This is a genomic window from Hyphomonas sp. J20-32 (genome assembly GCF_055808555.1).
The window spans coordinates 2,412,826-2,637,385 of sequence record NZ_CM147873.1 but is presented as its reverse complement, the minus strand read 5'-3'; the positions used below and the strand labels follow the sequence as shown (position 1 = coordinate 2,637,385).

Sequence of the window (224,560 nt, the reverse complement as noted above, 5' to 3'; positions counted from 1 at the left end):
GCAGCGGCGATGCCGTTTTTACGCCAGGCGCAGGAGATAACTGTGTTCAGCTGTGACGAGGGCGGGAAAGACGATCCTGACCCGGCAGACATGGTCGAGTATCTGGAATGGCATGGATTGGAGGCAGGCAGTTCGCACGTAAAGCATGGCAGCCAGCGCCCTGGCCCGGCGATCATTGATGCGGCACTGGAACGCAAATGTGATCTTGTCGTCCTGGGTGCTTGCCTGCATTCGCGCGCGCATCGGCTCGTCTATGGCAGCATGACGGAGTACGTTGTCGACCAGCCGCGTATAGCGGCCTTGCTCGTGCCCTGATCCCCCTAGGACACGCTGGAAACCGCGGTCCTTCAGGACTTTGCGGTTTCAGGAAGGCATTAAGATTGCGCCTTTTGACAAAATACCTTCTCGCAACCCATACGCAGGACAGATGAAGAGCGATCCAGAGCTACCCATCGGGCCGGTGCGCCTTAAACGCACGCTGACGCTTCCCTACGTGATCCTGTATGGATTGGGCGTAACGGTTGGGGCTGGAATATATGTTCTCGTCGGAGAAGTGATCGCCTTGTCAGGCGATCACGCGCCGATATCGTTCCTGATTGCCAGCCTCGTGATGTTGCTGCCTGCGGCTTGCTTTGCAGAGCTGACGGGGCGGATGCCATTCGCAGCAGCCGAAGCCCATTTCGTTAGGGCCGGTTTCAATTCGTCCATGCTCTTTCTCGCCGTCGGGCTCGGCGTTGCAGCAGTTGGCATCGTCTCATCTTCCGCTATTGCCCACGGCGCAGCGGGATACATCGTCGAACTGATAGACGTCCCCTACATGATGGTACTGGCCGTCGTGATCGCTGCAACGGGCATTGTCGCCTGTCTCGGCATCCGCGAATCGATCCTGTTCGCGGGCGCTCTGACATTGATCGAAGTCGGCGGGTTGCTGTTCCTGGTCGCCAGCGCGCTCTGGTCCGGTGCTGATCTTGGGGGGCAGGCGATAAAATCTGTGCCGACTTCCTTGTCGCCCGCGCTCTGGTCAGGAATCTTTGCCTCGGGCCTGCTGTCCTTCTTTGCCTTCATCGGCTTCGAAGATATCGACTCGATTGCCGAGGAAACGGTCAATCCGCAGAAGACGCTCGCCCGGGCGATTTTTATGACCCTCGGGCTTACGTTCGTACTCTACACGCTTGTCGTGCTGGCGGCGCTCGCGACGGTTCCCATCAGTGAACTGTCGGACAGCCGCGCACCGCTGGCCGTCGTGTTCGATCGGGCGACCGGCCTGTCGCCGGTCTCCATATCCCTCATCGCCATTCTGGCGACAGTGAATGGTATCATCGTCCAGACAATCATGGCGGGACGGGTCATTTACGGGCTGGCGAACGAGGGGGCATTGCCTGCCGTTCTGGCGCGCGTCAATGAACGCACCCGCACCCCTGTCATCGCCACGGCACTCGTGACACTCGCCGTAATGACACTGGCTTTGGGCTTCTCGATTACCGCCCTGGCCGAATGGACATCGGTAATTACGCTCCTGATATTCGTTCTTGTCTGCCTGGCGCTCGCGCGCATTAAAAGGCGGAATGACCCGGCGCCCGAAGGCACGTTCATCGTCCCGCGCTGGGTGCCTTATGGTGGGGTATTCGCCACCCTCGCGCTGCTGACGCTCGGCCTGATGGCCTGAGTTTCCGACAAGCATCTGTCGGCCATCGAACCGGCTGGACAGCTAATTGAGCAGGATCAAGTGCTGCGGTTCGAGCGCGTGTAGGTGAACAATGTCAGACGCAAGAGGGCCCCATGAAGATCAAGGATATCAGCATATGCATGTCGTCACCCGACGAAGACATGAAAGCGTTCGAATTCGCGCGCAGCTTTGCTGCGTCGCGTGACGCGCACCTAAGCTGTGCTGCCTTCACGATTTTGCCGCCCATGTTTACAGGCTATGGGGTCGGCGGTGCTGGCGAGGTCTATGCATCCATCGTCCAGGAAGCGCGCGATACGATGAGAGCGTCGTGGAGGAAGTTCGAAGAAAAGCTGGTCGGTAAGGACCCAGCCGTGGAAATCCGGCACTTCGAGACATTCTCAAATCGCGTCGAAGCAGTGTCCGCCATGAATGCACGCCATGTCGACCTCGTTATCGTGCGCGCGCCCGATGAATTGGACAAGCAGCCTCATGCCGACATGCTGGAGGGCGCCATGCTCGGAGGCGGTCGCCCCGTTCTGGTTCTGCCGGTGGGCTGGACTGGCGAGACGATTGGCAACCGCGCGGTCGTGGCGTGGGATGCTGGTCGCGAAGCTGCCCGGGCCTTGCACGATAGTATGCTGATACTTTCAGATGACGCAAAAGTCTGTATAGCGACGGTCGACGCCAATCCGGGTGAAACAGGCTACGGGGAAGTTCCGGGATGGGATATCAGTACGCACTTTTCCCGGCACGGATACAATGTCGAAGTGCGCAACGAGGACAGCATGGGGCGCTCCGTTCCGCATGCGCTACTGGATTTGGCGACGTCCCGGGACGCTGACCTGATTGTCCTTGGCGGATATCGGCATTCGCGTCTTCAGCAAAGCGTCTTGCCGGGTGTCACCCGCACGCTGCTTCGCACATCGAAGGTTCCGCTTCTTCTGTCGCACTGACGCGGGACAAGGCTTTGGACGCTATTTCAGCGGCAGCTTGATGTCCTGAAGGCGCACACGCACGTATGAGCCGGGCGCGGCGCCAAGGCCCATGTCCTTCGGCTCCACCGCCTGTTTTTTCCTGCCGGACTTTGGCCGGAGCCAATCCCACCAATAAGGCCACCACGAACCCGGGTGTTCTTCGGCGGTTTGCAGCCATTCCTCGCCTGTCGCGGTGATCTTGCCGCCGGTCCAGTGCTGGTATTTCCGGGACGCCGGATGGTTTACCACGCCGGCGATATGACCGGAGCCAGACAGGACGAATTTCGTGTCGCCGCCGAAGACCGTCGCGGTGCGGTATACGCTCTCGAACGGACAGATATGGTCGTCGCGGCTGGCCTGAACCATGACCGGGATATTGACGTTTTTCAGGTCGATCTTTTCGCCCAGGAGCGTGAAGTTGCCGGTCGACAGCTTGTTGTCGGAATAGCAGTCCTTCAGGTAGCTCTTGTGCACCGCGCCGGGAATATTGGTCTGGTCGGCGTTCCAGTAGAGCAGGTCGAACGGACGCGGCGCCTTGCCCAGCATGTACTGGTCGATCACATAGCGCCATACCAGGTCGATCGGGCGCAGCCAGTTGAACGTCTCATACATCATCGCGCCGGGCATGACGCCGCCATTCTCTTCGATGATGCTGTCTATATAGCCGCGGCCGGGCCCGTCGGTGAACACCTTGAGGTCGCCAGCAAGCTCGAAGTCGGACTGCGAGGCAAAGAAAGTCGCCGCAGCGACGCGGTCGTCGCCATGGGCTGCCATGTGCGCCAGCGTGCCCGACAGCAGCGTGCCGCCGATGCAGTAGCCGACGGCATTCAGTTTCTTCGAGCCGGACGCCTGCAATGCGGCTTCGACGGCGGCATAGACGCCATACTTGCTGTAATCGTCCCAAGTATAGTCCGAAGTCACGGCATCGGCCGAGCGCCATGAGACGACGAATACGGTGAGGCCTTGGTCGACCAGCCAGCGGATCATCGAATTCTCTTCGCGCAGGTCGAGGATGTAGAACTTGTTGATCCAGGGCGGGAAGATCAGCAGGGGCCGCGAATAGACGGTTTCCTGCGTCGGCGCATACTGGATCAGTTCGATGAGGTCATTGCGGAACACGACCTTTCCGGGTGCCGTGGCAATGTTCTTGCCGATCTCGAAAGGCGTCTCGTCGGTCTGGCTGATATGCAGCTTCCCGCCGGCTTTCTTGACGTCGGCGCGGGCGAGCCGGATGCCGTTGAGCACGCTTTCGCCGCCGCTTTCGAGGAAGGCGCGCAGGGCCTGCGGGTTGGAGCCGAGATAATTGGTAGGCGACAGGGTGTCGACCAGTTGCTGCGTGAAGAACTTGGCGCGCAAGTGGATGTTTTCGGGCAGGTCAGGCGCATGGTCGGCCAGGCCCATCAGCCAGTTCCGGTTGACGTCATAGGCCTTGCGGATGAACTTGAAGCCCGGATTGGTATGCCATTCCGGGTCGGCAAAGCGTTTGTCTGTTTCTGTCGTCGGCTCTGTGCCGATCACTTCGGTGGCCATCTCCTGCCACAGCTTCATCCAACCCTTCATCAGTTCCAGGTTGGCGTTCATGAGAGCCATCGGGTTCTTGGCCAGGCTCATGCCGACAGCGTTGAAGGCTTCGCCGGCTCCCATCGGGTCGCCCTGCGCCACGGTTCCGATCGGCCCGGAGCCCATCAACACGTCGCTGATCAGCGCTTGCGATTCCGTATTGGCCAGCGCAAGCGTCGTCATCAACACCTGCAATTCCAGCGGGTTTTGTTCGGCGAGCAGCGATCCGAGTGAGGGAAGTGCAGCTTTTTCTGTCTTGTTGCCGCTCATCTGTCCCAATATCGCCTGTTTGTTGATGCGTAACTATTCATCAGAATGTTTGTGATTTAATGAGTTTAACCATGAAAAACACGATGATTCCCCTCATAGGCGTGTCATGCCTGCTATTAGTTGGGTGCACCAACTCGTTTGCGAAGGTCCGTGGTGCCGTCAACCAGGCGCCGGACTGGTATGAGACCCGTCGTCAGGAAATTCGCGGAGAGGGGTATCCGGAACTGGTTGAAGTCCCCACGATTGCGCCCGGTCAATTGCCCGGCAAGACGCTGCCCGCGTCAGCCGAGCGCGTGTCCGTTCTGGCGGCAGAGTTTGCTGAAAGCGCGCGAGCGGAATTGCCGGCCAATGGGCCGGCCGAAATCGCTGCCGTAGGGGATGAAATCCGCCAACAATTTGCCGGCCTGGACGAGTCCTCGAATTTTCTTACTGACGCCGAGATCGCTGCTATCAGGAACAGTTTCAACGTCCCGCGCGTCACCCAGGGTCTGAAAGGCCAGAGATGAATACCGAATTCCACAAGATCAGGCGCCTTCCTCCATACGTTTTCGAGCAAGTGAACAGGAGCAAGGCAGCCCTCCGCGCGGAAGGCGCCGATATCATTGATCTCGGCATGGGCAATCCCGACCTGCCGACACCGACCCACATTGTCGACAAGCTGGTCGAGACGGCCCGCAAGCCGGACGTGAACGGCTATTCCGCCTCGCGCGGCATTCCGGGCCTGCGTCGCGCCGTCACCGATTATTACAAGCGCCGTTTCGGTGTGACACTTGACAAGAACAAGGAAGTGATTGTTACGCTGGGGTCCAAGGAAGGTTTCGCCAACCTCGCTCAGGCCATCTCCGCGCCCGGAGACGTCATCCTGTCACCGGATCCGTCCTATCCACTGCATTCGTTCGGCTTCATCATTGCCGGCGCCTCCATCCGCGCCGTCCCAGCACCGTCGCCCGAGGAATACCTTCGCAACCTTGAAAAGGCTGTGAAACATTGCGTTCCGCCGCCGACAGCCATGGTGCTCTGCTATCCGTCGAACCCGACGGCGGACGTGTGTGACCTCGAATTCTACAAGGACGCCGTCAAGTTCGCGAAAAAGCACGACCTCTGGATCCTGTCTGACCTCGCCTACAATGAAATCTATTTCGAGGAGCCGACGCCCTCGATCCTGCAGGTCGACGGGGCAAAAGACATCGCGGTCGAATTCACGACCATGTCCAAGACCTATTCCATGGCCGGTTGGCGCATGGGCTTTGTCGCCGGTAATGAAACGCTGATCGCCGCTCTTGCGCGCGTGAAGTCCTACCTCGACTACGGTGCCTACACGCCGATCCAGGTGGCAGCTGTCGCCGCGCTGGACGGTCCGCAGGACTGCGTCGAAGAGTTCCGCCAGATCTACAAGCATCGCCGGGATGTCCTCGTCGAGAGTTTCGGCCGGGCAGGGTGGGCCATCCCCAGCCCGAAAGCGTCCATGTTTGCCTGGGCGCCGATCCCCGAACCGTTCCGCGACATGGGCAGCCTGGAATTCGCGCTGATGCTTATGAACGAGGCTCACGTCGCCGTAGCGCCCGGCGCCGGGTTCGGCGAGCATGGCGACGGCCATGTCCGCATTGCTTTGGTCGAGAATGAGCAGCGCATCCGTCAGGCCGCGCGCAACATTCGCAAGTTCATGGCCAAGCATGGCATCAAGGAGCTCTCGGCCGCTGCAGCCGAGTAATTTGGCGTCACGGCGCCGTCCGCTGCATTTCCCCCCTTAGGCCCTTCGCTTTTGGGTCCAACTGGTCTATCCAGCGCCCGGTATGAAGCGGAGGGCCATTCGTGGGGCCATTGAAAATAGGCATAGCAGGACTCGGCCATGTCGGCTGTGGGTTGATTGAACTGGTTGAGCGCCAGGATAAATTGCGCTTGCCCGGGAAGGTCGAAATCACAGGCGTCAGCGCCCGCAGCCAGAGCCGCAACCGGCCGGTCGATACCGACAAGTATCGCTGGTTCGATGATGCGGCCACGCTGGCCGAAGATCCCGATGTCGATGTCTTCATCGAACTCATTGGCGGATCCGATGGCCCGGCCAAGTTTGCCGTGGAAAGCGCGCTCAAGGCCGGAAAGCACGTCGTCACGGCGAACAAGGCCCTGATGGCAAAGCACGGCATGGCGCTCGCCGCCCTTGCTGAGGAAAAAGGCGTCGATCTCCTGTTCGAAGCCGCCGTTGCGGGTGGCATCCCCGTTGTTCGCGTCCTGCGCGACAGCCTGGCCGGCGTCGAGATCAAGCGCGTCGCGGGCATTCTCAACGGCACCTGCAACTTCCTGACGACGACCATGCTTGAAACCGGGCGCTCCTATGACGAGGTTCTCGCCGAGGCGCAGAAGCTTGGCTATGCCGAAGCCGACCCGGCGCTCGACGTGTCAGGCATGGACGCCGCCCACAAGGCCGCCATTCTCTCGGCCATCGCCTTTTCCGCCGATCTCGACTTTTCCAAGGTCAGCGTCTCCGGCGTCGACCAGATCGATCTGCTCGACCTGAAACTGGCGGACCGTCTCGGCCTGCGCATCAAGCTTATCGCCGAAGGCGTGCTTACCGATGCCGGCGTCGTCTGCCGCGTCGAGCCTATGGCCCTGTCGGCCAACCATCCGCTCGCGCGCGTCAACGGCTCGCTCAACACCGTGCGTATTGAAGGTGATCCAGTGGGCGCGATCACGCTGACAGGCCCCGGCGCCGGGGCGGGCCCCACTGCCAGCGCCGTCATGGGCGATGTCGCCAAGCTCTTCCGCCCGGCCATCCGGCCTGCCTTTGGCCGCGCCGAACACCACGTCGAGCGTCCTTTCGTGGCCGCGACCGGCGACGAGACCTCAGCCTTCTTCCTGCGCGTCCGCCTTGCCGACAAGCCCGGCGCGCTCGCCGCCCTCACCGAAGCGCTCGCCGCTGAAGGCGTATCCGTGAACCAGCTGCTCCAGGATTCGGCTGATGAATCCGGCGCCAGCCCGGTCGCCATCGTGACGCACCGCTGCCAGCGTTCGCACATGATCGCAGCCCTCGCGAGACTTGGGAAACTGACCGTGTTAATGGACGCGCCGCGCCTGATCCGAATCGAAACGGCAAGCTAATTGCTCTAACAATTCGCGCTATATGTGAAAAAGTGCGACAGGGGATAAAACGCCATGAAAAACAATGTTCTGACACCGGGTCTTGCCGATGCGATGGTCCGCGTGACCGAGCTCGCAGCCATTGCTGCGGCCAGGGAAGTCGGCCGCGGTGATGAAAAAAAGGCAGATGCTGCTGCAGTTGATGCGATGCGCACAGCCTTCAACGCCGTCGATTTCAAGGGCCGTGTCGTCATCGGCGAAGGCGAGCGTGACGAAGCCCCAATGCTCTATATCGGCGAGGAAGTCGGCACCAATAACGGCCCCGAGATCGACATTGCGCTTGATCCGCTGGAAGGCACGACGCTGACGGCAAAGGCCATGGCTAATGCCCTCGCCGTGCTCGCCATCGCCCCGCGCGGCGGCCTGCTGCACGCGCCCGACACATACATGGACAAGGTCGCCATCGGCCCCGGCTATCCGGAAGGCATCATCAGCCTCGACGCGACGCCGGCCGAGAACATCACGGCGCTGGCCAAGCACAAGGGCGTGCCAGTGTCCGAAATGACGGCCTGCGTCCTTGATCGCCCGCGCCACGAAGACATTATTGCCAGCCTGCGCGGCGTCGGCGCCCGAATTGCCCTCATCACCGATGGTGACGTCGCCGGTGTCATCGCCACGACAGACCCGCAGACCGGGATCGACTTCTATGTCGGCTCTGGCGGCGCGCCTGAAGGCGTGCTCGCGGCTGCGGCCCTCAAATGCGTCGGCGGCCAGATGTTTGCGCGCCTCGTCTTCCGTAATGACGACGAGAAAAAGCGTGCGGCCCGTGTCGGCATCACTGATTTCGGGCGCACCTATTCGCTGAATGAACTGGCGTCAGGTGACACGGTGTTCTGCGCCACCGGCGTCACCAATGGCAGCCTGCTTGATGGCGTGAAACACGGCGTTGGCCGCGTCCACACGCACACGCTGGTCATGACCTCTACCGACGGCATGGTTCGCCACGTCCGCTCCGACCGTAAGGCCTGAGTTCAGCACGAGCAGGTCACAGCTGCCGATTTCTGCGTTAGGATGAGCTTCCCGATTCTCTGAGAGGAAGCTCATCCCGCCATGGCAGAAGCCGCGCGCCAGACAAGTTCCCGCCTATTCGAAGTGGACCAGTCCGCCACGGGGCGGTTCTGGACGCTTGCGGACGCTGACGAGGCGCTTGTGCGCCGCCTTGCCCCCAGTGTCGGCGGGTCAGACCTTCTCGCCCGCCTTCTGGCTTCGCGCAGTGTCGATCCGGCTCTGGCCGCCAGCTATCTGGCGCCAACACTCCGCAACTACTTCCCGGACCCGTCCAGCTTCGCCGACATGGACAAGGCGGCAGGCATCGTCCTCGACGCCATTCTTGCCAAAAAGCGGGTGACAGTCTTCGCAGACTATGATGTCGACGGCGGTACGTCGTCGGCCATTCTCGCCCGCTATTTTCGCGGCTGGGGCCAGGATTTGGGCCTTTACGTGCCGGACAGGCTGGAAGAAGGCTACGGCCCGTCGCCCGCTGCCTTCCGCCATCTCAAGGAGACCGGCTCCGACCTCGTTATCACGGTCGACTGTGGCGCTGCCGCCACGCAGGCCCTGAACGAGGCTGAAGCCATCGGCCTGCCGGTCGTCGTGATCGACCACCACCTCATGTCCGGCGAGCATCCGCCTTCGGCTGCGCTGGTCAATCCCAACCGGCCGGACGACACGTCTGGCTGCGGCCACCTCGCGGCCGCTGGAGTCGTCTTTGTCTTCGTCGCCGCGCTCAACCGCTTGGCACGTGAACGCGGCCTCGCGCCGGCTGGCGGCCTGCCTGACATCATGCCCTTTCTCGACCTCTGCGCACTCGGCACGCTGTGCGACATGGCCCCGCTGCACGGCGTCAATCGCGCCTTCGTACGTCAGGGTCTCACCATCATGGCGCGCGATCAGAACCCCGGCCTGCGTGCGCTCGCGGACGTGGCCGGTATCGGCAAGACCGAGACCGTCTACCACGCCACATTCATGCTCGGCCCGCGCCTGAATGCCGGGGGCAGGGTCGGTGACCCGTGGATCGCGGCCAAGCTGCTCGCCACGGATGACCGGCAGGAAGCCGTCGAACTTGCGGAACGCCTCCACGCGCTCAACGAGGAGCGCAAGGCCGTCGAGAGTGCCATCCTCGACCAGGCCATGGCGCAGGCAGAGCAGGCGCTGGCCCGCAATCCGGAACGCGGCATTCTCATTGCCAGCGGTGAAGGCTGGCACCCCGGCGTCATCGGCATCGTCGCCGGGCGCCTGAAGGAACGCTATCACCTGCCCAGTATCGTCATTGGATGGGGGCAGGGGCTTGGCCCCGTTGCCAAGGGATCGGGCCGGTCCGTGAAAGGCGTGAATATTGGGGACGCCATCTCCATGGCCGCGCGCGAGGGGATTATTCTCTCCGGCGGCGGCCATGCAATGGCGGGCGGCCTCAGCCTCGAGCCCGAACAGGTTCCGGCCTTCGACGCATGGATGGTCGCTCACATGGCGCAATTCTCGGCAGAACGCACGGCGGCGCTGGAACTCAGGATCGACGCCGTACTCGCGCCCGGCGCCGCCAGTCCGGCCCTGGTCGATCAGGTCGCACAGATCGGCCCGTTCGGCATCGGGTCCCCTGAACCGGTGTTTGCGCTGCAATCTGTCCATGTCACGGGCGTCCGGCAGGTGGGGGCCAACCATGTCCGCTTCATCGCCGAAGATGCAGGAGGGCGCCTCGAATGCATTGCCTGGCGCGCCGCCGACACGCCACTGGGCGAGGTCCTGACAAATGGCGCCCGCGTCCATCTCACCGGGAAACTCAAGGCGGACGAGTGGAATGGCCGCCGCCGGGTGCAGCTGGACGTGGCAGATGCAGCTGCCAACTGAACATTCTGCATTTGTCGCTGCATCACGGGTTGCCCTCGTCAGAAACAGCCGCTATATCGCCACTTCTCAAAACCGGTGCGGTCCCTTCGTCTATCGGTTAGGACGTCAGGTTTTCAACCTGAAAAGAGGGGTTCGACTCCCCTAGGGACTGCCAGGTTTTTCTCCGCAATCAAAGGCTTGATCCGTGGAGACCGAACTTTCCTATTTTTGATGTGAAGATCGCGTGACAAGCGCGTCTTCACATTTTAGGTTACGTCCTTGGGGAATTTGGGTTGATGACGAGAGCTGTGGCAAAATCTGAATCAGACATGCCGGGTGCTGAGCCCGTAGTGCGCGTGATCGGCCGTGTGAAGTGGTTCGACGGCGCCAAGGGCTATGGATTCATCATCGCGGAATCCACGTCCGACGCATCGCTTGAGGGCGACGTCATGCTTCATGTTTCCTGCTTGCGAGACTATGGCGAAACCTATGCCGACGAAGACGCCCGCATTGTCTGCGATGCGGTCAAGAGCGAGCGCGGCTGGCAGACAGCCCATATCATCGAAATGGAACGGCCCCGTGCCGTTGTCGCGCGTGAGACGGGTGAGGAGCCTGAATACACACCCGTGACGCTGAAATGGTTCAACCGCACGCGCGGTTACGGCTTCGTGCATCGTGAAGGCGTCGAGGTCGATATCTTCGTGCATGCTGTGATCCTGAAAAAGGCGGGCTATGACGATGTCGAGCCCGGCACCTTGCTGGATGTCGTGATCGACAACGGTTCCAAGGGCGAACATGTCACGTTCGTGAAACCTCGCTAAGGTCGGGCCGCTGCACTGCAAGAGCGCTTGCCGACCCCCGAATGCGCAGCTAAACCACCTCGCATGACACGATTGATCGCCAGCCTTTTCGCCGCCGCGCTTTTCCTTGTTCAGGGTGCCTTCGCCCAACTGGAAACCAGCCCGCTTGTCATCGATACCGGTGATTCCGTCCACCGTTTCACGGTCGAACTGGCCGATGATGCCGACGAGATCCGCACCGGCCTGATGAACCGCCCGGAAATGGCGCCGAATGCCGGCATGCTGTTCGATTTCGGCCAGCCCCGTGAGGCCAGCATGTGGATGAAGAACACGCTGATCCCGCTGGACATGCTGTTCGTTGCGCCCGACGGCAAGGTGATTGCCATCGCCCGCAACGCCGTTCCCGGCTCGCTGCGCACGATCGGTCCCGGCGTGCCGGTCAAGGCCGTGCTGGAGCTGAATGGCGGCCGCTGTGACGCCCTTGGCATCGAGCCCGGCGACATTGTCCAGCATGCCTTGTTCGGAAACGTCGGCGAATGATCCGCAAGGCATCATGAATCCGCCCCCTCCGGGCTTTGCGCCGACTCCCTCGCGCGGCAAGTTCACCTTGCACAACGGCCCGACTTACCGGGCCACGGCCGAAGGTGATATTCGCACCGGCATGTGGGTGCTTGATCGCCACTGCAACGGCATGGGCTTCCTGCACGGCGGCATGATTTCGGCCTTCTCCGACAGCGCGCTCGCCTGGGCTGTCTGGAGCGCCACGGGCCGCATGTCCGTCACTATCAAGCTGACCCTCGAATTCATGGACATCGTGCCCGAAGGCACATGGCTTGAGGCGCACCCCGAAGTCACCGCCGTGGACGGCGATCTCGTCCATGTCCGGGCGCACCTTGTGAAAGCCAATGGCCATCTTGCTGCGCGAGCCGACGCGGTTTTTCGCTCGCTGCGGCGGCGCACCGCATGAGGCAGGTTGGCGCGCGACAACGCTGAGCGCGCACTCTGGTGCGAATTGTGGTATTCCGCTCGGGACAAATCGTTCCCGGGGGTATGACACCAATGGAATTTGACGCCCTTCTCCTGTCGAGAATCCAGTTCGCGTTCGTCATTGCCTTTCACATCATGTTCCCGGCTTTCACGATCGGTCTCGCCGCCTTTCTGGCCGTCTGCGAAGGCCTGTGGCTGAAGACCGGCAATGAAGTCTTCAAGCGGCTCTACCTGCACTGGGTGAAGATCTTTGCGCTTGCCTTCGCCATGGGCGTCGTTTCGGGAGTCGTGATGAGCTACCAGTTCGGCACGAACTGGAGCCTCTTCTCGGAAATTGCCGGCAGCGTCATAGGCCCGCTGCTGGGATATGAAGTGCTCACCGCCTTTTTCCTCGAAGCGACATTCCTGGGAGTCATGCTGTTTGGCTGGAACAAGGTCGGCCGCAAGTTGCATTTCGTGGCCACGTGCGCCGTTGCCATCGGCACAACGATATCGGCCTTCTGGATCCTTTCGGCCAATAGCTGGATGCAGACGCCGGACGGTTTCGCCATCGATCCCGTGACGGGCAATTTCTACGCCACGGACTGGATCAAGGTCATCTTCAACCCGAGCTTCCCGACCCGTCTCGCCCATATGCTGCTCGCCGCCTACATCACCACCGCTGCCGTCGTCATGGCCGCCGGGGCATGGCAGGTGATCAACGACCGCATCACGACGCCCACCCGCTGGCAGATGCGCATGGCGGCCGGTACGCTTGCGCTCCTCATGCCGCTGCAAATCATTGCCGGTCACCAGTCCGGAGAAGTCGCGCATGAATACCAGCCTGCCAAGATCGCCGTTGCCGAAGGCTGGTGCGAGAGTGCGCCGGTCCAGGGAACCGTGCTGCTCGCCTGGCCCGCCGACAATGAATGCGGCCATGCCGGCATCACGATACCTGGTACCAGTCCCTACCTTTTCGCCAACGCGCCCAAGGGGGAAGACCTGAAAGGCCTCGATGCCTTCGCGCCGGAAGACACGCCCCCGCTATGGATCGTCTTCTACAGCTTCCGCATCATGGTCGGCGCCGGCCTCGGCATGCTCGCCATCGGCCTGTGGGGCTGCTTCCTCTGGTGGCGCGGGCGGCTTGACCAGAAGGGCATCTTCCACTGGCTGGCCGTGCCGGGCGGAACGCTCGGTTTCATTGCCGTCATCACCGGCTGGATCGTCGCGGAAGTCGGCCGCCAGCCCTACACGGTCTACGGCGCCCTGCGAACGGTCGACAGCGTCTCGCCGGTCTCCACGGCGCAGGTCGCCACCTCGTTGCTCGTCTTCATGGTCACCTATGCAATCATTTTCACGGCAGGCACTGTCTACATGGCGCGCATCGCCACCCGCGGCTTCGACGACGATCCGATGGGTCCGAAAGGCCGCCGCGCGCCCGGTTCGCCGCTGGGTGCCGTCGATGAGTTTGCCGAGACCGGCGAAGATATTGTGGCAGCGGAATAGGAGCCGGCTATGACACTCGATCTACCACTGATCTGGGGCTTCATTCTCGCCGTCGGGGTCTTCATGTATGTCCTGCTCGACGGCTTCGACCTCGGTATCGGCATGCTCACATTCGCCGCGCGCAGCGATGAAGAGCGCAACATGATGACCGCCACGATCGAACCCGTCTGGGACGGTAACGAGACATGGCTCATCATTGGCGGGGGCGGCCTCTTTGCCGCGTTTCCCACCGCCTACGCCATCATCATGCCGGCCTTTTACCTGCCTGTTCTGATCATGCTGGCCGCGCTGATCTTCCGGGGTGTCGCCTTCGAGTTCCGGCACAAGGCCGTGCGCCCGACAACGCAAAAGTTCTGGAATGGTGCCTTCTTTGGCGGCTCTGCCATTGCGGCCTTTTCACAGGGCCTGATGCTGGGCGGCATGATCCAGGGCATAACGGTCGAAGGCGGCGCCTTTGCGGGCGGCGCGTTCGACTGGCTGACGCCTTTCACCCTGCTCGTCGGCGTCTCCGTCATTATCGGCTACCTGATGCTGGGCGCCTGCTGGCTCGTGCTGAAGACGGAAGGCGAACTCTTCCTGCGCGCGCGCAAATGGGCCCGCACCGCGCTGGCCGGTGTCGCCATCTGCTTTCTGGCCGTCAGCCTTGCCACGCTCGCCATAGATCCGTCGGTCGGTGAACGCTGGGGCTTTTCGATGACGCATATAGATTTTGCGAAGCTCCTGCCGCTGTCACCAGCGCCGCTTGCCGGCATGTTCTTCTGCGCATGGCTCTGGCGGGACCTGTCGATGCAGACCGGCCATGGCGGCCCGCCCGACTGGCGGCCCTACCTGCTCGGCGTCGCCATCTTCCTCAGTGGCTATATCGGTTTGGGCCTCAGCCTGTACCCCTATATCGTGCCGTTCGAATACACGATCTGGGAAGCGGCCGCCCGCGACAATGCCCTGGCGTTCATGCTGGTCGGCGCCGCGATCATGCTGCCGATCATCCTGCTCTACACGGCGTATGTCTATTCTCTGTTCTGGGGCAAGGTGAAGCCCGGCGATGGCTATCATGGCTGACCCAGTCTTCCGTCCGACCGAGCCCTTGCCGGACGGCGAGCCTGAAGGCCCCTTCGTCAGGCGCCTCGCTTGGTTCGCAGGCATTGCGCTCGCGTCCATGTTGGTCGTTGCCGCCGTTGCCTATTCCATGCGGACTCTGCTGTTCCTTTAAGACAAGCCCGTCATGCCCCCGGCTTGAACAGTCGCCGTGCACCCATCCAGTCCGACACCGTCTTCACAGCATGCGGCAACAGGTCGGGACGCTCGATGTAATAATGGTCGGCATCCTTGATCGTCACCAACTGCTTGTCCTCCGAACCGACCGCGTCAAACAGCCTCTGGGCATGGCTCGGCGTGCAGGCGAGGTCGGCCGAATTGCTGATCACCAGGACAGGGCAGGAAATACGCGACGCGTTGCCTGTCCCGTCGGCCCGGCTCTTGTCATAGCTCCACTGAGACAGCCATGAGCGCAGGGTCGTGAACCGCCCCAGCCCCACCGGCCCGTCATTGGCAATCTTCGGGTCGCCCAGGTAACACGTCCCCGGCTTTCGGTCCGACGGGTCCTGCGTCGGGTCCAGCCAGCGCACGTCGCTCATCGTGCCCTGGACCACGAAGCAGCGCTCGGAATCCGGATCCGGCCCGGCCTTGATCTCGGCGAGTCGCGTCAGCACCCGGTCCGTAATGCGGCGGTTGCGTGCCACCTGCGCCGCTCGGAATGTCACAACGAATTCATCCGTATAGGGCGGCTGGTTCGGGCAATCCGGATCGTAGATATTTAGCTCAACGTTCCGCTCGAACGGCTTGTCCTCGTCCAGGACCGAGGGGTCGATCCATTCCGTCATCGTGTGAGACCGGCTGATGTGCGCCGCCAGCAACAGGATGGCGTCCGCCGGGATCAACCCGGCGCCTGCCAGGTCTGCCGGGTCGCCCGCAGGGGTCTCGGTGATCGTCGGATGCTCGGCCTGGTCTTGGTAGAACAGCGACAGCGACCCGCCCCCGGACCACCCCCCAAGCACCACCTTGTCATAGCCGAACCGTTTCTTCGCGTCGGCGATGCAGGCGCCGAGGTCCAGCACGCATTTCTCCATGATCAGCGCAGTGTCGTTGCCTCGGTAGCGCGGGTTGCAATAGATGACATGGTGCCCGGCATGGGCCAGCGACGTCACCAGCGGCAGGAAACTACCGCCGCCGATCGGATGGCTGAAAATGATGACCGTTTTTGCGTCCACGTCGTCCGGCCGGATGCGCATGCACTCGACGAACACCTGTCCTGCCGGGCCGCCATAGGTCTCTTTCAGTCGTCCAGAATCCGCATGAACAAATCCGTAGGGTTCCCTTGCGATAGCCATCTTGCGTTCCTTGCCCTTGTTTTTTCTCAGGCGCATACTTGCCGAAAGAACGATCAGGGGAAAGCAGGAAAGGCCCGAGGAATGACCAAACAGTCCCGGCCGCAGCCAAGCGGCATACATCACATCGCCATCATGGCATCGGACATCAAGAAGCATATCGCCTTCTTCTCCGAGGTCATGAACTTCCCGCTCGTCGCGCTGTTCGACATGCATGGCGTCCCCGGCGGCCTGCACGCCTTCCTCCGAATGAATGACCACAGCTTCTTCTCGATCGTGCAATTGCCCGATGTCGACAAGATTCCGGCCACGCTCGGCATTACCCATTCCGGTAATGGTGCGCTGCCCAGCGCCGCCGGCACGATGCAGCACCTCGCCTTCCGCGCGGATGACGAGGAAGGCCTCCTGGGCATGCGCGATCGCCTGCGCAGCCATGGTATCAATGTCATCGGCCCGCTCGACCACGGCTTTTGCCAGTCGATCTATTTCGCCGGGCCGGACCAGATGACGCTCGAAGTCGCCGCGCCTGTCACAGCGGTCGATCCGAAGCAGTGGATTGATCCGGTCGTGCTCGAAAAGGCGGGCATTTCGGCGGCGGAAGCCGAAGCCTACAAGGCGCCAGCGCCATACGCTGGGCAGGGCAATGAGCCCCAGCCGGCCTACGACCCGGCCAAGCCGCACATGGTCTACCCGCCGGAAATGTACCAGGCCATGCTGAAGACGCCGGACGACGTGATTGCCAAGTCAGCGAAATTTCCCGGCCCGCCAGTCCCCGCCTAGGCCGGTCGTCCCAGCCAGCGTTCCAGGATCGCTTCGGTATCCTCACCGACCTCGCGAGGCGCTGGCTTGCGGATCGATCCCGGCGTGGCCGAAAATTTCGGGAACGTGTTCTGCATGGTCACGGGCCCGAGGTCCGCGTCCTCCAGCGTCACCACAGATTCGCGCGCGGCATAATGGGGGTCTGCCAGCATGTCTGCCGCCGTGTAGATCTTGCCCGACGGCACGCCATGTTCCAGCAACAGGGCTTCCAGTTCCGCGACTGTCAGCGTGCGTGTCCAGTCGCTGATGATCCCATCCAGCTCCGTCTGGTTCTCGCCGCGCGCCAGGTGAGTCGCATAGCGTGCATCCTCTGCGAGGTCAGGCCGCGCCATCGCATCGCACAGGCGCTTGAAAATCGGGTCCTGGTTGCCGCCGATCAGGAACTCGCCATCCTTGCACGGATAGACGTTCGACGGCGCAATCTTCGGCAGGATCGCGCCGGTGCGGGTGCGCATGAAACCCGACGCCGAATAGTCCGCCACATAGCTTTCCATGACCTGCAGCACGCTCTCGTAAAGCGCCACGTCGATGATCTGGCCCTGGCCTGTCTGGTTGCGGTGGTGCAGCGCCGCGAGCACGCCCATGCAGCCATAGGACGCCGCAAGGGTATCGCCGATCGAAATGCCCACGCGCGACGGCATCCGGTCCGGCTCGCCGACAATGCCGCGCAGGCCGCCAAAACCCTCGCCGATCAGGCCGAAACCCGGCCGTTGGGCATAGGGCCCCGTCTGGCCGTAACCAGACATGCGCGACACGATCAGGCCCGGATTGGCCTCGCGCAGCTTTACGGGATCGAGGTTCCACTTCTCCAGCGCGCCGGGCCGGAAATTCTCGACCAGAATGTCAGCCTCACCGATCAGGTCGCGCGCCAGTTGCTGGCCTTCCTCTGTGCGCAGGTCCACGGCAACGGAATACTTGTTGCGGCCAATCACGCGCCACCAGGACGGCTTGTCGCCCTGGCCCCATTCGCGCATCGGGTCGCCCTTGCCGGGCGGCTCGATCTTCACGACTTCGGCGCCCATGTCGCCTAGCAACTGGCCGCAGAAGGGACCCGCGATAAGCTGCCCCATCTCGACGACTTTCAGCCCATGTAGCGGGCCGTTCGGTTTGGATGTGTCGGTCATGCCTGCCTCTACCGCATTCCGCGCTTCCGGGACAAGCAAACCGCCTAGGCTTTCGCGCTCGCTTGCTCCACTGCAAACGCCTTGATCGTCTTATAGTCGGCCTTGCCGTTCACGGCGCGGCCGAGGTCCGCCTTGAAGAAGATGCGCTTGGGTGACTTGAACCGCGCGATCTTGGTCGCCACGAAGGCACGCAGCTCGTCTTCCGAAACTTCACCATCGAGTGACACCACCGCCGTAACGGCCTGGCCCCACTTTTCGTCCGGCAGGCCGACCACCAGCGCGTCGCGTACCGCATCGTGCAGTTTCAGCGCTTCTTCGACTTCTTCGGGATAAACCTTTTCACCGGCCGTGTTGATACAGTTCGACCCGCGCCCCAGAAGCGTCATCGAGCCGTCGGCTTCCACGGTGCACCAGTCGCCCGGGATGGAATAGCGAACGCCATTGATGGTCGGGAAGGTCTTCGCCGTCTTCTCCGGGTCCTTGTAATAGCCGAGCGGCACCGCGCCGCCGCGCGCCACGAAACCCGCCTCGCCGCTGCCCGGCTGGATCTCGCGATGATCCTCCGAGAACACCTTGCATTGCGGGCCAAGCTCGAATTTCGAGGTTTTCACCTCGCCGTCCGCCGTCATCGCGGACGAGCCGAAGCCCACCGCTTCCGACGCGCCGAAACTGTCCATCATGGCCGCCTGCGGCATGTGCTTCAGCAGGCCGCGCTTGATCTCGCTCGACCACATAACGCCCGACGAGACCACCGCCACGACGGTGGAAAGGTCATACTTGCCGGGATTCTCGTCCAATTCCTTCAGCATGGGCTTGCCGAACGCATCGCCGACAATGGCCATATTGGTCACGCCGTTCTTGTCGACCGTCTCCCACAGGTTCTGCGGGCTGAAATTCTTGTTCTCGGTCAGCGTCACGATCGTGCCGCCGTTCAGCATCACGCCCATGGCCGTGAACAGGCCCGTGCCGTGCATCAGCGGGCAGGCGGGAATGATCCGCGCATGCCGGCCGATCTCCAGCGCATTGTCGACATGTGCGGCGAGGTCCTTCGGCACCACGCCGCCCGCCTTGGCGACACCCTCCATGCCGGCCTGCCGCCAAATTCCATGCGACCACATCACGCCTTTGGGCATGCCCGTCGTCCCGCCGGTGTAGAGGAACAGCAAATCGTCGCCTGATCGCTCGATCCCGAGCGGGGAGGCATCCCCCTTCGTGGCCAGGTCTTCATAGGCCACAGCAAAGTCCGGCACGCTGTCGCCGCCAATTTGCACCCAGGCGATTACGCCCGGCAGGCGCCCGCGCACCCGCTCGACCTGCTCGATGAACTCAATGTCGTAGAAAACGACCGTGGAATCCGAATTGTCGAAAATGTAGACCAGCTCGTCGTCGAGATAACGGTAATTGACGTTCACATGCGTCAGCCGTCCTTTGAAACAGGCCGCCAGCGCCTCGATGTATTCCGGCTGGTTGCGCAGGTAGAAACCGGCCTTGTCGCCGGTCTTGGCGCCCATCTCGCGCAGGTTCCGCGCCAGCCGGTTCGACCGCGCCGTCATCTCGGGCCATGTAATCACCCGATCGCCATGGATCAGGGCCGGGGCATCGTCGCCCAGCACCTCGCCCACTGCGTCCAGCATATCCCCGAAATTCCAGTCAAAAGCCTTGGCCACGATATGTCGTCTCCCTGATTATATTTTTTGCGAGTGTATGGCCTTGCCGCCGGGGCAGCAAAGCCAGAAACGTAGATGGACGCTGCGTCTTCGGTCAGATCAACGCGGCGCCATCCGGATCGCTCCGTCGAGGCGGATCGTCTGGCCGTTGAAATAGCCGTTGGTGGCAAATTGCATGGCCAGCGAGGCGAACTCTTCCGGCTTGCCGAGGCGCTTGGGGAAGGGCACTGACGCGGCGAGGCTGTCGAGCACCTTCTGCGGCGCGCCCAGCATCAACGGCGTGGCAAAGATGCCCGGCATGATCGAGTTCACGCGGATACCGAGGTCCATCAGGTCGCGTGCCAGCGGCAGGACCAGCCCGTTCACGCCGGCCTTGCACGATCCATAGACCACTTGTCCGATCTGCGCGTCCATGGCGGCAACCGACGCCGTCAGCGTGATCACGCCGCGCTCGCCATCCTCGGTGATCGGTTCGGCGTTTGCCATGCCCAGTGCCGAAATCGAGGCGACACGATAGGAGGATACGAGGATGCCCTGCGCACCGAACGCGTAGTCTTCGGTCGGTAGGCGCTTGAACGCGTGGCTCTCCTTGTCGAAGCGCAGCGTCTTGCCGCCCTTGGCCGTCATGGCGCAATGCACGGTCACGCGTTCCTGCCCATGCGCCTTGCGGGCCTTCTCGAAGCCGTCGAGAACCGATTGCTCGTCAAGGATGTTCACCTTGCAGAACAGGCCGCCAATCGCCTTGGCGACCGCCTCGCCCTTTTCCTCATTGATGTCGAAAATGGCGACTGGGGCGCCCGCCTTGGCAAAGGCTTCGGCGGTAGCCTGTCCAAGGCCGGATGCGCCGCCGGTAACGACGAGCGGTGTGGATTTGCTGATCTGCATGGGTTTCTCTCCTCAGGGATGTTCTTTTGCCTGATTTGTAGACCCGGCCGGGCCTGCTGGGAACGCCTGACCATGCGGCAGCTATGGGCAAAGGACCGGTTCGCGCTTAGCCTTGGTCCCAGAAAACAGGGAGAAACACCAATGGCTATCGATTTCACCATTCCAGACGACGCAAAGGAAGTACGCGAGCGCGTGCGCCAATGGGTGCAGGACGAATGCATCCCGGCCGAAAAGGAAATGGCCGCCGGCAAGGCCTACAAGACGGTGCTCGCCGCGCTGCGCAAGAAGGCCCGCGCCCAGGGCCTCTGGCTGCCCTTCATCCCGACCGAGCATGGCGGCATGGGCCTTGGCCCGCTCGCCAACGCGCTCGTGCAGATGGAGCTGGGACAAAGCCATCTCGGCGCGTTGTCGATGAACTCGCAGGGCCCGGATGACGCGACCATGCTCACGCTGCTCGCCCACGGTACGGACTTCCAGAAAGAGAAATACCTCAAGCCCCTGTTCAATGGCGAAAAGCGCATCTGCTATTCGATGACCGAGAAGGCCGCCGGCGCCGACGCCACCGGCATGCAGACCGCCGCCATCAAGGACGGCAAGGGCAACTATGTCCTGAACGGCGAGAAATGGTTCTCCAGCGCGGCCAGTGCGGCCGATATCGCCGTCGTCATGGCCAAGACCAATCCGGACGCACCGCGCCACCAGCAATACTCGACCTTCATCGTCGAGCTGCCAAACCCCGGCTACAAGATCATCCGCGACATCCCCACAATGGCCGTGCACGGCGCGCACTATGAAGAGATGGGCGGCGGCCATGCCGAGGTGAAGATCGAAAATCTCATCGTCCCGGAAGAAAACCTGCTCGGCGGCGAGGGCGGCGGCTTCAGCATGGGCCAGCACCGGCTCGCTTATGGCCGCCTGCGCCACGGCATGCACAATGTCGCCATGGCACAGCGCGCGCTCGATCTGGCCACGGAACATGTCACCAAGCGTTCCACGTTCGGCAAGGGCCTCGAGGATCGCCAAGGCGTCCAGTTCATGCTCGCCGAGTGCGCCAGCGAACTCTACATCGCCCGCCTCATGCTCATGCATATCGCCTACAAGGCCGAGAACGGCATGGACTTGCGCCAGGAGAACGGCATCGCCAAGGTCTTCCTCGCCAACATGGTGCACAAGGTTGTCGACACCGCCATCCAGCTCCACGGCGCGCTCGGATACTCGCTCGATACGCCGCTCGCGGCCTGGTACACCCACATCCGCTCCCAGCGCCTCGTCGACGGTCCGGATGAAGTGCACAAATGGATCACCGGCAAGAACGTCATCCGCGCCTTCAAGAAGGATGGCACCACCGCCGCAGCCGCAGGCGGTGACCTGCTCTAGGTCCTTTTCGTCCCCAGCTTGACAGGGCGTCCCTTTCGTTAGACTACATATGTAGTCAAACAGAGGAGACGCCCATGTTGCGCATCACTTTTCCTGCGATCCTGCTCGCCGCAGCCGCCACTTTGCCTGTCGCTGCCACCGCCTGCGCCAGCGAACCTGCAGCCACCGCGGACCCGGCCGCGCCCCAGGCCGAAACCGTGGAGTCGGAGAAAAAGCCTCACCGCGTAATCGTCAGGAAAGTGAGCAAGGTGTCCATGGGCGATGCAACGACCGTCGATGCGACGGGGGAAGACGGCGAGACCAAGGTCATTCGCGTCATGAAGCATGGCGACCACACAATGCACGTCGCCGATTGTCCGGAAGGCGAGGGCGACGAGGACGTGTTCAAGTTCGAATTCCGCGAAGAAAGCGAAGACAGCAGCGACGTCCAGGTCAGCGTCATCTGCCTGACGGGCGACGAAGCCAGGCCTGAAAACAAGGCGGCAGCGCTCGAGCAGGCCATTGCGCGTCTTGAAGCGGAAGGCGAACGAGAAGCAGCTCACCGCGCTCGCACGCTTGAAAAACTGAGAGCCGAACTCGCCCGGCTCAAATCCGAAGCTGAGTAGTACCCGCTAGCGGATACCTGGCATCTGTTCTGGCGGGCGGATCGTGACCCCGCCCAAATGGCAAACGAAAAACGGCCCCCCGTTTCCGGAGGGCCGTCTGTTCGTATTGGTTGGCTTGGCGCCTGGACTAGAAGCCCATGCCGCCCATGCCGCCCATGTCAGGCATGCCGCCACCGCCGCCGGCTGATTCCTTCTTCGGAGCTTCAACAATTGCAGCTTCCGTTGTGATCAGCAGGGCTGCAACCGAGGATGCGTTCTGTAGGGCAGAGCGAACCACTTTCACAGGGTCGATGACGCCCATGGCAACCAGGTCGCCATATTCTTCGGTCTGGGCGTTGAAGCCGTACGAGCGAGACTTGTTGGCGAGGATCGTGTTGACGACAACCGATCCCTCAACGCCTGCGTTCTCGACGATCTGGCGAAGCGGAGCTTCGAGCGCCTTGCGGACGATGTCGATGCCGGCTTTTTCGTCGTCATTGATGCCAACAACGTCGATGTTCTTGGAAGCACGCAGCAGGGCCACGCCGCCACCAGGAACAATGCCTTCTTCAACAGCTGCGCGCGTTGCGTTCAGCGCGTCGTCGACACGGTCTTTCTTCTCTTTCACTTCGACTTCAGTCGCACCGCCAACCTTGATCACGGCAACACCGCCAGCGAGTTTCGCCAGGCGTTCCTGCAGTTTCTCACGGTCATAGTCCGACGACGTGTCTTCGATCTGGGCACGGATCTGTGCGACGCGTGCTTCGATGTCTTTCTTCTTGCCGCCACCGTCGACAATGGTCGTGTCGTCTTTCGTGATCGACACGCGCTTGGCTTTGCCGAGCATTTCCATGCCGACGTTTTCCAGCTTGATGCCGAGGTCTTCGGAGATGACCTGGCCGCCTGTCAGGACAGCGATGTCCTGCAGCATGGCCTTGCGACGGTCGCCGAAACCCGGTGCCTTCACAGCAGCGATCTTGAGGCCGCCGCGCAGCTTGTTCACGACCAGCGTGGCAAGGGCTTCGCCATCAACGTCTTCAGCGATGATCAGGAGTGGCTTCTGGCTCTGGACAACGGCTTCGAGGATCGGAAGCATTGGCTGGAGCGAAGACAGTTTCGACTCGTGCAGAAGGATGAGGACATCTTCCTGTTCGGTGATCATCTTGTCAGCATTGGTGATGAAGTAAGGCGACAGGTAGCCGCGGTCGAACTGCATGCCTTCGACGACTTCGAGTTCGGTTTCCAGCGACTTGGCTTCTTCAACCGTGATGACGCCTTCATTGCCGACTTTCGCCATCGCTTCTGCGATCATCGCGCCGACTTCGGTGTCACCGTTCGCCGAGATCGTGCCAACCTGGGCGATCTCTTCGTTGGTTTTTACCTTCTTGGCGTGGTGGGCGAGGTCGCGGACGACTTCGGCAGCGGCTTTCTCGATACCGCGCTTCAGGTCCATTGGGTTCATGCCAGCGGCAACGCGTTTCATGCCTTCGCGAACGATGGCCTGGCCGAGGACCGTAGCGGTCGTCGTGCCGTCACCGGCAACATCGTTGGCCTTGGAAGCGACTTCGCGCAGCATTTGTGCGCCCATGTTCTCCAGCTTGTCTTCAAGCTCGATTTCTTTTGCGACGGTGACGCCGTCCTTCGTGGAGCGCGGTGCGCCGAAGGATTTTTCGATCACCACGTTACGGCCTTTCGGGCCGAGCGTGACTTTCACTGCGTTGGCGAGAACATCGACGCCCTTGAGCATCTTCTCGCGGGCTTCGGAGCCGAAAACAACGTGTTTGGCAGCCATAGTGAGTTACCTCTTTGAATAGGTTGAAAATTCAGGAAATTGCGACAGGGCGGAGACTATTTGGTCTCCAGAACGCCCATGATGTCGCTCTCTTTCATGATCAGCAGCTCTTCGCCTTCGACGGTGACTTCCGTGCCGGACCATTTGCCGAACAGGACGCGGTCTTTCGCTTTCACGTCGAGCGGGATGCGCTTGCCGGCGTCATCAAGCAGGCCTGCGCCTACGGCGACAACAACGCCTTCCTGGGGTTTTTCCTTGGCGGTATCGGGAATGATGATCCCGCCCTTGGACTTTTCTTCTTCCTTGACGCGGCGCACGACGACGCGGTCGTGGAGGGGACGAAGTTTCATGATTGAGCCTCTCGCTTTTCTACGTAGGTTCTGGGGTTGAATCTGTCGCGTCAGCGCTGGGGCAGGGCGAGAATTAGCACTCACCTGCCCAGACTGCTAACGGTGCAGCGGAAATAGGTGTGGCCAGGGGCGCCGTCAACAGCCGGACCGTGAATTTTTTATTCACCAAGCGCCCGTCAATGCTATGGAATCAGGCAGGTAAAAGGGGGCGCGGCATGGCGCGGATCGAATATGATGCAGCGGGCAGCCCCGTAAACGTGCCGAGCCTTGAGGCCATCGCCCCGAAGCGGCCGGAATTCGCCCACGGCCCGCGCATCTGGGCCGAGACGCTGGCGCCCGCCCTCCATGCCCGCGAATCCGAGCGCCGCGAGACCATTCGCAAGGTCTGGCGCAAGACAGCCGTCGCGGCGGTGATTCCCTGGCTGCTCCTGCTCGTTTTTGGCGTGATGCGGCCGTTCCTGTTCGGGGCATGGACGATTGTTCTGGTCTTCGGAACTCCGATTTCCATCATCCTGGTCGCCGGTATGGACTGGCTGCGCATCTACGCCATGAAGTCCGCCACCAAGGAGCTCGTCCTCGGCGCTGCCTGCCAATGCTTCGGCTTCACCTATGAAACCCTCGCGCCCGACGTGTCCAGTGTCACCAACTATCGCAGCCTCATCGCCGCGGCCAAGGCCCACCAGGCTCGCTACGGCACGCCCGGCCGCAAGACCGGCAAGCGCAAGCGCCGCAGCCAGACCCGCATCACCACGCCCTTCGGCACAGCCAGCTTCGGCGCGTCGGATGCCACAGGCCCCGAATGCCCGACCCCCGCCTATGATGTGCTGGAGGATGCCAGCCTGTTGCCGGGCCACGATTCCCGCCATTTCGAAGACCTCATCAAGGGCGAGCGGGCAGGCGCCGCCTTTTCCCTCGTCGAGGCGAAGCTCGAAACCTCCGGCGACAATGGCGGCACGGTGTTCCAGGGCCTCCTCTTCCACGTCCAATACCCGGGTCTCTTCCATGGCCGCACGCTCATGGCCCGCTCGCGCTGGTGGAAGCGCGGCAAGGCGGCGAAGGAATTGCAGAAAGTCAGCCTCGTCTCCGCAGAACTCGACCGGGCCTTCACGGTCTATTCCACCGACCAGGTCGAAGCCCGCGCCCTGCTGACACCGGACCGGATGGAGCGGCTGATCGCGCTTGAGCGCCACTTCTCCGGCGGAAAGCTGCGCGGCATTTTCGAGGACGGTCACATGACCATCGCCCTGGAGGCGCCCAACCAGTTCGAGGCCGGTTCCATCTTCAAACCGCTTGCCGACCCGGACCGCTTCGCCACCGCCCTCGTCGAACTCGGCCTCGTCTGCGACCTGATCGACGGCTTCCTCACCCGCGACTGGGTAAAGGACAGGCTGTAGGAAAAGGACCCGTCTCTCCGCCCCCGCCAGATCTGTGGCATGATGGGGCCCATGTTTCCGCTCGACCAACAGGATATCGACCATCTCGCGCCGGAAGGCTGGCTGCGCATTGCCAGCCTCGTGGCCATCGCGCGGCACATCCTGGGGATCGACGCGATCCCCCTGCCGCGTGGCCTTGCCGCCAAGGCGCTGCTCGTCCTCAAACCTGCCGAAGCCATGGCACGGCGCCTACTCTACCTGATGGCGCCCGACATGACGCTTTCCGTGTCCCCGGCGAAAGCCGGGGCCTCAGGCCAGTCGATCCCGGCAAGCATGACGCCCGCCTCTCCTGCGAAGGTGGGGGCCGCGATTCCCCGGTTCCGCTTCACCGAACCCCTCGGCCCCGGCCCGAAGAATAATGGCCCGCGCATCCGCTTCTTCAACGAACCGCCGAAGCCGCCAAAGCCCGTGCGCGTGCCGCAGCCGAAAACCAGCGCGCCCCTGCTCGCCCGCATCCGCGCCCTGCAGGCTGTCATCGACCAGCCTGACGCCCACGCCAAACGCTTCGCCCGCTGGACTGCAAGGCGCAAGGCCAGAGGCCATCCGCGCCCGGTCTCGCTCGCCTTCCTGAAAATCCCCGGCATCGCTCCCAAGCGGCTCTTGCCCGAAGTCAAAGCCGACCTCCGCTTCTTCAACGACGCCGCCTTCTACAAACTCCAGCCCCCGCCCGAACCGGGCTAAAGCCAAACACAGGCCAACTCAGGGACTCATCCTGAGCGAAGTCGAAGGACGAGCCCCGTGCGATGGAACCCCATGCGTGCGTCCCGCGCCCGTGCTTCGACTTCGCTCAGCATGAGCGCTATATCGGTGTGTATGCGAATTTGGGTCTATGTTCTCGAATGTGCTGATGGACGCCTCTATGTCGGGTCGCACCGGGGAGAGGATGTTGCCGCGCGCATCTGGGACCACAATGAAGGCGTTTCCAAAACAGCCTACACCTATCACCGACGTCCTGTGACGCTGGCTTGGGCCGGTGAGTTTGAACACCCGACCGAAGCGATCGCTTTCGAACGCCAAATGAAAGGCTGGACCCGCGCCAAGAAGCTGGCCTTCATCGCGGAAGACTGGGACGGGCTGAAACAACTCTCTCGCTCTCGAACCGCCCCGCCTGTTCACGAGAAAGGCAAATTCTACAGGCTTACCCACCCCAGGTCGAGTGACGAGAAGGGCTCATCCTGAGCGAAGTCGAAGGACGGGCCCGGGGAGAGCAGAATTCGCCTGCGCCCTATCCTTCGACTTCGCTCAGGATGAGCGTTCAAAGGCAGCGAAACCCACGGCGATACGTCACCGCCCCACATCATATTTGTCGCTCTTGCGCTCGCCCAGCAACATGCGCTGTTCGAGCCGCTTGCGCAGGGCCGCGTAATAGGCCTCCAGGAAGGCAAGGTCGGTCTCGCCCGTGCCGCGCTCCCAGCCCACCTTGGCGCGGATGCGTTCGGCCACCTGCTGCTTGATCTCGGGTGTCGACTGCCTCAGCACGTCCTCCAGGACATGCAGTTCATGGATGCCGTAGGCGTCCACCTGCGCGGTCGTGAAGGCGAAGCGCGCGCCTTGTTCGGGCGATGCCACCGCCGCCACGATGTCGCTCATCAGCTGCGCCTTGGGCGCCTTGATCACCCATGTGCCGGCCAGCAGGTCGCCCACCCGCATCTTGTCCTTGTTGAAGAAGGGAAAGAAGACGAACACACCTGACCAGGCCAGCCCGAGCAGGGCGATCCAGGCCCCGACCCGGTCGCCTCCCATGAACACGAATTGCAGCGGCAGGCCGATCTCGATCTCCCGCATGAAATTGCGCGCCAGCACCGCGTCTGCATTCAGCCGTCCGCCATCGCGCGCGGCCACCCTCAGGCCCAGGGCCCGCTTGCCCGGTGTCGCCGCCTTCCGGCCGATCTCGAAGAAAACGAAATAGAAGTTCCGGAGGAAAAAATGGAAGACCAGCACGAAGGAAAAGGCGATCTGCATTTGATCGAACCCCATCCCGGCGGCCATGTAGGCAAAGCCGAACCAGACGACGAGCAGCACGGCCCACTGGATGGCGAGGTCGATGAGCAAGGCCCCGGCGCGCTCGGCCACGCTGGCAAGCTTCAGCCGGATCTCCGCGCCTTCCGGCGTCACCAGCGTGCGCATCATCTTGCCGACGCGCATCTGTTCGGCCAGCCGCGCCCGGCGGCGCTGGGCCGCTTCCATGCTGATGCCCGGACGGGCAGGGGCGGGCGTGTTGGTCATAGCTCACGCTCCGCGCGAGGCAGGTAGAAATAGGCGCACCACAGGAACAGGCTGATCGCCGCAATCGTGTAGCGCACCGTATCGGAATTGATCATCTGCCGCCCGAAGCCTTCCAGCAGGGCTGCGATGACGAGCATGATCACACAGCCCATGGCCATTGTCGCGGCCTGTTGCCCGGAGGCCCGCGCCGAGGCGATCCGCGTCTTCTGCCCCGGAAACGCAACCGCTCCGCCAATCACGAATCCCGCCGCGCCGGCCAGAATGATGGCGAACAATTCGGTCACGCCATGGATCATCAGCCAGCCGGTGAACTCGTATCCCAGCCCCTTCTGCCAGAAGACGGCATAGAGCGATCCGATGGTCACGCCATTGTACAGCAGCAGCCAGGCAGTCGGCACGCCGAAGGCAAAGCCGAGCGCGAAGGCAAACAGCGAGATCTGCGCATTGTTGTTGAACAGGAAACTGGAAAATGCGGCCAGCTCGCTTTGCCCGTTTTCTCCGTCCTGCGTGTAGATCGTCGAACGCAGGTATTCCACCGTCGCATCCGGGTTGCGCCCATCCATCATGTTCTCGCCATGGAAGGTCCAGAACCATTCCATGTCCTGCAGGCAGAGGACAAAGGCGAGCCCGATGCCGCCGAACAGGAACAGGAAAGACAGCAGTGTCGGCCCCACCGCGCCGCGCACCGCCCGCGGCCAGCCCCGGCGCAGGAAGTCCATCATCCGCTCGCCCAGCGTGGTCCGTGCGCCGTAGACAAAGAAATAGGCCCGTGTGCACAGGCTCTCCAGGTAAGTGACGACGTTCTGGTCCAGCGAGATGGATTTCGCCACGGACAGGGAGGACACAGCCTGCCGGTAGAGCCGGGGCAAAGCGGTCATTTCCTCGTCGCTCAGGCCCTTGACGCCCCTGTTCTCCGCCCGGGTCAGGATCAGGTCCAGCTTGCGCCAGTCGGACTCGCGCTCTTCCCGGAAGCGATAGGATTTGAGCATGTCGCTCATAGCAGGTCCCTCTGCTTGATCTGCAGGTAGCGCGAAATCAGTTCCCCGCCGAACGCTTCCGGTTTCGTCTCGATGACCTGTACGCCCATCCGCTGCAGGCGGCGCAGGACAATGTCCCGCTCCGCCAGCATCCCGTCGGCAATCACCGCGCGGGTCACGTCCTCGGTCGTCTCCGGCGGGGCGTCCACCAGGCCCGACAAGGCTTCGTCCTCGAACGTCGCGAACAGGATCAGGTGGCGTTCGGTCAGCCGCTTCACGTTCTCCAGCATGAGTTCAGCGGAAATCGTGTCGACAAAATCCGAAAAGATGATGATCAGGCTGCGCCGCTCCAGGCGGCTGGCCAGCGTTGACAGGGCCAGCGTGTAATTCGTCTCCTCGGTCGAATAGTCGAGGTTCGCTGCCATGCCCTGCGCCTTGGGAAACCCGCGTGGCCCGCTCAGGAATCCGGTCGTCAGGCCGGGTCGCGAGTCGAAACCATAGAACATTGTCCGGTCGCCGTGACGCAACGAAACATAGGAGAGGAGCAGCCCGGCATTGATCGCCCGGTCGATCTTCGGCACCCCGCCCAGCGGTTCGCTCATCAGCCGCCCCGTATCGAACGCGAAGACAATATTGTGGTTGCGTTCTGTCCGGAATTCCTTGGCCAGCAACAGGCGGTGCCGGGCCGAATGTTTCCAGTCAATCGCCCGCCGGTCCATGCCGCTTGCAAATTCACGCAGGGCATCGAACTCGCTGCCGTCGCCCCGCTCGATCTGGGTCTTGATGCCGAAGGCGGCGTCGCGCGAGAACAGGCGGATCGCCTCATCCTTCACCCAGCGAATGTTCGGCGTCACCACGATCTCGTGATCCAGCTGCAATATGTGCCGTTTCTGTATGAGTCCCAGCGGTCCGTTCCAGCGGCTCCACAGGCGCACAAGCTTTGCCATGCCGCGCCGTTTCGGTGTGAGGGTAAATTCATACGGCCTTTCCCGGCCTTCCCAGCCGCGCAGGCCCTTGGCAGGAATGCTCTCGAGAATATCGTTCGTTTCCAGCTGCACCCGAATGCGCTGCGGCAACGCACCATTTGCAAAGCCCAGAACGACCGGCAGAGGATCGCTCCCTCCGACATAGAGAAGGGCAGGCGGTCCCATGTCCACGTCATAGGCCCGCAATGACGCGCCCATCATGGCGTCCAGCAGGATCAGCGCGCCAACGCCGACAATCCAGCCCGCCGAGACAGTCCACAGCGCTGGGGCCATCAGTGCGATGGCCAGCATCAGCGGCACGCCGAGCAGCATCAGGAAGATCGCGCGAGGCGTCGGCGAAATCAACGGGGCGCCGCCGTCTGCTCGACGATGCCGGCCAGCGTCTCGTCCGTGGTCTTGCCCTCGATCTCGGCGGCTGGTGACAACAGGATGCGATGGCGAAGGGCCGGCAGGGCCAGCGTCTTCACATCGTCCGGAATGACAAAATCGCGCCCGTCGATTGCAGCGCGCGCCCGCGCAGCGGTGGCAAGGGCTGCGGCCGCTCGCGGGCTCGCGCCGGTTTCCAGCGCAGGGGTTTCCCGCGTCGCCCGGATCAGGTCGACAATATACGAGATGATGTCATCCTTCAGCTTGATCTGCGAAACGACCCCGACCGCCGTGTCCAGGTCTGACGCGGTGATCACGGATTCGATGCCGAACGAGGCAGGCGTGTTCATGCCGGTTCGCGTGCCGTGTTGAGCAACGATGGCGAATTCTTCCTCGCGGCTCGGATAGTCCAGTGTATGCTTGAACAGGAACCGGTCCAGTTGCGCTTCGGGCAGGGGATAGGTGCCCTGCTGCTCGATCGGGTTCTGCGTCGCGATCACGGTGAAGCGCGGATTCAGCGGATAGGAATCACCGTCAATCGTCACCTTCCGCTCCTGCATCGCCTCCAGCAGGGCGGCCTGCGTCTTCGGCGGCGTCCGGTTGATCTCGTCGGCCAGAAGCAGGTCGGTGAAGATCGGTCCCTTGGTCAGGCTGAATTCATTGGTCTGGAAGTTGAACAGGTTGGTGCCCAGCACGTCGCCCGGCATCAGGTCCGGCGTGAACTGGATACGTCCGAAATCCAGCGAGATGGATTTGGCGAAACATTGTGCCAGCAGCGTCTTCGCCGTTCCAGGCGGGCCTTCCAGCAATACGTGCCCGGACGAAAACAGCGCCGTCAGCAAAATGTCGACCGTCACGTCCTGGCCGATCACTGCCTTGCGTACTTCGCCGCGAATCCTTCCCGCGAGCTCTTTGATGTCACTTACGTTCATGCGTGCCTCTCCTGAGAATGTCGCGTCGCCAGCGATACAGTTCGCGGGCCTTGTTCATCAGCTCTTCGCGACTGGCGGATGCCGTGCGAAGGCCGCGTTCGATTTGTGAGAATGTCTTGCCCGATTGCTCTTCCGGCCCCAGCCGGTCGAACAGGGCGGACAATTGCGTTTCGGTCATGGTTTTCGGTGCCGCGATCTCGCGCGCAACCCGCCGCCGCATCATGGTCAGGTAGCCCGGCGCAAGGCGTGTCTCCCGCCGCGCCATCGTGAACAGGCCCGCCGAATTGTCGACCAGCGCCTGCTTGCCCAGCGCGATCACCCGGTCCTCGCGCGCGGTCGGGCCGAACCGGACCAAGGCTGCCCAGCCGAGCAGGATGGCAGCGGCCAGTGCCGCCAGCGTTGCACCAATGAAGGGAATGTCGAACACCATCTGCAACAGGTTTTCCGAACGGACAAAACCATGCAGCGTCGCGTCGAAAATGATCGGCTCGGTTTCGTCATAGCGCAGCCAGTCCATCAGCTGCACGGCGAACCGCGCATTCTCCCGCTCGGCCAGACCGAACGTGTTCAGCATGTCCGGGTCGGCAAGGATGTAGATGTCCTGGTCGTCCAGCTTGCCGAGCAGGATGCCGTCATTTGTCTCCGCGATCGGCACCAGTGACGTCGACCGAATGACCTGCATCTTCAGGTCCGGCTTCAACGCCATGTCGCCGAACGGCGTATCGGTCCGGCCTGGCACATCGATCCGGCCGATCTCCCCATCAATATTCAACTCGCTCAGCAAGTCGTTCAGGCGGCGCGCCTGCATGAAGCGCGTATCGCGCTGGCGCCTTGCATTGAACGGGTCAGTCGTGCCGGTCCATTTCGGCAGAACGATCAGTGTGGTCGGTTGCAGCGTGATGTCCTGCAGTTTTCTGGCCATGCCCCAAGGCGACAGGGTGACGATCATGAGACCCCAGTCGCGGCCTTCAAGCCGGTGTTCCAGCCGCGAGACTTCGACCGGGTAATTCTGGTCTTCCAGCAGCTGCACGATTCCATTGAACCCGAGCGCGGATGTTGAAAACGGATGGTCGCCCGCATGATTGCGGTCGCGCAGTTCCGGCGCCCAGCCGGCCAGAACCATCACCGCGCCGAAGGACACAATCGCGATTGTCAGCAGCACGGCCACCGTGCGCGCCGCAAAGGGCGAGTTGCCGGTCTTGTCGCTCATGCCCAGGCCTCGCCGAAGGCAAACTGCTCATAGGAGTCGCGCGCTGTCCTCCATCCCGTCTCATCCACGTCGCGTCCGCCGAAGAAACTGTGCTCGACGATCGCGATAATCGGGCCGAGGCCGCGTTTCGCCCGGTCGGGCAGATTACCCAGCCCGCCAATCTCCCGCGCCGTCAGCGAGCGCGGCACGCCGCCTTCCAGCCGTTGCTGGATATCGTCGATCGACCGGAACAGCAGAAGGTGCACCGCCTCGGCGAACTTGCCCGCCCGCGCCAGCGCGTCGGCCTCGTCCAGCAGCGAGCGTGCCGCATGGGCGTCCGGCCTCAGGTCGACCAGAACATCGTCGGGATTGTCCCCCTTGCCCTTGCCGGACTTGCCGAACCGCACGCGGATCGCCTCGCCGAACAGGAAATAGAGAACGCCTGCAACCACCGCCAGAATCGCCGCCCAGAACAGGACCTGGAGCAGCGGCCCGAGATGGCCAAGGAAATCAAAAATGGCCTTCAGCCAGCGCGGCGGCGGATTTGGTGGATCGAAATCCGGTGGCGGCGCGTCATGTTCAGGTCGCTTCAGCTGCAGGTCAGGTTTTTCCAGATAGGCGGCATGGGCAGCATCCAGCTCCTGCAGATCGGTTTGCGGGCCGTAGTCTTCATCCGCGACATAATCGTCATCGTGTGCGTTGATCGGTTCCAGCGTGTGCTGCGCCCAGCCGACAGGCGATACCAGCGCGCAGGTGAGTACGAACAGCGCTCCCATCCGGATCGGCAAGCTCACGTTTCGACCCTCCTGCCTCAAGCACCCCGTTTGCCTGCGCGTCCGCCAGACTATTCCAGAGGTTGCACGCCGCTTCAACGCCCTATTGCCCCTTGGGGGCATCCATCCGATATAGCCGCTCCACGGCAGAGATGAGGCGGAACATGGACAAGGCTGAGCACTATCGCGACCTGAAAGCGGAAATCGACAGCGTCGTGGCCGGGGAAACCTCCGTGACGGCACGCTATGCGACCGCTGCCTGCATCCTGTCACAGGCCATGGCCCCGCGCTTTTTCTGGACCGGATTCTATGTCGTCGATCCGCTGAATGCGCGCGAACTCGTCGTCGGTCCCTACCAGGGCACGCTTGGCTGCCTGCGCATACCGTTCGGCAAGGGCGTCTGTGGCCATGTCGCGGCTACGGGCGAACCGGTGATCGTGCCGGACGTGCACGCGTTCCCGGGCCATATCGCCTGCGATTCGGCGTCGAATTCGGAAGTCGTCGTGCCGGTGTTCAACGCTGAAGGCGAACTGGCGGCTGTGCTGGATGTGGATTCCACTGAACTCGACGCATTCGACGAAACCGATCTCGAAGGCCTAGTTGCTATCTGCAACAGCCTCCTCGTCGCCTGACAGGACACCCGGCTCCATGTTGAGGGCCATGTCGAGAGGCGCGACCACCTCGGTGACTGCCTCGATCCGCGCGATCAGGTTCTCTTCCAGGATGTCCAGCTTGCGTGCGCGCAGCTCCCGGTGCGGGTCGACCGGATAGTGCAGCTCGTTCCAGGTATCGGTCTCGGACGTGTATACCGGCCATTCGGGAACGCCGTCCGCGTTCGGGTTTCCCGTCCGGGCGAAATTCGTCCAGTAGCTTGTCATGATCTCGGTCAGTTTTTCGTCTGCATGCGATACCGGAAGCAGCGAAGAGTGACTGGCGAACACGAACGGAATTTCCGCAGAATGATAGGCGCCAATGGTCTGGTGCTTCGACGGCCAGGTGCGCGAGAACATGTACATCCATGTCGGCTGTCCGGCATCGGCATTCTGCTTGCCGATAAAGCGCATGTGCACACCGAACATGTCGTCGCCGAGCATGTCGACCGCGCCGCGGTTCCAGGTTTCAAGGCTTTCCATGCCATACAGTGACTGCAGGGCTTTTGCCGGATTGGTGCCGAACACGTCAGCCAGCGCTTCCTCGCGCTCTTCCAGCGTGCCGGTGACCTGCTTCGACAGGATCGTGGGCGACTGGATGTCGTCATAAAACAGCGACCCCTCGTCGGCATTGTACCCGGCCAGCATGGGCAGGTGGGGAACGTTGCCGTCGCGGATCGCCTTGCCGATCATTTCCGGCAGGACCTTGCCGTCCACATTGGGCAGGAAATAGCCGGTCAGGTCGCTGCGTGCTTCAGCCCGCGAAATGATCGCAGCAGCGGGAATGGCGCGTAGATCAGCGGCGACCGCAGCGGGGGGCACGAGTGTCGACAGGAACTCGGTGCCGACATCCTCGGCGCTGCGGACGTTCACCAGCGGTGACTTTTTCAGGTGCAGGGCATTGTAGCTGCTCGATCCGCTCTGGAGGATCACCTTGTCGAACAGGCCGGCTGAAAGCGGCGATGCCATCAGTTCACTGACCGACTGTGCCCCGGCGCTTTCGCCGAACACCGTGACATTGTGCGGGTCCCCGCCAAAGCTTGCAATGTTCCGACGTACCCAGCTCAGCGCGGCCATCTGGTCGAGCAGGCCGTAATTGCCGGATGTGCCATCGGCTTCCGTCAGCGCGGGATGCGCGAGATAGCCAAGCGGGCCGAGACGGTAGTTGATCGTTACAAGGACGACGCCTTTTTCAACGAGGCCGTTCGACTGGTAGATGCTGGTCGAACCGGCCCCTGCCTGGTGCGATCCGCCATGGATCCAAACCATCACCGGCGCAGGCGTGGCGCCGCCCAGGTTCGCGGTGCGGACGTTCAGGAACAGGCAGGTTTCGGATTCCGGCGGGCTGGGTTGGGCCGCCAGGTATTTCTCGGCCAGGAAGCGTTTCCACCAGGGCAGGCCGACACCTTCCACGATGTCATTGACGAAGCCGCCCAGGCCGGCGCGCGGCTGCAGGCATTCGGCGCCATAATTGCGGGCGTCGCGGGCGATGGCACCCCATTGCGGGGCATTATCCGGCGCCGTCCAGCGCCGGGCTGTTGCGTAGGGAAGGCCATTGAAAACAAGGATATTCGGGTTGTCATGATCGACGCCGCCGATCACCACGCCTTGCTCTATTCGCAACGGTTCCGCCATTTCCATGGCAGGCGCCGGCTGGTTCAGCTTGAACCAACCCCAGGCCAATCCCCCGGCCAAGGCAAAGAAGAGTACTATACTAAGTCGTTTCATGGCGTGCTTCCCGCCCGTAATCAGCAAGAACTATACCAGATTCCGGGACATGTCACGACAACCGCTCCGCCTCAGGACAGACGGTCGAGTGCCTGTGTCACGGCGGCCACAAGGTCGCCTGTCGGTTCGATCCCGGCGGCGAACCGCACAAATCCGTCCGGCACATCGTCGCCCCAGCGCGCGCGGCGCTCCGCGCTCGAATGGACGCCGCCGAAACTCGTCGCTGCAGAGACGAGCGGGCAATCGGAAATGAACGCTTCGGCATTCGCCTGGCTGGCGAGTGTGAAGCTGACAATCGGCCCGAAACCACTCATTTGCTTCGATGCGACCTGATGGAACGGGTCATTGCCCAGTCCCGGGTAACTCACGGACAATACGGCTCTATGGCCCTGTGCGGCTTCGGCTATGGCCATCGCATTCGCGTTCATGCGGGCAAGGCGCACCTCCAGCGTCTCCAGTCCCCGGTGCAGCAAATAGGCATCGAATGGCCCGACAATCGCGCCAGCCAGCCGCCGCCACGTCTTCACACCGTCGAACAGTTTCGCGTCGCGCGTCGCCACATGGCCGCACAGGACGTCCGAATGCCCGGCCATGGCCTTGGTATCCGAAAGGACGCTGAAATCGGCGCCAAGGTCCAATGGCCTTTGGCAAAGCGGCGTGGCGGTCGTGTTGTCGGCCATGACCAGCGCGCCCGCGGCTTTCGCCCGCTGCGCGGTTTTCGCAATGTCGCACACGGCGAGGCCGGGATTGGATGGCGACTCGATCAGCACCAGCCTGCAGCCGGTCATGTCCGCCTCGGCCATGTCGCTCGTCGGGCAGGTGCGCATGGTCACGCCCATCGGCTCGAACTGCACGGCGAGGAGGTTGCGCACATTGTAATAGCCGTCCGACGGCACCAGAACCGTATCACCCGGCCTCAGAACGGAATAGAAAACCGAAGCAATGGCCGCCATGCCCGACGGGAAGCAGACAACATCTGCATCCTCAAGAATGCCGATCTCGGCCTCGACCGCCTCGACGGTCGGGTTGCCGTTGCGGCCATAAAAATGGCTGCCGTCCGGATCGCCGGGCAGGTGGAATGTCGATGATGCCATGATCGGCAACGACACCGGATCGCCCTTGGACAGGCCGTGGCTGCGATGATGCAGCAACCGGCTGATGGCAGTTGGCTTGTCAGTCATGCCTTGATCGCCTTGCTCAAGTCTGGATCAACCAATTCTGCAAAATCCTCCATCAGCAATACCCACCAGTGTAGGGTATCGGTGAAATTGAGCTTCGACACTCCATTCAACATGTTTACGCTGAGGCTCAGGTGCGGGTCGCCTTCTTCATCCAGGTATGCGGCGCCGAATTTGTCCTTGTTCCAATCATTGAGCAAGCGCTGCGAAATATTGGGGTCTTTGAGATCAATTCCTGTCGCTAGAGTTATCACCTCGCACGCGGATCCGTCGTCATCACAATATTCGAAATATAGCCAGAAAGGGCCATGCTCGGACTGGACCGATATCACCGGAAATGAATCATCATTGATGAGTTCGGCGTCGTATCCCTCCGATTCGACAAGCGTCCTTATTGTTTCGGGGTCGCTCGCGTCAATCAGGGTGTCCGGTAGAATTTCCTTCGTAGTGCATCCAGCCAAAAGCGCTACAGTGGCCCCCGCTACGAACATTAGAATTCGAGGGGGCATCAGACGTTCACCTTCTTGCCGCCGAGCCAGCTCGGCCGGGTCACGATCAGTTCCTGGCACAGGAGGCCCGCGTCGCGATGGCGCGACATGGACTTGTAGTCCTTGTGGTTCAGCGTGGCGATGAAGGCCTGCCGCGTCGGGAAATGGTTGACCAGCACGCCGTCCCAGTCGCCCCCGCCGATGAAATAGCGCTCGGTCGCGGCGAGCAGGAGCGTGGAGCCGCCAACCTCTGCAGCCGCCACTGTAAAGGCTTCGGAATATCGCATGTACGCGGCCTCGCCGCTGATTGCCTCGCCGTGCTCCGGGTCGCCCTCGGCATATGCCGCTTTCACGCGGAACTTCAGCAGGTTCACCTGCGCGACGGGTCCGCCATACGGATCGTCACGAAAGGCGCGGAACTGGTCGGCGGTCGGCTGGAAGGCGGGCATGGTCGTTTCCTCGTGTGGATTTGCCGCTATGGGCGCTTGTCCGGATGCTTGCTGAAAAAGCGCTCGGTGTAAAACAGGGCCGCCGCGTGAAGGCCGTGTTGCACATCCAGCTCCTCATAGGCGAGAAAGTCCTGATAGGGCATTTCCAGCACCTCGATCTCCTCATTCGGGTCCAGCGTCTGTGCATGGGTTTTCGTACAGCCAGTGGCGAGGAAATAGTGTACCCGATTGTCCTGGATGGCGGGGTTGGCGTAACAGGTGCCGACCGGGATCATTTCGCGCGCCGTGTAACCGGTCTCTTCCTGCAGCTCGCGGCGCCCGGCGGCTTCCACGTCCGTCTCGCCGGGGTCCATCACGCCGCCCGGCACGCCCAGCAGCACGACGCCGCCCGCATGGCGATACTCGCGGATCAGCACGACATTGCCTTCATCCGTAACCGGAATGAGCGTTACCCACTCGGTTTGCTCGATGACATGATACGTCGGCACGATATGGCCGTCCTCCCGCTCGCACCTATCGGTCCGCAAGGACAGGTACCTGTCCTTGAAGGTCTGCATGCTTTCGATAGTTTTCCAGGGCTTGACCATCATTTCACCACCGCCATGCGCGCCAGCTTTGCGACCAGCAATACCCAGGGCCCGGCGTGAAAGAACAAGTCGAAAATGTCAGCTGGCCGGCGCAGCGTGCCTGCCGCCAGCATTTTCAGTTTTTCCCAGATGTGCGGTTCCGGCATGAACGGTGCGAGCCCGAGGGAGAGGCAGGCGAAGATGATAAAAATGAGCGGAATCCGGTCGAGGTATTCCATCATGATTGTTTCCGCTGATCGGGCCTGAGGTGGCGCTCCAAAAACGCCATGCGCGTCTTCATCAGGTGCACCTGCAAAGCCTCGCCGCGTATGCCGTGGCGCTGGCCGGGATAGGTCATCAGCTCGAAAGGCTTGCCCTTCTCCTGCAGCGCCGCCATCAGCCGCGTCGTATTGTCGAAGGTCACGTTGTCGTCCGCCATGCCGTGCATCAGCAGCAGGGGCGTGGTGAGATTGTCGACATAGGGGAAGACGCTGGACGCTTCGTAGCCATCGGGATTGTCCTCCGGCGTGTCCATGTAGCGCTCCGTATAGAACGTGTCGTAGAGCCGCCAGTCCGTCACCGGTGCCCCGGCAGCGGCCGCCGCGAACGTGCCCTCCGGTGCCTGCAGCGCGGTCATCAGCGTCATGTAGCCGCCATAAGACCAGCCCTGTATCGCAATGCGGCCTGCGTCCACGAAGGGCTGGCTTTTCAGCCAGTCGACACCAACCAGCTGGTCGCGCACTTCCGGCCCGCCCGTGCGCCGGTAGATGACGTCCTCGAAGGCCTTGCCCCGATTGGCCGACCCGCGATTGTCCAGCCGGAACAGGATGTATCCCTCACGCGCATAGAACTGGTCCGACACGCGGCCCCATTCGCGCACCACGGTCTGAACATGCGGCCCGCCATAGACCTCGACGATCACCGGATACTTTTTCGCCGGATCGAAGCCCAGCGGCTTCAGGATCGAATAGTAGAGGTCTTGCCCGTCCTCGGCCTTCAGCGTGCCGAATTCCGGCTCGGCATGATCGGCAAGGAACGGCGCATAGGGATGGCTCTCATCCAGCCGGTTCTCCTCGATCCACGCGATCAGCGACCCATCCGCCTTGTACAGCCCGACCTGCGGCGGCTGGCCCGGCGACGAGCTTGTGCCAACAAAGGATTGCCCGTCCGGCGCCATCGTGATTGCCCATGTCTTGCCGAGCTCGGTGATGCGGACGGGTTCAGCTATCTGCGAAATCGAATAGGATTCACCAAAGCCGGGTTCATAGCTCGTGCGATACAGGTGTTTCTCAAGTGGCGTGTCGGCAAAGCCGCTAAAGAATACCATCTGGCTCGCGCGATCGATCCCTTCGATCCTCTTCACCTCCCAAGCTCCCCGCGTGAGCGATCTCAGGAGGTTGGTGTCTTCGTCCTGTCGGAATGCAACTATGTGCCGATAGCCCGTGGTCTCGGCTGTGGAGATAAGTCGTCCGTCGAGGGCTCTGAAATCCTCGGACAGGTTTACCCAGGTTTTCTGCCTTTCAAGCAGGGCTAACTCGACCTCCCATGCGGGAGCGACTGCCTTTTGGTGGCGGTTCGTCGTCTGGTGCCTGTTGACCGTCTGAAACCATACGGTCTCACCGGCCCAATTGACGCGGGCGAGATAGGTGTCTGGACCAACGCTGGAAAGTTCGGTCGTTTTCCCTGTCGCCATGTCGCGAACAAACAGGTCCACCACGGCATTCGGGCGTCCGGCGCGCGGGTAGCGTTGTTCGATGACCGACACCTTGTCCGCCTCTATGTCGAAGCGTGGTATGATATCCACCGTGAACTCATCCACGCGCGTATAGGCGACATACTTGTCGTCAGGGCTCCACCAGTAACCGGTGAACCGATGCATCTCTTCCTGCGCCACGAATTCGGCAACGCCATACGAGATCGCTTTGCCCGGTTCGGCCTCCGGCGACAGGCGGGTCTCGGCGCCGCCTGTCAGGTCGATCGCATACAGCGCGCCATCGCGTACGAAACTCGCATAACGCCCTTTCGGCGACACTTTCGCGTCCGTCTCGAATGCATCCGTATCGGTCAGCTGGCGGACCTGCGGCACCCCTTCTCCCAGCGTCACGAGGTACAGGTCACCACCCAGCGGCACCAGGATCGTGTCCGCCGTTCCCCAGCTGTAATCGACAATGCCTTTGGCGCCCGCGATCCGCTTGCGTTCGCGCAGCGCTTTCTCCTGTTCGGAGAGTTCTGCATCGCCGGGTTGAAGCAGCTGCGAATCGACCAGCAGGCGCTGAACGCCTGATTCGACGTCGAACTGCCAGAGGTCCAGACGGTCCTGCTCGTCCGGGCGGCCCTTCAGGAAGGTCACTCGCTTGCCGTCTGGTGAAAACTTTACGCCCCGTGGGGCCGGGCCTGACAGGGAAGGAGAGGCATAAAGGCGCTCCAGCGTCAGGACTGTAGTGGAATCAGGCAATTTGGCTCTCCGCAGGGTCTGACGCGCACACTAGCGTCGAATGTGCGCCTGTCATCCCGCTGCTGGATAATCGCGCAGTGATTGATTTATTGTGGCAAAACTGTGTTTTTCCACTAGCCAGCCACCGGACCTTATCTAATGTGCATGCATGGATGCGGGGAATTTCAGTTATGAACGCGCTCAGACGCTGCTAGACGGCAGTGGGGGCGGGGAATTGCTCCTGAAAGCGATCGAGGCCTTGCGCAGGGCCGCCAACAATGGCCACGCCGCCGCCGCCAACAAGTTCGGCACGATGCTGCACCATGGCCGGGGGGTCCATCAGGACCTTACCGCCGCGCGGGCCTACTATCACCAGGCCGCGGAGACTGGCCTGCCGGCTGCGCGTTTCAATCTCGGATACATGCTCGTGCGCGGGTTGGGCGGCAACAAGGACGAGGCGCGGGCCCGCACATTGTTTCTGCTCGCGGCTGAAGATGGCGAGATTGATGCTATCACCCATCTCGGCGCGATGATGATGACAGGGACCGGTGGTCCGCAGGACTTCAATTCTGCGCTCGCGTGGTGGACACGCGGCGTTGAGCTTGGCGACAGCCGTTGCGCCTTCAACCTCGGTATTGCGCATGCGGGTGGCCATGCAGGCGAAGCCGATTTCGTTGCAGCATGGTATTGGTTCAAGCAGGCTGAACGTTTTGGAAATGACGGTGCTGCGGCCGAGCTTGATCGCCTTAAATTCGTCATGTCGGAAGACGAGCACGCCGCCGCCGTCGCCTGCAGTAACCGCTAGGGCGGATTGCGCTTCCCCAGGTGCTGGACAATTGGCGGCATCGAATTGTGCGCCAGTTCATTCAGTCCGAAGAGGACATCGAGCGGCGCGTCCCCGCCACTCGCGCGAGGCATGTTGTCACCATTTGCCCTGAATTCTGAACAAATTGCAATATGTTCAGGATGCTGTTACCATGGAAGGTCAGGGGAGAGACGCAATGATCAAATGGATCGTAAGACTGGCGGCCGCTTTGGCCGTTTTTGTCATCGCTGCAGGTTGGTGGCTTTTTGCCGGATTCAGTCAGGCCCCAAGATCAGCGCCCGGCCTGATGGACATCGAACAATGGCGCAGCCTGATCCGCAATTCTGGCGGCCTGCTTCCGACAGAGATACGGGTACTGGAAGTCGGCCATGACTCGGCCCCGATGCTTGCAGCCCGCGCGGGAGCGTTCACGGGCCAATGGCTCACCAGTTACAATTCGGTTCAGATCGTCTTTCCGGACAGCACGCTCGTCATTGGTGGTGCGCTGGACCGGCCGACATCTGAGGGCATGGTTCAGGTTCCCGAGGACTGGGCATTTGATGATTTAGCCTATCGCAAACTCGTTGATTCAATGCTGCGCGCGGACAAGGTCCTGATGACGCACGAGCATCTTGACCACGTAATGGCCGTTGCGCGGCACCCGGACCCGGACGCGCTTGCGCCGCGCATGTGGCTCAACGCTTCTCAGGCAGCGGCCCTGCCGCAATTTGCCGACGGTGCGCTGCCTGCCGTGCTGCGAGACTTGCCGCCTCGCCTGGACGGTTCGACGCAACTGGTCGCGCCAGGCGTGGTGGCGATCCCGATGGCAGGGCACACTCCCGGCGCCCAGCTCTTTTTCATCACGCTTCAAAACGGCCATGAATACCTCATGATCGGCGATACGGTCTGGTCGATGACATCCATAGAAGAACTGACAATGCGCCCGGTCTTCACGCAATTCATCGTCTTCGATCCGGACGAAGACCGTGCCGCCATCCGGGAGCAAATACGAGCCATTCACGACCTGATGCGGGCCTATCCGCAGTTGACCGTATTTCCCAGCCATGATCGCATTTGGCTCGGAAAGCTTTCTGAAGATGGTCTGATCAGCTGGGGCTTTGCGGACTAGCGTTGCCATTGACCGCTTGATTTTCCGCGGCGCGCGCGCAAGTACAGCGCGTCCCATATCCGTTTGCACAGGAATACCCCGCCATGGCCGGTCCCCAATACGTCTATCACATGCAAGGCCTGACCAAGGCTTATGCCGGCGGCAAGAAGGTGTTCGAGAACATCCACCTTAACTTCCTGCCGGATGCCAAGATCGGCGTCGTTGGCGTCAACGGCTCGGGTAAGTCGACCTTGCTGCGCATCATGGCCGGCGAGGACAAGGACTTTACCGGCGAAGCCTGGGCGGCCGAAGGCGTCAAGGTCGGCTACTTGCCACAGGAGCCGAAACTCGACCCAGCCCTGACAGTGTTCGAAAACGTCGCCACCAAATGCCCTGAAAAGCAGATGCTTGATCAGTTCAACGCCATTTCGGAAAAGCTCGGCGAAGACTATTCTGACGAGCTGATGGAGCAGATGACGGCGCTGCAGGAGCAGATTGATGCGGCCGATGCCTGGGATATCGATTCCAAGATCGACATGGCCCTCACGGCGCTTGGCTGTCCCGAGAATGATGCCGACGTGACCAGCCTGTCAGGTGGTGAGGTGCGCCGGGTGGCGATCTGCCAGTTGCTCCTGTCCAAGCCTGACATGATCCTGATGGATGAACCGACCAACCACCTCGACGCCGAAACGGTCGCGTGGCTGCAGAACTACCTGATCAACTTCAAGGGCTGCGTGATCCTCGTGACTCACGACCGTTACTTCCTCGACGACATTACCAGCTGGATCCTTGAACTCGATCGTGGCCGCGGCAACCCGTTCCAGGGCAACTATTCCTCGTGGGTGGAGCAGAAGGCCAAGCGAATGGAACAGGAAGCCCGCGAAGATACAGGTCGCAAGCGCACACTGGCCAAGGAACTCGAATGGGTCCGGTCCGGCCAGAAGGCGCGTCAGGCGAAATCCAAGGCCCGTATCAACGCGTACGAGGAAATGGCGTCCAAGGCCGAGCGCGAGAAGGTCATGACCGCGCAGATCCGTATCCCGCCTGGTCCCCGTCTCGGCGGTGTCGTTCTGGAGGCCGAACACCTGCGCAAGGCCTTTGGTGACAACCTCCTGATCGAAGACCTCAGCTTCAAGCTGCCCCCCGGCGGTATCGTCGGTGTCATTGGCCCGAACGGCGCCGGCAAGTCGACGCTGTTCAAAATGATTCTCGGCCAGGAAAAACCGGATGAAGGCACGCTGCGCGTCGGCGAGACGGTCAAGATCGGTTATGTCGATCAAAGCCGTGACAAGCTCGACTCGGACAAGAACGTCTGGGAAGAAATCTCGGGCGGGACGGACGTGATCGACCTTGGCGGCGTCGAGGTCATGTCACGCGCCTACGTTGGCGCCTTCAACTTCAAGGGCACCGACCAGCAGAAAAAAGTCGGCCTTCTCTCAGGCGGTGAACGCAACCGTGTCCACCTCGCCAAGATGCTGAAGGGCAGCCACAACCTGCTCCTGCTCGATGAACCGACCAACGACCTTGATGTCGAAACGCTTCAGGCGCTGGAAGAGGGCCTCGACAATTTCCCGGGCTGTGCCGTGATCATCTCGCACGACCGTTGGTTCCTTGACCGCATGGCCACGCACATCCTCGCCTTTGAGGGCGACAGCCATGTTGAATGGTTCGAAGGGGATTTCTCGTCCTATCTCGAAGACAAGAAGCGCCGCCTGGGTGCCGATGCCGTCGAACCCAAGCGTCTGAAATTCAAGAAGTTCGCGCGCTAGCCGAAGTCGATTTCGGAAACCGTCGGCGACGACACGTCAAGCGGACCCAGTTCGGGCCGGCTTGTCAGGCGTTCGCGCGCGACGCGTTCATAGAACGGATCATAAAAGGCACCGGATACAGCCGGTGAGAACATCTTCTCGGCTGTCAGCCGTGCGTTCCGGCGCAGCGGCAGCATTTTTTCGGGTGCGTCTAAATAGGGACGGATCGCGTCGAGTGCATGGTCTGCAAGTTTCTCGGTCTCGTCTTCATAGAAACGGGCGTAGGAATTTTCATTCCTCTGGTCGTCTGGCGGTTGGATCCAGTGGCCGAAGGCGTCCACATCGAGAGGCAGCATCAGTCCGTTGACGCCGTCCTGCACGAATTCCGGAATTGCCTGAACGGGAGTCGCAATTGACGGAACATGCTCGGCCATCGCCTCGATGATTGAATAGCCGAACGTATCGGAGAAGGTGGGCAGGAATCCGAAGTGCGACCGCCGCAGCATCTGACGGACATCTTTGTTTGGCAGGCCACTGAACAGCCTGACATTGGGAAGTTTGAGCATCTCCAGGTAGGGGCCGAAAAAACCCTCGCTCGTGGGATCTGTCCATGTGACGGCCCCGACCTTGAGCGAAGACACGATTTGGATGCGAACAGGCAGGTTTTGCGTGTGAGCCTTTTGCGCCATGAGCGCCGCAACGCTACCGCCCTTGCGTCCGAAATGCGCGCCGACAAAGGTAATGACCAGATCATCCAAACGGCCCTGATCGAGATCTTCGGCGAGCGCGTCCTCTTTCAGGCCCAGCAGAACGTTCGGATGGCGCACCATGAGTTTGTCCAGCAGGTCGCCGGCAGAATCGAGGTCCTTTGTCTGGTCGATGAACTGGTTGCGGGCATAGTGCGACAGCGCAATGATCCGGCGGCAATGGTGACCGGATAAATCCCGTACCATCCAGTCGGTGTAAGAATTGTCCCGTTCGAATCCGAAGCGGCGCGGCAGATGGCTCTCGAAAGAGATGACATATTTTCGCTCGCCAATCGGCACCCGGTTGAAGGCATGGACGAGATCGGCATTATGGAAGGGGGCAAGCAGGGCGACGCCGTCCAGCCTGCCGTAAATTTTGTCGAAGGGCAGAAACAGGCGACTGTCGATTTGGTGCCCGCTGCGCCGAGGCACAACAAACGAGGTCGGATATCTGTCCTTGTAGACTGAAACTCTCATTTGGAACTTGAAACCAATCCGGAAATCATACTGCGCCGAACACCCGAAAAGGGCCAGGCAGGGAACCGGAAGTGTTGAGCTTTCCGCCCCCCTTTGGTTTCTTGTTATATACGAATAATGTGACAAATTAACCTAAAAGTTTCCCGGAATCGCTCACAAGGCCCGGAAAAGACTGAATTTTAGGCCGAATCAGGTGCGTTTTGAGGCTTTCAGCTCAGACGTCATGCTCTCAATCTTGGAAATCAGTGCCTCTGCAGATCCGTTTGCCCTGTCCAGAAGTGCAATGAATTGGGCCCTTTGTTCGATGCCCAGCCAGATCAGGTTGCCGTCCAAGTTGAGGGCGACATCGACGACCTGGTATTTGCCATCCCGTGTCAGAACGCGCCAGCGCACGTCCATGTCCTTGCCGTCCTGACGTTCGATCACCGTGTTCACAATAGAATCCGTTTCGGAGCGATCCACGGAATCCTTCACGACCACGGCCTTGCCACGATAGTCGTCCAGCTGGGCCTCATAAACAGCCAGCGCGTACGTGCGGAACGCCTTGCGGTATGCTGCTAGCTCTGTTGGCGTGAACCGGCGACTGTACTTGCCGATCACGAAGTTCGAAACAGCATCCAGATCGGTGAACTTGTCCATATAGGTGCTGAATGTGCTGGTACGCTGGTCTGCTGTCAGGGACGGGTCGTTCAGCGTCGCCAGCACTTCACTCGCATTCGCCTGCACATAGGCTTCGGTCTTGGCGTCGGCAGCGGCCGGCAAGGCGCACAGTGCCAGTCCAGACAAGGCCGTGGCTATGATTGTAATCCGGTTCAAGAAACTGCTCCTGTTTGTGTCATCAGCGTCTGGTTAATTTTCAAATTCGTCAAAATCAGGGAGATCGTCATACGCTTCTGTATCATCGACGATCTGACCATTACGAATGGCAGCCTGACGCTGAGATGAATAAATACGTCGGAGCGCAACATAAGGTTCCGGTTGTGCGTTCAGCGTCGTGATCTGGTCGTCCAATGCCACCCTTGCGTTCAAGCCGCCCAGCACCCCGCGGCCCATGGCGATCTGATCGTCGAGATCCGGCTGGCCGGCGAATTCAGTCCATGTGAGGGGATCGAACGCCCTGTCGACGCCTAAGCCGACCATGTCTCTCGGGCTGGTTGGTCCGAGGAAGGGCATCACAAGATAAGGGCCGCTTTTAACACCCCAAACGGCCAGCGTCTGTCCAAAGTCTTCTGAATGCCCGTCAATCCCGAAGTACTCAGCAGCGTCCCATAGACCGGCCAGTCCCACAGTGGTGTTGATCGTGAAGCGGAAGAATGTATCGCCCGCGCGGCCGGGTTGGGCTTGCAGCACATCGTTCACGAAGATCACCGGGGATTTGAGATTTCCGAGGAAATCGCCAACGCGGTCGCGGGCGAATGTGGGGGTCACGGTCTCGTAGACTGACGCGGCAGGAGCCAGCGCATAGCGGTCGACCCCATTGTTGAATGCGAACATCTGGCGGTTGAACCCCTCATATGGGTCAGCAACGACACCCGGCTCCACGGGAGGCGTGGAAGCGCATGCGCCAAGGCCGAGTATCAGCGCAGCACTAAAATAGCGGATTTGCATGAAGAGGATCCCCGGGTCTGTTTGAACGCGGTAAATGGAGGTTGAATATGGTTGCATCAACTCACCGATTGGTAAATTCGTCGGCACTGTGTCCTTCCTGCAATCTTGCAAAACATATAAACTAATGTTTATATCCCAATATGCAGTCAGATATTACACCTACAATAGACCGTCTCCGCGCCGCAGGCGAGCCAACCCGCTTGCGAATTCTCGCCTTGCTCCGCCAGCGTGACCTGTCTGTCGGTGAACTCGTTCAGGTTCTTTCGCAATCGCAGCCGCGACTGTCACACCACCTTAAAGCGCTGACTGGAGCCGGACTGGTTGAGCGGATGCCCGAAGGCTCGTTCGTCTTCTATCGCGCCGCCAGCAAGGGCGAAGGTCGTGAGTTTCTCGATTCGCTGTTCACGCCAGAACTGGCCGCCGCTCCGACCTTGCGAAGGGATGCCGCGCAGCTGGCCGAAGTATCGGCTCTGCGGGCGGCATCTGCCGAATCATTCTTTTCCGAAATCGCCGGCACATGGGACACTGTCCGGTCGCTTCACTATCCCAATGAGGCCATCGAGGATGCCCTGCTGGAACTTGCAGGTCCCGGGCCGTTCGACCGGGTGATCGATTTTGGGACCGGAACAGGCCGTATGCTGGTTTTGTTCGCGCCCCTGGCTCGCGAGGCTGAAGGTATCGACTTAAGCCACCACATGCTGACCGTGGCCCGAGCCAATCTTGAACAGGCGGGCATTTCCGACGCGCGCGTGCGTCAAGGCGATGTGACCGCCGTGCCGTTTGACAACAGTTCAGCAGATATCGTCATCATCCATCAGGTGCTGCATTTCATGGATGCGCCAGGCAAGGTGATCGCGGAAGCGAGCCGGGTGCTGAAACCGGGCGGGCGTTTGCTGGTCGTCGACTTCGCGGCCCATGATCTGGAATTCCTGCGCAAAGAGCATGGTCATCACCGGCTCGGAATGCGAGACGACAATATGGCCAGCTGGGCCGTCGACGCGAATCTCAAGCTGTCCGAGCCACACTCGTTTGCTCCGCCAGACGCGTCGAGTCCCGGACTTGTAGTCAATATATGGGTCGCCGAAAAGCTGGCTCTGCCTGAGGAGGCCAACGCATGAGCAGTCCGTCGATCGCTGATCGCCAATCGGATTCAGCGCCGTCCGTTTCGTTCGAGTTCTTCCCCCCGAAGAGCGATGCCATGGCCGAGCGGCTTTGGGAAACCGTGCAGCGGCTGGAGCCGATGGCACCCGATTTTGTTTCCGTCACGTACGGGGCAGGCGGGTCTACCCGCGAGCGGACACATGATACCGTAAAGCGCATAGCAGGAAGCACGCTGCTGCTGCCTGCGGCACACCTGACCTGCGTGTCCGCGACGAAGCAAGAAGTGCTCGACGTGGCCGACGGCTACTGGGATGCCGGGATTCGTCATATTGTGGCGCTGCGCGGCGATGCAACCGAAGGCATGGGCGCCGCGTTCCGGCAACACCCGGGCGGGTTTCGCGATTCGGTGGACCTGATCGCAGGTTTGCGCGAGCACCGGCCTGACCTTGGCAAGCAGTTCGAGATTTCTGTATCCTGCTATCCAGAGCAGCACCCTGATAGCCTCGGTTGGGATCAGGACATTGCGTTCCTGAAAGCCAAGCAGGATGCCGGAGCGGACCGCGCGATTTCGCAATTCTTTTTCGAGCCTGATACCTTTATGCGCTTTCTTGAGCGGGCGCGTGCGGGCGGCGTCACCATGCCGATCATTCCGGGAATCATGCTGCAACCCAACTTCAAGGGCCTGAAACGTATTTCGGCATTGTGTGGAGCAAGCCTGCCGGACTGGCTGCATGATCTTTACGAGGGCCTCGACGACGACGCAGAGACCCGCGATCTGGTCACGGCGAATGTTGCAGCCGAGCTGTGCCACAAGCTGGCCGATGAAGGCGTCGACACGTTCCATTTTTACACGCTGAACCGGGCCGGGCTGGCACTATCGACGTGTCGTCTTCTCGGCATAAAACCCAAGCCTGCCCAGGCTGCATGAGGCCATGACATGAATCGCACGGAACGCATCGCTGCCCTGAAGGCCGCCGCAAAAAAACGCATCCTTATCCTCGATGGCTCATGGGGTGTGATGATCCAGCGGCGCGGCCTCGACGAAACCGATTTCCTTGGAGACCGGTTCGCTGGCCATGACGGCCAGATGAAGGGCAACAACGATATTCTGTGCCTGACCCGGCCGGATATCGTGACCGACTTGCACAACGCCTATTTTGAAGCCGGTGCCGACATTTCCGAGACGAACACATTCTCGGCAACGACTATTGCGCAGGACGATTACAAGCTCGATGCGGACGCGGTGCGCGACATCAATCTAGAAGGCGCGAAACTTGCCCGCGCCGCAGCGGATGCGTGGACGGCTAAAACGCCGAACAAGCCGCGCTTTGCGGCCGGGTCGATTGGCCCGCTCAACAAGATGCTGTCCATGTCGTCCGACGTGAACGACCCCGGCCATCGCTCGGTGATGTTCGATGAGGTTTATGACGCATATCGTATGCAGGTTCAGGCCCTCAATGAAGGCGGCGTTGATCTTTACCTGATCGAGACAATCACTGACACACTGAACTGCAAGGCGGCGATCAAGGCGATCATGGACCTGGAAGCCGAAGGCATGGACAAGCTGCCGATCTGGATATCGGGCACGATCACTGACCGGTCGGGCCGTACACTGTCCGGCCAGACGGTCGAGGCATTCTGGAACTCCGTACGCCATGCCAAGCCGTTTGCGATTGGCTTCAACTGCGCTCTTGGCGCCGACCTGATGCGGCCGCATATTGCCGCGCTGTCGCGTATCGCCGACACGCTGGTCGCGGCTTATCCGAATGCCGGCCTGCCGAACGAGATGGGCCAGTATGACGAGCAGCCGGAGGAGACCTCGAACTCTGTCGGCGCCTGGGCGCGAGATGGCATCGTGAATATCCTGGGCGGCTGTTGCGGAACGACACCGGAGCATATCGCAGCCATTGCCAAAGCCGTGGAAGGGGTGAAGCCGCGCAATCCTGCCCCCACGTCGCACGACATGCGCCTTGCCGGGCTGGAACCCTTCGTGCTGGCATCATGACAGGTGAGCCCGTTACATCTGGTGATCTGTTTGTGTTCTACGGTCTGTTGAAACAAGGCGCGAAGGGAATGCCTGCGGACCTGCCGCTGGAAGCGTCGGGCACATTTCTCGGGCCGTGCCGGTTCAAGGGACGCCTGCTGGATCTTGGCGGATTCCCCGGCGCGGTTGATGGTGCAAATCTTTGCCACGGCGTGCGCTACGAACTATCCGACGTGTCGCTCTTGGCGACGATGGATGCGTTTGAAGATGTCACCGACGATCCGGCGACCTCACTCTATGTCAGAAAAAAGATACCGCTGCTGGATGACGATGCTGCACCGACTGGCGATGAGGCATGGATATACTGGTACAATCAGCCAACAAGCGGTTTTGAAGAAATTTCCGACGGCAATTGGCCGCTGGACGCAGGAAGGGCGCGCAAGAATGGGTAAGACCTATGAGAAGCTCGACGACAAGCTGATCCGCTTCATTGAAGCGCAGAAACTCTTCTTCGTGGCCACGGCGCCGCTCGGCGCAGACGGGCACGTCAATTTGTCCCCCAAAGGCTATGACGCATTCAAAGTGATCGACGAGACGACCGTCGCCTATCTCGACCTCGGCGGTTCCGGTATCGAGACACAAGCGCATGTGCAGGAAAACGGACGTATCACGATCATGTTCTGCGCCTTCGAAGGCCCGGCCAATATCGTGCGCCTGTATGGGCGTGGCGAGGCAATCGACGTCGGCAATCCGCGATACCCGGAAATGCTCGCCCTGTTTCCAGGCTTTGAGCGGGCTCGCGCGGTGATTGTCATCAAGCTCCACCGCATCTCGGATAGCTGTGGCTGGGGCGTACCATTCTACGAGTTCAAGGGCGAACGCGACCAGCTTACACGCTATATCGGAAACAAGTCCGTCGACGAATGGACCGAAAGCCGCTTCGAGAAAAACGCCGAAAGTATCGACGGCCTTCCCGGCATCGTTCGGCCCAAAAGCTAGACAGGTATCATGACCAAGGATTCTTCCATTTTCGTCAATATTGGCGAGCGCACCAATGTCACCGGCTCGGCCGTGTTCCGCAAGATGATCACGGCCGGTGACTATCCAGCGGCAGTCGAGGTTGCCCGCAACCAGGTCGAGAACGGCGCGCAGATCATCGACGTCAACATGGACGAAGGCATGCTGGACGGTGTCGAGGCGATGCGTACCTTCCTCAACCTCATCGCTGCCGAACCGGACATTGCCCGGGTGCCGGTCATGATCGACAGTTCAAAATGGGATGTTATCGAGGCAGGCCTCAAATGCGTTCAGGGCAAGGCGGTCGTCAACTCGATCTCGATGAAGGAGGGCGAGGACGCCTTTCGCCAGAATGCGAGCGCGTGCCTATCTTACGGGGCTGCCGTAGTTGTGATGGCGTTCGACGAGGAAGGGCAGGCCGACACGGCCGCCCGCAAGATCGAAATTTGCCAACGCGCCTACAAGATACTGACCGAAGAAGTCGGGTTTCCGCCCGAAGACATCATTTTCGATCCGAACATTTTTGCGGTCGCGACGGGCATCGAGGAACACAACAATTACGCCGTCGATTTCATAGAAGCCGCGAAGGTTATCCGCGCGACATGTCCCGGCTGCCATATCTCGGGTGGGCTTTCCAACGTGTCGTTCAGCTTCCGGGGCAATGAGCCGGTCCGCCGCGCGATGCACTCGGTTTTCCTTTATCATGCCATTCCGGCCGGGATGGATATGGGCATCGTCAATGCCGGCCAGCTTGATATATATGATGATATCGAACCCGAGCTGCGAGAACGCGTTGAGGATGTCATTCTAAACCGCCGACCGGATGCGACCGAGCGCCTGGTCGACACTGCCGAAACCTTTCGGGGCCAGAAGGGCAAGGTTCAGGAGAAGGACACGCGTTGGCGCGATGCGCCGGTTGCCAAGCGGCTGGAACACAGTCTCGTTCACGGAATTACAGAGTTTATCGAGGCCGATACGGAAGAAGCGCGTCAGTCAGTCGACCGACCGCTGCATGTGATCGAAGGCCCGCTCATGGACGGCATGAATGTCGTTGGCGACCTGTTCGGATCTGGCAAGATGTTCCTGCCACAGGTTGTGAAATCGGCGCGGGTCATGAAAGCCGCCGTGGCCTATCTCGAGCCGTATCTCGAGGAAGAGAAGATCCGGCTGGGAACGGTCGACGTGTCCAATGGCAAAGTGTTGATGGCTACCGTGAAGGGTGACGTGCACGATATCGGCAAGAACATTGTCGGCGTTGTCCTTGCCTGCAACGGCTATGAGATCGTCGACCTCGGCGTGATGGTCGCTGCAGAGAAAATTCTCGACACGGCCATCGAGCTGAACGTGGATGTCATCGGCCTGTCTGGCCTGATTACGCCGAGCCTCGACGAGATGGTCTATGTAGCGTCCGAAATGCAAAGACGAGGGATGACGCAGCCGCTGATGATCGGCGGCGCGACGACCAGCCCTGCGCACACTGCTGTGAAAGTCGACCCGGTCATCCAGTGCGCTCCCGTGATCCATGTATCCGACGCAAGCCGTGCTGTCGGCATCGTGAGCGCATTGTTGAATGCCGACGACAAGCCGGCGCTGGTGGCGCAAACTCAGGCCCGCTACCAGCGCTTGCGGGAATCTCGCAAGGACGGGCCTCCGAAGCCTCGCCTTCCCATTGCCGACGCACGCGCGGCGGCCCTGAAGATTGATTGGAACGCTTATGAACGTCCGGTGCCGACCTATTCCGGCGTCCGCACATTTGAAGATATCGATCTTGCGACACTCGCCCGGTATATTGACTGGACACCGTATTTCTCGGCCTGGGACCTTGCCGGCAAATACCCGGCTATCCTGACCGACAAAGTTGTCGGCGAAGCGGCGAGCGGCCTTTGGCGTGATACGGAAGCCATGATGCAGCGCCTTGTCGGTGAAGCTTGGTTCAATCCGAAAGCGGTCGTGGGCTTCTGGTCGGCGAACAGCAAGGGCGATGACATCCAGCTTGAAACTGGCGACACGTTCCACACGCTGCGCCAGCAGATGGTCAAGGACAATGAACGGGCAAATTTCGCGCTTTCGGATTTCATCGCGCCTGAAGGTGAAGACTGGATCGGCGGCTTCTGCGTGACGGCTGGCCCGGAAGTCGAAGCCATCGCCGCAGGTTTTGCCGCGAAAGGAGACGACTATTCCTCGATCATGGTGAAAGCCTTGGCTGACAGGTTTGCAGAAGCCATGGCCGAGTACATGCACGAACGTGTGCGCCGCGAATTGTGGGCCTACGCGCCGGACGAGGCGCTCGCCGCAGCCGATCTGATCGGTGAGAAATACCGTGGCATTCGCCCTGCACCGGGATATCCGAGCCAACCGGAACATACTGAAAAGGAAACCCTTTTCAGGCTGCTGGACGCCGAAAACAGGATCGGTGTGTCGCTGACGTCCAGCTTCGCCATGACGCCTGCCTCCAGTGTGTCCGGCATGTATTTCGCTCACCCCGAAAGCGTCTATTTCGCGGTCGGGCGGATAGAGCGTGACCAAGTCGAGGATTATGCTGCTCGCAAGGGATGGGACATGCGGACGGCCGAGCGGTGGTTAGCGCCGATCCTGAACTATGATCCGTTTGCTGTAAAAACAGAGGCCGTTGCCTAGTCTTCGAGATAGGGCAGGGGATCGACAAGCGCGAAGCCTGGCGCTTCTTCGGCGAAATGTCGAAGCCAGTACGCGTGTCCCGATCCGAACAGAACGATCACGCGGTCGCCCGGCCGGCTTATGGAGTCGAGCTTGGAAAAGATAATGGCATTGCGTGCATACCAGCCATAGTTCAGCGCAGCGCCTGCCGGGTCATTGGCGGTCGCCAGCTGCAACAGTGAATAATAAAATGTGCGATGAATATCGTTGATCGAGTCGGGGCTGTTCTGAATCGCGAGCAGCTGCGACACGGTATGTGTTTCCTGTGCCTTTTCGAATTCCGACACGAATTCGTTGAGCGGAGCCATCAGTTCTTCAATGAAGTCGGCGGGGCCGTTCTGTTCGACAAATGCCTCAATGCGCTCAAACGGGAAAAAGTCGATTTCACCGTCTCCCGTGTCGATGCCATATACCCTTGAGATGCCGAGCTTGCCGGCCAAGCGGTAAGCGATCTGGACGGTTTCGTTCGGATCGGTCGCTAGGCGTTCGGGGGTGAACTCCAGATAGCCGACGTCGAGAAAGTCGGCGCGGGGAGACTGGGTTTCGACCATGATCGCCGTGGGTTTGAAGACCGCGAGCCGGTCGGCCAGTACGGCAAGCTCCTGTTGCCGGGAAGCAGCCAGGACATTGTCGGCCTTGGCATTGGCAAGATCGGCCCCCGGATTGCCCATATGGTAGGTGCCGAGAACCATGACCCCGACGACGTCGGCACGGGAGGACGGTACCTCCGGCGTGCTCGCACACGCTGCGGCTCCGATCACGGCAATCGCACACAAAATATGTTTCATCGGCTCTCATTCCCCTTGTGGTGGTTACTGTGAGATGCTCCGCGAGCAGCAATTGGATGCACCTTCAATGAAGTTTCACCCAGGAACAGAAATGATTGCGCTATCACAAGCACTGGTGGCCTGCACGCGAGTCGCATATGACGGGCTGTGCAACCGAGCGCCATTGGAGAAGCGAGATGAGCCAGAACAAACTTCGCGGCGAGAACGCCAAGATCGTTGCGACGCTCGGCCCCGGTAGCCGCTCACGCAGGGAAATTCGCGCGCTGGCTGAAGCGGGTGTGGATGTCTTTCGCCTGAACTTCAGCCATGGCGAACACGAAGCGCATCGCGAAGCGCTCGAAGCCGTGCGGGCGGCAGAAACTGCGCTCGGCCAGCCGTTGGCCACCCTGGCAGACCTGCAGGGCCCCAAGGTGCGTGTGGGTCGGTTTGTCGGCGGCACGCTGCGGCTGGGCTTTCGGGCGGAGTATGAGTTGATCGCAGCTGAGGAGACCGATCGGGACGACGTGATTCCTGTGCCGCACGCTGAGATCGTTTCCATGCTTGAAGCCGGGGATACGATCCTGGTTGACGACGGCAAACTGATTCTGACCGTAACTCATGCCGGGGACCGGCCGCGTGTGCGATCGGAAGTGCCCGGCAAGCTGGGTGACAAGAAAGGCTTTACCGTTCGCGGCAAAGCACTGCCAGTTCAGGCGCTAACCGACAAAGATCGCAGGGACCTTGCGTTCGCGCTGGAGATCGGCGTGGACATCGTCGCGTTGTCCTTCGTCCAGACGGTAGAAGACGTGCTCGAAGCCAAGGCGATCATCGCAGGACGAGCACCACTGGTTGCCAAACTGGAAAAGCCGGCTGCGATTACGAACCTGTTGGCCATCGTTGAGGCCGCTGATGCCGTGATGGTGGCCCGCGGCGACCTCGGGGTGGAGTTTGCGCCCGAAGACGTACCGGTCATTCAGCGGCGGATTGTGCGTGCGGCTCGTGCAGCGGGACGTCCCGTGATCGTGGCAACGCAGATGCTGGAATCCATGATCGAGAATTCGGCTCCGACTCGGGCGGAAGCGAGCGACGTCGCGACAGCGATCTACCAGGGCGCCGATGCAGTCATGCTGTCTGCCGAGACAGCCGTCGGACGCCATCCCGCTACGGCTGTCGCCATCATGTCCCGGATAATACGAGCCACCGAAAATTCTGAAGACTATCGCCGGTCGATCGCTGAATTCGATGGTGACGGCGCCAGCATGAATGCGATCGATGTCGTCGCCGAAACAGCACAGGCGATGGCGGCATCAGACGGGGCGACGGCGCTGGCCTTGCGAACCGGCGCATTTGACCGGTTGGCACGATTCTCACGCGTGCGTGGTGCGGCGCCGATCTTGTACGGTTCACTTGATGACCGGCGCCTGAGACAAGCGTGCCTGTTATGGGGCGTGCATCCGCAGCGCCTGAATGCAGGGGAGGAGACATGGTATCGCGACCTGATGAACGCCGCTGGCCTTCAGGGGCGCGTTGCCTATGCGCGCTGGGCAGGTGACGAGTCGCGGTTTGCTTGGGAGATCGGTATCGGCAGAGGCCAGGATGGCGTGCCGGTTACTGGCGTATGACCAATTGGCTCTTCCGAAACTCGTATGAATAGAGCTCGCCTAGAAATGTCATGCCGAGAAGCGACTGTTCGAGTCCTTCGCGCAAGACCATGGCTTCGATATTCTCGACTTCGACCTGGCCGATCCTGATCTTTTGCAATGTGACGGCCGCGCCGTACACGATCCCGCCAGCGGTACGTATTTCCCATTTGAAATCCAGCTCTTCCGGCTTGAGTCCAATCCGTTGGGCATCCCGAAACGTGATCGCTACGGTGCTGGCGCCGGTATCGACCATGAATTTCACGGCGGTACCGTCGACATCGGCGCGGGTCCAGTAGTGGCCGTCAGGTTCCCGGTCGATGATGGCGGCATTGGCGAAGCTTGCCTTGGGTGGCGGGACGACGGCGGAGGCAACGGTCGGCACTCGATCCGTTTCTTCGCGGTCATTCAGTTTCGGAACGACGAAGACAATGACAGCCATCGCGATCATCGCGGCAGCAGCGACCATTGAAACGGTTTTTTCCAGCGACCCGCCCAAACCTATCTCTTCCCCATGGCCTTGAGTTCTGAAATCCTCCCTGGCAGGGATTCGGCGACCTCGTCGCGCGCATCGCCTCCCATCGCAACCCAGCGTCCGATTTCTGGCAAGGTGCGTCCGCACCCAAGACACCAACCTGTAGTGGCGTCTATTGCGCAGACTTTTATACAAGGGGACTTTATCGGTTGGTCAGTCATCAATATACAGCGTAATCCATGGAGCAGGATGGGCAAGTATGGCACGTTGCAAGGTAACAAATCCTTGTCGTGCGCAGAACGTTTTCTCTGATAAAAGCGCACTGTCCCCAAATGCGGGTGACCAGGAGACTGATTGACGTGACTGAGCCTGCCAACAATACTTCCCCTCTGGACGATGTCCGGGCGCTTGTTCACAAGCCAATTCCACTTGGCACTCCATTTGGCGAGCAGGTCAGGGCGGCATTGCTCACAATGGGACGGGAAGGTGATTTCGGGCGCCTTGGCGCAGCGGCGGAATGGCTGGCTAACTGGCAGCGCCGCTATCCCCCGCGGATCGAGAAGCCCGTCCTGGCAATCTTTGCCGGTTCGCACGGTCTGGTCGACGAGGGCGTCTCGCTATCGACAAATACCGACACTCGCGCACATGTAGACGCCCTGAGGGAGGGGCGGGCCCCTTTGTCCGCGATCGCCACACAGGCCGGCGCTAATATTCGCGTCTTTGAACTCGCGCTGGACAATCCTACCCCCAGCATCGCAGAGACGGCCGCCATGAGCGAACGGGAATGTGCTGCGACGATCGCTTTTGGCTTCGAGGCCATTGAGGACAAACCGGATCTCTTGGCGCTGGCCGTGTCAGGGGCAGGGGTAGGGACGGCCGCTGCCGCCGTCGCATGCGCGCTTTATGGCGGTTCACCGGACTACTGGGTTCGACCGAGCAATTTGACCCCGCCTGCGTTGTCCAAAAGACGAGTCGAGTTGGTGAGCCGCGCGCTGACCCTGCATCGCGGGCACCTGTCCGATCCGCTTGAGGCGCTGCGGTGCCTGGGTGGGCGCGAACTCGCTGCTTGTGTCGGTGCGATCATTGCGGCGCGTCATGAAGGGGTTCCGGTGGTGCTCGACGGGTTCGCGACCACAATAGCTGCTGGCGTGGTTCATGCCATCGCTCCCGGTGCCATCAGTCACTGTATTGCATCGCACTGCACGCAACGACCCGCGCATGAGGCAGCGTTGGAGCGGCTCGGCCTGAAACCGCTTATGCAGCTTGAGTTTCAGACGGGTGGTGGACTGGGTTCGGCAACAGCAATCGGTGTGCTCAAAACAGCCTGCGCACCCTTCATAGCCGAACCTGCGGCTCCCTGATTTCGCATGTGAACCCTGCGGAAACGCATGGAAAACCTGCGGCAAAGTTTACGTTTACGTGCGCGTAACCTTGCCACGCGACCTGTTTGGCTGACATAGAGAGTGAAAGTCAGCCCTAAAAAATCTGCCCGGAGGAGTTCCACGCTCATGAATCTTGATTTTTCCCCTGAGGAAATCGCCTTTCGCGATGAAGTTCGCACCTTCATCAACGAAAATTATCCCAAGGAACTAGCGGGCGTAGGAACGCGCGAAGACCTGAACCGCGACCAATTTCTCGCTTGGCACAAGATTCTCGGCAAAAAGGGTTGGTCCACACCGGCCTGGCCGAAGAAATATGGCGGCACCGGTTGGACCTCGACCCAGCGCTATATCTGGTCGGAAGAGAACGCGCGCGTGGATGCAGTCATGCCGTTGCCGTTCGGCGTATCGATGGTGGCTCCCGTTATCTACACTTTCGGCACCGAAGAGCAAAAGGCTGAGTACCTGCCGGGAATCCAGTCTGGCGATGTCTGGTGGTGTCAGGGCTATTCCGAGCCGGGCGCGGGTTCCGACCTTGCCAGCGTGAAGACCACGGCCGTACGAGACGGCGACCATTGGGTAATCAACGGCCAGAAAACCTGGACCACGCTCGCGCAATTCGCCGATTGGGGTTTCTTCCTCTGCCGTACCGACCCGACCGCGAAAAAGCCCCAGGAAGGCATCAGCTTCATTCTCGTGAACATGAAGACGCCCGGTGTCGAAGTGCGCCCGATCAAACTGATCGACGGCGGCCACGAAGTGAACGAGACTTGGCTGACGGATGTGCGCGTACCGGTCGGCAACCTGGTCGGCAAGGAAAACGAGGGCTGGACCTGCGCCAAGTTCCTCCTCGCCCACGAGCGTTCGGGCATTGCGGGCGTTGCCCGTTCGAAGCGTGGTATCGAAAAGCTGCGCGCGATTGCCAGCCAGGAACTGGTCGATGGCGAGCCCCTGATCGAATCCAAGGATTTCGCCCGGAAGATCAGCCAGCTGGAAATCGATCTCACCGCGCTGGAATTTACCGAATTGCGCACCCTCGCAGCGGAATCGGCTGGCAAGGGTCCGGGGCCGGAAAGTTCGATCCTCAAGATCAAGGGCACCGAGATCCAGCAGCGCCTGACGGAGCTGACACTCGAGGCCGTCGGCAGCTATGCGGCGCCATACACGGCTGGCATGGAGGCGGATGGCTCCAATGAGCTCGGCGTGGGACCAGACCACTCCAATTACGCGGCGGAGACGTATTTCAATATGCGCAAGACGTCGATCTATGGGGGATCGAATGAGATCCAGCGCAACATTATCAGCAAAATGATCCTCGGCCTTTAGGGCACGCGGGGCAGGGAGAGAATTTATGGATTTCAATTTCACCGAAGAGCAGACCATGATCCGCGACAGCCTCTCGAGGCTGATCCGCGAGCAATATGATTTCGAGACGCGCCGCAAGGTCGTGGCGTCGAAAGATGGGTGGCGTCCGGAAATGTGGGCCCAGTTCGCCGAACTCGGCCTGCTCATGGCGCCGTTCAGCGAAGAAGATGGTGGCCTCGGCGGCGGCCCGATTGATGCGATGGTTGTCATGGAAGAATTCGGCAAGGGCCTCGTGGTCGAGCCTTACCTTCCGAGCGTCGTCTGTGGCGGCGGCTTCCTGAAGCGCGGTAGTGACGCCCAAAAGGCCGAACACCTCGCTGGTGTGATGTCTGGCGAGCAAATCTTCGCTTTCGCCTATGCCGAGCCGCGGGGGCGTTACAACCTCGCCGACCTTGAAACCACCGCCAAGAAAGATGGCGCCGGCTATTCGATCACTGGCCACAAGGCCGTCGTCATCGGCGCGCCATGGGCCACGCATTTCATCGTGACTGCTCGCACCTCGGGCGGACGTCGTGATACCAAGGGTGTGACCGTGTTCGTGGTCGCCAAGGATGCCAAGGGCGTTTCGACGCGTGACTATCCGACAGTCGACGGTCGTCGCGCTTCGGAGGTCTATTTCGAGAACGTGTCGGTCAGCGCTGATGCTGTGATCGGCGAAGTCGACAATGGCTTGCCGCTGGTTGAACTGGTGACTGACGAGGCGATTGCCGCCCTGTGCGCGGAAGCCTGCGGCGCTATGAAAGTTGCCCATGAAATGACTGTCGAATATTCGCGCAACCGCAAGCAATTCGGTACGGCCATCGGCAAATTCCAGGTGCTGCAGCACCGGATGGTCGACATGTTCATGGAGCATGAGCAGTCTGTGTCGATGACCTACATGGCGACTCTGAAGCTGGACGAGGATGAAGCGACCCGCAAGAAGGCGGCTTCTGCAGCCAAGGTGCGGATCGGCCAGGGCGGGCGTTTCGTTGGCCAGCAGGCGATCCAGATTCATGGTGGCATGGGCATGACGGACGAACTGGCTGTCGGTCACTATTTCAAGCGCCTGACCATGATCGATTCAGAGCTGGGCAATGTCGACCATCACCTCAAACGCTACACCGACCTGTCGGCCGTCGACCTTCCAGTGGCAGCCGAATAACCAGGCTTGGCCTGATAGACTTTTGTGGCGGCGGCTGGGAAACCAGTCGCCGCTACCGATTCTGGCGTCTGGTTTGCAGGACACGCGCAGGAAATTCCCTTAATGGGCGTTGCGAGGAGTGACCGATGGCAGAGACCAGCCCCCCCCGAATGGACATGATCGTTCAGCGCCAGCTCGATGTGATGACAACTGGCAACTCAGCCTATCTCGCCATCTTCCTGCGTGCCGTGAAAGCAGCCGGTACGCGGGTCCGTATCGTGTTTGCTCCTATGCGGTCATTCGGGAACCGGCCGTGGATGTCAGTTCATCCCGAGTTCCTAGAGCTTTCGGACGAACTGGTCGTACCGGCAAGTCTTCGGATTGGCGGGAGGTACTGGTCCATGTCCCCGCAGGTGTGGGGACGCTTTGCCATCCGGGCTGCCAAAGCACTCGCCAGCAAACTGGGTGCCGACATCAAGATACACTCCTATCTCGGCGACCCGCTGAGGCGCCGGGAAGCTAAGAAGGTTGCAACCATAGTCCAGCGCGGCGCGCCTGACATTGCGGTAGCCGAGTACTCATCGCTAGGACCGCTGCTCGATGACCTGTCAGGTATCCAGCACAGGTCCGTGCTGCTGCATGATCTGTTCTCGGTGCGGGCAGAGCAGTTCCGGGCCAACGGGCTGGCGCCGGACTTCACGGATGTCACCCGTGCCGACGAAGCGCGACGGTGCCGCGCATCGACCGTGAACTTCTATGCCTCGAACAATGAACTCCATGTCTTGAGCCCACTTTTGCCAGAGGCGCAGTCAATCTGGTTGCGGCCGGAACCTCCCGTTCATTCGGTGCAAGAGACGGATGCCCCGGCTCATGCTGTTTTCCTTGGGACTCGCCACGCGGGTAATATCGACGCCCTAAAGCATCTTGTAGACGATATTTGGCCGCTTGTGCTGAAGCAGCGGCCAGAGGCTGTGCTGAAAGTGGCTGGATCCATTTGCGCCGACCTAACACCGGAACAGGCAGCGACCCAGGGGGTTGAGCTGCTTGGCAGGGTCCAGAGCCTTGAAAGTATTTCGGGAAGTCCGGCAATTGGCCTTGCGCCGACACGGATCGCAAGCGGTGTAAGCATCAAAGTTGCCGAATATCTCATGCTGGGCATGCCTTGCGTGGTCTATCCGGTGGCGCTGGAAGGCTTCCTCGATGTTCTCGACGATCTTGTCGTCATCGCAAAAGGGCCGCAGGTCTATGCTGACCGGCTGGTTGAGCTCCTGTCGGATGCAGGCAAGCGCAAGCGTCTCTCGGATCGCGGTCTCGCAGAAACGCCAGAGCGGCTGTCCAACCGGGAACTGATCAGCTATTTCGAACGTTTGAATGTGGCCTAGTCCGCCCGTCAGTCGTCAATCTGGTCAGCGACATACTCAGCGATTGCCAGAGAGCTTGTGAGGCCGGGAGACTCGATGCCAAAGAGGTGAACGAGGCCAGCATGACCATGCAGATCAGGTCCATCGATCCGAAAGTCGGCAGCCGGTTCGTTCGGCCCGGAGAGTTTTGGACGGCATCCTGAATAGGCTGGCACGATCGCGCTGTCCGGCAGGGCGGGCCAGTATGAACGGACAGCATTGTAGAAGGATTCAGATCGCGCTGAGTCGACGCGGTAGTCGATCATGTCGGGATCGCTATGCCCGAGCCATTCGACATCCGGGCCAAAGCGCATTTGTCCGGCAAGATCGAGGGTCACGTGGACGCCAAGTCCGCCGGCAACAGGTACTGGATAGATCAGTCGCGAAAAGGCTGGCGGCGCCTGGCAGCTGAAATAGTTCCCCTTGGCGAGCGTGAATGCAGGCAGGAGATTGCCGTCATACTGTTCCATTTTGTTGGCCAGGCGGTGTGCGTAAAGGCCAGCGCTGTTGACGAGGCGCCTGGCGGTAACGTCGTAGTGTTCACGTCCGCCAATCTTTAGCTTGAAACGACCATCAGGAAGGATGCTCGTGCCGAGGACTGGTGCGTCCAGCAGGACAGCACAGCCATGATCTTCAAGTTCGTGGCGAAGGGTGGTCATATAGCTGTGACTATCGATCAGGCCTGTTTCCTCGGACAGCAGGGCCGCCACACAGCGTAGGTTCGGCTCTAGCGCCAAAGCCTCAGCGGCGCTGAGCATACGCAGGCCTTCCACCGCGTTGCGTTGGCCTTGAGCATGAAGCGCTTCCAGTTTGGAGACCTGACTTTCATCGGTTGCGACGATCAGTTTGCCGGTGCGTTTGTACGGTATGTCGTGAGCGTTGAGATAGTTGTAAAGACTTCGGCGCCCGGTCACGCACATCTGGTGGCGCAGACTGTTTGTCGGATAGTAAAGTCCGGCATGAATCACTTCGCTGTTGCGAGAGGACGTGCCGGTGCCTATGTCGCGTGCCGCTTCCAGAACATATGTTTCGTGACCGCGGCGAGCGAGTTCAGCGGCGCACGCGAGTCCGACCGCACCCGCGCCGATCACTATCGTATCGACTTCAGTCATTGCGCACGCCGTTGTTCATCGGCGTAGTTTCGCAACAGGAGGTGACAGGGTGATTTCATGGACGGGCGCTCAAACCTGGATATTGGGCGATGCTGATGCCAGCCGCATGCCAATGTGGCGCATTCGCGGATCGGCGACCAGCTCTGAAACGAGACGGGGCGGCGCTCGTTTCTAAGCCAGTGTGTGGAGTGCAGGCAACACCGCAAACCCGCTTCGCCAATGTCCAGTTTTATGGATAGTCGCAGGGTGACAGTTAACCATCAAAGGTGTAGCTTTACCGGGCATTGGGAGTGTATTGGCTTCTGAAACAAGCAACAATGAATTGGGGTCAGTTCTTTTGCCTCGACGCTTTGGCGCAAGAAGGTGCCATTCGTTAAGGCAGGGCCTTTGTTGGAATGTTTGGTCCATACGCAACGCATAGAATATGGGTGGGGATGTCTTTGAGACTCAAGTTGCGAGATATTCGGCTCACTCATCGTGCACCTGCCGTCGGACCAAGGCACACCAAACTGCTTTTGAACAACTATGCTGCGGTCGCCTTACGGGGCGTTGCGCGCAATTTGTTCTATCAGGTTCAGCACATTTTCATTCGCGTAGCGCATAGAGTGCACACAGTTTCAGATCATGTACGGTTGTCCTGCCCGTTGTTTCGTTCCGGGAATCCGATTGTTCATGGCAACTACAGAATACTCGCAAACATGGTCCCAAGTTTGCAACACACACCAAGTTGATCAGGACCGGCACACAACGAGAATTATCCGAGGGGATTGCATTAATGTCGAATTTCAAGCGTGTTTGCCTTCTAAGCGTGGCGGCTGGAGGACTGATGGCCGCCAATGCCGTGGCGCAAGGCCAGAACTATTACAGCCGCGACAAGTACGAATCCGTGCTCGACCGCCATCAGGAAGCCTTTGATCCCGAGCCAATTCGCCTCGGCGCGTTCCTGGTCAATTCACACGCCAGTGCGTCAGCAACTTATATCGACAACGTTCAGGCAACAAACAGCAACAAGATTTCCGATACGATCGTCCGGATCGGCGTTGAAGTGGCAGCGAACACCAACTGGAATGTGCACGAAGTTGGCCTTCAGGTTTCTGCCTACCGGAACGAATACCTCGATATCGGCGATGAATCGACGAACGATTTGCGTGCCCGTGTGCGTGGACGTCTCGACGTCAATCGAAATGTGTCGCTGGGTGCGGCGGTGTTTGCCGAGGACCTCGCTAAGTCGCGGACGGACATTGCCAACTCGGTCGGCCTGGACCGTCCGGTCGAACACACGCGTTTGGGCGCTGCCTTTGATGCCGATTACCAGAGCGACCGTTTTCGTTGGAACAATGTGGTCCAGGTGTACGAGGAAGATTATGAGGATGGTCGACAGACAGGAACCGGCACGACGATCGATCAGGACTATCGCGACATCAGCGTGACTTTTGGCAGCTCGCGATTGTCATATGCCGTATCGCCGAACTTGGCTGTGTTCGCGCAGGGCACGGTGCGTGAACTGTCGTATGACCAAACGCAAGTCCTGTCCGGCGGCGTCCGCACGCGCGACTCGAGCGGCTATACGGTTTCCGGCGGTGTGGATTTCGAACTCGCCGCCCTGGTTCGTGGTGACATCGCCATTGGCTATTTCAGCGAGGACAAAGAAGACGATTTCTTCAAGGACGTCGACGGTCTGTCAGTTGATGGTCGCATGCAATGGTTCCCGACACGCCTGACGACGGTAGGTTTTAATGCCGGCCGCCGGGTCGTTGATATCGGACTCATTGACTCTCCGAGCGCACTTCAGACCTCGTTCGGTGCGCGGGTCGATCACGAGCTTCGGCGCAATATCATCCTGTCCGCAGCTGCCAATATTGTCAGTTATGAATACCAGGAAATCGACCGGACAGACGACGTGAACGATTTTTCCCTGACCGCTGCATACAAGCTGAACAAGCGCGTTCACCTCGAAACCTTCGCGCGTCACATCAACCGCGACTCGACCGGCAGCGATGTGTTTGGCGATCCTTCATATGACGTCAATCTCGTGGGCGTCGGCCTGAAACTTTATCCCTGATACTTTCCCGGCCCGGGGCCCGGGCTACGACAAATACGAATTGGTTTAGTGCTTTGACTAAGACTTACAGTCTTGAAATCCCTTCTCAAGCTTCGTCGCTTGGCGGTGACGGTCGTGACGACATGCCTATTGATTTCAAGGCGCTGGTCGGCACCGTCTATCGCCGATTCTGGATCATAGTGACCGGTTTCCTCGTGACCTTCATTCTGGTCGCCTACATGACGTTCACGCAGACGCCGATCTACAAGGCGAACTCGATCCTGCAGCTGGATACAAACAAGGAAAACGTTATCGACCTCGGTAGCGTGTTGGGTGGTCTGGCCGCAAGCACCGCAACGATCGACACCGAAGTGCGCGTGATGGGTTCGAAATCGCTTCTCACGAAAGTCGCAAAAAAGCTGAAACTGGTTGAGGATCCGGAGTTCAATTGGACTCTTGTCGAGAAAAAGCCTGGTCTGGGTGCACAATTCAAGGCGCAGGTCCGGTCGTGGACTGGACAGAAAGTAGAAAAAGAAGCGCCTTATGCGAGCCTGAGCGCTGAAGAGCGCGAGGCTGCAATCCTGGAATCCGTCGTTCAGACGTTGATGTACAAGGTGCATATCAGCCGTATAGGCACGACCTACCTCATTAATGTCGAAGTGACGAGCGTTTCGCCAGAAACGGCTGCGCGGATTGCTGATGCGATTGCCGACCAATACCGTGTCCAGCAACTCGATTCCAAGCTGGAAGCGACACGTCGTGCAACGGCATGGTTGTCCGAACGCGTCGCGGGCCTGCGCGATGAAGTGGAGGCAAAGGAGCAGCGGGTCGAGGAATTCCGAGCCGAAACAGGCCTGCTGTCCGCCCAGGGAGCAACGCTCACCGAGCAACAAATCGCCTACAATACGAACCAGAAAAGCGTGCTCGAAGCTCAGCTGAGCCGGGCGCGTGCGCGCTATCAAAGCATGCGGCGCCAGATCGACAGTGGCGCAGGCATTGATGCCATCGCCGAAGTTCTCGATTCGCCGGTAATCTCGAGCCTAAAGACACAACGTGCACAGATTCTTCGGCGCGTCGCGGAACTTGAAACCACGCTGGGCCCTGCCCACCCCGAACTGATTGGTGCCCGCAACGAAGCAACAGATATCGAGCGTCAAATTACAACCGAAGTGAATCGGATCGCTACTAATCTCGATAGCGAACTCAAGGTCGCCCAGGCGCAGATTGACAGTATTAACTCGAATATCAGCCAGTCGACTGCACAGCTGCGCGGCAACAATATCAACCTCGTACGCCTGCGCGAACTCGAACGCGATGCAGAGACGAGCCGGGTGCTCTACGAAGAATTTATCAGTCGCTCGAAAGAAACGCGCGAACAGGACGATCTCGTACAGGCCGATGCGAACATCCTGTCAACGGCTTCGGTTCCCAGCCGGCCAAGTTCACCGCGAAAGATGTTGAACCTGATTATCGGCGGGTTGCTTGGCGGCATCATAGGGGGCGGATTGGCGCTGCTCGCCGAGATTTTCGATATGAAAATCAGTTCGGCCGAGGATATAGAGCGCAAGCTGGGTGTGAACTCTATTGGTTCGGTGCCGCTGATCCGCAATACCAGCCTGTTGCCTTTTTCGCAGGTAAACCCAGCCGACTTTTTGGTGGACAATCCGCTATCTGCGTTCTCGGAGAGCATTCGCTACCTGCGTGCAGCTATCGCGTTTTCGGACATCGACAGCGAGACAAAGACCGTTGCGGTGACATCGTCCTTGCCGGATGAAGGCAAGACGAGCCTGACTTTGAGCCTTGGTCGCATGTCCGCAATGTCTGGCTCGCGAACGCTGGTTATCGATGGTGACTTCCGGCGCCGTCAACTCACTGACGCGGCTGGTCTGTCACCGGAGATCGGTTTCATCGAACACCTGTTCGGCGCTGGCCAGCTTTCAGATGCGATCTGCAAAGATCACCGCAGCATGCTGGACATTTTGCCATTGTCGAAATCCGGTCATGTGCCACATGATGTGTTTGGAACGCGGGCATTTGACGACCTGCTGGCGCGCCTGCATTCGATGTATGACCTTATCCTGATAGACACCGGTCCATTGCTGTTGATGGCGGAAGCCCGAGTCGTAGCCGGCAAGGTTGACAAGACGATCCTCGTCATTCGCTGGCGTCGTTCACTGCGCTCCGCAGTGCGCCAATCCATGCATCTGCTGAAGACGTTCAATGCAGACCTCTTGGGCATCACTCTGAACATGGTCGACTTGACCCGGAGACGTCACCACAAGGATCCAGGCTCGACCTACAAGGCCTATAGCAAGTATTACTCTATGGAGACCAAGCGTTCGATCTTCGGATGGAACAAGGCGCCGAAGCCTGGGGCCATGACAGCGTCGGTGAAGCCGATACCAACGCGCGTCAGCTCTAGCGATGCAGGTGAGCGCGCTGAGACATCCAAAGAAGTTTCCACGCACTGATCATGCCGGACGCCAGATATCCGGATGACACAACGATCGCCGGGTTTGAGGCTTACGACGTTGAGGCACAGGGGGCTGGATTGATCAGGGTCGCTTTTTTTGGTCATGATGCAGGAGACGCCGCGGTGCGTCGCCGTGTCCGCGCCATGCATGAAGACGGCCTATCGGTTCGTGGTTTCATGATGCGCCGTCAGGATGATGTTTCTCCCGAGTGGGAAAATATTGATCTTGGCCAGACACGTGATGGGGCCTTTGCCCAGCGGGTGGTTCGCGTTTTTGCTGGGGCACGTATTGCTGCTGACGCCAGGGACGCTCTGGCCGATGCCGACGTTATATATGCGCGCAACCTCGATATGCTGGCCTGCGCTTTTTTGGCCAAACGGATCGCCCGCCTGAACACGCCTGTAGTCTATGAGAGTCTTGACGTTCACAGGTTGCTTACACGAACGGATGTCGTGGGAAGGACCATGCGATGGCTTGAGAAAAGCCTGCTGCGGCGAACGATAGGCTTAGTCGTAAGTTCACCTGGATTCCTGCGTAATCATTTCGAGAAACATTATCCGGGTCTCTACGTGCCGTTCCTGGTCGAGAATCGGCTCGCGTCGGGAAGTGATTTCGGGCCCCGGCCACAACCGGACGGGTCAACCCGGACCATATCACGTGCCAAGGGACCATTGAGGTTGGGTTGGGTCGGGAACTTGCGGTGCCAGAGGTCATTCGACCTTTTGTGTGCGCTCGCAGACCGCTATCCGGACGCCATCGAAATCAAGTTGCACGGCCAGCCAGCAAGGACTGAGATCCCTGTGTTCGAGCCCGAGATCGATGCACGCGCGAATATGATGTTTGGTGGGCGGTATCGTTCTCCTGAGGATCTTTCAGATATCTATGCTGGACTGGACATGGTCTGGGCAGGGGACTTCATGGAAGCCGGGTACAATTCCGACTGGCTGTTGCCCAACCGGCTCTATGAGGGCGGGTACTTCGCCACCCCCGCTGTGGCGCCCGTCGGCACCGAGACAGGAGACTGGATTGAGCGGCACGCTTGCGGGTTCACGATTGCTGAGCCGCTGAACGAAACGCTTCCTGCCTTCATTGGCGAAGTGATGTCAGATGATGCTGCGTTGGAAACCTGCCGCAACCGGTTGCTTGCCATGGCGAATGAGGTGTTTATCGAGCCAAGGGGATTCTTTTCGGAGGTATTGGAGCGTGCACTCACCGGGAGCCGCTCGATATGAACATGGTCAAGCCCATTCAGGTCAATGAGACAGAGACGCTCGGGGTCGCGAACCTCTACCGCACAGGCCGCAAAGCGCCGGTATGGGAGCAAGCGCTCGTGACGGTCTGGTTTTTCGTGACTTACTTGCCGCTCAATGGCGTGACACCGATCCGTTATTTGCTCGTACTGTATTTTCTCGGCATTACGGTGATGTACTACCGTGACGTCGTCCCCGTGATCCTGAAATGTTGGCCGCTATTCCTGTTGCCCATTTTCGGATTGTTGTCCTTCACGTGGTCTGAGTACCCGTCAGATGCCATCCGGTCTGGCGTATTGATGCTTCTGACGCCTCTGACAATCGTTGTGATCGGCGCCCGTCTCAACACAAGGCAGGCGCTGCGTTGTCTTATGTTCGCGGGCATGATCACGACGATCATTGCCATTCCGACAATGAGCATGTTCAGCTCAGGTGGGCCTTATGGTGTCGGAGCAAAAAACCTGTTCGCAATCCAAATGCTGTTCGCGATGCTTCTCAGCCTGGCTACGGCACTCAACCAAAAAGAGTTACTGTGGATTCGACTCTTGGCAGCCCCCTTTGTGCCAGTTTGCTTTGTGTTCCAGTACATGGCCCATTCAGCCACGTCCCTAGTGTTTGCTGTGATCGGCATAGTCGGTTTGCTCGGGGTGCGATATTTTTGGATGAACCTTGGTCAAATCCGGCACTTGCGTACGTCGCTGCTGTTGGCGTGCGTCGGTATCGCGTTGACGGTTGCCATCGTGATACTCAGCATGCCCGAAAACACGATCATGAACGACTTCCTTGTATTGCTGGGCAAGGATGGCACTTTCTCGGGCCGAGCTGAGATCTGGCGGCAAGCCGAACTCTTAAGTCATGACAACCCGATTTTCGGCGTGGGGCTGGAGGGGTTCTGGCAGTATGACGTTGGTGCAGCACAAACAATCAATGAGAACGATTTCAAGCCATTCGGGACCAAATTGACCTTTCACAATTCTTTTTGGGAAGTCCGAGTGCATCTTGGCTATATTGGGTATGTCTTGTTCCTGTTGATTCTGGGTTGGTGTTTGTACCGCACCGTTCTGAACTGGTTTAAAACGCCGACCATGGATAGTTCGGCGCTTCTAATCACTGCCGTGATCATTTTTACGTCCACGTTCACTGAATCCTACCTTTGGAGCACGTTCAACACACTAGTGAACCTGTTCTATTTCGGCGCGATAACAACGCTCGGCGCTGGAGAACGCAAATTCCAGGGCAGAGTACCGGTCATCGTGCACGAGACGACTTGAAGGCAGCTGTTGTGCGTTGAGCAAGATTCGACGGCTTGAGTTTGGATCCGCACTGTGGATTAAAGGATTGTGAGCTTGGAGCCGGTCGCAGCGCGACCCCGTTTAAGACGCATTCCTGCCTGATTTCCCCTCCAGAGTTTGAGAGAATGGGCGCTGAACAGGTGAGCGTATTTTAAGCAGTCGTTAAAGTTGGTTGTTCAAAACATATGATGATGACGCCAAACCCAGCTATTCCGTCCCGCAGGACTGCCGTCGACTATTCGCTCGACGCACAGATACGTACGGATTCCGGGCACTATGGCGGCTCGCAAGATGACAAGTGGCCTGTTTGGGCGCGACTGCTCGTCATCGTAGGGCTGAGCGCGCTTTTGTGGGCCGGCATCATCTCCGGAATCATGGCTCTGTTCAGCTGAATACTTGAGAAACACGATCCGCGGAAAATCGTTCGCGATATCAGTGCTTGTAAGTGTCAGAGCATTGTGAAGTCGTGTCGCCCAGTGCGCGGAAGCTGACGCAATAATATGTAGCGTGTGTGCCGTCTCTGAATTCCGGGGGGCCGTGCCAGGCATATTGATCCGGTGTTCCGGTCCAGATGTTCATTATGATCCGACCGGGGTTTTTAGGAATCGGCCACTCGGCGGACGTGAGCGTTTTCTTTTTCACTCCATCAACATACCAGCTGACGGCATTTGGTTGCCATTCGAATGCATAGAGGTGAACTTCCTCGGCCGCATCAAAAGGGAGGTCAATATATATCGACCCGTTGGTTTTTCCGTCGGCGAATACATTGGCATGAATACGACGCGTATCGTTGCCCAGAAACTCTATATCGATTTCGTCGTGTGGATCGCCGAATGTTGAATCTGTGTGGGTGAAGAACGACGATACGACACCCGACCCAGAGGCAGCCTGCATCACGACTTCGTAGCGCCCGAACCCATAGAATCCGCGCTTTTGAACTTCTGCGCCCGAATATGGCTGGTGGTCCACGGGCTTGCGATTGATTTCGAGTGAAATACTTGGCTTTTCGAAATGAACGTTCTCGGCGACCCATCCCGCCCGATAGAAAGTGGAACGGAAGGTAAAATCGGAAACGTACCAGTCAGCCTCTTCAAATCCATCACTAAACGACAGATTGAATGACGCTCCGTCTCCTCGATCGGGCACGACTTTGTGTTTGGGGTGAGTCCAAATGTAAGCCGCGATGCCAATCGCGATCAGAAGCGCCAGTAAAATAGCAATTGAGATTACGTATTTGGTGCGAGTCACGGCCTACCAATTCCATTTGTCAGGCTAGCGACTAGTTCCGTAGTCGGACGGATTAGCGCGCGCCTTTGGAGTTGAGGACGGCGGGAACCGTCATCAAGACAATTTTGACGTCACCCCAGAATGAACGACTGCGCACATATTCGACGTCTGCAGCGACACGCTGTGGGTAGGAGGTGTCACTACGGCCGCTGACCTGCCACAGTCCTGTGATGCCAGGACGAACGGCACAGTAATGTTGATAACTGTCGCCATATTTCGAGATTTCATTCTCGACGATGGGGCGCGGCCCTACGAGCGACATGTCACCACGCAATACGTTGTAAAGTTGGGGTAATTCATCAATCGATGTCTTGCGAATAAAATGTCCGATAGATGTGATGCGCGGATCATTGGTCAGCTTTTGAGTGTCGTCCCATTCCTTCCGCGCGACTGGGTCGTGCGCCAGGATGTGATCGAGCTGTTCTTTCGCGTTTGGCGCCATTGAGCGCAGCTTGAAGCAATTAAACGTTTCCCCATTCAGTCCATATCGCCTCTGGGAATAGAAGGCGCGCCCACCGTCCTGCAAGCGAATGAGTACGGCTACGAAAAGTATCAGCGGTGCGACAAACAGCAGGGCTGTTCCAGCCACGACGATGTCGAACAGGCGTTTGAACTGGGTGTGATCCTCGTCAAGTGGCTGGCTCATCCGAGCTGCTGCATAGGCGGTGGCTTCTGCCTGCCGTGACGAGTTACTCAATCTCAAGCCCATTCTGGTCCCCTGCATTCTACTTGCGGTATTGCTAACCAAGCCGCGTCCACTCGACCCAATTGCAATTTTCTTACCACATCTGGGTTCCACGCTTATTGCGTTCGACCCAACCTTTGCAATCCTTATACCGCGATTTTCGTAAATAATTAACTCTTGGAGTCCTTTTTCCCCTGTCGCGCGAAGTATTGGATAAATATTCGTTCATATTCGGCTTTTCGTCGAATTTCGTGTATCGATACGAGACAGACCGCCCAAAATGCAGGCACAATATGAAACCACCCGCGACGTTCAATCGAAAACATCGCGGGTGGAAAAGGAATTAAAGAACTGATTTGATTCGCGAGGAGCCTAAAAGATCCGTTCGCCAATTCGAAGCGTGTCACCAGGCTTGACGACCGTGTTGGTGTTGAGCTCGAAGGGCACTTCCTGATTTCCATCGGCACTCTTGATGAAGACCACTTTCTTGTTGGCGCGATATGTAAATCCGCCAGCAGCGGCCACTGCGTTCAACACGGTGAGTCCGGAGTTGAAGGGATATTCACCAGGGCGTCCAACTTCGCCAAGGATATAAAACGGCCGGTAGTTGATCACTTCGGCGCTTACGCGGGGGTCTAGAAGAAACCCGTTGGACAGATTGGCTGCGATGGTGGTCTCAAGTTCTTGGGTGCTGAGGCCAACTGCGGCGACTTGACCAATCAGTGGGAGTGAGATCGCGCCTGTTCCATCCACCACGAATTCACCGGAGAGTTCAGGTTGCCCAAACACGTTGATGCGCAACTTGTCGCCTGTGCCCAGAGTATACGCGATATTCGACTGGGTTTGAGCGGGGGTCGATGGTTCCGTGACCTGTCGGCTCACCGGACCAGCCGACTGACAGGCTGTTGCAAACATGAAGATGGCGAGCGTTGCCATGAGGGTGATTGAGCGAAATAGCGTCATTGTTAATTCTCCAAGCGATGGCGACGAAACGCGGCCAAACTGTTTCAGCCTGACACACTCACGTGGTCAGAAACGTTACTTCCTCGCCGAAAAAACGAGCCGCAGACAGCTTGCCACTAAGGAAGGCGCCTGTGTCGAGACCAATGCGACGATTGTCCCGGAAAACTTCTTCGGCTGGAGTGTGTCCGTGGACTATCAGATGCGAAAATTGCCTCGTATCGTCAAGGAACTCGTCCCGAATCCAGAGCATATCACGAGTGCTTTGCTCGGCGATCGACGTGTCGGGCCTCAGCCCTGCGTGGACGAACAAGTAGTCGCCGGCCGAATGGTAAGGCTTCAGCGACTGATAAAAGTTCAGATGCTCTTCTGGCAAACGCTCGCGGAATGCGCCCCACAACTTGGACCATGCCGACCGCGCCGCCGCCATCGCTTCGTGCGAGCCTAGACTGCCCCGTGTATTGGGTGGTTGGAAGCCGTAGGAATAGAGCGTTTCCCCGCCGCCATAGCGTACCCACTGGCTGCCAAACGACTCGTCCTCAAGGAATTTCAAGAGAGCCTCTTCGTGGTTGCCCATCAGGAATACGGTCTCGAATTTATCCAAACGATCGCTCAAAAAAAGCTCAATCACGTCTCGCGACTGTAGGCCGCGGTCAATGTAGTCACCGAGAAACACGATAGTGACGCGCGTGCCCGATGGAAGCTCAGTCGCGTCTGCTTCGATTTCGACGATCAGGCGTTCGAGCAAATCATGTCGACCGTGGATGTCGCCGACCGCATAGATGCATTCGCCATCTGGGGCGGCCGTGACCCTGGTGACGTCATTTCGCGCAGGCTTGGCCGCAACCGGGGTCTCGTCGATAGATTGTCCGACTCTGTCGCGAATGCGTGCGCGCAACGATGTTGCCGAACGGGTCAGGCGCCCGAACTGGTCCAGGAAAGACCTTTGCAAGAGTTGTGGCAATCTGGACATGGCGGCTTTCTGAATAGTCTCTCTTTATCGCGTTTTGTAGTAAAAACCAATTTCTTGCTTCGCGAAATTATCTAGGTCCCATAAGGGATTGCATGATGAACCCTGCAGCCCAACTCATGTGCATCGTACCTGAAGCCAGTCCAGCCAAGAGGCCACAGGCGGACGCCTTTACCACGCCCATTATGACTGAGGCGGCGATCAAAATGGAGATGTAGCCCAGTGGGAGGAGCAGGGCGGGAAGGTAGAAGGCGCCAGCGAACAGGCCAGTGAGGCTGCCCAGCAAGGCGAGTACAGGAAGCATCTGGCGAACCTTTGGTCTTTGACCGTGCTTAAATACGGTTCGCGCCCGGCCTTTCCCGTAGTTGTAATATTGCCGCGCCAGAGCCGCGACAGAGCCGCGTGGGATGTAGATCTTGCGGATTGTGGCATCAAGGAAGATGCGGCCACCAGCCTGGGCGACGCGTTCGTCGTATTCGGCATCTTCATTGTGGGAGAATGTCTCGTCGTATCCGCCGACAAGCCGGAAGACCGACAAGTCGAAACCTGCATGATGGCCATGGTCGACATAAGCTGAACGTGTTCCGCCCCGATGAGCCGATCCGCCCGATCCAAGCGGCGTGTCGACGATCCAGGCGTTGGCCTTTTCAAAGCAAGTCTCGCCTCGCGCGTCCATTGGAATCACAACCGAGGCTGCTTGTGTCCGAACGAGGCTGGACGCGACCGACTGAATGAAGCCAGCCGGGAATATCGAATGGGCATCGCAACGCACGAGAAATCTTGCGGTGTCACCGGCGCATTCAGTCACGGCGAGATTGATCGCGGCAGACTGTAGTTTCTTGCTGTTGTGTACGAGACGAAGATTGGGAAACTCAGGCATCAGCGATTTCACGATACCGATCGTATTGTCGGTGCTTCCGCCGTCGACAACGACGAGCGGAACACGCCTCAACCATTCTTCGCCCGTCATGAGAGAACGGATGCATGCCTCGATGTGCCGCGCTTCATTCAATGCGGGGATCACGGCCAAAACCTCGGCCGGATCGAGGGTTTCGGCCGATTTTTCGAGGGTTTGAGTGTTGGTTTCCACTGTATTTCCTGCCCGATTGGCTACCTGCGGCCTATAACAGCAAGTCCTGTTCCAATTTACACCAGACAGGCGAGATTGGGAGGATCGAGGTAGCGGGACGCTGATGGCCGCCTGTGATCCGGTATCTGCAGGAACGCAGCTTTCGGGGGCGTGCAATTTTTTATGAACTCTCCCCTAGGTCAAGCTTGCCCAGAATCGCTAAGCTCATAGTGTGGTGAAAACAATTTGAACAAAAGGGAGATATTCAATGATTGGTGTCGTGGCAAAACTCAAGATCCAGGATGGTAAACAGGCTGATTTCGAACAGGCCGGTAAAGATCTGATGGCTAAGGTCAAAGCCAACGAACCAGGTTGCCTGACGTACCAGCTTTACAAGGAAAAGGGTTCGGACACCGATTATATCTTCATGGAACAGTATGCGACTTCTGATGACCTGAAGGCGCATGGTCAGACCGAATACTTCAAGGCGGCTGGGCCGAAGCTCGGAGCCTGCCTCGCAGGTGCCCCGCAGGTGCAGTATTTCGATATCGTCGAATAGACGGACGCTGAAAGATGGATTTGTCATTCACGGCTGAAGACGCCGCGTTCCAACGTGAGGTGCGTGCATGGATTGCGAACGCCTATTCGCCTGATCTTCGCGCCAAGATGGCCATGTCGAAGAATGGATATCTCGACAAGGAAGGCCAGGTTGCGTGGCAAAGGAAGCTGAACGAAAAAGGTTGGGCTGCGCCTAACTGGCCCGAGGAACATGGCGGCCCGGGCCTGAGTCCGTCAGAGCGCTATATCCTGAATATGGAACTGTCAGCGGCCGGTACTCCGACCGTCAGTCCAATGGGATTTTCGATGGTCGCGCCAGTTATCATGGCGTTTGGCTCCGAAGCGCAGAAAAAGAAACACCTGCCGCCAATTCTCGCGTCAGAGGTCTGGTGGTGCCAAGGCTATTCCGAGCCGGGCTCGGGATCCGACCTCGCATCGCTCCAGATGAGCGCTGTGCGCGACGGAGACGACTACGTTCTGAACGGTTCCAAGATTTGGACGACGCACGCGCAGTGGGCCGACTGGATATTCTGCCTCGTGCGGACGAAAAAGGGAGTCAAAGCCCAAGAGGGGATCAGCTTCATCATCTTCCCGATGACGCTGCCCGGGATTTTCGTGTCTGCGTTGCCGACGCTCGACATGCCGGTCGAAGGACAGCAGGAGGTCAACCAGGTCTTCTTCGAAAACGTCCGGGTCCCAGTGGAGGGGTCGCTGGTCGGCAAGGAGAATGAGGGCTGGACCTATGCGAAATACCTGCTCCAGTTCGAACGTGGCAATTCCTATGCGCCAGGATTGCGCAACATGCTGAAGAAGGCGAAGAAGATTGCAAGCGCGGAGCAGGCCGGCGGCGAGGCGTTGATCCGTGATGCAGACTTTGCCCGTAAAATTGCCGCGCTGGAGATGAAGATTGATAGTCTGGATGCGACGGAGCAGAGGATATTTTCCTCGCTGTCTGCCGGGCAGGCGGTCGGACCCGAAAGCTCGATGCTGAAATGCCAAGGCTCAGAGACGCAACAGGAAATTACCGAGCTGCTTGTCGAGGCTGTCGGTGCCTATGGTGCGCCTTTCGTGCAAGACAGTCTCGCCATCGCACGACAGGGGGCGAATGCCGACCTGCCGATGCCTGACTATGCCGTGCCGGTTACACCGAGCTACTTCAACTACCGAAAAACGTCGATTTATGCGGGTTCCAACGAGATCCAGCGCAACATCATGGCGAAGATGGTGCTTGGCCTGTAACTGAAGAAACCCAGAGAGGGTACGGGATGGCGACAGGATCTCAGGGCAAGCCCAGCATTTTGACGCGCCTCGCGTTTGGTGTCGGCGGCATCGCCGACGGCGTCAAGAATAACGGCTTCGACTATTTCCTGCTGTTCTTCTACAGTCAGGTTCTGGGCGTGCCGGCTGCACATGTCGCAACTGCACTCTTCATTGCCTTGATCGTTGACGCCGTGTCCGACCCTGTCGTTGGGTATTGGTCTGATAATTTCCGGTCGCGCCTGGGGCGACGGCACCCGTTCATGTACGCCGCGATGTTGCCCGTTGCGATAGCCTATTATTTCGCTTGGAATCCACCGGCGGGCTTGACGGGGAGCGAGCTGTTTCCGTGGCTTGTCGCGCTCACGATTTCTGTGCGGCTTCTCTTCACGATCTATGAGGTACCGCAAAACGCTTTGGCGGCGGAGCTGACCAGCGACTACGACGCGCGCACGTCGCTGATGTCATACCGCTACTTTTTCGGTTGGGTTGGCGGGTTGAGCATACAGATAGCGCTTCTTGCTTTGCTCTTGCGGCCGACCGCGGCTGACCCTTCAGGCTTTTTCAACACGGAAGGGTGGCACACTTATGGACTGTGGGCGTCCGTGGTCATCTTCCTTGCCGTGCTCGCCACAACAGCGGGTACGCACAGTCATATACCGCACCTGAAATCGCCCCCGCCGCAGCGCAAACTGACTCTCGGCACGATCTTCAAAGAGATACTCGAAACAGTGTCCAATCCCTCGTTCAGGGCGCTATTCCTGGCAACCCTTTTCGGTTTGCTGGCATCCGGCATTTCGGCTTCGCTCAACCAGTACATAAACGGACTGTTCTGGGGCTTCACAACTGACCAGACAGCCCTCCTGACTGTGGCCGTCTATGTCTCTGCTGTGATCGCCCTGATCGTTGCGCCGATCATCGGCAAGACGCTCGGCAAGAAACGCGGTGCGATCATCATCGGCATCCTTGCCTTTTCCATTGCGCCGGCCCCCGTTTTGGCGCGAGTGCTGGGTCTTATGCCGCCGAATGGAACTGACTTGCTGTTCAATATTGTCATCTCGATCACGGTCTTCGATTTGGCGTTAATTATCGTGACGCAGATGCTGATGGGATCAATGATCGCCGATATCGTAGAGGATAGTGAATTGGCGACGGGGCGGCGGTCGGAAGGTATTTTCTTCGCTGGCATCAGTTTCATTCGGAAACTCGCCCAAGGGTCGGGAGTGATGCTGGCGGCTATCGTTCTCTCGATGGCGTCCATCACGCCGGGAATGCGGCCGGGCATGGTACCAGAATCGCAACTCCAGTTGCTTGGCATAGGCTATGCGGCTTCGTTGCTGACGATCTGGATGCTCATGATACTTTGCGTTTCATTCTACAAGATCAGCCGGGAAGGACATGAGGCCAATCTCCGGGCGCTTGCGGAGCGGGCATTGCAGAATGGCTCCGGGTCAAATTCTGACTGAATTGTCATAAACTGCTGAATTGCCACCTGTGCGATGCCGCAATAGAGCCATAGTCATGATGCACATGACGCCCATGACGAAACATATTTCGAAGCTGTTGGCTGTAGTGGGGCTTGCAGTCTTGGCGCTGCTGATCGTGGCTGTCATGCCACTCTTCGCCGACGCTCAGGAATTACCGCAAAGCCGCGCCGAGATGGATCTCTCGTTCGCGCCGCTCGTTCGGCAGACGTCGCCTTCAGTGGTCAATGTCTACACGCAGAAACGAGTCGCGTCGCGCGCATCGCCGATGGAGCAATTCTTTTCTGGCGGCGTCGCGCCACGTGAGCGCGTTCAGAATTCTCTTGGGTCAGGCGTGATCGTCGGTGCGGATGGAGTTATCGTAACTAACAATCATGTCGTAGAAGGGGCTGAGTCGTTCCGGGTTGTGCTGAGCGACCGCAGAGAGTTCCCTGCTGAGCTTGTTCTGGCTGACGAGCGTACCGATCTGGCGGTGCTGAAAATAGACACTGAAGGAGCCCGATTGCCAACATTGCCTTATGCAGACACGCGTGCTGCGGAGGTGGGAGATCTCGTCCTGGCTATCGGGAACCCGTTCGGTATCGGCCAGACTGTAACGAGTGGAATTTTGTCGGCGACTGCACGGACAGATGTGGGAATATCTGACTATGCGTTCTTTCTCCAGACCGACGCGGCGGTGAATCCCGGAAATTCAGGTGGTGCGCTAGTCAATACCAAGGGTGAATTGGTTGGCGTGAATACTGCGATCTTTTCCCGATCTGGTGGTTCCAACGGTATCGGCTTTGCCATTCCGGCAGAGATGGTCAAACGAGTTGTGAATGCGGCGATCAACGAAGGCACATTCGTGCGCCCATGGCTCGGCCTGGCGGGACAGGCTGTCAGCTATGATATTGCGAAGGCGCAAGGGCTTTCGCGCCCAATCGGCGTAATGGTGACCGAAGTTTACGAAGGTGGGCCCGCGGATCGCGCAGGCTTGCGTCGGGGGGATCTGATTACTGATATCGACGGACGCGAAGTGTTCGACGAGAAAGGGCTGAAGTTTCTGGCCGCGATCAAGAGTCCGGGCGAGACAAGTGAGCTGACGCTGCTCAGGGGAGGCAAATCGCAAACCAGGGCTGTGAAACTCGCGCCGCCGCCCGGAGCGACCGAAGCGGACGTCGTCCTGCTTGATGGCGGGACAGTTTTTTCCGGCGCACGCGTGGTGGAGTTGTCTCCCAGGCTTGCTGAAGAGAACGGCCTTGATCCGTTCCAGAAAGGATCAGGGATCTATGTCCACTCCGTGTTGCGCCGCTCCATTGCGCGCAATTATTTCCGGCCCGGCGATATCATCCGGTCAGTAAATGGCGTGTCGACGAAGTCCGTGAAGGACTTGAAGGCAGCGTTGAAGCCGGCCACTCGCAGCTGGAGTATTGAGCTTGAGCGCAATGGCCGCATGATCAAAGGCACGGTGACGCTCTAGTCCGGGCTATTTCGCGTGAACGATAACCGGGACATCTTCAAATCCGAGAACAAAGTTTGAGAGAACTCGCGTTGGCTGGCCCACCACTTCGATGTGTTCGAAGCGCGTGAGAATTTCTTCCCACAGGATACGAAGCTGCATTTCCGCGACGCGGTTTCCCATGCAACGGTGAATGCCAAAACCGAATGAAAGATGCCGCCGAGCATTCTTCCGATCAATGAGGAATTGGTCGGGATTTTCGATCGCGGTCTCGTCACGATTGCCCGACGCATACCACATCACGACTTTGTCGCCTTTGCGCATCTGCTTGCCGCGAAACTCGAAGTCTTCCTTTACCGTTCGGCGCATGTGCCCGAGTGGCGTTTGCCACCGGATAACCTCAGAAACCATGTTGGGCACGAGGTCGGGGTTCGCTTTCAGCTTCGCGTATTGCTCGGGAAATTCGTTCAACGCCACAACCCCGCCTGAAATGGAATTGCGGGTCGTATCATTCCCGCCCACGATGAGCAGCATCAGGTTGCCGAGAAGCTCCATGGGATTGTTGATCATGTCCTTCGTCTCGGGATCATGCGCAAACAGCGAAATAAAGTCGAACTTGCGTGGCTGAGCCGCGCGCTCTTTCCAGAGCGCACTGAAATAGGCGAGGCATTTGTGCAGCTCGGCTTCTCGGTGCTTCATGTCGACTTCGATCCCGACAGTTTCCGATGTCGTCGTTACGTCAGACCAATAGGGAAGGAGATGGCGGTCCTCAAACGGGAAGTCGAACAGTGTTGCCAGCATCTGGGTCGTCAGTTCCTTGGATACATGCTCCACCCAATTGAACTCTTCCCCGATCGGAAGCGCGTCAAGAATGGTGCAGACGCGTTGGCGGATGAGCGCCTCAATATCGCTCAATTGAGTCGGTGCAACGGCCGGCTGGACGGCTTTTCGCTGCACGTCGTGTATGGGCGGATCGCTTGCGATGAACATCGGCGTATCGAAGTCAGCCGGCGCGTCGCCGATTACAATGTCGCGTTTCGACGAGAAAACATGGTGATTGGAATCCACTGCAACGATGTCGTCGTATTTGGTGATCGACCAGAACGGACCGAATTGACTCTGTTTGCAGAAATGGACTGGAGCCTCCTGGCGCAATCGACGAAAATATTCACCGTGCCGATTGTGCAGGAACAGCTCTGCTCTGGAGACGTCGAGCGTCTCCAAAGGCAGTTCCCACGGATTGGGGATGTCAGGCCCCACAGTTTGGATCGTATCCGCCATTATAATCCTCCCATGTTGTTCTTTATTGTTATGGGATGAACGCTACGCTCGAATTCGCGGTCCGGAAAGGTGTCAGGCCGAACCGATTGTTGTGCGGTGCAACAGGCGGTCGAAGCCTTTGTAGCCGCCTGTTGCCATGTGCAGGAGGCTGCGATTGTCCCACATCAGCAACATGTTGGGTTGCCACTTGTGGCGATACTGGAACTGCGGCTGTGTTTGCCAGCGAAAGATTTCGGTGAGTAATTCCCAGGCCTCGGTCTGGTCCATCCCTTCAATTCCGATGATGTATCCGGCGCATCCGAAAAGTGCCTCGCGCCCCGTTTCTGGGTGCCGGGAGATGATGGGATGCAATTGTGTCGCTTCGGCGTCGTCGGAGGGGCGAATGTCCATGGATCGACCGGCCGCCTGATCCTCCGCGCCGTAAAACCCAGTCGGCGCATAGGCATTCCGTGCCGAATGAATTGCCATTTTGCCTTCGATGCGTTGGCGAAGCTGGGTCGGCATTTGCTCCAAGGCGAGATGTTGGTTGGCAAACAGGGTGTCACCGCCTTCGGGTGGAATGGTGATGCCATACAGGCAGGTGCCGGCTGGCGGCGTTTCCTGAAAGCTCCAGTCGGTGTGCCAGCTTTCGGCGAAGATTGGTGCCGTTTCACTGGCGGCGCGCTTCACGGCGATGATATGCTTGCGCCCTGCAATGGGGGCGATGAACGGATCATCCCCAAAGGGACCGAACTGGAGCGTAAACCTTTCCAGGTCGTCGTCACTGATAGCTTGATCCGGAAATGCCAGAACGTGGTGTGTCAGCCAAGTGTCTCGAATTTTAGCGACTACGTCCGATGAAGCCGGTTTTGACAAGTCCAACCCGGTAATGGACGCCCCGAACGGTTGCCCTGATGGGCTAATCTCAAGTGACATGTTTTTTTCCTCCTCAATTATCTTATCACGATGCCTATTCCCGCATAGGACTGCAGTATGTCCGATCTGTTTGCCGCCTCAAGCCTCTCCGAATCTGCGCCGCGCCCGCTGGCGGACCGTTTGCGCCCGGCCCGGCTGACCGATGTAGTCGGACAGGATCACCTGATCGGTTCCGGTGCGCCATTGCGCAGGATGCTGGAGGCGGGCCGACTTTCGTCCATTATTCTTTGGGGGCCGCCTGGCGTCGGCAAGACGACGATTGCGCGTCTCCTGGCTGCCGAGACAGATCTCGAGTTTGAGGCAATCAGCGCGATCTTCTCAGGTGTGAAAGAACTGCGGTCCGTGTTCGAAAAGGCCACAGCGCGTCGCGATGTGGGGAAAGGAACCTTGCTATTCGTCGATGAGATTCACCGGTTCAACCGAGCCCAGCAGGACGGTTTTCTGCCCTATGTCGAGAGCGGCGCAATAACACTCGTGGGGGCGACGACCGAAAATCCAAGCTTCGAGATAAACGGAGCACTATTGTCCAGATGCGCGGTCCTCACGCTGAAGCGGCTGGAGCCCGACGGTATGGCGACACTGCTCAAGCGCGCGGAGGCTCTAGAGGGGCGCCAGCTTCCTGTTGAAGAGCGGGCGCGCAACGCCTTGATCGATATGGCCGACGGCGATGGGCGGTACTTGCTGAATCTCGCTGAACAGGCCTTCATGATGGCGGACGCGACGCGCCTGTTGTCGCTGGTGGAGTTGAGTGCAGCGGTTCAGAAGCGGGCGCCCGCTTACGACAAGGACCGCGAGGAGCACTACAACCTCATTTCCGCCTTGCACAAATCGATCAGGGGTTCGGATCCCGATGCTGCGTTATATTGGTTCGCCCGGATGCTTGAGGGGGGAGAAGATCCCCTGTTCCTCGCGCGGAGACTTGTCCGGATGGCGAGCGAGGACATTGGACTTGCAGACCCAACGGCGCTGTTGATCTGCGGCGAGGCTGCCCGGACGTTCGAGAGGCTGGGAAGTCCCGAAGGCGAACTCGCCCTCGCGCACGCGGTGATCCATCTGGCGACAGCTCCGAAGTCGAATGCTGCTTATGTCGCTTATGGGGCTGCGAGGCGCGCGGCGGCTGAAACCGGCAGCCGTATGCCTCCGAAACACATTCTGAATGCACCAACTTCGATGATGAAACAGCAGGGTTACGGCTCCGGATACGAATATGACCACGATGTTGAGGGTGGCGTTTCCGGGCAATCCTATTTCCCGGACGGGATGGAAGGAGAGCAATATTATCAGCCTAATGGGCATGGTCGTGAGCGACCGATTGCTGAACGACTGAAAGAGATTGCTCAGATCCGGAATCGCAAGAGGAACCAAGCTTGACCCGGAACAAGCCCGTGCCACACATTTCTCCGGATGATGATGCATTCATCCGGTCACTGATTGTGTATGAGGACGAAGATATTATTGCATTCAACAAGCCTTCCGGCTTGCCCGTGCAAGATGGTCGGGGGATTGATCGCTCGCTGGATTCGTTGCTGCCGGCCTTCGCGCGGTCCAATGGCAAGCGCCCTCGCTTGGTGCACAGGCTCGACGCAGGAACATCCGGCATCATTATCGTGGCTAAGACACAACCGGCGGCAGGATATTTTTCGGCGGAGTTTGCTGAGCGCCGGACGAAAAAATCCTATATCGCAATCGTTGGCGGGACGATTCCCAACCAAGAGGCAGGCTCAATTACTGCGCCGCTCGTGAAAGTGCAGGAGGCGGGCAGGGCGCGGATGATTATTGCGCGTCCGGATCGTAAAGGCGCGCAGCGGGCAAGAACGGATTGGGAAAAATTGGAAGTGAGCGGGGCCCATGCCTTCATGCAGCTTGTCCCTGAAACAGGGCGCATGCATCAAATACGTATCCACTTGGCGCATCTTGGATGTCCAATTCTGGGCGATCCCATTTATGGAAACGGCAAGCAGGATGCACCACGACTAATGCTTCACGCGCTTTCGCTGGAATTCAGGCGACCATCAGGCGATGTATTGACACTATGTGCCGCAGTACCATCGGATTTTGACGGTGTGGCACGACGCCTCGGATTCAAGTCCTGTTCCGGGTTATTGTAACACTCAGGCCAGGCAATGAGTGCTTTGTTTCTAGTCAATTCTTACACTGCCGAAAAATAGTCCAAGAGTGAACCGAGTGCAGGCGCGTGAAAGCCCGCCGGTTCAATGGCGGGCTTTCGTAATTCTGTCTGCAGATCAGTGCTCGCGTATGCGAGGGCCCACGGCGAGCATCTGCCCCGAATTGACGGCATTTGCCGCAGCCATGTCCTCGATGAGTAACTGCATCCGGTCGTTGTTCGCGACCGTGCCGAGCATATAAGCCACCCGGGCAGTTTCTTCCGACACGCCAAACAAGCTTTCCAGGGCTTCAAAGCCGGTCTTTCTGCGCGGGTAATAAGTAAGGCGCGGTATGACATCAGCGTCGATGCCGCCCAATTCCTTGGCTTTCTCTAAAGCGTCCATAAAGCCGCCAATCTCGTCAACCAACCCTTTGTCGATCGCGTCTTCACCGCTCCAGACGCGGCCGCGAGCGACGGCATGGACTTCGTCGTAGGTCATTCCGCGCCCCTCACCAACGATACCGAGAAACCGATCGTACCCACGTTTCAGCCAAGCCTTAACTTCAGCTTCCTGACCTTGCGTGAATTTATCGGCGCCATATGCATCTGCGAAATCACCGCCCACGCTGACAGTGTCGAAGGTTACGCCGATCTTGTTGAAGGCGCCTTCCAAGGCAAATTTACCGCCAAAGATGCCGATAGATCCTGTAATGGTGGAGCGATCCGCCATGATAAAGTCAGCGCCGGCCGAAACATAATAACCACCTGACGCGGCCACGGATCCCATAGACACAACCACCGGCTTGCCATTTTCCTGTACGCGTTGGATGGCACGCCATATTTGGTCCGATGCCGTGGGAGACCCGCCAGGGCTGTCGACGCGGAACACAATCGCTTTCACCTTTTCATTGTCACCTGCATCAAGAATGGCGCGGGCGATCGCGTCGGATGCGAATCCGGGCGGGCTCGAAAATGGCGATCCGCTTTCAGACCCACCTGTCACGATTGGGCCTTCACCGCCGACGACAGCGATAAGTGGCGCCTTAAAATTGATCGAGGGTGGAGTATAGAATGCAAGTTCGATGATTTCGGAATTTTTGCCCGCGCGCTCTTTGGATGCCTCTTCTGCCTCTTCCGGCCAACCGAGCTTGTCCATGATCTTGAGGTCGACAGCTTCCTGAGCTGTTTTCGGGCCACTTTCGAGCGCAGACCTGACTGATTCGACCGAAAGCCCGCGGTCCTCCGCGATATCACTCAGCGAAACCTTCCAGATTGATTCGGCCAGGGCAGTCATCGCTTCGCGATGAGGTTCAGTATAGGCTGCTTCGTTATAGCTATTGGGTGCGTTTTTATATTCGTAGAACGGGTAGATTTCAGATTCGACGTCAATTTTGTCGAATAGGCCTTTGAGAAATTCCGTTTCGAACGTCACGCCCGTCGCGAATAAATCGGTTCCAGGCTGAATCCAAATCTCGTCTGCCGCCGTCAGCGAACGCAGCGCGGAGGGCCCGCTCATGCCGTAGGTGCCTTGAGTGTGCGCGATGATGAATTTTCCCGAGTCGCGAAAGCTATGGAACGCCTTGCGTAATTCTTCTGCGCGCGCGCTGCCCACGCCTATCATGGCGCCGCGTACATATACGCCTTTGACCGAATGGTCTGATTCTGCTGCCTTTAGTTTGGTCAAAAGGTCGATGAAACCGGGTGTCTGCGAAAATGCCGCCAATCCTCCGACGGGGCTCTGGTCTGAGAATTCCATGTTCAGATCGAGGCTTAGAACAACATTGTCCGGAGTAGGGGGAGCAGAACTGGTTGCGCCGGCAATGAGGATGAAAACAAACGCGACCATGAGCAGGATAAAGGCGAGCATCGCGGTGAACGCGCCTGCCATGGATAAAAAGAACGTTTTCATGAGTGCGCAAACTCCGTGCGATGCGATAGTGGACGTTGAAGATGAACTTTGCCGATAATCGATAAGAAAGTAAAGGGCTGCGAGCATGCGGCGTCGAAATTGTCGGGTTGTTGCCAGATAGATCAGCCGCCGTGACTGAAACAATGTCATCGGGTGTTGCCAGAGTCTGCAAGAGTGGCTATCTCGCCTGCTTCGCGTTGGGGTGTCGCCAAGCGGTAAGGCACCGGTTTTTGGTACCGGCATTCCCAGGTTCGAATCCTGGCACCCCAGCCACCATTTTTTGGTGCACGCGATAGAACAATCGACATCGTTACTGTATTGCAAGTGTTGCGTTCAAATGCGGCGCAGATATTTTCTAAACTAATCGTAAAGCCTTGTTGATCCCGCCGTTCAGGGTTGTTAGCGTCGGATTTCGCAAATAAGGGCGTTGCGGACTTGTTGCCAGAATGGCAAGGGTCAAAACGAGAGAGCGAGCAGCGCTCCAAAATGGGTAGGTGTCGGGCGACTTTGCCTTGCGACTTCCAAAAAACTCGGCCGGTGTGTTTTTGGCCAGGCATTGAAACCGGGACATCTTCGCTAGCAGGATGCCTGATTGTCGAATTTTCCGCGCAACAATGCGCGACCGTTTGGAGAGTGAGAGGCAAACCTCATGAAGAAACTTCTGTCACCAGCACGCGGCGTTATCGCCGCTGCGCTGATTGCTGGACTGGCCATCCCGGCCCAGGCTCAGTTGCGCGATGCGCTTAACACGGGCGAGCAGGCCACGCGGCGTGCTGAACAAGTCCAGGACCAAATCAACCAGCTTGATGATCAGCGCACCGACATGGTTCGTGAGTATCGCACGCTGCTCCAGCGCCGCGACGCTGCTGAGCTTTATTCAAAGCAGCAAGAACTCGTTGTGAAGAGCCAGCGCGAAGAGATTGTTTCTCTTACTGAGCAACTCGGGTCGATCGACGATATCACCGCGCAAACCGTTCCAATGCTTCTTAGCATGGTCGAAGATCTCCAGAACTTCGTTGCGGCCGACCTGCCATTCAAGCAAACCGAGCGCGAAGCCCGCCTTGAGGCGCTTGTCGGCATCATGCAGCAGCCGAACGTTACTGCAGCTGAACAGTATCGCTTGATCATGGACGCCTATCAGGCAGAGATGGAATATGGGCGGACGATCAGCACTTGGCAGGAAGAAATCGACATCGACGGTAAACCGACGACAGTTGACATGTTTCTCTACGGTCGCGTGGCGCTCGTCTACCTGACACCAAATGGCAAGGCGTCGCGATACAACCGGACGACCGGCGAGTGGGAAAAGCTGAGCGGCAAGTACGCACCTGACATCGCGAAAGCGATCCGGGTCGCTCAAGGCAAGGCGCAACAGGATGTCCTGTTTGCTCCTGTTCAGAAATTCTCGGTCGAATAGTCGACGCGATCCAGGGAAATAGAGGTATAGAAAATGTTCAAGTTTAAATCCTCGCTGAAGGCTCTGGGCGCGGCAACGCTGCTCGGTCTCAGCTCAGTAACACTCGCGGCTCCGGCTGATGCGCAGGCGACTTTGAAGTCGGTTCTGGACAGCATCCGCAAGGATTCGAATGAAATGTCGGCCGCTGACCAGGCCCGCCTTCGCGAGTTCCAGCAAGACAAGAATGCCCAGGAAGCCAAGATGACCCAGGCGCGCAATGCGCTCGGTGCTGTCGAAGCGCGTGGCCGTGCTCTCGGCGCCGAATTTGATGCCAATGAGGCTGAACTCGGTGCACTTGAGGCTCAAGTCTCCGAGCAGGCCGGAGACTTCCAGGAGCTGCTTGGTCAGTTCCGGACTGCAGCTGGCGAAACAATGCCGGAAATTGCGAACTCTTTCGCGAATTTTGACTATGCAGAGCGGGTTGAAGGTATTGCCGAGATTGCCGAAGCGCGTACGCTTCCAACTCGCACGCAACTTGAGCGCCTGCCTAAAGCGATGCTTCAGGAAATGCTGGCTCAATCCGAAGTCAAAACATTCACAGCTGTTGTTGATGGCATTGGTCCGGACGGATCGAATGCCGAGGCAGAGCTTATCCGGGTGGGTGTGTTCACTGCTGCAACGACCAACGGCAAGAAGTTCGTTGAAGTCAAAAAGCAGTCGGGTGGCGACACTTTCCTGCAGGCGTTCAAGCAGCAACCCGCTGGTGCTTTTAGCTCGTCGATGGGTTCGCTGATCAACGCAGGCCCTGACCAACTGGTTCGTGCGCCGGTTGATCCTTCCAAGGGTAACCTGTTCGGCATCCTCGGCGATCTTCCAAAGTTTGGCGATCGCTTGAAGCAAGGTGGACCTGTTGGTGCCGTGATCGCAACACTTGCTGCGATTGGTATTCTGATCGGTTTCTACAAAATCTTCACGCTCTTCACGATGGGCGGTGCAATGCGCCGTACAGCGAAGACCCGTCAGGCAGGTACAGGAAACCCGCTGGCTCGCGTGTTTGAAGCCTACGAAACCAATCGTAACGCTGATATCGAGACGCTTGAACTCAAGCTCGACGAACAGATCCTCCGTGAATCTCCGCGCATCGAACGCTTCAACGACATCATCAAGGTGTTTGCTGCTGTCGCTCCGCTGCTCGGCCTTCTCGGTACCGTTATCGGTATGATCATTACCTTCACCACGATCACAATTTACGGTGCAGGCGATCCGAAGCTGATGGCTGGTGGTATCTCGGTCGCTCTGATGACGACGGTGTTTGGCCTCGTGGCCGCCATTCCGCTCTTGCTGATCCACGCTGTCGCGTCTTCGATGGCCCGTGGCAATCAGCAAATCCTTGACGAGCAGGCCGCTGGCCTGGTTGCCGAGAAAGCGGAATCCCTGCGCGGGGCGATGGCGTAAGCCATCCCCCTCGTTTCACTCGAGGAGGAGGAACCCGATATGGGTTTTGCAGATTTACAAGCTTTCCTCGATCGTGGCGGTCCCGTGTTGATTGTCATTATGGCAGCAACATTCTTCATGTGGGCATTGATCCTGGAACGACTGTTCTATTTCAGGTTCGCTCACAAGCAGGTGGCCGCAGAAGCGATCGCGGAGTGGCGTTCGCGCTCCGATCGGAAGTCAACGTTCGCCCATTGGGTGAAAGACAAGCTGGTGTCTGAGGTTCGCGCGAAAGCCGAACAGAACGTCCAGTTGACAAAGGCCATGGTGGCGCTCGCGCCGCTGCTTGGTCTGCTCGGAACGGTGACGGGGATGGTGGCGGTTTTTGACGTCATGGCCATCACCAACGGTGCAGATGCAAAGGCAATGTCTGCCGGCGTGTCGCGCGCTACAATTCCAACAATGGCCGGCATGGTCGCTTCTCTCTCTGGGATATTGTTCACGTCCGGTATGGACCGTCGTGTGAACCGCTCTGTTCAGTGGGTCGAAGACGAGATGGAGATCGGCTGATGCGCGGACGCAAGGTAAGAAATCCCGACGAGGCTAATGTCGACCTCACGCCGATGTTGGACGTCGTGTTCATTCTGCTCATCTTCTTTATTGTGACGGCAACATTTGCCCAGGAGGAGGCATTGGGGCTTGAGCCCCCGCCACCTCCGGCGCCGGAGCAGGACATACAAGAGCAGGTGCCAGCCATTCTGATACTCGTTGATGCGACCAATCTCATCTCGGTGAATGGTCGGGCAACGGATATAGGTTCAGTGCGAGCTAACATCGAACGAGTCCGGGCAGAAAATCCGGAGAGCGCGGTGGTTATCCAGGCACATCCAAAGGCGAAGAGCGGTGTCATCGTGCTCATCCGCGATGCAGCTTACAATGCAGGCTATTTGGACCGGGTGAACCTTGTCCTTACGGCCGTAGAATAGAGGAGCGACAAGCATGGCACGCAGAAAACGCCAATCCGTCGCCGGTGGGGGTGGAGCAGAAGACGATGTCAACCTGACGCCCATGCTGGACGTTGTGTTCATCCTTCTCATCTTCTTCATTGTGACAGCACAGTTTATCAAGGAGCCGGGCGTCCCGATTGTTCGTCCGGAAGTCGATAACAAGGCACAGGTGAAGCCACTCGCAATTCTGATCGCGATCGATGAGAACAGCGAAATCTATATCGACAAAAAGAAGATCGACCCTGCCGAAATCGGGTTCACGTTCAAGCAATTGCGTGAAGACAATCCGAAGGGCGAAGTTGTTGTTCAGGCGGATGTGGATTCCGAGGCCGAAGTTTTGGTCGACGTCATGGAGACGATCAACAAGATCGATGGCGCGACAGTTATCAATATTTCGGCCAAGAGAGAGTAGGAGACCAAGACATGTTCAACAGTCCTTTTCTCAGACTGGTAGTGGCACTCGTGATTGCGGTTCCGATCGTTTATTCCTTGTTCATTCTGATGAGTTCGCTGATCAACGTCACGGAGATCAAGGTTGACAAGGGTGAGCAACGGGTGCTGTCGGCAATCACGCCCCAGCAGCAGGACAGCGAAGTGCGTACGCGTCAGCGGTCTAAGCCGAAACGCTTAGACTCGGCGGCGAAGCCACCACCACCGCCCAAGGTGTCTGCAACCAAATCGCAGATCAACCTGCCAACCCCGCGGATCGCAGGCGCTGCACCGACGGAACTGAATCTTGGCCGGATGCAATCGCTGGCGATCGATCCGGTCGCGATTTCCGATCGGGATGCTCAGCCGATCCGCCCGCCTACGCCATCGTTCCCTCAGCGTGCGGCTGAGCGGGGAATAGAGGGATCATGTGATGTTCGCTTTGACGTGGACACACGCGGGCGCCCCTACAACGTCCAGGCAACTTGCACGAACGACATGTTCACACGGGAAGCAGAGCGGGCAGTGTCTCGCGTGGAGTTTGCCCCGAAGATCATTCGTGGCAAGGCGGCAGAGCGCAAGAACGTGGTCTACCCACTTGAATTCAAGCTCCAGTAGGCTGGAGTTTGGGCGACGTTCGATCAAAATACAGAGCGCCCCAGCGATGGGGCGCTCTTTTTATGAAGGCCTGCATGGGATTGGAACCGATAGTCAGAGTGACTTGAGTTGCCGCCTCCAAAATGATACAATGTAACAACCTGTTCATTTGGAGATATGGTGATTTGAGCAAAGAAGGTTGGCCAGGTCTTTCGCCGGCGCCTGATTGCGGGTCGAAAAAGTTGGCAGAAATACGCCGAATGGAATTGAACACGTCAGGCTTGTCATAGATCTGTCGTGTAGGGAACTGAAGTGATTTAAGTGCCGATTGGCATTGACGAAACCGGGCGTAGCGACCCATACATACGTGGCAAGCGTTACACCAAATAATGAGCAGAAATGCGCTGCGGAAAAGCTTGAAGTAGCGCGTAGAAGTTCTTGATCCCGCCCAACAATTCCGGTTGATTGGGCCAAACCCCGCGGACTGCGCGGAGAGGAGAGGAAACATGGGAATTAGAGCAACTCTCAAGGGTGCCGTGATCGTAGGCCTTATGGCAACGATGGGTGCAGGTACTGCTTTGGCTCAGGCTTGTACGGACACTGAGTTCACGTCGAAAACGGGGCAAACCTATCTCGAAGCCGAGCAGGCCGCGATGGTGAAAAAGGATTTTGCAACAGCAATTTCCAAACTGAATTCGCTGCGAACGCAGCCGCTGAACTGTTACGAAGAAGGCGCAGTGATCAAGCTTTCGGCATACATCAAGATCGAGAACGGAGATCGAAAGGGCGCGGTGCAGGATCTGCTGACAGCGCTCAACAAAGGGTACATTCCCGAGACAGATGCCGCGCAGACGTACTACAACATCGCGCAGATCTATCTTCAGGAAGAAGACCTGGGTAAAGCGCTTGAGTACATGACCAAGTGGCAGCAGGCTGGTGGAAAGCCGGATCGAACACAGAAGTGGCAGCTGGCCGTTTTGAACCAGCGTGCCGACAAGTTCAAGGAAGCCGTCAAATGGGCTGAAGACGTTCGCCGAGAAGATGGATCGAACTTCAAGCAGGAAGTCTATGACCTCTTGTTGTTCCTTTACAATCAGACCGGCGAGAAAGCCAAAATGGCTGAGGTGCTGGAAGTTCTGGTTGAGCGCAACCCTACCGAACGGAAGTATTGGGATGCCATTGCGGGTAATTATTTTGCCGACAATGAAGAGCGCAAGGCTTTCGAAGTTCAGAAGGCAATGTATCTCGGCGGACTTCTGACGACACAAGACGAACTGATGCGGATTGTGAACTTCTACAACCGTTTCAATGCGCCGTATCACGCCGCTCGCGTTCTCGAAAAAGAAATGAACGCTGGACGCATTACCAGGAATCTTGAGCGCCTGGAGCTGCTGGCAAACCTTTACCAGGTCGCCCGCGAGCATGAGAAGGCCATTCCGGTTATCAAGCAGGCAGCCGATGCTGGCGGCGGTGGAGCTATGTATGAGCGCTTGGGTCGTTCATATGCCGACCTTCAGAAATGGAAGGAAGCGGAAGACGCACTCGCCAAGGCGATCAGCATGGGAGGCATCAAGGACCGTGGCAACGCATACGTTTTGATTGGCCAGTCGCGCTACGAGCGGAGTGACCGGGCAGGGGCTCGGGAGTCTTTCAAGGCTGCCAGCAACAGAGCCGGACAAAGCTGGATCGACTTTATGAACTCGGAAGAGAATACCAAGCGGGCGCTGGTATGTTTTGAAGTTCAGTCGGCTTGGCTCAACATTGAGAATGAAGCGAAGATCTGTAAGCGTCTCGCTGTTCTCGGCGATGAGAACCTTCCGGAAAACTGCAAAACGGTCAAAGAACGCCTGGATGCCGCAGAAGCAAAATACAATGCGACACCTGAGTGCAAAGGACAGGGGAGCTGATTGCGCTAGGAGCGCGCCACTCTTTTCGTCGTACTCTTCCTGAAAACCCCGGGCAAAGTTTTGCCCGGGTTTTTTTGTTGCGTCTTTGCAGCGCGATGATTCGCGGATCACACAGAAAAGCCGCCGACGGGCTCATCCGTCGGCGGCTTTTCAAAAGGCACTATGAAGTGGGACGTTTTCGGGTCTCAGGAAGCCGAAGGCGATATGCCGAATGATGTGGGAGCCGACGACTTGCTTGGGGAAGACGACGCCTCATTTGCGGCCGTCGGTGCAGCGCCCTTTGGACCTGAATCCTTCAGGGGATCGTCCGCATGCTTCACCTGTCCTTCGAACACAGCGTTAGACTGGATCTGCAGCGACGAATGCACGATGTCGCCCTTCACGTGAGCGCCCGATTCCAGTTCAACCTTGCGGGCGCGAATTGAACCTCGGATCTTGCCTTTTACCTTGACGACTTCGGCCTTCACTTCACCCGTGATGAAGCCTGACGCACCGATCGTGATGTCGGTCGCGCTGACGTCTCCGTCAACGACGCCGTCAATTTGCAATGCGCCCTCGGATGTGACCGAGCCATTGATCTTCATATCTGCGCAGATGATTGAAGCCGCGCGCGCGGCTGGTTTCATCGCTGCGCCGCGAATGGCGTCCTGCGCAGGCGCAGCCTTGGCCGGTTCAGGTGAACTGGTTTCTTGAGTTTTGTTTTTAGTGAACATGACGGCCTGCTTTCAAAAATTTGGCTGGATCATAAGGTTTGCCGTTGAACCAGACTTCATAATGAAGGTGGTCACCCGTACTTCTGCCGGTTGTCCCCATCTTGCCGACCAAGTCACCGATTTCGACGGTGTCTCCCTTTGATACCGTAATCCCGCTCAAGTGACCATAGCGCGACTTGAAACCGTGTCCGTGGTCGATTTCCACGAGGCGACCGTATCCTGAACTTGCGCCTGCGAAAGAAACTTTTCCAGGTCCCGCGGCAACAATAGGCGCGGCGTGATAAGCGGCCAGATCAAGGCCATTGTGCCAGCCCGGACGCTTCCGGAAAGGATCTATGCGCATGCCATAGTCGCTGGTCTGGCGGAAGGGCACGCCGACTGGCCGACCGAGAGGAAGGCTGGCGACAATTTGTTCATAATATCGCATCTCCTCAACCCGCGCACGTGTCTGGGTGAGGCGGTTGTAGAAGGTGGCTTCTTCGGGCGACAGATTTGATGTGCTGGAAGTCAGTGTCGCGATCGAGACGAGCGGGCCGCCCATCTCGGCGCCGGAAACGATCCGGTCGCTACCTACGGAGGTCAGCTGGAGGACGCCACGCGCGCGCTCGGCGCGGTCAATGGCCATGTCCTCAGCTTCGTCCAAAATGCGTTCCTGGTCATATTTGAGGTTTTTCAGGCTTACACGGGTACCACTCGTGTCGAACGATGCTGTAATAGGTTCGTAGTTTCGTGACTGGCGATTATCGGCTTCTTCGATGGATGCCTTTACCAGGAGTCCGGTGCCGTCGCCCTTTAGAGCCGAAACTTCGAGATTCTCATCGCCCTTCAACTTGTCGAAAAGCTCCTCGAGCGCCTTTTGGCGGTCCTCCCACTCGGCCGTCTCTTTCTGGAAGGCGTCTGTGCGCTCTTCAAGCAGTGAACGCGACAGGGCATCCTTTGCGCGGAGCTCCTGGACCCACCGTTCATATTTGGCAAGTTCACGATCGTCAGGATTGCCGGCAATCGTGCTCGTCGGGCCACCAAGCACGTAGCTGCCTGTCACAAAAAGCGTCCAGCCTGCCAAGGCGGCGGCGCCAGCTGCGATTATGGCCTGTTGCCAAGGCGAGACCGAAATGTACCGGACTGTGCCACCGCTGCGATGATAGATCTGGCGTTCCGGGAACGCTCGATCAAACGCCGCTTTAACGTTTGCACTCCACTTGGTCATTCACGCCACCCGTCGACTGGAAATCACACCCCATACTGCAATAACCATTGCAGCACGTTTCCCAAACCCGTGGAGGACATAAATACCCATTTCGATCTGGGGTGAAAGCCCTACGGAACACAATTCATGCGATTTTTCGCCTAATTGGGTAAATACCCTGTTAAAGTTCGGAATTTTGGATGACCTTTGCGTAATAAATGGGTCTCTGTCAGGCTTTTAGGGAATCGAGGACATCTTGGGCGTGCCCTTTCACCCTAACTTTCGGCCAGATTCTTGAAATCATGCCTTCCGGGTCGATCAGGAAGGTCGATCTTGCGATGCCCATATAGGTGCGTCCGTACATGTTCTTTTCGACCCAGACACCATACGTCTCACAAACACTTCCATTTTCGTCGGATCCTAGCTCGATCTTCAATCCATGTTTCTGGATGAATTTTTGGTGGCGGGTCAGGCTATCTCGTGAAATTCCGAGAATTGCGGCATTGGCAGCCTTGAAGTCTTCCGTGAGGTTCGAAAAGTCGATGGCTTCGTTGGTGCATCCGGGCGTGTCATCCTTCGGATAAAAATAGAGGACCAGGTATTTGCCTCGATAAGACGCGAGTTGCTTCGACCCCAGTGTCGTTTCGATAGAAAACTCGGGGGCTTTTACGCCTGTTTCGAGTGGTCCGGTCATGTATTCCTCCTATGGTGCCTGAAAAGGACTGTGCTTATATCAAAAACCTGCAGCAATGCTGTTCGATACGTGTCGCATGAAGTTTAAGGAGCGTGCCGTTGGTTCGCCAGACCGCCTCGACGGTTATTCTTGAAATACTTGGAGGCCTGATTCTGCTCGCAATGGTCGCGGCAGGTTTATTGGCATTCCGGTTGGCAAGCGGCCCTCTCGAACTGGGTGTATTCAAGGACGACGTGGAGCGTGCGCTTTCCGGTGCCAGAGACGGTCGACCGGTTCAGATCGGAGAACTCTTTCTGGAATGGTCGCAGGCTGATCGGCGTGTCCGGGTCAGTGCAGGCAACGTCCAGCTTTTCGATGATGCTGGCGTCCTCAGTGCAGAAGCAAAACGCGCTGACCTGATTCTGTCAGGCTCATCGCTCGTTTTGGGCAAGGTCGATGTGCTTGCAATGGATCTGGACGAAGGCTGGATCAACGTCGACAGCGTAACCGATACGAAGTGGAAGGTGGCGGGCGATCCACTGCCAGAAATTCCTGCAGGTAAATTGCCGACGACACCGGCCGAGTGGCTTCAGCGTGCCAACGATGTCTTGCCGCAGTTGCTTGTCGCGCTTGAGCATGCCGACTCGATTGTTGACCTGGAGCGCGTGTCGTTTGATCGCTTCGAAGTTCGTGTCCGCGGACCGGACAGTTCGAATCTTTTAACGCTCAAGTCGGCGAAAGGGCGGCTCGCTCGCGAAGCCGGAGGGATCGTCATGTCCGTTGCCGGCAGCGGGATTGGCGAGGGCCTCCCAGCGGGACTGGCGGCGACGTTCGCAACTTCCAATTCGGGCCAGCAACTGAAGGCGGAGTTTGCAGTGGCGCAATGGCCGCTCGCCGACCTCGCGGTTAGATTTGGAATGAGCCGCGAGCGCTTTGACGGGCTGCCAGCAAACGTAGTGGTGTCGTTTGACGTTTCAAAGGCCGCCGGCGTTGAGCAAATCGTCATCGAGGTTGAAGCGGGTCAGGGTCGCTTGCCCATTGGCAGCGACGGAATCATTGTTGAAAACCTTGGCCTGAAGGCTGCCTACATGGCTGCGACGGATGCTCTGTCTGTTGACGTAAGCAGTACCGGGGCAGGGCCGTTCAAAGGCACGGTTGTTGTCGATTTGCAGGACGCAATGGGCGCGCAAGGGGCACACAAGTTCAGCCTTGTCAGCGAAGCGCTCGAATTGGATTTTACGCCAATGCTCGAGAAGGCTATCCCGATCAGCCAGTTGAGTTTTGCAGGCGAGGTGGATCTTTCTCGTTATGCGTTTCGGAATGCCGAACTCAAATTGCAGATCGGTGCTGATCAACTTAAAGCGTCGGGTTCTTTTGAACTCACACCAGACCGCCAGCCGGGTGAAACGCCGTTGATTGGCAGTATTGATGTCGCCTCAGAAGGCGACTTGAGCAAAGACACCATAATGGCGTTCTGGCCTGTTGGTTTGGGGTCTGGTGCCCGTCGGTTCGCAGCCAGGCGAATACCGGCAGGCGTTGCTTCTTCTGTGACCGGACACCTGGACCTGTTGCGTGACAGTTTCTCGGAGGGATACCTGAGGGATGAAGACCTTCAGCTGGATTTCACAGTCCGCGATGCCGTTGTAAAGTTCATGGATGATTTGCCTGCGGTCGAAAAAGCGAGTGGAAAAGGCCACCTGTCTGGAAATGGCTTCAAGGTGATCCTGGAGAGTGGTGAGTTTGGCGGTTGGTCTGTGGATGACGGAGTCGTGGATTTTCCAGCATTTAATCCGCCTGGCGTGCCGTTCCGAGTGTTTGCAAAGGGACATGGGCCAGCAACCAACATTATGAAAACACTCGCTGAGTCCAGCTTGAAGATCGAATTCGATCCCGAGCGGCTGACTGGCGACGCTGAAATGACATTTGAAATGTTCCGGCCGGCCCGGGATAATGTGCCGTACAAAGATATACGCTTCTCGGCCATCGGAAGTGTGACGAAAGGCGGCTTGAAAAATGCCGCGCTCGGGTTTGATCTCACAAACGGAAATTTCAGGATCGATACCAATCAGGCGGGCATCACGATCACCGGATTTGGCGATCTTGGTCCATCACCGGTGCAATTTACTTGGCGGGATGCGTTCAACGATGGCGACAAGCCATCAAACCTTTCTGCAACGGCAGTCGTAACGCCCGACGTGCTCAATAGGTTTGGTATTTTAGGGCGAGCCTATCTTGCCGGTGAAGTACCTTTGGAACTTCAGGCGCGCCTGCGAGGAGAGCATCTTGTTTCGGCCGACACGGCGCTGGATCTCGGTGAGGCTCGGGTCGACATCTCCGAGATTGGCTGGGTGAAAGCCAAGGGCGTGCCAGCGAAAGCCTCGGTTCAGTATGTGAAATCGGGAGACGTCGCGAAGTCGACTGTCTTGTTCACTTCGGAAAACGCCCGTCTTGACGGCGACTATATCCTTGGTGAGGATTCGAAGCTGGTTTCGGCGGTACTGAGGCGCGCCTACCTCAAGAACAAAGCCGATTTTGGGGGAGACATGAGCCGGTCACCTGACGGTGGCCTGATGCTCCAACTCAACGGAACCTATCTCGATCTCTCCGGACTGATGTCAGGACTTGGTAGCGTCGGAGACGCGGAAAACGTCAACAAGACGCCAATGAGCGTGAGCGCGGATCTTGACGCATTGACACTGAGGCCCGGCCTGGACATGCGCGATGCCAAACTCAGCGCCAGTACGGGTGCCAGAGGGCTTTCGCTTTTTAAGGCGACGGGAAAAGCAGACGATGGATCGCCTCTGTCGGCTACGTATGACGCCACTCGTCCCGACGGTGCCACCGTCAATGTGGAAAGTGGGAACGCTGGGTTTATTGCGCAGGCGCTGATTGGAGCGGATTTCCTTGAGGGTGGAAATCTCAAGCTGACGGGCAAGTTCACGAAGGATGCCTCGCCTGCGGCGTTCGACATCGTCCTGACCGATGTACGAATGCGCAATGCGCCCTTCCTAACTCAAATACTGTCGCTGGCATCGCTCCGGGGCCTTGCCGACACATTGGGGGGGGAGGGCGTCCTGTTTTCCAGGATCGACGTGCCGTTGAAACTCGCGAACGGTCGCTATGTTGTTACTGGCGCGAAAGCGCAAGGGCCCGCTTTGGGCCTGACAACGAGCGGATATATGGAGGGAAAAAGCGGCGCCATTGAGTTTAACGGCGTGCTTGTGCCCAGTTTCGGCATGAACTCAGCGCTGGGTGGGATACCGATTATTGGCGACCTTGTCGTCGGCCGCGACGGTGAAGGCGTATTTTCATTGACCTATGCGATCAACGGGACATTGGAAAAGGCCAATGTGTCGGTCAATCCACTATCGGCGCTTGCACCAGGCGTGATCCGGCGGATTTTTGAGAACCCGTCAGACACCAAGATACCGGAAGCCAAACCTCGTGCGCCCGACGAACCGATACCGTCAGAGCTTCCCCCTATTCCGGAAGAGAGTTTCGAATAGCGCTGGCTTCCTAGCTCACTCGCACGAGCGCGTGGCGCTTCTTGCCCGCCGAAAGCTTGATAGCTCCGTTGACCAGGTCCGCAGCGCCGAGCGTGCCGTTCTGGTCACCAACCTGGACATCGTTCACTTTGGCTGCGCCCTGTTTTATCAATCGCCGGGCTTCACCATTTGAGCTTGCAAGTCCTGCCGCGACGAATGCCGCTGCTATGAGCATGCCAGCATCGAGTTCGGATTTTGGAACTTCAACAGTTGGGAGCGCATCGGCAGATGCACCTGCGCCGAAGACAGCCTTGGCAGCTTCTGCTGATTTTGAGGCCGCCTCGGCGCCATGCAGCAACGTCGTGGCTGCATTCGCCAGAGCGATCTTGGCGTCGTTGATCTCGGCCCCTTGAAGCTTTTCGAGCAACTCGATCTCCGTCAGGTCCATGTCTGTGAACAGACGCAGGAACTGGCCGACGTCAGCGTCCTCCGTGTTGCGCCAGAACTGCCAGTATTCGTAGGGGCTTTTCTTGTCGGCGTTGAGCCAAACAGCCCCATCGGCTGTCTTGCCCATCTTGCCGCCTGAGGCCGTCGTGATCAGTGGTGATGTCAAGCCATAGGCTTCACCGCCAGCGACCCGGCGCGTGAGTTCGACCCCGTTGATTATGTTGCCCCACTGGTCGGACCCACCAAGCTGGAGCCGGACGCCATAACGCCTGTAAAGTTCAAGGAAGTCATATGCCTGCAGGAGCATGTAGTTGAATTCGAGGAATGTGTAGGGCTGCTCGTTGCGCAGGCGGCGCTCAACGGTTTCCTGTTTAATCATCGTATTGATCGTGAAATGCACGCCGTAGTCGCGCAGGAATTCGACGTAGCCGATCTTCGACAACCAGTCGTCATTGTTGACCATGATGGCGTCCGTCGGGCCGTCGCCGAATTTCAGGAACGGTTCGAACGCTTTCTTGATACCGGCCATGTTGGCGGTGATCTGGTCATCCGTCAGCAGCGGCCGGGACTTGTCCTTGTCGGTCGGGTCGCCGACTTTCGTCGTGCCGCCGCCCATCAAGACGACAGGCTTTCCCCCGCAGCGCTGGAAATGGCGCAGCATCATGATCTGCAGAAGCGAACCGACGTGCAGGCTGTCAGCTGTGGCATCGAACCCGATATAGGCTGCCGGGGTTCCTGAGCCACAATAGGCATCGAGCTCGGCAGGGTGTGTTACCTGCTTGATGAAGCCTCGTGAATCCAGTGTTTTCAGGAATTCCGACTTGTATTCGGTCATTGTCTCGTGTCTCCGTAAGCGCAGGCGCGTAACACGGAACGAGGGACTCTTGAACCATCCAATTCACGATCGCGAACCGCAATGGGTTGCCGGCTTCATGTCCGGAACCTCACTGGATGCTACAGATGCAGCGTTGATCCTGACTGACGGGGAGCGTGTTCTGGAGTTTGGACCGGTCGCCGAGCGTAAATATACGGCCAGTGAACGACAGGTTTTGCAAGATGCGACGGATGCGGCGCGGGCCTGGAACTGGACCGGACCGGCGCCCGAAGCGGCGTTCGAGGCGGCGCGGCAGGTGGTTACCAGGACCCACGCTGAGGCGTGGCAGATGGTGTGCGAAGGGGGCGGTAAGGGGGTGGTTGTACCGCTCGCGGGTGTGCATGGGCAGACGGTTCTCCACAGGCGTCCCCGTCCGGGCGCGCCTGGCGCAACCCTGCAATTGATCGACCCCGTTTCGTTGCAGAAGGCACTGGGTATCCAGCTCGCCTACGACTTCCGAACAGCTGACGTGGCAGCCGGAGGACACGGGGCGCCTTTGGCCCCGGTCTACCATGGCGCACTTCTGGAGCGTGCAGGTGACGGGGCCAGCGCCGTGCTGAATCTTGGCGGTGTTGCCAACATTACAGCCCGAATGACGGACGGCACCCTGTTTGCCTTCGATACGGGGCCGGCCAACGGGCCAATCGATGAATGGGTCGCGGCGCACGGGAAAGGCACACACGATGAGGGCGGTGCTTTTGCGGCCTCGGGCCGGGCACACGAAGAGATTCTGTCGCAATTGCTGGATCATGACTGGTTCAGGGAAGCGCCGCCGAAATCGCTCGACCGTTACGACTTCAACGCCGGCATGGTGCGGGGCCTGTCGTTCGAGGATGGCGCCGCAACGCTGACGGCCTTTTCGGCGCGGGCCGTGGCCAAGGGTGTTGCACAGCTGCCGGATACGCCGCAGCGCGTGATTGTGTGCGGCGGCGGGCGTCATAACCCGGCGATGATGGCGGCGCTCCGCGAGGCTCTGCCATGCGCTGTGATGAGTGCGGAAGATGCAGGCTGGCGCGGGGACTCGATCGAGGCTGAGGCATTTGCCTTCCTGGCCGCGAGAACTGTGCGCGGCCTGCCGCTGAGCTGGCCGACAACCACGGGCGTTCCGGCCGCCATGACAGGCGGCCGGTTGAGAGGTTAGTCGTTTTCGGCTTCGAGCCGCAGTTTCTCTTCCGCATCTTCCAGGCGCTGAAGCAGGTATTGCTCGCAGAGACCGATCAGATCGTCGCGCTTGTCGACATAGAAATGATTGGCGCCTTTCACGCGGGCGCGTTCGATGACTTCGCCCTTCTGGACGCGCACCTTGGTCAGGGCGCGTTCAATGTCTTCCGGGCTGGCAATAGCATCGGAGTCGCCGCAGACGATGAGGCCGGATGCGGGGCAAGGCGCCAGGAATGACAGGTCATAGTGGTTGGCTGGCGGCGATATCGCGAGGAAACCGTCAATTTCCGGGCGACGCATCAGCAGCTGGAGCGTGATCCACGCACCGAAACTGTAACCGGCGCACCAGACATAGCGAGGGCTTTCGCTCAGGTTTTCAATGTAATCGAGGACATAGGCAGCATCTTCAAGTTCACCGATACCCTGATCGTAGACGCCCTGGCTGCGGCCAACGCCGCGTGAATTGTAGCGCAAGACGCCAAAACCGTGGCGTTCGAACATCTGGTACAGCATGATCGAGATCGGATCCTGCATGGTGCCGCCCGCCTTCGGGTGGGGGTGCAGGATCAGGGCTATTGGCGCACCGGGATGCGGCGGCTCAGTGTAGCGCGCCTCGATACGGCCCTGCGGGCCGGGAATAATCAGTTCTGCCATGACATCCTCGGAGTGAATTCTCTTGTAAGGGCGCGGTCATAAGCCAAATGGACCGGGAAATGCAAATTTTTCTGCACGTGCACACTGAACCTTGAGCGAGTATACAAGAAACCATGATTTATGCTGATCACAATGCGACGTCCCCGCTTCGCCCGGAAGCACGCGACGCCATGCTTGCGGTGTTCGATCTTGGGGCGACGAATCCATCGTCTGTCCATGCCAAGGGGCGGGCGGCGCGGGGCGTGGTGGAAGCGGCACGGGTGCAAGTAGGCGGCGCGATCGGCAGCCGGGCGGCAGATATCATTTTCACCGGGGGCGGGACTGAAGCGGATGCCTTGGCCGTTCAGGGCGTTGTGGATGCCCTGAACGGCGCTTGCACGCTGATCGTATCGTCAATCGAACACGAAGCCATTGCCAAATCGGCGGCTCATTCGGGCGCTGTGGTGCAAACCGCCTATGTCACGCCTGCAGGGACGCTGGACCTCGACGACCTGCGCGCCCGGATGGCGGACTGGGACAAGGACGCGCAGGGCACGCCAGTCTTGTGCCTCATGCTGGCAAACAACGAGACGGGTATCATCCAGCCAGTAGCCGAAGCCGCTGCGATTGTACGCGAGGCTGGTGGCCTGACAATTTGCGATGCCGTGCAGGCGCTGGGCAAAATTCCCGTCAATGTCGGCATGCTGGGCGTCGACTATTTGTCCCTGTCGGCCCACAAGATCGGCGGACCGCAAGGCGTCGGCGCCTTGTGGCACCGTTCAGGCGCGCCGTTGAAGGCGATTCTGTACGGGGGAGGACAGGAGCGCTCCCTCCGGTCGGGAACGGAAAACGTGGCGGGAATTGCCGGCTTTGGTGCAGCTATTGAGGCTGCCGTTCGGGACCTGCCGAAATATGCCGCACTCGCAAAACCTCGGGATGCCATGGAAAAACGCCTCAAGGCAGAGGGCGGTGTGACAATAATTGGAGAGGGAAGCTCACGCCTTGCGGGTACGTCAAATTTCGCGCGGGCGGGGTTCCGCGCAGAAACGCAGGTAATGGCGCTGGACCTGGCCGGAGTATGCGTGTCTGCAGGATCTGCTTGCTCTTCGGGCAAGGTCAAGCGATCTGTCGTGCTGATGGCCATGGGCGCATCTGATGCCCTTGCGGAATCAGCAATACGCACCAGCTTTGGATGGAATAGCGTGCCAGCCGATTTTGACGGCGTGGCGGATGCGTGGCTGGAAGCGGCACGGCGCACGGTTTTGAAGGAGAAGGTGTGATGGACTGCTGCGGCGGCACCACCGAACACGACGAAGACTGCGGCGAGGTCAAGGTCAAGGACAGCATCGACGCCAAGACGGTCGAGGCTGCCAAGGCGCTTGAGGCGGAGCACTATTCGGCAGGCTTCACGACGGATATTGAAATGGACATGGCCCCGAGAGGCCTCTCCGAAGACACGATCCGTTTCATTTCGGCGAAGAAGAACGAGCCTGAATGGCTGCTTGAGTGGCGCCTGAAGGCGTATGAACGCTGGCTGACCATGAAAGAGCCGACCTGGGCGATGGTTCGCTATCCGAAGATCGACTACCAGTCCTATTATTACTATGCGGCGCCGAAGGCCGGGGCGAAATACGCCTCGATCGACGATGTGCCGAAGGAAATCCTCGAGACATATGAGAAGCTGGGCATTCCGCTGCGGGAAGCCGAAGTGCTGCTAGGCGTGGAGGGCGCTGTCGAGACCGCCGCCGAAGCGCGGGAGAAACCGCGCGTGGCCGTCGATGCCGTCTTCGACTCCGTTTCGGTTGCAACGACATTCCGCAAGGAGCTGCAGAAGGCCGGCGTGATTTTCATGTCGATCTCGGAAGCCGTGCATGAATATCCAGAACTCGTGAAGAAATATCTCGGCACCGTGGTGCCGCAATCGGATAATTTCTTCGCCACGCTGAACAGCGCCGTGTTTTCGGACGGGACGTTTGTTTACGTGCCCAAGGGTGTGCGGTGTCCGATGGAACTGTCGACCTATTTCCGGATGAATGCGGAGAATACGGGCCAGTTCGAGCGGACCCTGATCATCGCCGACGAGGCGGCTTATGTGTCGTATCTCGAAGGCTGTACGGCGCCGATGCGCGACGAGAACCAGCTGCATGCTGCAGTGGTCGAGCTGGTCGCGCTGGACGATGCCGAGATCAAGTATTCGACGGTGCAGAACTGGTGGCCGGGCGACGAGGACGGCAAGGGCGGAATCTTCAACTTCGTGACCAAGCGCGGCGATTGCCGCGGGGCGCGCTCGAAGATATCGTGGACGCAAGTCGAAACCGGGTCGGCGGTGACGTGGAAGTATCCGTCCTGCGTGTTGCGCGGGGACGATAGCGTCGGCGAGTTTTACTCGATTGCGGTCACCAATGGGCGCCAGCAGGCCGATACCGGCACCAAGATGATCCATCTGGGCAAGCGCACCAAGAGCCGGATCATTTCCAAGGGCATTTCAGCCGGCAAGTCCGACAATACCTATCGCGGCCTCGTGTCAGTGAACCGGAAGGCCGAGAAGGCGCGGAATTTCACCCAGTGCGATTCGCTGCTGATCGGCGACCGGTGCGGTGCGCACACGATTCCCTATGTCGAGAATCGATCTGCCAGCGCGCAGCTGGAGCATGAGGCGACGACGACCAAACTGTCGGAAGACCAGCTGTTCTATGCCCGCCAGCGCGGCATTGCCGAGGAAGACGCGGTGGCCCTGCTGGTGAACGGATTCGTGCGCGACGTGCTTCAGCATTTGCCGATGGAATTCGCGGTTGAGGCGCAAAGCCTGCTGAAAGTGAGCCTGGAAGGCAGTGTTGGATAAGAGGAATCTAAAAAACGGGAGGTGGCGCGATCCTACTCAGCATCCCTTGCTGAAGCGGCCCGTATCATATTTCTTGTTCTTTCCATTTCTCCATCCAAATTTTGGACTTGGTCGAGCAAAAGTCTACTTCTGAGCAGTGGTTGTGGCGGCGACTCTGGCAACAATTGCGGGGATTGGTAAAGTTTTCGGGCAGTAGCGCTCTCGGCGAGCACAGGATCGGTTCTTTCCTAACAGCAGCCTTTAGGATCACAGGGTGCCGCAGGGGCTTTCCCTTTAGGCCCGCACAGCTTACATGCGGCCTATGTTGAAGATCAAAAATCTGACCGCCACGGTTGGCGAAGAGGCTGAGGCCAAGGCAATCCTGAATGGTGTGTCGCTGGACGTGCCTGCGGGCGAGGTCCACGCGATCATGGGGCCGAACGGGGCCGGCAAGTCGACGCTGTCCTACGTCCTGACAGGCCGGAGCGGCTATGACGTGACGGGCGGGAGTGCGACCCTCAATGGTGAGGACATCCTGGACATCGAGCCGGAAGAGCGCGCGGCCAAGGGCATGTTCCTGTCGTTCCAGTATCCGGTTGAGATTCCCGGCGTCCCGGTAATGACCTTCGTGCGAACCGCCATAAACGCCCAGCGCAAGATACGCGGCGAAGCCGAAATGTCGGCGCCTGACTTCATCAAGCGCTCGCGCGAAGTGGGCAAGATGCTGAATCTCGACGCCGAAATGCTGAAGCGGCCCGTGAATGTCGGCTTTTCGGGCGGCGAGAAGAAGCGGCTCGAAATCTACCAGATGATGATGCTGGAGCCGAAATTCCTGATCCTCGACGAGACGGATAGCGGGCTCGACATTGATGCCCTGAAGACGGTGGCGGCGGGCGTCAACGCGCTGCGCGATCCGTCGCGCGGCATGCTGGTGATCACGCACTACCAACGCCTGCTCGACTATATCAAGCCGGACAAGGTGCATGTCATGGCCAAGGGCCGGATCATCAAGACAGGCGGCCCGGAACTCGCCCTGCGGCTTGAGCAGGAGGGGTATGACGGGGTGCTGGGAGAGGCGGCGTGACCACCGCCCTGCGCGACTTCATCAAGAATCCGACGACCGCCGAGCTGGAACTGGTCGCACGCTACGGTATGCAGCCGGAAGACGCGCGGCGCGAACGGGCCTTCCTGGCCTTTGCCGACTCAGGCCTGCCGAACAGGCGGATGGAAGCCTGGAAGTGGAGCGACTTCAAGGCGGCGCTGAAAGCATTGGACACACCCGCGTCGAGTTCGGCGAAAGACCCGCTTCCCCGCGATGGAGCGCTGGTTTTCCGGTTCACGCCCACCGGGTTTGAGCCGCCGAAAGCGTTGCCGGACGGTATGCGCATGCTGGCCCAACAGACGACACTGGCCATGAGCGGCGCGGAAGACGTGCCGCTAGGTGCGCTGGCAGCGGCTTTGGCCGGTGGCGGTTCGCGGCCAGCGACGCTGACATTCGAGATCACGGCCAGCGACCTGCCGCGCCTGCACTTCGTGTTTGAAGGTGCTGGTGAGGCCAGCTTTGCACGGATTAACTTCGTGCTCAGGGCTGGAGCCTCGCTGACCCTGACGGAGAGCTATCTGGGTGGTGTGGGATTCGCGTCTGCCTTGCTTGAATTCAATCTGGAGGAAGGTGCGCGCCTGAACCGGTCGATCTACCAGCGTGGCGGCGCAGACGAGGCTCTGGCAGTGACCAGCCTGGTCAATCTCGCAGCGGACAGCGAAGCGACGCAGACAACCCTGGCATTCGGCGCGGGAGTGGTGCGGATGGAGACGCGCGCGGTGCATCAGGGATCGGGCGCCAAGCTGTTGCTGAATGCGGCCTACCTGTCCGGGAAAGGATTCCACGCCGACATCACGACACATGTGCGCCACGGCGCGCCAGGCTGTGTGACGCGCCAGCTGACAAAGGGCGCTGTGACCGATGGCGGCACCGGTGTGTTCCAGGGCAAGTTTTACGTGCCGCGAAAAACAGGCCAGCATACCGACGCCGACATGCAGCATCAGGCGCTTCTTCTGGAAGACGGTGCGCAGGTGTTCGCGAAACCGGAACTCGAGATTTATGCCGATGATGTCGAGTGCGCGCACGGCAACACGTGCGGCGCGCTGGACGATGCGCAAATGTTCTACCTGCGCCAGCGCGGCATTCCGGAGATACAGGCACGCGCCATGCTGACCGAGGCGTTCATTGCCGAGGCACTCGGCACGGCGGATGAGAGTGTGCGCGACGTGCTGCTTGCCGAGGCGCAGAACTGGCTGTCGTCATGACGCGGCCGTTCGACATATCAGCGATCCGCAAGGAGTTCCCGATCCTGAAGCGGGAGGTGAACGGCAAGCCGCTGGTCTATCTCGACAATGCGGCCAGCGCGCAGAAGCCTGACGCGGTGATCGAGGCCATCGCGAACCAGAGCCGGATGGCTTATGCCAACGTCCACCGCGGCATCCACACGCTGTCGAATGAGACGACCGAGGCGTATGAGGCCGGGCGCGATGCGGCGCGAGACTTTCTTAATGCGCCGAGCACGGAAAATATCATCTTTACCAAAGGCGCGACCGAGGGGATCAACCTTGTGGCGTCTGCGCTGGCCGGAACGATCAAGGCGGGTGATGAAATCGTCCTGTCCGTGATGGAGCACCATTCCAATATCGTTCCGTGGCATTTCCTGCGCGAGCGCCAGGGGGCCGTGCTGCGCTGGGTCGGCCTGAACGTTGACGGGTCGCTCGACATGGAGGCCCTGCGTGCGGCCATCGGGCCGAAGACGCGCATGGTGGCGATCAGCCATATGAGCAATGTGCTCGGCACGGTGAACGACGTGGCCGAGATCGGGCGCATAGCGCATGAAGCGGGTGCTCGGGTGCTGGTTGATGGCTGCCAGGCAGCGGTTCACCTTGGTGTCGATGTGCAGGCGCTGGGATGTGACTGGTACGTGTTTTCCGGACACAAGCTGTATGGGCCGACAGGGATCGGCATTCTCTATGGAACGTCCAGCGCGTTGGCCGATGCGCGGCCTTATCAGGGCGGCGGAGAGATGATCGAGACAGTCAGCATGGACCGGATCACCTACAATGAAGGCCCGCACAAGTTCGAGGCCGGCACGCCGCCGATCCTCGAGGCGATCGGGCTGGGCGCGGCGATCCGCTGGTACCGGCAATTCGATCAGGCCGAAATTCAGGCGCATGAACATGCGCTCTACGCGCGGGCGCGTGACGGCCTGCGGGGCGTCAATGGCCTGACCGTGCACGGCGAGGCGCCGGGCAAGGGATCGGTGCTGGCGTTCAGCCTGCAAGGCGCCCATCCTCACGACCTGGCGCAGATACTGGACCGCTATGGCGTGGCCATCCGGGCAGGGCACCATTGTGCCCAGCCATTAATGACCCATCTGGGAGTCAGCGCGACAGCGCGCGCGAGCTTCGGAATCTACAATACGGAGGCCGAGGTCGACGTGTTCATAGAGGCGCTGGAAAAAGCCCGCGGAATGCTGGTATAGAGAGTCAGACATGGCAGACGATATGACCTCTCGCGACCTGATCGACGTGTCGGCCCCGGCCGATGCGGCGCCTTCGGCGATTCCGCAGGACGAACTCAATCGCATTACGGATGCCCTGATCGTGGCCTTCAAGACGGTGTATGACCCGGAAATCCCGGTCGATATCTATGAACTGGGCCTGATCTACAAGGTCGATATCGATGACGACCGCAAAGTGGACATCGATATGACCCTCACGGCGCCAGGATGCCCTGTGGCGGGCGATATGCCCGGATGGGTGGAAACGGCCGCGCGGACGGTCGAGGGCGTCACGGACGTCGAGGTGCGCCTGACGTTCGATCCGCCCTGGGATCCGTCCCGCATGTCGGATGAAGCGCGCCTTGCGCTGAACATGCTTTAATTGAATCGCAGCCCTTCAGACCTTATCTGTTGATCATGGCCAGACGACCCCGCCCCAAACCCGTGACCTTGTCCGACGCTGCAACAGAGCGCGTACAGGAAATCATGCAGGAACGCGGCGCAGGATTCCTGCGCGTCGGCGTCAAGAATGGCGGCTGTGCGGGCATGGAATATGTCATGGATTATGCCATGGCACCCGAACCGCTGGACGAAGTCGTCGAGGAAAACGGCGTCACGATCCTGATCGACGCCAAGGCGGTGCTGTTCCTGCTGGGCAGCCAGATCGACTATGAAGTCACGCCGCTGCACGAAAAGTTCGTGTTTCGCAACCCGAACCAGACCGATGCCTGCGGGTGTGGCGAGAGCGTCACGATCGTGCCGGCTACGGCCTGACGCGCAGACCTATTCGGAGCTAGCGTCGTCTGACGGACGCGTGCGCGATTGGTCGAAGATGGATTGGTCGAATTTACCGCCATTGGTCACCGGGCATATCTTGGCGAAAGCAGTGAAAATCTCGTCGGGACCCGGCAGCTCTAGGTGATAGGTTTGTTTCTGTACTTTGAGCTTCACCTTGTTGCCGCGTACGACAGCATTGAAAAGTCGCCGAGGTACGGAGCGATTGTAGGGAACGATCTTTGAAGAGTCGGGATGATACTGGAAGCGCTCATTCTTGCGGTCGTCGCCAATTGTCAGGGTGCCGTTCATTTCCAGGAATTGAAGGCGGGTCTTTGGAGCTTCGTCATAGGCATTAGCCGGATCGAGTTTGATTCCGGCATTGAGCGCGTAATCACCTTTGTCTGTTGCCTGGCAGCTGAACTGAACGACCGGTCCTTGGCCGCCTGAAACGGTAATGATCCTGACAAAGCTGTAGAAATTGGGTTTGTCGCCTGCGTCTGAACTGTCGACACTCCAGATATGATCTGGCTCCTGCACCCAAGAGAGGGCGGTATCCCCGGGCAGTTCGAGGGCAAAGCCCGAACCGCCGGAAATCATGACCAAGGCTGCTGCCACACAGCCTGCATCCCGTAGCTTACGCACCAATTTCTGCCTCGCAGTTCTCGTTCAGCTAGAAAAGAGCACTGATCTGGAGAAGTCGTCAACTCACGACGCAAGATCGTAGTAAGGCGCCGCAGGGCTACGATCTTGTGCTGGCTTCGCGGCTTTCGTTACAGGTGCGCGCGAAGGCTTTGAATGCATCGTTGGGTTCCGGGAGAACGGTTTCGATATCTCCCGCACGCGTCACGGATATCTTCAGAGGCTCGCCTTTCACTGCAGCATTGAATACTTTGGCGGATATGCTGTGCGAATGCATTTCGATAACGTCGATTGCCGGCACGAATTTGACCTTCGTTTCGGCTGCCTCGGCGGCTCCGACCATCACGCTCGCTTTTTCGGCGCGCGAATAGGGCGCGTTCTTCGCCAACAGTTCTGGCAGGGAAGCAGGCTTGAGTGAGATCATGGCAGACAGCTTGCCGTCGGCTCCGCAGGTCAGCAGCGCAGGTGGACTATCTGTGCCTGCGGTGTAGACGGCGCGGGGTGAGGATTCGTCTTGTCCTTCCCACGCTTTCCAGTCGTTAGCTGTTGCGGGGAGGGCAACGGCGCTCATCATGGCGCCGGCCAGCACGATTGCGCGTGCATGATTTCGCTTCTTGTTCATTCTGGTCATCCCGTTTTGGCCCCCGGGACATCCTGAGCCCTTATTGATTAACAATAAGCTCTCTGCGTGTAAACATCAAAATCCGTGATACGTCGCAAATCAGACCTTGGAGAGCGCTGACGGATCGGCAGAGGTTGGCTTGGCCAAAGACCCGTTTACCGGGTCGGGGATGAGGACGGCGCGCTTCGGCGCGCCTCCACGAACCTCGGCGACCAATTCGGCCGTGCGGGTTTCGACGACATCCGTGAGCCGAGCCATAAATTCGTCCTTCGGCAGACCGGGTGGAATCGGTTCGAGAAACTCGATGACAGCCCGGCCGGGTGTCTTCCTGGTTTCCTGCTGTTTCCAGAACAGGCCGATATTTGTGGCGACCGGCACGACCGGTACACCCATGGCTTCTGCCATGTGCCAGACGCCCGGCTTGTAGCGGAAATGGTAGTCGACCGGTGCAAGGTGGCCTTCGGGATAGATCAGCACTCGGCGACCTTCTTCGCGGGCGGTTTCCATCCCTTCGCGCAGGGAATCCGCTTTGCGGTCCCCGCCACCGCAGGTGTCGATAACGATAGCGCCGAGCTTGCGCAGGATACCGCCGACGAGCGGGAACTTTTCGAGGTGGTCGCCGGTTACGAAGGCGAGGTTCTTGACCTCTGGGTAGATTAGGTAGCCGTCTCCCCAACTCTGGTGCTTGGCGGCAATCACAAACGCTCCGTCAGGGAGATTTTTGCGACCCCGGACTTCCTTGCTTATGCCGCCAATGAGCAGGAGGTTCAGGTTCATCGCGCGTGTGTAGCTGCGAATGATCAGGCTGACGGGACCGCGTCCGGGCAACGCCAGGAAAGGCAAGGAGACCAGCACGTAAAGAACCGACAGGATGTAATAGGTGACCGTAAACAGGAAGCCGCGCATGCGAAAAAGCTTTCTTGAGAGTACGAAATCTTCGAAAATCAGCCGGAGTGCAGGACAGCCAGGATTGCTTGGGTGAATGCGTCTGCGTGCTGGGAAAGTGGTCCGGGAAGGCGATTGTATATCTTGTTCTGTCCGGCCTGCATGATCACGCCGAGCGCCATTGCCGCCTTCACTGCGGGATCTCCTTTGGGGATGGTTCCATCCTGCATCAGCCCCTCGACGATGCGCTCAGTGATGGATACCGGATCGTCCTCGCGTCGCTTGTCATAGGGAAGGTAACGGTTCAGCGAGACGAGGTGGAAGGAAAAGAGGAGGAAATCTTCGTCTGCAAGCTGGCAATAGGCTGATACCGCTGCACCGACCTTTTTCTCAAGGCTGCCTTCGACTGCCAGCGCCTCCATCATCATCTTGCCGAGCCGGTTATGCGTTTCCATGAACAAAGCGAGGGCTAGTTCATCCTTGCCCTTGTAGTGGCGATAGAGCGCGCCTTCCGACACCCCGGCCTGTTCGGCAATCTCGCGCGTGGTTGCGGCATCGACGCCCTCGTGAATGAACAGTTTCAGTGCCGCACGTTCAATTTTCGGCCGCGCATTTCGGGCGCGGGGTTTCTTGGAAGCTTCACGAGCAGGAGTGGCAGATCTTGGCATTCAAAGTCATCCTTGCGTTGAGGCTTGTCTAACATGTAGCAACGAAACACGCAAGTGAATAATCGCTCACAAGTAGGTGGTGCGATCGGTTCCATTTGACAAATTTCTACGTTCAGAGATTCTCACAGCATAAACACCCCAAGGAGAGATGCATGTACAGATCATTGGTCTCGATCGTAATCCTGGGACTTTTAGGCCAGGCTTCGGCTGGTACCGGACCGCAGACGCCGCCAGTTCCGGCATGCGCGAGCGATGCTCATCATGCTTTCGATTTTTGGCTGGGCGAGTGGGATGTATCGGACACTGTTGGCAATCTAGCAGGCGAGAATACGATCGCGGTCGAGGAGGGCGGTTGCGTTCTCGTTGAGCGCTGGACCTCGGTTTCTGGTGGCACCGGGCAAAGCTACAACTTCCTTGATCCGGCGACAGGTAAATGGCGGCAGCTGTGGATCAGCAAGGGTGCGGTGATCGATTACTCGGGAGGACTGACCGAGTCTGGGTCAATGAAGCTGGTCGGTGAAATCGCCTACCAGACTGGCGGCGTCAAAGCGCCCTTTACCGGCGAGTGGACATTGAATGCCAATGGATCGGTCACACAGCATTTCGAGCAATACAACCCGGAGACCGACACTTGGGACGAATGGTTTACAGGCGTGTATGTCCGAAAGGCCGAGGCGGACTAGCGAGAACTAGGCGGCGAACTCGACGCGGTAACTTTCGATGACGGTATTGGCGAGGAGCTTCTCACACATTTCCTTGACGCGCGCCTCGGCGGCTTCGGAGGTCAGGGCGTCGTCGATATCGAGTTCGATGACCTTGCCGATGCGTGCAGCTTCGACTTCCTTGTAGCCCATCCGCGCAAGCGTATCAGCCACGGCTTTGCCTTGAGGGTCGAGGACGCCGGATTTCAGGGCAACGTGGACAATGGCTTTCATCGGGTAGGGCTCCAAAGATATGAGTCGCGCACGCTTTAACCTAGTCTGGCGCGCATTGGAATGAGCCTCTGCGCGCCGGGCAGCTACTTGCCGCCTGTGAAGCTCACGACATTGTCCGTCTCGCCAGATTCCTTGATGATCCCGAGACGCCGGGCGACTTCGGCATAGGCTTCCGTTACGCCGCCAAGGTCGCGGCGAAAGCGGTCCTTGTCGAGCTTTTCGCCGGTCTCGAAGTCCCAAAGACGGCAACTGTCAGGGCTGATCTCGTCGGCAAGCAAGACACGAGGCACCTCACTATCGCCTTCGAAATACCGGCCATATTCGAGCTTGAAGTCCACCAGGCGAATGCCAACGGCTGCAAACAGGCCCGACATGAAATCATTGACCCGCAGCGAAAGCGAGATGAGGTCGTCATATTCCTGCGGACCGGCCCAGCCGAATGCCGCAATGTGCTCTTCCGTCACCAGTGGGTCACCCAGAGCATCATCCTTGAAGTAGAACTCGACCATGGGCCGTGGCAGAACCTGGCCTTCCTCGATGCCGAGGCGCTTGGACAATGTGCCAGCGGCAATATTGCGGACCACGACTTCAAGCGGAATGATTTCCACCTTCTTGATCAGCTGCTCACGCATGTTGAGGCGGCGGATGAAGTGAGTCGGGATGCCGACGGCGCCGAGGCGGGTCATCATGAATTCGCTGATGCGATTGTTCAGCACGCCTTTGCCGTCAAGCACGGCCTTCTTTTGCGCGTTAAAAGCAGTCGCGTCGTCCTTGAAATATTGAATCAAGGTGCCAGGCTCGGGACCCTCATAGAGGATTTTGGCTTTTCCCTCGTAAACGACACGCTTTTTCGACATTCGACAGAGCCCTTTCATGGGTAATCGAGGGCAAAAGGCGGGTCGGAATCGCCAGCGTCCCCTTTAGATCGCGACTGTTACGCCAAGTCGCACGGATAAACAATTATTGCGCACACCTGATCTGGCACCCTATATGGCAGAAAATTCTGAATTTCTCGCTGAAAGGCTACTTCCATGAGCACATTTGACGATCGCGAACGCGCACAAGAGGCGAAGTACGCCCTTGATCAGGAAACGCAGTTCAAGGTTGCGGCGCGGCGCAACAAGCTTTTGGGCCTTTGGGCGGCCGACCTGATGGGCATGTCGGGCGATGATGCCCAGGCGTATGCCAAGACCGTGGTTTTGTCTGATCTCGAAGAAGTCGGTGAAGAGGACGTGTTCCGCAAGGTGCGTGGCGATTTCGACAAGGCCGGCGTAGACCGTTCCGACGCCCGCATTCGCGAACAGATGGCAGAACTCATGCCCATCGCGCGCGAGCAAATCATGAAAGATATCAAAGGCTAGGCTTGGCCAGAGCCTTGTTGGGGATCGGCGGCGGGCAGTCTGTGCCGTTCGGTCGCCGGTGACCGGGTTTGACCCTTTTCGCGAGGACGAGGCTTTCCTGTAACCGGTCTTCAATTTGCGACGTGCTCAATGGCGTCGTGATGCAGGAGAGCGGTTCGCCGTTATCGGCGGCGATGATGATGGCGATGCCTGCATGCCCGCCGTACCAGTCCCAGAGATAAGCCGCGCCATGCGCTGAAGTGAGCGCCTGAAGCTGCGCAACGAGAGCGCGTTGTTCATCGTCGCCTGACCGGGCGAGGCCGGTCATGTCGATCTCTACAAGCGTCACGCCCTGGTCGGCGAACCGATCCACCGCGTCATCCAGGCGCGGGTCGAGCACCCGGCAAAGCGGACACCAATTGGCAGAGAAATTGATAATTTTTACAGCGGGATCTGCCGCAGACGAAAGACATAGAGCGGTGAACGCGACCGATGTTGAGATCAACCGGATAAGCATCGGGCCAAACTAACCTCTAAAGTTCGGGACTGGCCAGTCACACTTGCACGACAACGCGAGTCCTAGCGCGTCAGATCAGCGGTCATCGCGAAGGTCGGGCTGTGGCGCCGGGGCAGGAACAGGTTGCTGCACGCGCGTGACTCTTCGCCCATCGGGGTGAAGGAAACGCATGAATAGTGGGCTGAGGCGCCCGATTCGAATGTCGGTTTACCGTGCCAAGCAGACATGAACGGCTTGCCTGTCCATGCATTGAAAATGACGCTGCCGGGCGTTGTCGGCAGATAGGCATCGCCTTCAACGGTCTTGTAATATGGCTCGCCATCAACATACCAGGTGATGCCCTCTGGCGCCCATTCGAAGGCATACAGATGGTCGGCTTCGGCTGCATCAAAGGGCAGGTCGAAGGTCGCGGATTCGCCGGTCTTGCCCTTCCGGAAATAGTTGAAGTGAATTCGTGACGTATCGAGGCCAAGGAATTCGATATCGATTTCGTCGTGCGGGTTGCCTTCATAGGCGCCGGTATATGTGAAGAAGGATGACACGAGCCCTGATCCCTTGGCGGGTCGCATGACGACCTCGTAGCGACCGTAGCCATAGGTTTTCAACGTCTTCATTTCGCCGCCTGTATAGGGCCCGGACCGGGACGGCTGGCGGCGTACCGCAAGATCGGCACCCTCGGCCGACTGACCAATATTGTCGCGTGACCAGTCGCCGCCATAGTGGCCGGTGGGATTGGAATATTCCGAGCGATAGAAAAACGCGTCGTTAAGCGTGTCGCCGAGCAGGGTTATGAATCCGGGCCCGGAGGGGAGTGTCGGGCGGGCTTTTGCGGGGGCAGCAAGCGGCCGGTTGGGTGGAGGTGCGGGTGTGGTCGATGGGGGGATAGGACCGGGGAGAGGCGTTAAGTCTGCAGGAGCAGCTGGCTGGCTCTCAGACTCCTCATCCGTTGTGGTTATTTCCACGGCGGCCGTCGACACATTTTCAACCGGTTTAGGTTTGTCGATGTCGCTCAGCAGGAAAATCCCAAATCCGCACACTGCGACGAGGCAGGACACGATGAGTGCGTCGTCGCTCGAGGTTGTATGAGCAGTGGCAGGTTTTTTTGGAGTATTTAGCAATTTCTGAGCGCGCAATGAGGGTTAACGATGTCCTAACTGAGCAAGACTTGCGCCAAGAACCCCGATTAACAATCCACGCGGCGCAAGTCAGGCGGCCTCGGGCCCGTCACCGGCCGGGCCGTTCATCGCTTTCATATTGCGCATCATGAAAAGCGGCACCGAGCCGATGGGCGTGACGGCCCAGTCGAGGGGCTGGTCATGGGGCTCTGCCGGGACCGTATCGATCTGCTGGGCGGGGTAAGCGAGGGCGCATGTGAAGGCCCGGCCGGCGCTGCGCAGTTGCTGGATGGCGCGGTCGTAGTGACCCTTGCCGTAGCCGAGGCGGTTGCCCATGGCATCGAAGGCCAGGAGCGGGGTCAGGATGAGGGTCGGGCTGGCTTCAGGCGCATCAATGCCCGGCTCGGACAGGCCGAACGGCCTGCGCTCCAGCGGCTCGCCATGGGACCACATGCGCCATGTCATGCGGCCATCATCTTCGACCCGGGGCAGGCACAGTTCGGCGCCGGCGCGGCTGAGACGCTGCATCAACGGGGTGGGGTCGATCTCTTCATTGATTGCGACATAACCCGCCACGACAGGACCGTAGCGCTCCAGAAGTTTCATGGGAAACAGGTCGGCGAGCTTTTCAGCCGCATCCGGATCGCGGGCAGCCGCTTCGGCGCGAAGGGTCCGCATCCGGTGGCGAAGTTGAGTCTTGTCGGGTGTTTTGGACATGGCGTGAGCCTTAACGCGCGTCTGCGCTGGCGTCACGCCCCAATGATAGCGCACAAGAACCGCAGACGTCGCTGGGCATATTCACTCCCGTCAACCTAGAGACTAGGTGGGCGCCGGGTGAGCCCGGACCAGGGTCCGAGCCAGAATGCCAGCTCCCTGACGGAAAGTAAGGTCGCCGGAGTTCAGTCCCATTGCGGGCGCCGCAGCCCTTGTGCAGGAGCAGATGTAGGCTTCAACCGTAAAGAATGTAAGAGCGTTTATTCCGCGCTCGTATCGACATCGAACGCATACAGGAGCGTTTGCTGGCGACTGGAGAAATTATTGTCGGAAATCAACCAGATGCGCAGAGTATCGGCATCGATGAATTCCGCAGCCACACCTTCGAAATTGTCGACGAGCATCGGGCGTTTCAGCTCGATCTGCAGGTCGGATGTCGACCAGGTGACGATATTCCTGTTTCCGCGAATGGGGTCGTAGCTGCGATACAGGGCGACCGTGACCGGCTCGCCGGACTCATCGACCGTCTCGTCCAGACCAACCAGCGAATAGCCACCGGGATTGGGCGCCGTTTCGCCTGTGAATGCGCCATCTCCAGTGGCGAGGACGGCGCCAATGGGGGACGGACCACCAGAGAGGCTTTCGAGCCCAAATTTCAACGTGCCGGCTGGCAGGATCGAAAGTGCCTCTGCGCCCTGATTCTCACCGATCGGCTTCCCGGATGCTTCAGAAGGCAGCCGCGCGACAGGAACGGCCCTCGCATCTGCGCCACAGTGCCGGAGGTCGAAGGCTTCGATACGGTGGTCTCGCTCGAAACTCACGAGGGCGATCCCGTCCCGAACTGCGAGTCCTTCGGCGTCTCCTTCGGTCTTGCCGGAAAGCTGGTTTCCGTCCGGGCCGAGCATGTAGGCCAGTTTGCCCGTGCCGTCCGGCTGGTTGTCGGAGAACCCGATCCAGACAAAGGATCCTGCGTCGGACACAGCAAGAAAGTTTCCGTCCGGCAGCGTCTCCAGACCCGACAACCCACCAAAGTTTGTGTTGGCAGAGGTCAGGCGCCAGCCGTGCGCGAAGATGACTGTGGTGGGCAAGGCCGCGTTTGGGAGCAAGGCGCCGAGTTCGACCGGCGTTGCGGTGATCTCGATAGCCAAGGGCGACAGGAGATGTGTCCCGGGCGGGCAAGATTCGGCCTGCAATGCGCGCGCGGAGGTTTCGAAGCTCCAAAGGGCAGAGGCGCTCGTCGGTGCGACCGTAATGGGTGCGACGGATTCAGGCGCTGAACAGGCAACCAGACCTGACAGGAGCGAAGCGAAGAGCGCCGACTTGTTCATGCGATGGCCTGGTTCGATAGAGCTGCGACTGTCCCTGCCTCTCCCATCGGACGACGGCAAATACAAGGCGAAACTGGTGAAATGTGCGCATCGATCAACGGGGCTCTGGATTTCGAAAGCGAACCCATACATGAAAGTTGGAATGACGCAGATTCCTCTTGCCCGCCGGTCACCCATTCCACCGGAAACCTGTAACCTTGCCAGCGCCATAGAGGTGGTGGGAGACAGGTGGACGTTGCTGATTTTGCGTGCGGCTCTGTATGGCGTGCGCCGGTTCGATGATTTCCAGGCCGAACTGAAATGCCCGCGTACCGTGCTGTCAGGCCGCTTGAAGTCTCTGGTGGACGCGGGCCTTCTCGTCAAAAAACCCTACAAGGCGCCCGGAAAGCGCGCCCGGCCGGAATACGTGTTGTCGGCGATGGGCCTGTCATTGCGCCCCATCCTGATTGGGCTGACGCAGTGGGGCGATGCCTGGCTGGCCGAAGGCGAGACGCCGCCGATCAGCTTCACGAAAGCCGGAACGAAAAGTGCGATCCGTGCGGCATTTGTCGATGCCGAGGGACGCGAAGTACGGCCGGACCAGATTCGCACAGTCATCCGGGGCTGATCGGGCGTTTATTTTGGTCCGCTCGGCCAAAATGCCGGTCGTGTGGCCAGTCGAAATGCACGCTTTGGCGCAAGATCCCGGGCCTGGGGCCTGACACGCCTCAAATTGTGCAGCAGGCCCGAACTAAGCGCTTGCAAACACAAGCATGATGCGCTTTATCACGCCTCTCGGCGGGGTTCCTGCCGGGTACCAATTCAGGATGCGGGCGTAGCTCAGTGGTAGAGCACAACCTTGCCAAGGTTGGGGTCGAGAGTTCGAATCTCTTCGCCCGCTCCAGAATTTCCCGAGATCAGAGTCTGCTGGCCGGCTACGCCGAGTGGCACAGTGCAACGCCCGTCTCGGGTGCGCCTATGCGTTTCAATGTTGAAAGACCTCGAACCCATTGTGTCGAAGTCTGTATTTAGCATTACAAAACCTTCGCGGATATTCAGACCTAATGCCAGTTATTGCAGCATTTTCGACGCAATCCGCAGGCGAATTCAACTTAGTAAAGTAAGCCATCCAGGCGACTCAATGTTGGAAAAATAATTGATAAAACAAATACTGTATTGTTCGAATGAGAATTGAAGAATATGGTTGCCAGGACGATAATTCCAAATTTTTCGGTATTTTCTGAAAGTATAGTTCTTGAAGCAGGACAGGCCCTATTTCTATGCGCTTGATTGCGTCAGATTCGGCGCCGCTCTGGCGGTCGCTTTTTTCCACATAGGATTTGATGGCTGGGCAGCTGAAACGTCACCGCTCGATCCGATGTTCCGACATGTGACAACGTTCCACCTACTTACGCCGATTTCATGGTTCGGCTGGGTCGGTGTGGAAGTCTTCTTCGTCCTGTCTGGATTCGTGATAGCGAATTCAGCGAATGGTGCAACGCCTCTCTCCTTCCTGAAGGGGCGTATGCTGAGGCTTTACCCGGCAGTTTGGATCTGCGCTACAATCTCATTGCTGGCCATTCTAAAAATCGGCCAAGTTCCGCTGAACGAGCTGTTGGTACCTTATTCGCACTCGATGTGGCTCTGGCCGAGCGGCGGGTGGATTGATGGAGTTTACTGGACGCTCGCAGTCGAGATTACGTTTTACGCATTGGTGTTCCTACTCCTGGCGAGCGGGCAATTCTCTCGACTAACCTATCTGGCTTGGGCGATCACATTGGCCAACGCATTTTACTTTGTCGCAATCCAGAACGAGTTCCTGCCGCGAGGTGGTTGGGTCTATTATCATGCGAGCGAGTTTCTCTTGCGGCACGGTTCAGTTTTCGCGGTCGGGATATGGATGTGGCTGACAAGTCGGCGCCTTATGAAAATGTCTGACTGGGTGGGCCTTGCGTTTGCTGCCGTGGTTGCCGCGTTGGCGATATGGGACCAGTCGCATTTTTCTCTCGGCGTTAAGATGGGATACTGGGTCGGTTGGCCGATCGTCGTTTGGGGCGCTGTGGTGCTTGCGCAGTTCGCCTTTACGCGTTGGCCTGAAAAATTCACCCCCACGAGCATGCGGACGCGGAAAGTGCTGCGCGAAATAGGGAAGTCGACCTATCCGCTCTACCTTATACACGCCATGGTGGGAGCGGGCCTGATACGTGTGTACATTGAATGGGGTGTGCGTCCGTTTGCGGCATTCCCTGCAGCACTTCTGACGGTGGTGTTAGCAGCTTTCGTGATCTCCCTGTATCTTGAGCCGATTGTGCGCAAATATTTGCGTTGGGCGCTTGATTTCATTGAGGGAAGGATTGCAAGGGTACCGGTTCTGGGCTTTGTGTCGCGACCGGGGGGCGCAATAGGCTGATATTGCCTTGCTATTTTATAATGCGTTCGGACTTGCAAGGGACCGAATGGGGGACGAGAAGATGAAGCACCCGCTGAAGCAGGCCTTGAAAATGGCCGGAGTCACGCGGACGAATGTCGCGCCTGTGCGCATGTGTTGCGAGCGCAATATTATTGCTGCGCTTGGTCGTGCACGAAAACGGTATATCGGCCGCATACTCTGCTATCACACGGTCGGGCAATCCGAATGGGGCGTCAATGATGTGACGCCTGCGCAATTTCGTCGCCAGTTGGAACGTGCGCTGGATGCGGGTTTCAACTTCGTTCCGGCCAGCGAAATCGTGCGAACCGGCGGCGGTCCGAAGGATTTGGCGATCACGTTCGATGACGGTCTCAAGAGCGTGCTGACACATGCGGCACCGATCCTGAAAGATCTCGGCTTGCCCTGGATGTTCTTCCCGGTATCCGAATGGTCGGATGGGCGACATACGATGCCAGACGATTTTGTCTTGTCGTGGCGGGATATCGAAACATTGCTCGCGGCGGGCGCGGAGATGGGCAGTCACTCTGCGACGCACCCCCAATTCAATTGCATAGAAGTCAACCAGATGGTCGATGAATTGGCTGGCTCGCGGGAATTGTTCGCCAAGCGCCTCGGGTTTGCGCCAGAGACATTCGCAATTCCTTTCGGGCAATCAGGCAATTGGACGGAGGACGCGCGCAAACTCGCGCGCGAGGCGGGGTACACGACGATATATGCCCAAGCCGAGGAAACCAGGCCAACTGACACCGTGGCGCGCACGTTTGTGACAAAGTTTGATGGTGACTTCATCTTCGACGCACTGCTGAAAGGAAAGTTCGATTCCTGGGAAGAGTGGTTTTAATGACTGGACCTCGCCTCGTGTCCGTTATCGTCGCAACACGTGATCGCCCCAAGCTGCTCGCTGAAGCGCTGGCATCCATCCGCGCGGTGGAAGGGGCAGATCTGAAATTCGAAATCCTCGTCGGTGACAATGGCGGTTTGCCGGAAAGCAAGGAAGTCGCCGAGCGCTACGGAGCTATTCATCAGTATACGCCCAAAAACTACTGTCCGGCTCCTCGAAACCTTGCCATGCGGCGGGCCACCGGCGAGTTTATTGCCTTCCTGGATGACGACGATTTGTGGTTGCCGGGGCATATCCGCAAGCATATCGAACTCCTTGACGACAATCCGGACTTCGCTGGCGTATTTGGCCAGATAGTTTCAACGGACCCTGACCTGACGCCCCTGGATGACCCGTGGCCCACGGAAGTGCCCGACGACGGTGACTTTTTCATGATGCTCATGAGCGGATATTTCCCTCAGGTTGGTGGAACCTTGTTTCGAGCAAGCGTTCTCGAAACACACGGATACATGGATGAATCGTTGATTGGGGATTCAGACTGGGACTGGCAAATACGTATCGCTGCCGATCGCAAGTTCGGATTTGTGGCGGAGCCGTGCGTTCTGTTCCGGCAGCGACCGAAGGGCACGTTCAACACGATGCAATTGCAGCGGGCGGGATTCACGAGGCGGATTTTCCTGCGCCACGCTATTTCCAACCGGTCCCGGTGGCCGAGCTTGAAAGCCTGGATTCGTTCCTATTATGCGTGCCAGACATATTACTGGCTGTATTTTCTGGAGGTCGCGTCTCAGCGCTCTGAGGCTGGTGATCGCTGGGGGGTGGTCAAGGCCCTGTCGAGTGCATTTTGGATCATTCCGTCCAGAACGCTTCGGAGCTTGTTAAGCGACGCAGCTTTTCGTCGGACGACGGCATCAATCTTTCAGTTGTCGAAGTAACCGTCTCGACAGAAGACCTAGTTGTTTCGAACTCGGCGCGCCCTGGTTTTCAACCACTCTGGAAGCAACAGGCGAAGCGCTTCGCGGCGTGAACGCAGGTGGCCAGAAGCGGACAAATTGCGGATAGCCCTGATGCGCCCTTTAAGGGATAGCAATCCGACATAGTCTCGCTCGATATCAACTAGTGACACGTCAGAACCATAAATGCTTTCATGCCGGCGATCAGGTTCGCCGAAATAGGGTGTGTCAGTCGCGTCGGGCATTGCATTCGCTCCATCGCGCAAGGGAGGAAGTGCGAGCGCGTCGTCGTAGGCGCGGTTCAGCCACTTTCTCCATTCTTCCGGTTGCGCGATACGAACGGATTCTCGGGCTGCTGCACCTTGGCTTTTCCGCAAGGATTCATCACTCAAAAGCCTGGAAATTGCCTGCTCCCAATCTGATGTCGAACGGGCCTGAATGACTCCTCCAATCAAACCCAGGTGGTTGATACCGACCAGGCTTGCATCATCCGGAGCGGTAAACAATGTCACCAAGGGCAGCTCATATCCCGCCGCTTCCATCAAGGAAGTGGACGACGAAAACGGGTATGAATCGACATAAATGTCTGCGGCTTCAAAGTATTTCCAGGGGTCTGCCTGCTCCGGCAAGCCAGAAATCCGGCCACCGGTCGCTTTCGTAGCTGCCTGCCAATCATCTGGCATTCCGGATCCAACGACGATGAGCCGCGCGTTCTTGTGATTTTTCAGAACCGGGATAAAGCGGTCAGCATATGAAGGCCCTTCAGGCGAGCGGTACTTTGCGCCCCGGGCAACTGAAAGCAGGACCAACTCGTCCTTGCCAATACCAAGTGACTTGCGCGCTTGCTCTTTTGTCTGCCGCCACGTCGTATCATCGACCAGGGTCGGCAACATCAGGCTGCGTTCAGCGGCGCCTCCCCGGCGGTTGCGGGTGATCTCATCTGCCGCGCTACGGAGGTTCAACACCGCGTGAGCCGAGCCTGTTCCGAGCCAAAACAGATGATCTGCGTGATTGAGAAGTAGCGCTGGTGGATGCTTGTCACCTTCCGCGAAAGCAATCAGTGGAAGGACGTCTTCGCAATGAGTGTGCAAGACAATCAAGTCATAATCCTTGGCGATTTTCCTCAGGCCCTGAACCCAGTCGAGCATCGACCCAATGTTCTGGTTGAGCAGATGGATCGTTCCACCTGACGACTTGACGGACTCTTCCAGATGCTTGGGTATCGCTACTCGATATCTTGTCAGGACCAGAGAATTAGATCGATCCGGATCGGCCGCAATCCACCGGCTAATCATCCGCGACAAGCCGCCAACCTTGGACACTTCGGATGCAACATGGAGAACGCGTTTGACGTCTGTTGAACGAGTTTTTCGAGGTTCTGACTTTTCGTTAAAAATCAGCTTTTCGGATATCTTTCGGATGACCAATTCCAGTCGCTTGCTCGCGAAAATCCCACAATGTGCGTGTGTGGCGATTGTCGCTGCGAGCATCGTTTGAAAGGCCGCCAATTCCAAATTGCCCTGCTCGAGAAAGGATTCGGCCTGTGAAACCTTCGCTTCGAACCGGTTAAAATTGCTCAGAATTCGTGTCTCTGCCGGATCCGTCCTGGTATGTTCTAGATGCGCTTCCGTTGCGGCATGACTTTTTGTGGGAACCAATTCTGCCATGTACCAGCGCCTGTATCGTGAACTAATCCGGGCCCGTTTTATGTCATGGACCTTCGCTTGATGCTATCGTTTTTAGTTTAGAAATGCGTCCCAGCGGAGTTCCACAAGGGTCACCGGGCGCCTGTTCAGATGTAGTCGGTCATTCACCGTGGTGCAGTCGCAGGTTGGCTGTTCAAAGGCGATAGTCGCGTGCCCATTGCATAGATTCAAGCAGTTTGGGGCGGAAAGTCGCCGAGTAGCGCTGTGTGGCAACTGGGCCCCAGAGCGACTTGTAACCGTGACCACCACCGAAATCGTGGATGTCGTAACCCGCCGCAGCAGCGTGGCTCAAGGCGGCATCCAGAACGCGTGTTCCCACGCCGCGATTGCGATAGGCATGAAGCTGACCAAGACACTGTCCAAGCTGAGCGCCACCCAGACTGGTTGCGATAGCGCCGGAAACCGGCTTTTCGCCGTCATAAAGAACATAGGTATGGACCCGCATGGTTTCGTCTTTTTCCGGAGTCGTTCGAAGTGACTTCCAAAAACGGATGCGATCCGGTGCCGCGACGATCTCTTGCGCGGGAGACGACCCCCAGTTCGCCTCCCATTGATTGACCGTCCATTCCAGATCGCCTTCATTATCGACGACGAGGTGCATGCGCTTGCACTTCGAGCGGGCACTCGAGATGTACTTCATGTGCTTGCGGTCTTCGCGCAGCCAGTGTTCTTCATAGTTCGTCTGCAGGAATACGCGCACGACGTCATATGGCCAAGCGTGCCGGGCGCCCATTTCCAAAGCTTCTGCGCCGAGTCCAGATTCGATCTTCAACTCGATCCCTAGCGCATTGATCGCTCGACCAAGCGCGGCGTAGTCTGTGGCTGGAGCCACGAATCCGGACAAGGCCTGGTAGGAAACCGGTTCCCAGGACTTGGCACGTTTGCGCATAGAGATGATGGCGATTGGCGTGTCGTTTTCAAGGACCAAGGCGTGGCGCTTCAGATGCTGAGTAGGCAGGAGAAGTTCGCGGTATTGATCACGAGAGACACCGGGCGGTGGAGGAAGGTGATCCAGCGCCTCATCCATGGTCGGTATCCACGTGTCGGACCAGATTACCTTGAGTCCCTGGCGACCGCGGGTGAGCCGCGCACTTTGAAAAGCGACCTTCTCCGCCATCGGGCGTGCTGCCATCGCGACCGGCTTTGCGATCGTTTTAACTGAACGTTTGATTGCTTCGTGAATGGCCATTCTTTCAAACCTCGAACGTGACTGGAGCCCTGATATGGTTCCATTTTTTCGTTAGCGCGGTTCAGCTAGTATTCTAATGTTGTGCGCCAATGATTCATTTTCGTGTTGCTTGCTTTAGCGCGTCCACAACTTCGGATATGTCATCATCCGTCATCTGAGGGTAGAGCGGAAGGATTATGCGATTATCCTGCGCAAATTCGGACTGCTTCAGCGGCGCCCTGAGCGGTACGTTCTTGTAAACGTCTTCGCGGTGAGCGCACATTATGCCGCGACGCGTCGATACTCCCGCGTCGAGCATTTTCTGCATAACGGCGCGTTGATCGCAATCGTCCGGAATTTGCACCGAAAAGCTTTGCCAGTTGGACCGCGCCCAAGCGGGCTCATCGGGCAAGCCGATCCACTGTGCGGATGCAAGCTTCGCCTTGTATTCAGCGGCAATCTCGCGACGCCGGGCCGTGATGTCGGGCAGGCGCTTGAGCTGTTCACGGCCGACGGCGGCCTGGATGTCGGTCATCCGATAATTGTATCCCAGCACCGGGTGTGTTTCGAAAATGACCGTATTAGCTTTGTGGCGCACGGTGTCGGGCACACTCATACCGTGCTGGCGGAGGAGGCGGAACTTCGCGGCCCAGTCATCGTGCGGTGTCGTGATCATGCCGCCGTCGCCAGTGGACATGATCTTGCGCGGATGGAACGAAAAGACAGCTGCATCGCCGCGGACGCGTCCGACTTTTTCCCACTCGCCCTGCCAGTTGATTTCAGAACCAGCCGCACAGGCCGAGTCTTCGACGACTTTGAGGCCGTGCTTTCGGGCGATGCCGACAATGGCCGACAGATCGGCAGGCATGCCCATCTGATGGACCAGAAGGATGGCCTTGGTGCGCGCCGTGATCGCGGCCTCTATCAGGGACGGATCCATGTTGAAGGTTGCCGGATCAACATCGACAAAGACGGGTTCGGCGCCGCAATAGCGCACAACGTTTGCCGTGGCGATATAGGAGTGGCTGACCGTGATGACTTCGTCGCCGGCCTCTACGCCTGCGCCGAGCAGGGCCAGGTGAAGGCCGGTGGTACAGTTCGAAACGGCGACAGCGTGCCCGGCGCCCATAAACGTCGCAAATTCGTTTTCAAAGGCTGCGACTTCGGGCCCTTGCGTGATCCAGCCGGACAGGATGACCCGAGCGGCGGCATCCGCTTCGGCCTGGTCCATCACCGGTTTGATGATCGGAATCATTTGAAAACGTCCTTGTTTGCCTGCCACCATGAAACCAGGCGCCTGAGACCTTCTTCGAGGTCGATTTCGGCCTTGAAACCTAGCATTTTTTCAGCCTTTGAGGTGTCCGCCAAACGCCGTGCTACCGCGTTAACGGAACGCTCGGGGCCGTATTCCGGAACCATGGCGGGGTCGGCGCCCATTACTTTCATAAGGGCAGCCGCAAGCTCGTTGAGGCTGGTCTCAACACCGGAAGCAATGTTGAAGACTTCGTCTGAGACATCGGACTTCAACGCCAGAACATTGGCGCGGGCAAGGTCCTCGATATTGATGAAATCCATCGATGTCTTGCCGTCACCGAGGATCAAAGGCGGTACACCTTCCGCTATGCGCTGCATCCAGCGAACGAGCACTTCAGTGTACTTGCCATGGATGTCCATGCGCGGACCGTAAACGTTGAAATAGCGGGTCGACACGTAGTTCAGGCCGTACATGTCGTTGAACGACCTGAGCAGGCCTTCTAGCATCACCTTGGAGGCTCCATACCAGGTCCGGTTGTTGTAGGGGTGGTGCGCTTCGGTCGTCGGGAACGTATCGGCCATGCCGTAAACGGAAGCTGACGAGGCTGCGAGAACCTTTTGGACGTCGCATTTATGAGCCGCTTCGATCACGTTATATGTGCCATCGCACATGACTTCCATCGCTTCGCGCGGATCAGCCGCGCAGGCGGTGATGCGAATGGCGGCCATGTGGATGACGGCATCCATTCCAGAGGTGACGTCCATGACGGCCTTGGCGTCGCGAATATCACCTTTTATGAGTTCGACGCGCGGATCCTTCATGATCTCGGCGACGTTTTGCATCGAGCCACGAACCAGATTGTCAAAGATCACGATCTTCTTCGGGTTACTCGTCGCGAGAATTTCGTCAATCGTCGTGGAGCCAATCAGCCCACATCCACCGGTGACCAGGATATTTGCGTCATCTAGCTTCATTTCCGTCGCCCTTTTAATCTACGCTTTTTCGAGTGGCCGCCCTTGGAGCGGCCCAATCATTATCTGGATCAAGAACTAGCCAATTGCATTTGGAGTGCTTTGACGGCGTCAACGACTTCAGCCTGCATATCGCCTGTGATCTCTGGATACATCGGCAGGGAGAGAACCTCGTTGCCTGCTTTTTCCGAGTGCGGGAATTGTCCCTGCTTGTACCCAAGATCGGCGTAAGCCGGCAGAAGGTGAACGGGGAAGGGGTAGTGAATCCCGGTCTGAATCTGCTTTTTGGAGAGCTCTTCGATCCACCGCGCGCGATCGGGCGTCCTGATGACATAGAGGTGGTAAACATGGCGACGATTGTCCAGCTGAACCGGCGTGTCGACGCCAGTGCCGGCGAACATTTCGTCATAGCGCGCGGCCGCATCGCGACGCATCTCCGTCCACTTTTCGATATATTTCATCTTTACCCGGAGCACGGCGCCCTGGATTCCCTCAAGACGCATGTTGAAGCCCTTGAGTTCGTGGTGGTATTTTTTCTCAGCACCCCAGTCTCGCAACATGCGGACCTTGCGATTGTATTCGGCGTTGCCGGTGACGACCATGCCGCCTTCGCCTGCAGCCCCAAGGTTCTTGCCGGGGTAGAAGGAGAAGCCAGCCAGGTCGCCGATGGATCCAGCGCGCCGGCCATTGTATTCGGCGCCGTGCGCCTGAGCGGCGTCTTCAAGCACCACGAGACCGTGCTTCCTGGCGATTGCCATGATCGGATCCATGTCGGCCATCTGGCCATAAAGGTGGACCGGGATAATGGCTTTGGTGCGCGGCGTAATGGCGGCCTCGAGGGCTTCGGGATCCATTGTAAAGGTCACGGGGTCGATGTCGCAAAGCTTGATCGTGGCGCCGGTGTAGTAAATCGCGGCAGCGGAAGCTACGAATGTGTGGGGAATGGTAATGACCTCATCGCCAGGCCCAACACCTGCTGCGAGAAGCGCGAGGTGAAGCGCGCTCGTGCCATTGTTTACACCTGCCGCATACGTATTGTTGCAATAGGCGGCGAATTCTTTCTCAAGTTCGGCCACATCCGGACCAAGCGTGAAGGCGCAGCTTTCGAGAATACTCTGAATGGCCGCGTCAATTTCCGGCTTTATCGAGTGATACTGGGCCTTGAGGTCAACAAACGGGATCATTTCTACTTTCCTTGGCGTGGGAGGTGAACGGTTTCGCCGCGGCCGCGCATCGAGCTGGTAGCGGCTTCGATGACTTCGACCACGCGCAGGCCCAGATGGCCGTCGGTGAGAGGCTTGGTCCCGTTGACGATGCAGTCGACAAAGTGCTCGCCTTCGACGCGAAGCGCCTCGGCGCCGTCGACCTTGGGTGCCCACATGTCGCCAGTCCGGTAGCCGACGCGCATCTCGTGTATCTGCTTGGGGTCATCCGTGAAGCTGACGCCCTTGTCGTAGATTTTAAGTTTTTCACTCGGCTCAAGATCGTCATAGGTGATCATCTTGTTCGATCCGCCGATCAGGATCTGGCGAACCTTGACGGGTGCGAGCCATGACACGTTGGCATGGGCTATCAGGCCGCTTTCGTAGAAGAGCGTGATGTAGGCGAGGTTTTCAGGTGTTCCGGGGAAGTGGTTGATACCAGCAGCGGATACGGCGACGGGGTGCTCGTCAAAAAGGTAGTCGAGGATCGAGAAGTCGTGGACGCCGAGATCGGAGATCACGTTCACGTCACGCTGGAACAGACCCAGGTTCACGCGGATCGAGTCGTAGTAGAGGATTTTTCCAAGATCACCGGCGTCGATGAGTTCCTTCATTTTCCGGACCGTGCCGGTGTAGATGAATGTGTGGTCAACATGCAGGATGAGGCCGCGTTTTTCTGCCTCCTCGACAAGAGACCGTGCCTGAAGGGAGGTCTCGGCCATGGGCTTTTCGAGCCAGACGTGCTTGCCAGCTTTTAGGGCTGCCATGGCGAGCGAGAAGTGAGTGTTGACCGGAGTGGCAATAGCAACCGCATCGATCTCCGGATCGCGGATCATTTCCTGGAAATCCGTCGTGGTCTTGGTCGCTGGAAAGCGGCGTGCGACGATTTCAAGCACTTTTGGATTGAGGTCGGCCACGGTGTGAACGCGCGCGTTTCGCAGTTCGGAGAAATTGCGTACCAGGTTCGGCCCCCAGTAGCCGTATCCCACGACGCCTATGTTTACAGTCTTCTTCTTGTCTTTACCGGCGCTCATTCTGGGCCCTTTGCTTGTTTTGGCGGCGGGGCCGCGATCTTTTATGCCTGTGGCATTCTCATTTCTGTCGGGCATCACCCACCACCTTGGCTGGCACGCCAGCTACAATTGCGAAATCAGGAACATCCCGGGTCACGACAGCGCCGGCAGCGACGAGCGCACCTTCACCAATCGTGATGCCACAAAGTATCGTTGCGTTGGAGCCGATTGAGGCTCGCCGCTTCACTTTTGTGAATTCCAGGGTCCAGTCTGCGTCAGATTGTGCAGAACCGTCCGGATTTGTTGCACGGGGGAAGCGATCATTTGTGAACATGACGCCGTGACCAACGAACACTTCGTCGTCAATCGACACGCCCTCGCAAATGAACGTATGGGATGAAATCTTGCACCGCTTTCCAATGACAGCGCCTTTCTGGATCTCCACAAAGGAACCAATACGGCTGCCATCGCGCACCTCGCACCCGTACAGGTTGACGAGCGCCGGATGATGAACGGTCACGTCTCCGATAAGCTTCACATTGTCCGATATTGGCATTTGCGATCCCCGAAACGCTAGATGGCCCAGTGGAATGCAAGTGTCAAACCACTTGCGATAGGACCGCTTCCCGCTCTGCTTGCCGGAGAGCCCGTTGGAAACGCCAGGATCGATACTCTACCGCTAGTGGGCGCACGGCACGATGGATGTCGCGCTTTTCGCGCGAGACAATCATCGGGACGAGGAATTGGGAGCTATTGGACTTCGCGACTGTTCCAATAGGCGGTCCGCGCTGCGTGCTTGTTTCCGAGCCGTGTGCTCATGGCGCTGATAACAGGCAGCATGGCCACCGATGCCACCTTCTGTATCTTGTGGCTCGAGCCGATGACCGGCAGTTTGCGAACAGCAGGGATCACGACATTGTCGTGGTAGCGCCAATTCTTTTGCCTGGCGTACTTGTCGAAATATGGATCCGCATGAAGACCCCATTTCTTGCGGAAATAGTCCAAGCTTTTGCGTTGCCATTTAGGCGACCAGCGAAGGATGAACAAAGGCATATCCATGGGTTCCAAAGGATGAGCCTGATCTGGGTGGCAGACGGTCGCAATCGACGTTTGTTCCAACATGATCTTGCCGCCCTTTGCCCAGACCGAAATGCTGAAGTCGATATGGTCTTTCGAATAGGGCATCATCTCGTCGAAGTCGCCAAAGCGCTCAAACACATCGCGCCGTACGAGCATGCAATGGGTCTCGCAAACCTGCGTTTCGCTGCGTGTGAGTTCGACATCGCCGACCCGCTTGCCTTGATGCAGGAAGTGGCGATCCGCCAGCCGGCGACCCGTGATCGGGCCGTTGAAGAATCCGTCAAAGTCGTTCGTGAAATTGCCGCCCCCATGATGGATCTCGCTGTGTAGAGGCGCGCCTTGGCAGATCAGAGGCTGAACGACTTCAGCATCAGTCTGCTCGGCACAATCCAGCAGCGGCGCCAGCCAGTTGTCGGCAACGAAGACGTCATTTTCGACATAGACCACGTATTTTGTCTCAGCCAGGTGATGGCCTCTGTTTCGAGACTGGGCCGGACTGAGAAAATGGTCGACCCTGTGATACGTGAAGCCCTGTTCGGCGCAAATACGCTTCAGCTCATCCGCGACGGATTTTGGACTTCCCGCATCGACATAGATGAGCCGGTAGGGAACCCGGGTTGCCGAAATCAGGGTGTTCAGGGAACGTACGGCGAGACTGAATCGCTCCCTTGCCGAGATGATGATGGTCGCATTGGGCGCACTAATGGTTGCGTTGTCGACGGGAGAGTTCATGGTGTCTCGATTTATCAATTGGGCGATTGGCAGGCATCTGACAATGCCCTCATTTGCCGACATAGAAGCAATACTCACATTCGCGGGGATCCCATCTCGCACAGGAGTTCGGGAGCGCCTGAATATGCGCCTGGCTCTAGAGCGAATGGGCCGGGGTTTGCACATGACGCCGCGCCGCTCGGGCTGGGTCGTTGAGTAGGGTCTTTTCGTGCTTTTTCGCCATCCACGAACCGATCGCAACCACTACGGGTTCAAGCACCATGATCACGAATTGTTGGACCTTGTAGCTGTGTCCGACGAGCGGGATTCGCCGGGCAATTGGCTTGAGGATTCCTTCGCGATAACGCCAGGTAATGATGTCGTTTCGTTCTTTGAAGTAGGGGTCGCCTTCGAGTCCCCATTTCTTCTTGAAGTGCGTGAGACTGCCTGCCTGCCAATTCGGTGACCAACGCAAAATGAAGTAGGGATAGTCGGAGAACTTGAGCGGGTTGTGCCGGTTCGGAACGTAAAACGTCGCCAGTGACGATGGCTCGAGCATGATGCGTCCACCATTTTTCCAAACGGTCATCGAGAAATTAAGATGGTCTTTCGTCGACAACATTGCCTCATCGAAATCGCCGAAGCGTTCGAAGGTGTCACGCTTTACCAGAAGGCAATGGACCTCGGTCACCTGCGTTTCTGAGCGCGTGAGCGGAACATCTGTGACTTGCTTGCCTTGATGCATATCGATGTCACAAATCACGTGATCCTCGGGAGCACCCTTGAAGAAAAGCTCCATGTCTTTCGTGAAAGTGCCGCCGGCTTGGTGAATTTCCGTATGAAATGGCTTCCCCTGGCACATGAGCGGCTGGATGACTTCAGCGCCGGTTTCTTCGGCGCAGCTGATAAGTCCCTCCAGCCAGTTGTCGGCAACGAAGGTACAACTTTCGACAAAGGCGACGTATTTGGTTTCGGCAGTGCGAAGACCGCGATTCCTGGACTGGGACGGGCTGAGGTATTCATCGTGCCGCTGGTAGGTGAAACCATTTTCCAAGCATATGCGTTTCAGTTGGTCGGCCACTTTTCGCGGGCTACCTGCATCGACGTAGAGTAGCTTGTAGGGGCTGTGAGTGGCGGCGATGACCTGGTTCAAGGCATCGACTGCAAGACTGAACCGATCACGATGAACCACAATGATCGTGACGTCCGGCGCGGTCTTGAGTGATTGGCTTTCCATAGTGTCCGAACCTTTATTCTGTAACAGTTTGCCGCCGTAAAGGTTTTATCGACCTTGGCCCTGCGGATCTAAAAAACGCTCCAAATCGCTGTGTCATTTGGGACGCAAACAAACTGGACAGGGAATGCGACAGCAAGTTTCGTGCCTTTCGGTCGTCTTCCGATACTGAATTCAGGCCGCTTTATCGACGCTTTCCCGAGCGATCGTCCGCTCGTACAGCGCCACAAGCTTGTTGGTAACCCGGTCCAAATCATACACCTCTTCGACTTTTGCGCGCGCCCGCAAGACGAGTTGAGGCCAATCTGCCCGTTGGTCCACGAGGCGACCGACAGCGTCACACAAGCTTTCGACATCGTTTTCTGTCGCCAATACGCCAGTCTCTCCCTCGATGACGAGCTCCGGAATTCCGCCATGAAGTGTGCCGACAACCGGCCTGCCGATTGCCATCGCTTCCTTCAGCGTATTGACAGGGGCGTCCTGGCCGCCACTGGCGCTTGTCATGGAAGGAGCCAGGAATACGTCCGCACAGCGTATGAAGTCTGCAATTTCAGAATGCGTTCGCGCACCGTGAAAGTTGACTGAAGCGCCCAACCCGAGATCAGTGGCCAATGCTTCCAGACTTCGGCGCATCGCGCCATCGCCAACGATATCGATCTTTATTGGCGTAGACGTACGTCGAGAAAATTCAGCAAGCGCTCTCAGCGCAACCTGGAAACCCTTTCGCTCGATCAGCCTTCCCACCATGAGAAAACGGACATCCTTTGCGTCTCGATCCACGGCTGGCTCAAAGGGGAAGTTTTCGAGGCGGATACCCGAACCTATCACGTCGATTCGGTCTTTCGGGCATCCGAGATCGATCGCCCGGTTGCGAAAATACTCACAATTGGCGACATAACTCGCGGCTTCCGGCCAGAGGTGATCGTAGACGTGTGGGCCAATGGCCGCGACAGTTTCCGAGATGTCATAACCGCGGAAATTGACGACGATATTGCCTTTCAGAAAACCTGCTTTGCGGTGCTTGATGACGCCTTCAGCAAGTGTCGCAAACTGGCAATGAAGAATATCGTACTCGCCGCCGCCATCGAATGCGCTGACCTGATAGAATGCCGTGAGATCTCGTATCGAGCGTCGGTAGATGCCTGGTTGCAGCTTGCCGAGCGCGGCGACACCATTTTTGCGCACGATGGTCTGGAGTGCGCCCGGCAGGCCCGATATTCGCGCGACGCGCGATTTCGGCCAGCGCATGTTGATCGCGCGTTTCTCCAGATGGTGTCCTTCAACTGCTTTCACCGAGAGCCCGGTTGGCGCGACGTTGCCGATGCCGAATATATCGACACTGTGTCCTTGATCAATCAGAGCGGCTGCGCTGTTCGCAATGAAGGCCTCTGACATCATCGGGAAGGCGTTAACGAAGAACGCTATTTTCATCCTCTGGTGGTCCTTTGTCTTTGCCGATGCGAATATGCGATTATTGCGTATCGAAATTCGAACTGGCGCGCTATTTGCTACGATCTCAGGGAGCAAGTTCGATGCCACGCCCAAGCAGATCAAGCAGATAGAGGCAAGGTGTCCAATATTGGTCCAACAGTATGAGTCGGAAAGAGTAATGAAGCCATTTGAAGTGACAGTCCTGATTCCGACTTTTAATAGGTCGGCCTTGCTGCTTGAAAGCTTGGATTCCATTCTGGCACAAACCCGCCCGGCACATGAAGTCATCATCATCAATGATGGCTCAACGGATGATACGCTTGAGCGATTGAAGGCTTATGAAGGACGCATCCGTGTCTTGTCCAAGCCCAATGGGGGCAAGTCGGCCGCTCTCAATTTTGGTCTGAAACACGTGACGGGTGACCTCGTCTGGGTTTTTGATGATGATGACCTCGCTGTTCCGACTGCGCTCGAAACCCTTGTTGGATTGCTCGAAGCCGATCCGAATGCCGACATGGCTTACGGACGGCACCAGAGATTTTCTGTCGATGGATCCGGAGAACAGCGTTTGCTTGGAACGGGTTACTGGACGAATTGCGATTCCGACGAGTTCCTGACTGCAACTCTCGACGACATGTTTGCCCACCAGCAAGGCATGATCGTTCGCAAATCGCTCTATGATCAGGTCGGCTCTTTCGATGAAAGTCTCGTTCGTTCGCAGGATTATGATATGCTGATCCGTCTCGCGCGGGTTGGGACGCCAGCGTCCACTGAGGAATTTGTGTTCCAACAGCGCGTGCATGATGGCATTCGCGGCACCCAGACCGAACAGGTTCTCGCCAAGAAGCGGAACTCTTCCTGGTCCCAGTTCGATAAAGTTATCTTCCGGAACCACTATCCTCGGATCAAACTGGATGAGTACTTAAGCGATGGGCGGTCCATATCGGATCCGTTGAACAAGCGCCGCGCCCTTTTGCGACGTGCAAGCGTCATGGCGCGCAAGAAGCTTTGGGAACTTGCAGTCAAAGACCTCCGCGCAGCTGAAAGCTTGAGTCAGGCACCTCTTTCGAAACCAGAGACCGTTGCGTTGCGCTCAGCTTTTGCCTCCAAGTATGGCTGTGATGAGATTTTGAACAATTCGAAATTGATAGATGAACTCTGCGAATTGGCTTTGCTTTCACCAACCGGATCACAGATCGTTGTAGCACTGGCGCGTGGGTTAAGGTGGAGAGTTAGATCTGAATTGTTCGCTGCCAAAAGTTGGAAATCTGTCAGGTATTTCTTGATCATGACCAAACTCAGGAGAGCCGCTTCAATGTCGTCGAGTCCCTCTGGTTCGACAACCGAGCTTGCTACCAGTTTGCTGAACAAAATCGGGCGGTCGTAATGGCCCAAAGCCTACTGCGGCGCGCCGGCAAAGCTGTGATGTTCAACGCGTTGGGCAACTGGTTTGGCATGATTGGTGGCATGCTTTCGCTTGTATTCATCGCCCGTCTTCTGTCGCCGATGGACTTCGGGATTTTTGGCATGACACTCGTCACTTTCGCTATCCCGGAAATATTTGCGTCGGGAAGCTTGAACGAATCTCTCATCCAGCGCCGCAATCTTAAAGCCGGGCACGTCAATTCAGTGTTCATGCAGTCACTCTTCCTGGCTACATTGTTCTGGCTCGGGACCTATTTTCTGGCGCCTTTGATCGCTCAAGGATTCAATCACCCGGAATTGGTGCCGATGATCAGGGTCTTCGCCATATCGCTTTATTTCGGTGCATTGACCTCTGTTCCGGCAGCCCTGCTCCAGAGAGACTTGCGGTATAGCGAGATTACCATTGTAGATGTGCTTGGCACGAGCTGCGCGGCGATTGTCGGAGTTACTCTTGCCTTCATTCTTCAAAACGCCTGGGCGTTGGTTTTTATGGAGTTGTCGCGCCGCATAATCCGCTTGGTCGCTTTTAGCGCAATGGCAAAATGGACTCCATCATTCAAGTCGAGCTGGGCTGAAACGCGTGAACTGTCGCGATACAACTCGCTAAACATGGCAACAAAAGTCGTCTATGCGACCGATACGACTATCTCGCGAAGCCTGATCGGAGCGGTGCTGGGATCAGCGGCGCTTGGCATGTTCAACATGGCAGTGCGGTTGCAGGAGCAGGCGAAATCAGCCTTCGTCACGCCTTTCTCTGCGGTCGCTTTGCCGGTTGCGTCGCAAACCCAACACGATCTGCCAACACTGCACCGGGCGATTGAAGGTGCAATGAGGTTGGCTGGCCTGATTGCATATCCAACGTTCGTCGGCGCTAGCGTAATTGCGCCCCTCGCGGTGCCAATCGTATTCGGCGAACACTGGATTCCTGCCGTTCCAACGATTCAGATCTTCTTGCTCATGGGATTGAGGACACCGACAACTGCCTTTAATTCGGGAGTCCTAAACGGCGTTGGTCGTATCGATTGGACCTTCAAGATAACATTGACGGGATTAATCATCTCAATCGTCGCGGTGACTGCCACTATTCACATCAGCCTTGAGGCGGTGGCATGTGCCTTGTTGATGCAATCACTCATTACTTGGGCCCTCGGTGCCTACGCCGTGAAATCGTCTGTAGGTTTCCCCATGCATCGTCAGGTGCTGGCGGGCTCTACGGCATTGATTTCGTCCCTGGTCATGGGTGTCGTCGTATGGCTTGCTATGCAGTTCCAGTCCGAGGCTGTCGGCGCGCCAATTCGTCTTTTGACACTCGTGTTGATCGGTGTCGTCGCCTATGCTGTGGCATTGGCGACGCTGTCTCCAAAGTTCGCAAGACGCATCGTGCGGGCGTCCATCATGTTCGTTCAGGGACGCCGCGAAGAGGCGATCGCTTTGGCCAAGGGTGCGTCTTGAGGCAGGTGCGTCTAGCTCGTCTCTGACAGCATGACATCAATACGCTGGCTTAGGGCTGTGTTCGCGACAGACTGGGGCACTGGTTCCTGGCCGATGGCGTGCCGGAAAATGCGTAGTATGAGTGCCGCCGCGATGTGTGGTGGCGCCAATAGTGTACCAAACGCTCCTGCCAAATTGCGGTTTCGAACCATTTCAATCAGTCGCATCCATGCCCAATGCTTGTGGGCGAGGGTTTTATGCTCGCCAATGGCTTTGCGTTCCTCTCGGGTGAGATTTGATTGCCGCAACAATTCGACGTCCCGCTCAAGAACTTTGCGTAGATCGGCTGCGGCGTATTCCTTCGATAGGGAATTCGGGTAGTCTATTGAATAGTAGCCGCACGGGTCGATCAGGCCGAAACGCGCGCCTGAATGCAAGGCGCGCATGTAGAGATCGTAGTCTTCGGCGAGCCTCATGTCGATATTGTAAGAAATGTGATGTTCTGAAAGAAAGTCTTTTCGTATCAATGGCTTAAGATATCCAAGTTCTCGACGACTTCCTGTGTATTTATCGATGTTTTCCCGTGCAAACCGGGCGAGGTTTAACCGGACAATCCCTATCGGATTGTCAGACCAAAGACGCGTGCCTGTCTCGGGGTTCGATACGGCGTCTATCCGAATGAGGTCATCCGCCAGGATATCCAGGTGCTCGGCCTTTGCGACTTTCAACATGCGCCGTAAACGGTCTGGATGCATATGGTCATCGCCATCGAGGATCGCGATCCATGGTGTCTGAGCCGCCGCAATTGCTCTGTTCCGCGCTGCGGACGGCCCCTGATTCCTTCGCTGAACGAGCAATGACAGACTCGGGTTCTCATTTGCCATCTGCTGGATTTTCTGGACCGAGTCGTCCGTGGACCCGTCATCTACTACGATGATGTTTACTGGTTCGGTTTGCGCGAGCGCACTGCGCACAGCTGCCTCGATTGTGGAGGAGCTGTTATAGCAGGGAATTACGACGGTAATTTCAGGCAATTCATCGACCTTGGAATGCTGAGTGAGTGTTCGATAAAGACAGTCGTCATTGCAAGACCCGCGCCGAGGGGCAAATGCCTATATTGAGGCAAAGGCGTGGCCGACGCATTCGTCTTTCCTGCCACCTCCGTTGCAAGATTCCCTCAATACGCGGTGATCTCCATCACCGTGCCGTCATGGCCCCATCCACAACGTGCTCCTGTCCGCTGATATAGCTGGAGGCATCGCTCGCGAGGAAAACCACCAGATCGGCGACTTCTTCCGGTCTGCCGGGACGGCCCATCGGCGTTGATTGCGCAGCAATCGCATTTGCATCCAGCGCGTTCGCGCCGGCGTGTGATGCCAGCGCAGCCGCTTGATCAGCAGGCATGTTATCCGCCATGCGTGCAATGGACTTCTGCCAGATTGGGGTGTCGATGATACCCGGATGGACCGAGTTTACGCGGATTGGAAATCCCATCTGGGCGCATTCCAGGGCTGCGGCCTTGGTGAACAGGCGGACACCGCCTTTGCTGGCGCAATAAGCGCTGACGCCGGGAGCACCGCGCAGGCCTGCGACAGAGGATAGATTGATGATGGAGCCGCCTGTCGTCTGCATGGCCTTCATGGCGGCCCGCGTTCCGAGGAAGACGCTATCCATGTTGACGGCCATCTGCTTTTGCCAATCGGCCAGACTGTATTCGAGAATTGGCCCGCCAATGGCGATGCCCGCATTGTTGACCATAATAGAGGGGGTTCCGAGTTCCGCTTCACACAAGTCCATGATGGCGTCCCAACGGGCTTCATCGGTTACATCGTGATGTGCGGCGATGGCCTTGCCACCGTCTTTCTTGATAAGAGATATAGTTTCCTCGGCACCGGCATCGTCAATATCCGTGACGAGGACCGCTACGCCCTCTCTGGCCAAGCTGACGGCACAAGCCCTGCCGATGCCGCTCGCGCCTCCTGTAACGACAGCAACCCTACCATCCATGCGCTTCATAGTCTTTCCTCCGAATGTGTTGTTCTTCTTTTATGTGCTGTGTCTGTAGCAGGGGGATGGCTTGACGCACCAGTGAATTTGGTGTTCTACCCGCCGCTTATCTACGGGCTGGTGCGGAGCCGCCGTTGAGATCGTGGGTGCGAATAAGCGCCGCCCACCGGCCCGCGTCGAAATGAGGTACTACCATGTCACGTCGCCACAGCGCGAAGTACAAGATCGACCGTCGCGTCGGTGAAAACATCTGGGGCCGCCCCAAATCCCCAGTCAACAAGCGCAACTACAAGCCCGGACAGCACGGCCAGAACCGCCGCAGCAAAGTCTCCGACTTTGGTATGCAGCTTATGGCCAAGCAAAAGCTCAAGGGCTACTACGGCGACATCACGGAGAAGCAGTTCTCCCGCGTGTACGTTGAAGCCAGCCGCATGAAGGGCAACGCTGCTGAAAACCTGATCGGACTGCTGGAATCGCGCCTTGAAGCGTTCGTATACCGTGCGAAGTTCGTTCCGACGATCTTTGCAGCGCGCCAGTTCGTGAACCATGGCCATGTGACGGTCAACGGTCGCCGCTGTAACATCGGTTCAGCTCGTCTGAAGCCCGGCGATATCGTGCAGATCCGCGAAAAATCACGCAATATTGCACTGGTTCTCGAAGCTCTCGGCAGCCCCGAGCGGGACCTTCCAGAATACATTGACGTCGACCCGAAGGCGATGTCGGCGACATACGTTCGTGTTCCGGGCCTGGCTGATGTGCCATATCCGGTCCAGATGGAGCCTGCGCAGGTCGTCGAATTCTATTCGTCGTAAGACACCTGTTTTTCTTGAAGTTTTGGAGAGGCCGCGCCAGACTGGTGCGGCCTTTTTCGTTCCGGAGATGAACCCATGCGCATTCCCAGCATTGTCGCGACCCGGCGGGCGCTTGTTGCCGCGCCCGGCAAGCCATTTGACCTCGCTTCGCGGGATACGGGTGACCGGTCGCTGTTTGACGACAAGGAAACGGCCAAAACCAGCCTCAAGAAAGACGCGGCCGTAATCAACGAGTTGAAAGACAGGCTCTACGCTGAAAAGAAGCGGTCCTTGCTGGTGGTCCTTCAAGGCATGGACACGTCAGGGAAGTCAGGAACCATCAGGGGCGTGTTCTCCGAAACGACGCCCCTTGGCATGGACGTGACCGCGTTCAAGGCGCCCAGTTCCAATGAATTGGCGCGTGACTATCTGTGGCGCGTGCACAACGCCGTGCCAGCCAAAGGCCAGATCGGCATTTTTGACCGGTCGCACTACGAGGACGTGCTCGTGGTCAAGGTACGCGGCTTTGCGCCGGCAGAGGCGATTGAGCAGCGTTATGATCAAATCAACGCCTTCGAAAAGCACCTCGCCGAGAATGGCGTGACCATCGTGAAGTGCATGCTCAACGTCGGCTACGAGGAGCAGGGCATACGCCTCGCGGAACGGCTGGAAGAGCCGCACAAACTTTGGAAGTTCAATCCGGCCGATCTCGAAGACCGAAAACGGTGGCCCGACTTCATGTCGGCATACGAAACGGCCGTCGCACGTTGCTCAACCCGCCATGCGCCCTGGTATGTCATCCCGTCAGACAGCCGCACGCGGCGCAACGCAATGATCGCGCGGCTGGTGCGAGGCGCGCTGGAGGACATGAAACTCGAATGGCCCGGCTCGGACTACAAGCCGGGCGACTTCGACATTGGCTAGTGGAACGTCGTCGACCCGCCGGAAACTGGGCGATTGGCCTCACGTTTGGCCGGACCACCGTAGATGTCCACGCTACCGCCGCTAGAGGTATGGCTCTTGGCATGTTCTGATGCGTAGGCGCTGGCAGAACCCCCACTGGACGCATTGGCCGCGACTTTCTGGCAAACCAGATCTTTCGCCGAGGCAGAGCCGCCAGAGTTCGCCACGATCTTGAGGGCTCCACACTTGCCATCGGCCTTGATGCTGGCGCCGCTGGAGGCGTCGAGCACGAGGATATCGGAATCAATGCCGGTTGCGCGGATGCTGGAACCGGAGCTGGCCTCTATCTCTTCGAGATCAGGCGACGTTACGCGAACCTTGGCCCTGACCTTGTCCCTCCAACCTGATGTCGACTTGCGGGCGATATACAGCCGGGAGCCGTCCTGACGCAGTTTCATGTCGTTGGGACCACCGTGTTCGAAATCGATAACCACAGAGTAATCGGGGCCGGCTTCGTAAGACACGTTCACTCCGGCCGCAATGTCGAGTTCGTCAAAACCGGTAAAGTCATAGCTTTCAGTGGTACCTGCGAGGGCGATGCCTGGGGTAAAGAGGGTGAGGCAGAGAGCTGCCAGGATGGGCTTTCGCATGGGGTTGTCTCCTGAAGTATCTAGCCGTTGATCTCGACATCGCCGCCGCTGGATTTGCTCACGTCACGCGACTGAGGATTTCCAGCGACCGAAATGTCAGCGCCACTTGAAGCCCGCGCTTCGACGCTTTCACTCAGGTATGCGGAGATGTCAGCACCGCTGCTTGCCCGTATCTCGCCGGTTGCACATTGAAGGTCGCGCGCTTCAACATCCGCACTTGAGGAGGCGGAGATAGCCAGTGCTTGGCAAGTGCCGGAAAGTTCAACATCGGCGCTCGACGAGGCATCAATGTCAACTTGGGTGGCGCCAAGCACTCTGACGTTGACGTCGGCGCTGGAGGACGCCTCTACGTCGAGCCTGCCGTCGCGAACCAAGGCGACTGCATCGGCGCTGGAAGAGACGTCGAGTTTCAGAACGCGCGCCTCCAGGTTTGCTGCGTCGAGGTCTGCACTCGAGGAAGCGCGCAGGTCGACATCTCCGGCCTCACCAGCCAGGATCAAGTCGGCGCTGGACGAGACGGAACCAGCGAATGTTGGACTGTTGAGGCCCGTTGCAGTCATTGAAGATGAGTTTGAAACCGATGCCTCTTCGAGGGTCGGTGCAACGATATGGACAGTGTAGGCCGGCACGCGCTTTCCGTTCACTTTGACAACTTTGCGGCCGTTGTCGGTCTTGACCGATACGTTGCGTGACCAGCCAAACCCGTCTCGAAGGCTGTTGCGGCCGATCTTGAGCGTGTCGCCGGATTGTTCGATGTAAATATCGCTGAAGTCGCCTTCCTCCTGTTCCACGGTGATCGACGCAGCCGGGCCCGTTTCGAACGTGACATCAACAACTCCCCCGGCATTTATTCCAGTGAATTCGCCGGCAGGGAAAGATTTGGTTTCGGCACTTGCGAGCGGAGCCAGAACGGTGGCGAGGGCGAGAAGGGGTAGTGCAGCGCGGGTCATGGTGTGTCTCCGAATTGATTTCAGTTGACTATGATATATCGAAAGACGATAAGTCAATATATTGTTTTTCAATAAGGAGAATTATTCGTGAATCCAAGGACTTTTGCCGCAATAGCCCTCGCTGCCGCCAGCCTCTCTGCCTGTATCATCATCGATGCGGACGAATCTGATCGCGACAATTTCCATGTCATCACCCAGTTCGGTCTGCCGCACCTGCAGTCAGCATCGATCGGGCAAGACAGCGTTTCCATCGAGATTCCCGGCGCCTGTGCGAGCAAGCAAAACGTCTATGCCGAAGTCGACAAGGACGGACGGCGCGAATACGAAATCGGCTTCGACTATTCCGATCACGACAATTGCAATGAGGATTCCGTGGGCCAGGCGCGCTTGAGCTGGAGCTACGAGGAGCTTGGTATTCCGGTCGATTCTACGGTGCGCGTTCTCAACAAGGTCGCGCGCTAGGCGGGCTCGCCGTAGAGGTCGTAGTCGTCTGCATCAGTGATGCGGGCGGCGACGATATCTCCGGCCTTGAGATGTGCGGCGTTCGCCATGTAGACGACTGCATCCACTTCCGGAGCGTCGGCCTTGGTGCGAGCCAGCATCTCGCCCTCTTCCTCGCCGGCGCCATCGATAATCACGTCCTGCGTCGTACCGACCTGGGCTGCGGCGCGGGCGGCGCTGACTTCAGCTTGTGCCTGCATGAAACGGTGCCAGCGCTCTTCCTTGACGGCTTCGTCGACGTGGCCGGGCAGGGTACGACTGTCCGCATGGGCGACATTTTCGTATTTGAAACAGCCTGCACGGTCGATTTTGGCCTCGCGGACGAAATCGAGAAGGATCTGGAAGTCTTCTTCGGTCTCGCCCGGAAAACCCACAATGAAGGTCGAGCGAATGGCAAGGTCCGGAACGTCGCGGCGCCATTGCTGGATGCGTTCGAGGACGCGGTCCTGTTTCGCCGGACGCTTCATGGCCTTCAGGACGTTCGCGGACGCGTGCTGGAAGGGGATATCTAGGTAGGGGGTGATCAGTCCCTCTGCCATGAGTGGGATGACCTGGTCGACATGGGGGTAGGGGTAGACATAGTGCAGGCGGGTCCAGACGCCGAGACTGCCGAGCCCCTTGGCAAGATCAAGGAAGCGCGTCTCGTATTCCCTACCGCGCCACGTCTCCGGCTTGTAGCGTACGTCGAGCCCGTAGGCCGATGTATCCTGGCTGATGACGAGCAGTTCCTTCACGCCGGCGCGGACCAGCTGTTCGGCTTCAGTGAGGACGTGGTGGATCGGGCGTGAGGCGAGATCGCCGCGGAGCTTGGGGATGATGCAGAAGCTGCAGCGATTGTTGCAACCCTCGGAAATCTTGAGATAGGCATAGTGGCGCGGGGTTAGTCGCAGGCCCGCCTCGGGCACGAGGTCGAGATGGGGGTTGTGTGGGGGAGTCAGGTGGGTGTGGACCGCTGCCATGACGTCTTCATATTGGTGCGGACCGGTGATAGCGAGCACCTTGGGATGGGCCTTCTCGATCACCTCTGGTTCGGCGCCGAGGCAGCCGGTGACGATCACCTTCCCGTTGGCCTCGATGGCCTCGCCAATAGCCTCGAGGCTTTCGTCACGTGCGCTGTCGAGGAAGCCACAAGTGTTGACCAGCACGAGATCGGCGCCGGCATAATCCGGGGCGATCTGGTAACCTTCGGCACGCAAGCGCGTGATGATACGCTCAGAATCAACGAGCGCCTTCGGGCAGCCGAGGGAAACGATACCGACCTTGGGTGTGCTGGTGCTGAGTGATGTAGCTGTCATGGCGCGCGCTTTAGCACATCGCGCGGCGTTTGCGAGCCGATTGTCTCAGCTGTCTGCCCGGTGCCGGTGGCTAAAGGGACGTAAACACGATCGGCAAATATTACACGTTTCGTTTTCGCGCCGGAAAACACGCCTGTGATATAAAAGCCTTTGGGGGCGACGCGGAGGTTTCGATGGCAGTGTTTGGCGCAAGCGCGCTGTATTGGCTTGCTTCAGGTGTGGGAGCGTTCCTGATCGGCTATGTGCTCGTCCGCTGGCGCAAATCTGCGCGGGCCTGTTACCCGATGCCGTTCCACCGGCGCAAGGGCTATTTGTCGGGCCTGCTGTTCAGTCTCATTGTGATGCTTGTGCCGCTGAGCCTGCGCCCGGATAACTGCGCCGGGTGCGCGTTGGCTGCTGCGCCGGAGATGGTTGTGAGTCTCATAAGTGACTGACAGGCAGGCGGGTACAGTTCTGCCCCTGGATTTGCTATAAACTTTCGTATCGCTGCGAAGGGGACTCGCATGACTCAAAAACCGGACTTCAGGAAGCTGCGATTGCTGCAGGTTGGCGCGCTGATCGCAGGCGCGTTGGTTTTTGTCTTGTCGCTTTGGTTGATGGGGCAATTTCGCGAGCAGGAACTTGCCCCCATTGTGATGAGCTTTGCCTTTGCGGGCATCACATTCAGCGGCCTGTTCTATTTCGGTGCCCTGCTGACGGAAGGATCGCTGCAGAAATACATGTTGTCTGACGACACGGTCATCAAGGGTGAGAGAGTGGAAATGGTGACGACCACGGCGTCGTCAGGTGATCCGGAGATCGACAAATGGATCGGCACCTACGCATTCACGCGCAACCTGTTCGGCATGTCGGTCATACCGTTGCTGGTCCTGGGGGGCCTTTACCTGTTCGCCTGACGTCAGGCCGCTTCGACTTCGACACCTTTGTCCTGGAAAAAGTCTCGCAATTCGCCGCTTTCGAACATTTCCTTGACGATGTCGCAGCCACCGACGAATTCGCCCTTCACATAGAGCTGCGGGATCGTGGGCCATTGCGAATAGACCTTGATGCCTTCGCGTACGGCTGCGTCTTCAAGCACGTTTGTCGAGACGTATTCGACGCCGAGATAGTCGAGGACCTGCACGACGACTGACGAGAACCCGCACTGTGGAAACGTCGGGGTGCCTTTCATGAACAAGACAACGTCATTCGATTTGACGGCCTTTTCGATGGCATCAAGCGTGGTCTGGTCGGTCATGGCAGGTTCCTGAAATACGTGTTCCGGGCTGATGTGTGGTGCGCGGCGGCCCTAGTCAAGCGGGCCACCGCGCACAACGGCAGTGATCTACTCGGATTCAGCTTCGTTCCAGCCGCAAGACTGACCGGCATTTTCCTGTTTCAGGTAGACCATCAGCGGATCGAAATACTCGACGATCGCGCTGCCATCCATCTCGCGGGTGCCGGTGAAGGATTCCAGCGCATCAGGCCAAGGCTTCGATGCACCCATTTCCATCATTGCATTGAAGCGTTCGCCGACCTCCTTGTTGTCATAGATTGAGCAACGGTGAAGCGGGCCTTCCCATCCGGCTTGCTCGCAAGCCGCTTTGTGGAACTGGAACTGCATAACGTAGGACAGGAAATAGCGCAGGTACGGCGTGTTGCCCGGGATATGATACTTCGCCCCCGGGTCGAATGCGTCGGCGGGGCGTGGGCCGGGCGGCACGATGCCTTGCATTTCGAGACGTTTGGCCCACCAGGCGTCATTATAGTCTTCAGGCGCAGTCTTGCCGGACAGGACGTCCCAGCGCCAGCCATCGACCGTTAATGCGAAGGGCAGGAAGGCGACCTTCTTGAGCGCCGTATTGAGAAGGAGCGCTGTATCGGCATCCGCCGGCGGCATTTCGCTCTCATCGATCAACCCAATCTGCTTGAGGTATTCAGGCGTGATCGACAGGCCGATGAAATCGCCGATGGCCTCGTGGAATCCATCGTGGGCACCGTCCTTGTAAAGCAGGTCCTGATCCTTGTAGGCGCGCTGGTAGAAATTGTGCCCCAGTTCATGGTGGACCGTGTCGAAGTCTTCCTCATTGACCTCGGTGCACATCTTGATGCGTACGTCTTCCTTGTTGTCTAGATCCCAGGCGGAAGCATGGCAGACGACTTCGCGGCCTTCCGGACGGGTGATCATGGAGCGTTCCCAGAACGTGGCAGGAAGCGGCGCGAGTCCGAGGGAGGTGAAGAAGCCTTCGCCGGTCTTGACCATCTTGAGCGGATCATAGCCCTTTTCAACGAGGCGCGCGGTGAGATTGTAGCTTGGTCCCGGCGTGTCGGTCTTCACGACGTCATAGATGCCCGACCAATCCTGCGCCCACATGTTGCCGAGCAGGTCGGCGCGGATGGGGCCGGTCTTGGGTTGGATGTCATCGCCATACTGCGCGTTGAGTTTGCCCCGGGCATAGCAGTGGAGTTCGTTGTAGAGTGGCTCCACCTGCCCCCAGAGACGGTCGACTTCCGCCTCCATCTCTTCAGGCGCCATGTCGTAGTTCGACAGCCACATCTGGTCGAGGCTTGGATAGCCCAGCTCCCGGGCACCTTCGTTGGCGATCTCGACCATGCGGGCATAGTCGTCCTTCATAGCCGGTGAAACTGTGCGCCAGCCTTCCCAGACAGCCTTTAGCTCTTCTGGATCTCGTGAGGTCTCGATGATCGTGGAGAGTTCGTCGAGCGTCAGGTCCTTGCCCTTGTAGTTGAATGTGCCTGTTCCGTATGTTGCATCAAGGCCAGTCGTGATCTTGGCAAGCTCCTCGGCCGCGCCTTCGGTGGACGGGGCGGGAATCGTGATGCCGGCGCGCAGGCGTGTCATCTTGCGTGCGAGGTCTGCCGGCAGGTCGTCGAGGTTGAACTTTTTCGATTCATTGGCGAGCGAGACGGAAAGCTTCGTGGCGCGGGCGCCCACTTCGGCGGCGGCCGCATTGGTTTCATCTGTAATGTTGGTTGCCTGAGCCCAGAAAACGAGGCTCGCCTCGTCCGACATGTCAGACAGTTCCGATTCCGCGCGAGCCATGAACGCCCTTGCTTCCGTGACTGTGGCGGACTCGGTGACGGATTCTGCTGCAACGGGCCTTGTTTCCTGAAGCGTGTCCTTGGCGGCGGCGCAGCCGGATAGGGCAATAGTTAGCGCGATAGTGCTGGTTGCGAGTGAAAAACGCATGGTGAGTAGGGACTCCCTTGGTGAGATTTGCCGCGAAGTGACAGGATTGCGCAACATAGGTCAATCGGGCCACGCGAGAAAATAATGATTGATACTTTCAATATTCAGGCGCTATGCTTGAAGTCACAAATGGAGCTTCTTTCACATGAACGACACCCTGTCCTACGTCTTCAAGACGTCCGTCAATCAAATGCTCGGTTCGACACGCAGCACGCTGAAAAAGGGTGAAGCCCACGCACGCGCGCTCGATGTTGAGGATTCGGTTTTTCTTGCCGCCCGCATATACCCGGACATGTTGCCACTCAGCCGACAGGTCCAGATTGCCTGTGACAATGCCGCCCGTGGTGCAGCGCGCCTCGCTGGCGCGGATATCCCGAGCTTTCCGGACACTGAGACCACGTTTGGCGAACTGATGACGCGTTGCGAGGCGGCCATGGCGTTCGTGAATTCGATGGACGACGCCAAGATCAATGCGAATGAGCTCGAGACGCTGCAAATCCCGCTCGGCCCGCAAACCATGCCGATGCAGGGACGCCAATACCTGACCTCATTCGTTCTGCCGAACCTGATTTTCCACGCTACGATGACCTACGGACTGTTGCGCCATCAAGGTGTCGTCCTGGGCAAGCGGGACTTCCTGGTCCCCGGTTGATGCATCAGGGCGCCTTCGTCTTCAGGGCGAGAGCGTGCAATTCGCCGCCCATCGTGCCTTTCAGGGCGGCATAGACAAGCTGGTGCTGCTTCACACGCGTTAGACCGGCAAACTGCGGGCTGACGATCTCGGCCTGCCAGTGATTGTCGTCGCCTGCGAGATCGGTGAGCGTGATTTCGGCGTCCGGGAAAGCGTCGGTCAGGTAACCGAGCAGGGTGTCGCGGGTCATGGCCATGGCAGCGTGTCCTCAATTGAGCTAGGCACATGGACGTGGGGCAGGGCAGGGTCAAGATCACGAGTGGAGCTGGTACAGCGATGAGTAGCAGGAAGGCGTGGAGCCTGGCGGCGATCCTGGGGATTGCAGCGCTGGTGATCGGTTGGACGCTCGTCTCGCCGGGGCACAACGATGAATCGCCTGGCATGGTTCAGTACCAGGCCCGATACATCGACGCGGGCGCCATGCTGCGCCTGACCGAGACGCTGTCCAGCGATGCGTTGGAGGGCCGGGCAACCGGTTCGCGCGGCAACGAGGCGGCGCGGGACTTCATCCAGAAGCGATTCGAGACGCTGGGTCTGCGCCGGGTGGGAGAGAGTTTCATTCTGCCATTCACGGCGACACCTGACACGGAGGAGGCCGTGCCAGTGGGTGGCGCCAATGTGGTCGGCTGGATTGCGGGCAACACACCCGGCGAAGGCCCGGTCCTGCTTGTCACGGCGCACTACGACCATCTTGGGATAGTGGATGGCGAAATCTACAATGGCGCCGACGACAATGCGTCCGGCACCGCAGCGCTGGTTGCGTTGGCGCACTATTTTTCAAGGCATCGGCCGATGCACGACATAGTATTCGCGGCGCTCGATGGCGAAGAGATCGGATATCTTGGGGCGCATGCGCTTGTGGTCGACCCGGTCGTCCCGATGGACCGGGTCGTGTTGAACATGAATTTCGACATGGTGAGCCGGTCGCCGAAGGACGAGCTCTATGTTGCCGGGCCGTATCACTATCCGTTCCTACGTCCACTGGTGGAGCGGGTGGCTGCAGACGCACCTGTCAAATTGATCCCCGGGCACGATGATCCGGCGCTGGGCGTGGCTGACGACTGGACGACCCAGTCAGACCATGCGGTCTTTCACGCAGCCGGAGTCCCGTTCCTGTATTTCGGTGTTGAGGATCATCCAGGCTATCACCAGCCGACGGATGATTATTCCGAGATCACACCGGACTTCTTTGCCCGCGCCGGCGACACGCTCGTCATCGCAGCGATGGCGGCGGACAATGACCTCGAAGAGATCGAGGGGATGAAGTCCACCGACTAGTCGATTGCGTTCATGTAGGCCGGTAGCCATCCCTCATGCGCTTCGCGGAGGCGGGCGAGGGAGAGGTTGATTGTCCTGCCACCGGACGTGGTGCCGGAAATGGCGTCGCCTTCAAAGCTTGCAAACGCCAAATAGTCCGTACCTGATGCGTTGGCGAGGTGATCAAATTCATCAATGTGGCCTTGCTGGACGGCGATAAGGTAGCGAGCTTGATCTTCGCCAAAAAGTTCGACGACATCAGGATGATCGCCCTGGAACGAGAACTTGACGCCAATACCTGCTGACAAGGCCATCTCGGTCATCGCGCAGGCGGTGCCACCATCCGACACATCGTGGACAGCGTTCGCGAAGCCGGCATGGATGAGATCGTGAACAAACTTTGCAGTTCGCTCTTCGACTTCGAGATCGACCGGCGGCGGGGCGCCCAGGGCGCCGCCTTTCAGGCCAAGAATTTCGCGCGCATAAAGCGACGCTCCCATATGTCCCCTGGTTTGACCGATCAGGATGAGCACGTCGCCTGATTGCGCGCCTTTCAGCGTCGCGATCTTGCTGACATCCTCGATCAGGCCGACGCCGCCGACGACGGGCGTTGGCGGAATGGCGACACCGTCGGTCTCGTTGTAAAGCGAGACGTTGCCGGATACGACGGGGAAGTCGAGCACGCGGCAGGCTTCGGCCATGCCTTCGATGGCCTTGACGATATAGCCCATCGTGGCGGGCTTTTCCGGGTTTCCGAAATTCAGGTTGTCGGTGATCGCGATGGGCGTTGCGCCGACCGAAGAGAGGTTGCGATAGGCTTCCGCAACGGCCTGCTTGCCGCCTTCATAGGGGTCGGCAGCGACGTAATGCGGGTTGCAGTCGGAACAGATGGCGAGCGCCTTGTTCGTTCCGTGGATGCGGACGATGGCGGCGTTGCCCATGCTCTGCGAACTATCGACCGTGTCGTTCATCACGTGGCGGTCATACTGTTCCCAGATCCAGCGCTTGGACGCCATGTCCGGGCAGGACATCAGCTTGAGCAGGACGTCGCCATAGTCTTCCGGCTCCGGGAATTTCGAGATATCGAGCGCCGCGCGCTTGGGTGGCTCCACCCATGGCCGGTCATAATTGGGGGCGTCTTCGGCCAGCGGTGCGACCGGGATGTCGCAAACAATTTCGCCGAATTGCTTGAGCACGAGATGGCCCGTGTCTGTCGTCTCGCCGATAACTTCGGCCGAGAGGTCATACTTGTCGAAGATGGCTTTCGCCATGTCGATCTTGTCGGGATAGAGTACCATGAGCATGCGCTCCTGGCTTTCCGACAGCATGATTTCGTAGGCGGTCATGCCCTCTTCGCGCTGGGGCACCCTGTCGAGGTCCATGACCACGCCGATGCCTTCGCCGTTGGCGCCGCCGCTGGCTGCCATTTCGACGGAAGATGACGTAAGGCCGGCTGCGCCCATGTCCTGGATGGCCTGGATGGCGTCGGTCGCCATCAGTTCAAGGCAGGCTTCGATGAGCAGCTTTTCGGTGAACGGGTCGCCGACCTGGACAGTGGGGCGTTTCTCCTCGTCGCCTTCGGAAAATTCCGCCGAGGCCATGGTTGCACCGTGGATGCCGTCGCGGCCTGTCTTGGAGCCGACATAGAAGATCGGGTTGCCGGGCGTGGCGCCGCGCGCATAGAAAATCTTGTCCTGGTCCGCGAGGCCGACGGCCATGGCGTTGACGAGGATGTTGCCATTATAGCCCGCGTCGAACTGGGTCTCGCCTGCGACTGTCGGCACGCCAACGCAATTGCCGTAACCGCCAATGCCTGCGACGACACCGGCCACGAGGCTGCGCGTCTTCGGGTGGCTCGGATCGCCGAAGCGAAGCGCGTTCACCAGCGCGATCGGCCGCGCGCCCATGGTGAACACGTCGCGCAGGATGCCGCCGACGCCTGTCGCTGCGCCCTGGTAGGGTTCGATATAGGAAGGGTGGTTGTGGCTCTCCATCTTGAAAATGGCTGCCTGTCCGTCGCCAATATCGATCACGCCCGCATTCTCGCCGGGGCCCTGGATCACGCGGGCATTCTTGGTCGGGAATTTCGACAGGTGGCGCCGTGATGACTTGTACGAGCAATGCTCGGACCACATGACCGAATAGATGCCGAGCTCGACCAGGTTCGGCTGGCGGCCAAGGCGGGTGACCAGCCGGTCCCATTCATCGGCCTTGATGCCGTGTTCGACGCCTTCTTTGGCAGTCTGAGTGGAGGTCAGGTGGGCGAGTATCGCGGATGTATCAGGCATGCGGGCGCTTTAAACGCAAAGTGCCCGAGTCGCCAGCCTGATTGTGCTCACTCGGGCGCATGGGCTGCCTGCCAGGCCGCACCCTCTGTTTTCGCCAATTCGACGAGATTGCCCATTGCAAGGTTCATATCGACGAGATGCAGGCCCCAGTCGGCGACGACTTTACCATCAAAGACAAGATCGCCAGGAATGTCATCGGCGCGGGGGTCTGCGGGATCGGCATTGATCGAAACAGCCAACCAATCATGCGTTTCATTGGCTTCACATTCCGCTGTCAGGAGGCCAGGAAGTGTCACGAACGGCGTTTCGACTGCGACGCCGTAGTCATTGGATTTCAAGCGTCCAAGGCTCTGGCGCGGCATAAAGGCTTTGAGGTTGCCATCGGCGTTGTCGAGACGAGCCGGATTCGTGCAAACGGCCCGCTTGCCGTCCTGGACTTTCCCGAAAAAGGAGTCGATCGACGGCGGCGTGGGTTCGCGGAAGCTCGCAAAGCTGACGATGCAGCCGGTTTGAGAAGCAGCCGTGCAAACAGGAAGGCCGGATGCCAAGCCGGTGTCGGGGTCGATTCCTGTTTCGTACCCAATAGCGTGGACAGCAATGAGCCCGTCCTTGGCAGGAGAGCTGACAATATCTTTCTCAAGCATTTGATAGATCATGCTAGCGCCCTGGGAGTGGCCGATTAGGACCACACCGCGCCCGTTGTTCTCGTTCGCGAGATAGGCGTTCCAACTGCCGATCACGTCGGCATAGCGCATGGCGTCGTTCGCAGCTGTCTGGCCAGTAGTCATCTGGTTCTGCAACTCGAGCAGGGTAGTTTGCCGGTATATCGGAGCGAACAAACGGCATACTTCTCCATAGCGGGCGAACTGGTTCGCGATGACGCTCAACTCTTCAGGACCGGCATGCATGTCACTATTGGGCGTGACGTCGAAGGAGACGGTCGGGTAAATGTAAAAGCAGTCGAATGCAGGATCGGTGGCTGGCATGAAGGGCACGATTCGCGTGGACCCGTCAGGTGCGATCTCCGTCGCTGTCAGGTCGACGGCGCAAGCATCGTCCGTCTTGCCCGGATGGCACAGCCAATTCGCCATGTCGGCATAATCATTGCGCTCGAAAGTTGGGGCTTCAACCGCGACCGGCGCTACAGCCGGCGCCTCTTCTTGCTTCGGTGCATCTTTGGCGCAGGACGACAGGATGAGCGCGGCGGAGCCGATCATGAGCTTCTTCAACATGGATGTTTCCTCGGAAATTCTGTATTCGCCGGGGAGTGCTGTCAAATTCCCAGCGCCGTGTCGATTTCGGAAAGGTGGCGAGCCTTGTCGGCCTCGCTAAGAAATGCACCAGTGAAGCTGTTTCGGGCGAGTTGAACAAGCTGCTGCTCGCTCAGGTCCAGCGCGTCCGCAATCTCGCGATAGTTCTGGTTTACATACCCGCCGAAATAGGCCGGATCATCCGAGTTCACGGTTACGAGAAGTCCGGCTTCCAGTTGGGCTTTCAGCGGGCTGTCCCGCAGGTCATCGATCACGCAAAGCGACAAGTTGGACAGCGGGCAATTGGTTAGAGGCGTTTGGGTATCGCGCAGGACCTCGATGAGGGCAGCATCTTCCATTGACCGGTTGCCGTGATCGATGCGGTCTGCGCCGATTTCGATCAGCGCTTCGCGGACATATTCAGGCGGGCCTTCCTCGCCGGCATGGAGGCAGAGCTTGAAACCCAGCTCGCGGCATTTGGCGAACAGGCGTGCAAACTTGGACGGTGGATGACCGACTTCGGAACTGTCGAGACCAACACCGATGAAGCGCGAATGGTAAGGGGCGGATTCGTCGAGCAGCGTGAAACCGTCCGCCTCACTCAGATGGCGAAGAAAGCTCATGATCAGGTGCGAGGTGATGCCGAGCTTTTTTTCACCGTCATCGAGAGCTTCGAGGATACCGTCAGCAACCGTTGCGAATGCAACTCCGCGTTCAGTGTGTGCTTGCGGATCAAAGAAGATCTCGACATGGCGCACATTGTCGGCTGCCGCCCGCTCCAGGTAAGCCCATGTGAGATCATAGAAATCCTGCTTGTGAAGAAGCACGGCCATGCCCTGGTAATAGATGTCGAGAAACTCCTGGAGGTTTGAGAACGCATAGGCGGCTTTCGCTTCGTCCAACGTCTTGAACGGCACGGAAATTCCGTTGCGTTTGGCAATCGCCATCATCAGTTCGGGCTCGAAACTGCCTTCGATGTGGAGGTGTAGCTCAGCTTTCGGCAGCTTCGCGATCAGCGCGGCACGGTCAGTCATTCAGGGCCTCCAGGAGTGGTCCAATATGGGATTCATAGTTCCGCCAGCGACCGGACGATTGCTGGTAGAGCGGTTCGCGCACTTGCCAGACGCTTGCCGTCTTAACAGGGGTGCGACTGTTGTGAAAGTCGAGGCAGGCGGCGTCAAAGGGCAGGTTGAGGAAGGTCAGAACTTTATGGATTTCAGGTTCTGGTGACCGCACCAGCGCATCGTAATTCACATCGAGAATGTTATCCGGCGCGATCGACTTCCAATGCGCCATGAGCCTTTGGTAAGCCCGGTACTGATGGCCGAGATGAGCAAGGTCGAGGGCGTGAGGCTGCGCGTGGCTGAGGTGGAGGAAGTAGTTTGACAGGCACGTGTCCCGGGGATCTCGGACGGTGTGCAGGATACGTGCGTCCGGAAACAACCTGAGGATCAGGCCGATATGATAGAAATTGTCGGGGCGCTTGTCCGTCACGATGCCTGTTGTACCGGGTAGTCGGAGGGCCATACCCGACAGGTATGCCTCGCGCAGCTCAGTGGCCTGTGCAGCAGAAAGCGTCGCCAGGCTTAGCGGATAGTGTCTCAGGTCGCGGGCTGCGATCATACCCAACAGGGGAAGCTCGCCACCAGTCGTCACGGCGCTGTGCGAGGAGAGGACCTGTTCCAGCAGCGTAGAGCCAGACCGGAACTGACCGAGGATGAACACGGGCGAAAGCGTGCCAACGCTGGCGGGCGGGGTTGGTTCGGGAGCCTGGAGAGAAATGAGCGCGTCCACCAGCGCATCCTGGCGCGCAGGATCGTAGCCAGGCTGGTTCGGGTCGCGCGATGCGCGGCTTTGGGCATTCGCGTTCCTGAACGCCGCAAATGCGCGATCATACGCGCCGACCTGATCGAACAGGCGCCCGAGAGCAAATTCAAGGCTCGCCCGGGCAGAGGCGGGCAGATCGGTCCGCGCCAGCGCAGATTGAAGCTGCGTGACAAGTTCGTCGTCCGGTGAGTTGATCTTCGACAGATTGGCAAGGCGTGCGAGCGGTTCAGGCTCGCTCGGTGCCTGTTGGAGCAGCATTCGGTATTCTGTCGCTGCGCCTTCGCGGTCGCCAAGGTCTTCTAGCGTGTTGGCTAGATTGAACCGGGCGTGGCCATAGCGGGGATTAATCGCGAGCGCAGTGCGGTAGGCTTCCTGGGCCCTGACCGGGTCGAGCAAGTCGTCGGCAAAGATCACACCCTTGTTGAGGTGCACTTCTTCAGGCCCGGCGACATTGAGCGACAAGGCGCGATCATAGGCGGCGATCGCAGCATTCGGATCGCCGGCGCGTCGGAGCAACCAACCGAGATTGTACCAGCTGTCGGGCAGGTTTGGCGCTTCGGCCAGCACGGCGCGATAGGCCGCTATGGCTTCGGGCACTTTGCCGGATTGCCTGAGCGCCGATGCAAGGGCAAGGCGCTGGGCAAGGTGAGGCGGCAGGTTTGCGTTTGACATGTTGCCAGTTGTCTTACGGGCGCCAGCTGCGCGTGGCCAGCGGTCTCAGGCTGCGTTGACGAGGCTTTCGAACACGCCGAGTCCATCAAGGCCACCTTCGGTTCCGCCAACAGCGCGTTCCGGGTGAGGCATCATGCCGAGCACTCGACCATTTTCGCTGAGGATACCGGCAATATCGCGCGCTGCACCGTTGGGGTTTTCGCCTTGGGCATAGCGGAAGGTCACGCGGCCTTCGCCCTCGATGCGGTCAAGCGTCGTTTGGTCGGCGAAATAATTGCCGTCATGATGGGCGATAGGAAACGTGACGGTGTCACGACCAGCATAAGCACTCGTAAAGGCGGTATTCGCGCTTTCCACTGTCAGGCGTTGCGGTTTGCAGACGAAGTGAAGCGACGCGTTTCGCATGAGGGCGCCAGGCAGGAGGCGCGTTTCGCAGAGAATCTGGAAACCGTTGCAGACGCCGAGAACGTAGCCCCCGCGCTTGGCGTGCGCGGTCAATTGTTCGATGACTGGCGAATTGCCGGCAATGGCTCCGCACCGCAGGTAATCTCCGTAGGAGAAACCGCCGGGCACCATGACAAGGTCTGTATCAGACGGGATCGTCCCATCCTTGTGCCACACCATGGCTGGCGTCTTGCCCGTGACCTTGGCCAGGGCATCCTGCGCGTCCCGGTCGCAGTTGGAACCGGGAAAGACAATTACGGCGGTTTTCATGCGCGTCCTTTAGCAGGGAGTCGGAGGAAAAGGGAATTGGTTTTGACGGATTTCCCAGTCGCTGACGGTACAATTTTGCCTGCCTTCGGCGGAAGGACCGAGCTGAGACAATTTCAGCCGCCTTCCATGAAGTCGAAATCGATGTGGCGTTTCAGACACCAGAATCCGGGGAAGTTCAGGGATATGCCCCATTTTTCAGCAATGGCGCGGCGGCGGCCAAGGCTGACAAGCTTCAGGTAGTCCCCCTGTGGACGGTATTCGGCGAGCGGCTGATGGGCGGCGATCCGGATCAACTGTTCGGCGAGCACAGCCCCCTGACGGACGGCGTAAACGCCCGCCTTGGGCCTCGGATCAAACGTCAGGTGGGCGGTATCGCCACACGCGAAGACTTTGGGATGGCTGACGGATTGAAGTGTCGGCCCCACGGATACGAATCCGTCGTGCAAGGCGAGGCCAGTCCCTGTGAGCCAGGCCTGCGGTCGTGCGCCTGTTGCGAGCGCGATAAATCCCGCCGGGATATCCAGTCCTGATGCGAGGCGGATGCCGCTGGCGTCTGCCACTGCGACAGGATCGCCTGCGAGTACTGAAACGCTGGCTCGTTCCAGCTCGCGCCGGAGATGTCGTCGCATTGTCGCGTTCCCACCCGGCACAATGACGGACCCACGTTCGAGTAATGCCACCTTGGTCGGTCGGGAAAGGCCCAACCTGTCCAACCGGTATTTCATCGATAGGGCAAGTTCGACGCCGGCAGTTCCTGCGCCGATTACGGCTGCGTGGGGTGGAAGTGCGCCGCTTTCCACTTCGGATATGAAGGCCGTCCAACGATCTGCGAATGGGCCGAGCGGTTTTACGGGAACGCCAATTTTGCGGAGGCTTTCCGGGCCGGTGATCCCGGCAATCGCACCAATGTCGAGGGACGCGTATTCAAAGGATAGCCGGTTTCCTGTGCCGAGGCTGACGGTTTGTGCGACGGGGTCCAGCGCGGTTACGCGGGTAGTGTGCAGGGTGGCGCCAGCGGTGTGGCAAAGGGGTGGCAGGGGTATTTCAAGCGTGTGGCGGGACCAGTGCCCGGCAATGTGGCCGGGCAGCAGCCCGCTGTAGGATGTCGAGGCGTCCGGACTGATCAGATGGAGGTCCAGTCCGGTTGGTTTGCGCCGGGCGAGGTGCCTTAGCGCCACCACGTGGGTATGTCCTCCGCCGATCAGGAGGATACGGGTCATGCGCTGGCTGCCGGCGATGACCACCATGACTGGATCGCCGCGGCGATGGCGTGGCTGGGCTTGCTGGCAGCAGAGGGCGCGCGGAAGGCAACAATGGCCGACCCTTCGAGGGCGCTCTCGTCATCGACATCCACCGGCCAACGGGCGCCTGCGATGATGCAGTCGTCGAGGCCGGACAGGTATTCGCCAAATTCGGCTTCGCGTCCGTCCCGGAAGAGGGGCAGCCACAGGATCAGGATGCCCTGTGGCCAGCGCTTCAGGGCGCGCGGTGTCCAGAGCGCGAGCGCGTCAATGTCGCGACTGGTCTCATAACTCGGGTCGACAAAGCAGACCATCTGCTCGCCGCCCCGGGGCGAGAGTTTAAGCGCGCCGGAATAACCGTCGGAATGCTTGACCTGCACACGGGGGTCTTTGCCGACGGCTTTTTCCAATGCAGCGTATTCTGCAGGATGCTTTTCAAAGAACACCATGCGGGCGGTCGGCGGCAATAGCTGAAGCGCCAGGGCAGGAGACCCCGGATAGTTTTTCATGCCGCACGCTTCGGCGTGGGAGACCCAGGGCTTCAGCGCGCGGGGCGGCTTGCCATGGTGAAGCGCCAGGATACCGGAATCCGCTTCGCCGCCCTTTCGCGATTGCTCGCCGGTCAGGTCATATTGCCCGCGCCCCGAATGCGTTTCGACATAGAGGACCGGCTTGCCCGCCGCCGATATGTGTCCGAGCAGCGCGTGAAGGACGGCGTGCTTGAGCACGTCGGCGCGGTTTCCTGCGTGATAGCCATGTTGGTAGGAAAGCATGAAGGCGTCTTTCTGGCGTCAGAATGAAATAGTCCCGAACGGCCGTCAGGGCCATCCGGGACTAAGACGTTTGGTCGTTCGCGTCTATTCGACCGCGAGCGATTCCTTGCGGGCGGCCTCGAACTCGTTGCCGGCGTACCAGGTTGGCCAATCGGCGGAGTCGGCGATACCTTGACCCACAGCAAAGAGCGCCTGGATGTCTTCGGTGAAGCCGGACAGGTCCCAGTCGTCCGAATATTCGTCCATCGGCTTGTGGTAGCGTTCGGCCGTGTACGCAGCGGCAGCGGCCTTGCCGGCGGCAACACCGCCTTCAAGCTTGTCTTCGCCACCGTCGGCATAGAGCATCGGCACACCGCGCTTGGCGAGCGAGATGTGGTCGGACCGATAGAAATATCCCGCTTCCGGCTTGCCGTCTGGCGTGATGACGCGGTTGCTGGCCTTCAGGACTTCAGCAAGGCGATCCTCAAGCTCGGATGCGCCATAGCCGATCACGACCATGTTGTGCGTGCGGCCAACGGGCAGCGCGCCATCCATGTTCATTCCCGCAACGATCTTGTTGAGCGGCACGGTCGGGTGTTCGGCGAAGTATTCGGAGCCGAGCAGGCCAGATTCTTCGAGCGTCACCGAGACGAACAAGAGCGACCGGTCATGCGGCTCGGCAGCAAACGCCTCAGCCAGTTCCAGCAGGGCCGAAGCGCCGGTTGCGTTGTCCACGGCACCATTGAATATCTGGTCGCTATAGAAGTCTTCGCCCGGGGCGCCGGTTTTCTGGCCTGTCTTCTTGCCGAGATGGTCCCAGTGCGCGGTGTAGAGAACGTATTCGTCCGGCGTCGTAGTGCCCGGAAGGACACCGATCACGTTGCGGCTGTCGAGATGATCAATCGTTTGCACGATCTCGCCGGTCGCCTTGACGCCGGTCAGCGGGACAGGCTGGAAGCCGGGCGTTTTTGCGGCGGTTTTCATCGCTTCGAAATCCTGGCCAGCGGAAGCGACAAGCTTTTCAGCCATGGCACGGCTGATCCAGCCTTCCATCTGGGCGCGGTCGGCGCCGCCATCGGCGCGGACAAGATCTGACTGTGCTCCCGACCAGGAGTTCTTCACAACGTCCCAGCCATAGGCGGCTGGTTCGGTCTCATGGACGATGACGGCGGCGGCGGCACCCTGCCGCGCGGCCTCTTCAAACTTGTAGGTCCAGCGCCCGTAATAGGTCATGGCCTTGCCCTTGAAGAGATCCGGATTTGCGGTTGCAAAACCGGGATCGTTCACGAGGATGACGACAGTTTTTCCGGTGACGTCCTGGCCGGCATAGTCGTTCCAGTCATATTCCGGTGCGACAACGCCGTAGCCGACGAAGACGATGTCGGACGGGGCGAAGGAGATCGTCGTGGAATCCTGATGCTTGGTCCAGATGACAGAATCTTCCTTCAGGACGGTTGGCATTTCGGAGCCGTCCGGTGCGGTGAAGGTGAGGAAGGATTGTGCCGGGTCGATGGTCTGGTTGACCATGGCCACTTTCTGGAAATAGGTCCCATCGTCGCCGCCGGGCTGGAGGCCGACGCGTGCCATTTCCGCGCCGATCCAGGCTGCAGCTGCTTCGCCAACGGGAGTGCCGGGGCCGCGGCCCTCAAACGTATCGTCGGCAAGAGATTTCACACGCACCGCGAGATCGCTGGCGTTGATATCGGCCGTTGTGTCAGTGGGCAGTGGAAGGAGTAGCGTTTCAGCTGGCGGCGTTTCGGCGACGGGTGCTTCGACCGGTGCTTCCTGCTTGGGGCCGCCACATGCGGCAAGCGCAATGAACGACACAGCGAGTGCGAGATGTTTCATGAATGTCAGCCCCTCCAATGGGCGTCTTGCAGAATTTGAAACAGGGTCTGGCATGCGCAGCGTCAGGCTTCAAGATGCAGCGGATTTACCGCACCCAGCAAAAAGGCGGGCTCCATCGCTGGACCCCGCCTTCATTCGTCTGGCCGTCTATTCGATACTATTCAGCAGCTTTTTCGGCGGCAGCTTCAGCTTCTTCTGCTGCTTCTTCGGCAACTTCGGCGGCGGCTTCAGCAGCAACCGCGGTCGCGTCAGAGGCAGCGTCGGCAGCAGCTTCTGCGGCGTCTTCAGCAATGTCGGCTGCTTCGGCAGCAACGTCCGCCTCGTCGGCTGCTTCGGCGACTTCAGCCGCAACAGCGGCTTCGACAGCAGCCTCTTCTGCAACTTCCGCAGCCGGAACGGCTTCTTCGGACACGTCGGCTGCGTCTGCAGCGACATCAGCGGAAACTTCAGCCGAAGCGGCATCGAGGTTCGCGGCGGTTTCAGATTCAGCAACGGTTGGTGTTGCGCAAGCGGCAAGCATAGCCATCGATGCAGCGGCACCGGCGATAAGTTTGATGTTCATGAATTCACCCTCTCTGAGACTTTATTGTCTTGTGTATGGCGAACACCCTTCCCGGAATTCGCCTGAGGCGGGGGTGTCAATCAAATGAGGCGATTTCAGGGCAGGGGGATCCATTCCTCTTCGTCACCGGGAACCAGCGGAAACCGGTCTGTTCCGTGAGATGCCGTGGATTCATTCCAGTCCCGTTTGGCCTGTTCGATCATATCCTTATTGGACGCGACAAAATTCCAGTCGATCTTGCGCGGTTTTTCCATGGGTGCGCCGCCACAGACTACAGCTTTTGTGCCCGGCAGAAATTCTACAGTCACATCGCAGCCTGGCGCGAAGATTAGCATGACGCCCTCCTGAACCCGTTCCCCGCCAATGCGTGCGCTGCCTGAAACCAGGTAGAGCGCGCGCTCTACGGCGAGGTCGGCGGGAAGTACGAGACTGGCGGAATCCGGCGTTTCTATCGCGACATAGAGTATGGGCCATGGGAATTCGACGGGAGACCGGTGCCCCCAGGCTTCACCCGCGAGGATGCGAATGTCAGCGTCGTTCTTTTTGAATGCAGGCAGCGTATCGGCAGCGTGGTGGGCGAAAGACGGCGCGGCGGCTTCGTGGCTGAGCGGCAGCGCGACCCAGGTCTGCAGGCCGTGCATGCTCTGGCCGGCGTCGCGCTCGGGGTGCGGCGTGCGTTCGGAATGGACGATACCATAGCCAGCAGTCATCCAGTTCACCGCGCCGGGGCGGATAACAAGATCGGTTCCCAAACTGTCCTGGTGCCGGATCGCCCCCTCGAACAGGTAGGTCACGGTGGCGAGGCCGATATGAGGATGTGGTCGCACGTCGAACCCGTCGCCGGGCGCATACTTCACGGGACCGAAATGATCGAAAAATATGAAGGGTCCGACCATCTTGTGTGCGTGGTGAGGCAACACCCGCCGAACACGGAAACCACCGCCAAGGTCACGAGCACGCGGATCTATCTTCCTGACAATTTCGTTAGCCATGGGACGAAAGCCTTTTCGCGATGCGCATCCGTCCTCAGATATGACAGCATGGCAGACGATCTCAATTCATATCTCACCAAGATCCGAGCATGCCGCCTTTGCGAGCATGACATGCGCCGTGCGCCAAATCCTGTGCTGCAGGTCGCTAGCAGCGCAAGAATCCTCGTTGCCGGTCAAGCACCAGGCAATCTGGCTGATGTGACGGGAACGCCGTTCAATGATCCGTCGGGAGTCAGGCTGCGAGAATGGATGGGTGTGTCGGAGGACCAGTTCTATGATGCTTCGCGGGTTGCACTTGTTCCCATGGGGTTTTGCTTCCCGGGGAATGACGACAAGGGCGGCGACCTGCCACCGATGAAGCGCTGTGCCCCTGCGTGGCGAGCTGACTTGCTCTCGCGATTGCCGGACCTGAAGGTGACGATTCTGGTGGGTGGCTATGCGCAGAAATGGCACCTCGGCAAACGCGCGGGCAGGTCGCTGACGGAAACGGTCAGGAACTGGAAGAGCTTTACAAGTGAGCGTATGTTCACTATACCTCATCCCAGTTGGAGAAATACGGCATGGCTGAAACGAAATTCTTGGTTCGAGACGGACGTTTTGCCGGAACTTCGGCACGCCGTGCGGGGTGCCTTGGACTCCTGACACTCCTGATATCGGTTTTCATGTTTGCCAGTTGCACTCATCCTGTCACGCAAGGAGCCTTACTCGTGTCAGTACCGGTTACGCCTCGCTTCGACCCAGAAAACCAAGTGTTCATCGCCGAAGACGGGGCGAGACTGGGGCTCACGGTCTGGCCTGCTGAGGGGACCGAGACTCCGGAGCTTGTCGTGGTCGGCGTGCATGGCATGAACGACTATGCCAACGCCTTCCATATGGCGGCGCCCTATTGGGCGGCGAATGGCGTCACGACCTACGCTTATGACCAACGCGGGTTTGGCCGTTCTCCCGGCCGAGGGATTTGGCCCGAAGAGGAATTGATGCGCAAAGACCTGCGCACGGCGGTGAGGATCGCGCGGGCACGACACCCCAAGGCTGTGATCACGGTTGTGGGCATTTCGATGGGTGGGGCAGTCGCCATGAGCGCGTTCGGTTCGGACGAGCCCCCGGCCGCTGACCGGTTCATTGCTTCAGGTCCCGGCCTGAGGGGATGGGGGGCGATGAACCCCGTCTACAGGGTGAGCCTCTGGGCTTCGACGCAAATGCGCCCGGGTTGGATCGTGAGACCGCCGCGCCGACTGGTGAGGATCGAACCTTCGGACAATGTCGAGATGCTGCAGCGGACCTGGTCTGACCCACTGATGATGCCCTTCAACCGGATCGACCAGGTTTATGGCGTGGTTAGCCTGATGGAGACGGCGCACACGCGGGCTGGGCGCTTGCCAGCAGGTTTGCCCACCCTCGTGTCTTATGGCGCGAACGACCTGGTGATACCGCCTGCGGGCGTAAAACGGACAGCGAAGAGCCTGCCAGGTGACGTCCGCACGGTATACTATCCGAACGGCTATCATATGCTGCTGCGAGACCTGCAGGCCGAAACCGTCCATGCCGACTATCTTGCTTTCATGAGGGACCCGTCGGCGCCATTGCCGAGTGGCGGGTCGGAGTGGCCATGGCGCTGAAGCGCGCATTCCACAGCCCAAAGCCTCTTGCGGTCAGTCACGCGTGGACAAATATAGGTCATTCTGCCAGTTCTGGCAGAATAGAGATTCCTGACAGCCAGCCCTGAGGCCTGATTTCATGACGAGTTCGTACCAGACTGCCCTCAACCTTGTTCCCATGGTGGTGGAACAGACAAGCCGGGGGGAGCGGGCGTTCGACATCTTTTCGCGCCTTCTTAAAGAACGAATCATTTTCGTCACCGGCGGAATTGACGATGGCATGGCTGCGCTGATCACGTCCCAATTGCTGTTTCTTGAGTCCGAGAACCCGAAAAAAGACATCGCGATGTATATCAACAGTCCTGGTGGTTACGTCACCTCGGGCCTCGCGATCTACGATACGATGCAATATATCCGCTGCCCGATCTCGACCGTCTGCGTCGGACAAGCGGCCAGCATGGGCTCGCTCCTGCTGGCGGCCGGCGAGAAGGACATGCGCACCTGCTTGCCAAATGCGCGCGTGATGTTGCACCAGCCGTCGGGCGGATATTCAGGCGTTGCTACAGATATCGAGCGTCACGCGCAGGATATCATCGACCTGAAACGTCGTCTTAACAATATCTACGTTAAGCATACGGGTCAGGAATATGACGTGATCGAGCGCAAGCTTGACCGGGACACGTTCCTGACGGCGGAACAAGCCGTCGAGTTCGGCATTGTCGACAAGGTGTTTGAGCGGCGAGACAACGAGGACGAAAAATAGGCGGCAACGCTCCCCATCAAATGCGGCCCGCCTCTTGCAGGGTGGGCCCTGACCCTTATTGTCATATTAAGAAACCGGGTGAGGGCGCTTAAAGGCCCCGTTAAACCTTACCCGGCATTGAGGACGGCATGACCAAGCAAAACGGCTCAGGCGATTCAAAGAATACGCTATATTGCTCTTTCTGTGGAAAGAGCCAGCACGAAGTTAAGAAGCTCATCGCCGGACCGACAGTGTTCATCTGCGACGAATGCGTCGAGCTGTGTATGGACATCATTCGCGAAGAAAACAAAACGGCGATGGTCCGGTCGCGAGAAGGCGTTCCGACACCACAGGAAATCTGCGACGTCCTGGATGACTATGTCATCGGGCAGCGCCATGCGAAACGCATCCTGTCGGTCGCCGTGCACAATCACTACAAGCGCCTGTCGCATGCCGGCAAAACCGATGGCGTGGAACTGGCCAAGTCGAACATCCTTCTGGTTGGTCCGACCGGTTGCGGCAAGACATTGCTGGCCCAGACACTGGCGCGCATCCTGGATGTGCCCTTCACCATGGCTGACGCCACGACCCTGACAGAAGCGGGCTATGTCGGCGAAGATGTCGAGAACATCGTGCTGAAGCTCCTGCAATCGGCTGACTACAATGTGGAACGTGCCCAGCGTGGCATTGTCTATATCGATGAAATCGACAAGATTTCGCGCAAGTCGGACAATCCTTCCATCACCCGCGATGTGTCGGGTGAAGGTGTCCAGCAAGCGCTGTTGAAAATCATGGAGGGCACGGTCGCGGCTGTGCCACCCCAGGGTGGCCGCAAGCATCCCCAGCAGGAATTCCTGCAGGTGGACACGACCAACATCCTGTTCATCTGTGGCGGTGCCTTTTCCGGGCTCGACAAGATCATTTCCTCGCGCGGCGAGAATGCGTCGATCGGCTTTGGCGCCTCGCTCAAGGATCCGGAAGCGCGCGGCGTGGGCGAAATCCTGCGCAACACGGAACCGGAAGACCTTCAGCGCTTCGGCCTCATCCCCGAATTCATTGGCCGACTTCCGGTCATCGCCACACTGGAAGACCTCGATGAGGGCGCCCTGATCGAGATCCTGACCCAGCCCAAGAACGCGTTGCTGAAGCAATACCAGAAGCTGTTCGACATGGAGAATGTCTCGCTGACATTCACGCCTGAGGCGCTGACCAGCGTTGCGCGCCGCGCGATCAAGCGGAAGACGGGTGCACGCGGCCTGCGGTCGATCATGGAAGGCATCCTGCTCGACACGATGTTCGAGCTGCCGAACCTGCGCGGCGTGGAAGAAGTCGTCATCAATGGCGAAGTGGTCGAAGGCAATGCCGAGCCGCTCTACGTCCATTCGAAGAAGAGCCAGCCCGAAGCCGGCTGAGCCGTCCGGTAAACGTAAGAATTCGAAAGCCCTGGACCTTTGGTTCGGGGCTTTTTTTCTGGCGGACATGTTAGGGGGAAAAAGAAAGGGCCGACACCCGAAGATGCCGGCCCCACAAGGCTTAAGAGAGAGAGATTCGGCTCTTAAACCTTGTAGTACATGTCGAATTCCACCGGGTGTGGGTGAAGTTCGTAGCGCATGTTCTCTTCCATTTTCAGTTCGATATAGGCATCGATCTGGTCATCGTCGAAAACACCGCCCTTGGTGAGGAATTTACGGTCTGCATCGAGCGCCGCAAGGGCTTCGCGCAGCGATCCACACACTTGCGGGATGGATTTGGCTTCTTCCGGCGGCAGGTCGTAGAGATCCTTGTCCATGGCGTCGCCGGGATGGATCTTGTTCTCGATTCCGTCGAGGCCCGCCATGAGCAGGGCTGCGAAGGCAAGATACGGGTTTGCTGTCGGATCGGGGAAGCGTGTTTCGATACGCTTGGCTTTCGGGTTGGACCCGAATGGAATGCGGATCGAAGCCGAACGGTTGCGGGCCGAATAGGCCAGCATGACGGGGGCTTCGTAACCCGGAACGAGGCGCTTGTAGCTGTTGGTCGACGGATTGGTGATCGCGTTCAGCGCCTTGGCGTGCTTGATGATGCCGCCGATATAGTAGAGGCACATTTCGGACAGGCCAGCATACTTGTCGCCCGCGAACAGGGGTTTGCCGCCGCCCCAGATCGACTGGTGGACGTGCATGCCCGAACCGTTGTCCTTGAACATGGGCTTGGGCATGAAGGTTGCAGTCTTGCCGTACGATGCCGCCACATTGTGGATGACATATTTGTAGAGCTGCAGGCGGTCAGCCATCACCGTCAGGGTCGAGAACTTGAGACCGAGTTCGTGCTGGGCCGGTGCCACTTCGTGGTGGTGCTTTTCAGGGTCCAGGCCGATATCGCCCATGACCGACAGCATTTCGCCGCGCATGTCCTGCTCGGAATCAACAGGGGGTACCGGGAAGTAACCACCTTTTGGACCCGGGCGGTGACCCATGTTGCCCATCGGGTATTCCTTGCTTGTATTGATCGGGAGTTCCGTCGAATCGAAGCTGTAGCCGGTATTGTGCGGCTCGACCGACCAACGTACGTCGTCGAATACGAAGAACTCTGCCTCAGGGCCGAAGAAGACGGTGTCACCGACGCCGGCCGCTTTGACATAGGCTTCGGCTTTCTTGGCGGTCGTGCGCGGATCGCGATTGTAGGGCTGGCCCGTGATTGGATCGAGTACGTCACACATTACGGCCAGCGTCGTCTGCTGGAAGAACGGGTCGATAATGGCTGAGTCCTGGTCGGGCATCAGCAGCATGTCGGACTCGTTGATGGCTTTCCAGCCGGCGACGGACGAGCCGTCGAACATCTGGCCTTCGGAGAAGAAATCGTCTCCCACCATGCCTTTGTGGAATGTCACGTGCTGCATCTTGCCGCGCGGATCGGTGAAACGAAGATCGACGTATTGTACGTCCTCGTCCTTCATCATTTTCAGTAGCTTGTCAGCCATTGGATTTGCCCTCCAGGATTAAACGGTTTGCTGAGTCTAGAATGTTACTATTGCAGGATTAGAGCGCAGCGTCGCCTGTTTCTCCCGTGCGAATTCGCACAGCCTCAAGAACGGCCGAAACGAATATCTTGCCGTCGCCGATCTTGTCGGTGTGCGCCGCTTTCTTGATGGCTTCGACTGCGCCATCGACAGCGCTGTCCGCCAGCACGATCTCGATTTTGAGCTTGGGGAGGAAATCAACGACATATTCAGCGCCGCGATAGAGTTCGGTATGGCCGCGCTGCCGACCGAAACCCTTGGCCTCGATGACGGTCATGCCTTGCAGGCCGATTTCCTGCAGCGCTTCCTTCACGTCATCCAGTTTGAACGGCTTGATGATTGCTTCGATTTTCTTCATGGCCCATGTTCTCCCAGCCGCTGAATTGATGTTGATTTTGGGTAGGCTCACTCGCGCTGAGAGGCGAGCACAAGATACCGAAAGAGCTGGCTGATCGGGATGCGTGGTCGAATATTGGACATCAGTGCCCAAAAAATGAGCGGCGAGTGAGTGGTTCCGATTGAAAAAATATGACGCTTGCGTCACTTTTATTGCCGGGCGGCCTATGGTATTCAGGCAGAGAAATTACAGCGAGAGCAGAATTCAATGACCGAAGTGTTCATCCATCCAGATCGCCGTCCGGCAAAGTTTCGTCCTCTGGTCGCTTGGAAGCACATGCAGAAGCTGATCGCCGACAAGGAAGACACCGAACAGGTGTTCCATATCATAGAGGCACTCAACGGGCGGTCGTTCGAAAAGAACTTCCGGGCTTTCGCAGCCAGCGAAGCGGGCCAGAAGCTTCTCGAGAAAAAAGAATACCTGCCGCCGCTCCTGGACGATCATGAGTGGATTCGCGCATTGCCCGAAGGAACGGTTGGACGCGCCTATGTCGACTTCATGGAACGCGAAGGGCTCACCGCTCAGGGACTGGTCGACGAAAGCGAGAAATTCCGAGGCGCGATGCGCGAGTTCGATGACGACTATTTCTGGTACGGCAATCGCCTGCGCGATACGCACGACCTGTTTCATGTGCTCACCGGATATGGCCGTGACGCGTTGGGCGAGGCGAGCCTTCTCGCATTCACTCACAGCCAAAACCCGGGATTGGGCGTGATCTTCATTTCGTTCATGGGCATTCGCCAGATCATGAAATCCGTGCCGAAAGAAGCCCGCGTGATGGAATGCTTCAGGGAAGGCCGGCGAAATGGCGCCGCCGCATCGCGCATTGTGCGGGAGGACATTATTGCGCTCTTGCATGAACCGCTCGCGGCGGCCCGCGCGCGTTTGAACATCTCTACGCCGCACGCATATCATCATGCGCTGGACGTGTGCGCCGACATAGGGATCGAGGCTGACCAGATTCAGGTTGCCGCGTGATCTATCTTGTACGGCACGGCGAGGCCGCAGCAGGCTGGGGCGATCACCCTGATCCGGGGTTGAGCGCGCTTGGCCAGAAGCAGGCGGCAGCTGCTGCGGACACATTGGTGGCGCTTGGAGCCAAGTCTGCCATTACGAGCCCGATGCTGAGATGCCGGGAAACGGCGTTCCCATTCGAACAGCGCACTGGCCTGGTCGCAACCGTAGCGCCGGAAGTATCAGAGATTGATACGCCGGAGGGCATCGGAGACCGCGTCGTCTGGCTTCGCACGCTGATGGCGGGGGAATGGCAAGGCGGCACACACAGTTTCGACGAATGGCGCCGTGCCATGCTGGACTTCGTCACAGGGCTTCCCGATCACACCGTCGTTTTCTCGCACTTTGTTGCGATCAATGCGCTTGTCGGGATGATCGAGGCGGACCCGAGGGTTGTCGTGTTTCGTCCGGGGCATTGTTCGGTAACGCAGTTGGTGCGGGCAAGTGGCGCACTCTCAGTTGCTGAATATGGCAGCGAATCCGCAACACGCGTGTTATGACCACGCCCCATGGGCAGACCTATCATTACACCGCAGGAAATGACCGCCGCTGAACAGGCGGTGTTCGCAGCAGGCACCGACAGTTTTGAGGTGATGACTCGCGCCGGCACTGCCGTCGCGGAGTTTCTTCATGCGCGCTGGCCTGCAGGAAGAATTCAGGTCCTCTGCGGGCCTGGTGGAAATGGTGGCGACGGTTTCGTCGCAGCAGAACGATTGTCCAAACTGTGGCGCAAGGTCGACGTCTTCTGTTCGGTGGATACCGCATCGCTGACCGGCGATGCCGCCAAGGCAGCAGCGCTCTGGGGCGGCGAGGCTCATCCGCTTGAGGCAGCCCTGGAGGCGCCACATGATATCGTTCTTGATGCCCTCTTTGGCGGTGGGCTGTCGCGACCGCTGGACGGGGTGGCAGCCCAGCTGGCGCAGCGAGGCGGCAGGGTTGTATCGGTTGACGTACCGTCTGGCATCGATGGACTGACTGCGAAGCCGCTGGGGCCCTGTTTCCGCGCCGAAGGGACGATGACGTTTGCGGGCCTGCGTCCCGCGCATGTCCTTCAGCCCGCAGCGAGTTATTGTGGACTGGTTGCGGCCGCCGATATCGGCGTGCCGGTGCAGGCGTCCGCATTCGAAAACAGCCCGATATTGTGGGCGCCGATCATGCCGCGTCCGGGTCACGCGGCCTACAAACACCAACGTGGTCACCTCAAAGTCATGAGCGGCCCGGCATCTGCAACGGGTGCTGCGCGCCTGGCCGCGACGGCGGGCCTGAGAGTCGGGGCTGGTCTGGTCACGGTCCTGTCGCCGCCCGGCGCTGTGGCCATCAATGCGTGCCACCTGACGGCCGTCATGCTGCAGGCCATGAACAGTGCCGAGGAACTCCAATCGGCGGCAGCCGCCGCTCAGGTTCTCGTGATTGGCCCGGCTGCCGGTATAACGCCCGCGACCCGCGCCAATGTTGAAATCCTGCTGAAATCCGATGCCCGGGTTTTGCTGGATGCCGATGCATTGACGGTTTTCGACAGTGCGCCGAAGTCTCTTTTCAAGAGATTGCGGCCCGATGACATCATGACACCGCACGTTGGTGAATTCCGTCGGCTCTTCGGGAACCTCGTTGATTCCGAGGTCAACAAGATTGAGGTAGCGCGGCGCGCGGCGCAGGAGGCCGGGTGCGTTATGCTGCTCAAGGGGGCGGACACCGTGATTGCTTCACCTGACGGGCGCGCCATCGTCAACACGCATGCGACTCCCTGGCTTGCGACGGCCGGTTCAGGCGATGTGCTGGCGGGGCTGATTGCCGGTCTCATGGCACAAGGCATGCCCACGTTCGAGGCCGCCGCGATGGCCGCCTGGCTTCATGGCGAAGCGGGAAGGCGGGTGGGGGCGGGGCTGGTTTCAGAAGACCTGGAGCGGCAGATTCCCGACATTCTGAGCGCCCTGCACGGCGAAAAAGCCTGAAAATCCGGGCGCATGGTGTTTCCTGTTGAAACGGCCTGCCCGCTCGCGTAGGAACCGCCCATCGCGGATGTGGCGGAATTGGTAGACGCACTGGATTTAGGTTCTTATTCCAACGCGAAATCTATAATAATAAACAAATACAAACAGTTATATAGTTTATCCCGAGGGTCGCTGCTTTTCGATTCTTAGTGCGACCAATCAACTATACAAGTGCTGGCAGAAGATAGCTCGAAAACCGCATAAAATTACAATCTAGGATAGCGAGTTTGCTGTAACCTCTAAGTTGGTGCAAATTAGGTGTGAGATTCGACGTGCGGTGTGACGCGAACCGCAGATGAGTCTCTTGCTCCAACAACAATGAGGTATCGATGTACACTATTGAGAGTTTGAACAACCTTGGGCGATTGGTGAATGAACTGAGAGCCATTGAGATGGATTTTCCAGCGTCCTACGCAGCGGTGCTGATCTATGTAGCTCGCCACACAGAGGTCCACGGGGAGGCACCAATCAGCTCGGACATTTCGGACCATACTGGTATTGCGCGCCCAAGTATGTCGAGAATTCTTCGTTCAATGTCAGACGAGCGCATGGGTAAAACGCGTGTCGGAGAAGAGAGACCTTCAGGTAGTCGCCAGTCCTTAAAGTTGGTCGAGAAATTTCCCGATCCTACAGACCATCGGGTCGTCAGGGTCAGGTTGACGGCAAAGGGTAAGGGCGTCCTGTCACGGATGTCAGAGTCACTACAAAAAGCTAGTGTGTAGATTCGGTCGGTTCAGGTTTTCCTTTCTACAAAAGTAGATTAGGAACGTCTGTTCAACGAAGTGCGGGTATGGCGGAATTGGTAGACGCAACGGCTTTAGGTGCCGTCGGGGCAACCCGTGGGGGTTCGAGTCCCTTTACCCGCACCACAGTTACGCAAGTATGTAATTCGAACAAGTAGCTTGGAACGGAACACGAACTACGTTATTTCCGTCCGATGGCCATCACTAACGAGTCGGAAGTAACTTCCGCAGAAGAATCTCTATCGGACGAAGAGCAATCAATTTCGATTGCAGCTGCTTTCGGCGAAAGTTGGGCTGCGAATTTTCTTGGCGCGGTCCCAAGCTGGGCTGCAAAATTGTTCCTGAAGTGCGGTGGAAGGTTGTTGGATTCCGCATTGGATGTTCCCGACGCGCATCTCAAGAATTGGGCGAAAAGCATTGAAGCAGATCAGATTGCAAGAAATGCGATAAAGCAGCGAACCGCTGAATTGCTAGCGAACAATCCGAATAAAAATCCAATAGTGGCGCGAGCGATGGCGAAGGAAGCCTCGCGAATCCTTCGCGAGAATGTCACCATGCAAGACATATTTGAGATGGCCGGAGAAGATTTAGTCGACAATCCTCCTCCACAAGATGAACCAGATGGAGAAATTGAAGAGGACTGGCTCAATACATTTGATCGAGAGGCCTCTGCCAAGTCGTCTGAAGAGCTTCGCGCAGTTTTTGCGCGTATTCTTGCGGGAGAGATACGCAACCCAGGTAAATTTTCGCAAAGGACTTTGAAGTTTGTCGGGGGATTGTCGACAAAGGAAGCTCAAACGCTACGAATGCTTTATGGACTTCGAGTTATCGGAGCGGGAACGTCGTTCATCTTGACGTTAGGAAAAAATCCAGCTGTCGGCGAGATGGGCGCTTATGGGTTGAGCTTTCCCATTCTGCTCGAAATGATGGACCTCGGGATCCTGTCATCAAATCTGACCTTAAGTTTGAACGTTACAAATCATGACGATAGGCCGGTGATCTTACCTTTTAAAAACGTGGACCAGACCTTTGTTTTTCGATTTCCGGATGTGCCCGTGAAGGAAAAAGTAAACTTCCCCGTTCCGATCCTCAAATTCACAACGCTTGGTGTGGAATTGGCCTCGATTGTAGAACCAGAACGAAATTCTGAGTACCAAAAAGAAATGATCAGCCATTTGGCGGCATTGGGTGCGCCGATGATCCAAATGACCGGCCAATTCTGAACGGACGATGCTATCCGAATGGCACGTCACAAGCGCGGCACGTGACGCCAACTTGTGTCGCGGGCGGCACACGCCAACGAGTGTGTGGCGCGCGCTACTTAAAAATCTCAATCTATTCAATTGGTCTCCGAATCCACACTTGATTTAGGTTCCAGCGCCGCAAGGCGTGGAGGTTCGAGTCCTCTCATCCGCACCAGGCTCCTGAACATGCAGCATATCCCGCATAGTCTGCGTGGACAGGGGCTTTCGCCTATGACATAAGCCGCGCCTTCAGACAGGTTTCACACAGCCTCCAGCGTGCTTTTTTGCCTCGCGACCCCAAAAACGGATGAATAAACCAATGGAAGTTACCCAGACCAAGGCAGAAGGTCTTAGCCGCACATTCGAAGTGAAGGTTCCGGCGAGCGAACTCAAGACAAAGCTTGATGAGCGGATCGAGGAAATTCGGCCCCAAATGAAGCTCAAGGGGTTCCGCCCCGGCAAGGTGCCGGCTGCGCATGTGCGCAAGATGTTCGGCCGCGACCTGATGGGGGAACTGGTCAACAAGCTCGTCGACGAGACCAACCAGAAGGCCCTCGAGGAAAACGAACTACGTCCGGCGGGCCAGCCAAACGTCCACCTCGACGCGGACATGGAAGCCGTTGTCAAAGGCGAGGCCGACCTTTCGTACCACATGCATATCGATGTGATGCCGGAATTCACACCGGTTGATGTTTCGACAATCGCGATCACGCGTCCCGTTGCAGACGTCTCCGACGAGCAGATCGACGAGGCCCTCGCCCGTATCGCCGAGCAGAACATCCAATACGAGCCGCGCGCCAAGACGGCGAAAGCCAAGGACGGCGACGCGGTCGTCATAGACTTCGTTGGCAAGGTCGACGGCGTTGCGTTCGAAGGTGGTACAGCTGAACAACAATCGGTTGTTCTCGGCGCAAACCGGTTCATCCCGGGTTTTGAGGAACAGCTTCTCGGCGTCAAAACCGGAGAAGAAAAAGAGCTGAACGTTACCTTCCCAGAGGATTATCCATCGGCTGATCTGGCGGGCAAGGCTGCAGTATTCGAGGTCAAGGTGAGCGAAGTCCGCGCACCTAAATCGCCTGAACTGGATGATGAATTCGCAAAAGGGCTCGGTCTTGAGGACCTGGCCCAGCTCAAGGGGCTTGTGAAGGACCAGCTCAAGGCTGAGCACGACAATGTCTCGCGGGCCAAGGCAAAGCGCGACCTGTTGGACAAGCTGGATGATGCGCACGATTTCGATCTGCCGCCGAACATGGTCGAGCAGGAATTCGGCCAGATATGGCAACAGTTGCAGACTGAAATGGACGCAGGCCGGGTGTCTGACGAGGACAAAGGCAAGTCGGAAGACGAATTGAAAGACGAGTACCGCAAGATTTCCGAACGCCGTGTGCGCCTCGGCCTGGTACTTGCCGAGATCGGCCGCATTGCCGACGTCCGCATCACCGAGCAGGAAGTGAACCAGGCCCTGATCGCCGAGGCCCGCCAATATCCCGGCCAGGAAAAGCAGGTCGTCGAGTTCTTCCAGAAGAACCCGAATGCGATGGCGCAGCTACGTGCGCCGATCTACGAGGACAAGGTGGTCGACCACATCCTTACGACGGCCAAGGTTACCGAAGAGACCGTTTCGCGCGAGGAGCTCTTCAAGGAAGAAGACGAATAGTCTCAAGCAATCCTGGATGGAAACAAGGGCGCCGGGCTTCAGCAATGAAGTCCGGCGCCTTTCATTTGCGTGCCACTGGGCAACGCTGGTAAACGCTGTGTTAACCGCACTAGGCGAAATTCACCGCTAGCGATTCTGAAGGAATACGGCCCAATGAGCGTTCAGAGCATAAGACCGCAACTGACCGAGCAAGACATCGAACGCCTGATGCGGGGAGAAACCCCTGAACAGCGCGCGTCGGTTGCGCACAGGGTTTGCCGTCGTATTGCGCTGGACGTGCTGAGCGACCGGGAAAAAGGCTTCGCTGAAGAGATTATGGCGATCCTGGCTGAGGATTCTGCTGATCTTGTCCGCCGTACGCTTTCGGTGACTTTGCGGAATTCGCCCGTGCTGCCGCGCCAGATCGCGCTGAAATTGGCTCAGGATATCGAGGCAGTTGCGATTCCGGTGCTTCAGGATTCGCCGGTGTTTACCGATGAGGACCTGATTGAACTCGTTCTTGCCGTGACAGCCGCTAAACAGGCCGCGATCGCCAATCGGGAAACGCTCTCGATTACGCTCACGGAAGTGATTTCAGAACATGGCGCAGTCGAGGCTGTCAGGGCCGTATCGAAAAATGAAGGTGCCGAATTCAGCGATAAGGCTTTCGACGACACGATCCGCCGTTTCGGCCAGGACGAGATTGTCCAGACCGGCCTGATCAAGCGGGAGTTCATTCCGACGCACATCGCCGAAAAGATGGTGTCGCTGGTTTCGGGCCAATTGTTCGACCTGCTGGTCAATCGCCACGAACTGCCAGCCCAGATGGCGATCGACCTTGCGGGCAGCGCCCGCGAACGCGCGACAATAGACTTGGTCGAACAGGCAGGGCGGACGCACGATCTTCCGCGGTTCGTTTCACAGTTGAACCTGAATGGCCGCCTGAGTCACTCGCTGATCATGCGCGCGCTCTGCTGTGGGCAAATGCCTTTTGTCGAACATGCGCTGGCCGAACTCTCGGGCGTGGGCCACCAGCGCGTGTGGCTGATGATTCACGATGCTGGCCCGCTCGGCTTGCAGGCCGTATTTGATCGTGCCGGTGTGCCGCGTAAGATGCTTCCGGCGTTTCGTGCGGCCGTGAACGTCTTCCATGAGACGAGCCATGACGGTGGTCCGAATGACCGGGCCCGTTTCCGCGCCCGCATGATCGAACGCGTGCTGACACAGTTCCAGGCCATTCCAAAGGACGATCTGGAATACCTGCTCGACAAGCTCGACTATTATTCGGAAATGGCGGCCGAAGAAGAAGTGGAGCAAGAGACCGACGCCGCTTAGGCGTCAGTTCTCGGGTGCGTTGCGGCATGGACGCCGATATTCGCCAGGTATTCGCCGTCGCGCCAATGTGCATTCTCTGCGACGATCAGAATGCCTGAAGCATCAGCCAATTCGACCAGATCCAGCAAATCGGGATTGGCCTCCAGCGCACGGGCGTCTACGCGAATCGTGTCGATCAGCAGACGGAGCGAATCGCTAAGCGGAGTCTGCCATGAGCGACGCATGTCGATCGCGACGCGGAAGCCGTGGCGACGCAAGTGTCCGAGTCGGTTGACATAATCGCTCACGCCGCCTGCAAAAGCCGCATCCGCGTATTCGAGGCAGACTTCCTGTTGGCAGAGAGAGGTTCGTCGGACCGCCGCGTCACAGGCGACAGCCGTATTGGCATGCGCAAGGGAGGCGACAGGGGCCGGCACAAGGATAGGACGCTGGCTCGCCGGTTGCCCGTGCGTCGCGCTGGCGATGCGCGTCAATTGTTCTGACAGCCATTTTGCGGGATTGGCGACTTCGGTCGGCTGTGTCCGCGGACCAAAAACGACGCGCTCCTCGAATGCCACCGGTGATTCGCAAACCTGGCCGAGGGAATCACCGCTCAACAGGTGGACGACGTTGTGAAAACGGAACTGTGGAGGAGGGGAAAGGCGGCTCTGGCGATCGAGCGGGGATTGAATGGCGCGCATGGCCTGTGTCCTTTCCTGCGAGTTGTCTATTGCCTTCCCTAAGGGCGAGAGTTGAACATCACGCGCAGATATTCGGCTGTATTTTCCCGAAATTTGACCAATTGAGGTTACGAGCATGACAAAAACCCCTTCGGAACCCCGGCTTTCCGCCACAGTCCTGATCATCCGCGACGGACGAAATCTGCCCGAAGTGCTGATGGTGAAGCGGCACTACGAGATCGATTTTGCAGCGGGCGCGCTTGTTTTTCCGGGCGGAAAGGCCAACGAAGAAGACTCAGATTCGGCCTGGGATGCGTTTACGGATGGCGATTTCGGCCCGGTCCAGCAGGATGCGCGCATCGCAGCCGTGCGTGAGGCATTTGAAGAATCGGGCCTCTTGCTGGCGCGTCATGCCAACAGGCGAGGTCCCGGTGCGTCGCTTGTCGGGCCAGACATTTCTGAAATGCTTGCGCCTCTGCGGGGGGCAGTCGACAGGCGGGAAGAGAGTTTCCTTGGATTGATGCGCCAGCACGATCTCGTCCTTGCGCTCGACAGCCTGATTCATTTCGGACACTGGATCACGCCGGAAATGATGCCCAAACGCTTCGACACGCATTTCTATCTCGCCCCGGCTCCGCAGGACCAGGTCGCCGCCCATGACGGCCGAGAGACGACGGATGCAGTCTGGCTGGGCGCGCAGGAGGCGCTCGACATGGAACTGGCAGGGCAGGCCACGATCATCTTCCCGACACGCATGAACCTGGTGAAACTGGCCCGTGGCACGTCGGTCGCGGACGCGTCAGCCCGGTTCGGGTCTGAAGATGTCGTCAAGGTTCTGCCGCGTGCCGGCAAGGACGAGTCTGGCCAGCCCTGCCTGTTCATTCCGGAAGAGGCGGGCTACGGACAGACAATCGAGTTGCTGTCTCGCGTTAATGTCTGACGAGTTGCTGGCCGGTTTTCGCGGCGACGCTCTGCTCCAGGGCGTCACAGACAGCATCGGCAACAGACGCCGCGCTGTCGCCGGATCCGACACCGACATAGGCTGCTCGGCACGCTTCTATGTGTAAATTGATGAGTGCCTGGTTTTCGCCAGGGTGTGTGTCGTTGAGCAATGTGCAAAGCGAGCCGCAAAGCCTGGAGATGGCGGGATAACCGTATGACCCCGCGACGCCATGAATGTTGTGGGAGGCCGTAAAGACGGCGCGATACGATTCAGGCGTAGCATCAGGCGCTTGCGCGTCAGTCCATGCGGCGATCAGTTTGTCGAGATCTGTCGCCATCCACTCTTCAAATTGGCCCGACAGCGAGTCGACAGCTGTCTCGGCCCGATCGGCCATGTCCTTCGGGTCAGCCTTCTGAACGATGTCCGCCTCTGCTGCCGGCTTGGCCGGGCGGATCTTGATCACGCGCGAAATATCAGGCGTCTGAATCTGTTTGGTGTCGGCTGAAGAAGAGTTCTTCGCCGACAGGAATTTGCCAAATAGCTTGCTGATCATCGATTCGTCCCGAGCTGTGGGGCGATCCTATTCGGCAAGGCTTAAAAAACCGCTGACAGACCAGGTCCGGAATATCTAGAAGGCAAATTGCTCGCGCAGGATACGCTCGTCCAGCGCATGACCCGGGTCAAACAGCATGGTGAGGCGACGGTCGCGGCTCTCGCGCACCTGTACATGGACAATGTCCCTGACTTCCTGATTGTCTGCCGCAGCGGCGACGGGACGACGGTCCGGTGCAATCACGTCAATATTCACGGTCGCATCGTGTCGCAGGAGCGCGCCCTTCCAGCGTCGTGGACGGAACGCGCTCACCGGTGTCAATGCCAGCAGGTTCGCACCAATCGGCAGGATCGGGCCATGGGCGGACAGGTTATAAGCGGTTGAGCCGGCAGGGGTGGCCACCATCACGCCGTCGCACGTGAGTTCTTCCATGCGGATCTTGTCATCCACCGTGATTTTCAGGCGAGCCGACTGGGCCGTTTGCCGCAGCAGCGATACTTCATTGATCGCCAGCGCCCGGTGTTGCTTCCCGTGCACATCGGTGGCGATCATGCGCAATGGAATGATGCTCGCCCGCTCGGCTGCGTTGATGCGGTCAGGCAACCCGTCAAGACCGTAATCATTCATCAGGAACCCGACTGTGCCGCGGTGCATGCCATAAACCGGCTTGTTGTCGTCGAACCGACGCCGCAACGTATCGAGCATCGCACCATCGCCACCGATCGCGACAATGACGTCGGCGTCGTCTTCCGAAACCTGTCCGTACCGGCGAATGAGTTCCGGCAAAGCCTCCTGGGCTTCTGGACGTTTCGAGGCGAAAAATGCAAGGCGTAGCTGGGTCATTGCGGTCACATGTCGGCGGCGTAGCCTGACTCGTCAAGGATTTCGCGACTCCTTCGTCTTGCTGTCGATTCCCGGCCAGGGTGCGCTCTGATGACGCCTGTGTCAGGTTTAACTGGCGCAAGGCCCTCATTTCCGTTACTTTCGCGTCAAAATATGGAGGAGAAAATCATGGCCGATGGCGCCCAGAAAGTGGATATCCGTGGATCAGTCAGCGCTGACGAATGGAAAGCGCGCGTCGATTTGGCGGCCATGTACCGCCTAGTTGCCCTGCATGGCTGGGACGACATGATCTTCACGCACATTTCGCATCGCGTGCCAGGCCCGGACCATCACTTCCTGATCAACCCTTATGGCATGCTGTTCGAGGAAATCACGGCGTCTTCGCTCGTGAAGGTCGATCTCGACGGCAATGTCATCCAGGAAACCGAGTATTTCATAAATCCGGCGGGTTTCACCATCCACTCCGCCGTCCACGCGGCCCGCGACGACGCCCATGTTGTCATGCACCTGCACACGGATGATGGTGTTGCCGTTTCGTGCCAGAAAGACGGCCTGATGCCGCTCAGCCAGACATCAATGCTGGTGCGTCACGATCTCGCTTATCATGACTATGAAGGCGTTGCCCTGGACCTTGGCGAGCGTGAACGTCTCGTTGCCGACCTTGGAACCAAGAACAACATGATGCTGTACAATCATGGCACCATGACCGTCGGCGGCACAGCGGCGGAAACCTTCCTGCGCATGTTCTTCCTGGAGCGCGCGTGCACCATGCAGGTGCGGGCGCTTTCGGCTGGGCGGGATGGCGTGATCATCGCTCCGGAAGCCGTTCAGAACGTTGTCAAAGGCCAGAGTAATCCGGAAGGCTCGAACGTGCTGGCCAATCGTCTCGCCTGGCCGGCCCTGCTGCGCAAGCTGGACCGTGAATCGCCCGGATATGATTCCTAAGTGATTTCACGTATGCGACAAAAACAGCCTTTGTCGTAGTTGAGGATTATCAAGCGGGCCGCGCCTGCCTATCTAACCGCCAGAAATAGTATAAGGGCGTTCAAGAGCCATGAAGCATCTTAAAGCATTCGAAGACGCCCTTGGCGAAATCCATGACGAGGGTCGCTACCGGGTTTTTATCGACCTGCACCGTCATCGGGGCAGCTTCCCGAAGGCGACAGCCCGTTTCGAGGATGGCGAGCGCGAAGTTACGATCTGGTGCTCTAACGACTATCTCGGCATGGGTCAGGATGACGACGTCATCAATGCGATGCATGAGGCGATCGACAGTTTTGGCGCTGGGTCGGGCGGGACGCGCAACATTTCCGGAACGACGCGCTACCATGTCGACCTCGAACGCGAACTGGCTGACCTTCATGAGAAGGAAGCGGCTCTACTGTTCACGTCTGGCTATGTGTCCAACGAAGCGACGCTTTCCACGCTCGGCAAGATTCTGCCCAATCTGATCATCTATTCAGACGCGCTCAACCACGCGTCGATGATTGAAGGCATCCGTCGCTCCGGCGCAGACCGTCGTGTGTTCCGTCACAATGATGTCGACCACTTGCGCGCCCTCATGGAGCTGGATGACCCAGAACGGCCGAAGCTGATCGCCTTTGAAAGCGTCTATTCCATGGATGGCGATTTCGGTCGGATGGAAGAAATCTGCGACCTGGCAGACGAATTCAATGCGCTGACCTATCTCGATGAAGTCCATGCCGTGGGCCTCTATGGGCACAATGGGGCAGGGGTCGCCGAAATGCAGGGGCTGGCCGACCGGATCGATATTATCGAAGGCACGCTCGGCAAGGCTTATGGCGTCATGGGCGGTTATATTGCCGGGCACACAACCGTGATCGACTCGATCCGTTCGATGGCCTCGGGCTTTATCTTCACGACATCGACATGCCCTGTCATGGCTGCTGGGGCGCTAGCAAGCGTCTCGAAATTGCGGACGGATGAGGGCCGCCGTTTGCGGTCCGTTCATCAGGCTCACGCGGCACTGCTCAAGCAAAAGTTTACGGATGCAGGCCTACCCGTCATGGAATCACCCTCTCACATCGTTCCACTGCTTGTCGGAGATCCGGAGCGCTGCAAGGCGTTGTCAGATACGTTGCTGTTCGACTTTGGTATCTATGTGCAACCGATCAATTATCCCACAGTCCCGCGCGGAACCGAACGCCTGCGATTCACGCCCAGCCCGGTGCATGGCGAGGCGATGATGGATGAATTGGTCGCTGCCATTCTTGCCGTCTGGAAGCAGCTTGGTCTCGACAAAGCTGCTTGAGGCCGCTCGCTTTACTTAAACTACATTGAATACTATAAGAATTATGACGACTTCTTCTTGCCGAGGCCGATATCCTTGGCATGTTGCGACCGGAGTTTGGCATAGTTCGGTGCAACCATCGGATAGTCGGCAGGCAGGTTCCAGCGCGCACGATACTCTTCCGGCGTCATGTCGTAGCGAGAGCGGAGATAACGTTTCAGCATCTTCAGCTTGCGGCCGTCCTCCAGGCAGACCAGATAGTCCGGCGTGATGGACTTAGCAATGGATACTGCAGGTTCCGGCATTTCGACCTTTGGCGTGTCAGCCTTGGACAGGTCAATGATCGTGGCGTGGACCGTCTTGATCAGGTCTGGCAGGTCAGATGCGGGAACTGCATTGTTGGCAACGAAAGCCGAGATGATACCCGTCGCCATTTTCAGCACATCAGCGTCGTCGATATCACTCATGTCGCCTTTAATCCCGTTGCGGTATTCAAGCGTTGTCAGTCAGGCAATTCAGTCCCGACAAAGTCTAATACCATATAGATCGAAGTAATGGCACACAATATTCAAGACCGATTGTAAACAAGAATGTGGCGTGAGCATGCAGTTTAAAGCAATTCGTCGTGGTTGCAGCAGGAGTGCAGGCGGCGTAAAGACGTCCTGACCCTTGCCACAGGAGATTCTCATGGCTGATACGGCGGCTCCGGCGCAGACCAAAAATCGCGGATTTTTCTCGACTTCCCTGTCTGATGCCGACCCGGAATTGTTCGCGGCAATCGCGGATGAACGCTCGCGCCAGCAGCACCAGATCGAGCTGATCGCATCCGAAAACATCGTCTCGAAGGCGGTGCTCGAAGCGCAAGGATCGATTCTGACGAACAAGTATGCCGAAGGGTATCCCGGCAAGCGCTATTATGGCGGCTGCGAATTCGTCGATGTTGCCGAGAACCTCGCCATCGACCGGGCGAAGGCTCTGTTCAATTGCGGCTTTGCCAATGTCCAGCCAAACTCGGGCAGCCAGGCAAACCAGGGAGTGTTCCAGGCCATGATTAAGCCGGGCGACACGATCCTCGGCATGAGCCTCGATGCAGGCGGTCACCTCACGCATGGCGCCAAACCGAACCAGTCGGGCAAATGGTTCAACGCCGTTCAGTACGGTGTTCGCCGTGAAGATGACCAGATCGACTTCGTTGAAGTCGAGCGCCTGGCGAAAGCCCATCGTCCGCAAATGATCATTGCAGGTGGCTCCGCCTATCCGCGTCAGATCGATTTCAGGAAATTCCGCGAGATTGCAGACGAAGTCGGCGCAATCTTCCTCGTCGACATGGCACACTTTGCAGGCCTCGTGGCGGGCGGGGCCCACCCGAACCCGCTTGAGCATTGCCACATCGCGACGACAACCACGCACAAGACTCTTCGCGGCCCGCGTGGCGGCATGATTCTTACGAATGACGAGGCCATGGCGAAGAAAATCAATTCGGCCATATTCCCGGGAATCCAGGGCGGCCCGCTGATGCATGTCATTGCAGCAAAGGCCGTCGCATTCGGTGAAGCGCTCAGGCCGGAATTCAAGACCTACGCCGCTCAGGTTGTCGCAAATGCAAAGGCAATGGCGGCAGCCTGCAAGTCAGGTGGCCTGGATGTTGTTTCTGGTGGCACCGACACGCATCTCGCGCTGATCGACCTGCGTCCGAAGAAGGTTACCGGCCGCGACGCCGAGCAAGCGCTCGAGCGGGCTTTCATTACCTGCAACAAGAATGGCGTGCCATTCGACCCGGAAAAGCCGACGATCACGAGCGGTATCCGCGTCGGTTCGCCTGCCGGCACGACCCGTGGTTTCGGTGAGGAAGAGTTCACGCAAATCGGCGACTGGATCGGCGAAGTCGTCGGCGCGGTCGCTGCTGGCGAAAGCGCGGCAGTGGAAGACAAGGTCCGCGCTGAGGTGAAGGCGCTGACTGCTCAATTCCCGATCTATAACGGCTTGGGAGCTTGATACGTTTTGAGGTGTCCGTTCTGTGGTTCTGAAAATACGGCCGTAAAGGACAGCCGCTCGGCTGAAGATGACACGGCTGTACGCCGCCGCCGGGTGTGCGAAAGCTGCGGCGCGCGGTTCACCACATTTGAACGCGTCCAGTTGCGAGAGATCGTGGTGATCAAGCGCGACGGCAAACGGTCGCTTTTCGAACGCGACAAGTTGTTCCGGTCGATCTCCGTAGCCGTACGCAAGCGACCGGTGGACCGCGACCGGATTGACCAGATGGTTTCCGGAATCGTGCGCAAGCTCGAAAGTGGCGGCGAGTCCGAAGTGCCGTCGTCACAGCTGGGCGAACTTGTCATGGAAGCGCTGAAACACGTCGATCCGGTTGGGTATGTTAGGTACGCCAGCGTGTATCGCGACTTCAAGGATCCGAGCGATTTTGCACAGTTCATCGAAAAGACGGCACTCGAAGAAGATATAGACGAGTCATGAGCGGCGTGAGGGTTACCCTCAAGATCGCGACCTCGCTGGATGCGCGCATTGCGCTTGCCGACGGCACCAGCCAATGGATTACCACGAGCGGGTCGCGCGCGCGGGCCCATCAGATGCGCGCCGAACATGATGCGGTCCTGGTCGGCATCGGCACAGTGCTGGCGGATGATCCGTTACTGACCGCCCGCACGGTTCCAATGCCCGAAAAACAGCCCGTGCGTATTGTGGCGGATTCCCGTGGTCGAACCCCGAAACACTCACGTCTCGTCCAGTCCGTATCCAGTGGCCCGGTTGTGGTGGCCACGGCGGGCCAGCCACAGGACATTCTCGCGGCAGGTGGTGTCGACATCTGGCGTTGCGGCAACGGCACGCGGGTAGATGTGAACGCGCTCGTTAGCCGCGCGGAAGGCGAGGGGATCGGCTCCATCCTGCTTGAGGGGGGAGGCACCCTGGCGGCGTCCTTCATCCGGGCCGGGCTCGTTGACGAGATCGCCTGGTTTCGTGCGCCGATCCTGATCGGGGGCGACGGCCTGCCAGCACTTGGTGGATTGGGACTCGAAACACTCGCTGCTGCGTCACGCTGGCGCCCTGTCGCTACGGAACGGATTGGAGACGACGTCCTCGACACTTATGTTCGGATTTAGCATAAGTCCCGCGAAGGATTAATCCCACCATGTTTACAGGTCTCGTCACTGACGTCGGAACGGTTCGCAAGGCCGAAGCGCGCAACGGGCTCGTGCGGTTCGAAGTCGAGAGCGGCTATCCGCTTCAGGACATCGCGATGGGGGCCTCCATCATGCATTCCGGCGTCTGCCTGACCGTGGTCGACATGGGCGAGGGTGAGCGCGGAGCATGGTTTGCCGTCGAGGCGGTTCCCGAGACCCTTTCGAAGACCGTGCTCGGCGAATGGCAGGCCGGATCGCGTGTCAATCTCGAACAAAGCCTGAAGCTGGGCGATGAACTTGGCGGCCATTTCGTGTTTGGCCATGTCGACGGTGTCGGCGAGGTCGTCGCCATCGAACCCGAAGGCCAAAGCTGGCGCCTGACGATCCGTCCGCCTGCCAGTATTGCCCGCTATTTCGCCACCAAGGGCTCTGCTTCCGTTAATGGCGTATCGCTGACCGTCGCCGAAGCGCTGCCCAATGGCGACTTCCAGCTGGCGATCATTCCGCACACCTGGGAGGTCACGACCCTGTCGGACTTGAAGCCGGGCGCACATGTGAACCTTGAGATCGACATGCTGGCGCGCTACGTGGCGCGCATGATAGGCGCCGATGCGCCGGAAGGGCCCACCAAAAATGTCTGATGACTTCCACGCCGCGATCTCGTCGATCGACGAAATTATCGAAGATGCCCGAAATGGCCGGATGTATATCCTGGTTGATGCCGAGGATCGCGAAAACGAGGGTGACCTGATCATTCCGGCGACGTTCGCGACGCCCGAACAGGTCAACTTCATGGCGCGCCACGGCCGCGGCCTGATCTGCCTCGCCATGACTCAGGAACGCTCTCACACACTTCGCCTCGACATGATGACGCGCAACAATCGCGAAAGCATGCAGACCGCCTTCACCGTGTCCATCGAGGCGAAGGATGGCGTCACGACAGGCATATCAGCGCATGATCGGGCCCGCACCATCGCGGTTGCCATCGATCCGACCGCCGATCATGACGACATCGTCTCACCCGGCCATGTGTTCCCCCTGGTTGCGAAGGATGGCGGCACGCTCGTGCGCGCGGGCCATACAGAAGCGGCCGTCGATATTTCCCGGATGGCTGGACTCTATCCTGCAGGTGTCATCTGCGAGATCATGAACGAAGACGGCTCGATGGCCCGCCTGCCGGACCTCGTCGCCTTCGCCCAGCTGCACAATCTCAAGATCGGCACGATTGCGGACCTGATCGCCTGGCGCCGCCAGAATGACCGGTTCCTGGAGCGCCGCGTCGAGGCAGTCCTCAACTCCACCTATGGGGAGGGCTTCAAGACGGTCTGTTTCCGCAACACGCTCGACAATTCCGAATACATCGCGATCGTTCACGGCGAGATCAAACCGGATTCGACCACGGTCGTTCGGGTGCATCATCCCGACGTGCTTTCTGATATCCTGGGTGAGACCGGCCCGCGCCAGGGCCTGGTCGAAAAGGCCATGCGTGTCATTGCCGAAGCAAAGGAACCGGGCGTCATTGTCTTCGTCAATACGATGCGCCCCAATGTGCTGGCCGAACGTCTGGGGCTGAAATCAGACACGCCCCGGGACCCGTCGGCGCCACTGCGCGAATACGGTATCGGTGCCCAGATCCTGCGCGAACTCGGCGTCCGCAAGATGATTTTCCTGTCCGATACGCAGCCCACCCGCGTTGCAGGGCTTGACGGATACGGCCTGACCATAGAGGGCTGGCGCCGCTTGAACGAGGAGACCAACTGATGGCGGACCGCGTCCTCATCGCCATTTCGCGATATTACAAACGCATCAGCGACGAGCTGGAACTTGGTGCGATGGAAGAACTGGAAGCTGCCGGCGCGAAAGTGACCGTCATGGAAGTACCGGGCGCGTTCGAGCTGCCGGGCCTGATCGCGATGGCGGCCGACAGTGGCCGCTTCGATGGCGCCGTCGCGCTCGGCTGCGTCATTCGCGGCGAGACGACCCATTATGACTATGTCTGCGGCGAGAGCGCCCGCGGCCTGATGGACCTGATTGTCCAGCGCCGCCAGGCCATCGGCTACGGCATCCTCACGGTCGAGAACGAGGACCAGGCCTGGGCCCGCGCTGATCGGAAACAGAAGAACAAGGGCAAGGATGCCGCCGAGGCCTGCCTGTCGATGATCAAGTTCCGCAAGGAACTCATTCGTTGAGCCAGCAGAAAATCCCTTTCGAGGTCATCCGCGCCCGGCGCGCCGGCGCCCGGCTGGCTGCGGTTCAGGCGCTCTATGAAATGGAGCAGACCGGCAAGTCGGCCAAGGCGACCATTCGGGCCTTCATGGACGACCGTCTCGGTATCGGCCCGGACGAGTCTCCGATCGAGGAAGCCGACCCTGACCTGTTCAAGTCGATCCTGAATGCCGTCGTGGAACATCAGGCCGCCGTCGATACCGCCATCCTGTCGCGTCTGTCCGATGGCTGGAAGCTGACGCGCCTCGATGCAACGACGCGTGCCATCCTTCGGGCCGGTGCAGCCGAATTCATCGTACACCAGGAATTGTCAGAAGCGGTTATCCTCGACGAATATGTCTCCCTCGCACATGACTTTTTCGACGAGACCGAAGCCAAGTTCGTAAACGCCGTGCTTCAGAATGTCGGCCGCGACCTGCGGACAGGCTCTGCCGCCTAACCTGCCTTTCGGCCCCAGGCGCGCAAGTCTTCGACAAACAGGTCCGGCTTTTCCATCGCCGCAAAGTGACCGCCGCCGGGCATGTCTGACCAGTGCGTGATATTGTAGGCCCGCTCGCACCAGCTGCGCGGTGGGGCGGGATAGACGGCCTCTCCCGGGAAGTTCGCAAAGCCTGTCGGCGTCTCGCACCGCTTGCCCTCGGGCAACACTGCGCCGCCTTCCTGGAACAGCGCGTTATAATACCAGATACTGGTCGCGATGGCGTCGTTGACAAGGTAGATCATCACGTTCGTCAGCAGCTGGTCTTTCGAATAGACGCTGAACAGGTCGCCGTCCTTGAGGTCCGACCAGCCATGGAATTTCTCGATGATCCAGGCCGCCGTGCCCATTGGCGAATCCATCAGCGCCATGGCCAGGGTCTGCGGCTTGGTGGCGTGCTCCATGAAATAGGCGCCCTCCTTCTGCATCGCGACCTGCGACCCGGCGAGCCAGGCTATCTCGTCCTTCGTTTCAGGATTGGGCGGATTTGGCCGGAAGCCGACCATGTTGAGATGGATGGCCTTGCAGCCGCCTTTGCCATCAACCGTGCCATGGTCGTAGCCCAGCCATGACGTGACGAGGCTGCCCCAGTCGCCGCCCTGAGCGAGATAGGTCTCATGGCCCAGCACGTCCTGCATCAATGTATTCCACAGCTTGGCTGTGGCGCGCTGGCCCATAGGAGATGCCGGCTTTTCGGAAAAGCCGTAACCGGGCAGGGATGGGATGATCAGGTCGAACGCATCCTCTGACTTGCCGCCATGCTTGGACGGAAAGGCGAGCGGCCCGATAGCTTCCCAGAACTCGAAGACGGATCCCGGCCAGCCATGCGTCAGCAATAGCGGACGTCTGCCACCCGCTTCGCCAACGACATGCACGAAATGGATCTCCATGCCGTCCACGTCCGCCTTGTAGCTTGGGTAGCGGTTGAGGTCCGTTTCTGCCTCGCGCCAGTCATAGCCTGCGAGCCAGTAGCGCTGCAGCTCCTTCATGACCGGCGTCGACATGCCATAGGCAAAGCCCTGCTCATTGGCGGGCGCCGGAAACCATTTATAGTTTTCGACGCGTTCGCGGATCGCCTTGATCGTCTTGTCGGGAATATCGATGCGAAACGGTTTTGCCTTGCTCATGCGTGTGTCCTCCTCACCCGCACCATAGGCGCAAAGGCGAATTCAGGCGAGCCGGACGCAAGGGCAGGTCAGACCGAGAAGCTCGTCCCGCAGCCACACGCCGCTGTTGCATTCGGATTGTTGATCTTGAACGCTGCGCCGATCAGTTCAGTCGAAAAGTCGATCTCCGATCCGCGCAGGAATTCGAGGCTCATCTCGTCGATCAGTACTTTCGCGCCGTCTCGCTCGACGACCAGGTCGTCGGGATTGGCTGCATCGGCAAAATCGAACTTGTAGGAGAAACCGGAGCACCCGCCGCCTTCTACCGAGACACGCAGGAAGTCCACGCCGTCTTGTTTTGCCAGAATCGCGTTAATCCGCTTGGCAGCAGGGGCGGACAGGGTCACATCAGGGACTGTTACGGTGCTCATGCCCACAACATAGGAACTAATTGCGCGATGGAAAAGAGAGCCGTGTTTGCGACCCGCTTCGAAGACAGCCGGGGACGCTATTTCGATGAGGCGCCGTCGGCCACGCGCACGCCGTTCCAGCGTGACCGCGACAGGATCGTCCATTCTACCGCGTTTCGCCGGCTGAAGCAGAAAACACAGGTTTTCGTGGCGCATGAGGGCGATCATTATCGCACCCGCCTGACTCACTCCCTTGAAGTCGCCCAGATTGCCCGCAGCGTCGCGCGGACCCTCGGCCTTGATGAAGATCTTGCGGAAGCCATGGCGCTGGCTCATGATTTGGGTCATCCGCCCTTCGGCCATGCCGGGGAGGACCAGCTTGACGAGTGCATGAAGGCCTATGATGGCTTTGACCACAACGCCCAGACCCTTCGCATCGTGACCAAGCTTGAAGTTCGCTATCCCTGTTTTGAAGGCTTGAATTTGAGCTGGGAAATGCTGGAAGGCTTGGTTAAGCACAACGGGCCGGTCACGGGTCCCGACACACCGATCAGCAGCCTGGCAGCCGCCTTTCGAGATTTCCCACATCTTGCCGACCTTGAGCCTGACCAGTTTGCAGGCCCCGAAGCGCAGGTCGCTGCCTTGTCGGACGACATCGCCTACAACAATCATGATATCGACGATGGTATCGCGTCGGGTCTGTTTACGATTGATGACTTGATGGACATTCCCGTTGTCGGCGAGCAATTCCGCGGCGTCCGGATCGAATATCCCCAACTCGGCGACCGCATGGTCACGTATGAGGCCGTCCGGCGCCTCATTGGCGTGTGGATCAATGACCTGACTGACGAAACCCGCCGCCGTATCAAACTGCACAAGCCAGCCAGCGCCGCAGATGTGCGGGCCATGGACGTGCCGTTGGTGGCGTTCTCGGCTGAGCTGGAGGCCCGCCAGCGTGCGCTGAGGGCATTCCTCTATGAACGCATGTACAAGCACTACAAGGTCAACCGCATGCGCAGCCAGGCGAAACGGCTACTAGCCGACCTGTTCAACATCTTTCTTGCTGAACCCGAGACCTTGCCGGCGCCGTGGCGTCATGATGCCGAGCAGGTCACCGACGCGCGGCGTGCGCGTGTCGTTTGCGACTATATCGCAGGCATGACTGACACGTTCGCCATGGAGGAACACCGGCGTCTTTTCGATGCCAGTGGCATGCGCTGACGTCGCCGAACTCGCTTTCCTTCAGTATTTCGCCGCCTGTCGATTCTGCGGAAAAGCCTTGATGTTCAAGCGTCATTAACGAAACGCCCCCTAATATTAACCTCATAGAACAAGACTGAAGGATGTATTCCATGGGCAGATCGCGAAGCGAGGGGGGCAATTATGCGCCTTTTGACGATGACTACCGGGGATTCGAGATCCGCGACGATGAAACTGCCCGCGGCCCACTGATTCTGGCGCTCGCCATCGGCGTGCTGCTGGTTTTTGGCGCGGTCGTTTGGAACACTTACCGTCAGGGCGTGCGCTCCAGCGGCGCCGGAATCCCCAGCGTCATTGCGGATGCGCAGCCCTACAAGCGTACGCCCGAAGATCGCGGGGGCATTGCGGTGCCAGACACTGACAAGCGCTTTTACGATCAGATGGATGCGTCAGACCGGCCTGCGTCCGAAGACATGGGCATTGCCGACTTTGAAGACGCACGCAGCACCGAATTCTTGCAGGGCGGGCCGCCGATCGAGCTGCGTCCGGGCATCGAATCAGGCGCGGCAAATGAAACGGATCCTGAAAACGGCATGCCAAATGTCGTCGCAGACCAGGTACGTGCCCTCGCAAATCTCGACGAGCGCCCTACCGATTCAGATGATGATGTCGAGGTCGCTTCGATCAATCCGGTGCCCATGCCAATGGCTGCTGGGCCCATGGTGACCTCGCAAGCCGGTTCCGAGTTCGAATTCAGCGATAATGGCGCCTATCTCGTACAGATCGCAGCCTTTCGCTCCGAAGAAGCGGCCGAGGCGGCTTGGCGCAAGGCGTCCGGCTCCCGCCCAGATATCTATCAAGGGGCAGCGAAACATATACAGCGGGCTGATCTGGGTGCCAAAGGTGTGTTTTACCGCTTGCGCGTTGGCGCCTTTGCCGAAAGATCGGAGGCGACGGCCTTCTGCACGACGCTGAAGTCTGCGGGTGAAAACTGCATAGTGGTGACTGGATAGTGACGAAAGCGTGCATCCTCAGCGTCTCGGGTCCGAGACTGACTCCGGGTGAGCGGGCCCTGTTTTCCGCGCACGATCCGTGGGGCGTAATCCTCATGGGCCGTTCTTGCGTTTCGAAAGCCCAGATACGTGAACTTGTCGCTGATATCTGGGATGCAACAGGCCGATCCACTCTGATCTTCATTGATCAGGAAGGCGGCCGCGTAGCCCGCTTGAAAGCGCCGGAATGGCCGCTTTTTCCGCGCGGACAGGATTATGCATTGATCTACCAGTCAGACAGGGAACGTGGACTGGAGGCGGCTTGGCTCGGCCACCGCCTGATTGCGGCCGAACTTGCTGCCATGTCGATCCACGCGGACTGCGCTCCCGTCGTCGACCTGCCTGTTCCTGGCGCACATGATGTCATAGGTGACCGTGCTTTCGGGACTGAGCCGGTACAAGTCGCAGATCTTGCCCGCGCAGCGCTGAAGGGGCTGGCCGACGGCGGCGTGGCGGGCGTTGTGAAGCACATTCCGGGGCATGGTCGCTCAATGTCCGATAGCCATCTTGAGCTGCCGCGCGTCACAGCAGGCGACAATGAACTCGCCAAGGATTTTGACGCGTTCGCACGCCTCGCCGATGCCCCCATGGCGATGACCGCTCATATTGCCTACGACGCAATCGATCCGGGCGTCGCCGCCACCCTGTCACAAAAGCTTGTACAGGGCATCATTCGCGAGCGAATCGGGTTTGATGGCCTGCTGATGACGGATGATCTGGGGATGAAAGCTCTGGGCGGCAGCCTGACCACGCGAGCAGACGGTGCGATTGCGGCCGGCTGTGACGTGCTGCTGCACTGTTCAGGATTCCTGAAAGAAGCGGATGCCATTCTCGCCGAAATGACCGAAGTCGCTGAAGCCACGCCAGTGTTGGCCGGGAAGGCCCTGGCGCGCGCTGAACGGGCTGAGGCGCTTTCGACTGCAGAAATGCCATTTGATGGTCAGGCCGGCTGGGCACGTTTCCACGAACTTTTTCCTGAATTCAAGGCGATGGCATGAGCATTGACGCCATTTCCATTGATGCGCTGTCGGCCGACGCGCAAGACGCTGAAGCGGGCGATATCTTCCGTGTGGATGTCGAAGGCTATGAAGGTCCACTCCATCTGTTGCTGGAACTGGCCAGACGCCAGAAGGTGGACCTGCTTCACCTGTCGATCCTAGACTTGGCCATCCAGTACCTTGAGTTTATTGAAGATGCGAAATCCAAGCGAATGGATCTCGCCGCTGATTATCTTCTGATGGCGTCATGGCTGGCGTTCATGAAATCGCGCCTGCTGTTGCCGAAACCGGAAAAGCTCGACGAAGACGAGCCATCCGGCGAAGAAATGGCTGAACGGCTGGCGTTCCGCCTGAAGCGTCTCGACGCCATGCGTACAGCAGTGCAGGAACTTGAAGCGGGTCCAATCCTGAACAATGTGATCTTCCTACGGGGGCGCCCCGAGCAACCGCGCGTCGTAAAACATACTGAATTCAAGGCGTCCCTCTACGATCTGACCCAGGCGTTCGGCACGATCCGTGACCGTAAGGAACAGGAGGCGCCGCACAGGATCGAGCAGCAACTGGTCCTGCCGCTGGAGCTCGCGCGTACGACGCTCAGGACGCTTCGGGCGCAACTCGAACATTGGTCGACCCTGGATGAAATCCGGACGAGCATGACCGATGTCGATCCGATGTTGCCACCACGATCCGTCACCGCCAGTGTGTTTGCGGCGGCACTCGAACTCGCCCGCGACGGCGAAGTCGATGTGCGCCAGGACGCCCACTTTGCGCCACTTTACCTACGTAATGCAGGAACCAACCCCGGGGAGGGCAGGGATGCAACCGCTTGAGAAGTTTGAAACGATGGAAGATTTACCAGAAGAGACGCGGGACCCCTTGGCCCAGTTGTCCTTCGCCTACAGGCGGTCGGAAGCAGAACTTGCAGGTGGCGTAGAAGAAGCCCTGTCAGAAGGCATCCGTCGCGCTGAAGCGGTGTTGTTCGCTGCGGGCGAGCCTCTATCAGCCGAGCAGATTGCTGAAATCCTGCCGCATGGCGTCGAGTCGGGCGAAGTTCTGATGGCGCTGCGCGCGATGTATGCCAATCGCGGTGTGAACCTGGTTGAAGTGGCCAATAAATGGCGGTTTCAGACCGCTACCGACCTTACCTACCTGTTCGTGGAAGAACGCCAGGTGCAGAAAAAGCTCGGACAAGCCGCACTCGAAACGCTCGCCATCATCGCCTATGGCCAGCCTGTGACGCGCGCCGAAATCGAGGCCGTCCGTGGCGTGGCCGTTGCCAAGACGACTATCGACACGCTGATGGAAGCCGGCTGGGTGAAGATCAAGGGTCGCCGCAAAACGCCGGGCCAGCCTATGACCTACGGCACGACAGACGCTTTCCTCGAGCATTTCGGTCTCGAAAGCCTCGATACCCTGCCGGGCAAAGCCGATCTTGAGGCCGAGGGCCTGCTTTCGGACGTGATTCCAACGGGCTTTCAGATGCCTGACGAAGAAGCCCTCAATGAGGAAGACGTTCTGATCCAGGATGCCCCAGATGTCGAAACCGTCGATGCCTTCGTAACGGATTATATGGAATCGGAAGACGAGGCTGTGGCGGAAGTTGAAGTTGCGCCTGAAGTGGTCGTCGAAGACGTTCGATCAGATGTTGGGGAAGACGCGCTCTCAGTCGCTGAATCGCAGGATGACGACGAGGATACGGACGATAGCGCTGTCAGCGTCTTCGCCTACCTGAAGCCGCGTCCGCGGGCCGCTGACGACGAGGATGACTTTGACCGCGCAAGCGTCAAGGCAGCCGTGATTCAACTCGCCGCATCGCCGCGCGAGCCTGAACGGCCCATGTCCGATTGGGACGACGAGGAATAGTCATTGCTCGATTGGAGGTTTGAACCTGAAGCGGCGCTCTTCGTCGAATAGACCGAGGATGTCGTCTTCAGCCGTTCCTGCGCCGATATTGTGAATCACGTAGCGGTGCCCCTTCGGCGTCACCTTGTCCGAGACAATTCCGACATGCGGCAATCGCCCGTCGAGCCGCATCGTGTAGATGTCGCCGGCTTGCCAGCCCTCGATTGCTGCGGGAACCGCTAGCTCTGTCCCATGCCGGCGGAAGTAGGTTTCGAGATTGGGCACGCGGCGATGGTCAATGTTCCTGTCTGGTCGAGTCAGCCCCCATATCCTTGGATACAGGCTGAACTCCGCTGCCATATCGTCGTGAACGGCTGATTGCAGGTCGAAGGCGAACGCGTCGCGGTATGCCCTGACAACAACATCGGTGCATACGCCGCGTTCGCGGGGCACGTCGCCGTTCGGATAGTCGAGGCTGACGTAGGCCGGGTCGTAAGTGCGCGTTATGCCGATCTGGCTACGCGCCGCGACGATGAGACGGGTCTCCCAGGGGATCAGGCGCTCGCCAAGGACACTCGGAACGAGGGGCAGGGCCACAAGGCCGGAAAGCGTGGCGCGTCGTGTGATCATCTTGTCAGGGGATCATGTCGATGCGGCAGGAATGGGCCGGAAATGGGATTCAATGTGCCCAGCCACACTCGCACCACCCCATAGCCACCGCCTTCGCCCCCTCTTCGGGCGCCCGGTCAGAACCCTTTGAATTCCGCAATTTCGTCTATATCGGCCCGCTCAGCGCGCAGGGAATTGACCGGATGATCGGCATCCGGGATGCCAACGGCCATGCCGCACCAGACCATTTCACTTTCGCCGAGACCGAAATGCTCTTTCAGCATCGGACGGAGAATTCCCCAGCATTCCTGCATGCATGTCCCCCATCCGCGCTCCTCTGCGAGCAGGGCCAGCGTCTGCAGATACATGCCCGTATGGCCCCACTGGCCATGGCCCATCCGCTCGTCGATAACAATGAATACGGCAACGGGCGCGCCAAAGACGCGGAAATTGTTGGCAAACCACGCGATACGCGCGGTGCGGTCCGACTTGGGGATATCCAGCACATCGTACATCATCTCTCCGACACGCCGGCGCCGGGCTTCATGCGGCTCCCACAGGTCTTTCGGATAGATTGGCCGGTCCGTCGGCTGTCCCGCCGGGCTGTCCTTCAGGACACCCGCCGCCTTGCCGATTACCTCGTCTTTCGCCGCTCCCGAGACCACGATCACTCGCCACGGTTGGGTATTCCCACCCGAAGGCGCGCGCTGCGCCGCAGTCAGCCAGGCGCGGATGTCGGCCTCGGAAAGAGCGTCTGGCTTGAAGGCGCGCGTCGAAATACGTTGCGCCACGGCAGTTGAAACATCCATGAAAAAAGCCTCCCATCAGGATCTGATGAGAGGCTTATCAGGCTTTGCGCGGCGTCAGCCAACACGCTTATTTCGGATGGCAAATCACCGGCATCCAAGTGTATCCCTTGACGAAGGCACCAGCTGTCAGGGACGGCTCGTCGAGCACTTCGATATGGCTGAATCGCGCCATGATTTCCTGCCACAGGATCTGGAGCTGGAGTTCGCCCAGACGGTTGCCGACGCAGCGGTGAATACCGAAGCCGAACGAAATGTGCCGACGGGCATTTTCCCGATCAATGATGAAATCGTTCGGACGGTCCCAGAACCTTTCGTCCCGGTTGCCGGAGACATACCACATGGCGATCTGGTCGCCTTTCTTGATGGTCTTGCCGTGCATTTCCACATCTTCCAGCGCCGTGCGGCGCATGAAGGCGAGCGGGGTCTGCCAGCGGATCGTTTCGGACACCATGTTAGGGATGAGCGATGGATCGGCTTTCAGCTTTTCGTACTCCGCAGGGAACTTGTTGAGCGCGTAAACTGAACCCGTCATCGAATTGCGCGTCGTGTCGTTGCCACCGACGATCAAAAGGATCACGTTACCCAGCAGTTCCATAGGCGTCATGTTGCGGGTCTTCTCGCCATGGGCCAGCAAGCTGAGGAGATCGTTCTTTTCGGGGGATGCCTGACGTTCCTGGAACAGGCCCATGAAAGTCGTGAGACATTCCATCATTTCTTGTTTCCACTGAACTTCGCCGCCCGGGCAGATGTCAGGGTTGTTCATGTTCGTGGAGACATCAGACCAGCGGGTCAGGTCTCGCCGACGTTCGAATGGATAGTCGAACAGGGTCGCCAGCATCATCGTTGTCAGTTCGATCGACACTTTGTCGACCCAGTCGAAGGGCTCGCCGACCGGCACGGAATCCAGAAGGTCCTGGGTGCGTTTGCGGATCAGCGGTTCGTATTCCTTGAGCATGTTCGGGGCAACGGCAGGCTGAACCGTGCGGCGCTGCTCGGCATGGCGCGGTTCGTCCATGGCGATGAACATCGGCATCTCGAAATCTTCGAGTGGCTCGCCCAGCGTGATGCCGCCATGCTCCCAGCTGGATGAGAAGCGCTTGTGGTCGACATCGATGGCCATGATGTCTTCATAACGTGTGACCGACCAGTAAGGGCCAACAAAGCTGTCCGGGGTGAAATGAAGCGGATCTTCATTCCGTAGGCGTTCCAGACGGTCCCAGTATTTGCCCTGGCGCCAGATTTCTGGGTCGACAAAGTCGAATGTCTCGATGTCGAGAGACGACGCAGGCGGCACCTCTTCGCCTACCCGGAGGTATCCGGGGTGAAGTGGTTCGCGTTCCGACACTTTCGGACGTTCTAATGCAGGATGGTCAAAGGTCTGTGCTGTATCGGCAGCCATGTTTCTTCCTCCGGTGCGTCCCCCTATGGGGCCCCAAGCTTGATTACGTGATCAAGATACCATGGCCGGAACGAAAAAACCATGACGCATGCGTCATTTATTTTTGATAACCATGTTTCAGGCTGGATTGCGCTCAGCGCGGGCATTGCGGAGAGCCGCGCGGATCGCGATCGACAGGGATTTGCGTTCAGGCACCGTGAGGAACCGGCCGATAACATAGGCCGTTCGACCGTGTTCGATTCGCAGCCAGCTTGAGGCGCTCAAAGGTTCATCAAGTTCCACCCGCGTGAAGGCCGATGGCAATTCGACGCGCTTCTCCGACCCGTCTGCAGCGCAATGGCGCAACTGCATTGTTTTGCCAGTAATCGTAACGCGCGTCTGTTCCCGCTGGCGCCGGAACGACCACCGGAACGCAACATAGATTGCCAGTGCATCGAGACCGAAGAACCCGACGACCGGGAAGGCGCCCATGGACAGAAAGGCATTGCCGCACGCAAAGCTGGCAGCACCGACGACCGCCATCAATACTGCAAACCCTCTCGGGCTGAGTGACCGGTTCGGGGTCAGCACGGCATCAAAGTAGATGACTTCATCGATTTGGTTCATGCAAGAATAGTATTCTCGACCTTGCGCAGTGCAAAGTGCGACTTAAACACGTCCACCATGCCTGCTGAGAAACCCCTCGTATCGTCTCGCAAGAAAAGGCGAGCTCCCAGGACATTCGGCCTGGAGCGCGCAACAGAACTCTATGAAGCGCTGGCGAAGGACAGACCCGACCCGCAGACGGAGCTGAATTTCACAAGCCCGTTCACGCTCGTCGTTGCTGTCGCGCTGTCGGCGCAAGCAACAGATGTGGGCGTCAACAAGGCGACGGCGAAATTGTTCGCTGTCGCCGATACGCCAGAGAAAATGCTGGCTTTGGGCGAAGAAGGCGTTGCCGAACACATCCGGACGATTGGCTTGTGGCGCAACAAGGCCAAGAACGTCATCGCCCTGAGCCAGATGTTGCTCGACAAGTTCGACGGCGTCGTGCCCAACACGCTGGACGAATTGCAGCAATTGCCAGGCGTCGGTCGGAAAACGGCGAATGTCGTACTCAACGAGGCGTTCGGCGTGCCCACGATTGCCGTGGACACGCACGTGTTTCGCGTTTCGAATCGAACGGGCCTCGCGCCCGGAAAGACTCCTGATGAGGTTGAAAGGGGCCTTGAGCGAACGACACCGAAACAATTCAAGCATGGCGCCCATCACTGGCTGATCCTGCACGGCCGGTATGTCTGCAAGGCGCAGACGCCGGAATGTTGGCATTGCGCGATTACGCACCTGTGCAAATTCACACCGAAGACACCGGATCCTTCAACCGTCTCGAAATTGGGACCGCGCGGGAAAGCATCGCCGCGCAAAACGGGAATGTGACATTTCTGCCAGCCGGCTCGGCTGCCTCCAGCTGGCCACAATTCAATAACGCCTTGGTCACGAAATGCCGCGAAACGGGGCTCCAAAATGCAGGAGTCACGTCATGTCAAAATTCAATCACTCATCGCTTGTTGTTTCGCTTGCCAGCGTTGCCATGCTTGCTGGTCAGACAGCCGTCGCTCAGGAAAACAATGGCTGGAGTGGCGAGGCCGCATTCAGTGCCGGTTCTACGACAGGGAATACCGATACTACTGATTTGGGGCTTGGCATTGATGTCGCGCGCGAGAAGGGCGTGTGGACTTACGAATTCGTGGCTGACGGTGAATACGGCGAACAGGATGGTGTCGAGAGCCGAAACCGGTACTTCTTCTCGGGAGATGTGGATCGTCTGCTCAATGACAAGCTGTTTGCGTTTGGCCGGGCGTCCTATGAGGTCGACCAATTCACAGGTTTCGATAGCCGTTCATTCGTGGGTGGTGGACTTGGCTATCACATATACGATGGCGAACAGGCTAAATGGACCGTGCGAGGTGGCCCCGGCGTCAAGGTCGACGAGGTAAAGCGCATCATCACCAGGGATTCTTTGGGGGCAGCTCTGATCATCCCAGCAGAAACAGTTACGTCGTTTGGCGCAATTGCCCGGTCTGCGTTTGGTTACAAGTTCAATGACAACGTGAAACTCACCAATGACACGGACGTGCTGTACGGTGAAACATCGACGCAAATCGAGAACATGGTCGCCTTGACAGCGTCTGTTTCGGCTGCTGTTTCAGCCCGCGTATCGTTCAACGTCCGATACGATACGAATCCCGCAGACGCCTTTGAGGATACCGACACGGCCCTGAAAGTCGCTCTCGTTTATGGGTTCGGCGGATAACACAGGCCCACGCTAGAAATCCGGTCGCCAGCGTATTGAAGCGAAGAAGTTGTAGCTGCGGTTGATGCCGTCAATGTCCCCTATGTTGGACTCGACAGCTTGGTCCGAGAACGAAAAGTATTCGAAACCAAGGCCGACTCTCAATTTCGAATTGATGTGGTAGCTCGAGCCGGCAAATACGTTCCCATAGGTGCTGATGTTCGTATCGTTGCCGATGACGATGAAGTCCGGATTGATATCGGCCGGGCCTTTGAAATCAAAGTCAAGAATACCCCCTCCGACACCGATGCCGACGAAAGGACGCAGCTTTTTTCCAGTTCGGAAATCCCGGAACAGGTGGAGCCCCAACGCATGCGAGTCGAAGTCGCCACGCGTGGTCAAGGCTCCGTTCAATCCGGTTATTTTTGCCCAGCGTCTGGAATATTCACCCTCAACACGCCACACCTTCGAGAAACGGTAGCCTGCAGCAACGCCGAATTCACGGCTGGCGGAAAAATGGAGATTGTTCTGGTCATGGATGGCGCCATAGCCGCGAAAGGCAAAATAGACGCCGTCATCGCTTTGTGCCTGCGCTTGAGCGGTTCCAACTAGACCCATTGCAGCGGCTGCGGAGAGTGCGGTTCTTATCATTGCTCAGTGTGTCCTCGGACGCAGGTGGTGCACTGATATGCGCTTGAGCGTTCTTTAAAGCCCGCCAGTCAATCCCCTATGAACCCGATTTCAGACGTCGCGCAACGGCTGATGCCATTTTTGTTCCGAGTTCGGGTCCCTCGAGGGGGTAGAGGTAAGGCTCGATAAGCTCCAGCTCCATAAGCAACAAGCGCCCGCCGGGGCCTCTCAGCATATCGACCCGGCCGTAGAGAGGAGCGCCGTCAAGCGTCGCGATTATCGCCGTGGCTGCCGCAAGATCTTCAGCAGATGGCGAGATGGCTTGCTCGGTGCCGCCATAGGTCGACTGAATGCGATAGTCACCCGCTGCCGCGCGTTTCACCAGAGCATGGCTGAATGCGCCATCGACAAAGATGTAACTCATCTCGCCCTCGTCCTGAATCATCTTCAGGAACGGCTGGACCATCATGGCGTGCGGCATGTCTGGGATCGGGTCGCCGCGCCTCAAGCGGTACTGGTCTTTTGCGCCTGCACCGATCTGCCGTTTGAACACGAGGTCATCGCTTCCGAGTTGGTCAAAGGCCGACGTAGCGAGGCCTGGCGTCACCACGTCAAGCCAGAGCGTCGGAATCAGTTCGGCGCCTTTGGCCTCCATCTCCCTGAGGTACGTCTTGCGGCTGTTCCAGCGCACGAGTTCGGCATTGTTGAACAATTTTGTGAGCTTGCCGATGCGCTCCAGGGTGGCCAGGAATTCGTCGATCCGGTCCCAGTAGTCCCAGGTCGTTCCGATGATCGCGGCGTCGAATGTCGACCAGTCAACGTCTGGATCGTCCCAGGCCAGGTCGAGAACGGTCATGCCAAGCGCTGTGAAGGCCGGGACCAGCGCGGCCATCATGTGGTCGTGCTCGAACGCGTCGCTGCGACGCGCCGAAGAACCGGGCAAGGTGACGCTGGATGAGAGATAGGCAATTTTCATCGTCGCCGTTTAGCATGCCGCGTGGTTGCGTCCAGCAGGCTTGTCTGGCAATCGGCGGGTTTGGAATTCAAGGCAAAGAAATCATGACCTCCACCCGTTTTGACGTTGTCGGCTTAGGCAATGCGATTGTTGATGTTCTGTCGCGAGCAGATGACGCATTCCTCGAAGAGTGGGGCATCCAGAAAGACGCAATGAACTTGATTGAGGAGCCGCGCGCCCATGCGCTGACGGCTGCCGCAAAAGATCCCATCATCACATCAGGCGGTAGTGGTGCGAACACCATTGCCGGTATCGCCAGCTTCGGCGGCACAGCGGCCTACATAGGCAAGACGGCAAACGACGACCTGGGGCGCCAGTTCCGCGCCGAGATGGCAAGCTCAGGTGTGCCGTTTGCGACGCACCCCCTCGACACCGGCCCGGCAACCGCGCGCAGCATCATCTTTGTGAATGAGGATGGCGCGCGCAGCATGAACACGTTCCTGGGTGCGTCAGTACTGTTCTCAAAGGCTGACGTCGACGAGGACGTCGTGCGCGCGGGTAAAATCCTCTATCTGGAAGGGTACCTGTTCGACAAGGACGACGCCAAGACGGCCTTCATTCATGCATCTGAAGTCGCCAAGGCGTCAGAACAACTCGTGGCATTGACACTTTCCGACAGTTTTTGCGTCGATCGTCACCGCGACAGCTTCCTTCACCTAGTTCGCGGGCACGTGGATATCCTGTTTGCCAATGAGGAAGAACTCTTGTCGCTCTATCAAACAAGGGACTTCGACGAAGCCATATCGCGTTTGCAGGCCGATACTGCGATTGCGGCTGTTACAAGAAGCGAGAAGGGATCTGTCGTCATCGGCGATGGTGAGCCGATTGCAGTCGCGGCCGAGCCTGTCGACAAGGTCGTCGATACGACCGGGGCAGGTGACCAATACGCGGCCGGATTCCTTTTCGGATACGCGAAAGGCCTGCCGCTCGCGACATGTGCGCGTCTCGGCCATATCGCCGCTGCTGAAGTGATCAGCCATTTCGGGCCAAGACCTGAAGTTCCGCTGGCCGGTCTTGCCATGGCGGCTGGTATCAAGGCCTAGGCCACCATCCGTTCGACATAGTCCAACCGGTCGTGGCCGAAGAAAAGCTCGTCTCCGACCAGAAAGCTCGGTGCGCCGAAGACGCCGCGCGCAACAGCCTCGTCCGTATTGGCACGCAATTTGTCTTTCGCAGCATCTGACGCTGCCAGCGCCGCGATCTGGGCCGCGTCGAACCCGTTCGCAGAACACATCGTGGCAACAGCCTCCTTGTCGGACGGATCCAGCGTCTCCGGTTGGCCCCAGCACGCGTGGAAACAGGCTTCGATGAACTTGAGTTGCGTCGCCGGGTCGGCTTCCAGCCCGATCGTCGCTCTGACGAGTCCGAGCGTGTTCATCGGAAAGGCGGGATTGAAGTGAAAGGGCAAGCCAATGTGTTCGGCGCATCGAAGGATGTCGCGGTTCATGTAAGCGCCTTTGGCCGGCACCGTGCCAGGCGGCCGGTTTCCGGTTGCCTGCATGACGCCGCCAAGGAACATGGGCCGATAGACCAATGTCGCGCCTGTTCGTTCAGCAACGCCTTGCGCGACGGGGAGGGCGAGATAGGCTGTCGGACTTACATAGTCGAAAAAGAACTCGAACGACTTGGTCATGCATTGCTCCCGAATCATGATTAAGTACCGTTTCGGAACTTAATGGACTTCAGACGGGCGTGTCACGTATGAAATGGTCAGAACTTTCAGATAATTGGTGCCCGGTCGCAAGGACTCTTTCGGTCTTGGGCGACCGCTGGACGTTGCTTATCCTGCGCGACTGTTTTCTTGGCTTGTCGCGTTTCGAACAGTTTGCCGAGTCGAGCGGCATGACCCGGCACATTCTAGCCGACAGGCTGAAGCGGCTTGTCGAGGCCGGTGTGCTCGCCAAGCAGGCTTATTCGGACGCGCCAAAGCGATACGATTATGTCCTGACGGAAAAAGGGCAGGAGCTGGCGCCGGCTATGATGACGCTTCGCGACTGGGGAAAGAAGCATTTGCCCGTCCGCAGAGCGACGGCAAACTGACATTCCCGGCCTAGAGAATGAATTTGGAGAGGTCGGCATTGCCAGCCAGGCTGGCGACGCGCTCGTTCACGTAGTCCTCAGTTATGGTTATCGTTTCGCCGGACTTATCCGGAGCGTCGAAACTGATCTCGTCGAGCAGCCGTTCAAGAACTGTCTGCAATCTGCGTGCACCGATATTCTCGACCGACTTGTTCACCGCCTCGGCGAGGTCGGCCAGGCGGTCGATCGCGGCGTCTTCGAAGACCAGGGTAACGTTCTCTGCCGCCATGAGTGCCTGATATTGCTTTATCAGGCTGGCTTCCGGTTCAATGAGGATGCGGCGCAGGTCATCGCGCGACAAGGGATCGAGCTCGACCCGAATCGGCAGGCGCCCCTGAAGCTCCGGCAGGAGATCGGATGGCTTGGACAGATGGAAGGCGCCTGAAGCGATGAAGAGGATATGGTCCGTCTTCACGGCGCCACGTTTCGTCGACACGGTCGTACCTTCGATGAGCGGCAACAGATCGCGCTGTACGCCCTCGCGGCTGACGTCGCCGCCGCCCTGACCCTTGCGGACCGCAACCTTGTCGATCTCGTCCAGGAAAACGATACCGTCTTCTTCGACCGAACTGACCGCTTCACGAACGATCGCATCTTCATCGAGCAGGCGATCGGCCTCTTCTTCCAGAAGCGGGCGATAGGCATCCTGAACGGTGGTGCGGACGCGTTTGCTGCGCCCGCCCATGGCCTTGCCAAGGATATCTGACAGGTTGATCATGCCCATCGACCCGCTCTGCCCCGGTATGTCGAGCATCTGCATCGGGTTGCCGGTATCCGAAAAGTCGATGTCCACGGGTTTGTCGTCCAGTTCTCCGGACCTCAGCTTTCGGCGAAAGGCCTCTCTCGTCGACGCCTGGGCGTCTTCACCAACCAGCGCGTCGAGCAGGCGTTCTTCAGCGGCATCTTTGGCCTGCTGGGACACGTCGGCGCGCTTCTTTTCGCGGATCATGCCGATCGCGGCTTCAACAAGATCTCGAATAATCTGTTCTACGTCACGGCCGACATAGCCGACTTCGGTGAACTTGGTCGCTTCGACTTTCAGGAAAGGCGCATTGGCAAGCTTGGCGAGTCGCCGCGATACTTCTGTCTTGCCTACGCCTGTCGGCCCGATCATCAGGATGTTTTTAGGGGTGATTTCTCCGCGCAGGGCGGCAGGCGCCTGTTTACGGCGCCACCGGTTGCGCAGGGCGATTGCCACGGCGCGTTTGGCGCCGGTCTGTCCAACAATGTGACGATCGAGCTCGGCGACGATTTCGCGGGGAGTCAGGTTTTGCATGCTGGGCTTTCAGGAAGGGATTGGGTGCCGTTGCCGGGACAGGTCAAAGATCCAGTGTCTCGAGCGTGAAATTTGCATTGGTGTAGACGCAAATGTCCGCTGCGATCTGCATGGCCTTGCGTCCGATGATTTCGGCATCTTCTTCATACTCATAAAGGCCGCGGGCAGCAGCGAGCGCAAAATTGCCGCCCGACCCTACGGCGACCACGTTGTGCTCGGGCTCGAGCACATCGCCTGCACCCGTAATCACGAGTGTGACATCCTTGTCGGCGACAATCAGCAGGGCTTCGAGTTTCTGGAGGTATTTCTCGGTTCGCCAGTCCTTCGCGAGTTCGACGGCTGCCCGTTGGAGCTGGCCCGGATGGCGTTCGAGTTTGGCTTCCAGGCGCTCGAAAAGCGTGAAAGCATCGGCTGTCGCACCGGCAAATCCGGCAAGGATGTTGCCGCCCGCGATGCGCCGCACCTTGCGCGCGTTGCCCTTCATGATCGTTTGGCCCATCGATACCTGCCCATCGCTCAGGATCGCCAATTTGCCTGTTTTGCGGACGGCCAGGATCGTGGTGCCATGCCACATCGCATCAGAATTTGTGTGCTGTATCATCCGCTCTGATGTGGCCGATAAGGCATTCCAGTGCAAGACTTTCGGAATCATCTGACATGTGTTGGCTGAGTGTCACATAACTGTCGCGGATCGGCACTAAGGGGAGCGAAGATGATGGGGAATACGAACTGAATGGTTCAACAGCTCGGCCATTTGCCTATGGGTTGGTTGATGCTTGCATTGCTTGCGATGCTGGCGTCGGGCGGCTTTTTTGTCGGCCGCGTTCAGGCAGAACGCTTTGCCGGTACGGGGTCGGCACGAGTACATTCGCGACCTAACTATCACGGCTACTTCGTGGCCATGTGGACTTTCATTCCTGCGATGATCGTGGCGCTAGGGTATGGGTTGCTGGGCGACGGAATCGTCCGGTCGATTCTCTCCAGCGAACTGCCTGCCAATTTTCGGGATATGCCACGGGTGGAACTCGATGTGTACCTGAACTCGATTGCGCGCGCTGCCGCTCATGACGGATATTCCGGCGCCGACCGTGTGTTCTCGGCCATCACCAATCGATTTCTCGAGCTTCAGGGACTGATCAAGGCTTCGGCCATCGGTCTGTCGTTGCTTTGCGCAGCTGCTGGATTCTTGCTTGCGCGCCGCCGCGTTGGGCCGGAGTTCCGGGCGCGAAACCGCGTGGAAAGCGGCGTAGAGCTTTTCCTCTTCCTGTGTGCCGCCATAGCGATCGCGACGACCGTCGGGATTGTCGCGTCGCTATTGTATGAAAGCCTCCGCTTCTTTGCGCAGGTTCCGTTTTGGGATTTCCTGTTTGGAACGCGCTGGAACGCACAAACGAGTGCCGAGTTTGGTGCTTTGCCACTGTTTTTCGGAACGTTCATGATCGCTTTGATAGCGATGCTGATCGCTGCGCCAGTGGGCCTCTTTGCCGCGATTTACCTGTCAGAATATGCCGGGCCAAAAGTTCGGGGGTGGGTCAAACCAATTCTCGAAATCCTCGCGGGTATCCCGACCGTCGTCTATGGCTTCTTTGCTTTGCTCGTTGTCGCGCCAGCCATTCGTTCGATTGCCATCTGGATAAACTCGACGCTGATCTCGACAGGGCTGGCAAGCGAGCCGCTTCTTGCCGCTCAGCCGACGAGCGCCCTGGCGGCGGGGCTTGTGATGGGCATCATGGTAATCCCGTTCGTGTCGTCCCTTTCGGATGATGTGATCAACGCCGTGCCGCAAACTCTCCGTGACGCAGCCTATGCGATGGGCGCGACGAAGTCCGAGACGGTCAAGCATGTCGTGCTGCCCGCCGCGCTGCCCGGGATCATCGCTTCACTTCTTCTGGCCGTGTCGCGAGCGATCGGCGAAACGATGATCGTGGTGATGGCGGCAGGGCAACGCGCCCGCATTTCACCGGACCCCACCGCCGATTTGACGACGATTACGGTTCAGATCGTCGCCCTGCTCACGGGCGAAATGGAATTCGACAGCCCGAAAACCCTTTCCGCATTCGCCCTCGGCCTGGTTCTTTTCGTGATCACGCTGATCTTCAACCTGATCGCCCTTCGGGTCGTCCAGAAGTATCGTGAAAAATATGACTGACGTCGCGCCCGACCCATTCAGGAACGAGAAAGCCCTGCGTCGTTTGAAGAAGCGGCGGGCTGCTGACGCGCGGTTCAGGTTGTACGGCCTGTCTGCCATCGCGTTTGCGCTGGTCGCATTGTCTATTCTGATTTTCTCGATTGGCGCTCAAGCCATCTCCGCCGCGACATATCACACTGTCCGATTTGACGTCGTCCTCGACCCGGAGGTGATTGCTCCGAAAGGCAAAGATACGCCTGACGACATCTCGCGCAACGTGGACGGCTTCTACTCGCTTGTCCGCTCGAACCTGCGGGAAACCTTTCCTGAAGGTGCTGAAGATCGCAAGACGTCACGCCAACTGGGTGACCTTGTGACCCGTCTTGCTGTTTTGCCGACCGCCCGCCGGGTCGCTGAAAACCCTACTCAAATTGCCCAGGTGACAGCGATCAATGTGCCTCTGAATGACGATCTCGATCTTTATCTCAAAAGGGCCGGTTCGAATGAATTCCGCCTCAGGCTGGGTGAGGTCAACGCAGTAGCAGATGCCACGTCCAGGCAAGTTGAACTGCGTGGACCTGACGCGTTCAAAGGGCTGGAATCGCTGATTGCCGTTCAGCGCCAGGAAGTCGGCGACATTGTCGATGCTCGCTCGATACTGGTAACCTCCGGCACAGCAACCGGACGAATTACGAACCTGACTGCTGACGTCGCCGACATGACGCTTCTGACCGGCGCCGCATCCGATTTCAACCAGGTCCGGCCGACGGCCCGGATGATCACGCTGCCTGAATCAGAACGCAATGTATCAGACCTCCAGATTGCGTGGACGCTCGCCCTTAAGGACTTGGGGCGCATTTCGCGGGTTCCCCACACCAGCCTGCTAACCCATACCGACAGCACGTATCCAGAATTGGCCGGTGCGCTTGCGGCAATCGTTGGGTCATTGCTGACCATGATGGTGACGGCATTTATCGCCATTCCGGTCGGAATATTCGCCTCTGTCTATCTTGAAGAATTTGCGCCTCGCAACCGATTGACCGAGATCATCGAAGTCAACATCAACAACCTTGCTGCCGTGCCGTCGATTGTGTTCGGCTTGCTTGGCGCAGCGGTGTTCCTGGGCTTTTTCGGCTTGCCACGTTCGGCACCATTGGTTGGCGGCCTCGTGCTTGCGCTGTTAACACTGCCGACAATCATTATTGCCTCGCGCGCCGCATTGAAGTCCGTGCCACCGTCGATCCGCGCCGCAGCGCTGGGTGTTGGCGCATCAAAAATGCAGTCTGTTTTCCATCATGTGCTGCCAGTGGCCGGTCCGGGTATTTTCACTGGCGCCATCCTCGGAATGGCAAGAGCGCTCGGCGAGACCGCGCCATTGTTGTTGATCGGCATGGTGGCATTTGTGGCGGACGTGCCGACAGGGCCCACTGATGAATCAACGGCGCTTCCGGTGCTTGTCTACAGTTGGTCAACAAATGCAGAGCGCGCATGGGAGCCGATGACAGCTGCCGTCATCGTTATTCTTCTCATGTTCCTGGTCGCAATGAATGGCATTGTCGTCTTGCTGCGACGGCGGTTTGAGCGGAGATGGTAATGGAAACCACAATGACAGAAAGCCGCGAAGTGTCGGCGACGGGGATCACGATGGACGAGACGCAAGGCCTCACCTTCCCAAGGATAGATTGCCGGAACATCAATGTGTTCTATGGTGACAAGCAGGCGATTTTCGATATCTCCCTGCCAGTTCCCGATCGCTCCGTCACTGCGCTGATCGGTCCGTCCGGGTGCGGAAAGTCGACATTCTTGCGCTGCCTGAACCGGATGAACGACACGATCGAGTCCTGCAAGGTCACCGGCGAAATCATCATGGACGGCGAGAATATCAACGACCCGGACATCGACCCGGTATTGCTTCGTTCGCGGGTAGGCATGGTGTTCCAGAAGCCGAACCCGTTTCCAAAGTCGATCTATGACAATATCGCTTACGGCCCGCGCATTCATGGATTGGCGGCAACGCGCGAAGACCTGGACGCGATGGTGGAGAAGAGTCTCCGGCGTGCCGGCCTTTGGGAAGAAGTCAAAGATCGCCTTACTTCTCCCGGGAACAGCCTCTCAGGTGGCCAGCAGCAACGCTTGTGCATTGCCCGGGCCATTGCTGTGCGACCGGAAGTTATCCTCATGGACGAACCGTGCTCTGCGCTCGACCCGGTTGCGACTGCACGCATCGAAGAACTCATCGACGAACTTCGCAAACGCTACTGCATCGTCATCGTGACGCACTCAATGCAACAGGCCGCTCGCGTGTCGCAGCGCACCGCGTTCTTCCACCTGGGCGAACTCGTCGAAATGGGAGAGACCGACCAGATATTCACCAATCCCCGGGAGCGCCGCACCGAGGATTACATCACTGGTAGATTCGGATAGGATTCTGAGCATGTCTGATCACATTGTTTCTGCATTCACGGACGAACTCGAAAAGCTTGCTGCGGATATTCTCCGAATGGGTGGAATTGTGGAAACCATGATCCTCGATGCCTGCGCAGCGGTAAACAAGAATGACGTAGACGTTGCGCGTGACGTGGTGGCGCGCGACAAGCAAGTCGACAAGATTGAAGAGGATGTGGAGCGCCAGATTGTCAGCCTGATCGCCCGACGCCAACCGATGGCACATGATCTTCGTGCGGTCTTTTCCGCATTGAAAGTCGTCGGCGAACTCGAACGAATTGGCGATCTGTCGAAGAATATCGCCAAACGCGCACAGCGACTGGACGAAAATGTCGGCGCTTCAATGCGCAAGGGCATCTTTCGCATGGCCAGTCCTGTCTCGCGGCAGCTCAACATGGTGCTGGATGCCTACGCGACTGGTAACGCCTCCGCGGCAAAAGCCGTATGGGAAGGCGATGAAGATATTGACCAGCACTACAATTCCCTTTTTCGGGAAATGCTTACCTACATGATCGAAGATCCCCGGACGATCGGGGCAGGGGCGCACATGCTGTTCATGGCGAAAAATCTCGAACGAATTGGTGATCACTGCACGAATATTGCCGAGTTTGTATATTTCCAGGCGACGGGGGAATACCTCCTGTCCACGGATCGACCGAAAACTCCGGAAATAGACGGCTAACGGCCGCTTACGAGGAATACAGTATGAAACCATTCGTGCTCATCGCAGAAGACGAGAGCGCCGTCTCTGAATTGCTGCTCTACAATCTCCAGAAGGAAGATTACGAAGTCGCCATAGCTGCCGACGGGGAAGAAGCGCTGATGATGATCGACGAACGGGCGCCCGACCTCATCCTGCTTGACTGGATGCTTCCCAAGGTCAGCGGTATCGAAGTGTGCCGACGCATCCGCACCGGCGGTGCCAACCCCAACATGCCTATCATCATGCTGACCGCACGTGGCGAAGAGAGCGATCGAATTCGTGGACTGGATACGGGTGCGGACGATTATGTCACGAAACCTTTTTCAACCACTGAACTCATGGCGCGTGTGCGTGCAGTGCTGCGCCGCATTCGTCCCGGTCTGAAGGAAGACAAGATTGCCGTGGGCGATATCGTGATCGACAGGGTCGCACATCGCGTCATGCGGAATGAGGGAGAAATCCACCTCGGTCCAACCGAATTCAGGCTGCTCGACTATTTCATGCAGCATCCAGGTCGCGTGTTCTCGCGCGAGCAGCTTCTGGACACGGTTTGGGGGTCTGATGTGTATGTCGAGGCTCGCACAGTCGACGTTCATGTCGGCCGTTTGCGTAAGGCCCTCCGACAGGACGGCGGTGACGATCCCATCCGCACCGTCCGCTCTGCCGGCTATGCGCTACGCGGTGACTAGAAAAGCTCTGCCAGGAAGTCGGCCAGGGACGCAAAACTGCGCCGGTCAGCATCGGCATTGTAAACCGTTCCCATTTTGGCGTCGTTTGCGCCGAGCGTCGTGAAAGCGTGCATGGACTGTCCATGTGCGTGCAACTGCCAGTCAGCACCGGCGCCATCCATTTCCTTCGCGATAGCCAGCACATCCTGAGGGGTGGCCATCGGGTCCTGCCAGCCATGTTGAATGAGCACCTTGGCCTTGATCTTTGGGGCGGGAATATTTTCCGCCGGCCTGAACAGGCCATGGAACGAGCAGACACCCAAAACGTCCTGGCCCGCGCGCGCCATATCGAGAACGCTCAATCCACCGAAGCAATAGCCTATTGCGGCTGCCTTGCTGCGATCTACGCCGTCTTGGGCCTTTGCAGCAGCCAATCCGCCAGCAAGGCGTTTCTGAAGCTCCACCCGGTCGCCGACGAGTGGATTCATCAATGCCTGGTTTTCCTCGACACTCGTGCCGCGCTTGCCCTTGCCGTACACGTCCATGGCAAAGGCCGCATATCCCAGCTTGTCCGCAACCAATTGGGCCTTTTGGCGTTCATTGTCGCCAAGGCCGGCCCATGCGTGGGCGATCACGACAAGCGGCGCATTTGACTTGCCGGAAGGACGAACAAAGAAGCCTTCATACGGTTTGCCATCGACCTGATAATCAACTGCGCTCATCTGTTTCGTCCTCTCGTGGTTTCTGTGCTCAGATACACGACATTCACTGCAGGGTTTCAACCCCGCCAGCGATTAGTATGCGCTTTCTAGACGTCGGCCCTATTTCTGGTCCCATCGGACAACCACGAAGGAGCCACATGATGGCAAAGTCGAAATCCAAAGCGAAAGCAAAAACCAAGGCACGCGTGAAGGCTGAAAAAATCGGCAAAGCGATGGAAGCCCAATCCGCCGACATGGCGCACAAGATCTGGCTTGCAGGCGTTGGCGCCTACGGCAAGGCCTATGACAGCGCGCTTGCTGGCGCGCATGTGCTGAACGCGCAATCGGCTGATGTCTTTGAAGACCTCGTCAAACGCGGCGCTGAAATCGAGGGTGACGTTCGTTCGCGCCTCGGCAGCGACGAACGTGTTCTCAAGGCTGGCCAGCAAATGGCCAAGGCGGCTGCCGGCGCGCGTGAATTCCAGGTTCAGGCCCGCGACCAGTTCGAGGCCCGCATGGACCGCATGCGCGACCTGCTTGGCGTCAAGGGACTCGGCACCAAGGGCGAAAAAATCCACAAAAAGCTCGAAAAGCTTGAGGACGAAGTTTCCGAATTGGCTGCGAAAGCGAAGGCGAAGGCATTCAAGGGTGACGTCAACCTCAAGGCCCGTCTCTCTCGCCTGACTGCCGAAATCGAGGCTGTTGCGGGCGAAACCGGTGCTGACGTGGCCAAGACTGCCAAGAAAGCCGCCAAGAAGACGACCGCTGCCGTCAAGGAGGCCGTTGCCGCTAAAGCAAAGGCAGAGCCTGCCGCAGCAGACGACCTGACCAAGATCACCGGTGTCGGTCCTGCGCTCGTGAAGAAGCTCAAGGCTGAAGGCATCACGACATACGCCCAGATCGCCGCTCTCAAGAAGGCCGATATCGACGCCCTCGACGAGAAGATCGGCGCACGTGGCCGGATCACCCGGAACGCCTGGGTAAAGCAGGCCAAAGCCCTGATGAAATAGGGCCGGCGAGACGGAAGGGCGGCTTCAGAACGAAGCCGCCCTTCTTCTCACGCCATCGTACTATCATAATGCGCGATCATGCGGGAGAGCGCCCCGAACCCGGCTTCTCCCATATAAGGCACGATCAGGCACATCACCTGGAACACAGTCTTGTGGATCAGGCTCGGGCCGTCATGCACTTCATTCCCGATTGCGTCATTCGCCAGCCAGAACGTGATCGACATCATGATCTGGTCCGTCAGCGCCGTCTTGAGGCGTGGATCGAGCTGCAGCACATCGCTCTCGGCAAGGTCCTGCAGCACGCGTGTGATCGTCCGGCGTTTCTCGGCAACGAGCGCGCGGAACCGGACAGCCAGGTCGGGATAGCGGTCGAGCAGGACACCGAGGTCGCGATAGAAGAAGCGGAAATCGTAAATTTCTTCGAGAATGATATAAAGGTAGACCCAATTGTCCTCGATGGACGTCACGCCCCCCTTCGAGCCGCGCAGGATGATGCGCATCTCGTCTTCGAAGGCGCCGAACAGCGCCCTTATGATCGCGTCCTTGCCTTTGAAATGGTAGTAAAGATTACCTGGACTGATTTCGAGTGCATTTGAAATATCGACAGCCGTCTGCGGCGCTTCACCTTCCTGATTGAAGAGAAGCAGGCTGGTTTGAAGGATGCGATCGCGTGTTTTCATGGCTCTACTTGCATTTTGGCACGCAAATATCACTATGGAACGAATTTTGTTCCAAAGATTACAAGTCTCTCTTTCCGGAATCGAAAGAGAAAATAACTAAGTCGGCGGCGCGGATACTGGTGTCAGCGGAAGACCGGCGCACAAAGGGATAACCGAAAATGCCAACGCCACAGGAAGAGATTGCCAGGAACGCTGCCGAAAGCACAACAGCGCTGAACCCGCTCATGGGCGGCATAAACCGGCAGGAATTGCTGGGCGCCGTCGCCATGATGCTGCGCTTTACCATGACCAACCCTGTCACGACCGCGAAGACGGCCGGCAAGATCACGGCCGAGAACGCCAGGATCCTGATGGGCAAGTCGGACCGCAAGTCCAACCGCAAGGACCGCCGCTTCCAGGACCCGGCTTGGGAACACAATCCCTTCTACAAGCGCGGCATGCAGGCCTATCTTGCGACGCAGGAACATCTCAACGAATGGGTAAGCGAACTCAAGATGACTGAGCTCGAGCATGCCCGCGCCAAATTCGTGATGGGCATGATCACGGACGCACTGGCGCCCACGAACACGCTTGTCGGAAATCCGGCGGCGACCAAGCGCGTTGTCGATTCCGGCGGCATGTCTCTCCTGAAAGGCCTCCAGAATCTCTACACGGATATGACCAAGAATGGCGGCATGCCGTCCCAGGTGGACAAGCGGCCATTCAAGGTCGGCGAAAATCTCGCCACGTCAAAAGGTTCGATTGTCTGGAAGAACGAGATGCTGGAGTTGATCCAGTACGCGCCGACAACCGAAAAGGTGCACAAGACTCCAATTCTCGTCATCCCGCCGCAGATCAACAAGTTCTACGCCAACGATCTGACGCCCCACACATCGATCGTCCAGTTTTTGCTGTCACAGGAACTCCAGCCGTTCATCGTATCGTGGCGCAATCCGACGAAAGAGCACGCGCACTGGGGCCTTACCGACTATATCGACAGCCTCGTCCAGGCCAGTGAAGTCATTCGGAAGATCACGAAATCGTCCCGGATCAATGTTGCCGGCGCCTGCTCGGGCGGAATCACGACAGCGACATTCGCAAGCCTCTTGGCGGCAGCCGATGACAAGCGCATCAACGCGCTCACCTTCATGGTCTGCGTCCTTGACCCCCAGCGCGACGACAGCGACCTCGGACAGATCGTCTCCGATGGAAGCCTTGAGATCGCCCGTAAGTATTCGAAACGGAAAGGCATCCTGAAGGGTGATGATCTCGCCCGCATGTTCGCATGGATGCGTCCGAACGACCTGATCTGGAACTATGTCGTCAACAACTACCTCATGGGTGAAGACCCGCCGCCCTATGACGTTCTCTACTGGAACAATGACACGACAAATCTCCCGGCCCAGCTTCATTCGGATTTTCTGGATTTCGGCCTGACGCAACCTTTCGCCAATCCGGGCGAGGTCGATATTGCCGGTCACAAGGCAGATCTCACCAAAGTCACGTGCGATTCGTTTGTCGTTGCCGGCCTCACCGACCACATCACGCCGTGGAAAGCCTGCTATCGGACGCCGTCATTGCTGGGTTCAGAGAATATTGAATTTGTCCTGTCCTCGAGTGGGCACCTTCAATCCCTCATCAATCCGCCTGGAAACCCGAAAGCCAAGTATTTCGCCAGTTCGGAGATCAAGCCGACCGCCGATGAGTGGGCTGCATCGGCTGAAGAGCATGCCGGGTCCTGGTGGCCCCGTTGGGGTGCCTGGCTAAAAGAGCGCTCGGGCGCTCTCAAGGTGTCACCCAAGTCTTGTGGCAGCGAGGCATTCCCTCCACTTTATGCGGCCCCAGGCAAATACGTCTTCGACGACTGAGGCGCCAGGCACACCGCACCGACCAAGGAACCAACTCATGGCTGCAACTGAACCGCGCCCGAGAATAACCATGCAGGACATTGATGGCGTGCTCCTGCGCACGGCCTTCTGGGCCGCCAGGTTGGATGAAGGCAAGCGTCCGCTCCTGTTCTTCAATGGGATCGGAGCCAACCTTGAGCTGACCCACGCCCTTGGAGACATGTTTCCTGATCGCGACATCATCACGTTTGATGTGCCGGGGGTCGGCAAGAGCCCTGTCACCCAATGGCCCTATCGGCCATGGATGCTGGCACGCTGGGCGCGCAAGTTGCTCGACCAGTTCGGAATAGATGAGGTCGATGTGATGGGGGTTTCCTGGGGCGGGGCGCTCGCCCAACAGTTTGCCTTCCAATACCGCAACCGTGTCGGCAAGCTCATCCTCTGCGCCACGACGGCAGGCATGACCATGATCCCGGGCAAGCCCAAGTCGCTCTCCAAGATGGTGGACGCCCGGCGCTATACTGATCCGAACTATATGCAGGAAAATTTTGCAACGCTTTACGGCGATGAGGCCGACGCTCAGGCTGGCGAGCATATTACACGCCTGTTGCCGCCCGACCCGAAAGGCTATGCCTTCCAGCTTCTGGCCTTTATCGGCTGGTCCAGCTTGCCCTTCATCCGATTCCTGCGCATGCCAGCGCTTGTGATGATGGGCGACAATGACAGCATCGTTCCTCTCGCCAATGGCCACATCCTGAAAGTTGCACTGCCGAATTCGAGGCTACACATCGTGGAAGGCGGCGGTCACCTGTTTCTGGTGACCAGGGCAGACGAGACCGCCGACATTATCCGCGGCTTCCTCGAAGAGCCTCACGAAGTTCAGGGCAAGGCGGCCGCCTAGATCGCCATCAGGTCGTCAGCCTGCTTCTTTACCGACGCATAATCGATCTTGCCTGTTCCAAGCACGGCAATTTCCGGGACATGGAATACGCGCCGCGGTACCGACAATTCGGGAACGCCATGGTTCTTTGCCCAGGCGAGTATGTCCGCACGATTGCAGGCGTCTGAATCGCTCAGCAATATGATCTGCTCGCCTTTGCGCGAATCCGGCATTGCGACAGCAGCGTGCAGGTTGTCCGGCCACACGGCGCTAGCGCAGTTCTCTACGACGGCGAGTGACACCATTTCACCGCCAATCTTCGCGAACCGTTTCACGCGGCCCATGATCCGGATGAAACCTTCGTCATCGATCGCGACGATATCGCCTGTGTCGTGCCAACCGCCTTCCGGTCTCTCCAGAACGCCTGGCCGAGAAGGGCGCAGGTAACCCAGCATAATATTCGGCCCACGGATCTGGAGGCGTCCGCCTTCATCTATGCCCTCAACCGGAACCAGCATGGAGTCCATGTCGGCCATCAGTTTGCCGACCGTGCCGGGCTTGTTGTTTTCCCATTGGTTTGCGGCAACCACAGGCGAGGCCTCAGTCGCGCCATAACCTTCAAGAATTTCAATTTCAAATTTCCGGCGGACCAGTGCGCGTGTTTCGTCCTTCACGCGCTCGGCTCCGCATACGGCAAGTCGTATGGAGCTCATGTCGCCGTCTTCGCCGGTTCGGGCATATTGGGAAATGAACGTATCCGTCGCCAGCAGGATTGTGGAGCCATTGCTCCGTATGCGTTTCACAATCTCGCGTGGCTGGAGAGGAGTCGGATGAAACATCACTTGAATACCGGCAATGATGGGCAAGATAGCGCCCACCGTCAGGCCGAAGCAGTGAAATGTCGGAAGCGGATTGAATACTTTGTCGGTCTCTGCGCTCAATCCTATATGCGCGCGAACCTGTTCGACATTCGCCATCACATTCTCGTGGCTCAGGACGACACCCTTGGGTTCGCCCTCAGTGCCTGACGTGAAAAGGACGACAGCGGGTGATTTGTATCTCTGTGCCGGGCGGAACAAGCCGGGCATGACTGGCCCCAGCGCGGCCGCTATCTTGTTTCCGAGCGTCAGCGACTCCCGCACATCTTCCAGGTAAACGATCTCGGCAACTTTGCCCAATTCCGCGATCAGGGCTTCAAGTCCGCCCAGTTCGACAAACTTGTGTGCCGTCACGATCCGTTTCACGCCTGCGGCCGTCATTGCCGCCTTGAGATTTGCCGAGCCTGCCGTGAAGTTCAACATGGCGGGTGTACGTCCGTAGGCGCTTAACGCATAGAATGCGATCACGGCGCCTGCGCCGGTCGGCAGCATGACACCAACGGCTTCGCCGCGGGACGTGCCTTTTTTCAGGGCAGCGCCAAGACCGAAGGCCGCACGAATGATTTCCTTGTAGGTCAGTTCGCGATCATCGCCGTCGACGATGATAACCTTCTCGCCGCCAAACTCGTGCTTGGCCCGCAGAAGGGCGGAGAACATGTCGATATGCGTGCGTGAAGGCTGGTAGGGAATCGGCGAAGGGATGGTCGCGCTGTTCATTATTTGCCCTTTGACTTGTTGAGGTGTGACCTCACTTTTGTAACATTTTGTCACGTAAGGGCCTTTGTGCAACAGATAATGCAAGTTTGCATATGCAGTCTGCAGGCCATTTCCCTTGATGAATCGGCTGCTCAAGTCCATCTTCCAGCCATGGCAACGCTCATTGATCTCACCCCGTCCGGACGCAAGCACCGGCATCCGGAAAAGCAGGCTCGCCCTGACACGCCGGTTCTTCGCAAGCCGGACTGGATTCGTGTCAAGGCGCCGACTTCGGCAGGGTATGCCGCCACGCGCGATATCGTTAAATCCAACGGCCTGATTACAGTCTGCCAGGAAGCAAGCTGCCCCAATATCGGCGAATGCTGGGAAAAGAAGCACGCCACGATGATGATTCTGGGCGATGTTTGCACCCGGGCCTGTTCATTCTGCAATGTGTCGACCGGCAAACCCACAGCGGGTGTTGATGCTGACGAACCGCGCCGGGTGGGTGAAGCTGTTGCGGAAATGGGACTTGAACACGTTGTCATCACGTCCGTTGATCGGGACGATCTCGAAGACGGGGGTGCAATGCACTTCGTCCAGGTCATTCAATCGATCCGCACGGCCTCTCCCGGTACGACAATTGAGATCCTGACGCCGGACTTCCTGCGCAAGGACGGTTGGGAAAACAAAGTCATTGATGCGCGCCCCGATGTGTTCAACCACAATCTCGAAACCGTTCCGCGCCTCTACCTCTCGATCCGGCCCGGTGCACGCTACTTCCATTCCCTTCGCTTGCTACAAAAGGTGAAGGATCGTGACCCGTCGCAATTCACCAAGTCAGGCTTGATGGTGGGGCTCGGCGAAACGAAAGAGGAAGTCATGCAGGTCATGGACGATATGCGTTCTGCCGGCGTTGATTTTCTCACAATCGGCCAATACCTGCAGCCGACACGCAAGCACGCCGCGATCGACCGTTTCGTGACGCCTGAAGAATTCAAGGCACTTGAGGAAATCGCGCGCGCCAAAGGATTCCTCATGGTGTCCGCCACGCCGCTCACGCGCTCTAGCTATCATGCCGGGGAAGACTTCGCGCAGATGCGTGCCGCCCGCGAAGCCAAGCTCGCGGGCCTGCCGGCTTAGAATGCCCCGGTTCTCAAAATCTGTCCGCGTGCCATACTCGACGGCACAGGCTTTCGACCTCGTATCGGACGTCGCCCGCTATCCGGAATTCATCAAGTGGATCACGGCGCTGCGCGTGTCTGAACAACGTATCGACGAAGCGGGAGTTCGCCATTGCCGGGGAGATGCCGTCGTCGGGTTCAAGGGTTTCGTTGAGCGCTTTTCCACGTCTGTTTCAGCCGACGCTGGAACCGGCGCGGTCATTGCCAGCCTGATCAAGGGACCGTTCAGGCAGTTGCGGGCGGAGTGGAATATCTGGCCACTGGAGCGGGGTGGCTGTGATATCGGGCTCCAGATCAATTATGAATTCCGCAATGTGCTTGTCGCGATGCTAGCCGCGGCCAACCACGATATCGCCGTTGACCGCATCATGAGCGCTTTCCTGCTGGAAGCCGAAAAGCGCTATGGCGGGTCGCCTAGCGCATCTGTACCTGGATAAGGTTCAAGGCCGTCTCGACAGCTGCCATCCGGATTTCGGAACGGCCAATTTCACCGAGCTGAAGCATTTCATGCACCACCGCGCGATTCTCCCGGGCGCAGGCAATGTGCACGGTTCCGACAGGCTTCATGCGTGTGCCGCCGCCGGGGCCGGCTACGCCGGTTATCGCAACGGCGATGTTCGCCCGGCTGGCCTCAAGCGCGCCTTCCGCCATCATGCGCGCCACAGGCTCTGACACGGCGCCATAGTCAGCGATGACATCTCCGGCAATGCCGAGCATCTCTTCCTTCGCGCGGTTGGAATAAGTCACGAAGCCGCGCTCGAAGACAGTCGACGAACCGGGAATGTCCGTGATCAAGGCGGCAAGGAGTCCGCCGGTGCAGCTTTCTGCAGTGCATAGTTTCAGGCGCGCCCGTTCCGCATCGTCGAGGATGAGCATGGCGAGATTTCTGAGGCGGGCTGGAAACATTTGCCGAGACTAGCGCGCGGTGGCCGAAGGCACCAGCACCGCAATGGCTTCTGCGGCTATTCCCTCGCGTCGCCCCGTGAAGCCGAGCCCTTCGGTAGTCGTTGCCTTGACGCTCACTGCTGACAGCGGAATCTCCAGCAGCTCGGCCGTGCGGGCGCGCATGGCCTCACGGTGAGGCTTCACCTTCGGGGCTTCGCAGATCACCGTGATGTCACAACTGGACACGGTATAGCCTTCCGCCTCGGCCAGCCGGACGGATTCCTTCAGGAAGATCGCACTATCCGCATTCTTCCAGCGCTTATCCGAAGGCGGGAAATGATCCCCGATGTCGCCGAGGGCAACAGCGCCCAGAATCGCATCCGTCAGCGCATGCCAGGCGGCATCGGCGTCGGAATGCCCCTTGAGCCTGGCATCATGCGGGATGGCCACGCCACATAGCGTGACATGATCACCCGGTTCGAAGGCATGAACATCAAATCCCTTGCCGACCCTCGGAATGGATGAAGCCGGACTCATCAGGCTGGCGACCATGTCGAAATCCTCCGGAAACGTAATCTTGTGAAGGCGCTCGTCGCCGGGAATGAGGTCGACCCGCGCCCCGGTGGCTTCCATCGCCGCCAGGTCGTCCACCAGATCAGCGCCTGATGCGTCCAGCGCAGAGCGAATAGCACCCAACCGGAATGCCTGTGGTGTTTGCACCCTGAACAGGCCGTCGCGCGGCACGGTGACCAGTTTCCCGCCGCGCGAGGCCTTGAGGGCGTCGGACACAGGCAGGGCAGGGGCCACGGCATCTGCGTTGGCCAGGGCGCCTAAAAGAGAGGTGATCATGGCCTGGCTCAAGCCAGGTCTTGCCGCATCATGGATCAGGACCGGAGTGTCGGGCGGCAGGTCAAGCGCCGCCAGACCGTTGCGAACAGACTGGGTCCGCGAGGCCCCTCCATGCACCCGTACCACGCCCTCGCCGCACCCTTCGGTTCCTCCGTCAATGGACGCGACAACCACGATAGAATCGACCTGGGGATGCGCTTTGAACGCGTCTATCGACCAGTCGAGCACCCGACGGCCCAAAAGGGTTTCGAATTGCTTGGGCCGGGCGCGCCCGGATCGCGTCCCTTTGCCTCCCGCAACAATTACTGCAGCTGCCAATGTCATGCCCAACTTTCTAGGCGAGACCGGCAATTCTGGCCATAGATCATTGAAAAGGTGCTTTTTTGCATGGCTGCGCGTCTTTTGTGCACTTGCGAAGAGATCAAAAGTCGGAACAATAGCAATATGACTGATTTTAAGGCACCCCAGGTCTGGCTGGCTCCCATGTCTGGAGCGACTGATGCACCAATGCGCCGACAGGCGGTACGCTTCGGTGCGCCCGCTGTCGTGTCTGAAATGGTAGCGAGCGAGACCCTTGCCTCCGAGCGCCCGGACATGGTTCGCCGCACCTGCCGACACGAAGGCGCAGGCTATTGGATCGTTCAGCTTGCCGCGCGCCGACCTGCAGACATGTATACAGGTGCGGCGTTGATGCGGGATGCTGGCGTCCACGTCATCGATATCAATATGGGCTGCCCCTCAAAACAGGTGACAGGCGGCCAGTCCGGGTCCGCGCTGATGCGGGATATTCCGCTGGCCACTCGCATCATCGAAGCAGCGCTCGAAGGTGCCGCAGGCACACCGGTCACACTCAAGATGCGCCTGGGCTGGGATGAAGATAACCTGAATGCGCCCGAACTTGCCCAAATCGCCGAGGCTCTGGGCGTTCGCATGATCACCGTGCATGGCCGAACCCGCTGCCAGTTCTACACAGGCGCGGCGAACTGGGCTTCTGTTCGTGACACCGTGAACGCCGTATCGCTGCCTGTTATCGTCAATGGGGATATCGGCTCGCTCGACGACGCAAAAAATGCGCTCGCAGCCTCAGGCGCCCATGGCGTCATGATCGGACGCGCCGCCATGGGCAAGCCATGGCTCGCGGGCGAAATTGCGTCCGGTTTGAGCGGGGAGACAGCCGCTGTACCCAGTCTTACCGTCCAGCTCGACAGCCTCTCCGAACAGGTTCGGGATTCGGTTGCTTTGTATGGGGCATCCCTGGGCACGAGGATGGTCCGCAAGCATGTCTCCGCAGCCATCGATGCGCTGGACATTCCCCTCGCGGCGACCCGACGTCGCTCGTTGCGTGCGGAAATGTGCCGGATCGCCGACCCGGATCGGCTTATCGATTCGCTGGAAACGCTTTATCTGAAACCCCAACTGCTTGAGGCGGCATAATAATGGCACCCTTGGCAACCCTGAAGCCGCCGATGCTTGGTGAACTCTCTCCTGTCGCACTTGTCCTGATTGATGCGCGCCGTCGTATCCTGGAGGCCAATCCTGCCGCTGAGTCGCTTCTGAAGATGTCTCGGCGCGCGCTCGCTGGTCGACCGCTGAGCGAAGTCATCTATCACGACTCGCCGCTGTTCGAACTGATTGACCGGGCGACGCGGCAGGCAGGCGACATAACTGCGCCCTCCACACCGATTTCCGGCCCTGGGATGCACGCTCGTGCCATTTGTGACGTGCGGGTGCGAAGCGCCGACCGGGGGGCGTTCGTCATCGCGCTGTCGGAAACACCTTCAAGGGAAAGTACCGATTCAGTTGCAGGCGCTGCCGGGTTTGGCCGGATACTCGGGCATGAGGTCAAGAACCCGCTGGCAGGCATCATCGGCGCCGCGCAGTTGCTCGACCGTCAGGGGCAGCCGGATCAAAGCGAGTTGCTTGATATCATCAAGGACGAAGCGCGGCGGATCGAGCGGCTCGTGAACCGATTGTCGGCCTTCGAGCTGTTCTCAGCACCTCGCATGCAGCCGCTGAACATTCATGCCCTGATCGACAAGATCATCGCCGCCGAACGGGCCGCTATTGGTCCAAACGTTTCCTTTCAGCGAGAGTTCGACCCGTCGCTCCCGGATATCGTTGGAGATGCTGATCATTTGCAGCAGGCATTCCACAACATCATTCGGAATGCAGCGGAAGCAGCGATCGATGGTGGTACGCGCGGCCAAGTGACGATCCGGACGGCCTACGCTGCCGGGCTCTCGATGAAGCAGGCCCGCCTCGGGGCTGGATTGCGCCGGGCAATGCTCGTTTCGATTGATGATAATGGCGTCGGTATTCCACGCGAGCGTCAGGCAACGATATTCGACGTTTTTCAAAGTTCAAAGTCGGGAGCTCGCGGGTTGGGGCTCTCGATCGTTAGTGAAGTCGTCACAGCACATGGCGGACAAATCAGGGTAGACAGCGAACCGGGCAAGACCCGGTTCACCGTGCTGCTGCCTCTTGGAAATGGAGCAGACCATGGCTGAAAAAACAGTGCTTCTCGCGGAAGATGATGCGAGCATCCGTTTAATTGTAAACCAGACACTGGTCGCTGCGGGTTATGACGTACGGGCGACCAGTTCAACCGACGCCCTGGAGAGATGGGTGCGAAACGGTGAAGGCGACGTCGTCGTGACCGACGTCTATCTTGGCGAAACCTCGATCTTCGATCTTCTGCCGTCCCTGAAACTGGCGCGACCGGAACTCCCGTTCATCGTCATGAGTGGTCAGAACACGATCCTGACAGCGGCATCTGCCGCCGAGCATGGTGCCTTTGACTATTTGCCAAAGCCGTTCGACATCGACGTCCTGTCCAGCCTGGTTCAGCGCGCGCTCAAGTCTGCGCCAAAACCGTCGAGCCGGTCCATCAATCCGGAAGCGCAAAAAGCCATTAGTGATGCTGGACTGCCTTTGATCGGTCGGTCCGATGCGATGCAGGAAGTCTACCGGATCATCGCTAAAGTGATGAACACCGAACTAACTGTCTTGATCGAAGGCGAGAGCGGAACCGGCAAGGAACTCGCCGCACGGGCGATCCATCAGTTGGGTGCTGCCAAGGCGGGCAAGTTCGTTGCCCTCGATTTGGCGGCCCTGCCGGCCAGCGAAATCAACAAGGAACTTTTCGGCAATGGTGAGGAAGGCGGCGCGGTGCACCTCACGGGCGGGACACTCTACCTGGACGAAATCGGGGACCTCCCCGCAGAGGCCCAGACCCAGCTTGTCAAATTGTTGAGAGATGCAACGGGCGCACGTCTAATCGCATCAACCCGGCGCAACCTTGGCCGGCTCGTCGAAGAAGGCCGCTTTCGCGAGGATCTCTATTACCGCCTGAATGTCGTCCGATTGACCATGCCGCCGCTCAGGCTACGCAAGGAAGACATTCCGGAACTCGCCCGCGCCTTTCTGATCCGGGCCCAACGACAAGGGCTGTCTGCCAAGACGCTGGACAAATCTGCGCTCGACTTGCTCACGGCCTATGACTGGCCGGGCAATGTCAGGGAGCTCGAAAATTTGATTCTGCGTCTGGCTGTCTTGAGTCCGGACGAAGCTATCACCCTCCGGGATGTCGAGCGGGAACTCAGGGCGGGCGCGAGCGAACAAAAAGGCGTCAGCGCCGGTCTTGAAAAAGATGTCGAAACATTGCTCCATCGATACGTCATGGGTGACCTGATCGCCGGGGGAGATTCAGACGAATCTTCAGTATATTCTCGCGTGATTGACCAGGTAGAGAGGCCGCTGATCAAGCTTGCCCTGTCCGTAACGGCAGGCAACAAGGTCAAGGCGGCACAGTTGCTCGGCATGAACCGCAACACGCTTCGAGCGAAAATCAATGCGCTCAGAATTGCAGAAGACTGATTGACGGATCGCAAAACTGTGCTTTTAGTGCACCACTGTTGCTGAACTGACACGACTGTGTGGCGCGGAAGCAACGGGGCCGGGGTGGCCACTGTAGAGCAACGTCGAGTGTCAAACACATTGAGCCAGCAGGCAACGAAGGCGAGCTGGGCCCTGTTCGAAGGGCTCTTCATCGTTGCCGCACTCGTAGCTGTTTTTGCCACATTCATCGCGATTTCAGGTGTCGATCCTGATAATCCCACCGCCGGGGCGACGCCTTGGCTGCTGGGATTGAACTTCGTCGTGATCGTCGTACTCGCGATGATCGTCGTGCGAGAGTATCTGGCCATTCAGGTCAGCGGCCGAGGCGAGGGCAAGGGGCGCCTGGCAAAGCGGTTTGTGCTCCTGTTCGGATTTTCGGCACTCATACCGGCCATGATCGTGGCCCTGTTTATTGGCGCATTTATTTCTCGCGGCCTCGACAATTGGCTCGGTGAGCGAGTCGACACGATCATGGAAAAGAACGCGCAGATTTTTCAGGATTATGTCGACAATTTCGAAAGCACGCTGGACGTCGATCTCCGTCTCGCTGCGATGGACATCGAAAACTTCGCGCGCGACGTGAAAGCGTCTCTGGCTGCAAGCGGTGAGAACGATGAAATCAATGCTGACAGTCTAACGAAGGACGCTTCTAAGGCTTTCACGGATGGGCTTCGGTCCGAATTGGGATTTCGTGATTTCCTTACGATCGCCGTGCTGGGCCGCGACGGTGTCGAACTCATCGCACAACAAAGCGTTCAACAGCCAATCCTCGTGCCGCCTCCACAGTCTGCGTTCGAGGAAGCGAACACAGGGAACATAGCCACGACACTCTATGAGAACCGAGGGATAGCGACAGCGTTGATCCGCATCGAGGAGCCACTCGACGGGTACATCTACGCGGTAAAGAATTTCGACAAGAATGCAGCGGTTCAGCTACGAGAAGCTGAAGCCGCCCTAGCGCAGTACAACAATGCAAAGCGGCGCAGCGGTCGCCTGCAATACATTTTCGCGATTGGTTACTCTCAGATTGCTGCACTGATTCTTCTCCTGGCAGGCCGTCTTGGTCTTGAAGCTGCGGGGAGGATTACCGGGCCGATCGGGCGCCTTGCCGCTGCAGCACACACGGTTCGTGACGGCGACTTGACAGTACGGGTGCCCGTTTCCGGTCCGAGAGACGAAGTCTATGCCCTCACCAATTCCTTCAATGCGATGACGGAGCAACTTGCCGAGCAACGCAACGCCCTTATCCGGGCACGGGAAGACGAAGAGGATCGGCGTAAGTTCGTTGAGACATTGCTCGCAGAGGTCAGCGCGGGCGTCATTCGGATGGACGGTGAGATGGTCGTCACGCTGGCCAACCGGTCGGCGGCAGATGTGCTCGGTGTAGACGAAATTTTGCCAGGCCAGACGCTGGATTCGATCGCACCGTTGTTCGAACGCTACGCGCGCGACACACTTGAGCGCATCGCACCCGTCGATGCTTCGCTCGATCTGAACATCAATGGTGAAGTTCGTCACATTCGATTGAAAACCGCGCCGGACCCTGCGGGCGGCTGCGTTCTCACATTCGATGATACGACCGGGCTGGTGAACGCCCAGCGACAACTCGCATGGCGTGACGTGGCGAGACGGATTGCGCACGAAATTCGAAACCCATTGACGCCCATCATGTTGTCTACCGAGCGAATTCGTCGTCGCTATGCCAGCGTGATTGATGATTCAGATGGAGTGTTCGACCGCTGCATTGAAACCATCCTTCGGCAGGTTGGAGATATCGGCCGGATGGTCGAGGAGTTCTCCTCTTTTGCGCGCATGCCGAAGCCAAGCGTGGCGCCCTTCAATATGCGATCGCTTCTTCAAGGAACCGGATTCTCGCAAAGCATGGTTTCCCCGGACGTCGAGATCAACTTCGAGACCAATTCCGAAGACGCCGTGTATCGAGGCGACGAGCGCCTTCTCGGGCAGGCGTTTGGCAACCTACTGAAAAATGCAGCGGAAGCCATAGAGGGGCTGCCCGAAGACG

220 protein-coding genes and 4 tRNA genes (2 of these 224 running past the window's edge) are annotated in these 224,560 nt (G+C 58.6%); 124 read left to right on the top strand and 100 right to left on the bottom strand.

All coding sequences use genetic code 11. The annotated features are described in order from the left end of the window. From AC0L7I_RS12840 to AC0L7I_RS12830, 3 genes are all read left to right on the top strand, one after another. A protein-coding gene (locus AC0L7I_RS12840) for a universal stress protein (protein WP_473396817.1) crosses the window boundary here: on the top strand, positions 1-315 show its 3' portion. It extends 567 nt beyond the left edge of the window; 315 of the gene's 882 nt are visible here — the last part of the coding sequence; its start codon lies off the left edge, out of view; the stop codon is at positions 313-315. 112 nt (positions 316-427) lie between these two features. Continuing rightward, a complete protein-coding gene (locus AC0L7I_RS12835) occupies positions 428-1,666 on the top strand; it encodes an APC family permease (RefSeq protein ID WP_473396816.1) in 1,239 nt (412 codons plus the stop codon). Positions 1,667-1,779: 113 nt separating this feature from the next. Beyond that, positions 1,780-2,619 (top strand): universal stress protein, encoded by an 840-nt coding sequence (locus AC0L7I_RS12830; protein WP_473396815.1) that lies wholly within the window; start codon positions 1,780-1,782, stop codon positions 2,617-2,619. A gap of 21 nt (positions 2,620-2,640) precedes the next feature. Here the strand turns inward: AC0L7I_RS12830 and AC0L7I_RS12825 are convergent, their stop codons facing one another. Continuing rightward, positions 2,641-4,470, bottom strand: coding sequence for a PHA/PHB synthase family protein (locus tag AC0L7I_RS12825; protein WP_473396814.1), 1,830 nt, complete (start codon positions 4,468-4,470; stop codon positions 2,641-2,643). A 71-nt stretch (positions 4,471-4,541) separates the two neighbouring features. Between AC0L7I_RS12825 and AC0L7I_RS12820 the strand changes: the two genes are divergently transcribed. From AC0L7I_RS12820 to AC0L7I_RS12765, 12 genes are all read left to right on the top strand, one after another. Then, positions 4,542-4,976, top strand: a complete 435-nt coding sequence (locus AC0L7I_RS12820) for a hypothetical protein (protein WP_473396813.1) — start codon at positions 4,542-4,544, stop codon at positions 4,974-4,976. Further along, positions 4,973-6,181: an LL-diaminopimelate aminotransferase gene (locus AC0L7I_RS12815; protein ID WP_473396812.1), complete on the top strand. Its 1,209-nt coding sequence runs from the start codon at positions 4,973-4,975 to the stop codon at positions 6,179-6,181. Before AC0L7I_RS12820 ends, AC0L7I_RS12815 begins: the two co-directional genes overlap by 4 nt. Positions 6,182-6,282: 101 nt before the next feature. Then, positions 6,283-7,566 carry a homoserine dehydrogenase gene (locus tag AC0L7I_RS12810; RefSeq protein ID WP_473396811.1) on the top strand — a complete coding sequence of 428 codons (1,284 nt, stop codon included), beginning with the start codon at positions 6,283-6,285 and terminating at the stop codon, positions 7,564-7,566. A gap of 54 nt (positions 7,567-7,620) precedes the next feature. After that, positions 7,621-8,574: a class II fructose-bisphosphatase gene (gene glpX, locus AC0L7I_RS12805; protein ID WP_473396810.1), complete on the top strand. Its 954-nt coding sequence runs from the start codon at positions 7,621-7,623 to the stop codon at positions 8,572-8,574. A gap of 81 nt (positions 8,575-8,655) precedes the next feature. Further along, complete coding sequence (gene recJ, locus AC0L7I_RS12800; RefSeq protein ID WP_473396809.1) at positions 8,656-10,449, top strand: single-stranded-DNA-specific exonuclease RecJ; 1,794 nt, start codon at positions 8,656-8,658, stop codon at positions 10,447-10,449. A 79-nt stretch (positions 10,450-10,528) separates the two neighbouring features. Next, a tRNA-Glu gene (locus AC0L7I_RS12795) sits at positions 10,529-10,603 on the top strand. A 121-nt stretch (positions 10,604-10,724) separates the two neighbouring features. Beyond that, entirely contained in the window at positions 10,725-11,249 is a 525-nt protein-coding gene (locus tag AC0L7I_RS12790) for a cold shock domain-containing protein (protein ID WP_473396808.1), read from the top strand. Between the two features lie 63 nt (positions 11,250-11,312). Then, the gene (locus AC0L7I_RS12785; RefSeq protein ID WP_473396807.1) at positions 11,313-11,768 is read left to right on the top strand and encodes a DUF192 domain-containing protein; all 456 of its coding nucleotides are present in this window, start codon (positions 11,313-11,315) and stop codon (positions 11,766-11,768) included. A gap of 13 nt (positions 11,769-11,781) precedes the next feature. Further along, positions 11,782-12,195, top strand: coding sequence for a PaaI family thioesterase (locus tag AC0L7I_RS12780; protein ID WP_473396806.1), 414 nt, complete (start codon positions 11,782-11,784; stop codon positions 12,193-12,195). Positions 12,196-12,287: 92 nt separating this feature from the next. Next, on the top strand, positions 12,288-13,700 hold the full coding sequence (locus AC0L7I_RS12775) for a cytochrome ubiquinol oxidase subunit I (RefSeq protein ID WP_473396805.1): 1,413 nt from the start codon (positions 12,288-12,290) through the stop codon (positions 13,698-13,700). A 9-nt stretch (positions 13,701-13,709) separates the two neighbouring features. Next, a complete protein-coding gene (cydB, locus tag AC0L7I_RS12770) occupies positions 13,710-14,759 on the top strand; it encodes a cytochrome d ubiquinol oxidase subunit II (RefSeq protein ID WP_473396804.1) in 1,050 nt (349 codons plus the stop codon). Next, entirely contained in the window at positions 14,752-14,910 is a 159-nt protein-coding gene (locus AC0L7I_RS12765; protein ID WP_473396803.1) for a hypothetical protein, read from the top strand. The genes cydB and AC0L7I_RS12765 overlap by 8 nt, the downstream gene beginning before the upstream one ends. Before the next feature lie 10 nt (positions 14,911-14,920). Here the strand turns inward: AC0L7I_RS12765 and AC0L7I_RS12760 are convergent, their stop codons facing one another. Beyond that, positions 14,921-16,087, bottom strand: a complete 1,167-nt coding sequence (locus tag AC0L7I_RS12760) for an alpha/beta hydrolase (RefSeq protein ID WP_473396802.1) — start codon at positions 16,085-16,087, stop codon at positions 14,921-14,923. An 81-nt stretch (positions 16,088-16,168) separates the two neighbouring features. Between AC0L7I_RS12760 and AC0L7I_RS12755 the strand changes: the two genes are divergently transcribed. Further along, the gene (locus AC0L7I_RS12755; RefSeq protein ID WP_473396801.1) at positions 16,169-16,864 is read left to right on the top strand and encodes a VOC family protein; all 696 of its coding nucleotides are present in this window, start codon (positions 16,169-16,171) and stop codon (positions 16,862-16,864) included. Here AC0L7I_RS12755 and AC0L7I_RS12750 read toward each other — a convergent pair. From AC0L7I_RS12750 to AC0L7I_RS12740, 3 genes are all read right to left on the bottom strand, one after another. Then, positions 16,861-18,027: a CaiB/BaiF CoA transferase family protein gene (locus AC0L7I_RS12750; RefSeq protein ID WP_473396800.1), complete on the bottom strand. Its 1,167-nt coding sequence runs from the start codon at positions 18,025-18,027 to the stop codon at positions 16,861-16,863. The genes AC0L7I_RS12755 and AC0L7I_RS12750 overlap by 4 nt on opposite strands. A 44-nt stretch (positions 18,028-18,071) precedes the next feature. Then, complete coding sequence (locus AC0L7I_RS12745; RefSeq protein ID WP_473399155.1) at positions 18,072-19,661, bottom strand: acyl-CoA synthetase; 1,590 nt, start codon at positions 19,659-19,661, stop codon at positions 18,072-18,074. Positions 19,662-19,793: 132 nt separating this feature from the next. Then, positions 19,794-20,579 carry an SDR family oxidoreductase gene (locus tag AC0L7I_RS12740; protein ID WP_473396799.1) on the bottom strand — a complete coding sequence of 262 codons (786 nt, stop codon included), beginning with the start codon at positions 20,577-20,579 and terminating at the stop codon, positions 19,794-19,796. Between the two features lie 141 nt (positions 20,580-20,720). Here AC0L7I_RS12740 and AC0L7I_RS12735 point away from each other — a divergent pair, with 141 nt between their 5' ends. Both AC0L7I_RS12735 and AC0L7I_RS12730 read left to right on the top strand, forming a co-directional pair. Beyond that, positions 20,721-21,956 (top strand): acyl-CoA dehydrogenase family protein, encoded by a 1,236-nt coding sequence (locus AC0L7I_RS12735; protein ID WP_473396798.1) that lies wholly within the window; start codon positions 20,721-20,723, stop codon positions 21,954-21,956. 74 nt (positions 21,957-22,030) lie between these two features. Beyond that, on the top strand, positions 22,031-22,561 hold the full coding sequence (locus tag AC0L7I_RS12730; RefSeq protein ID WP_473396797.1) for a hypothetical protein: 531 nt from the start codon (positions 22,031-22,033) through the stop codon (positions 22,559-22,561). 127 nt (positions 22,562-22,688) lie between these two features. Here the strand turns inward: AC0L7I_RS12730 and groL are convergent, their stop codons facing one another. Both groL and groES read right to left on the bottom strand, forming a co-directional pair. Further along, positions 22,689-24,332, bottom strand: a complete 1,644-nt coding sequence (gene groL / locus AC0L7I_RS12725; protein WP_473396796.1) for a chaperonin GroEL — start codon at positions 24,330-24,332, stop codon at positions 22,689-22,691. A gap of 56 nt (positions 24,333-24,388) precedes the next feature. Continuing rightward, the gene (groES, locus tag AC0L7I_RS12720) at positions 24,389-24,682 is read right to left on the bottom strand and encodes a co-chaperone GroES (RefSeq protein WP_335595721.1); all 294 of its coding nucleotides are present in this window, start codon (positions 24,680-24,682) and stop codon (positions 24,389-24,391) included. A gap of 215 nt (positions 24,683-24,897) precedes the next feature. Between groES and AC0L7I_RS12715 the strand changes: the two genes are divergently transcribed. From AC0L7I_RS12715 to AC0L7I_RS12705, 3 genes are all read left to right on the top strand, one after another. Beyond that, positions 24,898-26,076 (top strand): DUF3137 domain-containing protein, encoded by a 1,179-nt coding sequence (locus AC0L7I_RS12715; protein WP_473396795.1) that lies wholly within the window; start codon positions 24,898-24,900, stop codon positions 26,074-26,076. 39 nt (positions 26,077-26,115) lie between these two features. Then, the gene (locus AC0L7I_RS12710) at positions 26,116-26,796 is read left to right on the top strand and encodes a hypothetical protein (protein ID WP_473396794.1); all 681 of its coding nucleotides are present in this window, start codon (positions 26,116-26,118) and stop codon (positions 26,794-26,796) included. 132 nt (positions 26,797-26,928) lie between these two features. After that, on the top strand, positions 26,929-27,294 hold the full coding sequence (locus AC0L7I_RS12705) for a GIY-YIG nuclease family protein (protein WP_473396793.1): 366 nt from the start codon (positions 26,929-26,931) through the stop codon (positions 27,292-27,294). Between the two features lie 105 nt (positions 27,295-27,399). Here AC0L7I_RS12705 and AC0L7I_RS12700 read toward each other — a convergent pair whose 3' ends face one another. From AC0L7I_RS12700 to AC0L7I_RS12675, 6 genes are read right to left on the bottom strand one after another with little or no spacing between them, the layout of a single operon-like run. Beyond that, positions 27,400-28,341, bottom strand: a complete 942-nt coding sequence (locus tag AC0L7I_RS12700) for an RDD family protein (protein ID WP_473396792.1) — start codon at positions 28,339-28,341, stop codon at positions 27,400-27,402. Then, on the bottom strand, positions 28,338-29,339 hold the full coding sequence (locus AC0L7I_RS12695) for a stage II sporulation protein M (RefSeq protein ID WP_473396791.1): 1,002 nt from the start codon (positions 29,337-29,339) through the stop codon (positions 28,338-28,340). The genes AC0L7I_RS12700 and AC0L7I_RS12695 overlap by 4 nt, the downstream gene beginning before the upstream one ends. After that, positions 29,336-30,649, bottom strand: coding sequence for a DUF58 domain-containing protein (locus AC0L7I_RS12690; protein WP_473396790.1), 1,314 nt, complete (start codon positions 30,647-30,649; stop codon positions 29,336-29,338). Before AC0L7I_RS12690 ends, AC0L7I_RS12695 begins: the two co-directional genes overlap by 4 nt. Beyond that, positions 30,646-31,602: an AAA family ATPase gene (locus AC0L7I_RS12685; protein ID WP_473396789.1), complete on the bottom strand. Its 957-nt coding sequence runs from the start codon at positions 31,600-31,602 to the stop codon at positions 30,646-30,648. Before AC0L7I_RS12685 ends, AC0L7I_RS12690 begins: the two co-directional genes overlap by 4 nt. Next, positions 31,589-32,812 carry a DUF4350 domain-containing protein gene (locus AC0L7I_RS12680; RefSeq protein WP_473396788.1) on the bottom strand — a complete coding sequence of 408 codons (1,224 nt, stop codon included), beginning with the start codon at positions 32,810-32,812 and terminating at the stop codon, positions 31,589-31,591. The genes AC0L7I_RS12685 and AC0L7I_RS12680 overlap by 14 nt, the downstream gene beginning before the upstream one ends. After that, positions 32,809-33,585, bottom strand: coding sequence for a hypothetical protein (locus AC0L7I_RS12675; protein WP_473396787.1), 777 nt, complete (start codon positions 33,583-33,585; stop codon positions 32,809-32,811). Before AC0L7I_RS12675 ends, AC0L7I_RS12680 begins: the two co-directional genes overlap by 4 nt. A 143-nt stretch (positions 33,586-33,728) precedes the next feature. Between AC0L7I_RS12675 and AC0L7I_RS12670 the strand changes: the two genes are divergently transcribed. After that, positions 33,729-34,196, top strand: coding sequence for a GAF domain-containing protein (locus AC0L7I_RS12670; RefSeq protein WP_473396786.1), 468 nt, complete (start codon positions 33,729-33,731; stop codon positions 34,194-34,196). On the opposite strand, the gene AC0L7I_RS12665 is transcribed toward AC0L7I_RS12670, so the two are convergent. The 7 genes from AC0L7I_RS12665 to AC0L7I_RS12635 all read right to left on the bottom strand — a co-directional run bounded on the left by AC0L7I_RS12665 (position 34,161) and on the right by AC0L7I_RS12635 (position 41,078). Further along, complete coding sequence (locus tag AC0L7I_RS12665; RefSeq protein WP_473396785.1) at positions 34,161-35,942, bottom strand: carboxylesterase/lipase family protein; 1,782 nt, start codon at positions 35,940-35,942, stop codon at positions 34,161-34,163. The two genes, AC0L7I_RS12670 and AC0L7I_RS12665, sit on opposite strands and share 36 nt — an antisense overlap. Positions 35,943-36,013: 71 nt before the next feature. Next, positions 36,014-37,123: a cystathionine gamma-lyase gene (locus tag AC0L7I_RS12660; protein ID WP_473396784.1), complete on the bottom strand. Its 1,110-nt coding sequence runs from the start codon at positions 37,121-37,123 to the stop codon at positions 36,014-36,016. Then, entirely contained in the window at positions 37,120-37,629 is a 510-nt protein-coding gene (locus tag AC0L7I_RS12655) for a YbjN domain-containing protein (RefSeq protein ID WP_473396783.1), read from the bottom strand. Before AC0L7I_RS12655 ends, AC0L7I_RS12660 begins: the two co-directional genes overlap by 4 nt. Beyond that, positions 37,629-38,057 (bottom strand): DUF1330 domain-containing protein, encoded by a 429-nt coding sequence (locus tag AC0L7I_RS12650; RefSeq protein ID WP_473396782.1) that lies wholly within the window; start codon positions 38,055-38,057, stop codon positions 37,629-37,631. Before AC0L7I_RS12650 ends, AC0L7I_RS12655 begins: the two co-directional genes overlap by 1 nt. A 26-nt stretch (positions 38,058-38,083) precedes the next feature. Next, positions 38,084-38,647 carry an NUDIX hydrolase gene (locus AC0L7I_RS12645; protein ID WP_473396781.1) on the bottom strand — a complete coding sequence of 188 codons (564 nt, stop codon included), beginning with the start codon at positions 38,645-38,647 and terminating at the stop codon, positions 38,084-38,086. Further along, complete coding sequence (locus tag AC0L7I_RS12640) at positions 38,644-38,865, bottom strand: RND transporter (protein ID WP_473396780.1); 222 nt, start codon at positions 38,863-38,865, stop codon at positions 38,644-38,646. The genes AC0L7I_RS12645 and AC0L7I_RS12640 overlap by 4 nt, the downstream gene beginning before the upstream one ends. Next, positions 38,862-41,078 (bottom strand): S9 family peptidase, encoded by a 2,217-nt coding sequence (locus tag AC0L7I_RS12635; protein ID WP_473396779.1) that lies wholly within the window; start codon positions 41,076-41,078, stop codon positions 38,862-38,864. The genes AC0L7I_RS12640 and AC0L7I_RS12635 overlap by 4 nt, the downstream gene beginning before the upstream one ends. Positions 41,079-41,226: 148 nt before the next feature. Between AC0L7I_RS12635 and AC0L7I_RS12630 the strand changes: the two genes are divergently transcribed. From AC0L7I_RS12630 to ettA, 3 genes are all read left to right on the top strand, one after another. After that, the gene (locus AC0L7I_RS12630; RefSeq protein WP_473396778.1) at positions 41,227-41,862 is read left to right on the top strand and encodes a tetratricopeptide repeat protein; all 636 of its coding nucleotides are present in this window, start codon (positions 41,227-41,229) and stop codon (positions 41,860-41,862) included. Positions 41,863-42,058: 196 nt separating this feature from the next. Continuing rightward, positions 42,059-42,991, top strand: coding sequence for an MBL fold metallo-hydrolase (locus AC0L7I_RS12625; protein WP_473396777.1), 933 nt, complete (start codon positions 42,059-42,061; stop codon positions 42,989-42,991). An 83-nt stretch (positions 42,992-43,074) separates the two neighbouring features. Further along, entirely contained in the window at positions 43,075-44,739 is a 1,665-nt protein-coding gene (gene ettA, locus AC0L7I_RS12620; RefSeq protein WP_473396776.1) for an energy-dependent translational throttle protein EttA, read from the top strand. On the opposite strand, the gene AC0L7I_RS12615 is transcribed toward ettA, so the two are convergent. From AC0L7I_RS12615 to AC0L7I_RS12605, 3 genes are all read right to left on the bottom strand, one after another. Continuing rightward, positions 44,736-45,941, bottom strand: coding sequence for a glycosyltransferase family 4 protein (locus tag AC0L7I_RS12615; protein ID WP_473396775.1), 1,206 nt, complete (start codon positions 45,939-45,941; stop codon positions 44,736-44,738). The genes ettA and AC0L7I_RS12615 overlap by 4 nt on opposite strands. Positions 45,942-46,130: 189 nt before the next feature. Further along, positions 46,131-46,757: an MlaC/ttg2D family ABC transporter substrate-binding protein gene (locus tag AC0L7I_RS12610; protein WP_473396774.1), complete on the bottom strand. Its 627-nt coding sequence runs from the start codon at positions 46,755-46,757 to the stop codon at positions 46,131-46,133. Positions 46,758-46,790: 33 nt separating this feature from the next. Further along, a complete protein-coding gene (locus AC0L7I_RS12605; protein ID WP_473396773.1) occupies positions 46,791-47,636 on the bottom strand; it encodes an MlaA family lipoprotein in 846 nt (281 codons plus the stop codon). 53 nt (positions 47,637-47,689) lie between these two features. Between AC0L7I_RS12605 and AC0L7I_RS12600 the strand changes: the two genes are divergently transcribed. Genes AC0L7I_RS12600 through metH form a run of 6 tightly spaced genes read left to right on the top strand, consistent with a single transcriptional unit; the run spans position 47,690 to position 54,288 of the window. Beyond that, entirely contained in the window at positions 47,690-48,667 is a 978-nt protein-coding gene (locus tag AC0L7I_RS12600; RefSeq protein ID WP_473396772.1) for an ArsR/SmtB family transcription factor, read from the top strand. Next, on the top strand, positions 48,664-49,578 hold the full coding sequence (gene metF / locus AC0L7I_RS12595) for a methylenetetrahydrofolate reductase [NAD(P)H] (protein WP_473396771.1): 915 nt from the start codon (positions 48,664-48,666) through the stop codon (positions 49,576-49,578). Before AC0L7I_RS12600 ends, metF begins: the two co-directional genes overlap by 4 nt. Before the next feature lie 9 nt (positions 49,579-49,587). Then, the gene (locus AC0L7I_RS12590) at positions 49,588-50,655 is read left to right on the top strand and encodes a homocysteine S-methyltransferase family protein (protein WP_473396770.1); all 1,068 of its coding nucleotides are present in this window, start codon (positions 49,588-49,590) and stop codon (positions 50,653-50,655) included. After that, on the top strand, positions 50,652-51,086 hold the full coding sequence (locus tag AC0L7I_RS12585; RefSeq protein ID WP_473396769.1) for a gamma-glutamylcyclotransferase family protein: 435 nt from the start codon (positions 50,652-50,654) through the stop codon (positions 51,084-51,086). The genes AC0L7I_RS12590 and AC0L7I_RS12585 overlap by 4 nt, the downstream gene beginning before the upstream one ends. Beyond that, complete coding sequence (locus AC0L7I_RS12580) at positions 51,079-51,633, top strand: pyridoxamine 5'-phosphate oxidase family protein (RefSeq protein ID WP_473396768.1); 555 nt, start codon at positions 51,079-51,081, stop codon at positions 51,631-51,633. The genes AC0L7I_RS12585 and AC0L7I_RS12580 overlap by 8 nt, the downstream gene beginning before the upstream one ends. A 9-nt stretch (positions 51,634-51,642) precedes the next feature. After that, positions 51,643-54,288: a methionine synthase gene (gene metH, locus AC0L7I_RS12575; RefSeq protein ID WP_473396767.1), complete on the top strand. Its 2,646-nt coding sequence runs from the start codon at positions 51,643-51,645 to the stop codon at positions 54,286-54,288. Here metH and AC0L7I_RS12570 read toward each other — a convergent pair. Next, the gene (locus AC0L7I_RS12570) at positions 54,285-55,115 is read right to left on the bottom strand and encodes a DUF5694 domain-containing protein (protein ID WP_473396766.1); all 831 of its coding nucleotides are present in this window, start codon (positions 55,113-55,115) and stop codon (positions 54,285-54,287) included. The two genes, metH and AC0L7I_RS12570, sit on opposite strands and share 4 nt — an antisense overlap. 176 nt (positions 55,116-55,291) lie before the next feature. Between AC0L7I_RS12570 and pyk the strand changes: the two genes are divergently transcribed. Further along, a complete protein-coding gene (gene pyk / locus AC0L7I_RS12565) occupies positions 55,292-56,716 on the top strand; it encodes a pyruvate kinase (protein WP_473396765.1) in 1,425 nt (474 codons plus the stop codon). Here the strand turns inward: pyk and AC0L7I_RS12560 are convergent. After that, on the bottom strand, positions 56,703-57,203 hold the full coding sequence (locus AC0L7I_RS12560; RefSeq protein ID WP_473396764.1) for a retropepsin-like aspartic protease family protein: 501 nt from the start codon (positions 57,201-57,203) through the stop codon (positions 56,703-56,705). The genes pyk and AC0L7I_RS12560 overlap by 14 nt on opposite strands. Positions 57,204-57,235: 32 nt before the next feature. After that, on the bottom strand, positions 57,236-57,430 hold the full coding sequence (locus AC0L7I_RS12555; protein WP_473396763.1) for a DUF1289 domain-containing protein: 195 nt from the start codon (positions 57,428-57,430) through the stop codon (positions 57,236-57,238). 138 nt (positions 57,431-57,568) lie between these two features. Here AC0L7I_RS12555 and AC0L7I_RS12550 point away from each other — a divergent pair, with 138 nt between their 5' ends. The 4 genes from AC0L7I_RS12550 (at position 57,569) to AC0L7I_RS12535 (ending at position 62,455) form a co-directional block, all read left to right on the top strand. After that, positions 57,569-58,570: a nicotinate-nucleotide--dimethylbenzimidazole phosphoribosyltransferase gene (locus AC0L7I_RS12550; RefSeq protein ID WP_473396762.1), complete on the top strand. Its 1,002-nt coding sequence runs from the start codon at positions 57,569-57,571 to the stop codon at positions 58,568-58,570. Between the two features lie 147 nt (positions 58,571-58,717). Then, the gene (locus tag AC0L7I_RS12545; protein WP_473396761.1) at positions 58,718-59,914 is read left to right on the top strand and encodes an acyl-CoA dehydrogenase family protein; all 1,197 of its coding nucleotides are present in this window, start codon (positions 58,718-58,720) and stop codon (positions 59,912-59,914) included. Between the two features lie 25 nt (positions 59,915-59,939). Then, complete coding sequence (locus AC0L7I_RS12540; RefSeq protein ID WP_473396760.1) at positions 59,940-61,094, top strand: acyl-CoA dehydrogenase family protein; 1,155 nt, start codon at positions 59,940-59,942, stop codon at positions 61,092-61,094. Between the two features lie 125 nt (positions 61,095-61,219). Further along, positions 61,220-62,455, top strand: coding sequence for a glycosyltransferase family 4 protein (locus AC0L7I_RS12535; RefSeq protein ID WP_473396759.1), 1,236 nt, complete (start codon positions 61,220-61,222; stop codon positions 62,453-62,455). Positions 62,456-62,463: 8 nt separating this feature from the next. Here the strand turns inward: AC0L7I_RS12535 and AC0L7I_RS12530 are convergent, their stop codons facing one another. Further along, positions 62,464-63,585 carry an NAD(P)/FAD-dependent oxidoreductase gene (locus AC0L7I_RS12530; RefSeq protein WP_473396758.1) on the bottom strand — a complete coding sequence of 374 codons (1,122 nt, stop codon included), beginning with the start codon at positions 63,583-63,585 and terminating at the stop codon, positions 62,464-62,466. A gap of 775 nt (positions 63,586-64,360) precedes the next feature. Here AC0L7I_RS12530 and AC0L7I_RS12525 point away from each other — a divergent pair. From AC0L7I_RS12525 to AC0L7I_RS12505, 5 genes are all read left to right on the top strand, one after another. Continuing rightward, complete coding sequence (locus AC0L7I_RS12525; RefSeq protein WP_473396757.1) at positions 64,361-65,647, top strand: outer membrane beta-barrel protein; 1,287 nt, start codon at positions 64,361-64,363, stop codon at positions 65,645-65,647. Positions 65,648-65,769: 122 nt separating this feature from the next. Further along, a complete protein-coding gene (locus tag AC0L7I_RS12520; RefSeq protein WP_473396756.1) occupies positions 65,770-68,097 on the top strand; it encodes a GumC family protein in 2,328 nt (775 codons plus the stop codon). A 125-nt stretch (positions 68,098-68,222) separates the two neighbouring features. Next, positions 68,223-69,332 carry a glycosyltransferase family protein gene (locus AC0L7I_RS12515; RefSeq protein ID WP_473396755.1) on the top strand — a complete coding sequence of 370 codons (1,110 nt, stop codon included), beginning with the start codon at positions 68,223-68,225 and terminating at the stop codon, positions 69,330-69,332. Beyond that, positions 69,329-70,621, top strand: coding sequence for an O-antigen ligase family protein (locus AC0L7I_RS12510; protein ID WP_473396754.1), 1,293 nt, complete (start codon positions 69,329-69,331; stop codon positions 70,619-70,621). Before AC0L7I_RS12515 ends, AC0L7I_RS12510 begins: the two co-directional genes overlap by 4 nt. A 206-nt stretch (positions 70,622-70,827) precedes the next feature. After that, positions 70,828-71,034, top strand: coding sequence for a hypothetical protein (locus AC0L7I_RS12505; protein WP_473396753.1), 207 nt, complete (start codon positions 70,828-70,830; stop codon positions 71,032-71,034). A gap of 40 nt (positions 71,035-71,074) precedes the next feature. Here AC0L7I_RS12505 and AC0L7I_RS12500 read toward each other — a convergent pair whose 3' ends face one another. The 5 genes from AC0L7I_RS12500 to AC0L7I_RS12480 form a co-directional block, all read right to left on the bottom strand. After that, complete coding sequence (locus tag AC0L7I_RS12500) at positions 71,075-71,890, bottom strand: family 16 glycosylhydrolase (protein ID WP_473396752.1); 816 nt, start codon at positions 71,888-71,890, stop codon at positions 71,075-71,077. Positions 71,891-71,942: 52 nt separating this feature from the next. Beyond that, the gene (locus AC0L7I_RS12495) at positions 71,943-72,638 is read right to left on the bottom strand and encodes a sugar transferase (RefSeq protein ID WP_473396751.1); all 696 of its coding nucleotides are present in this window, start codon (positions 72,636-72,638) and stop codon (positions 71,943-71,945) included. A 348-nt stretch (positions 72,639-72,986) separates the two neighbouring features. Continuing rightward, complete coding sequence (locus AC0L7I_RS12490; protein WP_473396750.1) at positions 72,987-73,577, bottom strand: polysaccharide biosynthesis/export family protein; 591 nt, start codon at positions 73,575-73,577, stop codon at positions 72,987-72,989. A gap of 58 nt (positions 73,578-73,635) precedes the next feature. Then, on the bottom strand, positions 73,636-74,547 hold the full coding sequence (locus AC0L7I_RS12485; protein ID WP_473396749.1) for a metallophosphoesterase family protein: 912 nt from the start codon (positions 74,545-74,547) through the stop codon (positions 73,636-73,638). Between the two features lie 67 nt (positions 74,548-74,614). Then, entirely contained in the window at positions 74,615-75,634 is a 1,020-nt protein-coding gene (locus AC0L7I_RS12480; RefSeq protein ID WP_473396748.1) for a glycosyltransferase family 2 protein, read from the bottom strand. A gap of 247 nt (positions 75,635-75,881) precedes the next feature. Here AC0L7I_RS12480 and AC0L7I_RS12475 point away from each other — a divergent pair, with 247 nt between their 5' ends. From AC0L7I_RS12475 to AC0L7I_RS12460, 4 genes are read left to right on the top strand one after another with little or no spacing between them, the layout of a single operon-like run. After that, positions 75,882-76,172: a putative quinol monooxygenase gene (locus tag AC0L7I_RS12475; protein WP_473396747.1), complete on the top strand. Its 291-nt coding sequence runs from the start codon at positions 75,882-75,884 to the stop codon at positions 76,170-76,172. Positions 76,173-76,186: 14 nt separating this feature from the next. Beyond that, entirely contained in the window at positions 76,187-77,410 is a 1,224-nt protein-coding gene (locus AC0L7I_RS12470; RefSeq protein ID WP_473396746.1) for an acyl-CoA dehydrogenase family protein, read from the top strand. A gap of 26 nt (positions 77,411-77,436) precedes the next feature. Further along, positions 77,437-78,894 carry an MFS transporter gene (locus AC0L7I_RS12465; RefSeq protein ID WP_473396745.1) on the top strand — a complete coding sequence of 486 codons (1,458 nt, stop codon included), beginning with the start codon at positions 77,437-77,439 and terminating at the stop codon, positions 78,892-78,894. A 55-nt stretch (positions 78,895-78,949) separates the two neighbouring features. Then, on the top strand, positions 78,950-80,371 hold the full coding sequence (locus AC0L7I_RS12460; RefSeq protein WP_473396744.1) for a Do family serine endopeptidase: 1,422 nt from the start codon (positions 78,950-78,952) through the stop codon (positions 80,369-80,371). A gap of 6 nt (positions 80,372-80,377) precedes the next feature. Here the strand turns inward: AC0L7I_RS12460 and AC0L7I_RS12455 are convergent, their stop codons facing one another. Next, positions 80,378-81,631, bottom strand: coding sequence for a cytochrome P450 (locus AC0L7I_RS12455; protein WP_473396743.1), 1,254 nt, complete (start codon positions 81,629-81,631; stop codon positions 80,378-80,380). Between the two features lie 72 nt (positions 81,632-81,703). Further along, positions 81,704-82,546, bottom strand: coding sequence for a TauD/TfdA dioxygenase family protein (locus AC0L7I_RS12450; RefSeq protein WP_473396742.1), 843 nt, complete (start codon positions 82,544-82,546; stop codon positions 81,704-81,706). 57 nt (positions 82,547-82,603) lie between these two features. Here AC0L7I_RS12450 and AC0L7I_RS12445 point away from each other — a divergent pair, with 57 nt between their 5' ends. Together AC0L7I_RS12445 and AC0L7I_RS12440 are read left to right on the top strand one after the other, a co-directional pair. Continuing rightward, complete coding sequence (locus AC0L7I_RS12445) at positions 82,604-83,917, top strand: replication-associated recombination protein A (protein ID WP_473396741.1); 1,314 nt, start codon at positions 82,604-82,606, stop codon at positions 83,915-83,917. Beyond that, positions 83,914-84,654, top strand: coding sequence for an RluA family pseudouridine synthase (locus tag AC0L7I_RS12440; RefSeq protein WP_473396740.1), 741 nt, complete (start codon positions 83,914-83,916; stop codon positions 84,652-84,654). The genes AC0L7I_RS12445 and AC0L7I_RS12440 overlap by 4 nt, the downstream gene beginning before the upstream one ends. A gap of 135 nt (positions 84,655-84,789) precedes the next feature. On the opposite strand, the gene sppA is transcribed toward AC0L7I_RS12440, so the two are convergent. Continuing rightward, the gene (gene sppA, locus AC0L7I_RS12435) at positions 84,790-86,562 is read right to left on the bottom strand and encodes a signal peptide peptidase SppA (protein WP_473396739.1); all 1,773 of its coding nucleotides are present in this window, start codon (positions 86,560-86,562) and stop codon (positions 84,790-84,792) included. A 198-nt stretch (positions 86,563-86,760) separates the two neighbouring features. Here sppA and AC0L7I_RS12430 point away from each other — a divergent pair. The 8 genes from AC0L7I_RS12430 to AC0L7I_RS12395 all read left to right on the top strand — a co-directional run bounded on the left by AC0L7I_RS12430 (position 86,761) and on the right by AC0L7I_RS12395 (position 93,332). Then, positions 86,761-86,835 (top strand) — tRNA-Gln (locus AC0L7I_RS12430). A gap of 376 nt (positions 86,836-87,211) precedes the next feature. Next, positions 87,212-87,979, top strand: a complete 768-nt coding sequence (locus tag AC0L7I_RS12425) for a DUF3450 domain-containing protein (RefSeq protein ID WP_473396738.1) — start codon at positions 87,212-87,214, stop codon at positions 87,977-87,979. 240 nt (positions 87,980-88,219) lie between these two features. Further along, positions 88,220-89,413: a MotA/TolQ/ExbB proton channel family protein gene (locus AC0L7I_RS12420; protein ID WP_473396737.1), complete on the top strand. Its 1,194-nt coding sequence runs from the start codon at positions 88,220-88,222 to the stop codon at positions 89,411-89,413. A gap of 39 nt (positions 89,414-89,452) precedes the next feature. Further along, complete coding sequence (locus AC0L7I_RS12415) at positions 89,453-89,962, top strand: MotA/TolQ/ExbB proton channel family protein (protein WP_340692101.1); 510 nt, start codon at positions 89,453-89,455, stop codon at positions 89,960-89,962. Then, positions 89,962-90,378: an ExbD/TolR family protein gene (locus tag AC0L7I_RS12410; protein ID WP_473396736.1), complete on the top strand. Its 417-nt coding sequence runs from the start codon at positions 89,962-89,964 to the stop codon at positions 90,376-90,378. The genes AC0L7I_RS12415 and AC0L7I_RS12410 overlap by 1 nt, the downstream gene beginning before the upstream one ends. Before the next feature lie 13 nt (positions 90,379-90,391). Then, positions 90,392-90,811 (top strand): ExbD/TolR family protein, encoded by a 420-nt coding sequence (locus tag AC0L7I_RS12405; RefSeq protein WP_473396735.1) that lies wholly within the window; start codon positions 90,392-90,394, stop codon positions 90,809-90,811. An 11-nt stretch (positions 90,812-90,822) separates the two neighbouring features. Next, positions 90,823-91,446 carry an energy transducer TonB gene (locus tag AC0L7I_RS12400; RefSeq protein ID WP_473396734.1) on the top strand — a complete coding sequence of 208 codons (624 nt, stop codon included), beginning with the start codon at positions 90,823-90,825 and terminating at the stop codon, positions 91,444-91,446. Positions 91,447-91,931: 485 nt separating this feature from the next. Further along, the gene (locus AC0L7I_RS12395) at positions 91,932-93,332 is read left to right on the top strand and encodes a tetratricopeptide repeat protein (protein ID WP_473396733.1); all 1,401 of its coding nucleotides are present in this window, start codon (positions 91,932-91,934) and stop codon (positions 93,330-93,332) included. Between the two features lie 185 nt (positions 93,333-93,517). Here AC0L7I_RS12395 and AC0L7I_RS12390 read toward each other — a convergent pair whose 3' ends face one another. The 3 genes from AC0L7I_RS12390 to AC0L7I_RS12380 all read right to left on the bottom strand — a co-directional run bounded on the left by AC0L7I_RS12390 (position 93,518) and on the right by AC0L7I_RS12380 (position 95,925). After that, positions 93,518-94,045: a bactofilin family protein gene (locus tag AC0L7I_RS12390; protein ID WP_473396732.1), complete on the bottom strand. Its 528-nt coding sequence runs from the start codon at positions 94,043-94,045 to the stop codon at positions 93,518-93,520. Continuing rightward, positions 94,035-95,252, bottom strand: coding sequence for a M23 family metallopeptidase (locus tag AC0L7I_RS12385; RefSeq protein WP_473396731.1), 1,218 nt, complete (start codon positions 95,250-95,252; stop codon positions 94,035-94,037). The genes AC0L7I_RS12390 and AC0L7I_RS12385 overlap by 11 nt, the downstream gene beginning before the upstream one ends. A gap of 208 nt (positions 95,253-95,460) precedes the next feature. Continuing rightward, positions 95,461-95,925 (bottom strand): peroxiredoxin, encoded by a 465-nt coding sequence (locus AC0L7I_RS12380; RefSeq protein WP_473396730.1) that lies wholly within the window; start codon positions 95,923-95,925, stop codon positions 95,461-95,463. Between the two features lie 98 nt (positions 95,926-96,023). Between AC0L7I_RS12380 and AC0L7I_RS12375 the strand changes: the two genes are divergently transcribed. Next, the gene (locus AC0L7I_RS12375) at positions 96,024-99,410 is read left to right on the top strand and encodes a YhdP family protein (RefSeq protein WP_473396729.1); all 3,387 of its coding nucleotides are present in this window, start codon (positions 96,024-96,026) and stop codon (positions 99,408-99,410) included. Positions 99,411-99,420: 10 nt separating this feature from the next. On the opposite strand, the gene tyrS is transcribed toward AC0L7I_RS12375, so the two are convergent. Beyond that, positions 99,421-100,671 carry a tyrosine--tRNA ligase gene (tyrS, locus tag AC0L7I_RS12370; RefSeq protein WP_473396728.1) on the bottom strand — a complete coding sequence of 417 codons (1,251 nt, stop codon included), beginning with the start codon at positions 100,669-100,671 and terminating at the stop codon, positions 99,421-99,423. A 49-nt stretch (positions 100,672-100,720) separates the two neighbouring features. On the opposite strand from tyrS, the gene AC0L7I_RS12365 reads away from it, so the two are divergent. Further along, positions 100,721-101,851, top strand: coding sequence for an anhydro-N-acetylmuramic acid kinase (locus AC0L7I_RS12365; protein WP_473396727.1), 1,131 nt, complete (start codon positions 100,721-100,723; stop codon positions 101,849-101,851). Here AC0L7I_RS12365 and AC0L7I_RS12360 read toward each other — a convergent pair. Next, a complete protein-coding gene (locus tag AC0L7I_RS12360; RefSeq protein ID WP_473396726.1) occupies positions 101,848-102,525 on the bottom strand; it encodes an alpha/beta hydrolase in 678 nt (225 codons plus the stop codon). The two genes, AC0L7I_RS12365 and AC0L7I_RS12360, sit on opposite strands and share 4 nt — an antisense overlap. Positions 102,526-102,638: 113 nt before the next feature. On the opposite strand from AC0L7I_RS12360, the gene AC0L7I_RS12355 reads away from it, so the two are divergent. The 7 genes from AC0L7I_RS12355 to AC0L7I_RS12325 all read left to right on the top strand — a co-directional run bounded on the left by AC0L7I_RS12355 (position 102,639) and on the right by AC0L7I_RS12325 (position 109,644). Next, positions 102,639-103,784, top strand: coding sequence for a cysteine desulfurase family protein (locus AC0L7I_RS12355; RefSeq protein WP_473396725.1), 1,146 nt, complete (start codon positions 102,639-102,641; stop codon positions 103,782-103,784). Continuing rightward, the gene (gene sufB, locus AC0L7I_RS12350; protein WP_473396724.1) at positions 103,784-105,346 is read left to right on the top strand and encodes a Fe-S cluster assembly protein SufB; all 1,563 of its coding nucleotides are present in this window, start codon (positions 103,784-103,786) and stop codon (positions 105,344-105,346) included. The genes AC0L7I_RS12355 and sufB overlap by 1 nt, the downstream gene beginning before the upstream one ends. Before the next feature lie 301 nt (positions 105,347-105,647). After that, positions 105,648-106,409, top strand: coding sequence for a Fe-S cluster assembly ATPase SufC (sufC, locus tag AC0L7I_RS12345; protein WP_473396723.1), 762 nt, complete (start codon positions 105,648-105,650; stop codon positions 106,407-106,409). After that, positions 106,406-107,632, top strand: coding sequence for a SufB/SufD family protein (locus AC0L7I_RS12340; RefSeq protein WP_473396722.1), 1,227 nt, complete (start codon positions 106,406-106,408; stop codon positions 107,630-107,632). Before sufC ends, AC0L7I_RS12340 begins: the two co-directional genes overlap by 4 nt. Then, positions 107,629-108,852, top strand: a complete 1,224-nt coding sequence (locus AC0L7I_RS12335) for an aminotransferase class V-fold PLP-dependent enzyme (RefSeq protein ID WP_473396721.1) — start codon at positions 107,629-107,631, stop codon at positions 108,850-108,852. The genes AC0L7I_RS12340 and AC0L7I_RS12335 overlap by 4 nt, the downstream gene beginning before the upstream one ends. Before the next feature lie 10 nt (positions 108,853-108,862). Beyond that, positions 108,863-109,252: an SUF system Fe-S cluster assembly protein gene (locus AC0L7I_RS12330; RefSeq protein ID WP_473396720.1), complete on the top strand. Its 390-nt coding sequence runs from the start codon at positions 108,863-108,865 to the stop codon at positions 109,250-109,252. A gap of 35 nt (positions 109,253-109,287) precedes the next feature. Then, the gene (locus AC0L7I_RS12325; RefSeq protein ID WP_473396719.1) at positions 109,288-109,644 is read left to right on the top strand and encodes a HesB/IscA family protein; all 357 of its coding nucleotides are present in this window, start codon (positions 109,288-109,290) and stop codon (positions 109,642-109,644) included. Positions 109,645-109,653: 9 nt separating this feature from the next. Here AC0L7I_RS12325 and AC0L7I_RS12320 read toward each other — a convergent pair whose 3' ends face one another. The 4 genes from AC0L7I_RS12320 to AC0L7I_RS12305 all read right to left on the bottom strand — a co-directional run bounded on the left by AC0L7I_RS12320 (position 109,654) and on the right by AC0L7I_RS12305 (position 112,461). Then, a complete protein-coding gene (locus AC0L7I_RS12320) occupies positions 109,654-110,262 on the bottom strand; it encodes a hypothetical protein (RefSeq protein WP_473396718.1) in 609 nt (202 codons plus the stop codon). Positions 110,263-110,386: 124 nt separating this feature from the next. Further along, on the bottom strand, positions 110,387-110,908 hold the full coding sequence (locus tag AC0L7I_RS12315; RefSeq protein ID WP_473396717.1) for a hypothetical protein: 522 nt from the start codon (positions 110,906-110,908) through the stop codon (positions 110,387-110,389). 99 nt (positions 110,909-111,007) lie between these two features. After that, positions 111,008-111,814: a lysophospholipid acyltransferase family protein gene (locus AC0L7I_RS12310; RefSeq protein ID WP_473396716.1), complete on the bottom strand. Its 807-nt coding sequence runs from the start codon at positions 111,812-111,814 to the stop codon at positions 111,008-111,010. Positions 111,815-111,852: 38 nt separating this feature from the next. After that, the gene (locus AC0L7I_RS12305; protein WP_473396715.1) at positions 111,853-112,461 is read right to left on the bottom strand and encodes a TetR/AcrR family transcriptional regulator; all 609 of its coding nucleotides are present in this window, start codon (positions 112,459-112,461) and stop codon (positions 111,853-111,855) included. A gap of 152 nt (positions 112,462-112,613) precedes the next feature. Here AC0L7I_RS12305 and AC0L7I_RS12300 point away from each other — a divergent pair, with 152 nt between their 5' ends. Further along, positions 112,614-113,144 carry a hypothetical protein gene (locus tag AC0L7I_RS12300; protein ID WP_473396714.1) on the top strand — a complete coding sequence of 177 codons (531 nt, stop codon included), beginning with the start codon at positions 112,614-112,616 and terminating at the stop codon, positions 113,142-113,144. Between the two features lie 6 nt (positions 113,145-113,150). Here the strand turns inward: AC0L7I_RS12300 and purS are convergent, their stop codons facing one another. Together purS and purC are read right to left on the bottom strand one after the other, a co-directional pair. Continuing rightward, positions 113,151-113,396, bottom strand: coding sequence for a phosphoribosylformylglycinamidine synthase subunit PurS (purS, locus tag AC0L7I_RS12295; protein WP_045698986.1), 246 nt, complete (start codon positions 113,394-113,396; stop codon positions 113,151-113,153). An 83-nt stretch (positions 113,397-113,479) separates the two neighbouring features. Then, positions 113,480-114,253 (bottom strand): phosphoribosylaminoimidazolesuccinocarboxamide synthase, encoded by a 774-nt coding sequence (gene purC, locus AC0L7I_RS12290; protein WP_473396713.1) that lies wholly within the window; start codon positions 114,251-114,253, stop codon positions 113,480-113,482. Positions 114,254-114,427: 174 nt separating this feature from the next. Here purC and AC0L7I_RS12285 point away from each other — a divergent pair, with 174 nt between their 5' ends. After that, positions 114,428-114,757: a DUF1476 domain-containing protein gene (locus tag AC0L7I_RS12285; RefSeq protein WP_473396712.1), complete on the top strand. Its 330-nt coding sequence runs from the start codon at positions 114,428-114,430 to the stop codon at positions 114,755-114,757. Here the strand turns inward: AC0L7I_RS12285 and AC0L7I_RS12280 are convergent. The 4 genes from AC0L7I_RS12280 to AC0L7I_RS12265 all read right to left on the bottom strand — a co-directional run bounded on the left by AC0L7I_RS12280 (position 114,747) and on the right by AC0L7I_RS12265 (position 118,410). Beyond that, the gene (locus AC0L7I_RS12280) at positions 114,747-115,253 is read right to left on the bottom strand and encodes a thioredoxin domain-containing protein (protein ID WP_473396711.1); all 507 of its coding nucleotides are present in this window, start codon (positions 115,251-115,253) and stop codon (positions 114,747-114,749) included. The genes AC0L7I_RS12285 and AC0L7I_RS12280 overlap by 11 nt on opposite strands. A 62-nt stretch (positions 115,254-115,315) precedes the next feature. After that, positions 115,316-116,215, bottom strand: coding sequence for a family 16 glycosylhydrolase (locus AC0L7I_RS12275; RefSeq protein ID WP_473396710.1), 900 nt, complete (start codon positions 116,213-116,215; stop codon positions 115,316-115,318). 243 nt (positions 116,216-116,458) lie between these two features. Then, positions 116,459-117,085: a 5-formyltetrahydrofolate cyclo-ligase gene (locus AC0L7I_RS12270; protein WP_473396709.1), complete on the bottom strand. Its 627-nt coding sequence runs from the start codon at positions 117,083-117,085 to the stop codon at positions 116,459-116,461. A 257-nt stretch (positions 117,086-117,342) separates the two neighbouring features. Further along, positions 117,343-118,410, bottom strand: coding sequence for an esterase-like activity of phytase family protein (locus AC0L7I_RS12265; protein ID WP_473396708.1), 1,068 nt, complete (start codon positions 118,408-118,410; stop codon positions 117,343-117,345). A 142-nt stretch (positions 118,411-118,552) separates the two neighbouring features. Here AC0L7I_RS12265 and AC0L7I_RS12260 point away from each other — a divergent pair, with 142 nt between their 5' ends. From AC0L7I_RS12260 to AC0L7I_RS12240, 5 genes are all read left to right on the top strand, one after another. Further along, a complete protein-coding gene (locus AC0L7I_RS12260; protein ID WP_473396707.1) occupies positions 118,553-119,017 on the top strand; it encodes a winged helix-turn-helix transcriptional regulator in 465 nt (154 codons plus the stop codon). Positions 119,018-119,218: 201 nt separating this feature from the next. After that, positions 119,219-119,293 (top strand) — tRNA-Gly (locus AC0L7I_RS12255). Positions 119,294-119,644: 351 nt separating this feature from the next. Further along, positions 119,645-120,799, top strand: coding sequence for an acyltransferase family protein (locus AC0L7I_RS12250; protein WP_473396706.1), 1,155 nt, complete (start codon positions 119,645-119,647; stop codon positions 120,797-120,799). A 61-nt stretch (positions 120,800-120,860) separates the two neighbouring features. After that, on the top strand, positions 120,861-121,661 hold the full coding sequence (locus tag AC0L7I_RS12245) for a polysaccharide deacetylase family protein (protein WP_473396705.1): 801 nt from the start codon (positions 120,861-120,863) through the stop codon (positions 121,659-121,661). 17 nt (positions 121,662-121,678) lie between these two features. Beyond that, positions 121,679-122,596: a glycosyltransferase family 2 protein gene (locus AC0L7I_RS12240; protein WP_473396704.1), complete on the top strand. Its 918-nt coding sequence runs from the start codon at positions 121,679-121,681 to the stop codon at positions 122,594-122,596. 17 nt (positions 122,597-122,613) lie between these two features. Here AC0L7I_RS12240 and AC0L7I_RS12235 read toward each other — a convergent pair whose 3' ends face one another. The 10 genes from AC0L7I_RS12235 to AC0L7I_RS12190 all read right to left on the bottom strand — a co-directional run bounded on the left by AC0L7I_RS12235 (position 122,614) and on the right by AC0L7I_RS12190 (position 134,640). Continuing rightward, on the bottom strand, positions 122,614-124,281 hold the full coding sequence (locus tag AC0L7I_RS12235) for a glycosyltransferase (RefSeq protein WP_473396703.1): 1,668 nt from the start codon (positions 124,279-124,281) through the stop codon (positions 122,614-122,616). 172 nt (positions 124,282-124,453) lie between these two features. Continuing rightward, positions 124,454-125,509, bottom strand: a complete 1,056-nt coding sequence (locus tag AC0L7I_RS12230) for a GNAT family N-acetyltransferase (protein ID WP_473396702.1) — start codon at positions 125,507-125,509, stop codon at positions 124,454-124,456. A gap of 94 nt (positions 125,510-125,603) precedes the next feature. Beyond that, positions 125,604-126,743, bottom strand: coding sequence for a DegT/DnrJ/EryC1/StrS family aminotransferase (locus AC0L7I_RS12225; RefSeq protein ID WP_473396701.1), 1,140 nt, complete (start codon positions 126,741-126,743; stop codon positions 125,604-125,606). Continuing rightward, positions 126,740-127,717 (bottom strand): NAD-dependent epimerase/dehydratase family protein, encoded by a 978-nt coding sequence (locus AC0L7I_RS12220; RefSeq protein ID WP_473396700.1) that lies wholly within the window; start codon positions 127,715-127,717, stop codon positions 126,740-126,742. Before AC0L7I_RS12220 ends, AC0L7I_RS12225 begins: the two co-directional genes overlap by 4 nt. A 68-nt stretch (positions 127,718-127,785) precedes the next feature. Next, complete coding sequence (locus AC0L7I_RS12215) at positions 127,786-128,898, bottom strand: DegT/DnrJ/EryC1/StrS family aminotransferase (protein WP_473396699.1); 1,113 nt, start codon at positions 128,896-128,898, stop codon at positions 127,786-127,788. Positions 128,899-128,900: 2 nt separating this feature from the next. Further along, positions 128,901-129,950, bottom strand: coding sequence for a Gfo/Idh/MocA family protein (locus tag AC0L7I_RS12210; protein WP_473396698.1), 1,050 nt, complete (start codon positions 129,948-129,950; stop codon positions 128,901-128,903). Between the two features lie 58 nt (positions 129,951-130,008). Then, positions 130,009-130,485 carry an acyltransferase gene (locus AC0L7I_RS12205; RefSeq protein WP_473396697.1) on the bottom strand — a complete coding sequence of 159 codons (477 nt, stop codon included), beginning with the start codon at positions 130,483-130,485 and terminating at the stop codon, positions 130,009-130,011. A gap of 194 nt (positions 130,486-130,679) precedes the next feature. Then, a complete protein-coding gene (locus tag AC0L7I_RS12200) occupies positions 130,680-131,741 on the bottom strand; it encodes a glycosyltransferase family 2 protein (protein WP_473396696.1) in 1,062 nt (353 codons plus the stop codon). A 136-nt stretch (positions 131,742-131,877) separates the two neighbouring features. Next, positions 131,878-132,957, bottom strand: coding sequence for a glycosyltransferase family 2 protein (locus tag AC0L7I_RS12195; RefSeq protein WP_473396695.1), 1,080 nt, complete (start codon positions 132,955-132,957; stop codon positions 131,878-131,880). Between the two features lie 171 nt (positions 132,958-133,128). Beyond that, the gene (locus AC0L7I_RS12190) at positions 133,129-134,640 is read right to left on the bottom strand and encodes a glycosyltransferase (RefSeq protein ID WP_473396694.1); all 1,512 of its coding nucleotides are present in this window, start codon (positions 134,638-134,640) and stop codon (positions 133,129-133,131) included. Between AC0L7I_RS12190 and AC0L7I_RS12185 the strand changes: the two genes are divergently transcribed. After that, positions 134,615-135,772: a glycosyltransferase gene (locus AC0L7I_RS12185; RefSeq protein WP_473396693.1), complete on the top strand. Its 1,158-nt coding sequence runs from the start codon at positions 134,615-134,617 to the stop codon at positions 135,770-135,772. The genes AC0L7I_RS12190 and AC0L7I_RS12185 overlap by 26 nt on opposite strands. Beyond that, entirely contained in the window at positions 135,772-137,262 is a 1,491-nt protein-coding gene (locus tag AC0L7I_RS12180; protein WP_473396692.1) for a lipopolysaccharide biosynthesis protein, read from the top strand. Before AC0L7I_RS12185 ends, AC0L7I_RS12180 begins: the two co-directional genes overlap by 1 nt. A gap of 11 nt (positions 137,263-137,273) precedes the next feature. Here AC0L7I_RS12180 and AC0L7I_RS12175 read toward each other — a convergent pair whose 3' ends face one another. Both AC0L7I_RS12175 and AC0L7I_RS12170 read right to left on the bottom strand, forming a co-directional pair. Then, positions 137,274-138,275: a glycosyltransferase family 2 protein gene (locus AC0L7I_RS12175; protein ID WP_473396691.1), complete on the bottom strand. Its 1,002-nt coding sequence runs from the start codon at positions 138,273-138,275 to the stop codon at positions 137,274-137,276. 163 nt (positions 138,276-138,438) lie between these two features. Further along, the gene (locus AC0L7I_RS12170; RefSeq protein WP_473396690.1) at positions 138,439-139,257 is read right to left on the bottom strand and encodes an SDR family NAD(P)-dependent oxidoreductase; all 819 of its coding nucleotides are present in this window, start codon (positions 139,255-139,257) and stop codon (positions 138,439-138,441) included. A 185-nt stretch (positions 139,258-139,442) separates the two neighbouring features. On the opposite strand from AC0L7I_RS12170, the gene rpsD reads away from it, so the two are divergent. Continuing rightward, complete coding sequence (gene rpsD, locus AC0L7I_RS12165; protein WP_473396689.1) at positions 139,443-140,060, top strand: 30S ribosomal protein S4; 618 nt, start codon at positions 139,443-139,445, stop codon at positions 140,058-140,060. A 75-nt stretch (positions 140,061-140,135) separates the two neighbouring features. Continuing rightward, a complete protein-coding gene (locus AC0L7I_RS12160; protein ID WP_473396688.1) occupies positions 140,136-140,963 on the top strand; it encodes a polyphosphate kinase 2 family protein in 828 nt (275 codons plus the stop codon). Here AC0L7I_RS12160 and AC0L7I_RS12155 read toward each other — a convergent pair. Continuing rightward, positions 140,960-141,592 carry a head GIN domain-containing protein gene (locus tag AC0L7I_RS12155; RefSeq protein WP_473396687.1) on the bottom strand — a complete coding sequence of 211 codons (633 nt, stop codon included), beginning with the start codon at positions 141,590-141,592 and terminating at the stop codon, positions 140,960-140,962. The genes AC0L7I_RS12160 and AC0L7I_RS12155 overlap by 4 nt on opposite strands. A gap of 20 nt (positions 141,593-141,612) precedes the next feature. Then, positions 141,613-142,614, bottom strand: a complete 1,002-nt coding sequence (locus tag AC0L7I_RS12150; RefSeq protein WP_473396686.1) for a GIN domain-containing protein — start codon at positions 142,612-142,614, stop codon at positions 141,613-141,615. Between the two features lie 15 nt (positions 142,615-142,629). On the opposite strand from AC0L7I_RS12150, the gene AC0L7I_RS12145 reads away from it, so the two are divergent. Further along, positions 142,630-143,004: a hypothetical protein gene (locus tag AC0L7I_RS12145; RefSeq protein ID WP_473396685.1), complete on the top strand. Its 375-nt coding sequence runs from the start codon at positions 142,630-142,632 to the stop codon at positions 143,002-143,004. On the opposite strand, the gene rimO is transcribed toward AC0L7I_RS12145, so the two are convergent. Beyond that, positions 143,001-144,338, bottom strand: coding sequence for a 30S ribosomal protein S12 methylthiotransferase RimO (rimO, locus tag AC0L7I_RS12140; protein ID WP_473396684.1), 1,338 nt, complete (start codon positions 144,336-144,338; stop codon positions 143,001-143,003). The two genes, AC0L7I_RS12145 and rimO, sit on opposite strands and share 4 nt — an antisense overlap. A gap of 173 nt (positions 144,339-144,511) precedes the next feature. Here rimO and AC0L7I_RS12135 point away from each other — a divergent pair, with 173 nt between their 5' ends. Then, positions 144,512-144,772: a hypothetical protein gene (locus AC0L7I_RS12135; RefSeq protein ID WP_473396683.1), complete on the top strand. Its 261-nt coding sequence runs from the start codon at positions 144,512-144,514 to the stop codon at positions 144,770-144,772. Positions 144,773-144,841: 69 nt separating this feature from the next. After that, entirely contained in the window at positions 144,842-145,234 is a 393-nt protein-coding gene (locus AC0L7I_RS12130; protein ID WP_473396682.1) for a hypothetical protein, read from the top strand. 2 nt (positions 145,235-145,236) lie between these two features. On the opposite strand, the gene grxD is transcribed toward AC0L7I_RS12130, so the two are convergent. Together grxD and AC0L7I_RS12120 are read right to left on the bottom strand one after the other, a co-directional pair. Continuing rightward, entirely contained in the window at positions 145,237-145,575 is a 339-nt protein-coding gene (gene grxD, locus AC0L7I_RS12125) for a Grx4 family monothiol glutaredoxin (protein ID WP_473396681.1), read from the bottom strand. 87 nt (positions 145,576-145,662) lie between these two features. Continuing rightward, positions 145,663-147,528, bottom strand: a complete 1,866-nt coding sequence (locus AC0L7I_RS12120) for a M2 family metallopeptidase (RefSeq protein WP_473396680.1) — start codon at positions 147,526-147,528, stop codon at positions 145,663-145,665. Positions 147,529-147,673: 145 nt separating this feature from the next. Between AC0L7I_RS12120 and AC0L7I_RS12115 the strand changes: the two genes are divergently transcribed. After that, positions 147,674-148,180 carry a DUF1993 domain-containing protein gene (locus AC0L7I_RS12115; protein ID WP_473396679.1) on the top strand — a complete coding sequence of 169 codons (507 nt, stop codon included), beginning with the start codon at positions 147,674-147,676 and terminating at the stop codon, positions 148,178-148,180. A 4-nt stretch (positions 148,181-148,184) separates the two neighbouring features. Here the strand turns inward: AC0L7I_RS12115 and AC0L7I_RS12110 are convergent, their stop codons facing one another. Further along, entirely contained in the window at positions 148,185-148,415 is a 231-nt protein-coding gene (locus AC0L7I_RS12110) for a BolA family protein (protein WP_473396678.1), read from the bottom strand. 80 nt (positions 148,416-148,495) lie between these two features. Between AC0L7I_RS12110 and AC0L7I_RS12105 the strand changes: the two genes are divergently transcribed. Further along, on the top strand, positions 148,496-149,497 hold the full coding sequence (locus AC0L7I_RS12105; protein WP_473396677.1) for a M28 family peptidase: 1,002 nt from the start codon (positions 148,496-148,498) through the stop codon (positions 149,495-149,497). Here AC0L7I_RS12105 and purL read toward each other — a convergent pair. From purL to AC0L7I_RS12055, 10 genes are all read right to left on the bottom strand, one after another. Beyond that, entirely contained in the window at positions 149,494-151,764 is a 2,271-nt protein-coding gene (gene purL, locus AC0L7I_RS12100) for a phosphoribosylformylglycinamidine synthase subunit PurL (RefSeq protein WP_473396676.1), read from the bottom strand. The two genes, AC0L7I_RS12105 and purL, sit on opposite strands and share 4 nt — an antisense overlap. Positions 151,765-151,811: 47 nt before the next feature. After that, a complete protein-coding gene (locus tag AC0L7I_RS12095; protein WP_473396675.1) occupies positions 151,812-152,996 on the bottom strand; it encodes a DUF3089 domain-containing protein in 1,185 nt (394 codons plus the stop codon). A 41-nt stretch (positions 152,997-153,037) separates the two neighbouring features. Further along, complete coding sequence (locus AC0L7I_RS12090; RefSeq protein ID WP_473396674.1) at positions 153,038-154,048, bottom strand: adenosine deaminase; 1,011 nt, start codon at positions 154,046-154,048, stop codon at positions 153,038-153,040. After that, entirely contained in the window at positions 154,041-155,513 is a 1,473-nt protein-coding gene (locus tag AC0L7I_RS12085; protein ID WP_473396673.1) for a tetratricopeptide repeat-containing sulfotransferase family protein, read from the bottom strand. The genes AC0L7I_RS12090 and AC0L7I_RS12085 overlap by 8 nt, the downstream gene beginning before the upstream one ends. A 45-nt stretch (positions 155,514-155,558) precedes the next feature. After that, positions 155,559-156,227, bottom strand: coding sequence for a phosphoribosylformylglycinamidine synthase subunit PurQ (purQ, locus tag AC0L7I_RS12080; RefSeq protein WP_473396672.1), 669 nt, complete (start codon positions 156,225-156,227; stop codon positions 155,559-155,561). Between the two features lie 113 nt (positions 156,228-156,340). Then, positions 156,341-157,474 (bottom strand): FAD-dependent oxidoreductase, encoded by a 1,134-nt coding sequence (locus tag AC0L7I_RS12075; protein WP_473396671.1) that lies wholly within the window; start codon positions 157,472-157,474, stop codon positions 156,341-156,343. Continuing rightward, positions 157,444-158,241, bottom strand: a complete 798-nt coding sequence (gene rlmJ, locus AC0L7I_RS12070; protein WP_473396670.1) for a 23S rRNA (adenine(2030)-N(6))-methyltransferase RlmJ — start codon at positions 158,239-158,241, stop codon at positions 157,444-157,446. Before rlmJ ends, AC0L7I_RS12075 begins: the two co-directional genes overlap by 31 nt. An 84-nt stretch (positions 158,242-158,325) precedes the next feature. Next, a complete protein-coding gene (locus AC0L7I_RS12065) occupies positions 158,326-160,068 on the bottom strand; it encodes a M28 family metallopeptidase (protein ID WP_473396669.1) in 1,743 nt (580 codons plus the stop codon). Positions 160,069-160,225: 157 nt separating this feature from the next. Further along, a complete protein-coding gene (locus tag AC0L7I_RS12060; protein ID WP_473396668.1) occupies positions 160,226-160,630 on the bottom strand; it encodes a hypothetical protein in 405 nt (134 codons plus the stop codon). A gap of 95 nt (positions 160,631-160,725) precedes the next feature. After that, complete coding sequence (locus AC0L7I_RS12055; RefSeq protein ID WP_473396667.1) at positions 160,726-161,622, bottom strand: pirin family protein; 897 nt, start codon at positions 161,620-161,622, stop codon at positions 160,726-160,728. Positions 161,623-161,670: 48 nt separating this feature from the next. On the opposite strand from AC0L7I_RS12055, the gene AC0L7I_RS12050 reads away from it, so the two are divergent. From AC0L7I_RS12050 to clpX, 4 genes are all read left to right on the top strand, one after another. Beyond that, a complete protein-coding gene (locus AC0L7I_RS12050; protein WP_473396666.1) occupies positions 161,671-162,264 on the top strand; it encodes a uracil-DNA glycosylase family protein in 594 nt (197 codons plus the stop codon). 65 nt (positions 162,265-162,329) lie between these two features. Next, entirely contained in the window at positions 162,330-163,241 is a 912-nt protein-coding gene (locus tag AC0L7I_RS12045) for an alpha/beta fold hydrolase (RefSeq protein ID WP_473396665.1), read from the top strand. A gap of 118 nt (positions 163,242-163,359) precedes the next feature. Then, positions 163,360-163,983, top strand: a complete 624-nt coding sequence (locus AC0L7I_RS12040) for an ATP-dependent Clp protease proteolytic subunit (protein ID WP_473396664.1) — start codon at positions 163,360-163,362, stop codon at positions 163,981-163,983. Positions 163,984-164,111: 128 nt separating this feature from the next. Beyond that, the gene (gene clpX / locus AC0L7I_RS12035) at positions 164,112-165,374 is read left to right on the top strand and encodes an ATP-dependent Clp protease ATP-binding subunit ClpX (protein ID WP_473396663.1); all 1,263 of its coding nucleotides are present in this window, start codon (positions 164,112-164,114) and stop codon (positions 165,372-165,374) included. A gap of 143 nt (positions 165,375-165,517) precedes the next feature. Here clpX and glnA read toward each other — a convergent pair whose 3' ends face one another. Both glnA and AC0L7I_RS12025 read right to left on the bottom strand, forming a co-directional pair. Next, positions 165,518-166,921, bottom strand: coding sequence for a type I glutamate--ammonia ligase (gene glnA, locus AC0L7I_RS12030; RefSeq protein ID WP_473396662.1), 1,404 nt, complete (start codon positions 166,919-166,921; stop codon positions 165,518-165,520). A 58-nt stretch (positions 166,922-166,979) separates the two neighbouring features. Continuing rightward, positions 166,980-167,318: a P-II family nitrogen regulator gene (locus AC0L7I_RS12025; RefSeq protein ID WP_373007491.1), complete on the bottom strand. Its 339-nt coding sequence runs from the start codon at positions 167,316-167,318 to the stop codon at positions 166,980-166,982. 246 nt (positions 167,319-167,564) lie between these two features. Between AC0L7I_RS12025 and AC0L7I_RS12020 the strand changes: the two genes are divergently transcribed. The 7 genes from AC0L7I_RS12020 (at position 167,565) to spbR (ending at position 175,320) form a co-directional block, all read left to right on the top strand. After that, positions 167,565-168,335: a Coq4 family protein gene (locus AC0L7I_RS12020; RefSeq protein WP_473396661.1), complete on the top strand. Its 771-nt coding sequence runs from the start codon at positions 167,565-167,567 to the stop codon at positions 168,333-168,335. Then, positions 168,332-168,871, top strand: a complete 540-nt coding sequence (locus tag AC0L7I_RS12015; RefSeq protein WP_473396660.1) for a histidine phosphatase family protein — start codon at positions 168,332-168,334, stop codon at positions 168,869-168,871. The genes AC0L7I_RS12020 and AC0L7I_RS12015 overlap by 4 nt, the downstream gene beginning before the upstream one ends. A 9-nt stretch (positions 168,872-168,880) precedes the next feature. Then, positions 168,881-170,323 carry an NAD(P)H-hydrate dehydratase gene (locus AC0L7I_RS12010; protein WP_473396659.1) on the top strand — a complete coding sequence of 481 codons (1,443 nt, stop codon included), beginning with the start codon at positions 168,881-168,883 and terminating at the stop codon, positions 170,321-170,323. An 823-nt stretch (positions 170,324-171,146) separates the two neighbouring features. Beyond that, a tRNA-Leu gene (locus AC0L7I_RS12005) sits at positions 171,147-171,231 on the top strand. A gap of 68 nt (positions 171,232-171,299) precedes the next feature. Further along, the gene (locus AC0L7I_RS12000; protein ID WP_473396658.1) at positions 171,300-172,328 is read left to right on the top strand and encodes a DUF2806 domain-containing protein; all 1,029 of its coding nucleotides are present in this window, start codon (positions 171,300-171,302) and stop codon (positions 172,326-172,328) included. A 340-nt stretch (positions 172,329-172,668) separates the two neighbouring features. Then, the gene (gene tig / locus AC0L7I_RS11995) at positions 172,669-174,006 is read left to right on the top strand and encodes a trigger factor (RefSeq protein ID WP_473399154.1); all 1,338 of its coding nucleotides are present in this window, start codon (positions 172,669-172,671) and stop codon (positions 174,004-174,006) included. A gap of 153 nt (positions 174,007-174,159) precedes the next feature. Further along, on the top strand, positions 174,160-175,320 hold the full coding sequence (spbR, locus tag AC0L7I_RS11990) for a SpbR family protein (protein ID WP_473396657.1): 1,161 nt from the start codon (positions 174,160-174,162) through the stop codon (positions 175,318-175,320). On the opposite strand, the gene AC0L7I_RS11985 is transcribed toward spbR, so the two are convergent. Next, the gene (locus AC0L7I_RS11985) at positions 175,317-176,165 is read right to left on the bottom strand and encodes an EAL domain-containing protein (protein ID WP_473396656.1); all 849 of its coding nucleotides are present in this window, start codon (positions 176,163-176,165) and stop codon (positions 175,317-175,319) included. The genes spbR and AC0L7I_RS11985 overlap by 4 nt on opposite strands. Here AC0L7I_RS11985 and AC0L7I_RS11980 point away from each other — a divergent pair. Next, positions 176,116-176,919 (top strand): NUDIX hydrolase, encoded by an 804-nt coding sequence (locus AC0L7I_RS11980; protein WP_473396655.1) that lies wholly within the window; start codon positions 176,116-176,118, stop codon positions 176,917-176,919. The two genes, AC0L7I_RS11985 and AC0L7I_RS11980, sit on opposite strands and share 50 nt — an antisense overlap. On the opposite strand, the gene AC0L7I_RS11975 is transcribed toward AC0L7I_RS11980, so the two are convergent. Together AC0L7I_RS11975 and AC0L7I_RS11970 are read right to left on the bottom strand one after the other, a co-directional pair. Then, positions 176,909-177,475, bottom strand: a complete 567-nt coding sequence (locus AC0L7I_RS11975) for an Hpt domain-containing protein (protein ID WP_473396654.1) — start codon at positions 177,473-177,475, stop codon at positions 176,909-176,911. The two genes, AC0L7I_RS11980 and AC0L7I_RS11975, sit on opposite strands and share 11 nt — an antisense overlap. Before the next feature lie 75 nt (positions 177,476-177,550). After that, a complete protein-coding gene (locus AC0L7I_RS11970) occupies positions 177,551-178,318 on the bottom strand; it encodes an NAD kinase (RefSeq protein ID WP_473396653.1) in 768 nt (255 codons plus the stop codon). Positions 178,319-178,486: 168 nt separating this feature from the next. Between AC0L7I_RS11970 and AC0L7I_RS11965 the strand changes: the two genes are divergently transcribed. Beyond that, entirely contained in the window at positions 178,487-179,263 is a 777-nt protein-coding gene (locus tag AC0L7I_RS11965) for a class II aldolase/adducin family protein (protein WP_473396652.1), read from the top strand. Positions 179,264-179,372: 109 nt separating this feature from the next. Further along, positions 179,373-180,590 carry a 5-aminolevulinate synthase gene (gene hemA, locus AC0L7I_RS11960; protein WP_473396651.1) on the top strand — a complete coding sequence of 406 codons (1,218 nt, stop codon included), beginning with the start codon at positions 179,373-179,375 and terminating at the stop codon, positions 180,588-180,590. A 41-nt stretch (positions 180,591-180,631) separates the two neighbouring features. Here hemA and AC0L7I_RS11955 read toward each other — a convergent pair whose 3' ends face one another. Then, positions 180,632-181,036 (bottom strand): Ros/MucR family transcriptional regulator, encoded by a 405-nt coding sequence (locus tag AC0L7I_RS11955; protein ID WP_473396650.1) that lies wholly within the window; start codon positions 181,034-181,036, stop codon positions 180,632-180,634. Positions 181,037-181,256: 220 nt separating this feature from the next. Here AC0L7I_RS11955 and glyA point away from each other — a divergent pair, with 220 nt between their 5' ends. From glyA to nusB, 7 genes are read left to right on the top strand one after another with little or no spacing between them, the layout of a single operon-like run. After that, the gene (gene glyA, locus AC0L7I_RS11950) at positions 181,257-182,564 is read left to right on the top strand and encodes a serine hydroxymethyltransferase (protein ID WP_473396649.1); all 1,308 of its coding nucleotides are present in this window, start codon (positions 181,257-181,259) and stop codon (positions 182,562-182,564) included. A 6-nt stretch (positions 182,565-182,570) separates the two neighbouring features. Beyond that, complete coding sequence (gene nrdR, locus AC0L7I_RS11945; protein ID WP_340692493.1) at positions 182,571-183,041, top strand: transcriptional regulator NrdR; 471 nt, start codon at positions 182,571-182,573, stop codon at positions 183,039-183,041. Continuing rightward, positions 183,038-183,685, top strand: a complete 648-nt coding sequence (locus AC0L7I_RS11940) for a RibD family protein (protein WP_473396648.1) — start codon at positions 183,038-183,040, stop codon at positions 183,683-183,685. The genes nrdR and AC0L7I_RS11940 overlap by 4 nt, the downstream gene beginning before the upstream one ends. A 29-nt stretch (positions 183,686-183,714) precedes the next feature. Then, positions 183,715-184,347: a riboflavin synthase gene (locus tag AC0L7I_RS11935; RefSeq protein WP_473396647.1), complete on the top strand. Its 633-nt coding sequence runs from the start codon at positions 183,715-183,717 to the stop codon at positions 184,345-184,347. Further along, entirely contained in the window at positions 184,340-185,467 is a 1,128-nt protein-coding gene (gene ribB, locus AC0L7I_RS11930) for a 3,4-dihydroxy-2-butanone-4-phosphate synthase (RefSeq protein WP_473396646.1), read from the top strand. The genes AC0L7I_RS11935 and ribB overlap by 8 nt, the downstream gene beginning before the upstream one ends. After that, positions 185,467-185,895, top strand: coding sequence for a 6,7-dimethyl-8-ribityllumazine synthase (ribH, locus tag AC0L7I_RS11925; protein WP_473396645.1), 429 nt, complete (start codon positions 185,467-185,469; stop codon positions 185,893-185,895). Before ribB ends, ribH begins: the two co-directional genes overlap by 1 nt. After that, a complete protein-coding gene (nusB, locus tag AC0L7I_RS11920; RefSeq protein WP_473396644.1) occupies positions 185,892-186,371 on the top strand; it encodes a transcription antitermination factor NusB in 480 nt (159 codons plus the stop codon). The genes ribH and nusB overlap by 4 nt, the downstream gene beginning before the upstream one ends. Here the strand turns inward: nusB and AC0L7I_RS11915 are convergent. Then, on the bottom strand, positions 186,368-187,537 hold the full coding sequence (locus AC0L7I_RS11915) for an epoxide hydrolase family protein (protein WP_473396643.1): 1,170 nt from the start codon (positions 187,535-187,537) through the stop codon (positions 186,368-186,370). The two genes, nusB and AC0L7I_RS11915, sit on opposite strands and share 4 nt — an antisense overlap. 68 nt (positions 187,538-187,605) lie before the next feature. Then, the gene (gene erpA / locus AC0L7I_RS11910) at positions 187,606-187,947 is read right to left on the bottom strand and encodes an iron-sulfur cluster insertion protein ErpA (RefSeq protein WP_473396642.1); all 342 of its coding nucleotides are present in this window, start codon (positions 187,945-187,947) and stop codon (positions 187,606-187,608) included. A 27-nt stretch (positions 187,948-187,974) separates the two neighbouring features. Between erpA and AC0L7I_RS11905 the strand changes: the two genes are divergently transcribed. From AC0L7I_RS11905 to scpB, 5 genes are all read left to right on the top strand, one after another. Next, the gene (locus AC0L7I_RS11905; RefSeq protein WP_473396641.1) at positions 187,975-189,147 is read left to right on the top strand and encodes a deoxyguanosinetriphosphate triphosphohydrolase; all 1,173 of its coding nucleotides are present in this window, start codon (positions 187,975-187,977) and stop codon (positions 189,145-189,147) included. Between the two features lie 131 nt (positions 189,148-189,278). Next, positions 189,279-190,139, top strand: coding sequence for an SPOR domain-containing protein (locus AC0L7I_RS11900; RefSeq protein ID WP_473396640.1), 861 nt, complete (start codon positions 189,279-189,281; stop codon positions 190,137-190,139). Beyond that, positions 190,136-191,176, top strand: coding sequence for a beta-N-acetylhexosaminidase (gene nagZ / locus AC0L7I_RS11895; protein ID WP_473399153.1), 1,041 nt, complete (start codon positions 190,136-190,138; stop codon positions 191,174-191,176). Before AC0L7I_RS11900 ends, nagZ begins: the two co-directional genes overlap by 4 nt. Further along, positions 191,173-192,006 (top strand): segregation and condensation protein A, encoded by an 834-nt coding sequence (locus tag AC0L7I_RS11890; protein ID WP_473396639.1) that lies wholly within the window; start codon positions 191,173-191,175, stop codon positions 192,004-192,006. The genes nagZ and AC0L7I_RS11890 overlap by 4 nt, the downstream gene beginning before the upstream one ends. Continuing rightward, on the top strand, positions 191,993-193,039 hold the full coding sequence (gene scpB, locus AC0L7I_RS11885; RefSeq protein ID WP_473396638.1) for an SMC-Scp complex subunit ScpB: 1,047 nt from the start codon (positions 191,993-191,995) through the stop codon (positions 193,037-193,039). Before AC0L7I_RS11890 ends, scpB begins: the two co-directional genes overlap by 14 nt. Here scpB and AC0L7I_RS11880 read toward each other — a convergent pair whose 3' ends face one another. The 4 genes from AC0L7I_RS11880 to AC0L7I_RS11865 all read right to left on the bottom strand — a co-directional run bounded on the left by AC0L7I_RS11880 (position 193,040) and on the right by AC0L7I_RS11865 (position 196,441). After that, positions 193,040-193,648, bottom strand: a complete 609-nt coding sequence (locus tag AC0L7I_RS11880) for a DUF1287 domain-containing protein (RefSeq protein WP_473396637.1) — start codon at positions 193,646-193,648, stop codon at positions 193,040-193,042. Positions 193,649-193,764: 116 nt separating this feature from the next. Then, entirely contained in the window at positions 193,765-194,436 is a 672-nt protein-coding gene (locus AC0L7I_RS11875; protein ID WP_473396636.1) for a nitroreductase, read from the bottom strand. A gap of 67 nt (positions 194,437-194,503) precedes the next feature. Then, positions 194,504-195,835: a cytochrome P450 gene (locus AC0L7I_RS11870; RefSeq protein WP_473396635.1), complete on the bottom strand. Its 1,332-nt coding sequence runs from the start codon at positions 195,833-195,835 to the stop codon at positions 194,504-194,506. A 117-nt stretch (positions 195,836-195,952) separates the two neighbouring features. Next, the gene (locus AC0L7I_RS11865) at positions 195,953-196,441 is read right to left on the bottom strand and encodes a DUF2244 domain-containing protein (protein ID WP_473396634.1); all 489 of its coding nucleotides are present in this window, start codon (positions 196,439-196,441) and stop codon (positions 195,953-195,955) included. Positions 196,442-196,498: 57 nt separating this feature from the next. On the opposite strand from AC0L7I_RS11865, the gene nth reads away from it, so the two are divergent. Together nth and AC0L7I_RS11855 are read left to right on the top strand one after the other, a co-directional pair. Continuing rightward, entirely contained in the window at positions 196,499-197,251 is a 753-nt protein-coding gene (gene nth / locus AC0L7I_RS11860; protein WP_473396633.1) for an endonuclease III, read from the top strand. A gap of 103 nt (positions 197,252-197,354) precedes the next feature. Then, positions 197,355-198,128 carry a DUF481 domain-containing protein gene (locus tag AC0L7I_RS11855; protein WP_473396632.1) on the top strand — a complete coding sequence of 258 codons (774 nt, stop codon included), beginning with the start codon at positions 197,355-197,357 and terminating at the stop codon, positions 198,126-198,128. Between the two features lie 12 nt (positions 198,129-198,140). Here AC0L7I_RS11855 and AC0L7I_RS11850 read toward each other — a convergent pair whose 3' ends face one another. Further along, complete coding sequence (locus tag AC0L7I_RS11850; protein ID WP_473396631.1) at positions 198,141-198,758, bottom strand: outer membrane beta-barrel protein; 618 nt, start codon at positions 198,756-198,758, stop codon at positions 198,141-198,143. 76 nt (positions 198,759-198,834) lie between these two features. Next, positions 198,835-199,713 carry an ATP-grasp domain-containing protein gene (locus AC0L7I_RS11845; RefSeq protein ID WP_473396630.1) on the bottom strand — a complete coding sequence of 293 codons (879 nt, stop codon included), beginning with the start codon at positions 199,711-199,713 and terminating at the stop codon, positions 198,835-198,837. A gap of 83 nt (positions 199,714-199,796) precedes the next feature. On the opposite strand from AC0L7I_RS11845, the gene AC0L7I_RS11840 reads away from it, so the two are divergent. Beyond that, positions 199,797-200,795, top strand: coding sequence for an adenosine kinase (locus AC0L7I_RS11840; protein WP_473396629.1), 999 nt, complete (start codon positions 199,797-199,799; stop codon positions 200,793-200,795). Here AC0L7I_RS11840 and AC0L7I_RS11835 read toward each other — a convergent pair. Continuing rightward, positions 200,792-201,385: a 2-hydroxychromene-2-carboxylate isomerase gene (locus tag AC0L7I_RS11835; RefSeq protein ID WP_473396628.1), complete on the bottom strand. Its 594-nt coding sequence runs from the start codon at positions 201,383-201,385 to the stop codon at positions 200,792-200,794. The two genes, AC0L7I_RS11840 and AC0L7I_RS11835, sit on opposite strands and share 4 nt — an antisense overlap. A gap of 68 nt (positions 201,386-201,453) precedes the next feature. Between AC0L7I_RS11835 and AC0L7I_RS11830 the strand changes: the two genes are divergently transcribed. Further along, a complete protein-coding gene (locus AC0L7I_RS11830; protein ID WP_473396627.1) occupies positions 201,454-201,792 on the top strand; it encodes a winged helix-turn-helix transcriptional regulator in 339 nt (112 codons plus the stop codon). Positions 201,793-201,802: 10 nt separating this feature from the next. Here AC0L7I_RS11830 and hslU read toward each other — a convergent pair whose 3' ends face one another. Both hslU and hslV read right to left on the bottom strand, forming a co-directional pair. Next, complete coding sequence (gene hslU, locus AC0L7I_RS11825) at positions 201,803-203,107, bottom strand: ATP-dependent protease ATPase subunit HslU (protein ID WP_473396626.1); 1,305 nt, start codon at positions 203,105-203,107, stop codon at positions 201,803-201,805. Between the two features lie 43 nt (positions 203,108-203,150). Continuing rightward, positions 203,151-203,708: an ATP-dependent protease subunit HslV gene (gene hslV, locus AC0L7I_RS11820; protein ID WP_473396625.1), complete on the bottom strand. Its 558-nt coding sequence runs from the start codon at positions 203,706-203,708 to the stop codon at positions 203,151-203,153. 171 nt (positions 203,709-203,879) lie between these two features. On the opposite strand from hslV, the gene pstC reads away from it, so the two are divergent. From pstC to phoB, 5 genes are read left to right on the top strand one after another with little or no spacing between them, the layout of a single operon-like run. Then, positions 203,880-205,256, top strand: coding sequence for a phosphate ABC transporter permease subunit PstC (gene pstC, locus AC0L7I_RS11815; protein ID WP_473396624.1), 1,377 nt, complete (start codon positions 203,880-203,882; stop codon positions 205,254-205,256). After that, positions 205,249-206,829, top strand: coding sequence for a phosphate ABC transporter permease PstA (pstA, locus tag AC0L7I_RS11810; protein ID WP_473396623.1), 1,581 nt, complete (start codon positions 205,249-205,251; stop codon positions 206,827-206,829). Before pstC ends, pstA begins: the two co-directional genes overlap by 8 nt. Positions 206,830-206,879: 50 nt before the next feature. Then, complete coding sequence (pstB, locus tag AC0L7I_RS11805) at positions 206,880-207,659, top strand: phosphate ABC transporter ATP-binding protein PstB (RefSeq protein ID WP_473399152.1); 780 nt, start codon at positions 206,880-206,882, stop codon at positions 207,657-207,659. Positions 207,660-207,669: 10 nt separating this feature from the next. Continuing rightward, complete coding sequence (phoU, locus tag AC0L7I_RS11800) at positions 207,670-208,362, top strand: phosphate signaling complex protein PhoU (RefSeq protein ID WP_473396622.1); 693 nt, start codon at positions 207,670-207,672, stop codon at positions 208,360-208,362. Positions 208,363-208,385: 23 nt separating this feature from the next. After that, a complete protein-coding gene (gene phoB, locus AC0L7I_RS11795; RefSeq protein ID WP_473396621.1) occupies positions 208,386-209,072 on the top strand; it encodes a phosphate regulon transcriptional regulator PhoB in 687 nt (228 codons plus the stop codon). Here phoB and AC0L7I_RS11790 read toward each other — a convergent pair. After that, a complete protein-coding gene (locus AC0L7I_RS11790) occupies positions 209,069-209,773 on the bottom strand; it encodes a dienelactone hydrolase family protein (protein WP_473396620.1) in 705 nt (234 codons plus the stop codon). The two genes, phoB and AC0L7I_RS11790, sit on opposite strands and share 4 nt — an antisense overlap. 137 nt (positions 209,774-209,910) lie before the next feature. Between AC0L7I_RS11790 and AC0L7I_RS11785 the strand changes: the two genes are divergently transcribed. Further along, positions 209,911-210,762: a helix-hairpin-helix domain-containing protein gene (locus AC0L7I_RS11785; protein WP_473396619.1), complete on the top strand. Its 852-nt coding sequence runs from the start codon at positions 209,911-209,913 to the stop codon at positions 210,760-210,762. A 47-nt stretch (positions 210,763-210,809) separates the two neighbouring features. Here AC0L7I_RS11785 and AC0L7I_RS11780 read toward each other — a convergent pair whose 3' ends face one another. Beyond that, on the bottom strand, positions 210,810-211,442 hold the full coding sequence (locus AC0L7I_RS11780) for a TetR/AcrR family transcriptional regulator (RefSeq protein WP_473396618.1): 633 nt from the start codon (positions 211,440-211,442) through the stop codon (positions 210,810-210,812). A gap of 158 nt (positions 211,443-211,600) precedes the next feature. Between AC0L7I_RS11780 and AC0L7I_RS11775 the strand changes: the two genes are divergently transcribed. Both AC0L7I_RS11775 and AC0L7I_RS11770 read left to right on the top strand, forming a co-directional pair. After that, the gene (locus AC0L7I_RS11775; RefSeq protein ID WP_473396617.1) at positions 211,601-213,289 is read left to right on the top strand and encodes an alpha/beta fold hydrolase; all 1,689 of its coding nucleotides are present in this window, start codon (positions 211,601-211,603) and stop codon (positions 213,287-213,289) included. A gap of 37 nt (positions 213,290-213,326) precedes the next feature. Next, complete coding sequence (locus AC0L7I_RS11770) at positions 213,327-214,169, top strand: alpha/beta fold hydrolase (protein ID WP_473396616.1); 843 nt, start codon at positions 213,327-213,329, stop codon at positions 214,167-214,169. Here AC0L7I_RS11770 and AC0L7I_RS11765 read toward each other — a convergent pair. Next, positions 214,166-215,743, bottom strand: a complete 1,578-nt coding sequence (locus tag AC0L7I_RS11765; protein ID WP_473396615.1) for an AMP-binding protein — start codon at positions 215,741-215,743, stop codon at positions 214,166-214,168. The genes AC0L7I_RS11770 and AC0L7I_RS11765 overlap by 4 nt on opposite strands. A 150-nt stretch (positions 215,744-215,893) precedes the next feature. On the opposite strand from AC0L7I_RS11765, the gene lipA reads away from it, so the two are divergent. Further along, positions 215,894-216,865, top strand: coding sequence for a lipoyl synthase (lipA, locus tag AC0L7I_RS11760; protein WP_473396614.1), 972 nt, complete (start codon positions 215,894-215,896; stop codon positions 216,863-216,865). Positions 216,866-216,893: 28 nt separating this feature from the next. Then, positions 216,894-217,343, top strand: coding sequence for a type II toxin-antitoxin system RatA family toxin (locus tag AC0L7I_RS11755; RefSeq protein ID WP_473396613.1), 450 nt, complete (start codon positions 216,894-216,896; stop codon positions 217,341-217,343). Here AC0L7I_RS11755 and AC0L7I_RS11750 read toward each other — a convergent pair. After that, positions 217,321-217,812, bottom strand: a complete 492-nt coding sequence (locus AC0L7I_RS11750; protein WP_473396612.1) for a CinA family protein — start codon at positions 217,810-217,812, stop codon at positions 217,321-217,323. The genes AC0L7I_RS11755 and AC0L7I_RS11750 overlap by 23 nt on opposite strands. Positions 217,813-217,821: 9 nt before the next feature. Further along, positions 217,822-218,964: a bifunctional 2-C-methyl-D-erythritol 4-phosphate cytidylyltransferase/2-C-methyl-D-erythritol 2,4-cyclodiphosphate synthase gene (locus AC0L7I_RS11745; protein ID WP_473396611.1), complete on the bottom strand. Its 1,143-nt coding sequence runs from the start codon at positions 218,962-218,964 to the stop codon at positions 217,822-217,824. Between the two features lie 120 nt (positions 218,965-219,084). Between AC0L7I_RS11745 and AC0L7I_RS11740 the strand changes: the two genes are divergently transcribed. From AC0L7I_RS11740 to AC0L7I_RS11725, 4 genes are all read left to right on the top strand, one after another. After that, positions 219,085-220,074 (top strand): tRNA dihydrouridine synthase, encoded by a 990-nt coding sequence (locus tag AC0L7I_RS11740; protein ID WP_473396610.1) that lies wholly within the window; start codon positions 219,085-219,087, stop codon positions 220,072-220,074. A gap of 2 nt (positions 220,075-220,076) precedes the next feature. Then, positions 220,077-221,147 carry a two-component system sensor histidine kinase NtrB gene (locus tag AC0L7I_RS11735; RefSeq protein ID WP_473396609.1) on the top strand — a complete coding sequence of 357 codons (1,071 nt, stop codon included), beginning with the start codon at positions 220,077-220,079 and terminating at the stop codon, positions 221,145-221,147. Continuing rightward, positions 221,140-222,516, top strand: a complete 1,377-nt coding sequence (locus AC0L7I_RS11730; protein WP_473396608.1) for a sigma 54-interacting transcriptional regulator — start codon at positions 221,140-221,142, stop codon at positions 222,514-222,516. The genes AC0L7I_RS11735 and AC0L7I_RS11730 overlap by 8 nt, the downstream gene beginning before the upstream one ends. A gap of 108 nt (positions 222,517-222,624) precedes the next feature. Continuing rightward, positions 222,625-224,560, top strand: partial view of a sensor histidine kinase gene (locus AC0L7I_RS11725; RefSeq protein WP_473396607.1) — the 5' portion only. 362 nt of this gene lie beyond the right edge of the window; 1,936 of the gene's 2,298 nt are visible here — the first part of the coding sequence; it begins with the start codon at positions 222,625-222,627; its stop codon lies off the right edge, out of view.

Excerpts from the sequence above, each read along its gene's own strand:
- AC0L7I_RS11735 (WP_473396609.1), top strand. The coding sequence starts at position 220,077 with ATGGCACCCTTGGCAACCCTGAAGCCGCCGATGCTTGGTGAACTCTCT.
- AC0L7I_RS12360 (WP_473396726.1), bottom strand. The coding sequence starts at position 102,525 with ATGGCAGAACTGATTATTCCCGGCCCGCAGGGCCGTATCGAGGCGCGC.
- purS (WP_045698986.1), bottom strand. The coding sequence starts at position 113,396 with ATGAAAGCCATTGTCCACGTTGCCCTGAAATCCGGCGTCCTCGACCCT.
- AC0L7I_RS12670 (WP_473396786.1), top strand. The coding sequence starts at position 33,729 with ATGGACAAGGCTGAGCACTATCGCGACCTGAAAGCGGAAATCGACAGC.
- AC0L7I_RS12225 (WP_473396701.1), bottom strand. The coding sequence starts at position 126,743 with ATGATTCCGATCATCAAACCGGTGATGGACCAGGCCGAAGCGGATGCC.
- AC0L7I_RS12655 (WP_473396783.1), bottom strand. The coding sequence starts at position 37,629 with ATGCCCCCTCGAATTCTAATGTTCGTAGCGGGGGCCACTGTAGCGCTT.
- AC0L7I_RS12325 (WP_473396719.1), top strand. The coding sequence starts at position 109,288 with ATGGCCAGACGACCCCGCCCCAAACCCGTGACCTTGTCCGACGCTGCA.
- AC0L7I_RS12555 (WP_473396763.1), bottom strand. The coding sequence starts at position 57,430 with ATGACTGACCAACCGATAAAGTCCCCTTGTATAAAAGTCTGCGCAATA.
- AC0L7I_RS12265 (WP_473396708.1), bottom strand. The coding sequence starts at position 118,410 with ATGAACAAGTCGGCGCTCTTCGCTTCGCTCCTGTCAGGTCTGGTTGCC.
- AC0L7I_RS12065 (WP_473396669.1), bottom strand. The coding sequence starts at position 160,068 with ATGAAACATCTCGCACTCGCTGTGTCGTTCATTGCGCTTGCCGCATGT.
- AC0L7I_RS12470 (WP_473396746.1), top strand. The coding sequence starts at position 76,187 with ATGGATTTGTCATTCACGGCTGAAGACGCCGCGTTCCAACGTGAGGTG.
- AC0L7I_RS11790 (WP_473396620.1), bottom strand. The coding sequence starts at position 209,773 with ATGAGCGCAGTTGATTATCAGGTCGATGGCAAACCGTATGAAGGCTTC.
- AC0L7I_RS12590 (WP_473396770.1), top strand. The coding sequence starts at position 49,588 with ATGAATCGCACGGAACGCATCGCTGCCCTGAAGGCCGCCGCAAAAAAA.
- AC0L7I_RS12545 (WP_473396761.1), top strand. The coding sequence starts at position 58,718 with ATGAATCTTGATTTTTCCCCTGAGGAAATCGCCTTTCGCGATGAAGTT.
- AC0L7I_RS11770 (WP_473396616.1), top strand. The coding sequence starts at position 213,327 with ATGGCTGCAACTGAACCGCGCCCGAGAATAACCATGCAGGACATTGAT.
- AC0L7I_RS12420 (WP_473396737.1), top strand. The coding sequence starts at position 88,220 with ATGACCCAGGCGCGCAATGCGCTCGGTGCTGTCGAAGCGCGTGGCCGT.
- AC0L7I_RS12315 (WP_473396717.1), bottom strand. The coding sequence starts at position 110,908 with ATGAACAAGAAGCGAAATCATGCACGCGCAATCGTGCTGGCCGGCGCC.
- AC0L7I_RS12540 (WP_473396760.1), top strand. The coding sequence starts at position 59,940 with ATGGATTTCAATTTCACCGAAGAGCAGACCATGATCCGCGACAGCCTC.
- AC0L7I_RS11905 (WP_473396641.1), top strand. The coding sequence starts at position 187,975 with ATGGAAAAGAGAGCCGTGTTTGCGACCCGCTTCGAAGACAGCCGGGGA.
- AC0L7I_RS11855 (WP_473396632.1), top strand. The coding sequence starts at position 197,355 with ATGTCAAAATTCAATCACTCATCGCTTGTTGTTTCGCTTGCCAGCGTT.
- clpX (WP_473396663.1), top strand. The coding sequence starts at position 164,112 with ATGACCAAGCAAAACGGCTCAGGCGATTCAAAGAATACGCTATATTGC.
- AC0L7I_RS12180 (WP_473396692.1), top strand. The coding sequence starts at position 135,772 with ATGGCCCAAAGCCTACTGCGGCGCGCCGGCAAAGCTGTGATGTTCAAC.
- AC0L7I_RS12490 (WP_473396750.1), bottom strand. The coding sequence starts at position 73,577 with ATGACGCTATTTCGCTCAATCACCCTCATGGCAACGCTCGCCATCTTC.
- AC0L7I_RS11830 (WP_473396627.1), top strand. The coding sequence starts at position 201,454 with ATGAAATGGTCAGAACTTTCAGATAATTGGTGCCCGGTCGCAAGGACT.
- AC0L7I_RS12270 (WP_473396709.1), bottom strand. The coding sequence starts at position 117,085 with ATGTCCAAAACACCCGACAAGACTCAACTTCGCCACCGGATGCGGACC.
- AC0L7I_RS12475 (WP_473396747.1), top strand. The coding sequence starts at position 75,882 with ATGATTGGTGTCGTGGCAAAACTCAAGATCCAGGATGGTAAACAGGCT.
- AC0L7I_RS11915 (WP_473396643.1), bottom strand. The coding sequence starts at position 187,537 with ATGAGCAAGGCAAAACCGTTTCGCATCGATATTCCCGACAAGACGATC.
- AC0L7I_RS12570 (WP_473396766.1), bottom strand. The coding sequence starts at position 55,115 with ATGAAACATATTTTGTGTGCGATTGCCGTGATCGGAGCCGCAGCGTGT.
- AC0L7I_RS11775 (WP_473396617.1), top strand. The coding sequence starts at position 211,601 with ATGCCAACGCCACAGGAAGAGATTGCCAGGAACGCTGCCGAAAGCACA.
- AC0L7I_RS12335 (WP_473396721.1), top strand. The coding sequence starts at position 107,629 with ATGACGCGGCCGTTCGACATATCAGCGATCCGCAAGGAGTTCCCGATC.
- AC0L7I_RS12390 (WP_473396732.1), bottom strand. The coding sequence starts at position 94,045 with ATGTTCACTAAAAACAAAACTCAAGAAACCAGTTCACCTGAACCGGCC.
- AC0L7I_RS12410 (WP_473396736.1), top strand. The coding sequence starts at position 89,962 with ATGCGCGGACGCAAGGTAAGAAATCCCGACGAGGCTAATGTCGACCTC.
- AC0L7I_RS12705 (WP_473396793.1), top strand. The coding sequence starts at position 26,929 with ATGCGAATTTGGGTCTATGTTCTCGAATGTGCTGATGGACGCCTCTAT.
- purL (WP_473396676.1), bottom strand. The coding sequence starts at position 151,764 with ATGCCTGATACATCCGCGATACTCGCCCACCTGACCTCCACTCAGACT.
- AC0L7I_RS12765 (WP_473396803.1), top strand. The coding sequence starts at position 14,752 with ATGGCTGACCCAGTCTTCCGTCCGACCGAGCCCTTGCCGGACGGCGAG.
- AC0L7I_RS12755 (WP_473396801.1), top strand. The coding sequence starts at position 16,169 with ATGACCAAACAGTCCCGGCCGCAGCCAAGCGGCATACATCACATCGCC.
- AC0L7I_RS11850 (WP_473396631.1), bottom strand. The coding sequence starts at position 198,758 with ATGATAAGAACCGCACTCTCCGCAGCCGCTGCAATGGGTCTAGTTGGA.
- AC0L7I_RS11985 (WP_473396656.1), bottom strand. The coding sequence starts at position 176,165 with ATGATCAGGACTGTGGCGGAAAGCCGGGGTTCCGAAGGGGTTTTTGTC.
- AC0L7I_RS12305 (WP_473396715.1), bottom strand. The coding sequence starts at position 112,461 with ATGCCAAGATCTGCCACTCCTGCTCGTGAAGCTTCCAAGAAACCCCGC.
- AC0L7I_RS11840 (WP_473396629.1), top strand. The coding sequence starts at position 199,797 with ATGACCTCCACCCGTTTTGACGTTGTCGGCTTAGGCAATGCGATTGTT.
- AC0L7I_RS12815 (WP_473396812.1), top strand. The coding sequence starts at position 4,973 with ATGAATACCGAATTCCACAAGATCAGGCGCCTTCCTCCATACGTTTTC.
- AC0L7I_RS12775 (WP_473396805.1), top strand. The coding sequence starts at position 12,288 with ATGGAATTTGACGCCCTTCTCCTGTCGAGAATCCAGTTCGCGTTCGTC.
- AC0L7I_RS12245 (WP_473396705.1), top strand. The coding sequence starts at position 120,861 with ATGAAGCACCCGCTGAAGCAGGCCTTGAAAATGGCCGGAGTCACGCGG.
- AC0L7I_RS12625 (WP_473396777.1), top strand. The coding sequence starts at position 42,059 with ATGATCAAATGGATCGTAAGACTGGCGGCCGCTTTGGCCGTTTTTGTC.
- AC0L7I_RS11980 (WP_473396655.1), top strand. The coding sequence starts at position 176,116 with ATGACAAAAACCCCTTCGGAACCCCGGCTTTCCGCCACAGTCCTGATC.
- AC0L7I_RS11900 (WP_473396640.1), top strand. The coding sequence starts at position 189,279 with ATGGGCAGATCGCGAAGCGAGGGGGGCAATTATGCGCCTTTTGACGAT.
- AC0L7I_RS11880 (WP_473396637.1), bottom strand. The coding sequence starts at position 193,648 with ATGATCACACGACGCGCCACGCTTTCCGGCCTTGTGGCCCTGCCCCTC.
- AC0L7I_RS11970 (WP_473396653.1), bottom strand. The coding sequence starts at position 178,318 with ATGACCCAGCTACGCCTTGCATTTTTCGCCTCGAAACGTCCAGAAGCC.
- AC0L7I_RS11865 (WP_473396634.1), bottom strand. The coding sequence starts at position 196,441 with ATGAACCAAATCGATGAAGTCATCTACTTTGATGCCGTGCTGACCCCG.
- AC0L7I_RS12130 (WP_473396682.1), top strand. The coding sequence starts at position 144,842 with ATGACTCAAAAACCGGACTTCAGGAAGCTGCGATTGCTGCAGGTTGGC.
- purQ (WP_473396672.1), bottom strand. The coding sequence starts at position 156,227 with ATGAAAACCGCCGTAATTGTCTTTCCCGGTTCCAACTGCGACCGGGAC.
- AC0L7I_RS12040 (WP_473396664.1), top strand. The coding sequence starts at position 163,360 with ATGACGAGTTCGTACCAGACTGCCCTCAACCTTGTTCCCATGGTGGTG.
- AC0L7I_RS12405 (WP_473396735.1), top strand. The coding sequence starts at position 90,392 with ATGGCACGCAGAAAACGCCAATCCGTCGCCGGTGGGGGTGGAGCAGAA.
- AC0L7I_RS12505 (WP_473396753.1), top strand. The coding sequence starts at position 70,828 with ATGATGATGACGCCAAACCCAGCTATTCCGTCCCGCAGGACTGCCGTC.
- AC0L7I_RS12310 (WP_473396716.1), bottom strand. The coding sequence starts at position 111,814 with ATGCGCGGCTTCCTGTTTACGGTCACCTATTACATCCTGTCGGTTCTT.
- AC0L7I_RS11870 (WP_473396635.1), bottom strand. The coding sequence starts at position 195,835 with ATGGCTGCCGATACAGCACAGACCTTTGACCATCCTGCATTAGAACGT.
- AC0L7I_RS12745 (WP_473399155.1), bottom strand. The coding sequence starts at position 19,661 with ATGCTGGACGCAGTGGGCGAGGTGCTGGGCGACGATGCCCCGGCCCTG.
- metF (WP_473396771.1), top strand. The coding sequence starts at position 48,664 with ATGAGCAGTCCGTCGATCGCTGATCGCCAATCGGATTCAGCGCCGTCC.
- AC0L7I_RS11765 (WP_473396615.1), bottom strand. The coding sequence starts at position 215,743 with ATGAACAGCGCGACCATCCCTTCGCCGATTCCCTACCAGCCTTCACGC.
- spbR (WP_473396657.1), top strand. The coding sequence starts at position 174,160 with ATGAGCGTTCAGAGCATAAGACCGCAACTGACCGAGCAAGACATCGAA.
- AC0L7I_RS12715 (WP_473396795.1), top strand. The coding sequence starts at position 24,898 with ATGGCGCGGATCGAATATGATGCAGCGGGCAGCCCCGTAAACGTGCCG.
- groL (WP_473396796.1), bottom strand. The coding sequence starts at position 24,332 with ATGGCTGCCAAACACGTTGTTTTCGGCTCCGAAGCCCGCGAGAAGATG.
- AC0L7I_RS12830 (WP_473396815.1), top strand. The coding sequence starts at position 1,780 with ATGAAGATCAAGGATATCAGCATATGCATGTCGTCACCCGACGAAGAC.
- AC0L7I_RS11935 (WP_473396647.1), top strand. The coding sequence starts at position 183,715 with ATGTTTACAGGTCTCGTCACTGACGTCGGAACGGTTCGCAAGGCCGAA.
- AC0L7I_RS12085 (WP_473396673.1), bottom strand. The coding sequence starts at position 155,513 with ATGTCAAACGCAAACCTGCCGCCTCACCTTGCCCAGCGCCTTGCCCTT.
- ribB (WP_473396646.1), top strand. The coding sequence starts at position 184,340 with ATGTCTGATGACTTCCACGCCGCGATCTCGTCGATCGACGAAATTATC.
- AC0L7I_RS12450 (WP_473396742.1), bottom strand. The coding sequence starts at position 82,546 with ATGTCACTTGAGATTAGCCCATCAGGGCAACCGTTCGGGGCGTCCATT.
- AC0L7I_RS12190 (WP_473396694.1), bottom strand. The coding sequence starts at position 134,640 with ATGGAATCCAAGCTTTCAAGCAGCAAGGCCGACCTATTAAAAGTCGGA.
- ettA (WP_473396776.1), top strand. The coding sequence starts at position 43,075 with ATGGCCGGTCCCCAATACGTCTATCACATGCAAGGCCTGACCAAGGCT.
- AC0L7I_RS12760 (WP_473396802.1), bottom strand. The coding sequence starts at position 16,087 with ATGGCTATCGCAAGGGAACCCTACGGATTTGTTCATGCGGATTCTGGA.
- AC0L7I_RS12010 (WP_473396659.1), top strand. The coding sequence starts at position 168,881 with ATGGGCAGACCTATCATTACACCGCAGGAAATGACCGCCGCTGAACAG.
- sppA (WP_473396739.1), bottom strand. The coding sequence starts at position 86,562 with ATGAAAACGTTCTTTTTATCCATGGCAGGCGCGTTCACCGCGATGCTC.
- AC0L7I_RS12510 (WP_473396754.1), top strand. The coding sequence starts at position 69,329 with ATGAACATGGTCAAGCCCATTCAGGTCAATGAGACAGAGACGCTCGGG.
- AC0L7I_RS11965 (WP_473396652.1), top strand. The coding sequence starts at position 178,487 with ATGGCCGATGGCGCCCAGAAAGTGGATATCCGTGGATCAGTCAGCGCT.
- AC0L7I_RS12000 (WP_473396658.1), top strand. The coding sequence starts at position 171,300 with ATGGCCATCACTAACGAGTCGGAAGTAACTTCCGCAGAAGAATCTCTA.
- AC0L7I_RS11785 (WP_473396619.1), top strand. The coding sequence starts at position 209,911 with ATGATGGCAAAGTCGAAATCCAAAGCGAAAGCAAAAACCAAGGCACGC.
- AC0L7I_RS12445 (WP_473396741.1), top strand. The coding sequence starts at position 82,604 with ATGTCCGATCTGTTTGCCGCCTCAAGCCTCTCCGAATCTGCGCCGCGC.
- AC0L7I_RS12785 (WP_473396807.1), top strand. The coding sequence starts at position 11,313 with ATGACACGATTGATCGCCAGCCTTTTCGCCGCCGCGCTTTTCCTTGTT.
- AC0L7I_RS11890 (WP_473396639.1), top strand. The coding sequence starts at position 191,173 with ATGAGCATTGACGCCATTTCCATTGATGCGCTGTCGGCCGACGCGCAA.
- AC0L7I_RS12685 (WP_473396789.1), bottom strand. The coding sequence starts at position 31,602 with ATGAACGTAAGTGACATCAAAGAGCTCGCGGGAAGGATTCGCGGCGAA.
- AC0L7I_RS12090 (WP_473396674.1), bottom strand. The coding sequence starts at position 154,048 with ATGACTGACCGTGCCGCGCTGATCGCGAAGCTGCCGAAAGCTGAGCTA.
- AC0L7I_RS12710 (WP_473396794.1), top strand. The coding sequence starts at position 26,116 with ATGATGGGGCCCATGTTTCCGCTCGACCAACAGGATATCGACCATCTC.
- AC0L7I_RS12485 (WP_473396749.1), bottom strand. The coding sequence starts at position 74,547 with ATGTCCAGATTGCCACAACTCTTGCAAAGGTCTTTCCTGGACCAGTTC.
- AC0L7I_RS11730 (WP_473396608.1), top strand. The coding sequence starts at position 221,140 with ATGGCTGAAAAAACAGTGCTTCTCGCGGAAGATGATGCGAGCATCCGT.
- AC0L7I_RS12220 (WP_473396700.1), bottom strand. The coding sequence starts at position 127,717 with ATGAAGCTAGATGACGCAAATATCCTGGTCACCGGTGGATGTGGGCTG.
- AC0L7I_RS12580 (WP_473396768.1), top strand. The coding sequence starts at position 51,079 with ATGGGTAAGACCTATGAGAAGCTCGACGACAAGCTGATCCGCTTCATT.
- AC0L7I_RS12750 (WP_473396800.1), bottom strand. The coding sequence starts at position 18,027 with ATGACCGACACATCCAAACCGAACGGCCCGCTACATGGGCTGAAAGTC.
- AC0L7I_RS12400 (WP_473396734.1), top strand. The coding sequence starts at position 90,823 with ATGTTCAACAGTCCTTTTCTCAGACTGGTAGTGGCACTCGTGATTGCG.
- AC0L7I_RS12835 (WP_473396816.1), top strand. The coding sequence starts at position 428 with ATGAAGAGCGATCCAGAGCTACCCATCGGGCCGGTGCGCCTTAAACGC.
- AC0L7I_RS12640 (WP_473396780.1), bottom strand. The coding sequence starts at position 38,865 with ATGATGGAATACCTCGACCGGATTCCGCTCATTTTTATCATCTTCGCC.
- glyA (WP_473396649.1), top strand. The coding sequence starts at position 181,257 with ATGGCTGATACGGCGGCTCCGGCGCAGACCAAAAATCGCGGATTTTTC.
- AC0L7I_RS12730 (WP_473396797.1), top strand. The coding sequence starts at position 22,031 with ATGTTGCGCATCACTTTTCCTGCGATCCTGCTCGCCGCAGCCGCCACT.
- AC0L7I_RS12700 (WP_473396792.1), bottom strand. The coding sequence starts at position 28,341 with ATGACCAACACGCCCGCCCCTGCCCGTCCGGGCATCAGCATGGAAGCG.
- AC0L7I_RS12230 (WP_473396702.1), bottom strand. The coding sequence starts at position 125,509 with ATGGCCATTCACGAAGCAATCAAACGTTCAGTTAAAACGATCGCAAAG.
- AC0L7I_RS12020 (WP_473396661.1), top strand. The coding sequence starts at position 167,565 with ATGACCGAAGTGTTCATCCATCCAGATCGCCGTCCGGCAAAGTTTCGT.
- AC0L7I_RS12120 (WP_473396680.1), bottom strand. The coding sequence starts at position 147,528 with ATGCGTTTTTCACTCGCAACCAGCACTATCGCGCTAACTATTGCCCTA.
- AC0L7I_RS12215 (WP_473396699.1), bottom strand. The coding sequence starts at position 128,898 with ATGATCCCGTTTGTTGACCTCAAGGCCCAGTATCACTCGATAAAGCCG.
- AC0L7I_RS12060 (WP_473396668.1), bottom strand. The coding sequence starts at position 160,630 with ATGAACATCAAACTTATCGCCGGTGCCGCTGCATCGATGGCTATGCTT.
- AC0L7I_RS12465 (WP_473396745.1), top strand. The coding sequence starts at position 77,437 with ATGGCGACAGGATCTCAGGGCAAGCCCAGCATTTTGACGCGCCTCGCG.
- AC0L7I_RS12300 (WP_473396714.1), top strand. The coding sequence starts at position 112,614 with ATGTACAGATCATTGGTCTCGATCGTAATCCTGGGACTTTTAGGCCAG.
- AC0L7I_RS12495 (WP_473396751.1), bottom strand. The coding sequence starts at position 72,638 with ATGGGCTTGAGATTGAGTAACTCGTCACGGCAGGCAGAAGCCACCGCC.
- grxD (WP_473396681.1), bottom strand. The coding sequence starts at position 145,575 with ATGACCGACCAGACCACGCTTGATGCCATCGAAAAGGCCGTCAAATCG.
- AC0L7I_RS12395 (WP_473396733.1), top strand. The coding sequence starts at position 91,932 with ATGGGAATTAGAGCAACTCTCAAGGGTGCCGTGATCGTAGGCCTTATG.
- AC0L7I_RS12200 (WP_473396696.1), bottom strand. The coding sequence starts at position 131,741 with ATGAACTCTCCCGTCGACAACGCAACCATTAGTGCGCCCAATGCGACC.
- AC0L7I_RS12155 (WP_473396687.1), bottom strand. The coding sequence starts at position 141,592 with ATGCGAAAGCCCATCCTGGCAGCTCTCTGCCTCACCCTCTTTACCCCA.
- AC0L7I_RS12645 (WP_473396781.1), bottom strand. The coding sequence starts at position 38,647 with ATGATGGTCAAGCCCTGGAAAACTATCGAAAGCATGCAGACCTTCAAG.
- AC0L7I_RS12195 (WP_473396695.1), bottom strand. The coding sequence starts at position 132,957 with ATGGAAAGCCAATCACTCAAGACCGCGCCGGACGTCACGATCATTGTG.
- hemA (WP_473396651.1), top strand. The coding sequence starts at position 179,373 with ATGAAGCATCTTAAAGCATTCGAAGACGCCCTTGGCGAAATCCATGAC.
- AC0L7I_RS12385 (WP_473396731.1), bottom strand. The coding sequence starts at position 95,252 with ATGACCAAGTGGAGTGCAAACGTTAAAGCGGCGTTTGATCGAGCGTTC.
- AC0L7I_RS11975 (WP_473396654.1), bottom strand. The coding sequence starts at position 177,475 with ATGATCAGCAAGCTATTTGGCAAATTCCTGTCGGCGAAGAACTCTTCT.
- phoB (WP_473396621.1), top strand. The coding sequence starts at position 208,386 with ATGAAACCATTCGTGCTCATCGCAGAAGACGAGAGCGCCGTCTCTGAA.
- AC0L7I_RS12460 (WP_473396744.1), top strand. The coding sequence starts at position 78,950 with ATGATGCACATGACGCCCATGACGAAACATATTTCGAAGCTGTTGGCT.
- recJ (WP_473396809.1), top strand. The coding sequence starts at position 8,656 with ATGGCAGAAGCCGCGCGCCAGACAAGTTCCCGCCTATTCGAAGTGGAC.
- rimO (WP_473396684.1), bottom strand. The coding sequence starts at position 144,338 with ATGACAGCTACATCACTCAGCACCAGCACACCCAAGGTCGGTATCGTT.
- rlmJ (WP_473396670.1), bottom strand. The coding sequence starts at position 158,241 with ATGCTTTCCTACCAACATGGCTATCACGCAGGAAACCGCGCCGACGTG.
- AC0L7I_RS12825 (WP_473396814.1), bottom strand. The coding sequence starts at position 4,470 with ATGAGCGGCAACAAGACAGAAAAAGCTGCACTTCCCTCACTCGGATCG.
- AC0L7I_RS12665 (WP_473396785.1), bottom strand. The coding sequence starts at position 35,942 with ATGAAACGACTTAGTATAGTACTCTTCTTTGCCTTGGCCGGGGGATTG.
- AC0L7I_RS12260 (WP_473396707.1), top strand. The coding sequence starts at position 118,553 with ATGACGCAGATTCCTCTTGCCCGCCGGTCACCCATTCCACCGGAAACC.
- AC0L7I_RS12075 (WP_473396671.1), bottom strand. The coding sequence starts at position 157,474 with ATGGTGGTCATCGCCGGCAGCCAGCGCATGACCCGTATCCTCCTGATC.
- cydB (WP_473396804.1), top strand. The coding sequence starts at position 13,710 with ATGACACTCGATCTACCACTGATCTGGGGCTTCATTCTCGCCGTCGGG.
- AC0L7I_RS12330 (WP_473396720.1), top strand. The coding sequence starts at position 108,863 with ATGGCAGACGATATGACCTCTCGCGACCTGATCGACGTGTCGGCCCCG.
- AC0L7I_RS11940 (WP_473396648.1), top strand. The coding sequence starts at position 183,038 with ATGAGCGGCGTGAGGGTTACCCTCAAGATCGCGACCTCGCTGGATGCG.
- AC0L7I_RS12525 (WP_473396757.1), top strand. The coding sequence starts at position 64,361 with ATGTCGAATTTCAAGCGTGTTTGCCTTCTAAGCGTGGCGGCTGGAGGA.
- AC0L7I_RS12600 (WP_473396772.1), top strand. The coding sequence starts at position 47,690 with ATGCAGTCAGATATTACACCTACAATAGACCGTCTCCGCGCCGCAGGC.
- AC0L7I_RS11740 (WP_473396610.1), top strand. The coding sequence starts at position 219,085 with ATGACTGATTTTAAGGCACCCCAGGTCTGGCTGGCTCCCATGTCTGGA.
- erpA (WP_473396642.1), bottom strand. The coding sequence starts at position 187,947 with ATGAGCACCGTAACAGTCCCTGATGTGACCCTGTCCGCCCCTGCTGCC.
- AC0L7I_RS12780 (WP_473396806.1), top strand. The coding sequence starts at position 11,782 with ATGAATCCGCCCCCTCCGGGCTTTGCGCCGACTCCCTCGCGCGGCAAG.
- AC0L7I_RS11835 (WP_473396628.1), bottom strand. The coding sequence starts at position 201,385 with ATGACCAAGTCGTTCGAGTTCTTTTTCGACTATGTAAGTCCGACAGCC.
- AC0L7I_RS11875 (WP_473396636.1), bottom strand. The coding sequence starts at position 194,436 with ATGGATGTTTCAACTGCCGTGGCGCAACGTATTTCGACGCGCGCCTTC.
- AC0L7I_RS11845 (WP_473396630.1), bottom strand. The coding sequence starts at position 199,713 with ATGAAAATTGCCTATCTCTCATCCAGCGTCACCTTGCCCGGTTCTTCG.
- AC0L7I_RS12695 (WP_473396791.1), bottom strand. The coding sequence starts at position 29,339 with ATGAGCGACATGCTCAAATCCTATCGCTTCCGGGAAGAGCGCGAGTCC.
- hslU (WP_473396626.1), bottom strand. The coding sequence starts at position 203,107 with ATGCAAAACCTGACTCCCCGCGAAATCGTCGCCGAGCTCGATCGTCAC.
- AC0L7I_RS12285 (WP_473396712.1), top strand. The coding sequence starts at position 114,428 with ATGAGCACATTTGACGATCGCGAACGCGCACAAGAGGCGAAGTACGCC.
- AC0L7I_RS12680 (WP_473396788.1), bottom strand. The coding sequence starts at position 32,812 with ATGAGCGACAAGACCGGCAACTCGCCCTTTGCGGCGCGCACGGTGGCC.
- AC0L7I_RS12170 (WP_473396690.1), bottom strand. The coding sequence starts at position 139,257 with ATGAAGCGCATGGATGGTAGGGTTGCTGTCGTTACAGGAGGCGCGAGC.
- glpX (WP_473396810.1), top strand. The coding sequence starts at position 7,621 with ATGAAAAACAATGTTCTGACACCGGGTCTTGCCGATGCGATGGTCCGC.
- tig (WP_473399154.1), top strand. The coding sequence starts at position 172,669 with ATGGAAGTTACCCAGACCAAGGCAGAAGGTCTTAGCCGCACATTCGAA.
- pstB (WP_473399152.1), top strand. The coding sequence starts at position 206,880 with ATGGACGAGACGCAAGGCCTCACCTTCCCAAGGATAGATTGCCGGAAC.
- AC0L7I_RS12210 (WP_473396698.1), bottom strand. The coding sequence starts at position 129,950 with ATGAGCGCCGGTAAAGACAAGAAGAAGACTGTAAACATAGGCGTCGTG.
- hslV (WP_473396625.1), bottom strand. The coding sequence starts at position 203,708 with ATGATACAGCACACAAATTCTGATGCGATGTGGCATGGCACCACGATC.
- AC0L7I_RS12025 (WP_373007491.1), bottom strand. The coding sequence starts at position 167,318 with ATGAAGAAAATCGAAGCAATCATCAAGCCGTTCAAACTGGATGACGTG.
- AC0L7I_RS11750 (WP_473396612.1), bottom strand. The coding sequence starts at position 217,812 with ATGTTTCCAGCCCGCCTCAGAAATCTCGCCATGCTCATCCTCGACGAT.
- AC0L7I_RS12095 (WP_473396675.1), bottom strand. The coding sequence starts at position 152,996 with ATGTTGAAGAAGCTCATGATCGGCTCCGCCGCGCTCATCCTGTCGTCC.
- AC0L7I_RS12735 (WP_473396798.1), top strand. The coding sequence starts at position 20,721 with ATGGCTATCGATTTCACCATTCCAGACGACGCAAAGGAAGTACGCGAG.
- rpsD (WP_473396689.1), top strand. The coding sequence starts at position 139,443 with ATGTCACGTCGCCACAGCGCGAAGTACAAGATCGACCGTCGCGTCGGT.
- AC0L7I_RS12660 (WP_473396784.1), bottom strand. The coding sequence starts at position 37,123 with ATGACTGACAAGCCAACTGCCATCAGCCGGTTGCTGCATCATCGCAGC.
- AC0L7I_RS12105 (WP_473396677.1), top strand. The coding sequence starts at position 148,496 with ATGAGTAGCAGGAAGGCGTGGAGCCTGGCGGCGATCCTGGGGATTGCA.
- AC0L7I_RS12415 (WP_340692101.1), top strand. The coding sequence starts at position 89,453 with ATGGGTTTTGCAGATTTACAAGCTTTCCTCGATCGTGGCGGTCCCGTG.
- AC0L7I_RS12560 (WP_473396764.1), bottom strand. The coding sequence starts at position 57,203 with ATGGTCGCTGCTGCCGCGATGATCGCGATGGCTGTCATTGTCTTCGTC.
- AC0L7I_RS12455 (WP_473396743.1), bottom strand. The coding sequence starts at position 81,631 with ATGGCGGATACGATCCAAACTGTGGGGCCTGACATCCCCAATCCGTGG.
- AC0L7I_RS12055 (WP_473396667.1), bottom strand. The coding sequence starts at position 161,622 with ATGGCTAACGAAATTGTCAGGAAGATAGATCCGCGTGCTCGTGACCTT.
- AC0L7I_RS12615 (WP_473396775.1), bottom strand. The coding sequence starts at position 45,941 with ATGAGAGTTTCAGTCTACAAGGACAGATATCCGACCTCGTTTGTTGTG.
- scpB (WP_473396638.1), top strand. The coding sequence starts at position 191,993 with ATGCAACCGCTTGAGAAGTTTGAAACGATGGAAGATTTACCAGAAGAG.
- lipA (WP_473396614.1), top strand. The coding sequence starts at position 215,894 with ATGGCAACGCTCATTGATCTCACCCCGTCCGGACGCAAGCACCGGCAT.
- purC (WP_473396713.1), bottom strand. The coding sequence starts at position 114,253 with ATGTCGAAAAAGCGTGTCGTTTACGAGGGAAAAGCCAAAATCCTCTAT.
- AC0L7I_RS12110 (WP_473396678.1), bottom strand. The coding sequence starts at position 148,415 with ATGGCCATGACCCGCGACACCCTGCTCGGTTACCTGACCGACGCTTTC.
- AC0L7I_RS11955 (WP_473396650.1), bottom strand. The coding sequence starts at position 181,036 with ATGAGTGATATCGACGACGCTGATGTGCTGAAAATGGCGACGGGTATC.
- AC0L7I_RS12520 (WP_473396756.1), top strand. The coding sequence starts at position 65,770 with ATGCCTATTGATTTCAAGGCGCTGGTCGGCACCGTCTATCGCCGATTC.
- AC0L7I_RS12790 (WP_473396808.1), top strand. The coding sequence starts at position 10,725 with ATGACGAGAGCTGTGGCAAAATCTGAATCAGACATGCCGGGTGCTGAG.
- AC0L7I_RS12740 (WP_473396799.1), bottom strand. The coding sequence starts at position 20,579 with ATGCAGATCAGCAAATCCACACCGCTCGTCGTTACCGGCGGCGCATCC.
- phoU (WP_473396622.1), top strand. The coding sequence starts at position 207,670 with ATGTCTGATCACATTGTTTCTGCATTCACGGACGAACTCGAAAAGCTT.
- AC0L7I_RS12355 (WP_473396725.1), top strand. The coding sequence starts at position 102,639 with ATGATTTATGCTGATCACAATGCGACGTCCCCGCTTCGCCCGGAAGCA.
- sufB (WP_473396724.1), top strand. The coding sequence starts at position 103,784 with ATGGACTGCTGCGGCGGCACCACCGAACACGACGAAGACTGCGGCGAG.
- AC0L7I_RS12205 (WP_473396697.1), bottom strand. The coding sequence starts at position 130,485 with ATGCCAATATCGGACAATGTGAAGCTTATCGGAGACGTGACCGTTCAT.
- AC0L7I_RS11780 (WP_473396618.1), bottom strand. The coding sequence starts at position 211,442 with ATGAAAACACGCGATCGCATCCTTCAAACCAGCCTGCTTCTCTTCAAT.
- pstA (WP_473396623.1), top strand. The coding sequence starts at position 205,249 with ATGACTGACGTCGCGCCCGACCCATTCAGGAACGAGAAAGCCCTGCGT.
- AC0L7I_RS12280 (WP_473396711.1), bottom strand. The coding sequence starts at position 115,253 with ATGCTTATCCGGTTGATCTCAACATCGGTCGCGTTCACCGCTCTATGT.
- AC0L7I_RS12425 (WP_473396738.1), top strand. The coding sequence starts at position 87,212 with ATGAAGAAACTTCTGTCACCAGCACGCGGCGTTATCGCCGCTGCGCTG.
- metH (WP_473396767.1), top strand. The coding sequence starts at position 51,643 with ATGACCAAGGATTCTTCCATTTTCGTCAATATTGGCGAGCGCACCAAT.
- AC0L7I_RS12115 (WP_473396679.1), top strand. The coding sequence starts at position 147,674 with ATGAACGACACCCTGTCCTACGTCTTCAAGACGTCCGTCAATCAAATG.
- AC0L7I_RS12160 (WP_473396688.1), top strand. The coding sequence starts at position 140,136 with ATGCGCATTCCCAGCATTGTCGCGACCCGGCGGGCGCTTGTTGCCGCG.
- nth (WP_473396633.1), top strand. The coding sequence starts at position 196,499 with ATGCCTGCTGAGAAACCCCTCGTATCGTCTCGCAAGAAAAGGCGAGCT.
- glnA (WP_473396662.1), bottom strand. The coding sequence starts at position 166,921 with ATGGCTGACAAGCTACTGAAAATGATGAAGGACGAGGACGTACAATAC.
- AC0L7I_RS12630 (WP_473396778.1), top strand. The coding sequence starts at position 41,227 with ATGGATGCGGGGAATTTCAGTTATGAACGCGCTCAGACGCTGCTAGAC.
- AC0L7I_RS12135 (WP_473396683.1), top strand. The coding sequence starts at position 144,512 with ATGGCAGTGTTTGGCGCAAGCGCGCTGTATTGGCTTGCTTCAGGTGTG.
- sufC (WP_473396723.1), top strand. The coding sequence starts at position 105,648 with ATGTTGAAGATCAAAAATCTGACCGCCACGGTTGGCGAAGAGGCTGAG.
- AC0L7I_RS12650 (WP_473396782.1), bottom strand. The coding sequence starts at position 38,057 with ATGCCCGCCTTCCAGCCGACCGCCGACCAGTTCCGCGCCTTTCGTGAC.
- tyrS (WP_473396728.1), bottom strand. The coding sequence starts at position 100,671 with ATGACCGAATACAAGTCGGAATTCCTGAAAACACTGGATTCACGAGGC.
- pstC (WP_473396624.1), top strand. The coding sequence starts at position 203,880 with ATGCTTGCATTGCTTGCGATGCTGGCGTCGGGCGGCTTTTTTGTCGGC.
- AC0L7I_RS12585 (WP_473396769.1), top strand. The coding sequence starts at position 50,652 with ATGACAGGTGAGCCCGTTACATCTGGTGATCTGTTTGTGTTCTACGGT.
- pyk (WP_473396765.1), top strand. The coding sequence starts at position 55,292 with ATGAGCCAGAACAAACTTCGCGGCGAGAACGCCAAGATCGTTGCGACG.
- ribH (WP_473396645.1), top strand. The coding sequence starts at position 185,467 with ATGGCGGACCGCGTCCTCATCGCCATTTCGCGATATTACAAACGCATC.
- AC0L7I_RS12535 (WP_473396759.1), top strand. The coding sequence starts at position 61,220 with ATGGCAGAGACCAGCCCCCCCCGAATGGACATGATCGTTCAGCGCCAG.
- AC0L7I_RS12530 (WP_473396758.1), bottom strand. The coding sequence starts at position 63,585 with ATGACTGAAGTCGATACGATAGTGATCGGCGCGGGTGCGGTCGGACTC.
- AC0L7I_RS12050 (WP_473396666.1), top strand. The coding sequence starts at position 161,671 with ATGGCAGACGATCTCAATTCATATCTCACCAAGATCCGAGCATGCCGC.
- AC0L7I_RS11745 (WP_473396611.1), bottom strand. The coding sequence starts at position 218,964 with ATGACATTGGCAGCTGCAGTAATTGTTGCGGGAGGCAAAGGGACGCGA.
- groES (WP_335595721.1), bottom strand. The coding sequence starts at position 24,682 with ATGAAACTTCGTCCCCTCCACGACCGCGTCGTCGTGCGCCGCGTCAAG.
- AC0L7I_RS12820 (WP_473396813.1), top strand. The coding sequence starts at position 4,542 with ATGAAAAACACGATGATTCCCCTCATAGGCGTGTCATGCCTGCTATTA.
- AC0L7I_RS12380 (WP_473396730.1), bottom strand. The coding sequence starts at position 95,925 with ATGACCGGACCACTCGAAACAGGCGTAAAAGCCCCCGAGTTTTCTATC.
- AC0L7I_RS12235 (WP_473396703.1), bottom strand. The coding sequence starts at position 124,281 with ATGGCAGAATTGGTTCCCACAAAAAGTCATGCCGCAACGGAAGCGCAT.